General features: G+C 56.4%; 178 protein-coding genes, 3 tRNA genes and 6 pseudogenes. 114 read left to right on the forward strand and 73 right to left on the reverse strand.

The genetic code is table 11. From position 1 onward, the window contains the following. Positions 1 to 129: 129 nt before the first annotated feature. Positions 130 to 200 (reverse strand) — tRNA-Cys (locus KR51_RS11800). 400 nt (positions 201 to 600) lie between these two features. On the opposite strand from KR51_RS11800, the gene cpdA reads away from it, so the two are divergent. The 4 genes from cpdA (at position 601) to KR51_RS11820 (ending at position 5,256) form a co-directional block, all read left to right on the forward strand. Further along, on the forward strand, positions 601 to 1,398 hold the full coding sequence (cpdA, locus tag KR51_RS11805; RefSeq protein ID WP_022608035.1) for a 3',5'-cyclic-AMP phosphodiesterase: 798 nt from the start codon (positions 601 to 603) through the stop codon (positions 1,396 to 1,398). Between the two features lie 240 nt (positions 1,399 to 1,638). Beyond that, on the forward strand, positions 1,639 to 2,718 hold the full coding sequence (gene acsF, locus KR51_RS11810; protein ID WP_022608037.1) for a magnesium-protoporphyrin IX monomethyl ester (oxidative) cyclase: 1,080 nt from the start codon (positions 1,639 to 1,641) through the stop codon (positions 2,716 to 2,718). 398 nt (positions 2,719 to 3,116) lie between these two features. Beyond that, the gene (locus tag KR51_RS11815; protein ID WP_022608039.1) at positions 3,117 to 4,142 is read left to right on the forward strand and encodes an NAD-dependent epimerase/dehydratase family protein; all 1,026 of its coding nucleotides are present in this window, start codon (positions 3,117 to 3,119) and stop codon (positions 4,140 to 4,142) included. A gap of 88 nt (positions 4,143 to 4,230) precedes the next feature. After that, positions 4,231 to 5,256, forward strand: coding sequence for a class I SAM-dependent methyltransferase (locus tag KR51_RS11820; RefSeq protein ID WP_022608041.1), 1,026 nt, complete (start codon positions 4,231 to 4,233; stop codon positions 5,254 to 5,256). 490 nt (positions 5,257 to 5,746) lie between these two features. Here the strand turns inward: KR51_RS11820 and KR51_RS11830 are convergent, their stop codons facing one another. Further along, positions 5,747 to 8,323, reverse strand: coding sequence for a sigma 54-interacting transcriptional regulator (locus KR51_RS11830; RefSeq protein WP_022608046.1), 2,577 nt, complete (start codon positions 8,321 to 8,323; stop codon positions 5,747 to 5,749). 320 nt (positions 8,324 to 8,643) lie between these two features. Here KR51_RS11830 and KR51_RS11835 point away from each other — a divergent pair, with 320 nt between their 5' ends. The 5 genes from KR51_RS11835 to KR51_RS11855 all read left to right on the forward strand — a co-directional run bounded on the left by KR51_RS11835 (position 8,644) and on the right by KR51_RS11855 (position 13,248). Further along, entirely contained in the window at positions 8,644 to 9,627 is a 984-nt protein-coding gene (locus tag KR51_RS11835) for an alpha-ketoacid dehydrogenase subunit beta (protein WP_022608048.1), read from the forward strand. 121 nt (positions 9,628 to 9,748) lie between these two features. Continuing rightward, positions 9,749 to 11,167, forward strand: a complete 1,419-nt coding sequence (gene secD / locus KR51_RS11840) for a protein translocase subunit SecD (protein WP_022608050.1) — start codon at positions 9,749 to 9,751, stop codon at positions 11,165 to 11,167. Between the two features lie 64 nt (positions 11,168 to 11,231). Then, complete coding sequence (secF, locus tag KR51_RS11845; protein WP_022608053.1) at positions 11,232 to 12,182, forward strand: protein translocase subunit SecF; 951 nt, start codon at positions 11,232 to 11,234, stop codon at positions 12,180 to 12,182. A gap of 58 nt (positions 12,183 to 12,240) precedes the next feature. Then, on the forward strand, positions 12,241 to 12,672 hold the full coding sequence (locus tag KR51_RS11850; RefSeq protein ID WP_022608055.1) for a hypothetical protein: 432 nt from the start codon (positions 12,241 to 12,243) through the stop codon (positions 12,670 to 12,672). Positions 12,673 to 12,729: 57 nt separating this feature from the next. After that, entirely contained in the window at positions 12,730 to 13,248 is a 519-nt protein-coding gene (locus KR51_RS11855; protein WP_022608057.1) for a gamma carbonic anhydrase family protein, read from the forward strand. Between the two features lie 119 nt (positions 13,249 to 13,367). On the opposite strand, the gene KR51_RS11860 is transcribed toward KR51_RS11855, so the two are convergent. From KR51_RS11860 to pruA, 5 genes are all read right to left on the reverse strand, one after another. Further along, a complete protein-coding gene (locus tag KR51_RS11860; protein ID WP_022608059.1) occupies positions 13,368 to 14,078 on the reverse strand; it encodes a response regulator in 711 nt (236 codons plus the stop codon). A gap of 609 nt (positions 14,079 to 14,687) precedes the next feature. After that, positions 14,688 to 15,716, reverse strand: coding sequence for a permease (locus tag KR51_RS11865; protein ID WP_022608061.1), 1,029 nt, complete (start codon positions 15,714 to 15,716; stop codon positions 14,688 to 14,690). A 301-nt stretch (positions 15,717 to 16,017) separates the two neighbouring features. Then, on the reverse strand, positions 16,018 to 16,614 hold the full coding sequence (coaE, locus tag KR51_RS11870; protein ID WP_022608063.1) for a dephospho-CoA kinase: 597 nt from the start codon (positions 16,612 to 16,614) through the stop codon (positions 16,018 to 16,020). Positions 16,615 to 16,619: 5 nt separating this feature from the next. Next, the gene (locus tag KR51_RS11875) at positions 16,620 to 16,889 is read right to left on the reverse strand and encodes a hypothetical protein (protein ID WP_156915101.1); all 270 of its coding nucleotides are present in this window, start codon (positions 16,887 to 16,889) and stop codon (positions 16,620 to 16,622) included. Positions 16,890 to 17,029: 140 nt separating this feature from the next. Then, positions 17,030 to 20,020, reverse strand: coding sequence for an L-glutamate gamma-semialdehyde dehydrogenase (gene pruA / locus KR51_RS11880; protein ID WP_022608065.1), 2,991 nt, complete (start codon positions 20,018 to 20,020; stop codon positions 17,030 to 17,032). A gap of 451 nt (positions 20,021 to 20,471) precedes the next feature. Between pruA and KR51_RS11885 the strand changes: the two genes are divergently transcribed. The 13 genes from KR51_RS11885 (at position 20,472) to KR51_RS11930 (ending at position 34,865) form a co-directional block, all read left to right on the forward strand. Then, positions 20,472 to 21,578, forward strand: a complete 1,107-nt coding sequence (locus KR51_RS11885) for a glycosyl transferase (protein ID WP_022608067.1) — start codon at positions 20,472 to 20,474, stop codon at positions 21,576 to 21,578. A 203-nt stretch (positions 21,579 to 21,781) separates the two neighbouring features. Then, on the forward strand, positions 21,782 to 22,198 hold the full coding sequence (locus KR51_RS11890) for a secondary thiamine-phosphate synthase enzyme YjbQ (protein WP_022608069.1): 417 nt from the start codon (positions 21,782 to 21,784) through the stop codon (positions 22,196 to 22,198). A gap of 161 nt (positions 22,199 to 22,359) precedes the next feature. Next, entirely contained in the window at positions 22,360 to 23,766 is a 1,407-nt protein-coding gene (gene leuC / locus KR51_RS11895; RefSeq protein WP_022608071.1) for a 3-isopropylmalate dehydratase large subunit, read from the forward strand. Positions 23,767 to 23,856: 90 nt separating this feature from the next. Next, positions 23,857 to 24,480 (forward strand): 3-isopropylmalate dehydratase small subunit, encoded by a 624-nt coding sequence (leuD, locus tag KR51_RS11900; RefSeq protein ID WP_022608076.1) that lies wholly within the window; start codon positions 23,857 to 23,859, stop codon positions 24,478 to 24,480. A gap of 238 nt (positions 24,481 to 24,718) precedes the next feature. Continuing rightward, positions 24,719 to 24,922, forward strand: coding sequence for a hypothetical protein (locus KR51_RS11905; protein ID WP_022608078.1), 204 nt, complete (start codon positions 24,719 to 24,721; stop codon positions 24,920 to 24,922). 49 nt (positions 24,923 to 24,971) lie between these two features. Then, positions 24,972 to 25,130 (forward strand): hypothetical protein, encoded by a 159-nt coding sequence (locus KR51_RS20740; protein WP_232214605.1) that lies wholly within the window; start codon positions 24,972 to 24,974, stop codon positions 25,128 to 25,130. Beyond that, positions 25,066 to 26,415, forward strand: coding sequence for a hypothetical protein (locus KR51_RS11910; protein WP_022608079.1), 1,350 nt, complete (start codon positions 25,066 to 25,068; stop codon positions 26,413 to 26,415). Before KR51_RS20740 ends, KR51_RS11910 begins: the two co-directional genes overlap by 65 nt. Before the next feature lie 62 nt (positions 26,416 to 26,477). Continuing rightward, positions 26,478 to 27,302 carry a prepilin peptidase gene (locus tag KR51_RS11915; protein WP_022608080.1) on the forward strand — a complete coding sequence of 275 codons (825 nt, stop codon included), beginning with the start codon at positions 26,478 to 26,480 and terminating at the stop codon, positions 27,300 to 27,302. 112 nt (positions 27,303 to 27,414) lie between these two features. Then, on the forward strand, positions 27,415 to 27,807 hold the full coding sequence (locus tag KR51_RS11920) for a hypothetical protein (protein ID WP_198016778.1): 393 nt from the start codon (positions 27,415 to 27,417) through the stop codon (positions 27,805 to 27,807). Positions 27,808 to 30,359: 2,552 nt separating this feature from the next. Continuing rightward, a complete protein-coding gene (locus KR51_RS11925; protein WP_022608083.1) occupies positions 30,360 to 32,219 on the forward strand; it encodes an albusnodin/ikarugamycin family macrolactam cyclase in 1,860 nt (619 codons plus the stop codon). 25 nt (positions 32,220 to 32,244) lie between these two features. Beyond that, a complete protein-coding gene (locus KR51_RS18385; protein WP_022608084.1) occupies positions 32,245 to 32,508 on the forward strand; it encodes a PqqD family protein in 264 nt (87 codons plus the stop codon). Between the two features lie 87 nt (positions 32,509 to 32,595). After that, positions 32,596 to 33,003 (forward strand): lasso peptide biosynthesis B2 protein, encoded by a 408-nt coding sequence (locus KR51_RS21325; RefSeq protein ID WP_408638120.1) that lies wholly within the window; start codon positions 32,596 to 32,598, stop codon positions 33,001 to 33,003. 44 nt (positions 33,004 to 33,047) lie between these two features. Further along, a complete protein-coding gene (locus tag KR51_RS11930) occupies positions 33,048 to 34,865 on the forward strand; it encodes an ABC transporter ATP-binding protein (RefSeq protein ID WP_022608086.1) in 1,818 nt (605 codons plus the stop codon). Positions 34,866 to 35,173: 308 nt separating this feature from the next. Here the strand turns inward: KR51_RS11930 and cobT are convergent, their stop codons facing one another. The 3 genes from cobT to KR51_RS11945 are packed head-to-tail and all read right to left on the reverse strand — an operon-like array spanning position 35,174 to position 37,411. Further along, entirely contained in the window at positions 35,174 to 36,310 is a 1,137-nt protein-coding gene (cobT, locus tag KR51_RS11935) for a nicotinate mononucleotide-dependent phosphoribosyltransferase CobT (RefSeq protein WP_022608087.1), read from the reverse strand. Further along, positions 36,307 to 36,834 (reverse strand): hypothetical protein, encoded by a 528-nt coding sequence (locus KR51_RS11940; protein WP_022608088.1) that lies wholly within the window; start codon positions 36,832 to 36,834, stop codon positions 36,307 to 36,309. The genes cobT and KR51_RS11940 overlap by 4 nt, the downstream gene beginning before the upstream one ends. 37 nt (positions 36,835 to 36,871) lie before the next feature. Further along, positions 36,872 to 37,411 (reverse strand): nitrate reductase associated protein, encoded by a 540-nt coding sequence (locus KR51_RS11945; protein WP_022608089.1) that lies wholly within the window; start codon positions 37,409 to 37,411, stop codon positions 36,872 to 36,874. A gap of 216 nt (positions 37,412 to 37,627) precedes the next feature. Between KR51_RS11945 and hemC the strand changes: the two genes are divergently transcribed. Beyond that, positions 37,628 to 38,590 carry a hydroxymethylbilane synthase gene (gene hemC / locus KR51_RS11950; protein WP_022608090.1) on the forward strand — a complete coding sequence of 321 codons (963 nt, stop codon included), beginning with the start codon at positions 37,628 to 37,630 and terminating at the stop codon, positions 38,588 to 38,590. Positions 38,591 to 38,790: 200 nt separating this feature from the next. After that, a pseudogene (locus KR51_RS18395) lies at positions 38,791 to 39,492 on the forward strand (IS1 family transposase). Positions 39,493 to 39,828: 336 nt separating this feature from the next. On the opposite strand, the gene KR51_RS18400 reads toward KR51_RS18395, so the two are convergent. Continuing rightward, the gene (locus KR51_RS18400) at positions 39,829 to 40,278 is read right to left on the reverse strand and encodes an ATP-binding protein (protein WP_022608092.1); all 450 of its coding nucleotides are present in this window, start codon (positions 40,276 to 40,278) and stop codon (positions 39,829 to 39,831) included. Between the two features lie 276 nt (positions 40,279 to 40,554). Beyond that, positions 40,555 to 41,961, reverse strand: coding sequence for a 23S rRNA (uracil(1939)-C(5))-methyltransferase RlmD (gene rlmD / locus KR51_RS11960; RefSeq protein ID WP_022608093.1), 1,407 nt, complete (start codon positions 41,959 to 41,961; stop codon positions 40,555 to 40,557). Between the two features lie 81 nt (positions 41,962 to 42,042). Between rlmD and apcD the strand changes: the two genes are divergently transcribed. The 3 genes from apcD (at position 42,043) to KR51_RS11975 (ending at position 44,014) form a co-directional block, all read left to right on the forward strand. Then, entirely contained in the window at positions 42,043 to 42,528 is a 486-nt protein-coding gene (apcD, locus tag KR51_RS11965) for an allophycocyanin subunit alpha-B (RefSeq protein ID WP_022608095.1), read from the forward strand. A 302-nt stretch (positions 42,529 to 42,830) separates the two neighbouring features. Beyond that, positions 42,831 to 43,301, forward strand: a complete 471-nt coding sequence (locus tag KR51_RS11970) for a hypothetical protein (RefSeq protein WP_022608099.1) — start codon at positions 42,831 to 42,833, stop codon at positions 43,299 to 43,301. Between the two features lie 29 nt (positions 43,302 to 43,330). Next, entirely contained in the window at positions 43,331 to 44,014 is a 684-nt protein-coding gene (locus KR51_RS11975; protein WP_040656134.1) for a M15 family metallopeptidase, read from the forward strand. Between the two features lie 374 nt (positions 44,015 to 44,388). On the opposite strand, the gene KR51_RS11980 is transcribed toward KR51_RS11975, so the two are convergent. Further along, positions 44,389 to 45,576, reverse strand: coding sequence for a trypsin-like peptidase domain-containing protein (locus tag KR51_RS11980; protein ID WP_022608102.1), 1,188 nt, complete (start codon positions 45,574 to 45,576; stop codon positions 44,389 to 44,391). Between the two features lie 153 nt (positions 45,577 to 45,729). Here KR51_RS11980 and KR51_RS11985 point away from each other — a divergent pair, with 153 nt between their 5' ends. From KR51_RS11985 to KR51_RS11995, 3 genes are all read left to right on the forward strand, one after another. Further along, on the forward strand, positions 45,730 to 45,912 hold the full coding sequence (locus tag KR51_RS11985) for a hypothetical protein (protein WP_040656104.1): 183 nt from the start codon (positions 45,730 to 45,732) through the stop codon (positions 45,910 to 45,912). A gap of 42 nt (positions 45,913 to 45,954) precedes the next feature. Next, positions 45,955 to 47,463, forward strand: a complete 1,509-nt coding sequence (gene ggpS / locus KR51_RS11990) for a glucosylglycerol-phosphate synthase (protein WP_022608103.1) — start codon at positions 45,955 to 45,957, stop codon at positions 47,461 to 47,463. A gap of 408 nt (positions 47,464 to 47,871) precedes the next feature. After that, positions 47,872 to 49,581: a glycerol-3-phosphate dehydrogenase/oxidase gene (locus KR51_RS11995; RefSeq protein ID WP_022608107.1), complete on the forward strand. Its 1,710-nt coding sequence runs from the start codon at positions 47,872 to 47,874 to the stop codon at positions 49,579 to 49,581. 190 nt (positions 49,582 to 49,771) lie between these two features. On the opposite strand, the gene KR51_RS12000 is transcribed toward KR51_RS11995, so the two are convergent. The 4 genes from KR51_RS12000 to pgl all read right to left on the reverse strand — a co-directional run bounded on the left by KR51_RS12000 (position 49,772) and on the right by pgl (position 52,753). After that, positions 49,772 to 50,035 carry an FHA domain-containing protein gene (locus tag KR51_RS12000; RefSeq protein ID WP_084202460.1) on the reverse strand — a complete coding sequence of 88 codons (264 nt, stop codon included), beginning with the start codon at positions 50,033 to 50,035 and terminating at the stop codon, positions 49,772 to 49,774. A 20-nt stretch (positions 50,036 to 50,055) separates the two neighbouring features. Beyond that, on the reverse strand, positions 50,056 to 51,327 hold the full coding sequence (locus KR51_RS12005; RefSeq protein ID WP_022608109.1) for an IS256 family transposase: 1,272 nt from the start codon (positions 51,325 to 51,327) through the stop codon (positions 50,056 to 50,058). An 18-nt stretch (positions 51,328 to 51,345) separates the two neighbouring features. Then, the gene (locus tag KR51_RS12010; RefSeq protein WP_022608111.1) at positions 51,346 to 51,639 is read right to left on the reverse strand and encodes a hypothetical protein; all 294 of its coding nucleotides are present in this window, start codon (positions 51,637 to 51,639) and stop codon (positions 51,346 to 51,348) included. Between the two features lie 388 nt (positions 51,640 to 52,027). Then, entirely contained in the window at positions 52,028 to 52,753 is a 726-nt protein-coding gene (pgl, locus tag KR51_RS12015; RefSeq protein WP_022608113.1) for a 6-phosphogluconolactonase, read from the reverse strand. Between the two features lie 458 nt (positions 52,754 to 53,211). Between pgl and KR51_RS12020 the strand changes: the two genes are divergently transcribed. From KR51_RS12020 to KR51_RS12050, 8 genes are all read left to right on the forward strand, one after another. Beyond that, a complete protein-coding gene (locus KR51_RS12020; RefSeq protein WP_040656139.1) occupies positions 53,212 to 53,973 on the forward strand; it encodes a DUF502 domain-containing protein in 762 nt (253 codons plus the stop codon). Positions 53,974 to 54,054: 81 nt separating this feature from the next. Further along, positions 54,055 to 54,741 (forward strand): transcription antitermination factor NusB, encoded by a 687-nt coding sequence (gene nusB / locus KR51_RS12025; protein WP_022608116.1) that lies wholly within the window; start codon positions 54,055 to 54,057, stop codon positions 54,739 to 54,741. Between the two features lie 479 nt (positions 54,742 to 55,220). Next, positions 55,221 to 56,558, forward strand: coding sequence for a signal recognition particle-docking protein FtsY (gene ftsY, locus KR51_RS12030; protein ID WP_408638122.1), 1,338 nt, complete (start codon positions 55,221 to 55,223; stop codon positions 56,556 to 56,558). Beyond that, positions 56,551 to 56,841, forward strand: a complete 291-nt coding sequence (locus tag KR51_RS19775) for a hypothetical protein (RefSeq protein WP_022608120.1) — start codon at positions 56,551 to 56,553, stop codon at positions 56,839 to 56,841. The genes ftsY and KR51_RS19775 overlap by 8 nt, the downstream gene beginning before the upstream one ends. A 147-nt stretch (positions 56,842 to 56,988) precedes the next feature. Continuing rightward, positions 56,989 to 58,455, forward strand: coding sequence for a PP2C family protein-serine/threonine phosphatase (locus KR51_RS12035; protein ID WP_022608122.1), 1,467 nt, complete (start codon positions 56,989 to 56,991; stop codon positions 58,453 to 58,455). 213 nt (positions 58,456 to 58,668) lie between these two features. Then, positions 58,669 to 58,908 carry a hypothetical protein gene (locus KR51_RS12040; RefSeq protein ID WP_022608124.1) on the forward strand — a complete coding sequence of 80 codons (240 nt, stop codon included), beginning with the start codon at positions 58,669 to 58,671 and terminating at the stop codon, positions 58,906 to 58,908. A gap of 147 nt (positions 58,909 to 59,055) precedes the next feature. Beyond that, on the forward strand, positions 59,056 to 60,462 hold the full coding sequence (argH, locus tag KR51_RS12045) for an argininosuccinate lyase (RefSeq protein ID WP_022608126.1): 1,407 nt from the start codon (positions 59,056 to 59,058) through the stop codon (positions 60,460 to 60,462). Between the two features lie 128 nt (positions 60,463 to 60,590). Further along, on the forward strand, positions 60,591 to 61,046 hold the full coding sequence (locus KR51_RS12050; RefSeq protein WP_022608128.1) for an NUDIX domain-containing protein: 456 nt from the start codon (positions 60,591 to 60,593) through the stop codon (positions 61,044 to 61,046). Positions 61,047 to 61,103: 57 nt separating this feature from the next. Here KR51_RS12050 and pstS read toward each other — a convergent pair whose 3' ends face one another. Further along, positions 61,104 to 62,219, reverse strand: a complete 1,116-nt coding sequence (gene pstS, locus KR51_RS12055) for a phosphate ABC transporter substrate-binding protein PstS (RefSeq protein ID WP_022608130.1) — start codon at positions 62,217 to 62,219, stop codon at positions 61,104 to 61,106. 723 nt (positions 62,220 to 62,942) lie between these two features. Between pstS and KR51_RS12060 the strand changes: the two genes are divergently transcribed. Continuing rightward, positions 62,943 to 64,070 carry a cob(I)yrinic acid a,c-diamide adenosyltransferase gene (locus KR51_RS12060; protein ID WP_022608132.1) on the forward strand — a complete coding sequence of 376 codons (1,128 nt, stop codon included), beginning with the start codon at positions 62,943 to 62,945 and terminating at the stop codon, positions 64,068 to 64,070. A 214-nt stretch (positions 64,071 to 64,284) separates the two neighbouring features. After that, positions 64,285 to 65,202 (forward strand): GNAT family N-acetyltransferase, encoded by a 918-nt coding sequence (locus tag KR51_RS12065; RefSeq protein WP_040656114.1) that lies wholly within the window; start codon positions 64,285 to 64,287, stop codon positions 65,200 to 65,202. Here the strand turns inward: KR51_RS12065 and KR51_RS12070 are convergent. After that, positions 65,187 to 65,921, reverse strand: coding sequence for a TIGR04283 family arsenosugar biosynthesis glycosyltransferase (locus KR51_RS12070; protein WP_022608136.1), 735 nt, complete (start codon positions 65,919 to 65,921; stop codon positions 65,187 to 65,189). The two genes, KR51_RS12065 and KR51_RS12070, sit on opposite strands and share 16 nt — an antisense overlap. 70 nt (positions 65,922 to 65,991) lie before the next feature. Between KR51_RS12070 and KR51_RS19780 the strand changes: the two genes are divergently transcribed. The 6 genes from KR51_RS19780 to KR51_RS12095 all read left to right on the forward strand — a co-directional run bounded on the left by KR51_RS19780 (position 65,992) and on the right by KR51_RS12095 (position 69,249). Further along, positions 65,992 to 66,153: a hypothetical protein gene (locus tag KR51_RS19780; RefSeq protein ID WP_022608138.1), complete on the forward strand. Its 162-nt coding sequence runs from the start codon at positions 65,992 to 65,994 to the stop codon at positions 66,151 to 66,153. 131 nt (positions 66,154 to 66,284) lie between these two features. After that, complete coding sequence (locus KR51_RS12075) at positions 66,285 to 66,455, forward strand: DUF3285 domain-containing protein (RefSeq protein WP_071783311.1); 171 nt, start codon at positions 66,285 to 66,287, stop codon at positions 66,453 to 66,455. An 11-nt stretch (positions 66,456 to 66,466) separates the two neighbouring features. Next, entirely contained in the window at positions 66,467 to 67,057 is a 591-nt protein-coding gene (ybeY, locus tag KR51_RS12080; RefSeq protein ID WP_022608142.1) for an rRNA maturation RNase YbeY, read from the forward strand. Between the two features lie 25 nt (positions 67,058 to 67,082). Then, positions 67,083 to 67,601, forward strand: a complete 519-nt coding sequence (locus KR51_RS12085; RefSeq protein ID WP_198016771.1) for a diacylglycerol kinase family protein — start codon at positions 67,083 to 67,085, stop codon at positions 67,599 to 67,601. 58 nt (positions 67,602 to 67,659) lie between these two features. Beyond that, positions 67,660 to 68,283 (forward strand): anthranilate synthase component II, encoded by a 624-nt coding sequence (locus tag KR51_RS12090; RefSeq protein ID WP_022608146.1) that lies wholly within the window; start codon positions 67,660 to 67,662, stop codon positions 68,281 to 68,283. Positions 68,284 to 68,373: 90 nt separating this feature from the next. Then, positions 68,374 to 69,249 carry an MBL fold metallo-hydrolase gene (locus tag KR51_RS12095; protein ID WP_084202464.1) on the forward strand — a complete coding sequence of 292 codons (876 nt, stop codon included), beginning with the start codon at positions 68,374 to 68,376 and terminating at the stop codon, positions 69,247 to 69,249. 209 nt (positions 69,250 to 69,458) lie between these two features. Here the strand turns inward: KR51_RS12095 and trxB are convergent, their stop codons facing one another. Continuing rightward, positions 69,459 to 70,853 (reverse strand): thioredoxin-disulfide reductase, encoded by a 1,395-nt coding sequence (gene trxB, locus KR51_RS12100; protein ID WP_022608150.1) that lies wholly within the window; start codon positions 70,851 to 70,853, stop codon positions 69,459 to 69,461. Between the two features lie 132 nt (positions 70,854 to 70,985). Next, complete coding sequence (locus KR51_RS12105) at positions 70,986 to 71,252, reverse strand: hypothetical protein (RefSeq protein WP_022608152.1); 267 nt, start codon at positions 71,250 to 71,252, stop codon at positions 70,986 to 70,988. 453 nt (positions 71,253 to 71,705) lie between these two features. Between KR51_RS12105 and KR51_RS12110 the strand changes: the two genes are divergently transcribed. From KR51_RS12110 to KR51_RS12125, 4 genes are all read left to right on the forward strand, one after another. After that, complete coding sequence (locus KR51_RS12110; protein WP_022608154.1) at positions 71,706 to 71,936, forward strand: photosystem II protein, Psb35-related; 231 nt, start codon at positions 71,706 to 71,708, stop codon at positions 71,934 to 71,936. A gap of 89 nt (positions 71,937 to 72,025) precedes the next feature. Next, complete coding sequence (locus KR51_RS12115; RefSeq protein ID WP_022608156.1) at positions 72,026 to 72,256, forward strand: photosystem II protein, Psb35-related; 231 nt, start codon at positions 72,026 to 72,028, stop codon at positions 72,254 to 72,256. A 635-nt stretch (positions 72,257 to 72,891) separates the two neighbouring features. Then, positions 72,892 to 73,152, forward strand: coding sequence for a hypothetical protein (locus KR51_RS12120; RefSeq protein WP_022608158.1), 261 nt, complete (start codon positions 72,892 to 72,894; stop codon positions 73,150 to 73,152). A gap of 38 nt (positions 73,153 to 73,190) precedes the next feature. Continuing rightward, complete coding sequence (locus KR51_RS12125; RefSeq protein ID WP_022608161.1) at positions 73,191 to 74,258, forward strand: transporter substrate-binding domain-containing protein; 1,068 nt, start codon at positions 73,191 to 73,193, stop codon at positions 74,256 to 74,258. Positions 74,259 to 74,330: 72 nt separating this feature from the next. On the opposite strand, the gene rsmD is transcribed toward KR51_RS12125, so the two are convergent. The 3 genes and pseudogenes from rsmD to KR51_RS21420 all read right to left on the reverse strand — a co-directional run. After that, on the reverse strand, positions 74,331 to 74,882 hold the full coding sequence (gene rsmD, locus KR51_RS12130) for a 16S rRNA (guanine(966)-N(2))-methyltransferase RsmD (protein WP_022608162.1): 552 nt from the start codon (positions 74,880 to 74,882) through the stop codon (positions 74,331 to 74,333). Positions 74,883 to 75,529: 647 nt separating this feature from the next. Next, positions 75,530 to 75,898 (reverse strand): annotated as a pseudogene (locus KR51_RS21415) (pentapeptide repeat-containing protein); the annotation flags it as partial. A gap of 858 nt (positions 75,899 to 76,756) precedes the next feature. Continuing rightward, positions 76,757 to 76,969: pseudogene (locus tag KR51_RS21420) on the reverse strand (J domain-containing protein); the annotation flags it as partial. A gap of 512 nt (positions 76,970 to 77,481) precedes the next feature. Between KR51_RS21420 and KR51_RS12145 the strand changes: the two are divergent. The 3 genes from KR51_RS12145 (at position 77,482) to KR51_RS12155 (ending at position 81,674) form a co-directional block, all read left to right on the forward strand. Further along, the gene (locus KR51_RS12145) at positions 77,482 to 78,261 is read left to right on the forward strand and encodes a cysteine hydrolase family protein (protein WP_022608166.1); all 780 of its coding nucleotides are present in this window, start codon (positions 77,482 to 77,484) and stop codon (positions 78,259 to 78,261) included. Positions 78,262 to 78,351: 90 nt separating this feature from the next. Further along, entirely contained in the window at positions 78,352 to 78,843 is a 492-nt protein-coding gene (locus KR51_RS12150) for a cupin domain-containing protein (protein ID WP_022608167.1), read from the forward strand. Positions 78,844 to 78,974: 131 nt separating this feature from the next. Beyond that, entirely contained in the window at positions 78,975 to 81,674 is a 2,700-nt protein-coding gene (locus tag KR51_RS12155) for a DNA polymerase III subunit alpha (protein ID WP_022608168.1), read from the forward strand. A 694-nt stretch (positions 81,675 to 82,368) separates the two neighbouring features. Here KR51_RS12155 and KR51_RS12165 read toward each other — a convergent pair. From KR51_RS12165 to KR51_RS12175, 3 genes are all read right to left on the reverse strand, one after another. Next, positions 82,369 to 83,589 (reverse strand): type II secretion system F family protein, encoded by a 1,221-nt coding sequence (locus KR51_RS12165; RefSeq protein WP_022608169.1) that lies wholly within the window; start codon positions 83,587 to 83,589, stop codon positions 82,369 to 82,371. Between the two features lie 92 nt (positions 83,590 to 83,681). After that, the gene (locus KR51_RS12170) at positions 83,682 to 84,797 is read right to left on the reverse strand and encodes a type IV pilus twitching motility protein PilT (protein ID WP_456300045.1); all 1,116 of its coding nucleotides are present in this window, start codon (positions 84,795 to 84,797) and stop codon (positions 83,682 to 83,684) included. A 96-nt stretch (positions 84,798 to 84,893) separates the two neighbouring features. Next, positions 84,894 to 87,017 carry a GspE/PulE family protein gene (locus tag KR51_RS12175; RefSeq protein WP_022608171.1) on the reverse strand — a complete coding sequence of 708 codons (2,124 nt, stop codon included), beginning with the start codon at positions 87,015 to 87,017 and terminating at the stop codon, positions 84,894 to 84,896. A 469-nt stretch (positions 87,018 to 87,486) separates the two neighbouring features. On the opposite strand from KR51_RS12175, the gene grpE reads away from it, so the two are divergent. The 6 genes from grpE to KR51_RS12205 all read left to right on the forward strand — a co-directional run bounded on the left by grpE (position 87,487) and on the right by KR51_RS12205 (position 94,216). After that, positions 87,487 to 88,281 (forward strand): nucleotide exchange factor GrpE, encoded by a 795-nt coding sequence (gene grpE, locus KR51_RS12180; RefSeq protein ID WP_051358189.1) that lies wholly within the window; start codon positions 87,487 to 87,489, stop codon positions 88,279 to 88,281. Positions 88,282 to 88,405: 124 nt separating this feature from the next. After that, a complete protein-coding gene (gene dnaK, locus KR51_RS12185) occupies positions 88,406 to 90,499 on the forward strand; it encodes a molecular chaperone DnaK (RefSeq protein WP_022608173.1) in 2,094 nt (697 codons plus the stop codon). A 106-nt stretch (positions 90,500 to 90,605) separates the two neighbouring features. Next, entirely contained in the window at positions 90,606 to 91,754 is a 1,149-nt protein-coding gene (dnaJ, locus tag KR51_RS12190; protein ID WP_022608174.1) for a molecular chaperone DnaJ, read from the forward strand. Positions 91,755 to 91,793: 39 nt separating this feature from the next. Next, positions 91,794 to 92,057 carry a sulfurtransferase TusA family protein gene (locus KR51_RS12195; protein ID WP_022608175.1) on the forward strand — a complete coding sequence of 88 codons (264 nt, stop codon included), beginning with the start codon at positions 91,794 to 91,796 and terminating at the stop codon, positions 92,055 to 92,057. Then, a complete protein-coding gene (gene rsgA, locus KR51_RS12200) occupies positions 92,054 to 93,169 on the forward strand; it encodes a small ribosomal subunit biogenesis GTPase RsgA (protein WP_022608176.1) in 1,116 nt (371 codons plus the stop codon). Before KR51_RS12195 ends, rsgA begins: the two co-directional genes overlap by 4 nt. Before the next feature lie 207 nt (positions 93,170 to 93,376). Next, the gene (locus tag KR51_RS12205; protein WP_040656160.1) at positions 93,377 to 94,216 is read left to right on the forward strand and encodes an ABC transporter permease; all 840 of its coding nucleotides are present in this window, start codon (positions 93,377 to 93,379) and stop codon (positions 94,214 to 94,216) included. Between the two features lie 279 nt (positions 94,217 to 94,495). Here KR51_RS12205 and KR51_RS12210 read toward each other — a convergent pair whose 3' ends face one another. After that, positions 94,496 to 94,762, reverse strand: coding sequence for a glutaredoxin family protein (locus KR51_RS12210; protein WP_022608178.1), 267 nt, complete (start codon positions 94,760 to 94,762; stop codon positions 94,496 to 94,498). 89 nt (positions 94,763 to 94,851) lie between these two features. Next, complete coding sequence (locus KR51_RS12215) at positions 94,852 to 96,378, reverse strand: serine/threonine-protein kinase (protein ID WP_022608179.1); 1,527 nt, start codon at positions 96,376 to 96,378, stop codon at positions 94,852 to 94,854. Between the two features lie 248 nt (positions 96,379 to 96,626). Here KR51_RS12215 and KR51_RS12220 point away from each other — a divergent pair, with 248 nt between their 5' ends. Continuing rightward, complete coding sequence (locus KR51_RS12220) at positions 96,627 to 97,139, forward strand: hypothetical protein (RefSeq protein WP_040656163.1); 513 nt, start codon at positions 96,627 to 96,629, stop codon at positions 97,137 to 97,139. A 479-nt stretch (positions 97,140 to 97,618) separates the two neighbouring features. Here KR51_RS12220 and KR51_RS17615 read toward each other — a convergent pair whose 3' ends face one another. Continuing rightward, a complete protein-coding gene (locus tag KR51_RS17615; protein WP_022608181.1) occupies positions 97,619 to 100,378 on the reverse strand; it encodes a hypothetical protein in 2,760 nt (919 codons plus the stop codon). A gap of 514 nt (positions 100,379 to 100,892) precedes the next feature. Here KR51_RS17615 and KR51_RS12230 point away from each other — a divergent pair. Further along, entirely contained in the window at positions 100,893 to 104,909 is a 4,017-nt protein-coding gene (locus tag KR51_RS12230; protein WP_022608182.1) for a magnesium chelatase subunit H, read from the forward strand. A 414-nt stretch (positions 104,910 to 105,323) separates the two neighbouring features. Here KR51_RS12230 and KR51_RS12235 read toward each other — a convergent pair whose 3' ends face one another. Next, the gene (locus tag KR51_RS12235) at positions 105,324 to 105,728 is read right to left on the reverse strand and encodes a PadR family transcriptional regulator (protein WP_022608184.1); all 405 of its coding nucleotides are present in this window, start codon (positions 105,726 to 105,728) and stop codon (positions 105,324 to 105,326) included. Between the two features lie 352 nt (positions 105,729 to 106,080). Between KR51_RS12235 and KR51_RS12240 the strand changes: the two genes are divergently transcribed. Together KR51_RS12240 and serS are read left to right on the forward strand one after the other, a co-directional pair. Then, positions 106,081 to 106,656: a DUF3611 family protein gene (locus KR51_RS12240; protein WP_022608186.1), complete on the forward strand. Its 576-nt coding sequence runs from the start codon at positions 106,081 to 106,083 to the stop codon at positions 106,654 to 106,656. 96 nt (positions 106,657 to 106,752) lie between these two features. Continuing rightward, on the forward strand, positions 106,753 to 108,036 hold the full coding sequence (serS, locus tag KR51_RS12245) for a serine--tRNA ligase (protein ID WP_022608188.1): 1,284 nt from the start codon (positions 106,753 to 106,755) through the stop codon (positions 108,034 to 108,036). Positions 108,037 to 108,088: 52 nt separating this feature from the next. On the opposite strand, the gene KR51_RS12250 is transcribed toward serS, so the two are convergent. Next, a complete protein-coding gene (locus KR51_RS12250; RefSeq protein WP_022608190.1) occupies positions 108,089 to 109,219 on the reverse strand; it encodes a quinone-dependent dihydroorotate dehydrogenase in 1,131 nt (376 codons plus the stop codon). Between the two features lie 258 nt (positions 109,220 to 109,477). On the opposite strand from KR51_RS12250, the gene KR51_RS17620 reads away from it, so the two are divergent. Together KR51_RS17620 and KR51_RS12260 are read left to right on the forward strand one after the other, a co-directional pair. Next, on the forward strand, positions 109,478 to 110,908 hold the full coding sequence (locus tag KR51_RS17620) for a polysaccharide deacetylase family protein (protein ID WP_022608192.1): 1,431 nt from the start codon (positions 109,478 to 109,480) through the stop codon (positions 110,906 to 110,908). A gap of 243 nt (positions 110,909 to 111,151) precedes the next feature. Then, positions 111,152 to 111,646, forward strand: a complete 495-nt coding sequence (locus tag KR51_RS12260) for a Fur family transcriptional regulator (RefSeq protein WP_022608194.1) — start codon at positions 111,152 to 111,154, stop codon at positions 111,644 to 111,646. A gap of 102 nt (positions 111,647 to 111,748) precedes the next feature. Here the strand turns inward: KR51_RS12260 and KR51_RS12265 are convergent, their stop codons facing one another. After that, positions 111,749 to 112,798 (reverse strand): fatty acid desaturase family protein, encoded by a 1,050-nt coding sequence (locus KR51_RS12265; RefSeq protein WP_051358190.1) that lies wholly within the window; start codon positions 112,796 to 112,798, stop codon positions 111,749 to 111,751. 178 nt (positions 112,799 to 112,976) lie between these two features. Here KR51_RS12265 and KR51_RS12270 point away from each other — a divergent pair, with 178 nt between their 5' ends. Continuing rightward, the gene (locus KR51_RS12270) at positions 112,977 to 113,762 is read left to right on the forward strand and encodes a YdcF family protein (protein ID WP_022608198.1); all 786 of its coding nucleotides are present in this window, start codon (positions 112,977 to 112,979) and stop codon (positions 113,760 to 113,762) included. A 353-nt stretch (positions 113,763 to 114,115) separates the two neighbouring features. Here KR51_RS12270 and KR51_RS12275 read toward each other — a convergent pair whose 3' ends face one another. Continuing rightward, entirely contained in the window at positions 114,116 to 114,928 is an 813-nt protein-coding gene (locus tag KR51_RS12275) for a peptidoglycan-binding protein (RefSeq protein ID WP_022608200.1), read from the reverse strand. 468 nt (positions 114,929 to 115,396) lie between these two features. Next, positions 115,397 to 116,446 (reverse strand): aromatic ring-hydroxylating oxygenase subunit alpha, encoded by a 1,050-nt coding sequence (locus KR51_RS12280; RefSeq protein ID WP_022608202.1) that lies wholly within the window; start codon positions 116,444 to 116,446, stop codon positions 115,397 to 115,399. Between the two features lie 547 nt (positions 116,447 to 116,993). Between KR51_RS12280 and KR51_RS12285 the strand changes: the two genes are divergently transcribed. Further along, positions 116,994 to 117,512, forward strand: a complete 519-nt coding sequence (locus tag KR51_RS12285) for a hypothetical protein (protein ID WP_156915103.1) — start codon at positions 116,994 to 116,996, stop codon at positions 117,510 to 117,512. A 9-nt stretch (positions 117,513 to 117,521) separates the two neighbouring features. Here the strand turns inward: KR51_RS12285 and KR51_RS12290 are convergent, their stop codons facing one another. From KR51_RS12290 to KR51_RS12300, 3 genes are all read right to left on the reverse strand, one after another. Next, complete coding sequence (locus tag KR51_RS12290) at positions 117,522 to 118,022, reverse strand: ferredoxin (protein WP_022608204.1); 501 nt, start codon at positions 118,020 to 118,022, stop codon at positions 117,522 to 117,524. Further along, entirely contained in the window at positions 118,023 to 118,409 is a 387-nt protein-coding gene (locus tag KR51_RS12295; protein WP_022608206.1) for a DUF1257 domain-containing protein, read from the reverse strand. An 89-nt stretch (positions 118,410 to 118,498) separates the two neighbouring features. After that, a complete protein-coding gene (locus KR51_RS12300; protein WP_022608208.1) occupies positions 118,499 to 118,711 on the reverse strand; it encodes a DUF2997 domain-containing protein in 213 nt (70 codons plus the stop codon). Between the two features lie 245 nt (positions 118,712 to 118,956). On the opposite strand from KR51_RS12300, the gene bioU reads away from it, so the two are divergent. After that, positions 118,957 to 119,958, forward strand: a complete 1,002-nt coding sequence (gene bioU / locus KR51_RS12305) for a (S)-8-amino-7-oxononanoate synthase BioU (RefSeq protein WP_022608210.1) — start codon at positions 118,957 to 118,959, stop codon at positions 119,956 to 119,958. A gap of 64 nt (positions 119,959 to 120,022) precedes the next feature. Here the strand turns inward: bioU and KR51_RS12310 are convergent, their stop codons facing one another. The 4 genes from KR51_RS12310 to pgeF all read right to left on the reverse strand — a co-directional run bounded on the left by KR51_RS12310 (position 120,023) and on the right by pgeF (position 123,493). After that, complete coding sequence (locus KR51_RS12310; protein ID WP_051358200.1) at positions 120,023 to 120,589, reverse strand: L,D-transpeptidase; 567 nt, start codon at positions 120,587 to 120,589, stop codon at positions 120,023 to 120,025. A gap of 255 nt (positions 120,590 to 120,844) precedes the next feature. Continuing rightward, the gene (locus KR51_RS12315; RefSeq protein WP_022608214.1) at positions 120,845 to 121,339 is read right to left on the reverse strand and encodes a hypothetical protein; all 495 of its coding nucleotides are present in this window, start codon (positions 121,337 to 121,339) and stop codon (positions 120,845 to 120,847) included. 617 nt (positions 121,340 to 121,956) lie between these two features. Continuing rightward, entirely contained in the window at positions 121,957 to 122,553 is a 597-nt protein-coding gene (gene lepB / locus KR51_RS12320; RefSeq protein WP_022608216.1) for a signal peptidase I, read from the reverse strand. Between the two features lie 100 nt (positions 122,554 to 122,653). Next, positions 122,654 to 123,493, reverse strand: coding sequence for a peptidoglycan editing factor PgeF (gene pgeF, locus KR51_RS12325; protein ID WP_022608217.1), 840 nt, complete (start codon positions 123,491 to 123,493; stop codon positions 122,654 to 122,656). Between the two features lie 118 nt (positions 123,494 to 123,611). On the opposite strand from pgeF, the gene KR51_RS12330 reads away from it, so the two are divergent. The 3 genes from KR51_RS12330 to KR51_RS12340 all read left to right on the forward strand — a co-directional run bounded on the left by KR51_RS12330 (position 123,612) and on the right by KR51_RS12340 (position 127,590). Next, the gene (locus KR51_RS12330; RefSeq protein ID WP_198016772.1) at positions 123,612 to 124,418 is read left to right on the forward strand and encodes a biotin--[acetyl-CoA-carboxylase] ligase; all 807 of its coding nucleotides are present in this window, start codon (positions 123,612 to 123,614) and stop codon (positions 124,416 to 124,418) included. 134 nt (positions 124,419 to 124,552) lie between these two features. Continuing rightward, positions 124,553 to 126,505 carry a M23 family metallopeptidase gene (locus KR51_RS17625; protein WP_051358191.1) on the forward strand — a complete coding sequence of 651 codons (1,953 nt, stop codon included), beginning with the start codon at positions 124,553 to 124,555 and terminating at the stop codon, positions 126,503 to 126,505. A gap of 206 nt (positions 126,506 to 126,711) precedes the next feature. Beyond that, positions 126,712 to 127,590: a DUF429 domain-containing protein gene (locus KR51_RS12340; RefSeq protein WP_232214607.1), complete on the forward strand. Its 879-nt coding sequence runs from the start codon at positions 126,712 to 126,714 to the stop codon at positions 127,588 to 127,590. Between the two features lie 21 nt (positions 127,591 to 127,611). Here KR51_RS12340 and KR51_RS12345 read toward each other — a convergent pair whose 3' ends face one another. Both KR51_RS12345 and KR51_RS12350 read right to left on the reverse strand, forming a co-directional pair. Continuing rightward, positions 127,612 to 129,000 carry an amidohydrolase family protein gene (locus tag KR51_RS12345; protein ID WP_022608225.1) on the reverse strand — a complete coding sequence of 463 codons (1,389 nt, stop codon included), beginning with the start codon at positions 128,998 to 129,000 and terminating at the stop codon, positions 127,612 to 127,614. Between the two features lie 294 nt (positions 129,001 to 129,294). Continuing rightward, a complete protein-coding gene (locus KR51_RS12350; protein WP_022608227.1) occupies positions 129,295 to 129,615 on the reverse strand; it encodes an Mpo1-like protein in 321 nt (106 codons plus the stop codon). 606 nt (positions 129,616 to 130,221) lie between these two features. On the opposite strand from KR51_RS12350, the gene bchI reads away from it, so the two are divergent. The 5 genes and pseudogenes from bchI (at position 130,222) to KR51_RS12375 (ending at position 136,304) form a co-directional block, all read left to right on the forward strand. Beyond that, complete coding sequence (bchI, locus tag KR51_RS12355) at positions 130,222 to 131,313, forward strand: magnesium chelatase ATPase subunit I (protein WP_022608228.1); 1,092 nt, start codon at positions 130,222 to 130,224, stop codon at positions 131,311 to 131,313. A 37-nt stretch (positions 131,314 to 131,350) separates the two neighbouring features. After that, a complete protein-coding gene (locus KR51_RS12360) occupies positions 131,351 to 132,178 on the forward strand; it encodes an ABC transporter ATP-binding protein (RefSeq protein ID WP_022608230.1) in 828 nt (275 codons plus the stop codon). A gap of 102 nt (positions 132,179 to 132,280) precedes the next feature. Continuing rightward, positions 132,281 to 133,537: an MlaD family protein gene (locus KR51_RS12365; RefSeq protein ID WP_022608232.1), complete on the forward strand. Its 1,257-nt coding sequence runs from the start codon at positions 132,281 to 132,283 to the stop codon at positions 133,535 to 133,537. 102 nt (positions 133,538 to 133,639) lie between these two features. Continuing rightward, positions 133,640 to 135,163: a YcjF family protein gene (locus KR51_RS12370; RefSeq protein ID WP_022608235.1), complete on the forward strand. Its 1,524-nt coding sequence runs from the start codon at positions 133,640 to 133,642 to the stop codon at positions 135,161 to 135,163. A gap of 323 nt (positions 135,164 to 135,486) precedes the next feature. Further along, positions 135,487 to 136,304 (forward strand): annotated as a pseudogene (locus KR51_RS12375) (DUF3598 family protein). Positions 136,305 to 136,754: 450 nt separating this feature from the next. Here the strand turns inward: KR51_RS12375 and KR51_RS12380 are convergent. Beyond that, positions 136,755 to 137,948: a Coenzyme F420 hydrogenase/dehydrogenase, beta subunit C-terminal domain gene (locus KR51_RS12380; RefSeq protein WP_022608239.1), complete on the reverse strand. Its 1,194-nt coding sequence runs from the start codon at positions 137,946 to 137,948 to the stop codon at positions 136,755 to 136,757. A 148-nt stretch (positions 137,949 to 138,096) separates the two neighbouring features. Here KR51_RS12380 and KR51_RS12385 point away from each other — a divergent pair, with 148 nt between their 5' ends. The 5 genes from KR51_RS12385 (at position 138,097) to KR51_RS12405 (ending at position 145,467) form a co-directional block, all read left to right on the forward strand. Continuing rightward, positions 138,097 to 139,638 (forward strand): bifunctional ADP-dependent NAD(P)H-hydrate dehydratase/NAD(P)H-hydrate epimerase, encoded by a 1,542-nt coding sequence (locus KR51_RS12385; protein ID WP_022608240.1) that lies wholly within the window; start codon positions 138,097 to 138,099, stop codon positions 139,636 to 139,638. Between the two features lie 192 nt (positions 139,639 to 139,830). Beyond that, positions 139,831 to 140,517 carry an ATP-dependent Clp protease proteolytic subunit gene (locus KR51_RS12390; protein ID WP_022608242.1) on the forward strand — a complete coding sequence of 229 codons (687 nt, stop codon included), beginning with the start codon at positions 139,831 to 139,833 and terminating at the stop codon, positions 140,515 to 140,517. Positions 140,518 to 140,621: 104 nt separating this feature from the next. Next, on the forward strand, positions 140,622 to 141,227 hold the full coding sequence (locus KR51_RS12395) for an ATP-dependent Clp protease proteolytic subunit (RefSeq protein ID WP_022608244.1): 606 nt from the start codon (positions 140,622 to 140,624) through the stop codon (positions 141,225 to 141,227). Between the two features lie 234 nt (positions 141,228 to 141,461). Continuing rightward, positions 141,462 to 142,130, forward strand: coding sequence for a J domain-containing protein (locus KR51_RS12400; RefSeq protein WP_198016774.1), 669 nt, complete (start codon positions 141,462 to 141,464; stop codon positions 142,128 to 142,130). Between the two features lie 640 nt (positions 142,131 to 142,770). Next, the gene (locus KR51_RS12405; protein WP_022608247.1) at positions 142,771 to 145,467 is read left to right on the forward strand and encodes a CBS domain-containing protein; all 2,697 of its coding nucleotides are present in this window, start codon (positions 142,771 to 142,773) and stop codon (positions 145,465 to 145,467) included. Between the two features lie 67 nt (positions 145,468 to 145,534). Here the strand turns inward: KR51_RS12405 and KR51_RS12410 are convergent, their stop codons facing one another. The 5 genes from KR51_RS12410 to KR51_RS12430 form a co-directional block, all read right to left on the reverse strand. Beyond that, positions 145,535 to 145,864 carry a hypothetical protein gene (locus tag KR51_RS12410; RefSeq protein WP_022608249.1) on the reverse strand — a complete coding sequence of 110 codons (330 nt, stop codon included), beginning with the start codon at positions 145,862 to 145,864 and terminating at the stop codon, positions 145,535 to 145,537. A gap of 642 nt (positions 145,865 to 146,506) precedes the next feature. After that, entirely contained in the window at positions 146,507 to 147,007 is a 501-nt protein-coding gene (locus tag KR51_RS12415) for a sterol desaturase family protein (protein WP_022608251.1), read from the reverse strand. Positions 147,008 to 147,340: 333 nt separating this feature from the next. Beyond that, positions 147,341 to 149,353 carry an ABC1 kinase family protein gene (locus KR51_RS12420; protein WP_022608253.1) on the reverse strand — a complete coding sequence of 671 codons (2,013 nt, stop codon included), beginning with the start codon at positions 149,351 to 149,353 and terminating at the stop codon, positions 147,341 to 147,343. A gap of 126 nt (positions 149,354 to 149,479) precedes the next feature. After that, positions 149,480 to 150,247: a PspA/IM30 family protein gene (locus KR51_RS12425; RefSeq protein WP_022608255.1), complete on the reverse strand. Its 768-nt coding sequence runs from the start codon at positions 150,245 to 150,247 to the stop codon at positions 149,480 to 149,482. 345 nt (positions 150,248 to 150,592) lie between these two features. Next, positions 150,593 to 151,681 (reverse strand): SPOR domain-containing protein, encoded by a 1,089-nt coding sequence (locus tag KR51_RS12430; protein ID WP_022608256.1) that lies wholly within the window; start codon positions 151,679 to 151,681, stop codon positions 150,593 to 150,595. Between the two features lie 656 nt (positions 151,682 to 152,337). Here KR51_RS12430 and KR51_RS19785 point away from each other — a divergent pair. The 3 genes from KR51_RS19785 (at position 152,338) to hemE (ending at position 155,433) form a co-directional block, all read left to right on the forward strand. After that, positions 152,338 to 152,667 carry a hypothetical protein gene (locus KR51_RS19785; RefSeq protein WP_022608258.1) on the forward strand — a complete coding sequence of 110 codons (330 nt, stop codon included), beginning with the start codon at positions 152,338 to 152,340 and terminating at the stop codon, positions 152,665 to 152,667. 500 nt (positions 152,668 to 153,167) lie between these two features. Continuing rightward, positions 153,168 to 154,034 (forward strand): S66 peptidase family protein, encoded by an 867-nt coding sequence (locus KR51_RS12440; protein ID WP_022608260.1) that lies wholly within the window; start codon positions 153,168 to 153,170, stop codon positions 154,032 to 154,034. Positions 154,035 to 154,371: 337 nt separating this feature from the next. Then, entirely contained in the window at positions 154,372 to 155,433 is a 1,062-nt protein-coding gene (hemE, locus tag KR51_RS12450) for a uroporphyrinogen decarboxylase (protein WP_022608261.1), read from the forward strand. A gap of 131 nt (positions 155,434 to 155,564) precedes the next feature. Here the strand turns inward: hemE and KR51_RS12455 are convergent, their stop codons facing one another. Next, positions 155,565 to 156,113, reverse strand: coding sequence for a CBS domain-containing protein (locus tag KR51_RS12455; protein ID WP_022608263.1), 549 nt, complete (start codon positions 156,111 to 156,113; stop codon positions 155,565 to 155,567). A 100-nt stretch (positions 156,114 to 156,213) separates the two neighbouring features. On the opposite strand from KR51_RS12455, the gene KR51_RS19790 reads away from it, so the two are divergent. Both KR51_RS19790 and KR51_RS12460 read left to right on the forward strand, forming a co-directional pair. Further along, the gene (locus KR51_RS19790; protein WP_198016775.1) at positions 156,214 to 156,411 is read left to right on the forward strand and encodes a hypothetical protein; all 198 of its coding nucleotides are present in this window, start codon (positions 156,214 to 156,216) and stop codon (positions 156,409 to 156,411) included. Between the two features lie 118 nt (positions 156,412 to 156,529). Then, positions 156,530 to 157,033, forward strand: coding sequence for a hypothetical protein (locus KR51_RS12460; RefSeq protein ID WP_022608265.1), 504 nt, complete (start codon positions 156,530 to 156,532; stop codon positions 157,031 to 157,033). A 219-nt stretch (positions 157,034 to 157,252) separates the two neighbouring features. On the opposite strand, the gene purB is transcribed toward KR51_RS12460, so the two are convergent. After that, a complete protein-coding gene (gene purB, locus KR51_RS12465) occupies positions 157,253 to 158,548 on the reverse strand; it encodes an adenylosuccinate lyase (protein ID WP_022608267.1) in 1,296 nt (431 codons plus the stop codon). A gap of 170 nt (positions 158,549 to 158,718) precedes the next feature. Between purB and KR51_RS19795 the strand changes: the two genes are divergently transcribed. Continuing rightward, entirely contained in the window at positions 158,719 to 158,874 is a 156-nt protein-coding gene (locus KR51_RS19795) for a hypothetical protein (RefSeq protein ID WP_022608269.1), read from the forward strand. A 10-nt stretch (positions 158,875 to 158,884) separates the two neighbouring features. Here KR51_RS19795 and KR51_RS21005 read toward each other — a convergent pair whose 3' ends face one another. The 3 genes from KR51_RS21005 to KR51_RS12475 form a co-directional block, all read right to left on the reverse strand. Then, positions 158,885 to 159,013, reverse strand: a complete 129-nt coding sequence (locus KR51_RS21005; protein WP_022608270.1) for a hypothetical protein — start codon at positions 159,011 to 159,013, stop codon at positions 158,885 to 158,887. 591 nt (positions 159,014 to 159,604) lie between these two features. Continuing rightward, a complete protein-coding gene (locus KR51_RS12470; protein WP_022608271.1) occupies positions 159,605 to 160,033 on the reverse strand; it encodes an NUDIX hydrolase in 429 nt (142 codons plus the stop codon). A 94-nt stretch (positions 160,034 to 160,127) separates the two neighbouring features. Then, positions 160,128 to 160,592, reverse strand: coding sequence for a DUF3531 family protein (locus KR51_RS12475; protein ID WP_022608272.1), 465 nt, complete (start codon positions 160,590 to 160,592; stop codon positions 160,128 to 160,130). Between the two features lie 273 nt (positions 160,593 to 160,865). Here KR51_RS12475 and typA point away from each other — a divergent pair, with 273 nt between their 5' ends. The 3 genes from typA (at position 160,866) to KR51_RS12490 (ending at position 164,528) form a co-directional block, all read left to right on the forward strand. Beyond that, a complete protein-coding gene (gene typA, locus KR51_RS12480; protein WP_022608273.1) occupies positions 160,866 to 162,656 on the forward strand; it encodes a translational GTPase TypA in 1,791 nt (596 codons plus the stop codon). Between the two features lie 183 nt (positions 162,657 to 162,839). Beyond that, entirely contained in the window at positions 162,840 to 163,235 is a 396-nt protein-coding gene (locus KR51_RS12485) for a DUF2358 domain-containing protein (protein ID WP_022608274.1), read from the forward strand. Positions 163,236 to 163,346: 111 nt separating this feature from the next. After that, on the forward strand, positions 163,347 to 164,528 hold the full coding sequence (locus KR51_RS12490) for a TRC40/GET3/ArsA family transport-energizing ATPase (RefSeq protein WP_022608275.1): 1,182 nt from the start codon (positions 163,347 to 163,349) through the stop codon (positions 164,526 to 164,528). Positions 164,529 to 164,639: 111 nt separating this feature from the next. On the opposite strand, the gene KR51_RS12495 is transcribed toward KR51_RS12490, so the two are convergent. Continuing rightward, entirely contained in the window at positions 164,640 to 165,581 is a 942-nt protein-coding gene (locus KR51_RS12495) for a PstS family phosphate ABC transporter substrate-binding protein (protein WP_022608276.1), read from the reverse strand. Between the two features lie 634 nt (positions 165,582 to 166,215). Here KR51_RS12495 and KR51_RS12500 point away from each other — a divergent pair. Together KR51_RS12500 and KR51_RS12505 are read left to right on the forward strand one after the other, a co-directional pair. Further along, positions 166,216 to 166,950: pseudogene (locus KR51_RS12500) on the forward strand (pseudouridine synthase); the annotation flags it as partial. A 55-nt stretch (positions 166,951 to 167,005) separates the two neighbouring features. Continuing rightward, positions 167,006 to 167,770, forward strand: coding sequence for a helix-turn-helix domain-containing protein (locus KR51_RS12505; RefSeq protein WP_022608277.1), 765 nt, complete (start codon positions 167,006 to 167,008; stop codon positions 167,768 to 167,770). Between the two features lie 235 nt (positions 167,771 to 168,005). On the opposite strand, the gene rpe is transcribed toward KR51_RS12505, so the two are convergent. After that, the gene (rpe, locus tag KR51_RS12510) at positions 168,006 to 168,701 is read right to left on the reverse strand and encodes a ribulose-phosphate 3-epimerase (protein ID WP_022608278.1); all 696 of its coding nucleotides are present in this window, start codon (positions 168,699 to 168,701) and stop codon (positions 168,006 to 168,008) included. Between the two features lie 211 nt (positions 168,702 to 168,912). Between rpe and KR51_RS12515 the strand changes: the two genes are divergently transcribed. Continuing rightward, complete coding sequence (locus KR51_RS12515; RefSeq protein WP_022608279.1) at positions 168,913 to 170,529, forward strand: S8 family serine peptidase; 1,617 nt, start codon at positions 168,913 to 168,915, stop codon at positions 170,527 to 170,529. A 78-nt stretch (positions 170,530 to 170,607) separates the two neighbouring features. Continuing rightward, positions 170,608 to 171,213 (forward strand): transposase, encoded by a 606-nt coding sequence (locus tag KR51_RS17630; RefSeq protein WP_022608280.1) that lies wholly within the window; start codon positions 170,608 to 170,610, stop codon positions 171,211 to 171,213. 114 nt (positions 171,214 to 171,327) lie between these two features. On the opposite strand, the gene sppA is transcribed toward KR51_RS17630, so the two are convergent. Continuing rightward, positions 171,328 to 173,121 (reverse strand): signal peptide peptidase SppA, encoded by a 1,794-nt coding sequence (gene sppA / locus KR51_RS12525; protein WP_022608281.1) that lies wholly within the window; start codon positions 173,119 to 173,121, stop codon positions 171,328 to 171,330. A gap of 743 nt (positions 173,122 to 173,864) precedes the next feature. Here sppA and aqpZ point away from each other — a divergent pair. Both aqpZ and KR51_RS12540 read left to right on the forward strand, forming a co-directional pair. Then, on the forward strand, positions 173,865 to 174,656 hold the full coding sequence (gene aqpZ, locus KR51_RS12535; RefSeq protein ID WP_022608282.1) for an aquaporin Z: 792 nt from the start codon (positions 173,865 to 173,867) through the stop codon (positions 174,654 to 174,656). Between the two features lie 156 nt (positions 174,657 to 174,812). Next, entirely contained in the window at positions 174,813 to 175,391 is a 579-nt protein-coding gene (locus KR51_RS12540; protein WP_022608283.1) for an esterase/lipase family protein, read from the forward strand. A gap of 11 nt (positions 175,392 to 175,402) precedes the next feature. Here the strand turns inward: KR51_RS12540 and KR51_RS12545 are convergent, their stop codons facing one another. Then, positions 175,403 to 175,831, reverse strand: coding sequence for a VOC family protein (locus KR51_RS12545; RefSeq protein WP_022608284.1), 429 nt, complete (start codon positions 175,829 to 175,831; stop codon positions 175,403 to 175,405). A 301-nt stretch (positions 175,832 to 176,132) separates the two neighbouring features. Here KR51_RS12545 and KR51_RS12550 point away from each other — a divergent pair, with 301 nt between their 5' ends. Next, the gene (locus KR51_RS12550; protein ID WP_022608285.1) at positions 176,133 to 177,947 is read left to right on the forward strand and encodes a sodium:solute symporter family protein; all 1,815 of its coding nucleotides are present in this window, start codon (positions 176,133 to 176,135) and stop codon (positions 177,945 to 177,947) included. Between the two features lies 1 nt (position 177,948). Continuing rightward, entirely contained in the window at positions 177,949 to 178,098 is a 150-nt protein-coding gene (locus KR51_RS20755; protein WP_232214608.1) for a hypothetical protein, read from the forward strand. Between the two features lie 488 nt (positions 178,099 to 178,586). Here KR51_RS20755 and argS read toward each other — a convergent pair whose 3' ends face one another. Continuing rightward, complete coding sequence (gene argS, locus KR51_RS12555; protein ID WP_022608286.1) at positions 178,587 to 180,344, reverse strand: arginine--tRNA ligase; 1,758 nt, start codon at positions 180,342 to 180,344, stop codon at positions 178,587 to 178,589. A gap of 458 nt (positions 180,345 to 180,802) precedes the next feature. On the opposite strand from argS, the gene KR51_RS12560 reads away from it, so the two are divergent. Beyond that, entirely contained in the window at positions 180,803 to 182,041 is a 1,239-nt protein-coding gene (locus tag KR51_RS12560; RefSeq protein ID WP_022608287.1) for a glycosyltransferase family 4 protein, read from the forward strand. A 168-nt stretch (positions 182,042 to 182,209) separates the two neighbouring features. Here KR51_RS12560 and wecB read toward each other — a convergent pair whose 3' ends face one another. Together wecB and KR51_RS12570 are read right to left on the reverse strand one after the other, a co-directional pair. Beyond that, positions 182,210 to 183,367, reverse strand: coding sequence for a non-hydrolyzing UDP-N-acetylglucosamine 2-epimerase (gene wecB, locus KR51_RS12565; RefSeq protein WP_022608288.1), 1,158 nt, complete (start codon positions 183,365 to 183,367; stop codon positions 182,210 to 182,212). 371 nt (positions 183,368 to 183,738) lie between these two features. Continuing rightward, the gene (locus KR51_RS12570; RefSeq protein ID WP_022608289.1) at positions 183,739 to 184,122 is read right to left on the reverse strand and encodes a hypothetical protein; all 384 of its coding nucleotides are present in this window, start codon (positions 184,120 to 184,122) and stop codon (positions 183,739 to 183,741) included. A 707-nt stretch (positions 184,123 to 184,829) separates the two neighbouring features. On the opposite strand from KR51_RS12570, the gene KR51_RS12575 reads away from it, so the two are divergent. The 3 genes from KR51_RS12575 to KR51_RS12585 all read left to right on the forward strand — a co-directional run bounded on the left by KR51_RS12575 (position 184,830) and on the right by KR51_RS12585 (position 188,096). Further along, on the forward strand, positions 184,830 to 186,257 hold the full coding sequence (locus tag KR51_RS12575; protein WP_084202467.1) for a type IV pilus twitching motility protein PilT: 1,428 nt from the start codon (positions 184,830 to 184,832) through the stop codon (positions 186,255 to 186,257). Continuing rightward, a complete protein-coding gene (locus tag KR51_RS12580) occupies positions 186,206 to 187,030 on the forward strand; it encodes a circadian clock KaiB family protein (protein WP_408638119.1) in 825 nt (274 codons plus the stop codon). Before KR51_RS12575 ends, KR51_RS12580 begins: the two co-directional genes overlap by 52 nt. A 190-nt stretch (positions 187,031 to 187,220) precedes the next feature. After that, the gene (locus KR51_RS12585) at positions 187,221 to 188,096 is read left to right on the forward strand and encodes an SDR family oxidoreductase (protein WP_022608292.1); all 876 of its coding nucleotides are present in this window, start codon (positions 187,221 to 187,223) and stop codon (positions 188,094 to 188,096) included. A 176-nt stretch (positions 188,097 to 188,272) separates the two neighbouring features. Here KR51_RS12585 and ahr read toward each other — a convergent pair whose 3' ends face one another. Beyond that, positions 188,273 to 189,283, reverse strand: coding sequence for an NADPH-dependent aldehyde reductase Ahr (ahr, locus tag KR51_RS12590; RefSeq protein ID WP_022608293.1), 1,011 nt, complete (start codon positions 189,281 to 189,283; stop codon positions 188,273 to 188,275). Positions 189,284 to 189,501: 218 nt separating this feature from the next. Between ahr and KR51_RS21100 the strand changes: the two genes are divergently transcribed. Both KR51_RS21100 and KR51_RS12595 read left to right on the forward strand, forming a co-directional pair. Then, a complete protein-coding gene (locus KR51_RS21100) occupies positions 189,502 to 189,780 on the forward strand; it encodes a winged helix-turn-helix transcriptional regulator (RefSeq protein WP_071783307.1) in 279 nt (92 codons plus the stop codon). Positions 189,781 to 190,087: 307 nt separating this feature from the next. Next, complete coding sequence (locus KR51_RS12595) at positions 190,088 to 191,032, forward strand: lysylphosphatidylglycerol synthase transmembrane domain-containing protein (RefSeq protein WP_022608294.1); 945 nt, start codon at positions 190,088 to 190,090, stop codon at positions 191,030 to 191,032. A 59-nt stretch (positions 191,033 to 191,091) separates the two neighbouring features. Here KR51_RS12595 and KR51_RS21425 read toward each other — a convergent pair. Then, a pseudogene (locus tag KR51_RS21425) lies at positions 191,092 to 191,178 on the reverse strand (transposase-like zinc-binding domain-containing protein); the annotation flags it as partial. Positions 191,179 to 191,674: 496 nt separating this feature from the next. Between KR51_RS21425 and glcD the strand changes: the two are divergent. From glcD to KR51_RS12620, 5 genes are all read left to right on the forward strand, one after another. After that, the gene (gene glcD, locus KR51_RS12600; RefSeq protein WP_022608296.1) at positions 191,675 to 193,174 is read left to right on the forward strand and encodes a glycolate oxidase subunit GlcD; all 1,500 of its coding nucleotides are present in this window, start codon (positions 191,675 to 191,677) and stop codon (positions 193,172 to 193,174) included. Positions 193,175 to 193,281: 107 nt separating this feature from the next. After that, positions 193,282 to 193,368: transfer RNA gene (locus tag KR51_RS12605), tRNA-Ser, on the forward strand. 147 nt (positions 193,369 to 193,515) lie between these two features. Beyond that, positions 193,516 to 194,439: an ornithine carbamoyltransferase gene (argF, locus tag KR51_RS12610; RefSeq protein ID WP_022608297.1), complete on the forward strand. Its 924-nt coding sequence runs from the start codon at positions 193,516 to 193,518 to the stop codon at positions 194,437 to 194,439. Between the two features lie 317 nt (positions 194,440 to 194,756). Continuing rightward, complete coding sequence (locus KR51_RS20290; RefSeq protein ID WP_022608299.1) at positions 194,757 to 194,897, forward strand: hypothetical protein; 141 nt, start codon at positions 194,757 to 194,759, stop codon at positions 194,895 to 194,897. A 264-nt stretch (positions 194,898 to 195,161) separates the two neighbouring features. Further along, positions 195,162 to 196,193: a hemolysin family protein gene (locus KR51_RS12620; protein ID WP_084202468.1), complete on the forward strand. Its 1,032-nt coding sequence runs from the start codon at positions 195,162 to 195,164 to the stop codon at positions 196,191 to 196,193. A 60-nt stretch (positions 196,194 to 196,253) separates the two neighbouring features. Here the strand turns inward: KR51_RS12620 and recQ are convergent, their stop codons facing one another. The 4 genes from recQ to metG all read right to left on the reverse strand — a co-directional run bounded on the left by recQ (position 196,254) and on the right by metG (position 201,423). After that, on the reverse strand, positions 196,254 to 198,671 hold the full coding sequence (recQ, locus tag KR51_RS12625) for a DNA helicase RecQ (protein ID WP_022608302.1): 2,418 nt from the start codon (positions 198,669 to 198,671) through the stop codon (positions 196,254 to 196,256). 39 nt (positions 198,672 to 198,710) lie between these two features. Continuing rightward, positions 198,711 to 198,878, reverse strand: a complete 168-nt coding sequence (locus KR51_RS20760) for a hypothetical protein (RefSeq protein ID WP_156915105.1) — start codon at positions 198,876 to 198,878, stop codon at positions 198,711 to 198,713. A gap of 174 nt (positions 198,879 to 199,052) precedes the next feature. Then, complete coding sequence (locus KR51_RS12635) at positions 199,053 to 199,667, reverse strand: LabA-like NYN domain-containing protein (protein ID WP_022608304.1); 615 nt, start codon at positions 199,665 to 199,667, stop codon at positions 199,053 to 199,055. 160 nt (positions 199,668 to 199,827) lie between these two features. After that, entirely contained in the window at positions 199,828 to 201,423 is a 1,596-nt protein-coding gene (gene metG, locus KR51_RS12640; RefSeq protein WP_022608306.1) for a methionine--tRNA ligase, read from the reverse strand. A 366-nt stretch (positions 201,424 to 201,789) separates the two neighbouring features. Between metG and KR51_RS12645 the strand changes: the two genes are divergently transcribed. From KR51_RS12645 to crtR, 3 genes are all read left to right on the forward strand, one after another. Continuing rightward, complete coding sequence (locus KR51_RS12645; protein WP_022608307.1) at positions 201,790 to 202,524, forward strand: lysophospholipid acyltransferase family protein; 735 nt, start codon at positions 201,790 to 201,792, stop codon at positions 202,522 to 202,524. A 171-nt stretch (positions 202,525 to 202,695) separates the two neighbouring features. After that, positions 202,696 to 203,526: an alpha/beta fold hydrolase gene (locus KR51_RS12650; protein ID WP_022608309.1), complete on the forward strand. Its 831-nt coding sequence runs from the start codon at positions 202,696 to 202,698 to the stop codon at positions 203,524 to 203,526. 153 nt (positions 203,527 to 203,679) lie between these two features. Then, positions 203,680 to 204,639, forward strand: a complete 960-nt coding sequence (crtR, locus tag KR51_RS12655) for a beta-carotene hydroxylase (RefSeq protein WP_022608311.1) — start codon at positions 203,680 to 203,682, stop codon at positions 204,637 to 204,639. Positions 204,640 to 204,973: 334 nt separating this feature from the next. Here crtR and KR51_RS12660 read toward each other — a convergent pair whose 3' ends face one another. The 5 genes from KR51_RS12660 to moaC form a co-directional block, all read right to left on the reverse strand. After that, positions 204,974 to 205,348: a DUF1823 family protein gene (locus tag KR51_RS12660; RefSeq protein ID WP_022608313.1), complete on the reverse strand. Its 375-nt coding sequence runs from the start codon at positions 205,346 to 205,348 to the stop codon at positions 204,974 to 204,976. A 100-nt stretch (positions 205,349 to 205,448) separates the two neighbouring features. Beyond that, positions 205,449 to 206,348 carry a ParA family protein gene (locus KR51_RS12665; protein ID WP_022608315.1) on the reverse strand — a complete coding sequence of 300 codons (900 nt, stop codon included), beginning with the start codon at positions 206,346 to 206,348 and terminating at the stop codon, positions 205,449 to 205,451. Between the two features lie 180 nt (positions 206,349 to 206,528). Further along, positions 206,529 to 207,572 (reverse strand): GTPase ObgE, encoded by a 1,044-nt coding sequence (obgE, locus tag KR51_RS12670; protein ID WP_022608317.1) that lies wholly within the window; start codon positions 207,570 to 207,572, stop codon positions 206,529 to 206,531. 100 nt (positions 207,573 to 207,672) lie between these two features. After that, the gene (locus tag KR51_RS12675) at positions 207,673 to 208,389 is read right to left on the reverse strand and encodes a Mo-dependent nitrogenase C-terminal domain-containing protein (protein WP_022608319.1); all 717 of its coding nucleotides are present in this window, start codon (positions 208,387 to 208,389) and stop codon (positions 207,673 to 207,675) included. A gap of 667 nt (positions 208,390 to 209,056) precedes the next feature. Then, entirely contained in the window at positions 209,057 to 209,566 is a 510-nt protein-coding gene (gene moaC, locus KR51_RS12680; RefSeq protein WP_022608320.1) for a cyclic pyranopterin monophosphate synthase MoaC, read from the reverse strand. A 53-nt stretch (positions 209,567 to 209,619) separates the two neighbouring features. On the opposite strand from moaC, the gene KR51_RS12685 reads away from it, so the two are divergent. Both KR51_RS12685 and KR51_RS12690 read left to right on the forward strand, forming a co-directional pair. Next, a tRNA-Arg gene (locus KR51_RS12685) sits at positions 209,620 to 209,693 on the forward strand. A gap of 839 nt (positions 209,694 to 210,532) precedes the next feature. Beyond that, positions 210,533 to 210,877 carry a hypothetical protein gene (locus tag KR51_RS12690; RefSeq protein WP_156915106.1) on the forward strand — a complete coding sequence of 115 codons (345 nt, stop codon included), beginning with the start codon at positions 210,533 to 210,535 and terminating at the stop codon, positions 210,875 to 210,877. Positions 210,878 to 211,174 lie beyond the last annotated feature (297 nt).

Below are 211,174 nucleotides of genomic sequence, written 5' to 3' on the forward strand. Positions count from 1 at the left end.
TTCCATAAGCTCTCTGCCTCCTAAATTCGTTTTGTGGACTTTTTCAGCAAACCCTAGGTACGAGCGAGATCGCCCAAAAAGGTCTCAGGGCAAGGGGTTCACTACCGAACCTCTTGCCCTGCTTGTTAAAGGCGGCACCCAGATTCGAACTGGGGATAAAGGATTTGCAGTCCTCTGCCTTACCACTTGGCCATGCCGCCATTGCGTGCATAATCATAGCAAATCTTCACCCGTCCGCTACCCTCGCAAGCGATCGCCAACGGGCGTGACCGAGATTACGGCTGCTATTGCCCGCGCGCAAAGGCAACCATGAGGTTGTGAAGTTAAGTTGGGGGTGTTGCCGAACGCATTGCAATACGGCACACTTCAAGACCCAGAGGCGGCTCCGACGAAAGTATGAAGAAATACTAAAACGAGTTCTGTTTTCGAATTCCTCAGGCTTCAGAAATAGAGCGGCAGGAATGCCGAGCGCATTATCAGCTCAAACTAAACATCAGCATATTTTTCGTTCTTACTGACAAATCCCGTTTCCAAATTGCTCTCGCAAGCCACCTCATCCGTTCATCGTGCGCTCGCCATTGCTTCGCACTCGCTACCACAATGCCTGCTGCCACTATCAACGTCGCACAAGTTACGGACACACATCTCTTAGCAAAAGCTGACGGCGAGCTTCTCGGTCAACCGACCGATGCATCTCTTGAGGTTGTAATTAAGCGGCTGCATGCGTTGAGACCGCGATTGGACCTACTGCTGCTCACCGGCGATCTATCTCAAGACGGCTCGATTGCGTCCTACCAGCGTCTCCAGGACGCAATCGAGCCACTCGGCTTGCCAACCTTCTGGGTGCCGGGAAATCACGACCAGCATCTCGTCATGCAGCAAGTGTTACGCCGCCCGCCCTTCTCTACCGAGAAATCATTTCAGGTCGGTGGCTGGCAGTTCGTACTGCTCAATTCGGCAGTGCCCGGTTGCGTCCACGGGTATTTTTCTGATGAAACCTTGGTTTGGCTGGACTGCCAGCTGGCTGGTGCGCGAGCACGCCCGACAATGCTTGCATTTCACCATCCACCCTTTGCCGTCCATTCGCGCTGGATCGATCAAAGCGGGTTGCACAACCCCGACGCCTTTTTTGCCGTCCTCGACCGCCATCCGCAGGTGCGCTTGTCAGTCTTCGGGCATATCCATCAAGATTACTGTCGCTGGCGGCGCGACGTGTGTTACGCGGCCAGTCCTTCAACTTCGGTTCAGTTTAAGCCACGTAGCGATCGCTTCTCGCTCGACGATATCTCACCGGGATTCCGCATGTTGACCCTGCACGCCGACGGTTCCTTTGCCACCCATGTCGAGCGCGTAACCTTCAACCTACAACAGCTCGACTTAGCAGCACACGGATATTAGCACGCCGCAACTAGTGCAAATATTGCGGCAATTGGGATCTGCTCAATCACCGCAATATTTGTAACGGAGCATTGCAGAAATCGCCACTGCAGTCTGTGGCTGTTGCAAGTCTTAACAGGAATTGGGGTTTGTGCCTCCGGTGCGGATAGACTGAGGCCATCCTGGGGGCATTCATTTTGCTCTCGATGGTGGTGCCAACCAGCACCGCAACTCGTTCGCCTGGAGACAAGGCAGACAACAATGGTCGACACGCTTAAAAAACAAGCCGAATTTACGGAAATGCGTCCGGGAGTGAAAGCACCGGCTGCCGAGACGCTCTTAACCCCGCGCTTCTATACGACAGACTTCGACGAGATGGCGCGGATGGACTTGTCACCGAATGAGGACGAGTTGCGAGCGATCTTGGCGGAGTTTCGGGCCGACTACAACAAGACGCACTTCGTTCGCGACGAGGAGTTTGCACAATCCTGGGACCACATTGACGGCGACACACGCCGCTTGTTCGTAGAGTTCCTGGAGCGCTCCTGCACCGCAGAGTTTTCCGGTTTCTTGCTCTACAAAGAACTCGGACGGCGTTTGAAGAACACAAAACCCCTGCTGGCCGAGTGTTTCACGCTGATGTCTCGCGATGAAGCTCGCCATGCCGGCTTTTTGAACAAGGCGATGTCCGACTTCAATCTGTCGTTGGACCTTGGTTTCCTCACCAAGAGCCGTAAGTACACGTTCTTCAAGCCAAAGTACATCTTCTACGCCACCTACCTGTCGGAGAAAATCGGCTACTGGCGCTACATCACGATCTATCGCCATCTAGAGGCGCATCCGGAGTGCCGCATCTATCCGATCTTCCGCTTCTTCAAGAGCTGGTGCCAGGACGAAAACCGCCATGGCGACTTCTTCGATGCGGTGATGCGAGCGCAACCGCACGTGCTGACGGGTTGGCAATCCCGGCTGTGGTGCCGCTTCTTCCTGCTGTCGGTGTTTGCGACGATGTATTGCAATGACGTTCAGCGAGCGGATTTTTACGCAGCGCTGGGATTGGACGCCCGCGAGTACGACAAGCACGTCATTCAAAAAACCAACGAGACGGCCGGGCGCGTGTTCCCGATCGTGCTAAACGTAGATTCGCCGGAGTTCTACGAGCGCCTGGAAACCTGCACCCAAACCAACGCGAAACTGGACGCGATCGTGTCGTCGTCGGTTCCAGGTTGGTTGAAATCACTTCAGAAGCTACCGCTCTATGCTTCCAACGGCTGGCAGCTAGCGAAGCTGTTCTTAATGAAGCCAATTAACGTTTCAGCGCAGCATGGTGCCGTCCGCTAGTTTGTCAGGCTAACGTCTGTAGGGCATTCGAAAGTTCACTCCAAACGATCCTCTTGCACAGCAGGGGGATCTTTTTTCTGCCTCAGCTCATCGACGATGCCAGTTGGGGAGCTGGCGCGGACATTTCAACCCAGAACTTTCCTTGGATCTAATACCAACTCTAGGAAGTGCTGCGACAAATGGCAGCTCGGGAACTTTTACTCCCGGGGCTCGATTACACAATCTGTCGTAGGCATTCTGCAAATTGGTATAAACCACCATCCTAGAAATTTTCCTGATGCTTTCTTAAGCTTGAGAACCCTGCTTTTGAGGTCGGGTGCCAACTCATATCGGTGTCGGGCCGATGGCATGGCAAAATTAGGAGCACGATCGCGCGCGGAGTCAAGACACACAAGAGCATGACAGTTCTCGTAACCGGTGGCTTAGGCTTCATAGGCGGACATCTCGTGGATTTGCTTTTGGAGCGCGGCACGTCCGTCCGGATTCTCGACCTCGCCAAACCGGACGTACCGAAACCCGGGGTCGAATACTGGCAGGGGTCGATCGTTGATGCCGAGCTCGTGCGCTCGGCCGTATGCGGCGTCGATACAGTTTTTCACCTCGCTGCCAATGCCGGTTTGTGGTCCCCGTGCAAGCAAGACTTCCTCACCATCAACCAAATGGGGACGCGCAATATTATGGACGCGGCGATCGCCTATGGTGTTGGGCGCGTCGTTCATACCTCTACCGAAGCCATCCTCAAGAGCAACCGCCAAGGTCAACGCCCGTCGCGCGGCGAAGGTACGGCAACTACAGATGAATCAATACGTTTGCGGTTTGAAGACATGCTCGGTCCATACTGCCAGGGCAAGTTCCTAGCCGAGCAAGAAGCGTTTGCAGCAGCAGAGAAAGGCTTGCCCGTCGTTGTCGTTAACCCGACCGTGCCCCTCGGCCCGGGCGATCGCCGCATCACTCCACCCACTCGCATGGTGCTGGGATTTCTGAACGGTAAGTATCCGGCGTTTCTCGAAACCACGATCAACGCGATCGACGCCCGCGACGTAGCGCTTGGACACATTCTGGCTGCTGAGAAAGGTACGCCGGGCGAGCGGTACTTACTCGGAAGCGAAAACCTCCGCATGAGCGAGCTGCTGGCCGTGCTGCACGATCTAACGGCATTGTCCATGCCCCAACGGCGCGTGCCCTACTGGTTGGCATTGGCAGTCAGTTACGTTCAGGAATTCATTGCCGATACGCTGACCAAGCGTCCACCCGCTGCCCCCCTAACCGGCGTTCGTCTGGCTGGGACGCACCTGCATTTCGACAATCGCAAAGCCCGCGTGGAGCTGGGGATGATTTGTCGTCCGGTTCGCCTAGCCCTCGCCGACGCGATCGCCGACTACCTTCAACGCGGCTTACTCGAACGCCAGCCGATACAGCAGTAACAACCACTGCCACCATTAACGGGACCGGGGAGGCACTTTTTCACTGCGCTCATCCGTTCCCCAACCGCACCCGCAGGTACTCGTCGCGATGCCCGTTCCAACTACCGATCGATCGCTATCCCAAGCTCTACAGCAGATTGCCGCTGTCTTCGATATCGATGCGCTCCTACAACAGCACCACGATCGCCAATCGAGATCGGCGCAATCGCAGACGATCGATCCGATTTCCGAGCCGATCGCCTCAGGAGCAGCTCTGAAGCAGGAAATTGTGCGGTACTACCAACAAAGCGAAATCGGCTACCGGAAATATCATTCCCAACAGGGCAGCATTCACATGGCGATCGACGATGGTACTCGCTACGAACCGTCAGGGTACTACACGCAACCGAAACAAGTTGCAGAACACGTGCGAGCTTTACAGGCGCGATCGGTGCTGGAAGTTGGTTGTGGGAAAGGTTTCAACAGTCGATTTCTAGCACAAACGTTTCCCGACGTGCAATTTCTGGGACTCGATCTCACGCCGCTGCACGTGCGGCTTGCCAGTCGAGCTGCCCGCTTGTACGAAAATTTGCAGTTTCGCTTGGGCGATTTCAACCAAACGGGACTGGCGGCTAATGGTACCGATCTCGTTTTTGGGGTCGATTGTTTGTGCCACGCAGCAAGTGTATCGGCAGTTTTGACAGAACTCTACCGCGTCCTGCGACCGGGCGGGCGCTTGACGATCTTCGATGGTTTTCGCCGACCGGGATTCGACCGACAAACCTCCGATTTGCAAACAGCATCACAGCTTGTAGAAATCGGGATGGCCGTACCGATGGGTTTCCGGACAGTAGAAGCATGGCTTGAGGCTGCCCGATCCCTGGGCTTTACAGCCGTCGAAACACGCGATCGCACCGCTGGCATTTTGCCAACGCTCGATCGCCTACAAGCGCTGGCTCTGCGATTTTTCAAGCATCCTTGGCGCGCACGGCTGCTGAAATTTTGGATGCCCCCTTACCTCATTCGTAATTCCGTGGCAGGTCTGCTTATGCCGTATACTTGCACACTCGATTCCGGCACCCACAGTTACTACCAGCTAGTTTTAGAGAAGTCCGCTGCACCGAGCGATCGTTGATGCCGATCTTTGGTATCTTTGCTTGATGTCTCTATACTGGGTGGTCGAGGCAAACTGGTCACTTTCGGATGCGTTAATATTGTCGCTCGAACGGTCGACCTACAAAGTGTTTGTCTTGTCGGATAAACTTGGCTCGCGTTCTCCCATTGGATCGGCCTTAGATTCCGCAAGAGCCCATCGGATGCACAAAGGCAGTTCGATCGCGAAGGCATTTAGCAATTCTGGCAAGGATGCTGCACCTTTCTATTGCAAACATGTGGTCGTAGCTGATGCCATAGCGATCCCAGTCAGGAATAAGATATTTGTAGCACTGTTTTACTGGCGGATTGTAATGCCAATCGCTTTCATTACAAACCCGATCTTTTGAATCGAGAGCAGCCATTTGGAATTCGTGACATGCCTCTACTACCAAAAAGGAGCTTGGGACAAATGCGAATGCGGAAAATGAGATTACTGTATAAGTAAACCATCGCACAGCGATCGCGATCCTTCACGAACCTACGACGATCTTCCAGAATGAAACGCCCAGCAAGAGTGTTACGAGGTGCTGCGGCCACAACAGGCTTAGCGGCTGACGGGCAATGGTTTGCGTCAAGGCGATCGCCAATACGACACCGGTAATTAGTGTCATTCCTTGTAGAAAGGCAATGACAGCAGGGTCAGCGGCAACGGCAAATTGACTGCCGCCGCCCAGTCCAACTGTTGCGAAGGCAACTGGCACCAACTGACCGCCTTCGATCAGCCCCAATCGCAAGTAATGGGCTAAGTTTGCTGCAAGCACGAGCGGTAAGTAACCGTATGCCAGTTCCACAAAAGCCCGCGGTTTGGGATGGACTTTCTGAGGAGAGAGTTGCTGCGAGAGCCAAAGATTACCTCGCACGATCGCTTGCGCGATAAATGGAGCAAGTGCGGGCAACCCGAGTGCCGCTATAGAAGCAACTACATGTACCCAAAAGCGATCCAGCTGCCAGCTGACATCCAACATTGCCTGCAATTCCGACAAGCGATGTAAAAATACCACATCTAGCAACAACAACATTAGGGCAACTTCGTACGCACGGGGTTGGTGTGTTGTCCATAGTTCCATGCCGGGCGGACGCAAATTGACCTCCACCGATCGGTGCGGGCAGGCTTTTAAACAGGTCATGCAAAGCACACAATCGCGGTTGTCTTGGAGTTGTGCCGGATGCGAGTACAGCGGGCAGCCGTTCGTTTCTTGACCTTCACCTTTGCGCGGACCCCCTTTGTAGCATTGGTAGGTCGTGCATTCTGCCGAACAGGTCCCTTGCTGAGCGCGCAGCTCGGTTATTGCCAGTTTGGCGAACATCCCATTCATTCCACCGATCGGACAAAGATAACGACACCAGAAGCGCCGCTCGAATAACAGCGAGAAGATGGTTGCTCCAGCAGTGATCAGCAATAGCAAACATGCCGAAAGGTAAGCCGTGTCTTCGAGGTTCCACAGCTCTTCCCATAGCAGAATCAGAGCGAACAGACCGAACAAAAACCATCCCCCCCAGCGTTCGGCTGATTGACGCGGCCAGCGCTTGAGTTGGCGCGGGAACATCTGCAGCGATAGCTTTTGAGCGAGTTCGCCGTAGATTGCAAAGGGGCAAATCGCGCACCACAACCTGCCGACGAAGGGAAAGCCAATTAGCACCACCGGCCACCACCACGCCCAAAACAAATTCAGCCCGACATTTTCGGACCGCGTTTGCGGCCCTAGAAATAGGATAGCGACGGTCAGGGCGAAGGCCGGCGCGACGACCCAATAATTGAAGCGCTCGGGATACCAAATACTTTTCAGGAAGCGGCGGAAACTGGGATAGGTATCGAGTAGGTTCAACCGCAGCTGTTTTTTCTTACTCTGGGAGGGCCAGACAATTTCTTCGGTTAATTCTTCCCGACTATCTAGCTGGACGATCGCGCGGCGGATTAGGTTTTCCAACTCCGTCAAGTTATCGGGAAAATCGTAGGCTTGCAAGCGGCGGATGGCTTCGGGGGCAACGCGAGGTTTGGGTCGTCCTTTCCCGCGCCAGATCAGGTTGATGTAATAGTTGACTTGGTCGCTGAGGTCGGACTTGCGAACGCGCAGCGGCGGGACTTTGATCGAACGGTTCACCAACTTATCGAGCTGAGGAACGGCCCGCTCGGCAATGAGAATCGTGCGTGCCTGCGCTGGTTGCGGATCTCCAGGGAAATCGCCCGGTCGGGCAATGGGAGTGTAGGTTCCGGTTGCAAGCCAGCGAGCGATCGCTGGCATCAGGTCTTCATCTAAGTCCTGGATATTATTGAGCACGAGCGTGCCCGTTCCCAACGCGGCAATGATTCCAGGCTTGCCACCTACCCGCCCGAAGAGCTCCGCGCCACTCGTTTGGAGGGTTCCGCAGTCGAGTTTGACAATCGGCTCGCGGCGGCGGCTCGACCCAAAGTGAATCAATGCGGCGATGTTGTCTTTGCCGAGACCCGGTTCGCCGATAATACGCGTGGAGTCGCAACTCTCTGCAGTGTGATTGACTTGTTGGCGCAGGCGGACGGCATAGCGACTTTTGCCAATGATGCCCCGGCGCGCCTTCGTCACGAGATAGGGACGCAAGATGTAAGCGCGCTCTTGTTGGTCGCTCAGTTGCGAAGATAGCTGAGCGACTTCCTCGGCCAGCTGCTGCGTAAACACCTGTGAGATCGCGGCAAACTTGGCGTTCAGGGCCCGGAACTGCTCGGCGGATAGCAACCAAAGCTGACAATCGCTTAAGGTCGAAACGGTTTCGCGGGATGGCTGATCGAGCAGCAATGCCTGGAAGTTCAGGAGCGCGCCAGGCAATAGATTCAAGCTCGGCGAAAGATGCCTAGTTCGCGCGGGGCGCAGGCGATCGGGCGCATGAGTTTCGAGCCGTCCGGATTGCAACACGAATAGCCCGATTGGGAGCTCGCCAGCGGTGACAAGCGTCCGTCCGGCCGGCACCTTACGGGACTGGAGTAAGGGGGCGATCGCGGTCAGGACCTCCTGGGGTAAGATGCTCAGCGCCGTTCGCTCTTGCAACCAGGTGACGCAATCGGAGGAAATCATGGGTGAGGCGCGATCGCTGCGCGGAGTCCTGTGCCCTTATGGTAGTGCAGGGATCTCTGGGGTCCTTGCAAAGATAGCAATTTCGAGACCGGGTGCGAGTTTGCCCCGGGCACACGATTGTGCCGCTGCTTAAAGGGAACCCAAGCATTTCTTGCTTTGGCTTTCAGGGGGAAGTGCCGAGCGTCTGCCAGTACAAATGCATTCGTTGGTAGGCTCAGATAACTCGCATCGCTGACATGCTGCACGTCCGCCAAACTAAAGGGTCCGAGCGGCGATGATAAAATCGCAAATGCCGTATTAGTAGTGTCGAGAGAGCCGGAATGGCGGAGACGATTTTTTTTAACGCCCTGCGCGAGGCAACTGATGAAGAAATGGCGCGCGACGAGACCGTTTTCGTCCTAGGCGAAGACGTCGGTCACTATGGCGGCTCGTACAAGGTCACGAAAGATCTTTACAAAAAATACGGCGAGCTACGCCTGCTCGACACGCCGATCGCCGAGAACAGTTTCATGGGAGTCGCCATTGGTGCTGCGATGACCGGCTTGCGGCCGGTTGTTGAGGGCATGAACATGGGATTCTTGCTACTCGCATTCAACCAAATCGCCAACAATGCCGGCATGTTGCGCTACACCTCCGGCGGCAACTTCAAAATCCCCATCGTGATCCGCGGTCCCGGTGGGGTCGGCCGCCAACTTGGTGCCGAGCATTCCCAGCGCCTGGAAGCCTATTTCCAAGCCGTGCCGGGCTTAAAAATCGTTGCCTGTTCGACGGCCTACAACGCGAAAGGCTTGCTCAAAGCTGCCATTCGCGACGATAATCCCGTGTTGTTTTTCGAGCACGTCTTGCTCTATAACCTCAAAGAAAACCTGCCCGACGGCGAATACTGGCTGCCGCTTGATAAAGCCGAAGTTGTGCGCCCGGGACGCGATGTGACGATCCTGACCTACTCGCGGATGCGCCATCACGCGCTGCAGGCACTCAAAGAAATGGATGCTGCGGGCATCGACCCCGAGATTATCGACTTGATTTCCCTCAAGCCGCTAGACATGGAAACGATCGCGCGTTCGGTGCGCAAAACCCACCGCGTCATCATCGTCGAAGAGTGCATGAAAACCGGCGGCATCGGAGCCGAGCTGGCCGCCCGTATCAACGAGCAGCTCTTTGACGAGCTGGACGCGCCGGTCGTCCGCCTTTCCTCCCAAGACATCCCAACGCCCTACAACGGCATGCTCGAACGCCTGACGATCGTGCAGCCATCGCAAATTGCCGAAGCCGCCCAAAAAATGATGGCGCTCCAAGTCTAGACGGATGTCCCGGTCCGGCGCGCGCCCGACTGTCGGGAGTCGCATCCCAGCTACAATTGCCCGTCCTATTAGACCGCTGGCTTCACCGCTCCGAGCACCAGATCGCCTAGAGTAACCTCCTATGCAACGACAGCGCTTGACCTTCGGCTTGATGCTCGTCCTCGCGATCGCCGCGATTGTCGTGCTTGTCAACCTGCCGCTTTCACTCGGTTTGGACTTACGCGGCGGCGCACAACTCACCGTGCAGGTGCAACCGACCGACGAGATTCCGAACATTAATAGCGACCAGCTCGACGCGGTGAAAAGCGTCCTGGAGAATCGAGTGAACGGATTGGGCGTTGCCGAACCCGTGGTGCAGACAGTCGGCGAGGACAAGATCGTCGTGCAGCTGCCGGGCGTTAGCGACCCCGAACAAGCCGAGCGCGTCCTCGGCGGGACCGCTCAACTCGAGTTCCGCGAACAGCTACGCGATACTGAGGACGCCTTTGCGCAACTGTTCAGCCAGCAGCGCCTCCTGCTCTTCGAGATCGACCAGCTGCGTGCGGCTGACAACCCCGATCCCGAAGCGATCGCCGAAGGAGCCGACGCACTTGAGGACGCCAATCGCGCCTTACTGCCTCTGTTTGGCGAAGCGCTGTTAAGCGGACGCGAGCTGCGCGACGCCCGAGCCGAGCCGCTCCAAACCGGAAATGGGTGGCAGGTGACACTGCGTTTCAACCCCCAAGGGGCAGACGCCTTCGCCGAGCTGACTCGCAACGTGGCCGGTACCGGACGCACGCTCGGCATTTTCCTCGATGACGTCCTCGTCAGCGCGCCCTCGGTTGGGGCTCAGTATGCCGATCGCGGCATCACCGGCGGCAGCGCAGTTATCAGCGGCAACTTCTCCGCCCAAGACGCTCAAGATTTGGCCATTCAGTTGCGTGGCGGTTCGCTACCGCTGCCGGTGGCGATTGTCGAGAATCGCACCGTCGGTTCAACCCTCGGCCGCGACAGCATCCAGCGCAGCATCTACGCCGCCCTAGCCGGGCTGCTATTGGTGTTGGTGTTCATGGTCGTTTACTACCGCCTGCCGGGCGCGATCGCCAACGTTGCACTAACGATCTACGCGGTGCTGACCCTGGCAGCTTACGCGCTCGTCGGCGTGACGCTGACGCTGCCGGGGATTGCCGGATTTATCCTCAGCATCGGCATGGCCGTGGACGCGAATGTCTTGATCTTCGAACGCACGCGCGAGGAACTGCGCGCCGGGAAAACCCTATACCGCGGCGTCGAGTCCGGTTTTTACCGGGCTTTTTCTAGCATCCTTGACAGTAACGTCACCACGCTGATTGCCTGTGGGGCGCTGTTCTGGCTCGGATCGGGACTGGTGCGCGGTTTCGCGCTCACGCTGGGGATCGGTGTTGCGATCAGCATGTTTACCGCATTGACCTGCAGCCGCACGCTAATGCTCATTGCCGTCCTCGGCTTCCCCAGTGTCCGCCGCAAGCCCGAGCTATTCTGCCCGAAACTGTCGCTCGCGGCTAAAACTGCCCAGATGTGACCTCGTTCTGGACCCTAGAACCCTCACAGAATCTACTTCACCGGTGCAATGTGCCCGATCGCCCATGAAACTTAGCGTTATCAAGCAGCAGCGCCTCTGGTGGACGGTCTCTGCCGTCGCCGTTCTCACCTGCGCGATCGCGATCGGTTTGTGTCTCGTGCGTTTTAACGCCCCGCTACGACCGGGTCTTGATTTCATTGGCGGTACGCGCTTGCAACTCGCCCGCGACTGCTCCATATCTGCAAACTGCGACGAAGCGATCGATGTTGCTGCCGTTCGGCAATTGCTCGACGCGCAAGGGCTTGGCAACAGCAGCATCCAGGCCGTTGGCAAGCGCCAGCAGGAGTTAATCGTTCGCACCCGTACCCTCGATGTGGACGCGCGCGAGCGCCTTCAAGGCGAGCTGACCGAGGCGATCGGACGCTTCGATCCCGCCCTCACTCAGATCGATACGGTCGGACCGACGATCGGGCGGGAACTTTTCGTGTCCGGGGTTCTGGCTCTAATGGTGTCGTTTTTCGGCATCGTGGTGTATCTCAGCACCCGCTTTCAGCTCGACTACGCGATCTTCGCCATCCTGGCACTGCTGCACGATGTGGCGATCGTAACCGGCGTTTTCGCGGTGCTGGGGCTGGTAGCCGGGACAGAAGTTAACAGCCTGTTTCTGGTGGCGCTGCTGACGGTTGTTGGTTTTTCAGTCAACGATACGGTGGTGATCTACGATCGCATTCGCGAGGTGGCCAATCAGCGCGAAGACGACACGCCATTCGGCGCGATCGTCGACGATGCGGTGAATCAGACGCTAACCCGTTCTATCAACACGACGCTAACAACGCTGCTACCCCTGCTGGCGATCTTCTTTTTCGGCGGCGAAACGCTCCAGGATTTTGCCCTAGCCCTGACGATCGGGTTTGCGTCTGGCGCGTATTCGAGCATTTTTCTGGCAAGCACTCTGCTAGCCTTATGGAGAGAGCGTCAGCCAGCGACTGCGATCGCGACCTCGGACGAAACTTGACCTCACTCGCAAGATGTCCGGAGTCTATTCGGGGCAATTGGGCGAATGCCGAGCAATAATGACTGACTTTTTGGTTCGGGAGCGCACTAGCGAACGTTCGCCGGCTGCAGCGTGCCACATTTCGTTCGATGACCACGTCGAGCGCTTGCATCGCTTTACGGTGACCTGCCGCTGGGTGGTGGTCGGGACATGCTGGCTGGTTCTTACGCCCCTAGCATTGTGGGCCATGCGCGGTGAATTCGACCTCTGGCATTCGCATTTCACCTTTGCAGCCGTACGCTACGCCCTACGATACAACTTGCCGTCGACTTTAACGCTTTCTTTCTGTTTGGGCTTCACTACAGCCACGCTGATGTGGCAAAGCCGCAACATTCTTTTCGGCTGGCCGCTGCGCTACCGTCGCGGTTTGGAAAAGCAGGTACGCTACATCCTTGCCTGCGGACCCCAGCACCCCCTTTGGCGTTGGACAGTCGGCAAGCTGCTGCAGTAATTTGCGAAGCAACCGGTCGATAGACGCAAAATTAGGACGCAAGATTGACGAGTAGCCATGGTAGTTTGGCCCGAGCCCGATGTTTCCCTAGCCGCATTTGTCGCACCGACTGCGACCGTGATGGGTGACATAGCGATCGCTGCTGGAGCGAGCATTTGGTATGGGGCGGTGTTGCGCGGCGACGTGGAACGGATCGAGATCGGAGCACAAGCGAACGTTCAGGACGGAGCGATATTGCACGGAGACCCGGGTCAACCAACCGTTCTGGAAGCGTTTGTGACGGTCGGACATCGTGCAGTAGTCCATGGCGCGCACGTTGAGTACGGGTGCTTGATCGGCATCGGTGCGGTCCTACTCAATGGCGTGCGCGTCGGGGCCGGCAGCATCATCGGTGCGGGATGTGTAGTTGCCAAAGACGTCCCCCCGAGATCGCTCGTCATGGGCGTCCCTGGCAAGGTCCGCCGCGACATCTCGGACAACGAGGCTGCGGATCTAATCGAGCACGCCCGACGCTACGAACGGCTCGCGCTCGTCCATGCCGGCAAAGGGACCGATCTTGGTTTTCACAAAGCGTAAGCATCCAGTGCAGGGGTAAGACATGCGGATGCCAGACACCAGTGCTCGCGGCGATCGAGCTCCCGCTGGTGCTGATCGAGCTGAGATTGCCAGGAGGGCAGTCTACGAGTTAGCAGGATCTAAGCCACGAGCCCTGCTCGCAGTGCCCGAACGGCTGCTTGCGTGCGATCGTCGGCGCAGAGCTTATTCAGGATGTTGCGAACGTGGGTTTTCACCGTGCCGACGGTAATGTAAAGGCGTTCGGCAATTAGAGCGTTGCTTGCTCCCTCAACAATTAGCTGTAGCACTTCTAACTCTCGCTCGGTCAGGGGATAGGCTTCGACCATCTGCTCGTATTCGGGGTCGGCAGCTTCAATTTCAACCGTCCGCTTCGGCGATGTTTCGGCACCGCGGGTCCTGGCTAAGACAACGCGCGCGATCGCCGGGTCGATCCAGGAACTCCCATCGCGAGTCACTTTGAGTGCTTCGAGCAGCAGGTCGAAACTAATATCTTTCATGCAGTAGGAGTCGGCACCGGCTGCGAAGGCAGCTAGCACGGCCTCTTCGCTGTCCTGCAAGGTGAGAATCAGCACCTTGACATCTCGTAACGTACTATCCTCCTCCCTTTGCTCGCTCTTGAGGGCGCGCGTGAGCTCGATACCGTCCATATCCGGCAGACCGATATCGATAATTGCCACATCCGGGCACTGCTGTCGGATCAATTCCAGTCCTTGAGCTGCATTTGCCGCCTCGCCTTTGTAGACAATCTCCTCGCGCTGAGCGAGGGCGGTGCGAATCCCAACACGGGTCAGATCGTGGTCCTCAATAAGGACGACATTGATTTTACTCATCTCGAAAACAAGCCTCCGTTCGATAAAAACCTTACGCCCCCACTCGTGTTGGCGCAACGCCCGCAAGTGGGTGATTGGGGACTTCAAGCACTTCAGGAGCTGCGAACGGATTGCTACCGCGAATCATAGGGAACCGCGATCGCCTACCGATCGCTGGCGCGATTGCAAATGAAAATAGCCTTCACGGCTGCAATCGACAAGATCGCCCATAGATGGTAATTCCCATTACGAATGCTACACCGATCGTTTTTTCCAAAGCCGGGAATCCCTAGCCGCGCAACGATCCGTAGCAAGCGGCTGCAAAGGTGTAAACATATGTTGCGAACACTGGCTAACTTTGTTAAGATTCTTATCAAGGTCAAGAACCTAGTTTCCGTACTTATTTAAGGGACTTGCGGTCTCAGTGCGGTTTAGGTTTTCTCCTCCCAACGCAGCAAGCCGATCGAGCCAGCCTTTCGAGGCTGGCTTTTTTTTGCCGGTTCGCGAGAACCCAGCCCGACGACCTTTCGGCATGAGGGGCTGACGCGATCGCGCGGATAATCTCCACCCCGGAAACGTGATGGGGCACGACGGTCCCCGACAACTGGAGCGAGCTCGAGTACATACCGTTCAAGCCAAGAACGTGTAGGCAAGCGTCAGGAGAAACGTCAATTGGGCGGCGATTGCAAAAATATACGCGACGACGCGCGGTCGAAACACTGACAGCAACAGCCCAGCTGCTTTGATATCCACGATCGGACCGAAAACCAGGAAGGCCAGCAAGGAACCGGTCGTGAACGTGGCGGCAAACGAAAGCGCAAAGAACGCATCCACTGTCGAGCAGATCGACACCAACGCCGCCAGTAGCATCATGGCCACAATCGACAAAACTGGACCCTCACCGAGACCGACAACGAGTTCGCGCGGGGCCAGCACCTGGATAGCTGCCGCGATCGCGCTGCCTAAGATCAGCATCGCACCCAGCTCGCGCAGCTCCACGACGACATTGTTAGCGAAGAGCTCCAGGCGACGCTTTACCGCGTTGCGCCCGTCCGTTGCCGTTGCGGTCAACGGTAGGGTTTCTAGGCGTGTGGACCGTCCCGACTGACCGAGGACGTAAGTTCCTGATTGCAACCCGACCGTTGCGGCTGCGCTCCCCGACGGAATGTTCGCGCGTTCGCGTCCGTAGGTTTCCATTAACGCCATGCGGCGGACGAGTTTCGGTTGCAGGAGTCCGCGAGCATCCCGCTGCACGCCGAACAAACAGGCAATCGTAACGGCAATAATGAGCGAGAGCACTACTCGCAGGACAACAATTTCCGGCTGGTCGCGGAACGCCACCCATGTCGACCAAATTGCGATGGGATTGACCGTGGGTGCTGCCAGCAAAAACGCGATCGCCACAGATGCTGGCGCGCGCTGCATGAGCAACCGGCGGGCAACGGGAATGTTACCGCACTCGCAAACCGGGAATAGCAAGCCCGTGAGGCTCCCCACCATCGCTCCCAACAGCGGGTGACGCGGCAGCCGTGCGAGCAACTGCCGCTCGTCGATCCACAGCAGCATCAGGCTAGAGAGAATCACGCCTGCGAGCAAAAATGGCATCGCCTCGACGACGAGACTCATGAAGAGCGTAAACCCCTCGTGCAATCGCTCCATTCTGCCTCAGTAAATCCGTTCAGTATCCATTGGGAGTGCGTCGAACTCGCTGGTCGGAGACGTGCCCTCGAACCGACAAGTCTCCAAGCGCAACTCCGATCTTGCGATGTCGATCCGGTCAGGACTCCGTGTTTGCTTGCGGCCCTGGGGAAGCCGGATCGGAGGTTCATCGTCCTGCGGCCTCCGTCTATTGTTCCACAGGCGGTCCGACCGGCACTCACTTGCACTACATCGACTTGAAGAAGGAACTACTCGCTTGCAACCGTTGGCAGTTGAATGAAGTACGGTGCCAACTTGTTCTTCAGGTATGGAGCAGTGCGGCATCGATCTGCGCGTAGAGAGAGTCTCGTGCCGAAGAATTATCCAGAACTACATCAGCAGCAGCGATCTTTGCAGAGAGAGGCATCTGGGTGTCAATGCGCGCGCGGGCAAGGTCGGACTCCAGCTCATCGCGGGCTTGCAGGCGCGCGAGCTGTTGCGCTTCGCTACAGCTCACCACCCAAATTTCTGTTGCGAGGTCGGTCATGTCTGCTTCGAACAGCAACGGTACGACAATCGCTGCCGTCGGGATGGTCAGTTGGTCTAGCGCTTGGCGCAGGCGATCGCGCACGTATGGATGGATTTGTGCTTCGAGCCACTGGCGCTCGGCGCGATCGCTGAAAATGATGTCGCCGAGGGCCCGGCGGTGCAAGCTCCCGTCCCTCAGGACGATCTGTCTGCCGTAGCGATCGCGAATGCGCTGCAGGATCTCCGTCTGCGGCGCCACAGCTTCGCGGGCGAATAGGTCGGCATCGAAAACCGGCAGCCCGTGGCGTTCGGCAAGGTAGTCGGCAACAGTACTTTTGCCGGTGGCAATGCCACCAGTAACCGCGATCGCGCGAAGGGGCTCAGAGCACATGCACCTCAATCCTCCGGGAAGCGCTCGACCGGGAGCTCCAGCGCTAGGACTGCCGGAGACACTAGGCGATCGAGCTTCCGCAACTCGGACGCTTTGTTGTATGCCCCAGCGTCCAACCCCAGCCCCACAACTACTTGCAGATCGACGATCCAAAACTCCGGGATTCCGAGATCGCGAGATCGCTCTCGCTCGGCAAGGTAGTCGCGATCGTGCCGCATCTCGGCAGGACTCACGACTTCAACGTCAACTATTGGTGGAACCATCGACACTGGCAAGGTGTTGCGCTTAAACAACTGTTGGAAGTGCTCCGCAAGTTAACCATCATGTCGCGACAGCAGTTCTGGGTTCGCTTTTTACTTCCAGTTCCCGTTCGTGGAGGCAGGCGCGAGATCGTCTCCACGATTCGGTTTGCCGTTCAATCCGCGCCTTCAATCGGAGCGAAGCCTTGGCGCTGGATGTTTTCTGTCACGACCCGCGGTTCGAGAAACTGCAAGAGGTAATCCGGTCCGCCGGCTTTGGAACCCATGCCGGACATTTTGAAACCCCCGAAAGGCTGACGCGACACGATCGCACCGGTGATACCGCGGTTGATGTAGCAGTTACCCACCTCGAGCTCCTCAGCTGCGCGTTTGAGATGGTCGGGCGTGCGTGAGTAGATGCCACCCGCGAGCGCATAGTCCGTCCCGTTGGCGATCGCTAGCGCGTCGTCGAAGTCGGCGGCGCGCAGCACGGCCAGCACCGGCCCGAAGATTTCCTCCTGGGCGATCGTGGCATCGGGCGCAACGTCGGTGAAAATCGTCGGTCCGACGTAGTAGCCACCGGCGGGAGCGGTCATTTCCAGTGCGAGGGTGGCTGCTTGCTTGCCCTTAGCAATATAGTCGCGAATGCGATCGCGCGCGGCCGCATCGATAACGGGACCGACCGCGGTTCCAGGTAAGTCGGCGCGTCCGACGGCCAGCGATCGCGTCGCTTCTACCAACCGCTCGCAGAAGGTGTCGTACACCGGAGCCATGACGATCGCGCGCGAACAGGCCGAGCACTTCTGACCGCTGTAGCCGAAGGCCGAAGTTACAACACCGGCAACGGCTTGGTCGAGATCGGCACCTTCATCGACGATCAGGGCATTCTTGCCGCCCATCTCGGCAATCACGCGCTTGAGATGGCGTTGTCCGGGCTGCACGCGGGCGGCTTTGGCGTAAATCTCGCAGCCCACTTCCCGCGAGCCGGTAAAGGCAATCAGGTGAACGTCCGGATGTTGCACCAAGCGATCGCCAGCAGTGGCACCGCGACCGGGCACGAACTGGAAGACGCCCGGCGGCACGCCGGCTTCGACCAATATCTCGGCGATCTTGGCAGCGATGACGGCAGTCGGTGCGGCTGGCTTGAGTAACGTACAGTTCCCGGCTACCAGCGCCGCAACGGTCATGCCCGTGGCAATCGCGATCGGGAAGTTCCAGGGCGAGATGACCGCGGCAACGCCGCACGGCTGGTAGTGCAAGCGGTTGGTTTCCCCGGCGATGTCGAACTGGTGCCCGGCGTTGAGGCGCTCCATTTCATCAGCGTAGTAACGGCAGAAGTCGATCGCCTCGGACACTTCAGCGTCCGCTTGGGGCAGGATTTTCCCAGCTTCCAAACACACCCAAGCAGTCAGTTCGGCACGGCGGACTTCCATCAGGTCGCCGGCCTTGCGGATAATCGCGGCGCGCTCGCGGGCGGGCGTTCGCCGCCACTGTGGGAAGGCAGCTTTGGCTGCTGCAACAGCGCGATCGGCTTGCGCAACGGAAATTTGTCCGACGATGCCGATGACCGCACTGGTGTCGGACGGGTCGAGCGAGTTTTTGGTCGTCTCGGTGGTGACGTATTCGCCAGCAATCAGTGGCTGATAGGTCTTGCCCAACTGCGCGCGGACCTTCTCCAGCGCTCGAACTGAGCGATCGCGCAGTTCGCTACGGGAGTAATCGGTGTCGATCGCGTTCGCAAAGGTGCCGGGATTGGGCTTGGGTTGTTGCTCGACGGGCTTGGGCTGCGGCGGGGCGAGCAGTTCCTCCACGGGACGGTCTTCGAGACTTTGACGCAGAAACGAACTATTGGCCGTGTTTTCCAACAAACGGCGGATCAAATACGCCATGCCCGGCAGTAGCTTGCCGTAAGGTGCGTAAACCCGGACGCGGTGGCCGCGCTTGACTAAGGCTTTGGCAAGTGCGTCGCCCATGCCATAAAGCACCTGCAGCTCGAAACGGCGGCGCGGAATCTGCAACTCCTCGGCGATCGCGATCGCGCGGGCTTGGGAGCGCACGTTGTGACTGCCGATTGCGGCGTAAAGATGCTCGTGATTTTCCAGCAGCAGCTGTGTCAGGTGTTCGTAGTTGCGATCGGTTTCAGCTTTGTCGTTGAAAACCGGTTGGGGCCAATGATGTTGCGTTGCCTTGATGGTTTCTTGGTCCCAGTAAGCGCCTTTGACAAGGCGCACCGTGACGGGGGCGCCGCGCTCTTGCGCCCAGGCAATCAGCCCTTGTAAATCTACTTCCGAGTCGCGCAGGTAGCCTTGCAGCGTGACGCCGATGTCAGTACGGGTGCGGAATTCGTCTTCCAGCAAGAGTTCCTTTAGGATCGCGAGCGTCAGGTCTTTGTAGGCGTACTGCTCCATATCGAAGTGGATCGCGGCACCCAACTCGGCTGCGCGGCGCAGCAACGTACGAGTACGATCGCAAACTTTCGCTTTACTTCCCACCGGATCGAGCGGGTCGAACTGCGAGTAGAACGCCGTCAGCTTCACCGAGACTTGGACTTTGGGCAGCGCTTCGTTATCTGCGCAATCGATTTCGGGAACAGCCGACCACGCTCGCGAAGCCGCGGTGAGCTGTTCCAGCAAGTCGAGATAGCGTTGCAAATAGGCTTGCGCCTCGCTTTCGGCGATCACGGCTTCGCCGAGCAAGTCGATGGTGAACGCCATCTTGTCTGTGCGGAGGCGCTCGACGGTTTTAATGACCTGCTTGACGTTCTCGCCAGCAATGTATTTGGACGCAAGCGTTTCAACAGCCTTCTTAAAGGTAGCTGCAGCGGTTTGACCGGGCAGCGAATCGGGCTCAGTGAAGTTGAAGAAAAGGTTTTTAAGCGCGCCGGGCAACTCGACATCCTCGCGACCGAGGTATTGTTGCAGGTGCCGGGCAACCTCGCGGTTACTCTGGAGGGCGGGCAGGCAGTCAATCAGGTGGAACAACTGCACGCGCAGGCCAGGGTTGCCCATCGTCCAAGCAAGGAGCTTGTCGTCGAGGCGAACTCGGTCGCGAACGCGATCGAAGAAGGACCGGTTCTCGAACCTATGGGCCAATAGCTGGCGGGCGATCGCTTGAGTTCGATCCTCGTAATTCTTGCAACCCGTTGCCTGCGACAGTTCCAATACCACGGTGGTGTCTTCCTTCCCAATTGGTAACTTTGCGGCTCTAAATCTAATGTAAAGAATCCCTGCGGGCGATCGCGTCGGCTCGGTTGTCTCCGAAGGGAAGCTTCCCTGGCACGGGCATTAGTGCGACGACAGATTAGGATTGCCCATTGATAATTACTGGCAAGCAGCGCCGCAATCGAGCGACCGATCGATCGGCCAATCAACGCCGCCTGTATTCCGAACAATCCAGACAAAAGCCAGAAAAATTTCTGCTTGAGTAAGGTCGAGGAGGTGAGGCGATCGATCGAATTTCCCCTCCAAACATCTCCACAAACGTTCTCCAACCTTGCAGAATAGTGCCGCGCCGCCCGAGCGCAGTTGGGCGGGGTCAATACGCGCCCGCCGACATCGCGAACGTAACCGCCGTATCTTTCCCTGCTAGCATCGGCTCGACGCGCTCCTCTACCGCCCCATGTCCCGTCCTGTCGTATATTTTGCCGTCACCGGTCACGGTTTCGGTCACGCCGTACGCGCGGCCTCCGTTGCTGCCGCCCTCCAACATCTCAACCCAGACGTACTCCCCGTCCTCGTCACTCCAGCTCCGCATTGGTTGCTTGCCTCTTACTTGGGCGATGATTTTCTGCATCGCCCGCGAACCTTCGATGTTGGTGTGGTCCAATCCGACAGCTTACAGATGGATTTACCAGCTACGGCGGCAAGCTGGCAGGCAATCCGCGATCGCGCCGCGCAAATTATCAAGAGCGAAGCCGATTTCATCCGCACCAATCGCGCGCGCCTCGTCGTTGCTGACATCCCACCCCTAGCCGGGGAGATCGCCCGCGCGGCCGGCGTTCCTTGCTGGGCTATCGGCAACTTCGGCTGGGACTTCATCTATCGCGACTGGGGCGAGGACTTCACCGAACTCGTCGACTGGATTGCCGAACAGTACGCCCGGTGCGAGTTATTGTGGCGCTTGCCCCTCCACGAAGCGATGGGGGCTTTCCCCACCATCCGCGACGTCGGTTTGACGGGGGGCATTCCGCGCCTCAGTGTCGACGAGGCACGGGCATTCGGGCTGAGCACAGAGCGAGACCGTACCGCGCTACTAACCTTCGGCGGGTTGGGTCTGGCGCAGACTCCTTATCACAATCTCGAGCGCTTCCCCGATTGGAAGTTCATCACCTTCGACGCTAATGCCCCGGAGCTGCCAAACCTCATCCGGGTTCGCGATCGCCGCTATCGGCCGGTAGACTTTATGCCCTTTTGCGAACGCGTCGTTTCCAAACCGGGGTTCAGTACCTTCTCCGAAGCGATGCGCCTCAGTATCCCGATTGTTTCGCTGACACGCGAGGGGTTTGCCGAGTCGCCCGTCTTGCTGGCCGGCTTGCAGGACTACTCCGCCCACCAAATCGTTGAGGCCGACGAGTTCTTCCACGGCAACTGGAGCTTCCTGCACCGATCGCCGACGCCCGCCCGCCAGCCTGGAGCCATCTCCACCGATGGCTCCGAAACGATCGCTCGAGCCATCTGCGAGTACCTGAGCACCACGCGAGCGTCACCCAGCATCCACCCGCGATGAAGCGCACGGGTCGCAATGCCGGGAAATTGCCAGCCGAGCCGAAACTATAATGCCAGTGGATCGCGGCAGGATCGCATCGATAAACAGCATGCGGTTTGGGAATTCCGAACCTGACGATCGCTGCCAGCATAAGGCTCACAGCATCGCCATACAGGAAACGTAGCCGAGCGATCGCCCCATCTCCGCACAGCTCAGCGCAACCGATGCCCCACCATCAGGCAGTTTTACACGTTCGCACCAGCGGGAAATGCCTGCACAAGCTCACAGCCGACATCGCGCGCGTCGTTGCCGACTCGGCGATCCTCACGGGGCTGTGTACGGTGTTCGTCCGCCATACGTCCGCAAGTCTGTTAATCCAGGAAAATGCCGATCAGGACGTCCTGGTCGACCTGTCGAATTTCTTTGCCAAGCTCGTCCCGGAGGACGATCGCTACATCCACAACAGCGAAGGACCGGATGACATGCCCGCCCACATCCGCTCGTCCCTGACACGAACCTCAGAGCAGATTCCGATCGCCAATGGGCGGTTGCTGCTAGGAACCTGGCAAGGGGTTTATCTGTGGGAACACCGCCAGCGCAGTCATACCCGTGAAGTGGTGGTTCACGTCAGCGGCACCTAGTTCGCGTTCGGGGAGTAAACTGCTGCCAAGACAGCGCCGAATGGATTGCTGTGGACTGAGGCGATCGCGTGCCGAGCCCTGAAGGTGTGGCGCGATCGCTCGAGCTAATATGGAATGCTGTAGCCGCGACAACAACACCGCCGCGAGTCGGCAACCGTCCCATGAACGCGCCGCAAACGTTATTCGACAAGATTTGGCAAAACCACGTCGTCCACCAGCGCGACGACGGCACTTGCATTCTCTACATCGACCGCCAGCTCGTTCATGAAGTGACCAGCCCGCAAGCCTTCGAGGGATTGCGTCTTGCCGGTCGCCAGCCGCGCCAGCCTCACGCCGCCCTCGCCGTTGCCGACCACAACGTGCCAACGAGCGATCGCGCAGCGGGAATTGCCGACCCAGAAAGTCGCTTGCAGATCGAGACTCTAGAGCGCAACGCCGTCGAATTCGGCATTCAGTTTTTCTCCATGAGCGATCGCCGTCAGGGCATCGTTCATATCATCGGCCCCGAGCAGGGGTTGACGCAGCCGGGGATGACGATCGTCTGCGGCGACAGTCACACCTCCACCCACGGCGCTTTTGGCGCGCTGGCTTTCGGCATCGGCACCTCAGAAGTCGAGCACGTCTTGGCGACGCAGACCTTGCAGGCGCGCAAGCCCAAGAACATGCGCATCACCGTCAACGGCACGCGCGGCATTGGCGTGACGGCTAAGGACTTGATTCTGGCAATCATCGGTCGCATCGGGACGGCGGGCGGCACCGGTCACGTCATCGAATACGCGGGCGATGCGGTGCAATCGCTTAGCGTGGAAGGTCGCATGACCGTCTGCAACATGTCGATCGAAGCCGGCGCGCGGGCGGGATTGATCGCTCCCGACGAGACGACGTTTGCCTACCTGCGCGGTCGTCCGTTTGCGCCGGGCGCAGACTATTGGGAGCAAGCAGTGGCATTTTGGCAGTCGCTCCCCTCCGACCCCGGCGCGACGTACGACAAAGAAATCGCGATCCACGCTAGCACGATCGCCCCACAAGTCACGTGGGGAACCAGCCCGCAAGACGTACTGCCGATTACCGGCACCGTTCCCGACCCAAGCAATTTCGACGCACCCGCCCGCCAGCAATCCGTCCGCCGCGCGCTCGATTACATGGGCTTGCAGCCGGGAACGCCGCTGGCAGCAGTGAATATCGATGCGGTGTTTATCGGCTCTTGCACCAATGGGCGAATCGAAGACTTGCGCGAAGTCGCCAAGGTGGCGGAAGGACGCCAAGTGGCAAGCGGGTTGCGGGCCGCGATCGTGCCGGGGTCGGGCTTGGTGAAGTACCAAGCCGAGCAGGAAGGGTTGGACGTTATCTTCAAACAAGCGGGCTTTGACTGGCGCGAACCGGGTTGCTCGATGTGTTTGGCAATGAACGCCGATCGCCTCGCTCCCCAAGAGCGCTGTGCGTCGACTTCAAATCGCAATTTTGAAGGACGCCAAGGACGCGGCGGGCGCACGCACCTAGTCAGCCCAGCAATGGCCGCAGCAGCGGCGGTAACCGGCAAGCTGACAGACGTGCGCGAGTTGCTCTAGCGGGAGCGCAAATGCTCTGAATCCGGATCTTACCGGCGATCGCCTAACGCCCCCCGATCGAACTTCTCAGAACGTTACAGACTCTCGAAGATGGACAAATTCACCACCCTGACTGGGGTTGCGGCGCCGTTGCCGATGCTGAATGTGGATACGGACATGATTATCCCCAAGCAGCATCTCAAGACCATCAAACGGACGGGCTTGGGCGCAGTGCTGTTCGAAGAGCTGCGCTTCACCCTCGACGGCACGGAAATTCCCGATTTCGTGCTCAACCGCTCGCCCTACCGCGACGCCCATATCCTCGTTACGGGTGACAACTTCGGGTGTGGTTCGTCCCGCGAGCACGCCCCGTGGGCGCTGTTGGATTTCGGCATCCGCTGTATCGTCGCCCCGAGCTTTGCCGATATTTTCTTCAATAACTGCTTTAAAAATGGCATCCTGCCAATCGCGCTGCCAGCCGCACAGGTCGAGGTGCTGACAGCCGACGCGCAGAATCCCGATACGGCGACGCTGACGGTAGACTTGCCCGCCCAAACCATGCGCCGCGCCAATGGCGAGACGCTGGCGTTTGAGGTGGATGCATTTCGCAAAAACTGCTTGTTGAACGGTCTGGACGATATCAGCCTGACGTTACAGCACGAAGCAGCGATCGCTGCCTTCGAGCAACGCCAGCGCCAGCAAAAACCCTGGTTGTGGACAAGTGCGATCGCCTAACTGCAATTCGTTACTCGGCGATCGCGCAGCCTCTCTTCGGCGCGCGCCATCAAACGGCCCTAAGCTGCTGCCGAACTCAACACCGACGGCTGCCAGTTTGCGTTCGATGCATGACATCGATGGGAGACATTACCGATCGCTGGGCACTTTATCGTACATTTGTAGCGCAAGCGTCATGAGGGCGAGAGGTTCCGCGCTATGGTTGAAGTTGGATTCTGACAGACTGGAGTTTCTGACGATGCCTTCGACCAGCTTCACCGAGTCGCAGCCAACAGCGCGGGAACGTGTGGTGTGGGAGAGCCTCAAACAGGCAATCTCCTCCAGTTCTGGCTTTACGTGTTGGCAAGCCGAGCAGGGCTTGAGTGCTCCGGCAACGTGTGCCGACCTCGACGAACGAGTCCGTGCCTATCTCCGCGAGACCCTGGCAACTCTGGCCTATTAGCAATAACCGGTCTTCTAGGTTTAAGCCCTCTGTTCAGACCTGCTGAGTAGTGCAGGCTAGCTGGCGCAACAGCGTCGCCAAACCCGACGGAGCGAACGAGCGCGATCGCGCCACAGACGTTTCGGAAGCATTCATTCACTTAAATGGCTCCCAATCCAGCGGTCGTGAAGGCGATCGCGCAATTGAATTACCGCGCTACGGTTGGTGATCTTGCCTCCGAGGCCGGCTTAGAGCTGAACGAGGCACGGCAGGGCTTGCTCGCTGTCGCAGCCGACGCAGGCGGGCACCTCCAAGTTGCTGAATCCGGCGACATTGCCTACGAGTTTCCCCAAAACTTCCGCACCCTCCTGCGCAACAAATATTGGCGCTTGCGCCTGCAGGATTCCTGGCAGCGAGTTTGGGGCATATTGTTTTATCTGGTCCGCATTTCCTTCGGGATCCTCCTGATTGCCACAATCGTTTTGATGGTTGTGGCGATCGCCGTCATTGCGATCGCCGCTTCTTCCCAGCGATCGCGCGATGGCAACCGCTCGAGTTCAAATGAAAGCAGTGGTGTCGGCATCCCGATATTCTTCATGCCGCGCTTCATTTGGTTCGGTCCCGATCCGTTCTGGTTTTTCTATTACGACTACGGTGCAGCGCGCCGCCGCCGGGATTTAAGCGCCGCTCAAGCAGAGAGCTCCCCTTCTGCCGATTACACCAGCGACTTAAACTTCCTTGAAGCAATCTTTTCGTTCCTGTTCGGCGACGGCAATCCCAACCCCGATCGCGAGGAGCGACGCTGGCAAGCGATCGGTAGCGCGATCCGCCAGCAAGGCGGCGCGATCGCAGCCGAGCATGTCGCGCCTTACGTCGATGAGGTCGATGAGGATGAGGACTTTCTGCTACCGGTACTGGTGCGTTTCGACGGCCGGCCGGAAGTCTCCGAGCGCGGCGACCTCGTTTACTACTTTCCCGAACTGCAGGTGACGGCGGCGACGCGATCGCAGAGCGGTCCGAGCAACAGCGGCGGTTATTTTGAAGAGCACCGATGGCGCTTCAGCCAAGCAAGTATGGCACAGCTGAGTTGGGCCGGGGGCTTGGGTGGCTTGTATTTGGTGCTGGCCTTCGTCTTAGGTGACTTAATCCAAAGCAATCCCGAACTTGCTGCCGGTATCCGGTTCATTGCTTTTGTGGATTCTCTATTACCGCTGATTCTGATTTACGGGATTGCTTATCTCGCGGTGCCAGCCGTGCGTTACCTCTGGATTCAGTGGCGCAACCAGAAAATTCGGTTAGGTAACCTCAAGCGCGCCGATCGCGCGCTCCAGCTGGCCGAACCGTCACCGGAGTTGCAGGCCAAGCTGGACTTCGCCCGGCAATTTGCCGCCCGGACAGTTGTCGATCGCAACAATTTGGCGTACACGAGCGAGCGGGACTTGCTCGAGCAAGAAAATGAGCATTCCGACGCGATTGACGCCGAATGGCAGCGACGACTGGATGCAGACAGCTAGATTCTGCGTGGAGCGGTCGGATACGCTATCTGAGTGTCTCTAGTGCAGTGAGGTGATGCAGCATGGACACGATCGCAGAGATCGCGTTAATTACAGTGGCGATTATTTTCGGCGCATCGGTCGGTAGCTTTCTAAACGTAGTGGCGTATCGTATACCGGCAGGCTTATCGCTGCTGTATCCTCCCTCGCATTGTCCGGCGTGCAAACACCGCCTGGGGCCCACTGAAAACGTACCGGTGATCGGTTGGTTGCGCCTGCAGGGTCGCTGCCGGCGGTGTCGCACGCGCATATCGCCGCGCTATCCGCTGGTAGAAGCAGCTGGGGCAGCGTTATTTCTGCTTGCTTTTGCGCGGTTCGGTTGGTCGCTGGAGATGGCTAGCTGCGCGATTTTTCTAAGCTGGTTGTTGGCGCTATCTCTCATAGACATCGACACGATGACGTTGCCGAATGCGCTCACGCAGTTTGGCGTTGTCGTCGGGTTGGGGTTCCAAGTCGCGCGGGGTTGGCTGCAAGACGACGGCACGAGCGGTGCCGCGATCGCCCTAACCGGCGGCATCCTCGGCGCGGTTGTGAGTATCTGGGCATTCGAGATCCTGGAGCGTGTAGGCACGGCCGCTCTAGGGCAGGAAGCAATGGGGGGCGGCGATGCGAAGTTGGCAGCCGGGATCGGTGCGTGGCTGGGCTGGAAAATGGCGTTGCTGTCGGGCTTCCTCGCAAGCGCTTTCGGATCGGTCATTGGCGTTAGTGCTATTGCACTCGGGTTGCTGGGGCGACGCGAGCCAATGCCTTTCGGTCCCTTTTTGGCGCTCGGTGCCGCCGTCAGCGTGCTGTGGGGCGAAGAGATTATTGCAACGTACTGGAGCTGGTTCTCCCAAGCACCTAAGTAGAATACAATGCTTTCGTTACAAACGTTGTCGTGTGGCAAACGAGCTTCAAGTTTGATGTCCAATTGTTAAATGAATCCGCACTCCGGACGATTTTTTTGGTTGTCCAAATATCATGTCTGAGGACAGGCAGATTGGGATATCAATGGAAGAGTTCCGCGTAGAATTCAGCACGCTTCAGCAAAAGGTTGATGGATTGTACTTGGCGATCGAACAGCTAGGTGTCAAGTTCGACCGCCACATGTCCAGTCGCGATCGCCAAGCCCGAGAAGATGCCGACAACATCGACCCTGCCGTCCTCGCTGCCATCGAGTCGCATCCCCGCGGTTTGGATTCAGTGGTGGAACACAAAGACGTGCTGCCTGACAGCAACAGCGGTCCTTCGGTCAATGCACATTCCGTTTCTTCAGACATCCAGATTCGCCGCCTCAACACCCAACTGACGGCAGCTTACAACCGCATTGCGGCCCTAGAAGAGCAAATGCTCGCACGTCACATTCACTTCTAGTAACAATTACTGCTCATCGATCGCGTCTTGTTAGTTCCGAAACGTACCTGAGAATGTCGCTGAGCCACGACAGCAGCGCATTCTCTGCTCTCAAAGAAGTTCAACTTATACTTTCTGCGGCCTCTCCACCGTCAGTTCGAGATTACGCGAGATAGCTTTTCCTTACTGAAAACTCCTCGCGATGGGTAGCCATCTACTTCTATAGAGAGAATTCAGAGCCATTGGTTGAGGTAGGTACATCGATGTGCTTACAAATGCGGCACATCGTCCGTCTCCTATCTTGTCCCTGAGATTTTCAGCCGCTGGTCAATTTGCTTCACCGTTAAGCCCCGAACCGAAGGCTTACACCTCCCATTTTGCAGAAACTCAAAGTTAGGTAAGTGCAAACGGAGCTTGCTCAGGTAGCGTCGGTACACTGCATCTGATAATGGCGACTGTACTTGAATAATTCTGGGGTTGCTAGCACCTTCACTGCCAGAGCAGTTGCAGGGCCTGCTGCAGTCTCTAAGGCGTGCTCCAACTTTTACCAGATTCTCAATCAGGTGACACCGGACCAAGACCTCCAGTTGCTCCAGGGCCTGTGGCATTTAGGCAAACAGACTCCAAATCTCGTCGGGACAAACTCCCAGGCAGGTCACGGGCTTCGCCACCGATTGCTTGCTCAGCTAGGTGACCAAGTCACCGTTGTCCTCAAATCATGCACCAATCATGCACCTTAGAGCTGTCCCGGGTGCAGATATGCAATCACATATTTTTTTCAGCGTAGTGGTTGTTCGGGCAGCACCAACAAACGCACAGTCCCCACCCCAGGCTAGCTTGTGTCATTGTCGTGGTCGACTGGGGTGCTGGAAACAATTGACTATGAACAGCGGTGTTGAGTGTTGTCATAGACCGGGATTCATGTCAGTAGTGCTATGTAAACCTAAGCGTGCTGGGAGGCAACCTTGGCACTAACGCGCAGACAGTTGAGATCGAGCATCGGGCTCAGTTGACTGGAGGGATTGAGTTGCAAGTGCTGGGCTGTGGCTCGCTGGTGAGGGTTAAGGTCTCGAGGATGCTTTTCACTTTTTTGGGGTAGCCCGCTTTTTTTGGTAGCTGCCGCGAAAAAACCTACTGGTGTAGGACCGTCTGCTGGTCTTCGGCGCGCACAGTCCGCTCGATCCCTTCGAGGGTCTGGATATGGACCACGAGGGTGTTCTGAGAAAGGATGACAGCGGTTGTGACGCGACATATACTTGCAGTTGGGCGGGATCTGCAAGAGAAATGAGTTACGCCGAGCTTGAGGGCACATCAAACCCAATATTCCTCTCCATTAGTGACAGGAATCACTTGCGTCGAACTTGATTGCATGGTATCAATTAGATGGTTGTGAGAACTCAATAGGTTTATGTAAACTAGGCCAGCTGTTGAAAATATTCTTTCGTCCTGCATGGATACTTTCATAGCGAGTAGATAGCATAAATTCAGAGATCTCATACTGTAAAAGTTTACTAAGCAATTAAGGAGAGATAATGCAGACTTCAATTGATTCGAAGAAACAGTATCAGGAGCCGCGCATCGTTTGCGTAGGTGATGCAGTCAAAATGACTCTTAGTTTTGGTCAGTCTCTCATTAGAGACGCTAGATGGCGTTTTCCAATTGACCCCTCCGCATAGCCTCTTCATAGGCTAATTTTAGCTGCTAGCATCCCCTCAAGACTTCAGCGGGGGGATGTTAGTAGTTAATATTCATTCATTGCTGTGCTTGTAGATTCAGTAATGTGATTCTCAAAATGTTTTAGCTTTCATACACAGCCAAAACCAATTCTACTTTTGAGCGGATGCATCGACGGATATGTTCTTGAAACTCCATAGGAAGATCTTTTTTTGATTTTCAAGCACTTCGACCTCCCTGTGCATTTTGCATTTCTAGCCTTAGTGTTCCTGGGGCATTAAAGTATTGCTAATCGCGACCGCTTCTGAGATGAAACAATAGTTTCATGCAAAATTGCTCCTTCTCAATTGCGCCTACACTACGTTGCTATTTTCAAATTTACCCGTAATTTTCGCTAAATTTGCGAGAGCAATAGCCTAAATAAGTAAACGTAGATTGTTTTGGAATTATCTCATCTGGCACGATGGCATCTGCAGCTGCAATCTGGTTCATTCAAAAGTATTAGGAATCACCGATAAGGACCTCCATGTAAATCCTGCGACAATATAGCTTACGGTTCTCGTGTTGAGAAATTATTCCACGGCAACAAGTTTTAGGTTTATTAACTAGTTAGAACTTGCTAGTAATCGGCAGGAATTCTCGAGAATCTGCAAGATTGCGGCATGAGAGTTGAAATTAAGAAACTGCAATTAACTAACTTAAATAAATTGATAGTCAGTATTGAAGATAAGGTTTTTCCACTTTGAAGGGATTAAGTTGCAAGAAAACTGAAGAACTTCTAGTCTATAGACTTACATATGAAATCAGTTGTACAAGATTCAAAAAATTGAAAATCCAAAAATAACATTCTCTAGTGCACCTAGTATTTAGAATAAGCTTTAAAAATCTTGAGGGGAGATATGAAACGTTGGTTCTGTGGCTCAGTAAAAGGAAATGAAGAAAATAACAATTTAGAATTACTTGAACCTCTTAAAGGCAAAAGTATTTGGACGGGTTTAAGTTCGTTTTGGCTTTGCGGAAGCTGGCAAGAGCAACAATATATTAGTCTTACGGAAGGGTCTGTAAAAGTAGTATTTGTTGGAACCTGTCTATCATCCCGTGAGAACCTTGTCAGGAAGTTAAAAGCTGCTAAACAGTTGAGAAATTATAGCTTATTAATGCAGTTACCGGGTAACTATAATTTGATCGTTCAATCAGGTGAAGATACTTACATTTTCGTTGATGCTATGGGAGTCCGGCTAATATTCTATGCCTCTTGGAATTCTTCGATTATCTATTCCTCTATTTCGCTTTCATTGCAAAAACTAATCAAGGCGGAAGTCGATCTTCAATGGTTAGCCACTTCTCTAGCTGGAATATCTACTTTGAGCTTGTCTAAAATTCGCTCTCCGTTTAAGAATATTAAATTAATTCCTCCAGGTAATTATTTACACATAACTCCCACAAATTCGAAACTAAAAAAATATTGGGTTACCATTTCCGGCTACAAACCATTTGCAGAATCTGCAAATGCACTTCAAGAATGCTTATTGAAGTCAGTAGAGGGAAGAGCAAGTCTCTATGGCAATGCAAGTAGCGATTTAAGCGGTGGGTTTGACTCAACAACCATAGCTATGATTGCTGCTAAGATGCTAAACAAAAAAGGCAAAAAATTCTATACAGTTACTGAGAAGACACATAGTGCCATTCGATCATCAGATATAAGATATGCTGAAGACGCAGCTAATCTTTATCCTAATATAGAAGCATTGATGCTTTGCAAGGAAAATATTCCACTTGAATATGGCTCATTGAATTTAATTCCATTTACAGATTTCCCAAATCCTGCTCTTGCATATTGTATGGGCGGGCTAGATTATGTAATGAAGGCAATCAGGTCAATCAATTCTCAAGTACATATGAGTGGGGAGGGAGGCGATGCAGTGCTAATGAGTGTGGGATATAGTTATCTCATCGATCTTATGAGAAAAGCTAGCTTTTCCCGATTCTTCCTACATCTTGCTGGTTGGTGTCGGGTTCACAGCCTATCATTACTAGGGTTATTATCTCTTGTTGTGAAACGAAGCATTCTTTCTTATCCTAATTGGTTGCAGAAAGTGAAAAGGCTTGAGTTCAGTGACCTGAAATTGAATCAAAGGTCAAAGAGTTTTCGCATGGCATGGGATATACTTCCTACAATTGCGAGTTGGCATTCAGATCAGTTGGGAGAGCAAGTTATTGCTGAGCTCCAAGATTTGACAGAAATTGCAGTCCCTTTTTCAGGATCTATGGGAGAGCATTTAACAATTTCATTGATCCAGCTAAATGCTATTTCAGCTCGTACTATTCAACAGGTAGCCGATTTGTATGATGTAAATTTGGAATATCCTTATTTCGATCGATTAGTAGTTGAGGCGTGTCTATCAGCCAGACCATACGAGCGAACAAGTCCTATTTCATACAAACCCCTTCTGGTCGAAGCTTTCAAAGATATACTTCCTCCCAGTATATATGTAAGAAATACTAAAGGGGAGTATGTCGCCGATGAATTTATTGGATTCAAGGCTAATCTTAATGGTATTAATTCATCCCTCGAAAATTCACAGCTTGTCAGGTTGGGATTAGTGGATGCAAGCAAATTACGAGCAGCGATGCAAAATTTTGTCATGGGTCTAGGCGATGAACTAGCACTTTTTAGTCCAACGCTAGCGACGGAGGCCTGGCTTAGGTGCTTAAATGAATCTCGGCACGAATTCTGGAATTTCAGGAATTCACGGTAATTTGTAATCTAAAGGGATTAAAACAATGAATGATACTCGTATTCCGTCATATGTTTCTACAACATATTTTCAAGATAGTGCTATTATCTTAGATAGTAGGAAGAATACATATTATACTTTAAATGATAGTGCTGCAACATTTTGGAAACTGCTAATAGAATTAAATTCTATAGTGGAAGCTATTGAACAAGTCAAGAATTTATACGATCTTCCAAGTGACACTTTAGTCCAAGACATGAAACTTTTTGCCACAACTTTAGAAGATCTAGGTTTGATTAAAAGAGTTTAATCGATTTCTGAAAATGACAAATTTTTTTTTGGTTTCACTACCTCATTGCAAAAATTCTAATAGGAATATCGGAATATGGATACTGATATGTCGGTAGAATTGATAAATTTATCTCTGAAACCTAGAGAATACTTAAAGGGACTTACAACTATTGTTATTGCTTACTTGGCGGTAAACCTCCTAAGTCTAGAAAGAATTGGTGCACTTCTCAGGAAATTCAAGCGATCATCTTGTCAAGAACTAAACACATGTGAAGCGGAAATTATTTGGGCTGCTATACACAAGTCGAGCTTATATTTTCCAGGGAGAGTTGCTTGCCTAGAACTCTCATTGGCTTTTACCATATATGCTTTGATTTCGAAACGCTCCTCAATTTGGTGTGTTGGTGTAGCAGTCGATCCGATACGTGCCCACGCGTGGGTAGAAGTTGAGCAAAAACCTTTTCATGAAAAGAACGATCTTTATCTGTATTTTAAAAAAATACTAGTCGTTTAAACTTTTGGACATTGAAGCTTAGAATTTAGATTCAAGTGCTAATAATGAAGTTAAAATTTTTCTTTATCAAAACTTATAATTATGTAAGAGATGTTAGTAGGTCTTTGACACTTCTGTGGAATGCAGCATTTTGTGAAAGCCTTTTTCTTGCTGTCCTTAGTATTTTGCAAGGAATATTTCCGGCAATTAGTATATCAATTAGTAAGCTTGTCGTTGATGAAGTGGTTCTTAATCTAACGACTGATGTTCAGCCAAAACTTTCAATAATCATAATTCTGGTCACGAGTTGGATCGGGGTTCTAATGCTTTCACTCCTTCTTAATCCTTGGACAAAGGCTCTTCAAGGTAATTTAAATGATAAACTAACGGCGCATCTAAGCTTACTCTTAATGGAGAAAGTTAACAGTTTTCCAGATCTAAGTTGTTTTGAAGATTCAAGATTCTATGATGAGCTCCAGATACTTCAGAAACAGTTAAATTATCAGCCATTTAACCTATTAAATTCTATTGTTGTAGGGGGACGTTCTTGTATTACATTATTAACAATGTTAATTCTGCTTTTACCTCTTGGGTATTGGATCCCAATAATATTAACAATTGCTATTTTCCCTCAAATATTGGTATCCATGCAGTATGAGACACAAATATGGTCTGCTTTTTTTGACAAGGGCTATCAATCTCGCCGCATGTCTTACATTACATCAGTTCTTTTTTCTGATACATTTGCAAAGGAGATAAGGCTTTTCAACCTAGGGAATTTTTTTGTAAGTCAATATTTAACAGCATTTCAAGTTTTACACAGATCGATACGCCGCCTACGTATTCGGCAGGCACTTTGGGTATCTGGGCTAGCCCTATTAAGTACAATTGGCAATGGTGCTGCATTTTACTGGATCGTAAGGAAAGCTTTTAGAGGTCAGATTAGCCCAGGTAGCATTCTTCTTTTTCTAGAAGCATTGACAAATCTGCGATGGAGTCTTGAAGAATTTTTTGGAATGTGGCTAAACTTGCATGAAACGATGCTTTATATGCAACAGCTATTTTCTTTTCTGGATAGTGAACCTAATATGAGACTTTCTTTCCCTGGGGAATTGGTAAAAAAACCATTACGCTCAGGAATAGATTTTAGAAATGTAAGTTTTTTTTACCCAGATAACCGTTTAGCTTTACTCAATATTACTTTCACGATTTTACCAGGTGAAACTATTGCGATTGTTGGGGAAAACGGTGCGGGAAAGACAACTCTAATAAAGTTGCTATTAAGGATGTACGATCCCGTACGGGGAGAAATATTAGTTGATGACATCAATATTAAAGAGCTAAATCTTGACGATTGGAGAAGGCAGGTTTCTGGTGTTTTTCAAGACTTTGGTCGTTATTATCTTACTTTAAGTGAAAATATTGCCCTTGGAGATCCGAGAGTCGCTGAGAATCACGAGGAACTAAGAATTGCGATTCGAAAAATAGGAATCCATCCTTTGGTTGAGCGACTTCCTGAAAAGGAGCACACTCCTTTGGGTAAGCAGTTTGGCGGCACTGAGCTTTCCGGTGGAGAATGGCAAAAGCTGGCTATAGCCAGAGCCATTGTCCGTAGAAATGCCCAGATACTTATCCTTGATGAACCTACTGCTGCGCTCGATCCTCGAAGTGAATATGAAACTTACCAGCATTTCACTGAGTTAGCTCGTGGAAAAACCACTATCCTAGTGACTCATCGTCTTGCTTCTGTAAAATTGGCGGATCGTATTCTGGTTATGAAAAAAGGACACCTGGTTGAGGTCGGAACTCACGAGGAGTTGATAGATAGAGATGGTGAATATGCTAGTTTATGGAATATGCAAGCTAATCAATATAAAGCATGACCTTTGCTCATTATTTACCACTATGTAGCTCGCCTAAGCAAACGAAATTGGTACTCTCACAATTCCTTTTATGCCTTTCTCGACATTAATTTTACGACGTGGGAGATATTGAGACCCATTTTGGGATTGGCTTTGAAGGATCGCAATTAGTTGCTTTTTCTCAATAGCTGCCATTTTGCGCAATTTGGGACGTATTATCACCTAAAAGCCTGCTGCTACTTAACTATTTTTAACTTGAGATTCGATCCCCTATTTGCAAGTGATATAACAGTTGGGTGCATCGAAGTCGTGTCTAACGGAGGTTTGCGCTAGAGCGGGTGCGTTATCGCTTGGGGGCGATCTTGATAGCGTGTGTGTTGATAGGCATCGACGGTCGCCTCAATTCCAGCCAGCAACTGTGCGTTACTCCAGTCAGCGCTGAGATGAGCAGCGATCGCGCAACCCCCTGCACCGACACCTTCTTTGACAAAACCGCGCTCGTATGAACGTAGCGCTGTGTGCCGCGCGGCAGCCAAACTCAAATCGGTTGCTAGCAGCGGCACAGTCCCGATCGCGCGCGCCAACCCGGCAGTATCGCCTGTAGGGTCTTCTGCCACCCAGCGCGTAGTGCCAACGGCAATGCGCTGAGAGTTTGCCCGATCGAGCGCCTGCAGCAGCGCGAAGACGGCCAGCATTTGCGTACCACCAGCTAGCAGAACGCCACAGCGGTGACTTGCAGCGGATGCCATGCCAGCTACGGCAATTTGCATCGGGTCGCCTACAGCCGAAGCAATCGCTAGCGGGTCGGAGCGGTTAGTGGAGCAATCGTCAAGCAGACCGGCACGCGCGAGCCCGGTGTGGACGAGCTCCCACTTCTGCGCGTGGTTGCACTGTGGGTGACTGCTATTGACTTTGCCAAAGGCATCGATACCGAGTCCGGCAAGTACGGCAAGGGCTGTGGTGGTGCCGCCGACGACGCATTCGCTCAAGATGATGTAGCTGTCGGCAGCAGCACGAGCCAGCCGCTCGCCCCAATTCCAGCCGCGGGCGAATAGGGTTTGCGCGATCGCCGGGGGCAAGGCATCTCCTGTCGAGACACAGCGGGCCGGGCAGCCGCCGAGTGGAATCGCGCGGACGGTGGGTTGTTGAGGCAACCCGGCAGAAAATAAATAAACCGGCCAATTCAGACCGGCAGTGACGGTGCGCGCGATAAACACGGGCGAAACGCCGACGCTTAGCGGCGGCAGCGGATATTTGGGATGGAGTCGCGGACCGTCGATAAGAAATTCTGCGTCGGCGATTGCGGTGGTGCGGCGATCGTCGGGTGTCGCTCCGGCTGCAGAGATACCTGGCACAAGGGCCGTTTCGGTAAAGCCGAGTACGCAGACAAAGACGGGACGCGTATTGCGATAGCGTTCCAGCCAGCGATAACCGGCCCGCAGTTGAGCGTGGATCGTAATGCTCACGCCCGATCTCCAGACTGGGAACAAGACGCGATCGCCTCCAAATAAGGCACCAGCTCTCGACCGGCTGCGAGCAAGGCGGCGTAGCTGCGCTCTAGGATCGCGCGATCGCCCGATCCTCCGAGAATACAGCTGATATCGAGATAAAAATCGGCAATAGGACCCCTGACGTTCTCGGACAGGTTGCCTCGGTCGCAGATGACTCGATAAAGTCCACTAGCCAATTGCCAGTCGGCAGGATGGATGTCGCCGTCAGGCTTCAACGCCGGCTGCGCGATCGCCAACTTAGCCAACAGCAGGCGCAGCGATTGCTCCGGATTTGCCGCTCCAGGAACGGCGCGTAACGTGTGGCAGACATCTAGGGGATGCTTGTGCGTGCAGACAGCAAGTTCGAGCGCCCAGTCCGGCGGGCGATCGCTGGCGGCAATGAGACGCTCAGCCCAGTGCTCGACCTCAGCACGCGTGCAGAGCCCGAGTAACAAGCCTATGTCCAAAAAGTCCGCGTAGTGTTTCGGGGTAAGGTCCATCAGTCGAGCGTGCGGGGCGATCGCAGCGGCCTCGACCCTAGCAAATTCCGTCGGATTCGGTTGGGCTGAGGCGATCCCCGGTCGCGTTGTCGGTTGCCAGGTCGCCTGCCGCCAAGCCGAATTCCTGCAGTGCCAGATAGAAGTTCTTGTTCTCGTGACTGGGGCGGCTGAGTTTGATCAAGGCAAAGCGTTGCAGCGGCGTTAGACCCACCCACTGCTCAGGTGCAACATCGGCATTAAAGTCGCGGGCTTTTTTTCGCACGAGCGGTGGCACCACATCGGCTTGCAGCCATGGTGGATGGGGGTCGATGTCTACTTCCTTCGCCGGGGTTCCCGTGTAAGTTGCAACGGCATTCTGGAGGCGATCGCGATAGGCTGCAGTGTCCTCCGGCGTCGTACAGGGCAGCTCGACGAAAGTTTGCCGTTCGCGTGCGTCGAATTGATTCCAGTGTTGAAGCTTTAGCTTGACGCCGCAGGTATCGAGCTTATAGCGAACCTGCATGGGAATACAGCGAAGGGACCCGACAAAATCGGACTCGAAGTGGAAAAACGTTGCATCGTTATTGGCCGGCGGCATTGCAGCTCTTTATAACTCCTGAGTGAAATTCCCAAACCCGTCGAAGCTTGTTTATAGCGCGTTTGCGTGCAGTTGATTGTTCGCAATGAGACTGCCATGAAGCCCGCGCCACACCCGCCCGCCGGGCAATCCTTTAGAAATGGGACGCGCGGCGGGACTGGCGATCGCGATAGGCTAGATATCTGCTGCGTCTTCACACCGTAAAGAGTCCGCGATATGACTGCCGTTTCCACTTCCGCGCGTCCCGTCCGCATCGGCACCCGCAAAAGCAACCTGGCAATGGTGCAAACCGAATGGGTGCAAGCGTGCCTGCAAGAACACTTTCCCAATCGCACCTTCGCAATCGAAGCGATGAGCACCCAGGGCGACAAAATCCTTGATGTTGCCCTTTCCAAAATTGGCGACAAGGGACTGTTCACTAAAGAGCTCGAACTCGGGCTGCTGGATCGGCAGGTAGATTTGGCGGTGCACTCCCTCAAGGATCTGCCCACGCACCTACCGGAGGGATTGACCCTCGGCTGCATTACCGAGCGCGTGGAGCCCGCCGATGCGCTGGTGTTCCATCCCAAGTTCGCCGATCGCCAACTAGCCGCTTTGCCTGAAGGAACGGTAGTGGGCACGTCGTCGCTGCGCCGCCTCGCCCAACTACGTCACCACTATCCGCATCTGGTCTTCAAAGACATTCGCGGTAACCTCAACACGCGCCTCGCCAAACTGGATGCGGGTGAGTACGACGCACTGGTCCTGGCAGCAGCCGGACTGCAGCGACTGGGCATGCCCGATCGCATCCACCAACTGCTGCCGTCAGAGATTTCGCTGCACGCAGTCGGTCAGGGGGCGCTCGGTATCGAGTGCCGGGAGGGCGACACGGAGATTCTGGAGCTCCTGAAAGCACTTGAAGATGAACACACCCGCGATCGCTGCTTGGCCGAGCGGGCATTGCTGCGCGAACTCGAAGGCGGTTGCCAAGTGCCGATCGGCGTTAACTCTAGTATTGAAGACGAGACACTGACCTTGGTAGGGATGGTGGCCAGCCTCGACGGACAGCAGCTGATCCGCGATACGTTAAGCGGCAGCGTTGCTGATGCCGACACGATCGGGCGTACCTTGGCTCAGAAACTGCGCGAGCAAGGAGCGCAAGCAATCCTCGACGCGATCGTGGCTGAAGCGCGCAGCTGAGCGGAGTCGTTGAGGCGATCGTTCGCAAGAAAGCTTTCCGGTAACGCAGTCGCAGGCGGTCTTTATCTGTGATGACGCACTGCAAATTTGCGACTTGCCGTACTCAAAACCGTCAGGCGAAGCCTAGACGCGTCATTTGACGCTTGCTTTGTGTTGCTTTATGCCCTGATTTAGACGGTCCGGCATTGCATGATGGCAGGATGAGATGCCCCAAATGCCAATCCCAACAATTTCGCAAGAACGGCCACCGATGTGGCAAGCAAAGCTACCAGTGCCAGGACTGCGGCTGTCAATGTGTCGAGTTCTATTCTCAACGTGGTTACCCAGCAGAGGTTCGGGAAGTCTGCTTGCGGCGACACGTCGAGGGACAGGGGTTTCGGAGCATCGAACCTGGCACTGGGGTCAACCACAACACCGTTCATCAATTGAGACCGTTTGAGTGTACAGGAGCTCCCCCAGCTCCCCACTGAAGAGACTCAGGCTCTTAAGATTGGGGAGGTCGACGAACTACAAACCTTCGTCGGCTCCAAGAAAAAATGATGGATATGGACGGTGGTTGACCATAAACATCCTGGCACGCTGGCCTTCAGGGTTGGCGACCTTAGCAGCTAGACCTTTGAGAAGCTCTGGGAGCGCATGCAAGGGTGAGATTATTTCTGATGGGTTAGCGATGGCTACCCGGTGTATCCAAAATTCATGGATGCATAGAGCACTTGGCGAGTAAAACGTATATGACCCGAATGGAAGGAGAGAATACAAGACTGAGGCACTCCCTAGCCAGACTGAAGCGCAAGACTCGTTGCTATTCTAAATCCGAAGAGATGCTGACGCTATCGGATAGGCTTCTGGTGCATAATTTGCGTTACCGGACAGTGCCAATTCCAAGGTCAATCATCTCTTGAGTGTGCAACGCCACCGACTCGACCTTGCTAGATCCGGTCATGATTTCCAAGGCGTTTGTTCGAGCTCTAAAGGGGGTTTGGGGATCCAAGCCTAGGGCAGCTTTGATGACGACCGAGGGTCATACGCCTGTGATGGGAGCGTGAAGAACCGATGCTTGGTTGGAAAAACTGCGCCAGGTCGTAAAGAACAGGTGCGTTTACTAGCCGTATGCGAAGCAGTGATTTATTTGAAGATGTTGCCGATGATACTGACTCGACTCGTGACCTAATACTTTCTTCTACAAACCTCTCTCGTTTGGCAAACTCTCTCTATCAGAAAAGCATGCCAACTCCTCGTTATGAGCTCCAGAACGGAAACCATCTCGGCTTTGTGATATAGCGGCTCAGTACAAGCTGGGTACCTTCGCAGTTCCAGTGCACTCGGTCAAAGACCTTATGCAAAATGCATGTTCCGCGACCTCTATCTAAAAACTCTGATGGCAAAAGATCTTCAGGATATTCGCAGGTACGCTGCGGATCGAAACCAGACCCGTTGTCAGAAATCACCCACGTGTATTGGCGCTCTTCGTATGAATAGTGCACAACAATTGTTTTCGTCGGATCGAGATTGTTGCCGTGTTTGGCCGCATTAACCAGTGCCTCCTGAAGCCCTAAACGAACCTCAGGACGATCCTCTTCAGGCACCTTTGCAAGTAACAAATCTAAAATCGGGCAAAGGTAAAGCGTAGATGCGAAACTCAAAGTACCCCAGTTGCAACGTGTCGGACGCAACGATACAGCAATCACGCACTTTCTCCTCTCAGAATGTCATTATGGAGAGCCCACAGGAACAACCAATCAGGTGTCAAATCTGTCGGCAGTCATCGCGTTGCCATCAGGTTTAGTGCTCACATAACTCTTAATATAATGGAGGGCTCAAAAACTCAATAATCAGCTCTGTATCTGGTTGGTAAGGTATTCAGTTTTGCTCGACCTACCCTTTAAAAACAATCGCCGTTGAAGTTAGTCGAGCCCACTATGGAAAAACTAGTCTTTAAGTTCGATTATATCAGAATCCAAGATCTAGGCTAGAGAAGATCCCTCCCGTCTGAGGAAGGCAACGGCCTCCACATGAGTTGTCTGGGGGAAGAAGTCTGCTGGCTGAACGTACCGCAAGTGATATCGACTGGTCGCACAGAGGGCATTTAAATCGCGGGCTAGAGTGGCTGGTTTGCAGCTTACGTAGGCAATCTGTGATGGATTTAGCTCCAGCAGCGCGTCGAGGACGGCGCGATCGCACCCTTTGCGCGGTGGGTCGAGTAGGATTGCATCCGGGCACGTACTCGCACTGCTTGCAAGCAGCTTGGGCAGCCAGTCGCGAACGTTTCCGACATAAAAGGTAACGTTCGCGATCGCGTTGCGGGCAGCGTTGTGCTCGGCTTGGGTCACAGCAGCTGCCTGACTTTCGATACCGATCGCCTGCCGGACGTGACGGGCTAATGGCAGTGTGAAAGTCCCAATACCGCAGTAGGCATCGATCAGGAGTTCGTTCCCGGTTAACTCGAGACGCTCGCTTACGACGTCGCACAGATGTTCGGCAACTTCGGTATTTACTTGGAAAAACGTGTCTGCTGTCAGCTGTAAGTCCAGACCGGCAAAGGTTTCAAAGATCGCGTCGCGACCGACAATGCAGCGGGTGCTCGAGCCAAAAATGTTATTACCCGGTTCTGGATTGTGGTTGAGGCAAACGCCGACAAGCTGTGGGTAACGCTCCAACCACCGTGCCCCTTGTGCTTCGATGTCGGGCAGGTCGGTCGTCGCGCTAACTAGGGTCAGTAATAGCTCGCCCGTGCGCCGTCCGACGCGCAGACTCAAGTGACGCAGGCGGCCGGTGCGGCGCGTTTGGTTATAAATCGACCAGCCGCGAGCTTCAATGTCGCGTTTGACGTCGGCGAGTAGGGAATCGAGGTGCGGATCTTGAACCGGACAGCGATTGAGATTGACGAGCGTATGGGTACCCCGCCGGTAATAACCAGCTTGGACCGACCCGGTTTGCGAACGCCCCAGTGGATACGTGACTTTGTTGCGATAGCCGAGCGGGTCGCCCGTCAGAATAGGTCCGATCTCGGGAGCCTGGAAACCGCCGATGCGCTCCAAGGCTTGCCGGATGCGATCGACTTTGGCTTGACGCTGGAAGTCGTCAGAGACGTGTTGCCACTGACAGCCGCCGCACTTGTCGGCAACAATGCAGCGCGGGCGGATGCGGTGCGGTGATGCCTCGAGCAGTTCGCGCAGTTTGGCATCGGCATACTGAGGCTTGACACGTACCAAGCGAACGCAGGCGCGATCGCCGGGAACCGTGTCCGGAACGAAGACGACACGATCGCCCCAACGCCCGACACCATCGCCGCGGTCGCAGAGATCGGTGATATCGATTTCGACAATGCTGCCCTGCTGCCAAGGGATGGAGGAAACTGGGGAATGCGTCACGGGCGAGGGTCCTCCCTTTCGTCTGGGGTACCAGACTCGTTAAACTACATAGTGGCTATTCGATAACAATTCCCCGTGATTATGAGCGTAGTTAGCCAAGTCATCCTCAAAGCAGACGACGAACTCCGCTACCCCAGTAGCGGCGAACTCCAGGGTATCCAGTCGTTTCTCGCCTCGGGCGAGCAGCGCATTCGCATTGCCGAAACCCTTGCCGAAAACGAAGACAAAATCGTGGGTCAGGCCAGCAAGCAGTTGTGGCGCCTGCACCCAGAATATATCGCGGCTGGCGGCAACGCTGCCGGTCAGCGCGAGCGGTCCCTCTGCTTGCGCGATTACGGTTGGTACTTGCGCTTGATCACCTATGGCGTCCTCGCGGGCGATAAAGATCCCATCGAGCGGATCGGTTTGATCGGCGTGCGCGAGATGTACAACGCACTAAACGTGCCGGTGAGCGGCATGGCCGACTCCATCCGCTGTTTGAAGGAAGCTTCCCTCGGGTTGCTCTCCAACGAAGATGCGCTGGAAGCGGCTCCTTACTTCGACTTCATTATCCAGGCTATGTCTTAGGACTCCATGGCCCAAGATGACCTGAGGCGATTCCCGAGGATACTTTCTCAAACCGTGTCCTGGCAGTCGCTCTTACGGATGCTTGGGGGCGTCTGCCGAGATGGTTCGAGTATCCGTGCGGGCGAACGCCGCCAGCTTCCGCCGACTGCTGGTGGTCCTTGCAGGCTGCTCCCCCTCCCATATCGAGAGGGGGAGTTGTTTAAGGACTTATATCGAAAGAGTCGGTCCGATCGCCGCGCGAGCGTTCCTCGGTGCGATGAAATGTAGCGAGAAGCGAATGCAAGTAGGGCGGGAAAACAACGATGTTGAAGCTGCCATTAATATCGCTGATCTTGCTATACGCAACCTATGCGGTGTTTGGGTGGCGCGTATCGGATGCGGCAGATGCGTGGCAGTTAGTCGCGGGTGTTCTGGTGTTGGGGATCGATCTGATTCTGACGGCACCACTGCGTTTCATTCGCTTTGCATTTGGCAGCTGGGTATCGTCGGACCGCAATGCATTTGTGGCCGTGATCGGCGTGGCGTTTGCAGCAGTGTTCGCTCTGACTTGGTTGCAGCATTTTATCCGTTTGTTCGTGCTGTTGTCGGCTGGGGCACTGGCAAGGCTCGAGCTACAGCGCTGTAAATTCAACCGTTGGCAGTCCGCAAGCGTGCTGGCAATTGCCAGCTTGAGCGGCTATGCCAGTGGGTTAGCAGGCAATCAGTTGTGGCAAGTAGAACGAGTGCAAGCATTACGGGCAGCAATTGTGCGTATCCTGCAAGCAATCGCGTGAGTGGTGGGGGCGAGCTCGGCAGAACGGAGCTGCCGGAGTCCATCGCGATTCGGGAGTGCGGCGAGTCGCTCGTGCCGATTCCGGCTGATAGGTTTGCGCTAACGCAACCACATGCTTACGGAAGTCTGGGCGCACCCTATGGCAATCGGTCGCCATACTGCATTCGGACCGGCGTGCTGAAGCGCTTGATTGCAGCCCAATCATACCTACAGCAGGACGCGCCGGGTTGGACACTGCAAATTTTCGATGCTTATCGACCGATCGCCGTGCAGCGGTTCATGGTAGACCACGCGTTTGCGGAACTAGCACGGGCACAAGGTAGAGATCCCGATGCCCTGCGGGCGGACCCGGAGAGCGCTGCCGCGATCGCTATCTGGCAGCAAGTGTTTGAGTTTTGGGCGCCGCCTAGCTCGAACCCGGCGACGCCACCTCCCCACAGTACGGGAGCGGCGCTGGACGTCACGTTACTAGATGCAACGGGCGCGCCAGCCGCCATGGGGTCGCCGATTGACGAATGTTCGCCGCGTTCGTATCCGGACCACTTTCGCGATTGCCCGGAGTTGCCCTATCACGCCCACCGGCAATTACTGGCAGGGGCAATGCGAGCAGCCGGGTTCGTGCGGCACCCGCGAGAATGGTGGCACTTTTCTTGGGGCGATCGCCTGTGGGCGCAATTATCCGGCACAGCGATCGCGCATTACGGATCGATTTGAGACGCACCTGCGGCGTCTTATGATGCAGCGAGGGACAGCTCCAGGGCTGGTGGACTGTTGCGAACCGCCTAGTCTATCTGCAGCCGAGCCCGAACAACCAATAGAGTTTTTGTACTGCTCGCCATAAGCAACATTCCAGCTGCCGCGCTTTGAATTTACTGTGGTTGAGCCACAGTATGAATTTGCCAGTCTAATGACGACGGCTATGGGAGCAGTCGGGGTTGGAGTTCCCATTGCTTGTAGCGAGAGCGTCACGGTGCGACCGCGTGCCAAGTGCGGCGGATCTCGGCTAGGGCGAACGGAATGAGGTTGGGGGCGCGAACAGCAGCTGTAGAGGGCTGGAGGTGCAACCACAGCCCAGGTGTTGGCAACCGTCAGCGCGCTGGTGCGGGCAGCGATCCCAGCTCGACTGTTATCTCCATGTCGCGATTGCCGCGGGCGATCTCCAGCACCAAAAGATCGCCCGGTCGCTGTTGTGCTACCAGGTCTTGGACGTCTTCGGCAGTCTCGACTGTGGTGCCGTTGGCATTCTGGATCGCATCTCCGGGTTGCAAGCCCGCTCGCGCCGCAGGGGAACCCGGTTGTACCTCGACGATCAGCACACCGCGTTCGGGCGCGATGAAAAAACCGCGCTGGACGATAGTTTGTCTGATCTCGGGTGTTAGCGTCACCATGATCACCCCAACATAGGCGCGATCGACCTTGCCGGTTGCAACCAGCTCTCCGGCAACGCGCTTTGCCGTGTCAATTGGGACGGCAAAGCCCAATCCCTGGGCCTGACCGATGATTGCTGTGTTCACGCCGATAACCTGCCCGCGCGCGTTGAGCAGCGGCCCTCCAGAGTTTCCAGGGTTAATGGCTGCATCCGTCTGGATGAACTCCACGCGCTTGTCGGCTACGCCGATCTCAGCACTCGAGCGCTGGGTCGCACTGATCACGCCGACGGTGACAGTTTCTTCGAGACCGAGCGGATTTCCGATCGCGATCGCCCACTGACCGGGTCTCACCCGACTGGAGTCGCCCAGTTCCAGAACTGGTAGATCGACCGCATCAATTTGCACGACGGCAATGTCCGTAAGCGGATCCTGACCTAACACTTCGCCTTCGAAAGCAAGACCGTCATTGAGCGTTACCGTCACCCGATCTGCACCTTCCACCACGTGGGCATTCGTGATGATTCGACCAGTGTCGGCAATGATGAAACCCGAGCCGATCCCCTGCTGTTCGGGCGAGCTAAATCCGCCCCCAAAAAAGTCTCGCAGCGTCGATGAGGAGTTTGTAAAGCGCGTCGTATCGATCCGTACGACAGCCGGCGATGCCACTTCCACCACTTCCGTGATGAAATTCCTGTCCTCAGGTGTCGGCGTCAACGATCGCTCGCGCTCCAGCTCGCTCGCCGTTTGATTCTCTGTATTTGCTTGCGACTGCTCTGGCAAGGGCTCCAATGCGATCGGGGGCGCAATGTCGGGCAAGTTACAAGCACTCGCGCCGATTGCAAGGGCAACAGATACGATGGCATAGCAACCGGAGCGCGAGCGGAGAAAACGAATAGCGTTTTTCACAAGCCAAAAGCAAACGAGACATGAGTCTCCATTCTGCCCCAGTGCGGAGCAATCGGGACTTATTTCCTAGTAAATATATGCGGAACTATAAATGATTGATCGTAGCAAGTTTTCAGGCAAATGAGAAGATGGCGGTTAAGATTCTTTTAGCCCATGTTTACAAAGTGCAACGACGGGCTAGGGTGGGGGATACTTGCCCTGCAACTAAACGGGTTTAATGCTGTCTTTCTCGGTGGCGATCGCGACAGCAAGGCAGAGCTAAAACAGAGTCGTTCCCATACACCAATCGCCAGCAGCCGAGACTCGTTTCAGTTCGCGATCGCGCGCCGGAACTAGTGTCGACTGCGATTCGACACCGACACTTTTGGAGGTCCCGACGTGAAGTCTTCTCTCGTCATTCTCTACCACCGCGAGCCCTACGACGAGGTCGTCGAGAATGGCGTCGTTCGCTATCGTGCCAAGAAAAGCCCCAACGGTATCTTGCCGACTCTCAAGAGCTTTTTTCACAACGTCAGCCAGGGTACCTGGGTTGCATGGAAGCAGGTCAAAGCGAAAGATGCTGCAAAGTTTCAAGAACGCGTTGAAGTTGAAGGTGAGGGGAACTACAGCGTTCGTCGCATCCCGTTAACGGCGGACCAAGTCAAGCATTTCTATCACATCACATCTAAGGAAGCGTTCTGGCCGATCCTTCATTCATTTCCCTATCACTTCACTTACGAAACCTCGGATTGGGAGAATTTTGAGAATATCAACCGGCTCTTCGCAGAAGCCGCGTGCGCTGAAGCAGCTGACGACGCCCTGATTTGGGTGCACGATTATAACCTCTGGCGTGCTCCTTTTTTCATTCGCGAACTCAAGCCCGACGCGCGTATTGCGTTCTTCCATCACACGCCATTTCCTTCGGTGGACATTTTTAACATCTTGCCCTGGCGCGAGAAGATTATCGATAGCTTGCTGTGCTGCGATATCGTCGGTTTTCACATCCCGCGCTATTCCGAGAACTTTGTTAACGTCGCGCGCAGCCTGCGCGAGGTGGAAGTAGCCGCGATCGAGCCCGTACCATCGAATCTGACCTCCGTGGGTACCGCCCTCGCCGAGCCAGAAGCCGTTACAAAATTGCGCTACAACGGTCGCGAGATCAAAGTGGACGCCTTCCCCGTTGGCACCAATCCCAAACAGATTCAGAGCGTTCTGAACAAACCCGAAACCGAGAAACGCTACGAAGAGATTCTGGAGCTACTTGGCGGGCGCAAAACCATCATTTCTGCCGGACGCGTGGACTACGTTAAGGGCACGCGCGAAATGCTGGAAGCCTACGGTCGCTTGCTGGAGCGCCGCCCGGAGCTGCACGGTAAGCTCAACCTGTTGGTGACATCGGTATCGCCGGCTACCGGGATGCGCGTATATAAAACCGCGCAGACACTTATCGAGCAACTTGTGGGCAAGATAAACGGCCGCTTCGCCAAGCTCGATTGGATTCCAATCATGTTGTTCACGCAGCCCGTGCCCTTCGCCGACTTAATGTGCTATTACAAAGCTGCAGATATCTGCTGGACGACCCCCCTGCGCGATGGATTAAATCTCGTGGCTAAGGAATACGTCATCGCGCGCGGCGGTCGAGGTGGCGTGTTAATCCTCTCCGAGTTCGTGGGAGCAGCAGTGGAACTCCCAGAGGCCGTTCTGACCAACCCGTATTCGATCGATCGCATGAACGACGCGATCGATCTCGCGCTGGACATGCCCGAGGACGAGCAGCAGCAGCGCATGCAGAAAATGTACTCAACGGTTACGCACTACGACGTCAATTACTGGGCAGGTCGTTTGCTCGAGCAATTCGAACTGCAACTCCCCGGTCTCAATTCCGATAAGGAGTTGGCAGCGGTCTAGATACCGAGCCTACCGCTCGCGACAGCGTGTTTCTCAGAAGTCGACGCAATTGGGTTTCGGCTTCGCACCCTCCAACCAGGGTCAGACCGGTTCCGCGATTGCTTGCGGAGCCGTTTTTTGGTGAGTCGGGTTCTAGGGAGGGAATCTAATACTACCTCTAGGGAGCGCTGCGACAGATGGCAGATTGAGAACCATTCATCCTCGGGGTTGTTTGCCTCATCTGTCGTAAGAATTGTGCATTTTGGTATTACGGTCGTTACCTCGCGACTCATACCTTGCAGGAGCGGATCGCAGCCGAGACGTAAACTACCGTTCAGACAGCTGATTCAAGCCGGACTCCGCTTGCGTGCGAAGTACTGGAAGATATTTATAAACTGCAGCATCGACAATAAACTGCGACATCGGCCCATGCGTTCTTTTCAAAAAATTCGAAATACTGCCTATGACGCTATTGTCATCGGCGGTGGTGTTAACGGAGCGGCAACAGCTCGCGACGCTGCCCTGCGCGGACTCAAAACAATTGTTGTCGAGAAAGCAGACTTTGCTGGGGGTACGTCAAGTTGGTCGACGCGCCTCGTTCACGGCGGACTGCGCTATCTGGAATACTTCGAATTTTCCTTGGTGCGGGAGTCGCTGCACGAGCGCGAGCTGCTGCTGCGCTGCGCGCCGCACTTAGTCAAACCGCTGATGCTTACCGTCCCGATTTACGGGGATCGCTCCCGCCCGTACTGGAAAATCTGGGCGGGCATGATCCTTTACGACTTCTTTAGTTTTGATAAGAGCATGCTGCCGCACCGAATGCTCCCGAAGCAGAAATTCCGCCAGCACTTGCGCTCTCTCGATCCAGATGGACTGAAGGGCGGCGCACAATATTACGACGCTCAAGTAGTTTATGCCGAACGTCTCTGCCTGGAGAATATCATTGCCGCTCGGGAAGCCGGAGCGACCGTACTCAACTATGTGGAAGTGATAGCTCTCGAGCGCAACGGCGATCGCATCACGCGCTTGCACTGCCGCGATGTTTTTACGGGAGAAGTAGTTGTTATCACCGGCAGCCAGGATGCAGTTGTCATCAATACGGCAGGGCCGTGGGTGGACGAAATCTGTCGACGCGGGGTGCAAGCAGGCGGTGAATGCGTGGAACTCGCGCGGGAGCAGTTGATCGGCGGTACTAAGGGCAGCCACATCATTGTCGATGCCTTTCCCGGAGCGCCCGATATGGCTCTTTATGTGGAAGCAAAGTCGGACAAGCGGCCATTTTTTATCGTGCCGTGGTTGGGTTCGTATCTGATCGGTACAACCGACATTCGCTTCAACGGCAATCTCGAGCAGATCAAAGCCGGGGACGAGGAGATCGATTATCTCTTGCGCGAGACAAACCTCACGATCCCGAGCGCTCGCCTCACTCGTGACGACGTTAAGTTCACCTACTCAGGCGTGCGACCGCTGCCCAATACCGAGGGCAAGCCTGGCGGCATCACGCGCCGCCACCTACTGCACGACCACGGCAAGGAAGGCACAGTTAACTTGATATCGCTAGTTGGAGGCAAGCTGACTACATTCCGGCATGTTGGCGAGCAGCTGACCGATGCCATTTTCTTGAAAATGGGTCGCCCGATCCCCCCGTGCCCGACCCTGCACCAACCCTTCCCAGGAGCAATCTTGCCAAACGATCCGCGCATCGCCGACGCGATCGTGCAGTATGGCGATCGCCTGAAGCGGACGACGGTCGATCGCTTGTTCGACCTCTACGGCGCTCGGGCCCTGCAGGTGTTGGCACTAGTCGACGACGCACCGGAGTTGGGCGAGTGCATCGTTCCCGAAATGCCGGACATCAAAGCACAAGTGGTTTACGCCGTCCGCGCAGAATTTGCGCAGACGGCAGCCGATATTGCCCGACGCCGGACGCCGATCGCCATGGAGCAGAATTACGGCTTGGACGCACTGCCGGTTTTGCTGGATGTGCTGCAGCGTCACTGCGGTTGGAGTCAGAAACGCTGCGATCGCTCTCGCACTGAGTACATCAATTATGTGGTGGAGAACTGCATTCCCGACTACGTCCTAGCCCAACTGCAAACAGCTGAGAAATTGGAAATCGCCGGGCGATCGCGCCCATAGCCTTTGCTGTGCAGCCAGCACCATTCTGAAGCCAGCAACCGAACGCAAGTCAGAAAAGAGGCGTTCTTGGCGTGGCTTGCGTTCGCTTTCACGAAAACAATTTAATACACGAGCCGACTTCCCGGAGGTCATTGCGTTCCAAAACGCACGACCCTGTCACCTCGATCGCAACGAGCAGCTCCGGTAGGACTCATGCGATTTTGAAGATGAACGTCACCTTCTCTTCCTTGCCGAACGCGATCGAATCACCCGACTCCATCACGCGGCGGATGCCCGACTGGGGTGGACTGTGTTTGACATAAGTACCGTTGGAGCAACTTACATCTTCGATGAAGTGCTTCGAGTCCTGCAGGATGATGCTTGCAGGGACGCGCGAGGCGATCTCTGCATCGGGCAAGCCCGCCAGATCGATATCCGGCGGAACACGATCGTTCGGCTTACGAGATATTGTCAAATCTGGTGTATGGCTAGAAGCTAGGCGGCAGCCTGCATCTGGGTCACATCGGTGTTGTCATCGACTCGACATCCATCTTTGAATGGAACTCCTTCAATCACGTCAGCTAGGTGTTTAAAGCCTCGAATCCTGAGCCAACTCTTCTGAGCGCTCTCGACCAGTTTGAACACCAGTGCCAGGATAGTTTCCTTAGAAACACAGCCTCGGGTCTTGTCGGTTCTGAGGCGCACGGTGGCAAAGGTCGACTCAATGGGATTAGTGGTGCGAATGTGCGCCCAATGCTCAGCGGGGAAGTCGAAGAAGGTCAGCAAAACATCGCGGTCTTTGGCTAAACACTGGGTCGCCTCGGGATACTTGGCTTCATAGGTCGCAATGAAGCGATTAAACGCTTGATCGGCCTCGGTTTTGCTGTTTGCCCGGTAAATCTCCCAGACCGCGCGTTTGGCCTCGCTCTGCTGCCGTTTGGGGAGTTTGTTGAGCACGTTAGCAGTCTTATGCACCCAACAGCGCTGTTTCTTCGTGGTGGGAAACACCTGAGGTAGGGCTTTCCAGAAGCCTAAAGCCCCATCGCCAATGGCCAGGTGAGGTGCTTGGGTTAGCCCCTGGTCTTTGAGCCGCAGCAACAGTGATTTCCAACTCAACTCCGATTCCCGATACCCCGCCTCCAAAGCCAGGAGTTCTTTGTGCCCTTGACCCGTGACCCCGATGATGACCAACATGCACTGCCGCTCGCCGGCACGGATGTTGAAGTAGATGCCATCGGCCCAGATATACACATAGTGCTGTTGCCGTAGCGACCGCTGCTGCCACCTCTGGTGCTCAGCGCTCCACTTGGCTTTCAGACGGCCAATGGTCGCCGCAGAGAGCCCGGTTGTGTCTGAGCCCAACAGCGACGACAGCGCCTCACAAAAGTCCCCGCTAGACACCCCTTTAAGGTACAACCACGGGAGTAAGTCCTCTATGCGGCGGGCGCGTTTCAGGTACGGCGGCAGCAGGGCAGAGGTGAACTTTATCCCGCTGCCACTGCGGTCTCGCACCTTCGGCACTTGAATCTCCACCTCCCCGACTCCAGTCGTAATCGTGCGTTCGGGCAGGTGGCCGTTGCGCACCACCACCTGCCGTCCTTGCTCATCCCGGCGGTCTCGATACTGAGCTAGAAAGTCCTCCAATTCCGCTTCGACCGCTTGGGCGATGATTTGTCGGGCTCCTCGTCGAATCAGATCGCTTAAGGCGTCGCTGAAGCTCTCAGTTGTCTCTGGCGTAGGCAATGAAATAAGATTGTCGTCATTCATGGTGTATTCCTCTGCTGGTTACTTTGTTTCATCCAGCAGGATACGCCCTTTCTTCTTTTCCCTCCATACACCAGAAATAAGCATATCTCTCGGCTTACCGATGAGAATGATGGGTTGTGCGAGCAGTACGATCGAGTCTCCCGTCTGCAAATGCACCAGATAAGCATCCACCTCGGGAGTCTGAAGCTGGGTTTCCAAAGAATTCTGCGGACATTGGGGAAGCTCGCCCGGCGGCAATGGCTTCGTTGCCTTTAGAACGAATATTCCCGGCTCGGCAGCACCGTCGAAAATCTTTTCAGAAGGCACGTTCATGAAAACTGAAGTTCAGCTCGGCAGCGGCCTCAGGAGTTGCAAGCGCAGGTATCGGAAAGACCGAACGCGACCAAGCGGCAACTGCTGCAAAGGGAGAGACTTCCCCGGTCGGGGTGGCTTCCGGTCCACTGGATCTGGCAGCACGCGATCGACCGTTTGCGCGATCCAAGGCTAGTTTGACTCAAATTGTAAAGTCATCCGAGCAGAATTCTACCCCTCGGATGAACCTCGGAGCATTGCAAGCTTACCAACCGCGTCTATCAATCGAACAGTGCAATTTACCAACAGATTCTGGTTTCGCGGACCCTCTAAACCATCACGCCCGCTCCCCAATGAACCGATCTAACTGCTAGAGCATCGCGACCACAGAGATATCGAACGCTGCCACTCAAGCCACGAGGTCAGCTCCTGCATCGGCATCGAGCAGCCACCATAACTCGCCTGCCGGTTGCACGAGTCGCGAAGGATACGCCGCATTGTCACCCTCGGATGCGAGGACTTGCTTCAAAGCAGGACGTTTGTTAGCCCCGGAGATGAGGAACAGAACCCGCCGCGCGCAGTTGAGCACGGGAACGGAGAACGTCAACCGCAAACTGTCGCCTTTGTTGCCCACGGTGACACTGCGATCGCAGACCTGCAGGGAGTTGGTATGGGGAAATAGAGATGCTGTGTGACCGTCATCGCCCATCCCGAGCAGAATCAAGTCAAATTCAGGAAACTCGCCGTCTGCAAGCTGAAAAAAAGACCGTATTACGCCATCCGCATGCTCGGCATCGACAGCAGCATCGCCATCTGCTGTCGGCATGGGATGAAGGTTCTCGGCCGGGATAGGAACTTTGTCCAACCAGGCTTCGCGAGCCATGCGCTGGTTGCTTTCAGGGTGGTCGGGGCTGACGTAACGCTCGTCTCCCCAAAAGACGTGTAGGCGATCCCACGGTAGTGACTCCGCGGCGAGTTGCTCGTACAGCGGCCTGGGTGTGCTTCCACCCGACAAGGCAATGGTGCAGCGGTCGCGCTCGGCAATTGCAGACCGGATGGTCTCGACGCAAAACGCCCGTGCGCGCGCCACGAGGGCGACCTTATCGGGTAGAACCTCAAGTTTGCGATTCTGCATTACCAACATTTCCTCCACGCACTATCCCAACAAAACCTCCCCGTTCCCCTTGGATAGTTAGCAGAGTGTCAAACAACCAGCAATCTGCCAATATCTATGTCGATAGGGTCGGGCTTATGCAGCAGCTCAGTGCAACGAAACGCATGCCCGACAGAAGGTTCCCGGCGATCTCAATGTTAGAATAGCCATTCAATACAGGGCTACGCGCTGGTGACATTCCGCGTGCGTTTTCATTCTGCAGCTGCGGATTGGCTATTGAACTTGCAACACTTCTTTACAAAGCGTAATACTTTAAGAAGTAAGGGTAAAGAAGGCGGCGTGCGGGCTGCGATCGACTGTCATCTGATATTGACAAGGACGCAAGCAGGAGGGGGTGCCGAGGAAGCGCGCGGCGCCGCAAGCAGATGCAATGCAGGGCAAAACCTGTAGCAGCAAAGGAGAGTAAGTCGCGAGTGAGCATTCAGCAGCGCTTCGTACAGAGCCTCAAGAACGACTTGATTGCCGGTTTGCTAGTAGTGATTCCCCTGGCAACCACGATTTGGCTGACCTACACGGTGGCAACATGGGTGATTCGGTTTCTGACGAAGATTCCCAACCAACTCAATCCGTTTGAAAGCCTGCATCCGTTCCTGACTAATTCGCTCAACTTGCTAGTGGGACTGGCGGTGCCGCTGTCGTGTATTTTGCTCATCGGCTTAATGGCACGTAATATAGCCGGGCGCTGGTTGCTCGATTTGGGCGAGCGATTGCTTCAGGGCATTCCGCTGGCAGGGTCAGTTTACAAAACGCTCAAGCAGATTCTAGAAACTCTGCTCAAGGACTCGAAAAGCAAGTTCCGTCGCGTAGTGATGGTTGAATATCCGCGACCGGGACTGTGGACGATTGCCTTTGTGACAGGAACGGTCGATGCGGAGTTTCAAACTCACGTCGAGCAACAATTGCTGAGCTTATTTATCCCGACGACGCCCAATCCGACGACCGGGTGGTACGCCATGGTCCCTGAGAACGAAGTCATCAACCTATCGCTATCGATTGAGGAAGCGTTCAAAGTCCTAATTTCTGCGGGCATCGTGACGCCATCGCCGAACGTAGTCTTACCCCCTCAGCGCAACGTGAAAGCAGCTCGCTCCAGCAATGCTCGACGCGAACCGCCCCTGGCAGAGCTGGCAATCGATAATACGCGTGCAGTTTTGCTTGAGGAAGATGTCGTTTCCGAGTAACCGCTCTAGGTTGCCATGCCCAGTTTGGAATAATTCTGCGCTTGTGCGCATTGCCTAAGAGTTTGTCACCGAGCTGCCACCATGCCCCGTTTACAGCCACGTAGCATCGCTCGCGAGCTTGCCCTGCTCGCCCAAAGTCAACTGCGGCTAAAGTCAGACAAGCTCGACCGACAGTCGCTGGAGCAACTAGTCTCCACCTCCATTCGCGCTCTCATCGGCGAGGTCCAGGAATCCCTAGAAGTGGCTGCTGCAGAAGTGCAGCGCGCGCAGGATCGCCTGCTGACTAGCGCCACGCGCACGACCACTGTCGAGGGAGCTAAAGCGATGACTGCAGAGGCGATCGCGCTGACGCAAGCTGCCATCAATCGGCTCGGATCGGCATTGGAATTGCCACAGTTCGTGCAGATGGCCGAGCGCGACGAGGTCCGCCAATATGCCTTGACACTGTTGAGTGCGATTGGCAATTACCGCGAAGCAATCGACGAGCGAATTTCGGCAGCACTCGTGGACTGGCAGCTGCATCGTCTGGCGCGGATCGATCGCGATTTGCTGAGGCTCGCAGTTGCTGAAATGGTGTACCTGGGCGTGCCAGTCCGGGTGGCCATAGACGAAGCCGTGGAGCTCGGTAAGCGTTACTCCGATGAGAACGGCTATCGGTTCGTGAACGGAGTACTGCGGCGCGCTAGCGATCGCCTCAAAACCGAGCAGAAAGCCGATGTCGCACCGCACGCCCCTACAGACAGCGCTGACGAAAGCAAGGTTGGTTAGCAGTCATGGTCTTTAATTGGTTCCGCCGCCGTAAGGCAGATAGCGATGCAGACGCCCAGAAGGGTCCCGATGCCCCAGAAACAAAGGCACCGGAAACAGAAGCGACTGTCGAGCAGCCTTCTGCTCCCGCCACAAAAGACGATTATCTGACCTGGGCCAAAGCGGCTTATCAGAATATCCAGCGCAGCAAGCAGGCAGAAGAGACTACACCGGCACCATTTGCAGATACGCCAGCAGAGTCAGAAGATACCGGTGCAGCAACTGCCTCCACCCCTTCTGACGAAACGGCCGACGCGACCCCCACAGAACCTGTTGCCAATCCACCTGTTGCTAACCCACCTGTTGCTACGCCGACTGCCGATGGCACTGCAGCAGCAGATGCAATTGGACAAGACGAGTCAGGGGATGTTAAAGGCGCAGCTGCCGCATCACCCAGTACTACCTCCGCAGTCGAGCTGGATGCGAGCACTCTCGACACCATCGCACCCGTTACCGAGCCGGACGCCGGCATTCCCAATACCGCAGGTGGTGCCGACGAGCCAGCATCTGCGCTCGAGCCGGACGCCAAGGTGGCAGAGACTCCAGGCACTGATGCTCTACATGCAGAGACTCGAGGCACTGATGCTCTAGATACTGATGTCGCTGCCGAGTCGGTTGCGGCTGCTTCAGAGCCGGCTGCCAACGTGCCGGCATGGATGCAGAAATCCGGTAATTTGGAGCGCTTGCGCGCGACAGCAATTGAGGAACCGGAGTCGGAGATTGCACCAGAGCCCGAGCCAATTACCGCCGCAGAAACCGAAACATCCGTTACCCTCGACGAAGATTTTATCTGGTCTGCACAGGTTCTTGCTGCGCAGGGCCGTCGTCCCGAAGACGTTACCGAAGAGGAAATCGACTGGCTCAAGCGCCTGCGTCAGGGATTGGGTAAAACCCGGCGTGGCTTGGTCAACCAACTCAAGTCCATCGTTGGACAGGGACCGCTCAATCAGGATGCCGTCGATGAAATCGAAGCCTTGCTGCTGCAAGCCGACGTTGGCATCGATGCCACCGATTATGCGATCGCTGCCCTGCAAGAGCGCATGCGTCAAGAGACTCTGCCGCCCGAACAGGCAATCGCCTATCTCAAGCAAATCCTGCGCGACCTGCTCGACCGCCCTACCGCCCGCGACACCAGCCCGACCTTCATACCGGAAAAAGACTGTCTAAATATCTGGCTGATCGCAGGTGTCAACGGCGCGGGCAAGACCACGACTGTCGGCAAGCTCGCCCACCTCGGGCAAAAATCCGGCTACCGCTGCCTGATTGCTGCGGCCGATACGTTCCGCGCCGCCGCTGTCGAGCAAGTCAAAGTCTGGGGCGAACGGTCTGACACGCTCGTGATTGCTAACCCCGGCAAGAACGCCGACCCAGCTGCAGTGGTCTACGATGCGATCTCCGCCGCAGCTGCACGCAAAAGCGAACTGCTGCTGGTCGACACGGCTGGTCGCCTGCAGAACAAAAAAAACCTGATGGACGAGCTAGCGAAGATCCGTCGGATCGTCGACAAAAAAGCCCCGGATGCTGTTGTTGAATCTCTGCTGGTCCTGGACTCGAGCCTCGGTCAGAACGGACTGCAACAAGCTAAAGTATTTTCCGACGCCGCCAATCTCAGCGGCGTGGTCCTTACCAAACTCGACGGCAGCGCCAAAGGGGGTGTCGCCCTCGCGATCGCACAGCAGCTGGATTTACCTATTCGCTTCGTGGGCGTCGGTGAAGGCATTGAAGATCTGCGTCCGTTCTCCAGTTACGAGTTCGTCGAGGCGCTGATCGATGGCTGAGCTAGGTGGGCGATCGTGCTACCCGACGCCCATCGGACTGCAAACGCTCAACAACCCGGTCGCGGCCGGGAACGCCATGCCCACTCGACCGGTCTGTCTCGGCAGACTCGCAGCAACCATCCCAACCCAGAGATGCGGTTGGTGCCTGCGGAGAGGCGCTCGTCGCGATCGCGAAACCGTGCAGATCCCTACAGCGTTCATTGGCAGATTTGTCGTTAAGCGCTATCATTGTCCGACCTCTCCGGTGCTATCCAAGGGAGCATTGGGGGGACTGCCGCACTGAAGCAACCGGATGCAAGCGATATGCCCGTCGCCTCTTGAAATCGCGGCGACAAACTGATATTCGCCGTCCCGAGCGGCTCGGGGCGGCCTTGCCGAGCCTCCAGCAATAAGTCAGCCGCGATCGCGTGTCGAACTGAGTTGTCTCTCGATGACTGCCTTGCCTCTGCCCAGTCAGCCGCCGCCCGAGGGGTCCGATCGGTCGGATGCTGCCAATCCGACGCCCGTCTCTGCGCTTAAAGAACTCGTGGCAAACTTGCACCGCGAGCAGCACAAAATTCAGAATTTACTGAGTTCGCTCGGATTTGCCCTCCGCAGCTTCAATAACCTCAATCAGTTCCTCGAAATCGTGCCGCTGATGGCCGCGCGAGTTGCCGATGCCGATGGTGGCGCTTTGGTGCTGTTCAAACCCGACGGTCGCGTCCAGCTAGAACACCTGCACTGCCAAGACGGACACACCTGCCAGGATGTCCGCAAAGCGCTCCTCCAAGCGATTCGCGAGCCGGCATTTTCCGCACCTGCGCCGTCGCCCGGCAAGGATCTTAGTACCGGTCCGCTTGACTTCGGTCGTACCAACCCACTCGATACCTGCCTTGCCACCCATCTCGGACCCGACGTACGAGTGTGGGGAACGTCCATGCAGATACGGGGGCGAGAACGCGGGCGACTGTTCGTTTTCAGCCGCAATCGTGCTTATGAATGGACGCTGACGCGCCAGAAACTGGTACAGCTCGTTGCCGATCAGGCGGCCGTCGCGATCGCCAACAATGACCTCACCGCCGAACTGCGGCAAAAAGAACGCCTCGACCGCGAGCTGGCGATCGCCTCGGACATTCAGTTTCACCTACTACCGCGACAGTATCCCAACATCGCTGGCGTGGACATTGCTGCTGACTGCCGCACGGCCAACCGAGTCGGGGGCGACTATTACGACTTCATTCCGGCCGATTACGATCGGCGACCCCACGGCGACGATACCCAACCTAGCCTCGTACCCTGGAGCATCGTGATCGGCGACGTCATGGGCAAAGGCGTTCCCGCCGGGCTGATCATGACCCTGACGCGCGGGATGCTGCGCGCCGAAGTGCTCAACCGCCACTCGCCAGCGCGGGTTCTCGAACACCTCAACCGGGTGATGTTCGACGACCTCGACAGCTCCCATCGCTTTGTAACGCTGTTTTACTCGGAATACGATCCGTTGACGCGCCGGCTGTCCTTTAGCAATGCGGCCCACAATCCGCCACTGTGGTGGCAAGCTGCGACGGGTACAATCCAGCATCTAGACACGCTGGGGATGCTGATCGGCCTCGATACTGACTCCGATTTCGACGACGCACAGGTGCAGCTCGCACCCGGCGACACGGTACTTTACTACACCGACGGCTTTACCGATGCCGTCAACTCGAATGGCGATCGCTTTGAGGAAAGTAACCTCAAGTCAGCTTTTGGGAATGCCTGCTGCACGCGAGCGGGCGCACAAGCTATTCTCGATACTGTCTTCGCAGCCGTTCGCAACTTCGTCGGTCCCAACAACGACACCGACGACGACATGACACTGGTGGTCATGCAGGTGCGAGCGGAGGACGCGCCAGCGGGCAGCAATCGGGAGAACTTTTAGCACGGCGTGGGGACGATATGCGTCGGACAGCAAGGGAAGCTAGCAATTCCGCACTTCCGAGCCGGCGATCGCGCTGCGAAGGCACGTGAGAATTAGAGTTCAGGTGACGCGATGGCAGCAAATTGAACGCTCGGGGTTCCGTTCGGCGCGAGCAGCGAGTACTCTCAAGGTTAATCAGTTTAGTGCGAGTCAGTTCGGGGAGGACGTACCACCATGAATCTCGACGCGATCGGTTTGGCGGGGTTTGACGTATCGCTATTTGCAAATTCTTGGGATGCCGCGAACGCTTGGCAGCAGGCAGTCCAAAGTAGCTGGCTGCTGGCAATCGACGACCCGGACGTGCTGGGGCAAATGCGCAATGCCTGGAATAACTTCATCGAGTCCGGTCAGGTCTGGGCACTGATAATCGGGCTTTTTCTGGGCTACATCTTCCGCTCGTTCACCGCCTATTAGCAGCCCACCGCTCTCTTGCGATCGATACGGGGCATGTCCTTTCAGGTGAGAATGCTTGGTGCCGCGATTGCAAGCACCTAAATTCCCCTACGGTCGATCCGGCATTTACGTTGACTCACCGCAGATCCGTCCAATCGCACACCTACCGTGACTCAATCGCAAAAAACCTGGAGCGATCGCTTCGAGTCGTCACTGCACCCAGCGATCGCGCGCTTTAATGCCAGCATTGGTTTCGATATCGAGCTGCTGCCCTACGACCTGACCGGCTCCATCGCCCACGCGCAGATGCTCGGTCGCACCGGCATCATCTCTGCCGAGGACGCCAATCGGATTACCAACGGTCTCGAACAAATCCGTGCAGAGGCCGAACGGGGCGAGTTTACACCCGGCATCGATGCTGAGGACGTGCATTTTGCTGTCGAACGGCGGCTGACCCAGCTCATCGGTGACACCGGTAAAAAACTGCATACCGCCCGATCGCGCAACGACCAAGTGGGCACGGACGTGCGACTGTACCTGCGCGATCGGATTCACCACCTGCGCGATCGCGTGCGAGACTTCCAGCGCGCACTGGTCGATCTGGCAGCGGCACACGTGGAGACGCTGATTCCCGGTTATACGCACCTGCAACGGGCGCAGCCGGTCAGTTTGGCCCATCACCTGCTGGCCTACTTCCAGATGGCGCAGCGCGATTGGGAGCGCCTAGGTGAGGTTGCCGCGCGCACGAATATTTCGCCGTTGGGGTGCGGGGCCCTGGCTGGGACAACCTTTGCGATCGACCGCGACGATACAGCTCGACAGCTCGGGTTTGACGGCATTTACGCTAACAGCCTCGATGGCGTCAGCGATCGCGACTTCGCGATTGAATTCATGAGCGCGGCGAGCTTGATTATGATGCACCTGAGCCGCTTGAGCGAGGAAGTGATTTTGTGGTCGTCCCAGGAGTTCGGCTTCGTGACGCTCGCGGATAGCTGTGCCACGGGCTCCAGCATCATGCCCCAGAAGAAAAATCCCGACGTACCGGAGCTGGTCCGCGGCAAAACTGGGCGCGTGTTCGGGCATCTGCAGGGATTATTGGTGCTAATGAAAGGGTTACCGCTGGCGTACAACAAAGATCTTCAAGAAGATAAGGAAGCGCTGTTCGACGCGGTGAAGACAACAGACGCGTGCCTGGAAGCCATGACGATCATGATGTGCGAGGGCATCGAGTTCCGCCAAGCCCGCCTGGACGCAGCCGTAACCGAAGATTTCTCCAACGCTACAGACGTTGCCGACTACCTAGCTGCACGCGGTGTGCCGTTCCGGGAAGCTTACAATCTGGTCGGTCGCGTCGTGCGCACGTGTTTGGCTGCAAACAAACTGCTGAAGGATTTAACCCTCGACGAATGGCAAGAGCTGCATCCAGCCTTCGCTGACGATATCTACGCGGCGATCGCGCCGCAGCAAGTAGTAGCCGCGCGCAACAGCGCGGGGGGCACCGGTTTCGAGCAGGTACGTCAGGCGATCTTGGCAGCACGAGCATTGCTAGACGACGCAGCCAGCCCTAGCAGCTGACAGGCTGGTCGGTACAACTTCCAGAATGAAAGTCCCGTTTCACCGTCCTTTCAGACTTGAAGTATCAAAAAAGCAGCTCCTCAACTGCTATAGCTGGCCCCCTTTCTGCAGGATTCCTGGAGCAACTCATGCAACGATCGTGGCACTTTCTATCGACGGTGGCGGGAATCGTCTTCCGCCATCCGATTGCAGGCGCGACGATCGTCCCGGTGCTTCCAGACGAGCGGATCGTACTGGTGCGGCGGCGCGACACGAATCGGTGGGGACTGCCCGGCGGCATCGTCGACTGGGGTGAGGACCTGCCTACGACGGTGCAACGGGAACTGACCGAGGAAACCGGCCTGGAATTGGTTGCCATTCGACGTTTGGTCGGCGTGTATTCGGCTCGCGATCGCGATCCGCGCGTGCATTCCATCAGTATCTTGGTCGCTGCCGACGCCAGCGGCACGCTACAGGTCCGCGACAGAGACGAAATTACGGAGGTCGCTGCCTTCGAACGCGCGGCTTTACCGCTCGGGACGCTCAGCCACGACCACGATCGCCAGTTGCGCGATTATCTGTCCGGTGCAACTGTTGTTGCCTGAGGGTGAAGGCGATCGCGCAATTGTCCCCAATCTTTTGAGGCGAACGTGAAGCTCGTATCAGCTGGCTGGCGGTCCGATTTGCTCGATCGCGTCCGCAACGCGCCGAGTCACATCTGTCGACAGGGGTACGTAGCCTAATTCGGCGCTCATGGCTTGACCGTCGGCGAGCGCCCACTGCAGCACTTCACGCAAGGTAGCTGCTTTGATTGGATCGTCGTAAGTACGGTACGCCAACACCCAGCTGTACGTCGCGATCGGATAGGCGTCGGGACCGTCTGGGTCAGTAACAAAAGCACGCAGGTCGTCGGGGAGTTCCACGCTGTCTAGAGCGATCGCGGTAGTTTCCAAGGTCGGCTCGACGTAATTGCCCGAGCGGTTTTCGAGCGCAGCTGTCGAGAGTCCGAGCAGGTGCGCGTAGCTGTATTCCACGTAGCCGATGGTGCCTGACGCCTGTTGCACTTGCGCGCTTACCCCCGAGTTGGATTTAACGCCGATGCCGGCCGGCCATTGCACGCTCAGCCCCGAACCGACTTGCGATCGCCAGGCATCAGAAATAGCGCTCAGGTGTGCGGTGAATGCGGCCGTCGTCCCGCTGCCGTCCGAACGGTGGACGAGGGCGATGGGTGTGTCGGGCAGTGCCAAGTCGGGGTTGAGTTCGGCGATTGGCGGAGCGTTCCAGCGATCGATTTGCCCGGAGAAGATACCGGGCAATACCGACCTCGACAGCTTCAAGCCACTGCCAATGTCCGGCAAGTTATACACCACAGCAATGCTGCCCGCGGTCATCGGCAGGAGGACGACACCATCGCTCACACTGGCAATTTGCTCGTCGGTCATGGCAATATCGCTTGCTCCGAAATCAACCGTGCCCGACACCATCTGCTGGATGCCGACGCCGCTGCCGACGGGTTGGTAGTTGACCTGAATATTCGGGTGTTGGCGATTGTATTCGGCAAACCAGCGCTGGTACAGCGGTGCGGGAAACGTCGCGCCCGCCCCGTTGAGAAACACCGATTCGGCAACCGGCTCGGGCGAGGCCACGCTGGCTGACGGCGACGACTCACTGGAACCAGGCGGAGCTGTCGGTGGAGCAAAGGGCTGGCAGGCAATGAATAGCCCCGCGATCGCCACCAGCATCCAGAAACGCGAACGTCGAAAAAAATCTCGGTTCATCACTGCACCTCATAACTGCGCCGCTTGCTCGTTTCGATTCCCAAGTTATCGACGGTCGGGTGGCAGGTGTCAAGCAATGGCGATCGCCCGAAGCTGTCTGACTTTTCCTATTATCTTTCTTGCGAGTTAAATTGGTAGGTCTTCGCGACGCTCGCAAGCCTTATCATCCCGTTGTGCGATCTCAAAGCCTCAGCTTGCTTCGAATCGCTACAAACCTGGAAACCATTGCTGTGCGTTTGTCGAAGACTTTTCGGCAAAATTCAGGAAGCTGGACGTCAAAAGCATACTTCGAACCTCAGCTCGAATTTTGCTAAGAGCACCGCTCGACCGGGACTGGTTAAGAACAGCGTGCTGGCCCCAATTTGAACAATGCTGACGAGAGATGATGCAAACCATCCTGAGAAGCAGTTGATGCCAATTTGCAGCCGGTGCAGCGCTTCCTAGAGTTGATTTAAGTTTAGGCACACGAGATCGGTGAAATCCTAACTCGGTCGTGGCAGGGAAATCTGTATGCGGTTGCCCTGCTTAAAGCCGTCGGGTATTTCCGCAAGACTGCAAGCAATCAGTACACTGGATCGAGACACCGAGTCCGAGATCGACCCTCGAGATTGAGATCCGCACTGCCTTGGAGGACCGGAGATTCGGTGCCGACGCGGATGCTCGCCCCGACGAATAGCGGTCGGGCAGTCGCCCCCAATCGGATCGTTCTAGGCAAGAACAGCGATGACAGGCAGAACCGGTATCGGTATTCGCACGGCTCAGGTGCGCTCCGAACGCGCGGTCGGGCAGCTTCACGTTTACGATGGGGCCGGCAAAGGCAAATCACAGGCCGCCTTGGGCGTGGTGTTGCGAGCGATCGGTTTGGGCATTAACTCTGCCGAACCTACCCGCGTATTGCTGCTGCGTTTCCTCAAGGGCCCCGGACGGACCTATGACGAGGATGCAGCGATCGCTGCTCTGCAACGCGGCTTCCCGCACTTGATCGATCAGGTGCGGACGGGTCGCGCAGAATTTTTCGGCAAGGATGAAATCACTCGTTTTGACGAAATCGAAGCGCAGCGCGGGTGGGATATTGCCAAAGGCGCGATCGCCTCGGGTCTGTACTCGATTGTGGTGCTAGACGAACTCAATCCGGTGCTAGACCTAGGGCTGCTTCCAGTAGAGGAGGTTCTGCGCTCCCTTCGTCAGAAACCGGAGAGTCTGGAAGTCATTGCCACCGGACGCGGAGCTCCGCAAGCGCTCCTCGACCTCGCAGACTTGCATTCGGAGATGAAACCCCATGCCACCAAGGATTGTGCCGTTGAAGGGATTGAAATCTACACTGGCGCGGGCAAAGGCAAGTCCACGAGCGCTCTCGGCAAAGCCTTACAGGCAATCGGGCGCGGCATCAGCAGTGACTGGTCTCACCGCGCGCTGGTCTTGCAATGGCTTAAGGGTGGCACCGGTTACACCGAAGACGCAGCGATCGCAGCACTCAAGCAAAGCTATCCCGAGTTGATCGACCACCAGCGCTGCGGTCGTGACGCGATCGTCTGGCGGGGCAAACAAGAAGAAATCGACTTCGTGGAAGCCGAGCGCGGGTGGGAAATTGCCAAAGCGGCGATCGCCTCGGGTGCCTACAAAACCATCATCCTCGACGAACTCAACCCGACGGTGGACCTCGAACTGCTGCCATCCGACGAGATCGCGCAAACGCTGCTGCGCAAGCCGCCAGCGACCGAAGTCATTATCACCGGACGCTGTACCACTCGCCCGTCCTACTTCGACATCGCCAGCGTGTATTCCGAAATGGTCTGTCACAAGCATTACGCCGAGCGGGGCGTCGATCTCAAACGCGGTGTCGATTTCTAGCAATCGCTCCCAGATTCACTAGCGCTCGGGTCCCAAACTGCTGAAACCGCACCCGAGTCAAGATAACTCTGCGAGTAATTCCGAACGATCCTGCCCTCTCTCCCAGTGACAGAACGTTACCAGAGGGGGATAACCCTCAGCTTGGAGCGCTTACGAACGCCGAAATGGGGCAGAATCGGACAGTACTCAAACTTCGCGCTCGCGACACCCGCTAATGGGGACTTACGACCGGGCTAGCGATCGCCCCGCTGCTGAAATCAACGACTTACGTGCAGTCGAACGGCTCTTGCAGAGCATGCTGCCTGCACCGGGCGACCGGGCCGAGCTGATTGCTGAAGGCAACCGCCTTCATGTTTTCCTATTTGCGGACGACCCAACTGCCAACCCGAGTGCTAGCATTGCCCTCTTGCGAGAACAGCTAGCCCGGCGCTGCGAGCCCGAATCCAGCCGCGATCCTGCAGCGGATAGCAGCCGAACGTTCGAGTTCTTGCGCGTTTACGGCTACCGCCGCCGCGATACCACGCTGGCTTGGTTTCGGCAGATTCGACTACTCGATTTCCCGGACCCCTGCCAACTGGCAAACGTACGCCCCGCCTGCCCGGAAGATGGCGATGCGATTGTCGAAATTCAGCTAGCCGCCATCGCGGCCAGCACCGCCGACCATTATTGCCCGCAGCAGATAGAGGCACTCTGCGAAGATAAATCCCACCGCCGCGATTACGGCGAGTACCTGTTCGTCGCCGAGCGGGATGGCACCGCGCTCGGCTTCGGCGCGCTGAACGGCCCGCGGAATACCATCCATGCCATTTACGTGCGTCCGGAATATTTCCGACAGGGGATCGGCTCGCAGTTGCTCGAACGCCTCGAAACCGAAGCTCTTCGGCGCGATCGCCCGGCACTGTACGTATGCTCTTCTCGCTATGCCGAACCGTTCTACCGCACGTGCGGCTTCCATAAAGTCGGAGATTTTGCTGCATCCGTGCGCCAAACCTCTATCCCCTGCATTGGCATGATTGCCGAGCTACTTCCCAAGCGCCAACCTCGCGAGCTCCTTGCCAAGCGACGCTGGCAGTTCGTGCGGCATGTGGGGTTGATTTTAGTGGCCATCCTGCTCGTTCACGTGCTGCTGTAACGATCGCGCGCCAACCGAAGCTGCCGGGCGCGGATGCCGCAATACCAGCGTGCGAGTCGCGCGGGCGGGACGCCAAGGGCGCGTCCGGCGAGAATGGCTTGATTCAGCAACGTGGTGCGGACGATGCCAAACTCTTGCCAGCGCCGCCCGGAGGTCAGAACGCGCTGCGGCACGATCGCCACGCGCCCCTGCCTGCGCAACTGTCGGACTAGTTCGAGATCTTCCAATATTGGCAGCGGTGGAAATCCACCGAGAGCGCGGAAGTCGGCCGCCCGCAGAAATAGCGCCTGATCGCCGTAGGGAAGTTGCAGCCAGTGCGATCGCTGCCACACGCCCCATTCAATGCAGCGCAAGCCGATTCCTGGCGCGTCGATGCCGAGCTCGAATGCCCCTGCGATCGCGTCGGACGGCACGAGCGCCGTGCGGACGCACGCTGCGTAGTCCTCTGGGAGGCACGTGTCGGCATGGAGGAATAGCAAAATTTCGCCGGCTGCCACCGCTGCTCCCGCGTTCATCTGCTGGGCGCGACCGGCCCGCCCATGAACGACCACCCGGACCCCCTGGGCGCGCGCGATCGCCACCGTCGCATCGGTGCTACCGCCATCGGCAACGATGACTTCGATGCCCGCATTGGGAACGATTGCGCTGGCGAGCGTCTTTTCCAATCCGTCAGCTTCATTAAGGGCAGGGATGATAACTGAGAGCGTCGCGCTTGCCATTAGCCTACCTGCTTAACGTTCTGAATAAAGGTAAAGGCAAATCTTTGGGAAAGGATGAAAGATTGCCGAAATGTCACAAGCCGATCGAAAAACGCGGGATCTCAAGCTGCCAATCGAGAAGTATCTCGTCACCGCCTATAAACAAAACTCGCAGGTAGCAGATATTGTCGGCAAGCCGCCAGACGCCCGGCTCAAAAGCAACTGCTTAGGTTGCGGATCGATTGCAGAATGAACAGCTGCTGCGGTCGCAAGCAGACAATCGACGGCGGGCTTCTATATCTCAACCAACTGCCTGCGTAAAATGGACACGCAAAGAACTAACTGCGATTTCCCGTGACCATCGAACCTCAAACCCCCACTGCAATGCCTGCAGGTGACAAGCCAGCACCACCAACCGCCGAACCGCCGCCGAGTTATGTCAAGCTTGCCATGCGCAACATGGTACGCAAGCGCGGCAAGTCCGTCTATCACTTCGTTCTCAGTACCATCGGACTGCTCGCCCTGTTCGTCGGGCTGTCCTATCTAACGCGCTGAGGCAGCACTGCATGGACGCCTCTCCGCCAATGGCCGAACCGCCGACTCTTTCGGTTGAAGTTTGCGTTCAAGTGACCGACGCGATCGCGGCGCTCGCAGATATCCCACGCGATTCCGAGCATTGGACGCAATGGATCGCTACCTGGCTGGCTGTCGCCCCCAAGATCCCCCCGAGCGGCACCGGCTACGAGCTCGCACTGCGCCTGTGCGACGATGCCGAGATCCAATACCTAAATGCCAATTACCGCGATCGCGATCGCCCTACAGATGTCCTTGCCTTTGCCTCGCTGGAAACCGACATGCCGGACCCGACAGCCTTGGAACTCCCCGAGGCAAGTGCGGAACCGCTGTATCTGGGTGACATCATCATTTCTGTAGAGACCGCGCGCCGCCAAGCTGCCGAACGCCATCATGCCCTGTCGCTCGAGCTTGTCTGGCTGGCAACCCACGGACTGTTACACCTACTCGGCTGGGACCATCCCAGCGCTGATGCCCTCGCCGCTATGCTGGCGTGCCAGGAAATTATGTTAAGAAACTCTAATCATTGGCAAAAAGAGCGCGCGTTGACCCTTGGGCATAGCGAGTTGGCGGACTATACTTAACATGCACTTAACCCAGCCAGGAACTATGAGCAACTTCAGCTCGACCGCTCCCCGGAAGGGCAAGCTAGCGGCTGCCGAGGATTTTTCGCGCTACGTGCCGTCGGCATCTGTCGAAACCGAAGCCCCGCGTGGCGCCCGCGCTGAGCGCTCGGAACGCCGCCTTGCTTGGAAAGTTGCTCCCAATCTACTCGTCAGTTTTAGATATGCCTGGGCAGGCGTACACTACGCCTTTGTCACGCAGCGTAATTTCCGCATCCACTGCACGGTCGGCGTCCTAGCTCTTGCTCTGGGCGCTTTTTTGCAGGTCGGCACAGTAGAGTTGGCAGTTGTGGGGCTGACGGCCGCGCTGGTTATGGTGCTAGAGCTACTAAATACGGCCATTGAATCGGTCGTCGACCTGACCGTGCGACAGACCTATCACGAGCTGGCCAAGACTGCTAAAGATTGCGCAGCAGGTGCAGTCCTGATCGCGGCGATCGCCTCAGTAGTGGTTGCCGGGCTGATTTTGCTACCGCCGCTAGCGACCCTGGTGCTTGGCAGTTAATGCTTGCGCGGTCGAGCTAGGATCGTCAGGCGATCGGGTTGCCTGCGAGGATCGAGCTTTGATTATTGTTATCGACAACTACGACAGTTTTACCTACAACTTAGTGCAATACCTCGGCGAACTTGGTACGGAGTTGCCCGTGGCCGATGACGTGCAGGTCTACCGCAACGACTGCCTCGGCCTCGACGACCTGAACCAGCAGCAACCCGATGGACTCATTATCTCGCCGGGACCGGGGCGTCCGGAGGATGCCGGAATCTCGATGGAGCTGATTCGCACCTGCGCGCCAACGCTACCGCTCCTCGGCGTCTGTTTGGGACACCAATGTATCGGTCAAGTATTCGGTGGTAAGGTCATCTCGGCTCCGACGCTCGTTCATGGCAAAACCTCGCCGATTTACCACGATGAGACTGGCGTCTTCGCCGGGCTCGAGAATCCCTTTACGGCCACGCGCTATCACAGCCTGGTTGTCGAGCGCGAGTCATTGCCTGCGGTCCTGGAGGTTACGGCTTGGCTCGAGGACGGTACGATTATGGGGCTAAGCCACCGCCAGTTTCCCCACTTACAGGGCGTGCAGTTCCACCCGGAAAGTATCCTGACTGCAGGCGGCAAACAATTGTTACGCAACTTCCTTGGTGCGATCGTGCCATCAGTCACTCCCTTGCGCTCGCCTGCCTTTTAAGGATTTTGCTACTTAGGAGACTGCAGCCCGAGCAGTCCGCCGTCTGAGAGAATGGACACGCAAACGCGAGGAGTCGGTAAGAAGCGCGAGATGAGACGACGAAAACTATTACGCTTAGCTGGAACGACAGCGATCGCGGCGGCGGCATCGACGTGGGTGTCCGGACGTGGTCCGGTCCGGGCACAGAGCGGCAGCGTGACCGTACGGTGGTTGGGGCACACTTGCTTTTTGTTTGTCGGCGGCGGATTGAGAATTCTGGTCAATCCATTTCGGCAGATCGGCTGCACGGCTGGCTACGCAGTTCCAGCTGTCGATGCAGATTTAGTGCTGATCAGCAGCCAATTACTCGATGAAGGCGATGTCGGACAAGTGCCGGGTAACCCCCAAGTGCTGTTCGAGCCGGGTGCCTACACATTTCGCGGCTTGGAACTCCAAGGCATCGGCATTGCCCACGATCGCGAGGGCGGTCGGCGCTTCGGCACGAATGTAGCGTGGATGTGGGAGCAGGGCGGACTCAAGCTCCTGCACCTCGGCGGCGCTGCTGCCCCCATCGAGATCGAACAGAAAATCTTGATCGGCCGCCCGGATGTCGTCTTCCTACCCGTTGGTAATGGCATCAAAGCCTACACGCCCTCCGAAGCCATAGCAGCATTGGAAACCCTGCGACCTCGCTTAGCAGTACCGACGCACTATCGTACGCAGGCAGCTGACGAAGCAAATTGCGATCTCCTTGCGTTGGACGAGTTTCTCGAACTCGTGGATGAAGTCAGTATCCGCCGCGCCGGCAGTAACGAGTTAACCTTATCGCCGGCCAGCTTGCCGGCTGATGGCACGGTCATTCAGATAATGGGCAATCCACCGTTCGTTCCGATTGCGAACCCGACCCCAACCGAGGCAGACCTTCCTGAAAAATCAGATTCTGCGGGCGAACAAGCTACCCGCCCACAACGTCTGAGGCTGATGTGAACTCCTAACTCCTACCTCTTTCGATCGCGCCAGCTCGGACATGGAGTGCCCGAGCTGGCGTATTTCTGGCGCAGCGTGTATTTACCCTTGTGCTGGCAACACCACCAAACCAAGTCTGAAGCTCACAACCAATGCCAGTTAATCGAACTCCCACTAAAGATCGCGCAATTGGCTAGGCAGGTTTTGATGCGGGCAAAGACGAAGCTAGGTTATGCGGTAACGCCGGTAGACAAGTGTTGCTTGATTTTGGCCCGGAACTCACTCTTCTGCTTTACACCGCGGACTTGGTCCAGGATTTCTTTGTCGCGGAAAAACTGCACCGTTGGCGTCCCGGTAACCATTGCATTCTCAGCAATGTCCGGATCGGCCGTGATGTCAATGGTGACAAAGTGAATTTGTCCGTCGAACTCGTCGACGACCTTATCCAAAATTGGCGTCAGCGTCTTGCAGGGACCGCAGCTGGGCGACACGTACTTCACGATCGTCAGTCGCTCGCTCTCGTGGAATAACTTGCGCAGCGCGTAGCCCCCGTAATGCCGAGTCTGGGTGGCATCAAACGTTACTTCTGCCGCCTCTGCTGTTGCCTCCGGAGGGACATCGCTTTCACGAGCGTCCGGGTTGGTTGCATCCTGGTTTTGGTGAAACTCTCGCACCAAACCGTTGGCTGAGAGATAGCGCTCTGCCAGAAGAGCTGCTTGACAGCCCGTTCCGGCAGCGGTGATGGCTTGGCGGTATTCGCGATCTTGAACGTCACCCGCAGCATAAACCCCTTCGACACTGGTCGCTACCGAGTCGGGTTGGGTGACAATATAGCCCACGGCGTCAAGATCGAGCTGGTCGTGGAACAATTCGGTGTTTGGCGTGTGACCGATCGCGTAGAACAGTCCTTTCGCCTCGATATTACTTTCCTCGCCCGTTTGCTTGTTACGAACGCGGATCCCGTTCATGTAACCGCCGGCTTCTCCGTAGATGTCAATAGCTTCGGTATTCCAGTGAACGGTCACCTTAGGGTTGGTTAAAACGCGGTCTTGCATTGCCTTGCTTGCCCGTAAAGCATTGCGGCGCACTAACAGGTGGACGTGCGAGCCGTACTTTGTAAGGAACACGGCCTCCTCGACCGCCGAGTCACCGCCGCCAATAACGGCCAGTTCGACCCCTTGAAAAATCGGGGTTGCGCCATCGCAGATCGCACAGGCAGAGATGCCGCGGTTCCAAAACTCGCGCTCGCTGGGCAGCCCGAGGCGCTTGGCGGTCGCACCCGTAGCGATAACGATACTGTGGGCTCTGACTTCGCGCTCCTCAGACCGCACTACGAATGGACGCTGGCTGAGGTCGATGGACGTGACGTCTTCGGTGTGGCACTCCGTCCCCCATCGGATGGCTTGTGCCTTCATTCGCTGCATCAGCTCCGGTCCCGTCAATCCTTCAGGAAACCCGGGGAAGTTCTCGACTTCGGTGGTAGTCATCAGCTGTCCGCCCGGCAATCCGCCTGCCTGCAATCCCTCAAACATCAGCGGCTTTAAGTTTGCTCGCGCGGCATAGATCGCAGCAGTGTACCCGGCTGGACCGGAACCGATGATGACTAGATTTTCTACATTCGACATGGTGCTGTCCTATCCAAACTCATAACGACTACGCTTTAATCATTATACTCACAGTTTTATCCCGAATGTAAAGGGGATGTTAAGGGCTTACCGCTCGTTTCTTGGCCGGGGAGTCGCCCCGGTTTGAGATTTTTATTCGCTCGACGAGGACGCGTCGAGGCGCTTGACAATCTGGCTCGCAATGCCGCTGGCGATCGCGCCGAGCATGAGAATCCCGATCGCGGGGGTGAATATTGGCTCCCAAAGTCGGTACCACAGGTCGAGCCCGAGGGGGATGTCAAGCGCGCGACCGACTAAGGCGATCGCCAGCCAGAAAAAGCTCACTAGGACCAAAAACAGATCCACCATCAGCAGGCGATCGAGCCACTGTCTTAATTGCCCTCGAAGTTGCTCGTTCACAGTTTTTCTTTGCTCCTCGTTTATAGCTATTGACCCCAGCGGGGGCGCGGAAGTCTCCGCAAGGGGGTACTCGTCCCAGCTTGCAGCCGCGAGCATCTCCTGAATTTACTGTTCGATTCCATGGAAATCCCAGCCCAGCTCTCAGTGATGTGACGGACGCGCAAGAAAAACGAAGCAGAGCCTAAACCGGCTAAGCGGTTAGCTGGCTACCAATTCTTTGCCCAATCGAAATATACAGACTCATCTCGGCGATATTACCTCACCGGTCAGGGGCTGCGCGAAACTCGCTCGACCAGCTCCTTGCGCAGAAGTGCCGGCGGTAGAGATGGCATTCGACCGCAAGTTATATAGCATATCTACCTTTAGGCATTGCCATAACTTTACAGTTCGTTACATAATCGTTATAGAAGTTAATAAGACTCGTTTCAATGCCAATCAGGGAGGATACCTAAGATGCTGACTATCTTGATTTCACTATTTGTCATCGGATTTGTTGCGGTGGCGCTACTGGGTTCGCAAGCTTATTTCCGCGGCGAGCAGAGTAAGCCGATCCACGAGCGGAACTGGCGCTCTGATTCCTTCGAGCAGCTGTCTGAATCTTTGACAGGCGTAGGAATTAATTTCAACGACCGCGTCCCGGGATTCACGCTGGACACTTTCGCCAGCAACAATTTGCCTGGATAGGCAGTCCCGTCCGAACTGTAAAACCCCGAATCGATACCTCGCAGTCGTTACCAAGTTTCGTTCAACATCGTACAGAGAGGTTGTCTCAAATGCTATCTGTCTTGATTGCCCTATTTGTTATCGGTTTCGTTGCGGCGGCGCTGCTGGGTTCGCAAGCTTATTTCCGCGGCGAGCAGAGTAAGCCGATCCACGAGCGGAACTGGCGCTCTAACTCCTTCGAGAAACTGTCTGAATCGCTTACGGGCAGCCAAATTAACTTCAACGAGCGCGTTCCGGCATTTACGCTAGACACCTACGCCAGCAACAATTTGCCGCGATAGGCAGTCGCATCCGAACTGCAAAAATTTGACTCGATTCCTCGCTAAGAGCCGAACATTGATATGTACGGCTCTTTTGCTATCGATATATGCTCGGGTCGCGCAGATTCCCCCTCTGCAAATCGGCTCCAGTTACCTACAGCGACCATCCGCGTTCCGACAACGCTCGTCTAGCTCGTGCTGCATCGAACTCACGGTCTGATTTCTAACGTGCTACGGTGCGAGAGAATGAATTTGCTCGTTGATTTCAAACGGACGCGATCTTGCCGCGAACCTTTCTCCTGACATCATTTCGAAGCTGGTTGCCATACCAACATTCGACTGCATCCTATGACTTGCTCGCGTTTTTTCGTGCGCAGCCGCTTTTAGGCAAGCGTGTCTTTCTATGCCAACTGCCAGTAGGCACCGAGCGCGCTAGCAAACAAGCGATCGCCTGCATCCAGCAAGAATGCCCCGATGTCGTGCTTTGCTGTGGAATGGTGGAGTCGCGGGCATGCCTCGGACTCGAAACATTCGCTAGCGGAGTTAACTCTACGCTCTCGGTCGCGGCAAACCTAGCGCGATTGATGGTGGGACTACCATGATTACGCATTTGCGAAGATGCCGGTCGGTTTGTCTGTGAGGGGTTGTACTTCCAGATGTTGCAATTTCTGCGGGATGCTAACCAACCCCTGCCTTGCGTCTTTGCTCACTTACCCTTACTTCCCGATCGCAACCGCAACGAGATCGTTGCCGACTTTGCCACAATTGCTGCGCGACTCGTCGGCGTCCCGGCGTTGCCATTTTCGTTACCTAATGAGCCGCTGTCAGCGGCAAGCTCGTTTGGCGGATCGCACTGTGGCAGGGGGACGAATGCGATCGCGCCTGGAATGTCCGAGGAAGCCGTAGCACGTGAATAGGAGCATGTAATTTGAGGAGCGCGGGAACCAACCATCGAATGGGCTTCGCTGTCGCGATCGCGGGTTTGAGTTGGGCAATTGGAGCAGTGGGGGTGCGGGCGGAAACTCTCCGCGTCGGAGTCAATAACTTTCCGCCACTAGTCTTCCTTCGCGAAGAGGAAGCGGACGGCCCCGCTCCGATCGGCTTCAGCATCGATTTGTGGCACCAAGTGGCTCTCGAACTAGATGTTGATACTGAATTCGTTGCTTATCCGAACATCCACACGATGCTTGCCGATGTGGAGGTTGGGGAACTCGATGCCGCGATCGCGGGCATCACGATCACCGCCGAACGCGAGCAAGCAATCGACTTCTCCCACAGTTTCTACGAATCCGGCTTGCAAATTCTCGTGCTCGACCGTGCCACACATCCGGTTGAGGCGTTCTTCGGATACATCTTCTCTTGGACGACGCTACAGGCACTGGGGTTGGTTTTCGGTGTGGCGCTTGGAGCCGCCCACGTGCTTTGGCTTTGCGAGCGACGGACCGACCCGGATATGTTCCCATCGGGGTATTTACGCGGCATTTGGGAAGCGTTTTGGTGGTCGCTCGTAACGGCAACAACCGTGGGCTACGGTGACAAATATCCTCGCAGTGTTATCGGGCGCTTAGTGGCGATCGCGTGGATGTTCTCGGGGATTATGGTGTTTGCATACTTCACAGCAGCCGTCACTGCCAATCGCCTACAAAACCAAATTGACGGACCGGAAGACCTATACGGTCAGCGCGTTGCTGCAGTCCGGGGTACGACCTCGGCTGAATTCCTTGCCGGTCGCCCGGTCAAGATTGTTAATGCCAGCGATCCAGAGCAAGCTTACAACTTACTGCGTACAGAGGACGTTCGGGCTGTTGTTAACGATTCGCCAACGCTTCTGTACTTTGCATCCCAGAATCCGGAGTTTGCAGTTGTCGGCGATGTCTTCGAGCGCCAGCAATACGGCGTTGCCCTGCCAGAAGGTAGTTCGTACACCGAGTCGGTGAATCGGGTACTGTTGCGCCTTAGAGAAAGTGGCAAACTCCAGGCAATCGAGCGCCGGTGGTCATTGGGCAACGATCCCTCTAATTAGCAGAGTCTTTCTGGCGTGAGGGGCGACTGTTAATCAACAGACGGTGCGACCCGGTTGCCCTTGCCCCCGGCACTAAACCTCTACACAAGTATCGTCGCGACAGTAGAACGCGATCGCCGTGTTGCCGTAAGTTTTCTGTCGGCAGAGCTCTAATCCTTTCACTGCGATGGGAGTCCAGCGTTTGGGGTCGTACTCGGCTGCGAGTTCGCCCTCTGGGTCCAGCACACCAATGTCCGTGGCAGTCTTCAACACCTTGGCGTAAAGATCGCTGTTGTAAGGTGGGTCAAAATATATACAGTCAAACTGCTCGCCGCATAGAGTCGGAAGCACCAGGCGGATATCTCCACGCAGGAGCCGGAAGCGACTGTCATCAGCGACTTGCTGCCAGTTACGCCGCACGATGCGACACGCTCGTCCTGACTGCTCGATGCCGACTGCCAATGCTGCACCGCGACATAGTGCCTCTGCACCCATCGAGCCGCTGCCTGCACACAAATCTAGCCAGCGACAGTCGGAAATGCGAGCCTGCCAAATATCGAACACGGACGAACGCACGCGGCTGGCTGTCGGGCGCGTTGCCAATCCGGGTAGGGTTTCAATGCGACGGTTGCCGTAAATACGCATGGCGAGACAAGTGAGCCGTCAAGCAGTATGGCGTTATTTTTACGCTAGCCCGACTGCTTAAGGATCTACAAGTAGTGGTGGGCCGTAGCTAAGTCAGGGCATGGCTTACAGGCTATTTTGGCTAACCCGGTTTTAGCTAACTCGATCGATTTGGAAATGTATTATCCCTGCCTCGGTTTCTCCTGACAATTTTTCCTTGCACCTTCTCCTTTGTCTCAGAAGCCGTTTGAAAAGCCGAGTTGCGCGAAATCGGGCACATGCATTGCGCAGAGGGACTAGGACTTTGGCGAGGTCCTATGGGTTTCCTCAAGGGACTCTGATACCCGGCTGAACCCTTTTAAACAGCCAATTATTGCCTGCCTCATTAACGAAACCAAGTAGCCAAGAGAACTAGGTCTTAGAAATGCTTGAGGTTGCACAAAACGAGTCTGCCCATGCTGCGTTTCTATACATACCATCGGGTATTGTTCCATCGCCAGCTGCAAGAATAAGCATATTTATAAAGATTTTGGGCAGCTGACCAGACACAATTAATCGCCCCTGACGCAGTCACTATTCAGTTGTCTGCCATTCAGTTGCCTGCCATATGGTTGTCTGCCATTCGGTTGCAGGCGACTCGAAGGAAGGCGATCCTAAAGGGAGCATGTCTACTTGCCGCACACCTTCCCGTTGGGCAAGATCGCCCCAGTCAATTGCGCGCCGACGAGCTTGACCAATACCCGCTCGCGCGTTCCCACGTTGGCCCCCGTGAAGTCAGCTCCTCGTAAGTCTGCACCGCTAAAATCAGCTCCGATCAAATTTGCGCCGCGTAAGTTAGCGTTGCGCAGATTCGCTTGCAACAGGTTGGCACGGAATAGATTGGCTCCTTCTAAGTTCGCCCCTTGCAAATCAGCGGTGTGCAAAAAAGCATCGCTGAGGTTAGCATCGCGCAGGTCGGCATCTCTAAAATCGCCACAAGATAGGTCTTGCTCGGTGAGATTGCGACCGCGCAGATCGGCACCGTTGCAGCTGGGATAGGGATGTAAGGGCCGCGATACGCAAGCCCGCGATCGCTGCCACGAAGCGGAATCGATTGAAGGCTCGTTAGAGCGTCCGTTTTGTTGAACGCCGTTCTGCCGAAAATCTTTCTGCTGAGGCGCTTTGGGAGGTTGAGAAGGCGATTTAGGAGGTTGATAATACGATGTCGGCTGATCCCACTCATTCCAATCCTGAGAGCTCGCGCGACCGGTTGGAGGGGGCGGTTGGTCATAGTAAGACCGAGCTGAAGTGCGCTTGCTGGGATTTTCAGCGGCGCGTCCATTGCAATACGGCGACTGCTGTTGGTAGTAAGACCGATCTGAGTTACGTTCTCCCGAGTTTTCTGCGTTACGACCGTTACGATATGGCGGTTGCTGCTGGGAGGAGGACTGAGTTGCAGACCGATCGCCCTGGTTCTCGGCAGGGCGGCCGTTCCGTTGCGAAGGTTGCTGCTGATTGTAATAAGACTGAGACGACGCGGGACCGCTAGCGTGTTCCGCAGCACGAGTGTTGCGATACGGTGGTTGCTGTTGCTGGGAGTAAGACTGAGATGCAGCGCGTTCGCTAGCGTTTTCCGCACTACGACCGGCTTGATACGGCGGCGGCTGGTAGTAGGACTGAGCTGTCGTGCGATCGCCCGAGTTTTCAGCAGTGCGACCGTTACGATGTGGCGGTTGCTGTTGGGAGTAGGACTGGGCGGAGGTGCGCTCGTTAGCGTTTTCTGGGGTGCGGCCGTTGCGATGCGATGATTGTTGGTAATAGGACTGCGATGGCGTGCGATCGCTCTGGTATTGCTGCGCGCGGTTGGTCGAGCGGCGGACGCGTGGGCGATCGCCGTGAAGTTTGCGCAGGCAGTCGCGGGCGTGGTTGATTGCTTTTAGTTGCTCTTCTGCATCGCGGCGCTGCCGCTCGTCATGGGGAAATCGGTCGGGGTGTAACTCCAGTACCAAAGCCCGATAGGCGCGGTCGATCTCGGTCAGCGACGCACCGCGCCGCAATCCCAACAGCTTGTAATAGCCTTCAGTCATAGCCGCGATCGCGTGTAGAAAGCTACATGATAGGACAGCCATCGACCCTAGCTACCTGTCCGGTTGAAACTCGCAATCGAACTTGACAAGAATCTGTACGAATGTTCGTTCTGCGCGCGCCGGGCGCTGGCATGTAAGTGAGTGCAGAAACCATACTTCGGAAGTGTCAGAAGTCCCAAGTCCGAAACAGTTCAAGCCCCTACTCTTCCCTAGGGTTTAACAGAAATCCTGTCGATCCTTGTACCCGCTCGCCTTAAATGCCAAGGATGGGACGATCGCCTTCTCCGAACAACGACTTTCGCACCTCCAGATAGCAGCTCAATAGTTGAGAGTTCTCGATCGGTAGCTAGGACGGCTCCCCCTTTTTTCTATTCCCGTGCCTTGGTATTCATCCCCGCATCGCCATTCCTGGCGTCCTAAGCAAATGGGTGAAAAGGGATCGCTCTTGAGGCAGACGCGATCGCTAAGAAAAGCTTCAGAACAATCGCGATCGCGCCAACGGCCGTCTAGGCTGGACGCAGATTCACTGCAGAATTGCCAGCTACTTTGCCGCGATGACGTCGTTACGCACGCTTGGAACGCCCCCCAATGCTTGGACGGTCGACGTGTCGAGCGCCGACCTCACGCGTCCGCCGCTAACGCCCCACACCATCGAGCTGGTGGCGGACACGAAGCGCCTGCGCTTGGATTTAGCGAAAACGGCACTACTCGCGATTGATATGCAGAACGATTTCTGCCACCCCGACGGCTGGCTGGCACATATCGGGGTTGACATTGCCCCTGCTCGCAAACCGATCGCACCGCTGCAAAAACTCCTGCCGCACCTGCGAGCGCAGGACGTCCCGATTATTTGGCTCAACTGGGGAAACCGCCCGGACTTGCTTAATATCGGAGCCGCAACCCGACACGTCTACAACCCCACCGGCGAGGGAATTGGTCTCGGCGATCCACTGCCCAAACGCCGCGCCCCCGTGTTAACCGCCGGCAGTTGGGCCGCTGCGATCGTCGACGAACTGCAACCACCGCCAACCGATATTCGCGTCGACAAATATCGCATGAGCGGTTTCTGGGACACGCCTCTCAACAGCATTCTGCGCAACCTCGGCCGGACGACATTGCTCTTTGCCGGCGTTAACGCCGACCAATGCGTGCTCGTCACGTTGCAAGATGCCAACTTCCTCGGCTACGACTGCATTTTCTTGGCCGATTGCAGTGCCACGACTTCACCGGAGTTCTGCTGGCAGGCAACGCAATACAACATCAACCAATGCTTTGGCTTCGTCAGCGATTCGCAGCGGTTATCCGAGGCGATCGCAACTGCTAAGCTTGCCTAAATTCTGCATAAATTCCGAATAAACTCTACACAAATCTAGAGCCTCAATTAAAACCTAAATTGCTATCAAGACGAGAGTAAAGCATACGCCATGAACCACACGAAAATTGCTTCTGCTCGTGCCCCCGCTAGCTACGAACGCTGCACCCTTGCCGTACATCGCACCAGCCGCGACTACCAAGCATTTCGCATCAGTCCGGACGACAGCAATCGGCTGGCGATCGTTTTCGAACCGGCAAATGCCCATGCTTCAGTGACCGTTTGCGTTGAAATCTTCGATCCCGGCGGTCGAACGCCACCCAACCGCCACTTCCAAGCGATCGAGATGTTTTTCGTCCTGAAAGGCGAAGGTATCGCCATGTGCGACGGAAAAGCCGTGCCCTTGGGAGCTGGACACAGTATCCTCGTCCCGCCTACCGGTCTGCATCAACTGATCAACACCGGTCCGGGACGCCTATACGCACTGTGTATTATGGTCCCTAACGAAGACTTTGCCGAGCTGATTCGCAGTGGGATTCCGGCCGAACTCGACGAGGAAGACTTACGAGTTCTTGGGCGCTGCGACGTGCCGATCGCTTGCTAAATGCTTCCGATGCGCCTGTCTGCAACCTCGAGATCGCTGTTATCCGAATGAGTCCCGCAGCGCTCGATCTCGCCGGTTGCTGGATCGTCTCGCCCCAGATCGTTTCATACAATAAGCCAACTCCGAACGCAATGTCCTTTGTCGGCCTGCATATCCACAGCGACTACAGCCTGCTTGATGGCGCGTCGCAACTTCCTGCCTTGATCGATCGCGCAGTCGAACTCGGAATGCCTGCCATTGCTTTAACCGACCACGGCGTGATGTATGGGGCGATCGAGCTCATGAAGCTGTGCAACAGCAAAGGCATCAAGCCAATTGTCGGCAACGAGATGTACGTCATCAATGCCGATAGCATCGAGCAGAAAGGCCGCTTCCGACGCTATCACCAGGTCGTCCTTGCCAAGAATCTGAAGGGTTATAAGAACTTGGTCAAGCTGACGACTAAGTCTCACCTTAAAGGAATGCAGGGCAAAGGCATTTTCTCGCGTCCCTGCGTCAACAAGCCGTTGCTCGAGGAATATCGCGAAGGTTTGATCGTCACAAGCGGTTGTCTCGGCGGCGAAGTGCCACAACGTCTGCTGGCGGGCGATACAGTCGGCGCGCGGGAAGTGGCAAGTTGGTACAAACAGCGCTTCGGCGACGATTACTACCTCGAAATTCAAGATCACGGCTCGTCCGAGGATCGGATCGTCAATGTTGGGATTGCCGCGATCGCTCGCGAGTTGGAGATCGAGATCGTCGCAACCAACGACTCCCACTTCATCTCCTGCAACGACGTCGAAGCTCACGACGCACTGATTTGCATTCAAACCGGCAAGCTCGTCACCGACGACAAACGCTTGCGATATAGCGGTACGGAATACCTCAAATCTGCTGACGAAATGCGGCAATTGTTCCGCGACCATTTACCCGACGAGATCGTTAACGAGGCGATCGCCAACACCCTAAAAGTTGCCGAAAAGGTCCAACGATACAACCTTTTCGGCGAGCCGCGCATTCCCGACTTTCCCGTACCCAGCAGTCATACCCCCGATAGCTACCTCGAAGAATTGTCTTGGCAGGGATTGTTGGCACGCATGAACTGCCGCACGGCAAGCGAAATCGACACTAGCTACAAAGATCGGTTGGAGCGCGAGCTCAAAATCATTCAACAAATGGGGTTCTCGACGTACTTTCTGGTCGTCTGGGATTACATCAAATATGCACGCGATCGTGCAATTCCTGTCGGACCGGGGCGCGGTTCGGCAGCAGGGTCTCTAGTGGCTTACGTTTTACAGATTACGAACATCGACCCCGTCCACCACGGTCTGTTGTTCGAGCGCTTCCTCAATCCCGAACGCAAGTCGATGCCCGATATCGACACCGACTTTTGCATCGACCGCCGCGATGAAGTGATCGACTACGTCAGCAAACGATACGGTGCCGAACGCGTCGCGCAGATCATTACCTTCAACCGCCTGACTTCAAAGGCCGTGCTCAAAGATGTCGCGCGCGTACTCGATGTTCCATACGCCGAGTCGGATCGCATGGCCAAGATGATTCCGGTGTCGCGCGGGAAACCCGCGCCGCTCAAAACGATGATTTCTCCGCAAACTCCGGAGCCGGAATTCAAACAACGTTATGAAGAGAAACCGCACGTTCGGCGCTGGGTAGATATGGCCATTCGCATTGAAGGAACGAACAAAACCTTCGGCGTCCATGCAGCGGGTGTAGTGATTTCTGCCGAACCGTTAGACGAGATCGTACCGCTGCAGCTCAACAACGACGGTACGGCGATCACGCAATATTACATGGAAGATCTCGAAGCCCTCGGTCTCCTAAAAATGGACTTTCTGGGCTTGCGAAACCTAACAACCATTCAGCGCTCGGCGGATCTAATCGAACAAAACCAAGGTATCAAGCTCGATCTAGACGAGCTGCCATTGAGCGAACGTAAAGCTCGCGAGATCTTAGCGAAGGGCGAACTCAAGAAGCACAAACTTCCGGCCGACATCGGAAAAACCTACAGCGCAATTTCCGGCGGTCAACTTGACGGCGTGTTTCAACTAGAATCTTCTGGCATGCTCAAGGTCGTGCAAGATCTTAAGCCCTCATGTCTGGAAGATCTATCCTCGATCTTGGCACTCTACCGCCCGGGGCCGTTGGACGCCGGACTAATTCCCAAGTTCATCGATCGCAAGCACGGTCGCGAGCAAGTTCGCTACGAACACGAACTCCTCGAACCGATTCTGCAAGAAACCTATGCCGTGATGATCTATCAAGAACAAATCATGCGGATTGCCCAAGATCTTGCAGGATATTCGCTCGGGCAGGCAGATTTGCTGCGAAGAGCGATGGGAAAAAAGAAAATCAAGGAGATGGAAAAGCACCGCGAAAGTTTTGTCGCGGGATCGATGCAGAATGGCGTTAGCGAAGCGATCGCGCGACGCCTGTTCGAACAAATGGTCTTGTTTGCGGAATATTGCCTCAGCTACGACACCGAGGTCCTAACAGTTGAATACGGACCGCTGGCGATCGGTACGATCGTTTCGGAGCGCCTTGCTTGCACGGTGTATACCGTCGATCGCAGCGGATTCTTGTATGCCCAAGCGATCTCTCAATGGCACGAGCGCGGCCGGCAAGACGTTTTCGAGTACGCGCTGGATAACGGGATGACAATTCGCGCGACCAAAGACCACAAACTCATGACTGCAGACGGTCAGATGGTGGCTATCGACGACATCTTCACGCAGGGATTAACCCTCAAGGCGATCGACACCGCCGCATTCGATCGAGCAGTCGCTGCAGCAGCAACTAGTATGGCAGGACCTACTTTGACGGAGCCTTTGTAAACGAGCAGGCGGCAAGGCTACCCCCGTGTCAGGTCCAAGCAAGCTCCAAGGGCAATTGCCTGGGGAAACTACTCTCTCCACTGTGAATCGATCAACCGACTTCCTTTTCCGTCGGCTGCAAAGGTGTTTACGATCGCTTCGCCATCGGATTGGGGCGCGGCAGATCGCAAGACGGCGGGCAATTCCGCACCGTAGAGCCCGCGCTTGATATGCTCTGGTGTTTCAGGAAACAACAAAACAATGGGTATCCCTGCTCGGCGGTTTCGCGAAAGCTGTGCCGATATGAAATCGGCATCACCCACTCCCAATGGCGATCGAACCGCACCCTCAGCTGCCTTTACCGCGTCAGGAGCGAAAAGAATCCCTCTCCCGTTCGGTGGAGAAGAACTCCATCATCAACGTCAAGTTTCACTTGCCACTCCGGGTAGCAGATCAAAATCGCAACATCACACGGCAGCTGCACAGCTGCTCTTTGCTCCCCCGACAGTCCGACAGCCTTAGCCTCTATTCGGACCCGCGCCAGCGGTAGGGGCAATGAGATCGGGCTCTGGACGATCAACGCAAGCTGGGGAGCGATTCAAGGTAGGGGCGATCTCGCTGCAGCAGCTCGAGCTGCTGCAGCGAGATCGCTTTACTCCGGTAGGAACGCATCGTGGTGAGACGTTTTGACAGGAATAACTGGCGTCGCATGCCACTACCCGATGGCATCAAAGACCTTGAACATCGGCATGTACATCGAGACCAAGATGACACCAACCAGGCATGCTACAACCACAATCATGACGGGTTCCAGAATGCTGGTCAGCGCTTTAACGGCCTGCTCGACTTCTTGCTCGTAGAATTCCGCCACCTTCATTAGCATGGCGTCCACTTCACCCGTTTCCTCGCCAATGCTGATCATGGCAGTGGCGAGGGGTGGGAAAACGCGCTCGCGGATCAGCGCCGTACTGATCATGCCGCCTTTCTCGACTTCTCTCGATGTTGCCTCGATTGAGTTGGCAACCACTTGGTTGCCTGAGGTATCTTTAACAATCTCCAAACTCGTCAGGATCGGTACGCCCGATCGCGTTAGAGTTCCGAAGACGCGGCAGAAACGGGCCACAGCAGACTTCTGATTGAGATCGCCCAAAACCGGAATCTTAAGGAGCAGCATGTCGATCTGCAGGCGGCCGGCCGGCGTCTTGTAATACTGCCGGATCAAAAGCACGATCGCGATTGCTACACCCACTACCAATGCAGCTCTCCAACTGCGCAAGACATCGCTAACTTGCAGCATCAGGCGAGTGATGAGCGGTAGCTCTACGCCGAGGTCTTCGAAGATCTCTCCGAAAATCGGAATCAAAAAGATTGCCATCCCAAAGAACACTGCTACCGCGAAGAGCATGACCGCCACTGGGTAAGCCATCGCAGCTTTGATTTGCCCTTGTAGGCGAGCCAAATCTTCCAGCAACTTGGCTAAGCGATCGAGCACTTCGTCGAGCACGCCACCCGTTTCACCAGCTTCGATCATGCTGACATAGAGGCGATCGAAACACTGCGGCTGTTTCCCCATCGCTTCGGAAAGATTGATCCCTTGCTGCACGTCTCGATCGATCGCCGCAATGGACTTGCGCAATTTCGGATTGCGCGTCTGTTCGCCCAACACCGCCAAACCCCGCGTAATGCCAACTCCAGCATCAACGAGCGCCGAGAACTGACGCGAGAATATTGCTTTATCCTTAACACCAACCCCAGACAGGCGCTCTTCAATGGCGGACAGGTCCAGGTTCATGTTGATACTCGCTCGCTTCGCCTGTCCGACGCGCGCGTACTTGCTCAGCAGCATGCGCTGCGCTTGAGCGGGAGAAGGAGCCACAACTTTCTCTTTCAGCCGCTTCCCGGATGCATCTAGAACGTCGACAACAAACGTCGGCATGATTCACCTCGCTTTACCTGCTGGGTTGAAGAACGGACGGTACGCAGCTTACTGCAGGGCTGGTTCGAACCGCTCGTAGTCGAAATCTAAAATTAACGTCTGGCCGCAACGCGCTTGCCCGTGGTTGCGCCAGCAGAAACCAAGCGCTGCAACTCGTCCGGTCGCGAGCTCTTGGACACTGCCTCCTCAAACGAGATTGTATTGCTATTGACCAAGTTTGAGAGCGCTTGCTCCATCGTTTGCATGCCTAAACGCATTCCGGTCTGAATCGCCGAGTAAATCTGCGGGGTCTTTCCTTCGCGGACGAGGTTGGCAATTGCGGGCGTGACGATCATGAGCTCTTGTGCCAGCGCGCGTCCGAACTCACTGGGCTTCGGATCGGCCTTTTTAGCCAACGTTTGGCAGAAAACAGCGATCAACGAGTTGGAGAGCTGCGCGCGAATCTGTGCCTGCTGCCCAGCCGGAAACACGTCCACCATGCGGTCCACGGTACTAGCCGCCGAACTGGTGTGCAAAGTTCCAAGTACGAGGTGACCGGTTTCTGCTGCCGAAACTGCCAATGCGATGGTCTCGAGGTCGCGTAGCTCGCCCACGAGGATGATGTCAGGATCTTCACGCAATGCTGCCCTCAAGGCATCGGCAAAGGACTTTGTATCTTCACCTTTTTGACGCTGGTGGAAGAGACTCTTTTGATTCTCGAAGACATACTCGATTGGGTCTTCAACCGTGAGGATGTGCTCCGACCGAGTGCGGTTGATCGAGTCAAGAATAGCTGCCAGTGTCGTCGTCTTACCGGAACCGGTCGGTCCGGTAACCAAAATCAACCCACGCGGTCGCGACGCCATGTCTCGAATGACATTCGGCAGGCCGAGTTTCTCAAATGTAGGAATTTTCGAAGTCAGCGCGCGCAGACAAGCTGCATACGCACCGCGTTCCTTATAAACGTTGACGCGGAAGCGTGCCAATCCCTTTACCCCGTAGGAACAATCGAGCTCCCAATGCTGCTCGAGGTGCTTGCGCTGGGTGTTGTTGAGCATGCTAAAGATCAACCGCTGCGTCTCTTGAGGCGAAAGCTCGCGTTCGTCGATCGGTCCGAGCTTGCCACTGACGCGGAAGTAAATTGGTGCATCCGCCTGGATGTGCATGTCCGAGCCACCGAGCTCGACAAGTTTCTCCATCAGGTCTTCGATCATCAACTCCATGGGGATGTCCTCCGTGCGGGCGATCGCATTGGGTTACTGTTGGCTGCGAAGTCGTCATACAGAAGTATTCGGGCTCAAGTATTCGGGCTCAGGCTGAACGCATTAATCTTGGAAGCGCGGTGTCAGGCAGTAAGGACAATCAAGCCAATCCGGCTGCAGTTCTGCTTTGCAGGTTTTGCATGTTAACGAACTCTTGCGCTTGGCTTTGAGTTCCGCTTCCAGTCCCGAGTCGGTAAATGTTACGCGCTCGACTTCTTCGAACGTAGTGTACCCGTCCCGCACGAGATTGAGACTATATGCCAGCAGCGTGTTCATCCCTTCCTCGACCGCCGCTTCCTTAATACGTTCGGTGGGCGCGCCCTCTGTGATGAGTGCCTGCAAGCGCTCGGTATTCCGCATGACTTCGTAGACACCAACGCGACCCTTGTACCCCGAACCGTTGCATTTCTCGCAGAGTATGCCGCTTTTACGTGCTTCTTCAGCATCGTCTGCAGTCAATTTGTTGGCTCGGTAGAAGGTAATATCCCCCTCGTTAGCTGCTGACAGACCGAAACGCGCCAGCTCTGACTTGTCTGGGTGGTAAGGTATGCGGCATTCCGAGCAAACGCGACGCATCAAGCGCTGTGCGAGGATACCGATGAGCGAACCCGAGATCATGAAGGGTTCTACGCCCATTTCATCCAAGCGAGCGATCGCGCCAGCCGCGTCGTTCGTGTGCAACGTCGTCAAAACCAAGTGACCTGTCAGCGCAGCTTCAATAGCAGTCTGCGCCGTCTCTCGGTCGCGAGTCTCACCCACTAAGATGATGTCCGGATCCTGCCGCAAGAAAGAGCGCAAGATCGAGGCGAAATCCATTCCTTTTTGCCGGAGTACCTGCACCTGCGTGATGCCCGGTAGCGAGTATTCAATTGGGTCTTCTGCCGTATTAATATTAATTCCCGGATCGTTCCGTTCGGCCAAAATCGAATACAGCGTCGTAGATTTACCCGAACCCGTGGGTCCCGTCACGAGAATCAGTCCGAACGGCCGCCGTGCCATCTCGCGCACGAGCTCGAGCGAGTCATCATCGGTAATGAGTTTGTCCAAACCGAGCTGCGTGGCACTATTGTCCAGAATCCGCAGAACGATTTTCTCGCCGAAGCGCGACGGAATTGTGCTGACGCGAAAGTCGACGTTGCGGCGCTTGAATTTGCGGCGAATTCGTCCGTCTTGGGGCACCCGTCGTTCGGCGATGTCCAGGTCGGCCATAATCTTAAATCGCGCCGCCACAGCAGGAGCAATCTTCGGCGGCAGGGGATCGAAAGATTGCTGCAACACCCCATCTTTGCGGAAGCGGATGCGCAAGTATTTCTCTTGCGGTTCGATATGGATGTCCGACGAACCTTCCTGGATTGCCTTGATCAAAATCATGTTCACGAGGTTGATGACCGGTGCGCCTTTTGCCTCGGTAAGGGCAGAAGTTAGGTCGTCATCCAACTCATCTCCAGCTTCTTCAGGGCCGAGGTCGAAGTCGCCCAGTCCGGAGAGATCGACGAAGTCCACTTCGACGTCGTCTTGGTCGCCCTCGTCGTCGTCACGTTGGATCTGCTGGTTTTGCAACTCCTGAACGAGGCGAGCAAGCGGATCGTCCTGCAGGTCGTGCTTTAGTTTCTGCTGCTGCTTTTGCTGCTTTTGCTTCTTTTGCTGCGCGTCGAGATAGGGCTGAATATTGTATTGGAAGTCTTCTAAAGCCATCACCAAGCGCTGCATCTTGATGCCCTTAGGACGCAACATCAGGTTGAGATCGTCTTGAGCTGCCAAGTTGTCAGGCTCAACCATGGCGACGACCAGCGTTGGGGGGTCTTCGTATCGAGCTAAGGGCAACACCTTGTGACGACGACAGATATCGATCGGAACGAGATCGTTGACCAGTGCACCGACCTTGTCGTGATCGACTTGGTCGATCTCGGGGTCGAGGGACTCGACGCCGAAAAGAATCTTCAGTTCGAAGAGATGGTGGCGTTTGTATTGCCGCAGCAGCTCGGGCGGCAATTCGCGACCCATCATCTCTGCTAACACCTGCGTCAGCGGCTCGCCAGTCTCCTGAACCCTCGTTCGGGCTTCTTGAAGCTGCCGAACATCGTTGACGAATTCAGCCTGAATTAACTTATTCTCAAATGGGGAGTAGTCTTTCCTTGACGCGACCAGCGCGCGCGACCGCTTCTTTGCGGAAAATGAGCTATTCATGGCTGGAAGACTTACCTTGCTTGTAGAACCATTACGAGCTGCTATTCACGGATAAAGCGAAGCTTCACATCGGCATACCCGAGCGGCCAGCTGCAACATATTACATATTTTTAGTTCGCTTTTTCAGATTGCCAGCGCGGTAACACTGCCCCACCGATTTCCCCTCACATAGGAGTTACGCGTTATCATCGCGACACTCGACACACCTGGTTTGCACGGAGCTTTAGACAAAACTTATTTGCTACAGATTATGGCACTCTGTCAACAAAGGTAGCAAGTGACGAAAGACACAGTTGCCTCCGGGAAAGTCGGGGTATGGTTACGGTTAGTGCAACAGTCGACTTGCCCACGGGCAGCGGATCGTCGGCAGCAAGAGCGGTATGATCGAATCTAGCAATCTGTTGTAGTTGCTGTCTTATTTCACTGATAGCCATCGAAACCCGACTGCATGCACCGGCTAGAAACGCTTATGACTGACGAGTTGAACACGCCTACCCATTTACCCAGCGACTTTCCTGCCGATGAGGCGCACGAGCCCGACTCCGATAACGTCGTTGTCGAAGCGCTTGAAGAACTTCCGGAGGAATTGGATGAGGAGCAGGTTCTTGCCGAAGCACTTTCGGCTGGCTCCTCGGCAATAGAAGATGAATTCGAGAAAGAGGCGCGAGGACGAAACGAGCCGAATGTAGCGGTTGCAGACGCAGACGCTGGCATCGGATCGCTCGCAGAACTCGAGCAACTGCGCGCGCAAGTCGAACAGGAATCTCAACAGCGCAATGCACTGCACGCGCAGGCACTTCGCATCGCAGCCGATTTTGAGAACTTCCGCAAGCGGACTCAAAAAGAGCGCGAAGAGCTCGATAGACAGGTCAAAATCAATATTATCAACGAGTTGCTGCCAGTAATCGATAATTTCGAGCGCGCGCGTGCCCAAATCAAGCCCCAAACAGATGGGGAGATGTCCATTCATAAGAGCTACCAGAGCGTTTACAAACAGCTTGTCGATGGTCTCAAGCGTATGGGCGTATCGCCGATGCGTTCCGAAGGTCAAGAATTCGATCCGACCTATCACGAAGCTGTAATGCGCGAGCCAACAGACGAATACGCTGAAGGAGTCGTAATCGAGCAGCTTGTACGCGGATATTTGCTCGGAGAGCGCGTTTTGCGGCATGCTCTCGTCAAAGTTGCTGTGGCTCCGGAGCCCGTGATAGGCTCAGAAACGGAGCCCGTGGATGAAGCCAGCCCTTCAGAAGAAGGGTCTTAGGGCTTGCTTGCCACGAGCGGCACGCCTTATGAAAATAAAAAGGCATTAGAGCATTTCGCTCCTCAGCACTGCCGCTCGAAAAAAGATTGCTCGCAACTGCGTATTTGTTATTTCGTCCCAGATTATGAGCAAGGTCATCGGTATCGACTTAGGGACTACAAATAGCTGCGTTGCTGTTTTGGAGGGAGGCCAGCCCTCCGTCATCCAAAGCAGTGAAGGCGGGCGAACAACCCCCAGCATTGTCGGTTTTGGCAGGGGCGGCGAACGGTTGGTCGGACAGTTAGCAAAACGACAAACTGTCACGAACGCTGCTAACACGATCTACAGCATCAAACGCTTCATCGGTCGCCGCTGGGACGATACTGTGGACGAGCGATCGCGCGTGCCCTACGGCTGCGTGAAGGGGCGCGACGGGACGGTCGATGTCGATATCCGTGGGCGGACGCTGACTCCGCAGGAGATATCGGCAATGATCTTGCAGAAATTGAGGGCAGATGCCGAGCAGTTCCTCGGCGAGCCGGTCGCGCAAGCAGTTATTACCGTTCCGGCTTACTTTACCGATGCCCAGCGACAAGCTACCAAAGATGCTGGGACGATCGCCGGGTTAGAGGTGCTGCGGATCGTCAACGAACCCACGGCCGCAGCACTGGCCTACGGTTTGGACAAGCAAGACCGCGATCAGACGGTGCTAGTCTTCGACCTCGGCGGCGGGACCTTCGACGTATCTATTTTGCAGCTCGGTGACGGTGTATTTGAGGTTAAAGCCACTGCCGGGAACAATCATCTAGGCGGTGACGATTTCGACGACGCGATCGTACGCTGGATGCTAGAGGATTTCAAGCAGCAGGAGGGGGTCGATCTCAGCGACGACAAAATGGCCTTACAACGCCTGCGCGAGGCAGCTGAGCGCGCCAAGATCGAACTATCGACGCGAATCACTACTTCGATTAACTTGCCCTTCATTACAGCATTTATTAAATCTGCTGGCGACGGCGGCCCCAAGCATCTCAAAATGGACCTGACGCGGTCCAAGTTTGAAGAGCTAACGTCCGAATTGATTGCCGCTACGATCGCGCCAGTCAATCAGGCACTAAATGATTGCGACCTGCACCCCGAGCAGGTAGATCGGATTATTTTGGTTGGCGGTTCGACGCGCATTCCGGCCGTGAGCGGGGCAATTCGGAAGTTTTTTGGCAATAAAGAACCCGACCGCTCGGTAAACCCCGATGAGGCCGTGGCTCTTGGTGCGGCAATTCAGGCCGGTGTATTGGGTAATGAGGTAGAGAATTTGTTGCTGCTGGACGTGACCCCACTGTCGATGGGGATCGAGACCCTCGGCGAGGTGTTCACCAAAATCATCGAGCGCAATACTACAATCCCTACGAGCAAGTCACAGGTTTTTTCAACCGCAACGGACGGGCAAACCACCGTGGAGATCCACGCCTTGCAAGGCGATCGCCCGCTTGCGAAGGACAACAAAAGTTTGGGGAAGTTTTTGCTGGCAGGAATTCCTGCCGCACCGCGCGGGGTACCTCAGATCGAAGTGAGCTTCGAGATCGATGTCAATGGCATTCTTCAGGTTTCCGCTCAAGATCGCGGAACGGGTCGGGAGCAGAGCATCCGCATTTCCGGGACGGGCGGGTTAAATCAAGCTGAAATCGATCGCATGCGCGAAGAAGCAGAAACCTTTGCGGAGGAAGATCGCCGCCGGATGGTCCTTATCGACCTTCGCAGTCAGGCCGACAGTCTTTTCTACAGCCATGACTCGACGCTGAGGGAAAACAGCGAGATGATCCGACCGCATTTGCGCGAGCGGGCCGACGAGCAGCGAGCCGAGTTGCAGGAAATGGTGGCCCTCGACATTCCGCAACAAAGCGTGGCCCAGTTCTCGGCCGCGCTTGAGGCGTATCGCCAGGCGGTGTTAGCCTTGGGCGTCGATCTATACAGTCAGGCTGGTGCGGATATAGATCGCGAATTCGAGACGATGGACAATCGCCCGACAGAAAAGCCGCGGACGGCCAGCAGCAAAGTCTCAACGGGCGTTAAGTCCAGAGATGCCGACCGCTCCAGCCAAGAACTCGACGAAGTCTTCGGCACGCTCGACGACACGGTTGATGAGGGACTGCTCGCGGACACCTTCAGCACTCAACCCTCCCAACAGCCACTCGGTACTCTCGACGAGGGGAAGCTAACGACCGACTACGAGGCTATCGAATAGATACCGTCCTGTCCCTGTCATTAGCTTCGCTGCGGCACAATGAGAACGGCTGCAGTACTTTCCATCCCGTCCACTTCATCTCGAGCACAGACGACCCCTACTTTATATGGCTGCTGACTATTACGAAATGCTCGGCGTCGCGCGCGACGCCAGTAAAGACGAGATCAAGCGGGCGTTTCGCGAGTTAGCGCGGCGCTATCATCCCGATGTAAACAAGGATTCTGGCGCGGAGGAGCGCTTCAAGGAAATCAATCGTGCCTATGAAGTCCTGTCCGAGCCAGAGATGCGAGCGCGCTACGATCGCTTCGGCGAAGCCGGAGTGTCCGGGGCAGCTGGTGCGAGCGGCTTCCAGGATATGGGCGACGTGGGCGGGTTTGCCGACTTGTTCGAGACCATTTTCAGTGGCTTCGGCGGGATGGGAACCGCGGCGGGTGGAGGCAGCTCGACGCGACGGCGGTCGAGTCAAGTCCGCGGCGACGACTTGCGTCTAGACTTGCGCTTGGAATTCCGCGAAGCGGTCTTTGGCGGCGAGAAGGAAATTCGCATTCCGCACATGGAAAACTGCGAGACCTGCAAGGGATCCGGCGCCAAACCGGGGACCAGCGCCTCTACTTGTTCGACCTGTAACGGGACCGGCCAAGTGCGGCGCGCGACCCGAACGCCCTTCGGGAGCTTTGCTCAGGTAGCGACGTGCCCGAACTGCAACGGAGAAGGGCGCGTCATTGAGGAAAAATGCGAGACTTGCAATGGGGTCGGTCGCCGTCAGGTGCGCAAGAAATTGAAAGTGACCATTCCGGCGGGTGTCGATAATGGCACCCGCTTGCGCGTCGCTGGTGAAGGCGATGCCGGGCTGCGCGGCGGTCCGTCCGGCGACCTGTATGTGTTTCTCAACATTGCCGAGGACGCCGAGTTCGAGCGCGACGGCACCGATATCCATTCCGAACTGCGCGTTAGCTACCTACAAGCAATTCTGGGCTGCCACAACGAGGTCAAAACAGTCGATGGACCGGAGGAGCTGGCGATTCCTCCGGGAACGCAGCCGGGAACGGTATTGCGATTGGAAGGCAAGGGTGTTCCCAAACTTGGCAACAGCGTCAGTCGCGGCGACCATCTAATCACCGTGCAGGTCGAAATACCAACGCGGCTCGAGCGCGAAGAGCGCGAAGCTCTGGAAAAACTCGCTTACCAGAAAGGCGAAAATGTTGGTAAGGGACGCGAAGGCGGGTTATTCGGCGGTATTTTTCGCGGTCACTAGCCATCAACGATCGTGCGATCGCCCTACAGTCCCGGCGCTATGAACAACTCCTCTGCAGCATCATTGCCGACCCCCGACGACCGGCTCGACTTGCGCGGCACGCCCTGCCCGCTCAATTTCGTGCGGACGAAACTGCGCCTGCAAAAGCTGCCGCCAGGTCAGCTGCTAGAAGTGTGGCTCGACCCGGGCGACCCCATCGAGCAAGTTCCCGACAGCCTGCATGCTGCGGGTTATCCGGTTGCAGCTATTGTTAACTGCGGCAACTACTTCGCGTTGCAAGTACGACAGTCGACAGCAGTATGAGTGCGCCACCAGAACTGACCCTGGGTGCAACGGTAGCGGAGTGGCGCGGCACAGTGGTCGCAACGCAGGCTAACTTCTATCGCGTGCGCTTAGACGGCAGTGCGGCAGTATCGCTGCCGGTCAGAGCAGAGTCGGAGCGACCGCGCGAGTTATTGTGTACTCGCCGCGCGCGATTGAAAAAGCTCGGGCAGCGGGTTATAGCCGGAGATCGCGTGACCGTGGAGGAACCCGATTGGACGGACGGTCGCGGCGCGATCGCGTCCGTCTTGCCGCGCCGCACGGAACTGAGTCGCCCGCCCGTTGCCAATGCCGACGTATTGTTATTGATGTTTGCGCTAGCAGCTCCACCACCAGATGCGTGGCAGCTCAGTCGGTTTCTGACCTGCGGTGAGACGACAGGACTGGAGCTCTGTTTGTGCTTAAATAAGTGCGACTTGGTTGCCGCGGCAGAGCAACAAGCTTGGCGCGAGCGGCTGCGCGCCTGGGGCTACGATCCACTCTTCGTCAGCATCAGAGCTGGTGACGGGTTGGAAGCAGTCCGCGCTCGTCTAGCCGGGAAGATCGGCATCCTAGCCGGTCCTTCGGGCGTGGGTAAATCGAGCGCGATCGCCCGTCTGGTGCCATCAGCACAGCTGCGCATCGGATCGGTGTCCGGCAAACTAGAGCGCGGTCGCCACACAACGCGCCACGTCGAACTGTTCGAACTGCCGGGTGGCGGACTGCTCGCCGATACGCCCGGATTCAATCAACCAGTTCTCGACTGTCCGCCGCAGAGGGTGGTGCAGTTGTTTCCCGAAGCGCGCGCGTTCCTGCGCCAGGGAAACTGCCAGTTCGGCAACTGCCTGCACCGGGACGAGCCGCACTGTGTCGTCCGCGGGGAGTGGGAACGCTACGAGCACTATTTGCGCTTCCTCGACGAGGCGGTCGAACGGGCAGCCGCGCGGCGAGACACACCCGATACCGAGATAAACCTCAAGCTCAAAACTGGCTCGGCCGGTCAACGGGAGTACGAACCAAAGCTCGAAAGCAAAAAGTACCGCCGCACCTCGCGTCGCCAGCGACATCAGAGCCTACAGGATCTTATAGCCGAAGCCGAAGTCGAGGAGTTATAGCCGAGCCGGAAGCGATCGCATCAACCAGTGCCGCGATCGATCGTGGTGGGGAGTATGCACCCCGCCGAGGAACTTTGCAGGCGATCGGGCTCTCCCAAAACTCGTTCTGCTGCAAACCGCAGCGTGCTGTTCGACCTATCGTCCGACAATTGTGCCGACGTGACCACAACTACAAATCACGCTTACAAACGCTCGCTAACCGGTCTCATGCGGTGGTCCGAGCTATCGAAACTTTCCCGCTGGTTTCTGGCAACTGGGCTGGGAATCGTCGCTGCTTTTGCCGCCATTGCCGTGCTAGTGCCGCTATTGGCTGGGTGGGGCTGGATTCAAGATCCGACCGAAGCTCTTAGCAATCCAATTAATGCTGCCCCAAGCACTGCCCATTGGTTCGGGACAACGCGCCAAGGCTACGACGTATTTGCACGAACGCTGTTCGGGGCGCGGGCAGCGCTGCGCGTAGTAGCAGCAGCAACAATTCTGAGTGCGTTCGCGGGCGTACCGCTCGGGTTGCTGGCGGGTTATCTCGGCGGGCGACTCGACAAGTTCTTGCTGTTCTTGATGGACACGATCTATACGCTACCGGGGTTGTTGCTATCAATTACTCTGGCGTTCGTCGTCGGGCGCGGCGTGCTTAATGCGGCGATCGCCGTCAGCATATCGTACGTACCGCAGTATTTCCGGGTGGTGCGCAACCATACCGTCAGCGTTAAGACCGAGTTGTTTGTAGAAGCAGCGCGCGCTCTTGGTGCCAGTCCGTCGCGAGTCCTGTCACGCTATCTATTCGGCAACGTGGTGCAAAGCGTGCCGGTACTGTTCGCGCTGAATGCCGCCGACGCGATCCTGATTCTCAGCAGCCTCGGGTTTCTCGGTTTGGGGTTGCCTGAAGACGTTCCCGAATGGGGCTACGCGCTTAAGGAAGCCCTGGATGCGCTGCCGACAGGGGTGTGGTGGGCGGCATTCTTTCCCGGTTTGGCGATCGCGTTGCTAGCAGTCGGGATGGCACTCCTCGGCGAAGGCTTGGGCGAGTTATTTCACGAGCGCCATTAAGCAATTACAACGAGTCGGGTAAGACGAGCCGATAGAATGCGTCTAGAATTCGGGTCACTGAGACAGCGCTGCAAGTGCAATGGCCAATCTATCCTTTTAGCGCTTGAGGAGACGGTTCGGACTTTTCGAGCCCGAACGAACGGGCGTCGAGACTTACCCAGTGGAAATCGTCTGAACTCTCTCTTCCTTTCTAAACCATCACAAAATTACCACTCGCCGCCTGCGCGATCGCCAAACCCAAGCCAGACAATACATCAGCAGGAAACCTCCAAACTGGCATTAACTTGAATACTGCCTCAGGAGGCGGGAAATGTGCGAGTCGCTCGCTCGTGGCGACGGACGCGGCAGGGGGTGCTCGATGCCCTCGCGATCGCAGCAGAGCACGGGGATTTCGTATTGGTAAACCTCAAACCATTCCGCGCGGGTCGTGATGTCGCGCATCTCGAGTTCGAAGTCCAGATCTCCGACACCAGCCAAGCGTTCGAGCTTTTCCTGCAGCCCTTCACATAGGTGGCAGCCGGGTTTGGAGTACAAAATCAATTTCATGGCTGCTGTTTTCTTTGCCGCCCTTGCTTTGGAATCAGACCAGATGCGATTGCACGCCCTCCCGATCTTAGATCGTTGAATGACCGCCGTCAGGCTCGTTTGCTGTCCCTAGGTGCCGGCGATGCTCCCAAGCCGCAAGCATCGAGGCGACGAAATAGTCGACGTAAGCCCCATACAGCCGAGCCGTACCACCAGCGAATGGCTGGCAAATGACCGAGCGGCGCGCCTGCATCGTAAGTTAAGTGCTGGTGGGGGAGCCACGCGCCAGACCGGAACCACCCCAATCGATCGCCGAATTTGTAGTACGTCGGCTCGTACAAGTCCTGCCAAATCCGCAGCTGTACGCTGAAGCCAAAGCGATCGCCGGAATGCTCCGCCCACAGCTCGTCGATCGCGCGCAGTTCCACACAGGGGAAGAGGTCGATCTCTTCCCCTTCTAGCCAAGTTCGCCGCACGGCTTTCCCCGCCTCTAACAGCAGTCGGTGCGTTTCCTCGTTAGCCCGATGCCAGTTGCCAGCCTCCAGGGCCGCGCTCAACGGCGTGCAATCGATGGCCAGCAATGCCGGCTCGGATTCGATCGCGTCGAAGCGTAAGTCAAAGCCTAAAGCATCCACGGTATCGAAGACAAACGTCGAATCTGACGACTCGACCGGTTCCTCAGGCACGGCATTGGGGGCGGCTGGCTGGGCCGCTGGAGCAACGGTCGCGGGCTCCGGTGTCGGTTCCGGTTGCGCGAACTGCGGGGCATAGGGATAGAGCTGCCGCAAGTCATCGAGCACGGCACGTGCGTTGGGATAGCGCTTGCTAATCGCTTCTGCCAGCATCCTGTTGAGGACGAACTCCAGCTGTCGCGAGATCGGACGATTTAGATAGCCTTGCCAAACCCAAGTAGCAGCATCGTGACTGTAAAGGTCGAAGGGCGGCACACCCGTTAGCAGATAAATGCAGGTAACGCCAAGACCGTAGACGTCGCTAGCCAAGGTGGCCCGACCGCGCATCTGTTCCGGCGCGACATACTCTGCCGATCCGATGGACGTGCCTGCTTGCATCAAGGACCCTTCAGTCAAGATTTTTGCCGCTCCGAAATCAACGAGGGCAATCCGCCCGTCCCGATCGCGGATCAAGTTTTCGGGTTTGATATCGCGGTGAATGACTTGCCGGTCGTGGATGTAACTCAAGACCGGCAACACCTGACCGAGCAAGTCAAGTAAATCTGACTCACGCGCGCGCACGATGCGGACGAGCCAGTTTGCTAAATTCTCGCCCTCGACCCAAGCCTGCACCAAGTATTGATACTCACCTTCGGCAAATGTATCGTAAAGTTCGGGGATTTGAGGGTGAGCGCCCAAGCCTGCCAAAAACCGAATCTCTTTAGCAAAAAGTGCCGTTGCTAACTCCCGCCGTTCTCCCAATAGCGATTGCGGAAAACACTGTTTGACGACGCAAGCCCGTTCTGGTTTGACGCCAATATCGACCGCCAAAAACGTCCGCCCGAATCCACCTTCGCCCAACACCCGAACAATGCGATAGCGTCCGGCAAGCAGCCGCTCGAGGAAATCCGCCGCGCGAACGTGTCGTGAATCAAATAAGGGTTTTAGCCCCTCGGCATCGGTCATTACATGCCTGCACTCTCTACCGGGAAACCGCCTTTCGCACCAAAAAGCAACAGAAATTTACAGAGATTCACACGAATTCGTAATAGTTTGCTAGTTGGACCAGTGCGGTTACCTGACTGGAAAAACGAACGCCAGCCTCCGCGCAAATTATGAAACTTAAGTAAGGATTTGCTATGTTCGCGCCTGCGGGACTGCTGCGCTAGTTAAGCTAAAGATACGCATCAATACAGCATTCATCTCTATACATGATGACGGCAGCAATTCAACGCAACCAAAACATTGGAAGCTGGCAAGCACTACTCCTTTTGATTCTTGGACTCTGGCTTGGCGGTAGTTTGATGCTCGATTTGTTGGTAGTCCCTTGCCTCGCGACAGAAGGCATGATGGAAGCAACGGGTTTTGCCAGCGTAGGGTACGCTCTGTTCGGGACGTTCAATCATGTCGAGCTGGTCGCAGCCGCAGCAGTTTTGACCGTTATCTGGGCACTGCACCGGCAATCTGCACCGCAAACCAGCTCGCTAGCAATTGCGTCAGTCCTTTTGGGCTGCGTGCTGCTTAGCACCTACATTCTGACGCCGCAGATGAGCGCTACAGCTATGTCCCTCGACTGGTTTGCAACCGATCCCTCCATGCCTGCGGCAATGGTGCCCTTGCATTGGGGATACTGGTCGGCAGAAATCGTGAAGCTTCTCGGCGGTGCCTTTTTACTGGGTCGCTACTGCCAGGCGATCGCCAGTCCGGTCCGGACGGCAACGTCTTAACCGCTTACTCCTGAGGTCAATCCATACCGGCCCGTTACGCTCCTTCTGTGCAAGGAGCGTTTTTTTATTCCCAGTTTTACCCCGATTGTTTCACCAACACCCTATACCAACACTAGGAAGTACTGTGACAGTTGAAAGCCTGAATTCCTCCCTCCTCAAGCCTGGATTGTTCGCGAAGATTTTGACGAAGCCTCAAACCCTTGCTCTGACTAGGCTCCAATCTACGTGTATAGGAACGCACTGTCAATGAGCGAAAAAGTCTGCAAGCGCTGCAGGGCAATAAATTTAGCGTCTCCTCATCAGAGTTCATGAATAACTCAGGCTAGGGATTTTTCGCTCAATCTGTTGTAAGCATTGGGCATATTGGTCTTTCCAGTCAGCTCCGATCCATGATGGAAGGGACTGATATGACATCCTGAAAAGTCTGATTGCTAGAGGAAAAGCAGAATTCGACTGCAGGAACTTGCGTCTGAAATCGCTCAGAAGCGGAATGGAATGGTCAGACCGACCCCGACGGCCAGGTCCTTATCACGCACGCGTAGGTTGTGAAAAGTGGAGCCGCCGACGCGGTTGGTGAGATAAAACTCCAGCAGCCATGGTGCAGTGGCATCGGCTGGCGAGTTGCCGAAGAAGGTGGAAATATCCCAACGCAGGCCCAACGAGTATGGAACTTGGTTGCCGAGCCGATTGCCATCAAACCCGTTGCCCAGATCGGTAAAGTTTGCTCCCACTTCAGCGATCAAGTCGAGATTGCGCGCAACTGGGTAGGAGCCGCCTAAGTTGAAACCGGCAATATCCGCCCCACCCTGCTGCACGAAAGCAACAATGGGCGTGAACCAGACTGCAGCGTCGTTGGCAAACTGATAGTGCAGCGGCAGCGAAAGTGTCGCGATGTATAGCTGCCCTTCATCGAAATCGTCTTGATTGATGAGGAACCCTGGAATGCTTTTGCTGAGTCCGCGGTCGTCAAATTCGTCGCGGTTGTTGTTGAAGAAGTTGACGAACGGCTCGTTGGTAATACCGAGGGTCAGCGCGAGGCTAGCAGTGAGTGGGTCGCCAGCCTGTTGGTCGAGAACGCGCAATTTGCCGCTGATGCCTTGTTCGGATTCGTCAACCTCCCCGGAAATAAGGTCGAGATAAATCCCGACTTCGAGGTCGCGAACGGGTGTGTAGCGCAGTGCTGTCAGGAAGCCTTGACTGCCGCCTCCCAAATTAATTGCAAACTGACCGCTCGGCAAGACGCTGCCGTCGAAGAAGGCAAAACCGCCATTGCGTGGATCCGTGGGATCTTCAGGAGTGCTATCGAAACTATCGGAGTAACGTCGATTTCCAGCGAAGAAGCTGGGCAGAAAGGTTAGGTTCGCCCCAACCGCAGCATATTCTTTATCTGCTGTTAGCGATAGCGGGCCGGTTGTGCCGAGGGTATTGGTTGCATATAGGTCGAGTGCAACGTTCGGATTAACCAAATAGCGCAATCCAGCATTAAAAGCAATTGTCTTTGAGGGGTCGCCCGAATCGCGATCGATCGCGTTATTGCCGGTTACCGGCACGAATGCATCGGCAAACAACAGAATACTGCGATTGACGCGGAACGACGTGGCACCAACAACACCGAAAGTGGTTCCGAACTCTTCATCCGAATCCGGTGGTTGGTGCAGGTGCATGGCATTTTCGCTCGGGAAAAACGCCACCGTCGGCGAGACGGTCAGCCGCCAACGATCGCGATCTCCCAGGCGTGCTGTTAGAGGAAACTGCAGCGATGGCACGACCGACTCGTCCGTGCGCTCCTCAACCGTGAAGCCGCGACTATTGGTGAATCGGATGGGGCGACTGCCAAAGGACACGGCTAGCACGCCACCGAGCGCGAGCGACTCATCGCTGTTATCCCAAATCCGGTACTGTGTTTCGACAGTAAGTTCCTGGAATTCCGAAAAGAAAAAGTTGCTTTCGTCGGGATCGCGGATCGCGCGAAACTCGCCCTGATCGCCGGGAGATGCGGTATCGAGTCGCTGAAACTCCAGATTGAGCTCGAAATCATCGATGACGCCCCAGGTGAAGCCAAAGTTGGGATAGGCTGGCGTTCCGCTAACGACATCGTCAGGTATGACAAAGAGGCGGTTGCGAACGTTGAAGGAGAAGTCGCCGCGAGCGTACTGCTCGGCAGTTGGCTGACCGGGAGCTTGATAGAGCGGGCTAGCTGCCGCGGGATCGACTCCCTCGCGGGACTCGGCCGCGAGGGAGTCGATCGCTGCTGCTTCTGCAGCCGCTGCTTCAGCCGCGCTCTCGCGTTCGGCGGCCTCCGCTTCTTGCCGCGCCGCCGGAGTCAGGGCAATGGGCTCGCGGACGCGATCGGCACGGACGAGGCCGATCGCGGAGTTACGCATCACCACATCCCAATCGGGCGAATCGGGCGCGACGCTGAGGTCGAACTGAACGGCGCTTCCCCCGGCGGCTGTCGCAGTTAACGTTCGATAGGAAACGCGTCCGACGCCGAGAGCGGTGAGGTCGATCGACTCAGCCGGTGGGAACCCGGGTGCCAGCTTTACCCCGCGTAATTCCAAGCGCACGCGGGTGCGGTCGGGCGATCGCCACGCGCGTGCTTCCGCCACTTCCCCCTCGACGACGAGCGTCATGCCGTTCTCTTCCACGCGCCAATCACGCAAGAGTGCTGATTGCAACGCTGTTGGGGGAGGGACGAAGGGAACCTGCCCGGTTTCTTCGGCGGCGATCGCCTCGCGGATCGGTTCGGTTGCCGGTTGAGACTGCTGTTGACGAGGGATGGATCCGCGCCTGCCATCTTTGCGGATGAGTGCGATCCCGCGCTCGGTTGTTATTACGTTCCAATCGGGCGAATCGGGCGCGACGCCGAAGTCGATCTGTACGGCACTGCCAGCAACAACCAGGGTTCGGTAGGAAACGCGGCTGACGCCGAGAGCTCTCAAGTCGATCCTCTCGGCAGGGGTGAAACCCGCAGCTAATTCCGTACCGCGAAGCTCTAGTCGCATGCGGGTGCGGTCGGGCGATCGCCACGAACGCGCTTCCATCACCTGGCCATCAACGACAAAAAAAACGCCGTCTTCATCGACCTGCATGGCACGCAAAACGGCTAGCTGGGTTGCGACCTCAGCAGTAACGGGGCCTTCGCTTTCATTAGCCCGAGCAAGTTCTGGTGCACTCGCTAGTGGTAGCCCGGCTGCCAGCACTAGCAAAATTGCTCGCGCCATCGACATTCCGTCCATTGCTATCTCGCTCACACCAAAAGTCCTAGTACAACAGCATATCAGAGACGCAAGCAGGCTTAGTCACCCCGAACGATGCCCAAAAAGATCTAGGCGAAAGGTCATGTGGAGAATTTGCAAAGAAAAATTAACATTTAGTGAGTAAATGATTATGTTGCTTCGTAATAAATGTAAAAAAATGTCTCGCTCAATTTGTCAATTTGTTTCGCTTGATGGCAGTTTCGTCAAGGGTTAGCGCCTTGTTTGATACAAAACACAAGTGTGCCATGCGGGCATGCGAACGCGTCCAGTGGATTCATCCCGATCGATAGCCAAGTTTGCAAAATGCAAGCCTTTGAGCTTTTCGAGACACTGCGATCGCAAGTTGCATGTCGTTTAGTGTTTGCTCGCCCTGACCGAACTGGGACCGTCCGCTGTCGCCTTGCTTTTACGGAGCGTGCCGCGGGGATCGAGCCGCTGGCCTCGCTGTGTTCGCCAGTCTCTTCCCGTCCCGAGCTAAGGAGTTAAACGTTAAATGTTCACTCGCGTCAAGTCCACCATCCGCCACATTGCCCCCAGCGATCTGCAGGGACGCAGCCTCGTCAAGGTGGTCTATGTCGTGCTCGAACCGCAATACCAAAGCGCGCTCTCGGCTGCCGTTTGCTCTATAAATGCCTCGCATCCTCATCTCGCATTCGACATTCGCGGTTATTTAATCGAGGAGCTGCGCGATCCAGGAAACTATGACGATTTCCAGAGCGCGGTCGCCGAGGCTAACCTGTTCATCGCCTCATTAATTTTCATCGAAGACCTCGCCGAAAAGGTTGTAGCTACCGTGCAACCGCACCGCGATCGCCTGGACGCAGCGGTGGTGTTCCCCTCGATGCCGCAAGTGATGCGCCTCAACAAACTCGGGAGCTTTTCGATGGCACAGCTCGGGCAGAGCAAGAGTGCGCTCGCCCAATTTATGCGCAAACGCAAGGAAAAGAATGGCAGCTCGTTTGAAGAGGGCATGCTCAAGCTCTTGCAAACGCTGCCGAAGGTGCTGAAGTACTTGCCGATCGACAAGGCCCAGGACGCCCGCAACTTCATGCTCTCTTTTCAATATTGGCTGGGCGGTTCTCCGGATAACCTGGGGAACTTCCTACTGATGTTGGCAGACAAGTACGTCCTGCCGAGCGATCGCAGCAATCGCGCTGCCAAGGGTGCAGCTGGCACAACCGTCGATTACGCCGATCCGGTCGTCTACCCGGATATGGGCATCTGGCATCCGCTCGCGCCGACGATGTTTGAAGACATCAAGGTTTACCTGGATTGGTACCAGAAGCGTTCGGACATCCGCGATGAGTTGAAAGATCCGCTGGCACCCTGCATCGGCTTGGTCCTGCAGCGCACGCACCTGATCACCGGCGACGACGCACACTATGTGGCTATGGTCTCTGAATTCGAGTCCATGGGCGCGCGGGTGCTGCCAGTGTTTGCTGGCGGACTGGATTTCTCCAAGCCGGTCGATACATACTTCTATGACACGGCGGCTAAGGGTGTCGAACCGATCGCGATTGTCGATGCGGTCGTCTCGCTTACGGGCTTTGCTTTGGTCGGCGGTCCCGCCCGTCAAGATCATCCCAAGGCGGTTGCCGCGCTCCAGCGCCTGAACCGACCCTACATGGTGGCGCTGCCGCTCGTGTTTCAAACTACTGAGGAATGGGAAGATAGCGAACTGGGCTTGCACCCGGTGCAGGTGGCGCTCCAGATTGCTATTCCCGAATTGGATGGCGCGATCGAGCCGATCGTGCTCTCCGGTCGCGACGGCGCTACCGGCAAAGCGATCGCGCTGCAGGACCGCGTCGAAGCCGTGGCCGGACGGGCGCTGAAGTGGGCGCAACTGCGTCGCAAGCCCAAGTGCCAGAAGAAGGTCGCCATTACTGTTTTCAGCTTTCCGCCCGACAAAGGTAACGTCGGCACGGCCGCATACCTGGACGTGTTCGGCAGTATTTACGAGGTGCTGAAAGGACTGCGCGACAACGGCTACGACGTCTGTGACTTGCCCGAGTCACCCGCCGCGCTGATGCAAGCCGTAATTCACGACGCGCAGGCGCAGTATGCCAGCCCGGAGCTGAACGTTGCCTATCGGATGTCCGTCCCCGAATACGAACGTCTGACACCTTATGCCGAGCGCCTGCAAGAGAACTGGGGACCCCCGCCAGGGGAACTCAATACCGACGGCGAGCATTTACTGGTCTACGGTCAGCATTTCGGCAACGTCTTCATCGGGGTTCAACCCACCTTTGGCTATGAGGGCGATCCGATGCGCCTGCTGTTCTCCCGATCGGCCTCGCCGCACCATGGCTTCGCAGCCTACTACACTTACTTGGAGCAAATCTGGCAAGCAGACGCCGTCTTGCACTTCGGAACCCACGGGTCGCTGGAGTTCATGCCCGGCAAACAGATGGGTATGTCCGGCGAGTGCTACCCGGATAACCTGATCGGTTCGACACCTAACATCTACTACTACGCCGCCAACAATCCCAGTGAAGCCACGATCGCCAAGCGCCGCAGCTATGCCGAAACGATCTCGTATCTGACGCCGCCTGCGGAAAATGCCGGACTTTACAAGGGTTTGCAGGAACTGAACGAACTGGTCGGCTCGTACCAAACCTTGAAAGACTCCGGACGGGGGGTGCAAATTGTCGACGCGATCGCCGATAAGTGCCGCTTGGTGAACCTCGATCGCGACATCGAGCTGCCCGCGGGAGATGCTAAAGATCTCAGTCGCGAAGACCGCGACGCGCTCGTCGGCAAGGTCTACAAGCAGCTGATGGAAATTTCCTCGCGGCTGCTGCCTTGCGGCCTGCACGTCATCGGCCGGCCGCCGTCGGCGGAAGAGGCGATCGCCACGCTGGTCAACATTGCCAGTCTAGATCGCGAGGAAGAAGGCATCATTGCCTTGCCGCGAGCGATCGCAGACAGCTTAGATCGCGACATCGAAGAGATCTACCGCAACAACAACCTCGGGGTCCTCGCCGACGTGCAGCTTCTGCGCGAGATTGGCGATGCAGCCCAAGCCGCAATCGGCGCGATGGTTAGCGCTCAAGCCGACGACGACGGTCGCGTGTCCCGCGTAGCCAAACTCAACTTCTTCGGCCGGGGCAAGACAGAACCTTGGCTGACCGCCCTCCAGGCGTGCGGTTTCGATCGCGTCGAGCGTGAGGCGATCGCGCCGCTGTTCGAGTACCTGGAGTTTTGCCTCGAGCAAATCGTTGCCGACAACGAACTCGGCGGATTGCTGTGTGCGCTGGAAGGCGAATATGTATTGCCCGGACCCGGCGGCGACCCGATTCGCAACCCGAACGTATTGCCCACCGGCAAGAACATCCACGCCCTCGATCCGCAGTCGATTCCGACTGCGGCCGCGGTGAAGTCCGCGAAGATCGTGGTCGATCGCCTGCTGGACCGGCACCGCGATGCCAACGACGGCGCGTATCCGGAGACAATCGCTTCAGTGCTCTGGGGAACGGACAACATCAAGACCTACGGCGAGTCCCTGGCACAGGTTCTCTGGTTTGTCGGTGTCAAGCCCGTGCCGGACGCACTCGGTCGCGTCAACAAAGTGGAGCTGATTTCTCTCGAAGAGCTGGGTCGCCCGCGCGTGGACGTAGTCGTCAACTGCTCCGGCGTCTTCCGCGACCTTTTCGTGAACCAGATGGCGTTGCTCGATCGGGCTGTGAAGATGGCTGCAGAAGCCGACGAACCCCCAGAGCTGAACTACGTGCGCAAGCACGCCCAGCAGCAGGCTGAGGAAATGGGCGTCAATATCCGCGAAGCAGCAACGCGCGTGTTCTCCAACGCCTCCGGTTCCTACGCCTCGAATGTCAACTTAGCCGTGGAAAACAGTTCTTGGGAAAACGAGTCCGAGCTGCAGGAAATGTACCTCAAGCGCAAGTCCTTTGCCTTTTCTGCCGACAACCCCGGCATGATGGAGCAGAACCGCGGGCTGTTCGAGTCAGCTCTGAAAACTGCCGACGCGACATTCCAAAACTTGGATTCCTCTGAAATTAGCCTCAGCGACGTATCGCACTATTTTGACTCCGACCCTACCAAAGTCGTGCAGGGCTTGCGCGGCGACAGTGCCAAACCGGCTGCTTACATCGCCGATACGACGACAGCAAATGCTCAAGTGCGATCTCTTTCAGAAACCGTGCGCCTGGATGCCCGCACCAAATTGCTCAATCCCAAGTGGTATGAAGGGATGCTGAACCACGGCTATGAGGGGGTGCGCGAGCTATCGAAGCGCTTGGTGAACACGATGGGTTGGTCCGCTACGGCCGACGCGGTCGATAATTGGGTGTACGAGGACGCCAACGACACCTTCGTTGCCGACGATGCTATGCGCGATCGCCTGATGAACCTCAACCCGCACTCGTTCCGTCGGATAGTGACGACGCTACTGGAAGCCAACGGACGCGGTTACTGGGATACTAGCGATGACAACCTCGATCGCCTGCGGGAGCTATACCAGCAGATTGAAGATCGCATCGAAGGTGTCGAGTAGATGAGGGAACTCTCTGTCGAGATTGAGGCGTGTTGAGACCGAAGTCGACGAGATCGATATAACGTTGCACGAGAGGCGCGAGCAATCGCGCCTCTCGGATTTAATGCGGGATCCTGTCGGAGCATCGAATCATCTCGCTCGCAATATTGGTCGCGCCAAAGCAAGGGTCATTTTCCTGGGCGATCGTGTCATAGTCACACGCTAGTCTCGTCTGCAATCGGGATCGCCTCGGTGCTAGGAAAGTGCAAAAAAATGTCTGTGTTTCGACCGATTTAGGGCTTCAACGATCTAACGTGCTTGAACATACCTATCTGTTCTCAACAAGTCCCGATTGAGCCCGCTTATTGTGAAAACCTAGACGAGCTTGCGAGTATGCGATTGCATTACTTGCTTACACAAAAAACCTGACACCCCTTAATTCGTCTCTCTTCCAAGGCCGATGGCATATTTCTTTGGTTCACAACCGGTGTGTTCCGAGATGTAAGACTGCCAAAGGCATGCGAGTTCTTCGGCACGCTGGCGGGCACCCGGGCAGATCTGATACATTCGCCGCGGACGTCCGCGCCCGACAAGCTTCTTCCAGTACCCGGAGATCGTGCCAGATTCTTCAAGAAACTTCAGTGCTCCGTAGAGTACCGTGTCGGAGAGGCGATATCCCGGTGTTGTTCGCTCCAGAAGCTCGATCAGTTCGGTACCGTAAGACTCACCACGCAGCAGAACATCTAACACGTAACATACGGCCAACTCTCTGTTTAGATATGTAGGTGGTGGGCAGTGAAAGAAACGGTAAATGTCCTCGAAGTCCATTGTCTGGTTCATGAAACTTTCTAGTTAACAGCGAGTCGCACGAGTAACAAACGATTGTTCAGATGAGTTTGGTTTCTTTTTTACCATAGCCGCGTTTACCAGAAGATAGCAGACGTAGCGGCCTACAGCAAATCGACGCTTCCATCAATTGCCCGTGGTTTCAAGAAATACTCGTAACAAGCTTAATTGTGGTATTATTATATGGATTTTGTCTGTTGATGAAATCCAGAAGCGATCGCGATGTTCGTCACTGCATGTTATGGATCGAGCACACCACCCTTTGGGAGCACCCCCTCACGATCCACGCAGCGAATAAGCTCAGTGACTAGAATAGGGGGGTCGATTTTTGCTTCGCGCTCGCGCCATGTTTGAACCGAGAGTGCAGAATGCTCTACCGCCGGCCGTTCAGAAGGCGTCGTCGTCATTGAGATGGGCGGGACGGATCGGACTGTGGGTGCAAGCGGTGCTGGGCGTGGTGTCAGCTTCGACCTTGGTGATTTTGGCAGCGTTTTCGCCCGAGTTTTCGGATGCCGAGGGCGGTAATCCCGGGGCAGCTGCAGCCATCTTCTTTGCGCTGGGCGGTGTTGCCGCACTAGCGATCGCGACTTACATGAGTTTTCGGTATACGCGCCTCTCGGGAATGCTGTTGTTTGCCGAGCCGGGAGATCGTCCGAGTCGCGGGCGAGTAATCGGGCTGCTGCAGTTTGGAGCGATCGTGAATTTGGTCGGCCTGTTGCTCACTGTTTTGGGCGCACAGGCGATCGTCGGCATAGTGCTCATCAAATCACTGACGCAGCCCCAGCTTGTCATCGGTGCCGATCCAAAGCAGTTCGTAAACTCGGCTGACTTGCTAATCATTCAGTCAAATGTCAATACAATTGCCGCGCATTCGGTCGGACTGGCAACCGAGCTATGGTCGATCGCCCGGATGACTCGGTAGTTCGGCAGCGGATCGCACTGAAGGCACGCAACGGATTATCCTTACAGACGGAACAGACGTAGTAGACGGAATTCGCTCTGGGAGGACCGCCGATTCGTGCTCGACCTGAAATCGATCCGAGACAATCCAGATCGCGCGCGGGAGTACTTGAACCGCCGCGGGCCGGGGTACGACTTGCAGCCGCTGCTCGATCTCACCGCAGAGGTACAGCAATTGGAAACTGCTCGTTCTCAGCTGCAGGCCCGCAGTAACGAGATTGGGAAAGCCGTCGGGCAAAAGATTCAGAGTGGCAGCGATCCAAAAGGGGCGGAGATCGCGGCTATGAAAGATGAGGGTAATTTCCTCAAGGCACAAATCGGCGGCATGGATCCGCAAGTCAAGGCGCTGGAGGAGCAGCTGCGCGATCGCTTATTGCAGCTGCCGAACTTACCAGATAAGTCTACCCCGGTCGGCAAAGACGAAACCGAGAATGTGGAGGTACGGCGCTGGGGCAACGAGTATTTACCCGATCCATCGGCAGCATCGTTGCCCCATTGGGAGATCGGCCGAAAACTGGGGATTTTGGATACCGAGCGCGCGGTGAAAGTGGCCCAAAGCCGCTTTGTCAGTCTGGTCGGGGCTGGAGCAGCTCTCGAACGAGCCTTGATCAACTTTATGCTCGATCGCCAGATTGCAGCCGGATATGTGGAGGTGATCCCACCGGTGCTGATCAACAGTGCCGCGCTGACGGGAACGGGACAGTTGCCGAAATTCGCGGAGGAAAGCTTTCAATGTCGCGATGACGATCTGTGGCTTGCACCGACAGCGGAGGTCCCAGTTACGAACTTGTACCGCGAGGAGATCCTCAATGCAGCGCAGTTGCCGATCCGTCACTGTGCCTATACGCCCTGCTTCCGACGAGAAGCTGGCAGCTATGGTAAAGACACGAAGGGGCTGATCCGCTTACACCAGTTCAATAAGGTGGAGTTGGTTAAACTCGTGCATCCGGAAACATCTGCGACGGAGCACGAGACCTTGGTGCACGATGCGGAAGCGATTCTGCAGGCTCTGAAGTTACCGTATCGGGTCTTAGAGCTGTGCTCGGGCGACTTGGGCTTTTCGGCAGCAAAGTGCTTCGACCTGGAAGTGTGGTTGCCGTCGTCGGGATCGTATCGGGAGATTTCGAGCTGCTCTAACTTTAAGGATTTTCAGGCGCGGCGCGCGCGCATTCGCTTCAAGGAGCCCGGTAAGAAGGGGACCCAGTTCGTCCATACGCTCAATGGATCGGGACTGGCGATCGGACGGACGATGGCTGCAGTGTTGGAGAATTACCAGCGCGCGGATGGAACGGTCGCAGTGCCGGAGGTGCTGCAACCGTATCTGGGACGGGAGACGCTCTAACGATCGCGCTCCGAGACGCGCTGACCGGCAACGGGAGATCGTCGTCCCGAAGCTAGGTCGATTGTGTGCCCACAGCGGCGGCAATTGTATCGAAGTCGCTTGTCTCCAGCCGTTCCGACAGCCCGCCGAGCACCCGGCGTGCCTGCCAGGGACCTTCGTAAATCCAGCCGGTATAAACCTGCAGCAAACTTGCACCTGCAAGGATCTTTTCCCACGCATCCTCAGCAGTGAAGATACCGCCAACGCCAACGATCGGCAGCGTGCCCTTGGTTTGTTGGTAGATGAAGCGGACAACCTCCGTTGCTCGATTTCGTAACGGCTGACCGCTAATGCCGCCGGCTTCGTCGTCGACGGATTTGCCCGTGGCGGTCAGAACCCTGGTCTGCAGGTTATCGCGGCGGACGGTCGTATTTGTTGCAACGATTCCGGCTAACCGGTAAGTCCTTGCCAACTCCAGCACTTCGGCGATCGCGTCATCGCTCAGATCGGGAGCTATTTTTACCAGCAGGGGTTTAGCGACTTGGTTTTCCTGCTGAACGGCATCGAGCACGCGCGCGAGTTGGGTGGCATCTTGCAACGTTCGCAACCCCGGCGTATTTGGCGAACTGACGTTGATGACGAAGTAGTCGCCTAGCGATCGCAGCTGCCGGAAACTGGCGGCGTAGTCCCCTGCTGCGGCCGCCAGCGGCGTAATCTTCGACTTGCCGAGGTTGATGCCTAAGGGAATTGACGGGGAGTCGGGGCGAAACTGCTTTAGGCGCTCGGCGAGTGCGGCGCAACCGCGATTATTAAAGCCCATGCGGTTGAGGGCCGCGCGATCGCTGGGGAGACGAAACAAGCGGGGTTTTGGATTGCCGGGTTGCGGGTGCTGGGTCACAGTACCGAGTTCGGCGAACCCGAAGCCAAAGGCGTGCCAGATCCCGGGCGCAATGCCATTTTTGTCGAACCCTGCCGCTAGCCCAAATGGATTGGGGAACTGCAATCCCCACAGGGTTTGGGTAAGGCGCTCGTCGCGGTAGCCGAAGGTCCGTTCTAATTGCTCGATTGACCAGCGACCGATGACGCGATCGTGGTGGCGTTGCAGACGATCGAGCACCTCGAAGCTGCAGTTGTGCAGCCACTCGGGGTCAACCTTGATGCCCGAAAACAAAATCGGCCGTAGCAAAGACGTATAGAGATCCACTGGCAACGATCCACTAAAAGTTCACCGCACTCGGGTTACCATCCGGAGTGTCCCCGACCCGAACGACGGCTCGGCAGAGGGCGTCAGTTCGCTTCCAGTATGCGGCGATCGCACCGGGAAGATCTCTACACCCCATCCGGAAACCAAAATCTCCCTTAAGCTTCTCTGCGCGAGGCGTTGGCTCGCCTATGCTCCACGCAGGTGGCTGCGGGCAGATGGACTGTAAACCGATATCGATCCGGCAAGGAAGGTAGCGTGATGCGATCGGCTAGGCAACAGGGTATACGCACGCGCATTCCCCCGTGGAGCAAGCGCATCCTCGCGCTTGGAGCTGTCTGCATAGCGATCGTCGCAATCCTAGTAACTCAACCGCACTGGGCGGTGCGCCCGCTCGCTCCGTTCATTTGCCCGAGCGCGATCTACGCCTTCGAGACCGATACCCCCGCGATCGCCCTGACCATTGACGACACGCCTAACGCCGATCCAGCAATCACTACAGCGATTTTGGACTTGCTCGCTGCCGAGCACGTCCGCGCGACGTTTTTCGTAATTGCCGATAACATCACCCCTGCCAACCGCCCGCTCCTCAAGCGCATGGCGACCGAGCATGAGATCGGCAACCACCTTGCTACCGACAACCGCAGCATCGCCCTTGGATCGGCGGCATTTGCTGCCGAAGTCGAACGGTTCGAAGTTGGTCTAGCCAATTTAAGCCACCCTCGCTGGCTGCGCCCGGGCGGCGGCTTCTGCGATCGGGTCATGGCTGAAATTGCCCGCGATCGCGGCTACGAGCTCGCCCTTGCCTCCGTTTGGCCTTACGACACCTTCGGTTTACTGTCCCAACGCCGCTGGTTTCCGGCGTTCGCAACCTGGCAACTGGGGTGGGGCGATCGCTCGGGCGCGATTCTCGTCCTTCATGACGGAGGCAAGCGCGGCGCTCAAACGCTAGCAGTGCTGAAGCAGGTACTCGCACAATTTGAGGATAATTACCGCTTCGTCACGCTTTCCGACCTCGCTGCGGCAAGTAACAGCAAGGTTGAAGTCGCCACCGAACCCCTTCCCAACTGGTTGGAATTTTACTACCGCCGTCTTCTACTAGGGGTCATTACCCCTCCACCGAGCTCGGCGTGGCGCGGGCTGGTCCTTTTCGTTTGGTTGCCCGCCGCGGGCGTCTGGCTGTGGCTCGGGTTTCGCTCGGGATGGCTGACTGTCGAACTTGCCATTCCTAGAGGCCGCGGGCTTTCCAGCATTGGGTTTTTTCTCTGGACGCCGATCCGCGTTTTCTTCGTACCGTCCTTTGCTGAGGAATGCCTGATGCGCGGGCTGTTGCTTCCCAGTGCTGCCGAACTCGCTAACGGCGCGATCGCCGCACCGACTGCCGCGCAACTGTTCGCCCAATGCCTTGGCAGCCTGGCAATTTATGTCTTTTCCCATCCGCTAGTTGGAGCTCTCATCGATCGATTGAGTCGCAACCCGGATTCAAATTACGGCGCGACGTTCCGGCAGCCCGTCTTCCTCGTATCCGTGGCGGTGCTCGGGAGCGCAAGCACGGTTACTTTTCTCGAAACCCATTCGCTCTGGCCGCCAGTGCTGATTCACGCACTCGTCGTTTCTATCTGGCTGCTTTTTCTCGGCGGCGATCGACAACTTAATGGCAAGCCTCGGTTCAAGCAAGTGCGATCGATTTAGTCGCCGCATCAGACTGTGCATTAGACTGCGCGCGGAAACCGTCTACACAAGACATAATTCAGCAACCGGTTGCATCTCTTCCAAATCGATCTTTTTACCGATTGACTGCCGTTACCTTGAAAGCTAGGGCAGTGGTTGGAAAACAATTGATTAGGCTAAAGTGGTAATGACTATGACTATCAACCATCCTTAACCCAGGTTGCGAACCGGTGGCAAACGCCAGCGACATTTCAACATCCCGATATGGATAACGCCCGCCCATCCTCCCAAAGTAAAACCGTTCCGGAGCTCGGCCGCCAGCCGATTCGCACTTTTGAAGCCGCGATCGACCGCTGTCGGGAGTTGGGAATGCGTCTGAGCCGCCAGCGGCGGTCGATCTTGGAGCTATTGTGGCAAACTGAGGAGCACTTATCGGCCCGCAGTATTTACGATCGCCTCAACCAGCAGGGTCAAGATATCGGACACACGTCGGTTTACCAAAATCTCGAAGCACTGTCTAGTCACGGCATTATCGAATGCGTCGAGCGTTGTGACGGTCGCCTCTACGGACACGTCAGCGATGCTCACAGCCACGTCAACTGCACGACCACCGGTCAGATTTATGACGTCAACGTCGAGTTACCCGCCGAGCTAATCCGCCAAGTCGAAGCACAAACCGGCGTAAAAATTTCCGAGTATCGCGTCGACTTCTACGGCAGTACCGTACAAGCAATTGCACCTGACGGCTCCACCCGATAGCGCTTGCCTCCGCACCTGCCTCAGTCCGGTTGAGCGAGCAATTGGCATTTGTTTACCCAAAGCTAGGAGAACCCGTTGCCCGCAGTGCTTTGAAGAGTTCTCCTATTTGTTTTCGCGATCGCGCAGTCGGAGTTCGACCTCGGCAACGCGCACGAGACGCTGGCTTTCTGCATCCCACAATCCGAGATGGGCGCAGCTTGCGAAGCTCTCTCGCAGGGAAATGTGACGGACGTTGCGCAGCTCGGCATGCGCAGCAAAGCATTTCGCGATCCGATAATTGGGCACGCGGCTGCAGGCGTGATGAATGTGGTGGATGTTGTTGTAGAGCGCGCACCACTCTAACACCTGCGGGAGCGCATAGTACGAGCAGCTTTCCAGGCACGCCGTTGCATAATCCCAACGTTCCGATGGCTGCAGAGACGTGTCTTCATATACGTGCTGGATATAAAAGATCCAGACGCCCGCCGCTGACGTGAAAACAACAATTGGCAACTGCACGAGTAGGAAACTTTGAACGCCCACGATCGCTATCATCATCGCCCACAGCAACGCAATCGCGAGGTTAGTGTTGCGGACGTTTCGGCGCTCTTTCAACCAATCGCGCGGGATGTGGTAGGTCAGACGTTGGAGCACGAGAAACTTTATTGTGGAGCCGAGCCCGAACATGATAAAGGGGTTTTGGTATAGCCGATAGCGCCATCGCGCGCCCGTGGTCATGCGCTCGTATTCGGCAACTGTTTTAATCGTGATGTACCCCATCTCTCGATAGTCGAGGTTGCTGACATGGGCGTGGTGGTAGGCGTGAGATCGCTTCCAGTAGTGATAGGGCGTGATCGTCAGGACGCTACAAACCAAACCCAGCGTTTCGTTCGCGATCTTCGAGCGAAAAAATGAGTTGTGTCCGCAGTCGTGCTGGATGCCGAAAACGCGTAACAAACAACCCGATGCAGCAATCGTATAGAGCAGAGTTAGCCCGTATGCCAGTGGGAACGTCAAGCGCAAGCTGGCGATGGCGAGCAGCCAAAATACTGCAAATGGTAATAGGGTGTTGGCAACTTGCAGCCAAGCGGCCCGATCGTCTGGCTGTCCGTAGGTAGCAAGGAGCGCGCCAATCTCGCGTTGAACTTCAGGAATAGCGGTGGTGCCAGTCATCGTCTCGGGGATGGGGGGGGGGGGCAGCAGCAGTCGAGCTGGGTGGAGATCGCACGACCTTAACATTACTTAACATACCACCCAGAAATCTCCTCTAGGGCAGCCGCTGCAAGCAATCGCTGCAAGGGTATGATGAGGTCGCCCTTGGTGTTATCTCAAGAAGTACGCGATCGCTGCGATGTTTTTGTTTCTATCAAAGCTGTTGCCGCTATTCGTGTATCCGGTGGGTCTGGCCTGCGTGCTCTTGGGAACCACCCTGCTGCTTGCGTGGTTCAAGTCGCGTTGGCTGCCGGTACCGGTTGCGCTGGCACTGGTGGTGTTATTGCTGGGCGGCAATACATGGGTTAGCACGGCGTTGGTGCGTTCCCTGGAATGGCAATACGAGCCGCTGCTCGAACCCCCCATTGTCGACGCGATCGTGGTGCTGGGCGGCGCGCTCAAGGGGAGTCCCGTGCCAGGGACTAGTTACGATCTGACCGATCGCAGCGATCGCATCTTGTACGGCGCGCAGCTTTATCGAGCGGGCAGAGCTCCAACGATCGTCGTCTCTGGCGGCAGGATTGCATGGCGTGGCAATTCGATTCCGGAGTCGCACGATATTGTGGCTTTATTGAGTGCGTTGGGCGTGCCCACGAGTGCTGTCATCGAGGAGCCCGAATCCCTTAATACCCACGACAATGCTGTTTATACGGGTCGTATACTCGAAGCTCGTAACATCGAGCGCGTGCTGCTGGTGACCTCTGCCGCACATATGCCGCGCGCCGTCGGCACATTTCGCAAGCAGGGCATCGATGTCATTCCCGCGCCGACGGACTTCAACGTCGATCGATCGCCGTTGCCACCGGCAAGTCTTCGCGAAGCATTGCTGGCAACGCTACCCGATGCAACATACCTGGCTGCAACCACAGGGGCGATGAAAGAATACTTAGGGGCAATTATCTACCGGTTGCTCGGTTGGTTGTAGCGGTGGCGATCGCGTTAGTTCGGGAACGCAAACAGGGCGGTCTTTTCTATGGAAGAGCTTATAGAGAGCAGGACTTACGCAAAGCCATCACGAATGATGGATTGTCGTTTGAGTTGCTCGTTTCGGTGGTCGGGTAGCAAACCTTACTTCAGCTGATACACCGTTTGCCCAGTTCAATCAACAATCTCCTTCAACCGCACCCATCCAGCAGGGCGCAAGCAATACTGAATATGTTTTCTTATGTTTCTGTTCTTTGCTAGCGTCAATCGCGGCTAAAACACCGACTCAAGATTTCGCCAATCGCTCCTTGCTCGCTCCATCGGCATACATTAGCTAATCCCAATTACCAAAATTCACCCCCCATCGCTTGTAACTGCGGTCGGTGTGTCGTAATAGAGCGTAGTACTGGAATCATGCAGCGCTGACTGGGTGCGGCAGCCGGCAACACCATCGGCAACCAAGCCGCGGTCGCTTTGAAACGCCTCGACTGCCTCCTGTGTCCCCAAACCGTAGATACCGTCGGGTCGATCTTTGAGGTAACCCAAGGTTTGCAGTCGGTTTTGCAAGGTTGCTACAGACTCCCCACGACTGCCGCGTCGGAGCAACTTGTTGCAAATAAAGCGCGCGGTTTCGGCGCGATCGCCTTCGTCGAGTACTACTACTGCCGGAGTTTCTGGAACGTCTGCTATGGAAGGCAAGGTTTGCTTTATGCGCTTGACACCCAAGAAACCAGCAGAAAAACACGCAATGGCAACCCCGACGTAGCCCAGACTCCAAGGCCAAGTTCTTTCAGTTGCGGGAGCGCTCATGCCAGCTCCACGCTTGGAGACGCGCTTCGATTCGTTACGCGGGTAATACTGACCGCTCGGCGTACGCCCCAAGGTTTTGGGATCGTTCACCAAGATATGCCCCCTCTGTCGGAAACGCTCAAACCAATACCACTCGCGCAGAGCCAGTTGGCGATCGCTAGATTTGGGTAGCAACTCCAGCACGGAAACCTTGGCGCGACCGATGTCGATAATGATGCTCGATCGGCACGCGGAGTTGTTGAGATGTTGGCGAAGGCGCTGGCGGATATTATCGCTCAACCCGATATAGCTCACCCGCCCGCGATAAATCCGGTAAATGCCACGTGCGGCGGGAAGCGCTTCAAGATCGATCGCCATGGGTGTTTGAGAAGGTGCTGTGACTTCAAGGACTCCAACTGCATGTTGCCGGATAGAGCCCGAGCTGGGTTCAGCTGACATTAACGACAATTCAGTACCGGCACGAGGGCCCTGCCTGCAAAACTCGTCTACCGAAGCGGACGCTTCACTCAGATCGAGATCGAGAAACGCCAGCGGAGTCTTGTTTCCAGATTACGTCAAACCCGTCTTTACACACCAAATCTAGAGCGGGACTCATCCAGCGCCAGCCTCGAGACCGATCGGTGCAGGTTTATTGTGGGGACGGCACAAGCGAGCTCCCCCCGATAGAAAATGGGTCGCTTCAGATTGGGTCGGGGGGAAGACCATGCAGTTAGCAACACAAGGCGATTGACAACATAAGTTCCGCCGGTCCGATCCACAACAGTGAGGGTTTCAAAGCAAAACACCCCCTCATCAACTGTTTTCCCACTTTGTGCCCCTTGTCAGTCAACTCCGCCACTTGAGCACTTGCGTTTTCACTGGGTTTACGAAGGGACGCTGTTCGGCGATCGCGCGATTGTGTTCGGCTTTAATCTGGAAGTACCAACGGGCTTGGGTATCGGCATCTTTAACTAACAGTAAAGCCGGATCGAACTTGAGCCTGGTTTGCTGATCGATCAACATCTGACGATCTTGTTGGAGGAACGCACGCGTCAGCGGCAACAAGATTGGTTTGAGCAGACCGAACCAAGGAATTGTGGTGTAAAACAGGGTCGTTACTTCTGTTTCCTCCTCCGAGATCGGGGTAATCGTTGTTAGGTTGCAAATATGGTTTTGCTGCGTAATGACTTGCTCGACACGAATCCCCGGAAGCTGGAAATCGATCTCTACTTCTGGTTCTCGACCGGCGATTTGGTAGACGAGATTGTTGCGTTGCAAGCGATGGCGGCGCATCGTAAAACCGCGAGGTCTAGGATCGAACGTCTTTACTTCATCAGCCAAGGTCGGGTCCGCACGCCACCACCATGATCGGTGTACGAACGGAACGTGTGCGGGGTCCATGAGACCGACAACAGCATGATCCACCGCACAGGGAAACCGCATGACGGCTAAAGCTTGAAATGAGCGATCGCCAAAGTGTGGGACTTGAGGCGCTGGCATCTCTGGGATTGCCTCGCCCTTAGCGGAAGATGGCATGTAAATCCAGATATTGCCCTGAGTTTCTCTAACCGGATACGCGCGAACTCGGAAGCGCTGCAAGTCAGTGTCCTGGTCCTCAAGGAGTGCTGGAATTGCCGTGCATCGTCCTTGCGGATCGAAGCGCCAGCCGTGATAGCAACATTCGATTTCCAGACCGGTGAAGCGACCTTTACTGAGAGGAACGGCGCGATGAGGACAGATATCGCGGAGGGCAAAAGCCTTGCCCGCGCGATCGCGTCCGAAGAGAATAGGTTCGTTGAGGAGGGTTTTAGCTAGAGTTTTGCCCGATCTTAATTGGTGGCTCGGTAGAGCGTAGTACCACAGGTCTCGCAGGAATGGTTGGTTCTTTTTCTCCATGTACGCTGACGCTCTCTGAAGAGGAAATAATAGTTCAACCGTCTTTCGACGAACAAATAGCTGCGTTCGTGGTCTGCCCCACCCGTGACTAGGAGATGTAGTGTATAAACGAGCTCTTTAAAAAATTCAGTCGTTGCGATCTCTTCCCTGACGCGATCCTCCCTGACTTGGATGTGGGGCATTTTCAACTGGTGTTCGATCTGCCCTCTAACAATTTCCCTTAATAAAAATACGCTTTCCCTTATTAAAATACGCTTTGCAGGTGGTTGAGATTGTTGAGCTGGGGCACGGATTTGCGCGTGCAGTGCATGTTCCTGTGCTGGAAGATGGATTTTCGCACCCTTCAGGTTGGATTATAAAGGTGCCCTGCCCTATAAACCCAAAACCATCGATCTGGTTCGAGACGTGCGGCGACTGCCCTTAGCGACGCTTTTAGGCATACCAGCCCGAAGCGCGCCCCGAAACCTTCTTCAGCTTCGTTAGCTTGCAAAACAACAATTTTCTGATAAACGGGACGTTCCTACCCTATTTATTAAAGCGAATACCCTTGCACGCTCATTATTTTGAGGTGCAGGATTATGAGGTGCAAGCGATCGCCAACGGCATCCAGGGAGCGGTGATTCCCCGCCAGGGGGACGAGTTTGGCTACGTCGCCGTGCTGTGGGGCGGAACGATGACGGCTGGCGATCGCAAGCGGCTCGAGCAATGGCAGCCAGACAATCCGACGGATACCGGCGTCTTCTCAATACCCATTCGATTGAGCCCCGTGCCGTCATCAGATCGCTTTACGCGCGGTGTCTACTGCGAAAGCCTTCATCCAGCTTTGGAGCAGCCGCCGCTCTCGAGCCCCCTGCGATCGCTCCCCATATCGGCCCGAGATTTACCCTGTCCGGGTGGCTACGTGTTTTCACTAGGATCGTTCGTTAATTGCGATCGGCAGGCTAGCTGTCAAACTGCCTTGTGTAGAGAAAACACCATTGAATTGAGCGGAAGTGCAATATTTTTCCGTGCTGAGTTCGCACCAAACCAAACCGGCAGAGAATGCCTGCAGATTAGAAAAAATTGAGATCGTGGATTAGGTTGCCTCCATACGGCGGCGTCGTTTGCGTTGCTGTTTGCGGCCCCACTCCTGTTGCCTGTGTGCCAGGGTACCGGAATTGGCTGGAAAACCGACCGTACGTAAGACCTGGTGCTCGCGCTCGGCTTCCAGATAGCCCAGTTCGGTGTAATCCACCCAGTGGATGCAGTCAACCGGGCAGGTATCGATCGCCTCTTGCACCAATGCATCCGGGTCGCCGTCCTGCCGAATGGCTCGGGCCCGCCCGTAGTCGGGCTGAATGTAAAACGTATTTGGAGCTGTATGGGCGCAGTGCCGACAGCCAATACACGTGAGCTCGTCTACATAGACGCCCTTCTGACGGTGCTCGCCGCCAAGCTCCGGCTCAAACCCCGAACGCTCGTGCAGATCGCGGAAAATGCCGCCTAGTTCGGGCTCTAATCCCGTGCGTTCCTCCGTCGAGTTGGTTTGCAATGCAAATACTAAGTCGGTGGGTGTCTCCGAGGCACCATCAGCCATTTAAGCACCCCAACGCTGGACGACTAGGCGGACCGAACCGTCTTCGCATTGCTGCTGCTCGGCAACTTGGAATCCCTGCTTGCTAGTCTCGTTCAGCACCGTCTGCAGGGCGTAGCGCTGCGTTACGCGGTTGAGGAAACCGTTAATCGACCAGGGCTGCTGCCAATACTGCAGGTCAGCAACCAGCTCGTACTCCTGTCCATTCCAGCGAAAACCAATGTCAAACTGGTTTGCCTGCGCGATGGCGAGATCCGCTACCTGGGTTTGTCCCTGGTAACCGCGCACTTGTTGCGGACCGGCTTTCCATTCAATGCCAAGATCGGTTAGCGCCGTTTGCAATGCCGACAGGTTGCGAATCTGAGTTTTGATTTGGCTGAAGTGAGACATGACGTGCCCTGACTACCTTGGTGAAAACTAAATGCGCGTAAACTTTACGCAAACCCAGTACAACAAACGATACTAAAACGCGAGCAAGTTCACCACGTCCGCGCCTGGGCGCTAACGCTGGGGCTTGCCGGCTGTTCGGCCCGGGTATAATAATCGCTTGTTTGCTCCTGAGCGACGACGCGACCGAGCTGAGCTTCAATCGCAGCGGTCACTTCAGAACAGGACGCGCCTACGATACCTGTCACTTTTTCCCGCACTCGGCCGTCGGGATAAATCGTAAATTCCAGCGTTTCTATCGCCATTTTTACTCCCGCGACGCCCACGACCGCGCGATCGCCGCAATATTCGTTTGTGAAGAATCGAGACTCTGCTCGATTTTTGATTAAGTTTCGCGTAACTTCACGCTGCCCGTCAAGCACGGACCGGCTAGAAACGCGGAGCGCTTAACAAACTGAGACAATAGAGATTCGTTGCCGGTTGGGTGTGGCGCATAGAACCGGCAACGGAAGCTGCAGCGATACCGGATAATGAAACCTGCTTGTTTGCAATGGTGGATGTTCTGAACATGGACGCGATCGCGATAGGGATTCTCGGATTTGGCGGTTTGGGGCAGGCAGCCGCGCGGCTGTTGAATCAAAAGCAGGAGCTGCGATGGGTTGCTGCTGCCGATCGAGCGGGATATGCATACGATCCCAAGGGACTCGATACCGACGTTTGTATTGCGGCGACGCGCGAGCGCGGTTCTCTAGGTTCGGTGCCGGAGGTCGGCGCAAGTGCAGCCGATAGTATTGCCGCCTTGCGCGATCGCGCCCGCGTTGACGGATATTTCTTGGCCCTGCCGAATCTCCCCAATACCTTTATGGCTGACGTGGCGCGGGGCTTTATCGCTTCAGGCTGGCGCGGCGTCATGGTGGATGCCCTCAAGCGCACGAGTGCGGTCGAGCAGTTGCTGGAGTTGCGCGCCGACCTGGAGGCCGCAGGCATCACTTACTTAACTGGATGCGGCGCGACGCCCGGTTTGCTTACGGCTGCTGCGGCGATCGCGGCCCAGAGTTACGCTGAAATCCACAACGTGTGCATTACTTTCGGCGTCGGCATTGCCAACTGGGATGCCTACCGCGCCACGATCCGCGAAGACATCGCCCACATGCCCGGCTATAACGTCGAGCGCGCTCGCACCATGAGCGATGCCGAGGTCGAAGCACTCCTCGATGCCACCGATGGCGTCATCAAACTCGAAAATATGGAACATGCTGACGACATTATGCTCGAGCTGGCTGGCGTGTGCCCGCGCGATCGCGTGACGGTCGGCGGCATTGTCGATACGCGCAATCCGCAGAAGCCGCTTAGCACAAACGTGCAAGTGACCGGACGCACGTTCGAGGGCAAGATTTCGACGCACACCTTCACACTCGGCGACGAAACTAGCATGGCAGCCAACGTCTGCGGACCGGCATTTGGCTACCTTAAAGCAGCCGTCGCCCTGCACCGACGCGGCTGGTATGGACTGCACACCGCTGCCGATATTATGCCGCGATTCGCCCGCTAGAACCCTGCAAACACTGCGGCCAAGCACCCGCAACGACTGCACGATCTAAGCTGGTGTCGATCGCCTACGGCTTGACAATGACTGGCGTTCCCACCTCTACTTGCTCGAATAACGCCGCCACGTCGGCATTGCGCATGCGAACGCAACCGTGGGAGACAGGTTGTCCGATCAAGCTTTCATTCGGCGTGCCGTGGAAGCCAATGGAGTCGGTTCCGTCCGTCCAAAATCCGATCCAGCGCCGCCCGAGCGGATTGCCATCGCCTGGTGGGACGACTTCGCCCGTCCAGGGGTGCTCCCATGCTGGATCGACGAGCATCTGGCGCACCTCAAATTCGCCGGTCGGTGTTTCCCAGCCGTCCTTGCCGATTGCGATTGGATAACTCGCCTCCAATTCTTCGTGGCGGTAAAGATACACCCGACGATCGCTCAGGCGAATCACTAGGTGCACTGCCGGCGTGACCGCCGGGAGATATGCATCCGGTTCGCGCAAACCCGGCAGCGATAGGTCCTGCAACCAGTCGGCTGCTGTTGCTACCTCAATGTCCGCGATCGGTCCCGGTGTTGCAGCAAAGGCAGGCAATGACATTCCCAGGAAGGCGATCGCGCCGGTCAACCCGCATCTGCACAGCATGGCATCGATTTTCATAGCCTTATCCATACAACCTTATCTCAATTGACATAGACATTCCGTCAGGCATTTAGGGTCGCGAGCGCCAGCATTTTTCCCAATAACAATACAAAAATCCCTCAACAAATTGCCTTAACAAATTGCCACGCGAACTGACATCGAAGCGAGAACAAAAAACACTTAAAAGGGGCAACGCCTGCTGCGCTGCCCCTCTGGCTCACAGCACAGGGCAGCGAGCGATCGCGACGAAATTAACAATTACCAGAGCGCGCGCACGGGTTCGGGAGCAGCAGCCGGTGCCGGTTCGACGACCGTAGGGGTAGGCTCAAACGTCTCAACAGTTGGGCTCGTCGACCAGAGCTCGGCGTAGAGAGCTTCGCGGCTGGCGAGGTACAAGGCATTTGCCTCTTCATATGTAATCGCCACCACGTCCGTGCCGGTTTCGTCGCTGTAAACTGCTTCAAAAGAGCAGTAGTAGCGCTCGCCTGGAATCACAGCGCTGGGGCTTTCGGTATAGAAAAGTTCGTAAGTCTCGTTGTGGCTGCGCGCAACCACCACCATGTAACCCGGCAGTATCGACGCCTTCTCGACCTTTACGATCGTGCAACGACCGCCGTCAAAATTAGCACCGTCGAAACGTGCTGCGAGCAACATCGAGTTGCTCATAACCGGCTCGCCCACAGCGGGGGCACCCGCTAGGCTCAGGCTAACAGCTAGCGCAGAGCCGGCAATAGCGGCAATAGATTTCAGCATGTTCTGCAATCCTCCTAGGAGTTGAGTTTCCGATCGTCGATTTAAACTCGGTCCACTTAAACATCGGTCAACAACCTGCCACCTTCAAGTCCTCAGAATGTCGTGTAAAATCGTCGATCGCCACCGAACATGCGGAAATCATGACGTTTTTGCTCGATTCTGAATTGGATTCATCAGAATACTAGCATTATTATTTGACTGAGGGAACCCACGATCCCTATTTCATCGTCTGTAACTCTTCAAAAAACCTTCAAAAAATGAGCTCGGATTCGGGTCGGGCAGTTCGACCGCGATGATGAGGGGCAGGGGAGTGAGATCCCCCTTTTCCGATCGCTTCCGCTCGCAACGCCGACATGAGTATCCACTCAAGCGCAATTCGGAGAAAGGGTATCACCGGAGGCGGTTCTGGTTGCGTGTCGTCGCAACCGTTCGCAACTCTCGGGCTCATTCACTAGAAAAGCTCATTCACTAAGAAATCCTTAAAGTTTCTTGAGGATATTGCTGGTGGCAGACGAACAGCCTTTCCAAAGGTTGAGACTGCTCGCTCCTCGGTCTCGGGGGTTCCTAACTTGTCAGCATCCACACCTGCCTGCTTGCCATCCGAGCAGGCAATTTGCCTAGGAGCCCAGCCGCACGCGAATCGGACCGATTCGACTTGGCGGCCAGAAACGGAATACCGCCCGTCCGAGCGCATGGTCTGCTGGTAAGAATCCCCAAATATGGGAGTCGCGGCTATTATTGCGGTTATCGCCCATGACAAACAAGCTTTCCGGGGGCACGACAACCGGTCCGAGCGGATAAGCAGGAGGCTCGGCAATGTAGGCAGATTCGTCTAGCGGGCGACCGTCCAAGAAAACCCTGCCGTTGCGGACGCGCAGGCGATCGCCCTCGATGGCAACTACGCGCTTGATAAAAGCTTGGTCGCTTTCATACCCCTGTTGCTGTAAGAGTGGCGGGGGGGTAAACACGACGATCTCTCCCCGGCGCGGCGGTCGGAAGCGGTAAGAAACTTTCTCGATCACCAGGCGATCGCCAACTTCCAAGGTTGGCAACATCGATTCGGATGGAATGAAGCGCGGCTCGGCAATAAAGGTGCGGATTAACAACGCCAGCACTAAAGCGATCGCGAGCGTCTGAATGTTTTCGCGGAGTGCCCCGCGCGGGGATTTTGGAGCGGGTGGCGGGCCTTCAGATGGGCGATCCTTGGCAGTCATGCGAGTGCGAAACCGGAGAGAAACGCGGAAAGTCGTGCAGGTCGGTGCGCGCAAGCGTCGGCAGGCTTTGAGGTGGATTCCAGTTTAGTTGGATGCCAGCTTAAGCAGATGCCGGCGAGCGGCTGACAATGCCCGACCATTGTACGGCTTTCTTGCGAGTACGCCGATAGGAGAAAAAGCGCTCCGGTTCCTGGTAAGTACAGTGGGGTGCAATGGCAATCCGCTCGGGCGGCAGCCCGAGTTGTAGTAGCTGCAAGGCATTAATGCGCCGTACGTCGAGGCGGGCTTTGTTGGGCTGCGAGTCCGGTAAGACGGGCGGGTCTGGGAGCGCGCGCAGCACGGTTAGCAGGGCAGCCGTCGCACTAGATAACTCTGGAAAGAGACTCGCGCCAACTTCGGCGGCAACGGATGTATCGACCTGATAAACTGCCCCCGCGATTGCCGGACCCATGGCCACCCGCAGGTCATCGAGACGGCTGCCTGCAGCAAGGAAGCGCGCGATCGCGCACGGAAGGATGCGTCGAGCCGTTCCGCGCCATCCAGCGTGCACGGCAGCCGCGCGCCCGGAATTAATATCCGTCACGAGTGCCGGCGTACAATCGGCACTTGCCGTCCACATCGATTGCTGTGGGCGATCGCTCAGCGTGCCATCGGCAGCAGGTAATGCATCAGCGCCAGTTGACTCGTTCGGACGTACCCCAATTTCTGTAGGAGTCAGAATGCTATTGCCGTGAACCTGACGCGTGTGATACGCCGGAACCCCCGGATGTAGCAGGGCTGCGAGAGAGGCAGGCGAGCGACCTTCGGCGTGATGGGTGAAGAACCCGTGATCGAATCCGTCCAGCAAACTGCAGGTCAGGTATGGCACATCTGCAACCTCGCGCCAGTACCAGCGGATATCGAGAGCGGCGGGGGTGGAAATGGCAGTGGGAAGGACCACGGGAACTCCTGAAGTTGCCTGGAGGACTGCGGTTGCTGACATGGTAGTCTACAGCGGTGGCAAGCGGTAGGAGCGCGTGCGGGATATCAGCGTCGGGGATGCAGATCGATTGGAGCCCTTGAGAGCGACTTCTGGAACGTCGCTCGAGGGTTTTGCCGGGGCATCAGTCGAGGTGCTGTTCGGTGGCGACGAGCGCCTTCGATTGTATCGATACGGAACAGTCGCTTCGACCAATCGAACGCTATGGGCTTTGCTGGATGCAGGAGAGTCACTCCCGGCGGCTGTTGTCGCCACCGCTCAAACTGCTGGACGCGGACAGCGCGGGCGGACCTGGCACTCGCACCCCGGCGGGCTGTATCTATCGGTTGCGATTGCCCCGCAATTGCCCCTCCGCGAGCGCTTCATGCTGACTGCAAGCAGTGCTTGGGGGATCGCGTCGGCATTGCGCGATCTCGGCATACCCGCCACGATCAAGTGGCCGAACGACCTGGTGCTCGACGGGCGCAAACTCGGCGGCATTCTTTGCGAAACGCGCGTTCGCACCGACACGATCGCCGTGGCAGTTATCGGCGTCGGTGTTAACTGGTGCAACCCAACGCCGGCCACGGGGATCGATCTCAGCTCGTACCTTGCCGGTTGCGGCAGTCGGGCGGTTGCCTCCCTCGACGATCTAACTCATCTGACCGGCGCGGGCGTGCTAGCAGGTTGGGCCCGCTACAGTGAGGTCGGACTAGAAATCGCACTTGCCGACTATACGCAACTGTGCAGCAGCCTCGGTCGCTCGACCGTCGTGGACGGTCGCATCGGCAAGGTCGTCGGCGTAATGCCAACGGGAGAACTCCGCATCCAATATGGTGATGGGACGAGTCATTGCCTAAAGGAAGTACGGCGATCGCCCGGTACAATCGGTCTCGGTTACGATTAACACAGCTAGCCGGGTTATAATCCTCCGCGCTCATGCGTCTGGTGGTCGGCAGCAGAATACCGGCCGGACGGTCGCTCGGGTTCGTTCGTATGTCAATCGCCATCCCTACAAGAGCTTTTGCAGACAAGGCAGTTATGACTTCGCAACCTTTGCATTGGTCCGCGTCGGTCCCGGCCCGCCGTTGGTTCTTGCGCAGCTTCATTTGGCTCGGCGGGGCCGGTCTCGGTCTCCTCAGCGACAGTGTCGGGATCGCTCAATCTGCTCTAGCACCAGCCTCGAGTGCAACCGAGGCGTTCCAGACTGCCGTTGTAGTTTCGACGCCAGCCCCCGAGTCATTGCTGCCCGATATCAGACCGGCGATCGCCACGGTCGGAACCTCCGCAAGCGACTTGCACGGAACGTCTGGCTGGGCGATCGCGCAGTCATTGCCCGTGACGAATAGCGACGAAGTATCGCTGCCGGACCTGCCGCCATTGGTTCCAGCTGAGCAAAAGGGCGCTGTTGCAGTCGAGCGAGATGCAACGCAGGAGGACTCGAACAGCGCGATTGCCTCGCCGCCCCTACCCGCCGACGCCCCCGAGGTGACCGCAACGGTCGAAGTAACCGTACAGATTCCCAATGCCGTCAGTTTGCCACCATTGGAGCCGATTGCACCGCCGCGCCATTCCTTACCCGCACAATACGAAACGCTTAGGCAGCCACCCGCAACAACCGTAGCCGATGCCCCGGCTGCCGAGGACGGCAAAAACCGCCTTGTCGATCCGGTTCCCTACAGCATCGGCACTACAACTGCCTCTGCACCGACCGTGCGCTTGCGCAATCGCACCACCGGTTGTGAAACCGTCGTCCAGGGAGAAGAGGTAACCCTCAGCTGCGACCCAACCCGCGCGGGCGCATCGGGATTCTCCCCGGAATTGCCACCGCCCCCGGCGTTGCCATCGATCGCCGACCTCGGGCCGGCTGCATCGGGCACTGCAATTGCTAACGTACCCTTACCGGAAGCAATTGCCTTGCCGTCGGACTTGCCGCCGCCGCCCCATGTTGCTGCCGAACTCGAAGCACTGCAATTGCCCGGCAACGGGGATACGGAACTACTGTTTCCTCTGCTGACAGCGGGGTCGCTGAGCTCTAGTTATGGCTGGCGCATTCACCCGATTTTCCATGTGCGCCACTTCCATACCGGTGCGGACTTGGCTGCGCCCTTCGGTACGCCCGTGGTTGCGGCCTACTCCGGTCGCGTAGAGACAGCTGCCGTCAACTCTGGATACGGTTTGCTGGTAACGTTGCGTCATGCCGACAATGCTCAGGAGTCGCGTTACGGGCACCTCAGCTCGGCTTACGTGCGACCAGGCGAATGGGTCGAGCAAGGGCAAGTAATCGGCCGCGTGGGCAGCTCTGGGAATTCTACCGGACCGCACCTGCATTTTGAGTGGCGCATTCGCAAAGACGGACGTTGGGTGGCGGTCGATCCGGGCGCACAGTTGCTGGCTGCCGCTCGGGGGATCTTCATCGATCCGTTGGCGCTGCCCGAGCCGCGATTGCTGGTTGCAAGCGACCTCGTGACAGGTGCTAGCCAAACCATCAAACTCGATAGTGCTCGCACCTCTTGGCTGCAAGTTCCCGATATCAATTCCCTGCGGTTGCAGCTCGAGGCATCGGTTAACCGTCTCTACCACCGTGCTGCCCTGCGCCCGCGCTTGGTCAGCCCGGACCTATCTTTACCCAACGCGATCGCAGCTGCCTTGCCCTGGAACATAGCGCGGCCAGTTTTCCCGCCTCCCGAGGACGTGTCGGCATTCTGGCGCGCGGTAGCAGCCATTACCGATTTGTTCGAGCGCATTCCAGCGATCGCCCTAGAGCCGCAGCGGGTTGAAACCGAGACCTCGCTGCCCAACGCGATTGCTTCGCCGCTTCCAGAACCGCCGAGCGGGCGCTGGGTTGCTGCCGATGACGTCGATCTCAATGCCGATGCCTTGAGGGATGACGCCCTCGACCTAAACTTCCAGTTGCAGCCCCACGAGCGCGCGCGCGCGACTGCCTGGCAACTGGAACCGGAGCGCCTACTCGACCGACCCGTTCTCGACTGAAGCGATCGCCGCCTTCCGATACTTTTTTCCCTTGAGGCTCTTTGGGTACCTGCTTCAGGCACAGCTTTGTCGGTGTGGCTGAAGCAGAGAACTGACGACTTGTATGCGGTTAAGCACCGCGGCTTCTCCCAGTCGACATTTGGGGGATTATTTCGGGACGCGTGGCAAGAGGATGTCTGGCGACGCGAAGCAGAAAATTGTGAAAGGTGTCCTATCTTCGCGCAGAGCCTGGATACAACAAAGTATTTGGCGGTAAAGTCTTAGCGGGTCAAGAGCTCGATAGCAACGAGGGCGATCGCTTGCGATTTTTGGGCGTCGATTTAGGGTGGAGTACCGGCCCGACGGGGTTGTGCTGCCTGGGCTGGGAGAACGATCGCCTGCAGCTACTCGCTCTCGAGCGCTTGAGCGCCCTGGATGACATCCTCGACTGGTGCGATCGCTACACCACCCCCGACTTGCCGGCAGGCATCGCCGTCGACGCGCCGACAATTATTCCTAACGCTACAGGCATGCGCGTGCCCGATCGCCTCGCGCACAAGTTCTTCAGCCGCTATCATGCCGGTTGCTACCCGGCGAATCTCGGCCGGTCGTTTGCCGCGCGCACGATCGCCTTCGGTACGAGTTTGGAAGCCCAAGGCTTCGTCCATGCCGACGCGATCGCGCCGCGCCGCCCACAACGCTTCCAAATTGAAGTGTTTCCCCACGCGGCGACCGTGCAATTATTTCGGCTCGATCGCATTTGCAAATATAAGAGGGGCCGCCTCAGCGATCGCAAGCGCGAACTCGCGCGCCTGCGCGGATACATCGCCGACGTGCTGCCAGTCCTCGAGCTACCATTGGACTTCGCCAGCTCGCCAGTCGCGTTGCCGGATGACTTCGCCGACCTGACTGGAGCTGCTCTGAAAGCCAGTGAAGATCGCCTGGATGCAGTCATCTGCGCTTACGTTGCCGCCCACTGGTGGTGGTGGGGAAGGGCTCGGACCCAGGTGCTCGGCGACATCAAGAGCGGTTATATAGTGGTGCCCCTGGCCAGCGATCGCGCTACTGACGAGCCCAGACAAGCTGATGCGGCGGCCGTTCCTTAGTCGCACGATCGCTGCAGGATACTATCGCGTGCCGACTAAGACCGATTGCGGAAGCGACTTCCGCAAGCGATCGCCATAGAGTGAGAGAGCATTCCCACCGAGCAATCGCGCCAGATGGTCGCGATCGTAATCGGCACAAGTTGCTGCATCTTTCACTGAATCGGTCAGCACGCCATCCCAATGACCGTAGTCGCCGGAGAAACACGGAATGCGCTTGCCCGTCTCGCCCATGGCATAAGCCATGTACGACGGACCCGGATCGTCGGATTCAAACGAGGCAAAAACTTGTCCGCGTTCGAAGTAATCCATCGGATCGCGATGGCGCAAGTCGGAGTGCTCGAAGAGACTGGCGTCGTCAATTTTGGTCGGGTCGTGCTGCGCGCTCCACATCAAATCGAAGAGGTTGCGCGCTTTCGAGATGATGTTAATTTGGTCCTTCCCGCCTTTTTCCTGAATCATCAGCTTCGTGAATTCCATCAGCGACGGACGATACGGATGCTGAGGATCGAAGTCGCGAATGCGCTTTTCCCAATGTTCGTGGAATGCATGGGCGAGGTCGGGAATCCAGCCGCAGCCCCCTTCTAGGAAGCCAACACGCAGCGTCGGAAACTGCTCGAAGGCACCATCAAACACCATGCGCGCGAGCGCGTGTTGCTGTTGGTTGCGCTGCACGAAAACATGCGTGAGCACAAAAGTTTCCGTATGGTCGGAAATACCGCCCATCATGTACGAACCCGGTCCGCCGTGGATGGCGAGCGCGATGTCGAGATCGACAGCAGCCTGCAGGATCGGACGGAAGTCTGGATGCGAAATCGCTTTACAGGTGCGAATTTCTGGGAAGGCGTCGGGCGCGCTCGGATGAGGCACGGGCAGGTTAGGCGCAACGGCAACGCTAATGGTCCCCAACTCTTCAACACAGCGGTGCATTTCTTTGACGGCTTCGTCTACATCCTGAAGCGGAAGAACTCCGACCGGCTTGAGGCGATCGCCGTACGGGCGGCAGTCGTCAGTGATGTAGTCGTTATAGGCACGACATAGGGCGATCCCTAAATCCTTATCGAGGATGCTAGAGAAAATCAGATTCAGCGTTCCGTAAATGACATGAACGTCAATCCCTTCGCGATCCATGTGCTCGATGCGAATCCTATTGAACATCGCGCCTAGCGTGGTTTCCGGGTGCAAATTGCGAAAGCCACCTTTGCCCAATCCTTGCGGTTGTGGGAACATTCGCATGTAATCGTAAGCGCCAGTTGCGGGGTTCCAATCGCGAATCTGGGCGCGCTGGTCGCCGAGGCTATCGACAACGAGCCCGACGCGATCGCGATACTCGGGCGCAATATAGTCGCGCAGAATCAGCGGATTTTCGAGCTTGTGGGCATCAGCGTCAATAACAAGAAGATCTTGATACATGGGAGCTCCTCAAAAGCAGAAAAGAGTAATGAGTCAACAATGCAAGAACAAGCGCAGGAAAACCCATTTGATCTGAGTTCAGTAGATACTCGATGCTCGACAGCGCGACCATTGGGTGCAACGAGCCTGGAACGCGTTCGTCGACAACGCAAGCGAGCTTATAGCCGTTACGGGATTCGCCAAACCTTCTGGTTTTAACTCAAATAAAACCGGTTTAGGTACTCTGAAATGCCATGCCATCAAAGTCCGCTGGCATGGCAATCCATGCATCGGACTCCAAGCACCTAATTCCTATCAGGATTGCTTGACAGGTCGCGTTCGAGCTTGCCAAAGTTGGCGCAAACCGAATAAATTCTCGAAGGACCAAGACATTGAAACGAGGATAACAATCCCCGGATACCTCCTAAAGGCCGGTTCGTTTTTCTCGAAGAGCGCATGCCCGCCAAGAGCAAGCACCTGAGTGAGAACACCACACAATAACGCGACTCTCCAGTCATAGAAGAGGAAAACAATTCCGGCAATAACAAGCAGGTTGACGATGTGGTGGAGCAGAATATTAATAGGATGCTGATGGCAGGCGACAAAATGAGCCTTTGCTGCTTGAAAGTAGCTCAATATCTTTCTCCTTAAAAGAACATGCAAGACTCATGCTTGCTGGTTAGCTCAAGGGTAGCACCAACATTAGCTGCAGGCGCGCGCCTTTCGTAAACTTTTCTTGCGAGCACGATCGCAAACATCAAAGGTCCGATAAAGTTCGCAAAGTCATGGAATCGCGGCCTTAAGGAAGGGTCAGAAGCTCGTTTCGCTCTATTATCGTTAGCGGGCTGTCAATGCGAGCGAGCGATCGCATTTTTTCGAGCGTTAGTCTATTGAGCGCTACTGCACTCGATTGAATCGATTAACCAAATACTTCAGATACAAATCTCCTCTTAAAATAGTCTCATAAACCTTCAGCAAAACTGCTTTTGAGTAGCTCAGAGACAAGCACCGGTTAACCGGATTGATTGCACGCGCCTTGTGAAGCCCTGTTGCTTGCTCGGCTGAGTTTCTCTTTTTGTAAATTCAGGACTGAATCGGGATGCATCCTGCACGGGGTTCGAAGCGGGATATGCCCCCGTTGGACTTTCAACGGACAGGGTGTGGAGCGGCTTGCTGTGAGTGTATTGAAGCGACTGTGGCACAATGATGTGATGTTTGCCCAGCTCCTCGAGACCGCTACCTATGACCGCTGCTTCCGTCTCAGCCCCGACCAATCTCCGCCGCCGCATCGTCTTCCCCTTCACGGCGATCGTCGGTCAGGAAGATATGAAGTTAGCCCTACTGCTCAACGCGATCGACCCAAAGATCGGCGGCGTTATGATTCTCGGCGATCGGGGTACGGGCAAATCCACCACCATCCGCGCGCTGGCCGACCTGCTGCCCGAGATCGAGATCGTTGCTGGAGATCCTTACAATAGCAGCGCTGACGATCCGGACCTCATGAGCGATGAGATCCGAGAGCAACTCGCACAATTGCCTGCCGGCGCAACCCTCGCGACTGCCAAGATAAAGGTGCCTATGGTGGACCTGCCGTTGGGGGCTACCGAGGATCGCGTCTGCGGCACCATCGACATTGAAAAAGCCCTTGCTGAGGGCGTCAAAGCTCTCGAGCCTGGGCTGCTCGCTCGCGCCAACCGCGGCATCCTCTATGTCGATGAAGTGAACCTCCTCGACGATCACCTCGTAGACGTTTTGCTCGATTCCGCCGCCAGTGGTTGGAATGTCGTCGAGCGCGAAGGAATTTCCGTCCGCCACCCGGCACGCTTCGTGCTGATCGGCTCCGGCAATCCGGAAGAAGGCGAACTGCGCCCCCAGCTGCTCGATCGCTTCGGCATGAGCGTGGAAGTTCGTACCGAGCGCGATCCCGAACTGCGGGTTCAGATCGTCGAACAGCGCTCCGAGTTCGACGCCGATCCTCAAGGCTTTGAGACCCGCTATCAAGAGCCCCAAGCGTTGCTGAGCGATCGCCTTGCTCTCGCCCAGCAACGCCTTCCCGACGTCAGTATCGAGTACGACATGCGGGTGCAAATTTCTCGCGTTTGTGCCGAGCTCGACGTTGACGGACTGCGCGGTGACATCGTCACCAACCGGGCTGCTAAAGCGATCGCGGCTTACGAGCAACGCGACGCGGTGACGGTTGATGATGTCCGGCGCGTCATGCCTTTATGTTTGCGCCATCGCCTGCGCAAGGATCCGTTAGAGACGATTGACTCTGGCTATAAAGTAGAGAAGGCTGTTGCCGAGGTGTTCGGATTGCAACTGCCTGCAGACTAATCGCCCGCAAAATAGTGAGTCGTCAGCACGCGATCGCATGACCACGACTACCTGCAATGGTGCACTTACCAAAGCGACGCCCGTCATCGAGTTGCGTGGAGTATCTAAATTCTTTGACAACAAGCCGATTCTCGACGAAGCCGACTTAGAAATTTACCCCGGCGACGCACTGGCTATTATCGGTCCCTCTGGAACGGGAAAGTCAACAATTTTGCGCGCGATCGCGGGCTTGATGCCGATCGACAGCGGCGAGATTTACGTCAACGGGAAGCTCCGCAAAGGCTTAATTGAAGAAAGCACCGACCCGCTTGCGATTAGCATGGTGTTCCAGCAAGCTGCCTTATTTGACTCGCTCACGGTAGCGGAAAACGTCGGTTTTGCCCTGTACCAGCACTCTCAGTTACCGCCCCAACGCATTCAAGAAATTGTCGATTACGCTTTGGAACTAGTCGGATTGCCAGGAGCTGGTCCGCTGATGCCTTCAGAGCTCTCAGGTGGGATGCGCAAGCGCGTTAGCTTCGCCCGCGCCGTTATGCACGATCCCGACAATCGCAATTCCGCCCCGTCGGTGGTGCTCTACGACGAGCCGACGGCCGGACTCGACCCCATTGCCTCAACCGTGATTGAAGATCTGGTTCGCTATCTTCAACGCGACGTATCCGCCTGCAGTACTTATGTTATGGTCAGTCACCAGGAGAGTACGATCCGTCGGACAGGCGATCGCATCTTGTTCCTTTATCAGGGCAAGTTTCAATGGTCGGGGTCCGTTAGCGAGCTGGACACAACGGACAATCCACTCGTGCGACAGTTCCTCAGTGCAAGCGTTCAAGGACCGATCAAAGTAGCTCCGGCCCGAAGAGTGTAAATGCAGGCAGATACGTTGCTCTAGTGCAGCATTCGAGCGATCTTGAGTCCGGTTGAGTGCGTTTAAACTACCGAATCCTAGATCCTATTGCGGGGAACCATCATGCGAGCGCGTACGCTGCGGGAAGGAGCTGTCGGACTCACCATGCTGATCGGACTGATCGCGATCGGCGGGTTGGTGGTGTGGGTCCGCGGAACGCGATTCGGCGTGCTGAGATACAACTTCACCGTCGAGTTCGATAACGCCAACCAACTCGTGGTTGGTGCACCGGTATACTATCGCGGCGTATCTGTTGGCAGGATCGACAGTATCGAGCCTCAGTCCGGCACCGTGGACGTTGAGGTGATCGTGACATCGAAAAGCCTGAGAATTCCGAGCGACGTGCTGATCCAGGCAAATCAGTCCGGGTTGATCGGGGAAACATCGGTCAATATCATTCCGCAAGCCGGGCTGTCAGAGGCACTGTCGGCGGATGCGACCGATCCCCTGGCTAAGGACTGCGATTCTACTCTCGTCGTGTGCGATGGCGATCGCGTGCAAGGTGAAGTTGGCGTGAGCATCGTGACACTGATCCTTACGGCAGAGGAAGCGTTGCGGGAGGTAGCAGTCGATACGCGAACGGTCGCAACCCAGATTTCCGAGCTCAGCAGCGAGCTGATCGAGCTGTCGGAAAAGGTGCAGGGCGAACTCGAACGGGCCGTCGATGCGGTTGAGGGAACGACTGGAGAGATGACAGAGCTCGTTCAGCAAGTCGGGGAGTTAGTCGAGAATACAAACGGTCTCGTAGCCGACAACCGCGATGATATCTCGCGCGCACTAGCCAACCTTGCCGACACCAGCGAGCAAGTTAACGCCGCAGTAGCCAGCGTAGCGCCCACCATCGAGCGCTTCGGTAATGAGTTATCAGAGTCAGACGTGGCGCAAATCGCGGAAGATTTGGAAATACTCGTCTCCAATGCGCGCGAGGCATCGGAGAACATCCGCGACGTGTCGCGGACGCTCAACGACCCCGAAAATGTCGTGCTCCTGCAGCAAACGCTGGATTCTGCGCGGGCGACGTTTGCCAACGCACAGAAGATTACAGCGGATTTAGACGAGCTGACCGGCAGCCCGGAGTTCCGCGATAACCTGCGCCGTTTAGTGGAAGGCTTGAGCGACTTGGTGTCTTCTGCCGGAGACTTGGAGCAGCACGTGGAAACGGCGCGCTTTCTGGGCGAAGCAGAAGCAATTGCCCGCGAGCTGGAACGACTGCAGCTCGAGCTGGTGGCTCGCGACCCGGCCGTCGAGTCCGCCGCCGATCGCGATTCAGATTCCACCATCGACCCCGCAATCGATCGATCCGAGCGATCCGAGCAATAGCTCCACCAGCAGTTACGGAGTATTGTTGCGGAGTGCAGCAGCACGATCGCTCGATGGCGCGCGGAGGCGTAGCATGGAGGATGCAGTAGAGCGACGCCGGGCGTGCTGGAGGTAACGGCAACCGCGACGCGCTCTCGACAGTCAAGTCAACTGCTCGGACACGGCACGCTGCGGGAGAACGTCAAGGCAATGCAGGAAAGCAACAAGCCCATGTGGCGCAAGCCCATTTTGATCGGCGGGCTCGGGTTATCGGCAGCGCTGTGGGCGTGGTCGAGCCTGCAAGACGCGCTTTGGCAAACCGGCGAATTTGGAGTGCTGAGCCTCGCAGCAGTGGGAACGGGGGCGTGGTGGTTGCAGCAGCAGTCGCGTCGCGTACCCACGCCAGCAGCAACGCCGGTCGATCGCGCGGCCCTCGAGCGCGAACTGGCCAGGGTGCGGGCGGCGATCGCCCAGTTGCAAGCCGAAGTTCCCCACGCCGATACTGCAGTGTGGGAAGGGCAGCTCGCGCAACTGCCGCAAACCCTGGAGCGACAGAAGCTACGCGTCGCAATTGCGGGCGGGGCGGGCACGGGGCGGGCACACCTCGCACAGGTGCTAGCTAACGAACCCATCAAGGCTGCGATCGACATTGCCGAGACCGCAACACCGCTGGTTGGTACCGACGATGACGCGGCAACGCGCGCGACTGTGCTGGCCGCGGATCTGGTGGTTTTCCTTATCCATGGCGATCTGACAGCATCTGAATGGGACTGCATGACGTTCCTGCGGGGCGAACGCCAGCGGGTCTTGCTTGCGCTCGATCGCCAAGATCGTTTTCTTCCAGAAGAGCGCGCTGCTATCTGGCAGCAGGTGCGCGATCGCGTCTGTCCGACCCTCGACGCTGCGGATCTGGTGGCGATTGCGTCCGCACCAGCACCGGTTAAGGTTCGCCGTCACGCCGATGACGGCACGGTGGGCGAGTGGCTGGAGCAGACCGCTCCCGATCTGATTGCCTTGCGCAATCGCCTGCAGCAGCTCGTCGCTACCGAGCAATCGCAGCTCGTCCTGGCGGCTGCGTGGCGGCAGGCACGGGCGATCGGTGCCGATATCAAGGCACAGCTTAATCGAGCGCGGCGCGAGCGCGCACTGCCCGTCATTCAGAACTATCAGTGGCTGAGTGCCGCTGCTGCCTTTGCCACGCCAGTGGCATCCTTAGATTTATTAGCAACGGCTGCAATCAACGCTCAGCTCGTTGCGGATCTGGGGGCGATGTATTGCCAGGATTTTTCGTGGCAGCAAGCTCAAACGGCTGCCGGAGCCCTTGGACGGCTGATGGCGCAACTCGGACTCGTGGAGCTGACGACCCAAGCAGTAGCCGGGCTGCTCAAGGGCAACGCATTGACCTATGCGGCAGGCGGTCTAGTGCAGGGCGTTAGCGCGGCTTACCTGACCCGACTGGCTGGGTTGAGTCTGATCGCTTACTTTGAGGAGCAAGAGTTACCGGCGGGTGGAGAACTGCAAGGCGATCGCCTTCAAAAACACCTCCAGGCGATCGGCGAGCAAACGCGCCGTGCAGCAATCTTCCAGGACTTCGTGCGCGGTGTTGCCCAGCAACTGCAGGCGAGAGCGGCAGCTCCAGCATCCTAGACCGCACCGACAAGCGCTGGCATCCGACCGATTAGGGCAAATGCGTACAGATTTCTTTGCTACGACCGAATTGGGGAATCAGCGATCTGGAGTGTTTGAACTTAGCTCTCAGTTCTCGTACCAACTCTAGGAAGCGCTGCGACAGATGGCAGATCCCGAACCAGTATTCCTTCGGATTGTTTGCCTCATCTTTCGTAGGTATTGTGCAAATTGGTATCAACCAGTCCAGATCGAGCCTCGCTTATTGCGAAAACCGAGCTGAGGTTCCGAGTCTATGTTTGCCCTAATCCGACCGATACCCAACTAGCATTTACCCCCCTCCCATGCAGTGGCAAAACCTTCTTCAACACCTCGGCGACTGGGAGGGTAGCTTCACCCGCCTCACACCACGGGGCGAACCGGTAGATGATACGCCGACCCTAGTCAGCCTGACCGGGCTGGACGACAACCGACGCATTCGCCAGACGATCGCGCGCTTCCCTGAGGGGGACGCGCCGGCACCGCAGGTGATTGAATACGGCTCGCTCAACCGCAACACGCTGGTATTTGAAGATGGGACGTTTTCGGTTGGCTCCAGCCAGTTTGGTCCCTTTAGCGAGTTCGGAGCGGAGATCGGATTTGTGGAGAGCGATCGCCGCTTGCGCCTGGTGTCGCTCTTCAATCGCGATAGCCACCTCAGTAGCATCACGCTGATTCGCGAACGGCGGCAGGACACGACGGCACCCGATCGCCCGCAAACGACTGTCGAGCAACTCGTGGGGACGTGGCAGGGGACAATAACAACGCTGTATCCGGACCTACGACCACGCGCGACGGCCGAGTCGCTGGTCACCGTGCGGCAGGTGGGCGATCGCCTGGAGTCCGTGCTGAAATCTGGGAGGTGGGAGTTGACGACGTCGGCGCGGATCGACGGCACGCGCCTGCTGTTCGATCGCGACGAGCCAACCGCTCAGGTGTTATTGCTGCCCGATGGGGCATCCTGCACGACCCCACTCGAGATCCGCAATCGTCAGGTTTTTTTTTGGAGGTTGGGTGGTTGTTCGCACCCGCCCGGCGGCGGCGCGCGATTCGCCGCTACGACGATCGCGGGACGTGGGTAGAGTTTGCGCTTATTGAAGAACGTAAGATTGCTCGAACGTAAGGCCGCTCGAACGCTACCGGGAAGGCTTCGAGGGGAGTGCGATATAGCTCTGCCTCAACTGAGTCCGAGCCGTTGCTCGGATCGCCGACGGTTCAGTGGTGGAATTTGACGGCAAGACCCTGCACGGATCTAGCCTGAATTATTCATGAACTCTTATGCGGAGATCCTATACCTTTTGCCGTAAAAGGCTTGCAGACTTTTTCGCTCAATGACAGTGCGTTTCTATACAAATAGATTGGAGCCTAGTCAGTGAAAGGGTTTGAAACTTCGTCAAAATCTTCGTGAATAATCCAGGCTAGCAACGACGAGCGCAGACCTATTCCAGAGCGAGATAACCCAGCGGCACTTCAGCAAGCTAAGGTACTTCTCTAGCTCCTACCCTCAGTGCCTCGTCCTGATGCGAGTACGAAATGAAAACCTCAATGTGCATCCCCAGCATCCGCCCCGTGTTCAATCCGGCAAATTGTACTGCTCCACGATGCGCTGGGCGTACTCCGGTACGTGATCTGCCAGCTTCTCCGGGTGGTTGCGTTTCACGTATAAATAATTGCGCGTGAAATGCGAGTCAATCGAAAAGCGCGCGTACTCCAACCCCTTCGGACCAATACGCTCGATAAATACACCCATCAACCGCGCCGCCCACATCGGCAACGTCACGCCCTTGTCATAAGCCGGAATGCTCTGCTGCACCGCCGCTCGGCGATCGCCCTGCGACCCGACCGGCTGCATCACCAACCGATCGGCAACCACCTCCAACATCTCCTTACCCGTGTCATTGCGCACCACGATCCACTGATACCCAAACGGCGCGCCCATATACCCGACCACCAAATCCGCCAGCGAATTCACGTAATCGAAACAACTCATACACGACGGCGCGAACACGTCCTTCAACTTGTTTGTCTTCAGTCCGAAGAACGGCACCATCTCCACCGACCCGTCCTCGTGCTTGAAGTGCACCCGAAAGTCTTGCATGAACTCGTAATGCACCACCGTCTCCGGCGATTGACTCGTCGTCTCCAAAAACTTCTGCAAACCCGCCCGCGTTACGTTATCCACGCACGGCGTCCCCAACACGTAAAGCTTCTCCAGCCCGAGCTTATCCTGCACCGCCCGCAGTGCCTGAATCTGGCACCCAACCCCAATCGCCAGCAACCGCTGCATCCCCGAGCGCTCCACCAGCTCCAACACCGACAAATTCGGCGACAGCGTCGGCTTATTCACCCGCGCCGCCAACACCTCCTCAGGCGTCTTGGCGATCGTCGGCTGCGGCTGAAAGCGATCGCCCGGCGCGCTTTGCACGCACACGACTCCTTCCACCAACCCGCGCTCCAACATCTCGCAGGCGATCGCGCTGACAATCCCCGTCCACTGCGCCCCCGCGATCGGCTCGCGCTTGCGCGCCGCGATCATCTCCTGATGCACCCCAAAATAAACGTCATCCGGCGCATCCAAGTCCCGACTGCGCCCGTGCGCGACCTCTTCCAGCTCCGCCACCTGTTGATTGAGGAACGCACAGGCATCCTTCACGTAATGCACGAAATAGGTATCGCACAACCCGCACTCGCTGCAGAGTTCCTTCGCAGGACGAGGGCTCCCGGGGCGGAGTGCGCGGGCCTTGTGGTGAGTCGGCGCAGCTGTCATGGGCGTTTGTAAACCGAAGTTAATATCGATTTCTCACGGTAAAGCAAGCCCCAGTCCCTCCGCTAGCGTGGGTAAACAAATGTGACGCGATCGCCGTCATCCTAAATTCCACCCGGCGCGATCGTCCCACCGCCATCCCAGCCCACCCATGCCTCCCAATCTCACCGACGCGATCGTCACCGCCGCCGAAATGCGCCAAATCGAACAGCGCCTGTTCGATGCCGGTCTGCCCGTCGCCGCCCTGATGGAAAAAGTCGCCGGTCGCATCGCCGCCCGCATCCAAACCCTCTATCCGCGCTCGCGCTATCCTCGCATCGGTATCCTCATCGGTCCCGGTCACAACGGCGGCGACGCCCTCGTTATCGCCCGCGAACTCCACCACAGTGGCTACCGAGTCGCCCTCTGGCAGGCAACCGACAAACTCAAAGACCTGCCCACCGCCCACCTCCGCTACGCCGATCGTCTCGGCATCCCCATCCACCGCACCATCACCCCGCTCCAAGCCAGCGATCTGATCGTTGACGGACTCTTCGGCTTCGGTCTGGAGCGCGCGATCGCGGGCAACCTTGCCGACAGCATCGCCCAAATCAACGCCTGGCAAATTCCCATTGCTAGCATCGACCTGCCCTCCGGCATCCACACCGACACCGGCGCGACAATGGGCATCGCCGTCCGCGCCACCCACACCCTCTGCCTCGGCTTGTGGAAACGCACCTGTTTCCAAGACCGTGCCCTCGCTGCACTCGGTACGACCGAACTCATCGACTTCGACATCCCACCCGCCGACATCCACGCTATCCTCGGCAACCCGCCCCCTGTCCGCATCCTCACCAACACGATCGCCCGCCAGCACTTGCCTATCCCTCGCGAGCCCACGACACACAAATACCGGCAAGGCTACCTTCTCGCAATCGGCGGCTCCCAGCGCTATCCCGGCAGTATCCACCTTACTGCTCTCGGCGCGCGCGCCAGCGGCGTCGGCATGCTGGCGATCGCGACCCCCGAGGCAGTCGTTCCCGGATTGATCGCCCGTCTCCCCGAAGCCCTTGCCCTGTCCTGCCCTCCCACCAACACCGGCGCGATCGCTGCCCTCCCCAACCACGCCGACCTCACCCGCACCACAGCGATCGCCTGCGGTCCCGGCATCACCCTCGACGCCGGACCCCTCCTCGATGTGGTGCTCGACCTCCCTCAACCCCTCGTCCTCGACGCCGACGCCCTCACTCTCCTCGCCCAACGCGACGCAGTTGCGACCCTACAGCAGCGCCGCGCTCCCACTGTCCTCACACCCCACGCGGGTGAGTTCCAGCGCCTTTTCCCGAAACTCCCAGACCCCAACGGCGATCGCCTTGCGGCCGTCCGAGCCGCCGCCGAAGTCTCCAACGCGATCGTCCTTCTCAAAGGAGCGCGCACTGCGATCGCGCATCCCAACGGCAACACCTGGGTCGTTCCTATTAGTACCCCCGCGCTCGCTCGTGGCGGCAGCGGCGACGTCCTCGCCGGACTGCTCGGCGGCCTCGTCGCCCAGCTACCCGGTAGCAATCTCCACACCCTATCCGCCACTGCCGCAACCTGGCATGCCCGAGCGGGGGTTATTGCGGCACGAGAGCACACCGAACTCGGTGTCGATGCCTTCACCCTGACCCAATATCTCACTCGGGCTGCTATGCAGATTACACGCGATCCCTAGGACCGTAACCCGCAGTTCGGTGCTTGCCGGACCCAAAGTTTTCCCTAGGTTAAGATCGGGACACGGACGGCTCGCGATCGAAAACGGAACCATGATGCATGGCATTTACACCCAATCAAGCTATGCGTGGCGAGCGGGATTCGGTCGCTAGCTATACGCGGTCCCCGACCTTACGACAGCACTGAAACCGCTATGAATTCGCCCATTCAGGCAGTCCAAGCTCCTTATTACGGCGACGCCATGCGTACGCCGCCGCCGCCAGATTTGCCCTCGCTGCTGCTCAAAGAACGCATCATCTATCTCGGGCTGCCACTGGTCTCCCCGGATGAATATAAAGAGCAAATGGGCATAGACGTGACCGAATTGATTGTCGCGCAGCTGCTTTACTTGCAATTTGAAGACCGCGAAAAGCCCATTTTTATGTACATCAATTCCACCGGGACCTCTTGGTACGGTGGCGAGGCGATCGGCTTTGAGACAGAAGCCTTTGCCATCTGCGACACCATCAACTACATCCAACCGCCCGTGCACACCATTTGTATTGGGCAAGCCATGGGAACTGCCGCGATGATTCTTTCTTCCGGCACCAAAGGTTATCGTGCTAGCCTTCCTCATGCGACGATCATCTTGCACCAGCCGCGTCAGGGCGCACAAGGTCAAGCAACCGATATCCAAATCCGCGCGAAAGAAGTCCTGGCAAATAAGCAGATGACCCTGGAGATCCTCGCCCGCAATACCGGTCAGTTATCCGAACGCCTTGCAAAGGATTCCGATCGCATGCTGTACATGACCCCGCAAGAAGCACTGGAGTACGGCTTGATCGATCGCGTACTGACCAGCTCCAAGGAACTTCCCAGTAAGGTCGCCGTTCCGAATTGATGACGCGGACGCAATTGACTGTTGAGGCAAATCACACGCGCTGGGGTGCCTAAATCCAGCGTCGACCATCATTCTTCGTTCTGCCTGAAAGGACCATTACAACCATGCCTATTGGTGTTCCCCGCGTTCCCTACCGCTTGCCCGGCCAGCCCTATTCGGACTGGGTCAATATTTACGATCGCCTTTACCGCGAACGAATTATTTTCATCGGGCGCGGCATTAACGACAGCCTGGCCAATCAGGTGGTTGCCGTCATGCTCTACCTTGATTCGGAAGACCCCGGCAAGCCAATCTACCTGTACATCAACTCCCCGGGCGGTTCTGTCACGGCGGGCATGGCCATCTACGACACCATGCAACACATCAAGTCAGAAGTCGTCACGATCTGTGTCGGTACGGCAGCCTCAATGGGAGCGTTCTTACTCGCAGCTGGCACACCTGGCAAACGCCTGGCTCTTCCGCACTCGCGGATCATGATCCACCAACCAATGGGTGGGGTACAGGGCAGCAGACAAGCTTCGGACATCGAAATCGAGGCCCGCGAAATTCTTCGCATTCGTCAACAGCTCAACGAGCTGCTAGGCCATCACACTGGAAAGCCCGTGGAGAAAATTGCCAAGGACACCGATCGCGACTACTTCATGTCTGCTGAAGAAGCACGGGAGTACGGATTGATCGATCGCGTGATCGAAGATCGCATGGCGGCTTAAAAGAACGCAACCGCACCGTCTGTAACGCACCGATCGTTGCAGACGGCAGTCTTTCTTTAAGCACTGGAATGACACGACGTAATTGACATGAACTTCACTCCAGACACCAGTGACGGTCTGCCCAAAAGCTTCAACGGCGAGTAAAGTCCATAGGGTATTTTCATTTCCTATACTGACAGCAAGATACGAGCTAATCAAAAAAAACTCTGCATATTGCGTGTCCTGGGAGAAGCGATGTCGAAGCGGAAGCTACGGATGAGTGTTGAGGAGTGCTATCGCGTGCTAGAGCTGAGTGTCGGTGCCGACTCAGAACAAGTAAAAGCCTCCTACCGACGTCTGGCCCGCCAGTATCATCCCGATATCAACCCCAGACAAGATGCCCTTGCGCATTTCATCACTCTGACCGATGCCTACAAATTTTTGATGAAATGTGTCGGCTCGCGACCGCCTGCCACTAAGTACGACCGCACCGCACCGCGCGCTGGTGCAACTAGTCAGGGACGCGTCCGCGTTGAACGCGAAGCCCCAACCGAACCAGCCTCGACAGCTACATCACCAGCCGCACCACATCAGGGCAACTCCACAACATCACAGCCACTCTCCGACCTCGATCGCCATCTCAAACGGCAGTCCTATCAGCAACTTCATGTCTTGCTAAAAGAGCAACGGTTCATCCGGGCTATCACCTTAGTTGAAAGCCTAGCCCGTCGCCTACCTGAAGACCGGGAAGTTCGCCAGTGGCAAGCGATCGCCTACCACTTGCACGGTCGAGATTTGGCCGCCTCGCACCAGACCGATAAGGCCCGCATTTATCTAAAAAAAGCGTTGCAATCCGACCCGCACAACCGGTTGCTTTGGACCGAAGTCGAACAAGATTTTCGCTTCTTGGAAGAGCAGATTTGAGGTATCGGAGTCGCCTGCTGACTGGACTGCCTACCGGCAGAACGTCCCGAGCAGATCCGCAGTAATACTTAGACGCTACCCGCGCTCGTCTTCCTCTCTTTAGCTAACTTCCTTTTTCTCATCCTCAAAGAGTACAGCATGTCCGGCTTTTGTCGAACGTAGCTTGTACGTTAGCAGTTGGACAATATCAGAGAGACGAAGTCGAGCATACAGGGATCGACCGGATGTCGTTTATACGCTCCACAGGTCTTGGATTTGAGGAACTCAGACCCTGATGTCAAGACTGCGAGCTATTTCGAGAGCAGCGGAAGAACGGGAGCTGACGGAGAATGGTTCGGGTAGTTTGATGAGTATCTCAAACAAGCTGGAAGCAGGCGCAAGGCGGCAACGCTAGGTCTTTTTATATCTGCAAGTGAACCTCGGGCAGGGAAAACTAACTGACTTTATGAAAAATATTTATTCTAAAAAAGGAAGTTAATAAAATGAGAATAGCTGCTAGTAGAACCATAACTTCCCCCGATCGGAAACGGTGTGGTTGGAAAGGCTGCATGCCAGTCATGAAACCGACCATTGCTACCCTCGCCGAATCGGCGTGTGACAGGTGCTTCGTATGCTGGAGGCAAATGTACGAGGAATTGTCGTGGATCTCGTTCTCTGCCATCAAACAGCTGATTTCGACACCTTGGGAGCTGCTGTCGGACTGACACGACTCAAGCCCGGCGCGCGCCTCATTCTCACCGGCGGGACTCATCCAGGTGTGAAGGAATTCTTAGCCTTCTATCGCGACAAACTGGCTGTCAGCGAACGACGCAGCATCCATCCCGACCGCATCCGCACCCTCGCTGCCGTTGATGCCCAGACCCGCGATCGCTTCGGTCCCGTTGCCGAGTGGTTCGACCTGCCAAACCTCAGCGCCGTGGAAGTCTACGACCACCACCTCGACGTCACTAGCGATCTGCCTGCCACGCTCCGTGTCGTCGAACCCGTCGGCGCCACCGCCACCCTGATCGCCGAACGCCTGCGCGCCCAGAACATCCTACCAACGCCAGTCGAAGCAACGGCTATGGCCTTGGGCATCCACGCAGATACTGGCTCCCTGACCTTCGAGCAAACCACTCTCCGCGACGCCCGTTCCCTTACCTGGTTGCTGGAGCAAGGGGCTAGCATCAGCGCGATCGCCGCGTTCCTGCAGCCCGCCCTCTCGCCACCTTTGCAACAGTTGCTTGCCACGGCACTCAAAACTCTACAAACCGACGCAGTTGCCGGACGCCAGCTGGCTTGGGTATTGCTAGCAGGTGACGCCTTCATTCCCGGGCTCTCCCGCGTTGCCGAACAGCTTTTCGATCTCACCGAAAGTGACGCTTTGCTGCTGGGCTATCGCTACCGGCGCGGCGATCGCAACAAGCTGATCCTGATCGGGCGATCGCGCCGCGACGCTGCCGACATGGGCGCGCTCCTGACCGGCTTCGGTGGCGGCGGTCATCCCCAGGCGGCCTCGGCCACGCTCTCCGACATCGCTCCGCAGACTACCTTCGACGACGCGCTCTCCCAGTTGCACGCGCTCGTCCCACACCCGCCCACTGCTCGCGAGCTGATGTCTGCTCCCGTCCGCACGATCCGTCCGGAAACCCCCATTGCTGATGCCCAGAGAATTCTGCTGCGCTACGGTCACTCGGGTCTATCCGTCGTCGATGCTAGCGATCGCCTCGTCGGTATCATCTCCCGCCGCGACCTCGACCTCGCGCTGCACCACGGCTTCGAACACGCACCCGTTAAAGGCTACATGAGCCGCAACCTCAAGACGATCGCCCCAGACGTGCCGCTGCCGGAAATCGAATCCTTGATGGTTACCTACGACATCGGACGGCTGCCAGTCCTGAACAGAGGCGAACTTGTCGGCATCGTCACTCGTACGGACGTCCTGCGCCAACGCCAGCACGACCGCGCCGTCGGTAGTCCAGCTCGACAGTCTCCAACCAACGCCTGCCTGCTGCCGAACCTCTGCGATCGCCTGGCACCGAAACTGTGGGACATGCTGCAAGGGGCTGCAACCGCTGCCAGCGATCGCGGCTGGCACCTGTATCTTGTCGGCGGAGCCGTCCGCGACGTCTTGCTTGCCGAGGACGGTCGACCGCTGCAGCTCGAAGATATCGATCTCGTCGTCGACGGTTTTCACAACGCGGCTACCGTCGGTGCGGGAGTCGAACTCGCCAACGTCATTCGCGACGGGTTCCCTGGCGCGCGTCTTGACGTCCACGGCACCTTTCAAACTGCAGCGCTGCTCTGGTCTGCTCGTAGCGATCTCGGGCCGCTCTGCGTTGACATCGCCACTGCCCGCACGGAGTTTTACCCCTATCCGGCTGCCAATCCCGAAGTCGAAGCCAGCTCCATCCGCCAAGACCTCTACCGCAGGGATTTCACCATCAATGCTCTTGCCCTGCGTCTGAGCGCGCCCAGAGCTGGTGAATTGCTCGACTTCTTCGGCGGCTATTTGGACCTGCGCGCGGGACTGATCCGCGTCCTCCACGCCAATAGCTTTATCGAAGACCCCACGCGGATCTATCGAGCCGTGCGCTTTGCCGTCCGTTTGCACTTCGAGCTCGAGTCCCAAACGGTTGATTACATTCACTATGCGATCGCCAGCGGTGCCTACGAACGCTCTCGTAGCGAGCGCGAGCGCGCCCCCGCCCTGCAAACTCGCCTCAAAGCCGAACTTAAATACATCTTGCAAGCTCCGTACTGGCGGCCGGCCGCGCACCTACTCGCCGACCTCGATGCCTGGCGGTGTCTGCATCCCGACCTGGTACTCACCGCTGAGTTGTGGTGGCAAGTCCGGTATCTCGATCGCTGCCTTCACCGCCTCGATCGCGACAACCAGCTCGACCGTTGGCGGTTGCGCCTCGAAGCAATTGTCGCCGCCCTACCCCATCGCGATCGCCTTGACGTGGCTGCCGCCCTCCAACTCCCTGCCGACAGCCAGGAGCGCTTGAGCACCTTGAACGCTGCTGAACCCGCGATCGCAACTGTATTGTCCAAAGACAGTCCGCCGAGCACGATCGTTGTTGCCTTGCGGAGGTATCAGCAGCCGCTCCTGCTCCTGGTGCTTGCTCGCGCCCCTAAACTGCTCCGCCGCCGTCTCTGGCAGTACCTCGCCCATTGGAGCCATATCCGCCCGCTGCTAGACGGCAACGACCTTCGCGCTCGTGGCTACAAACCCGGACCGCAGTATCGTGAAATCCTGGATGCATTGCTTGCTGCCTATCTCGATGGTAAGCTTGCCAACCGCGCGGCTGCCGAACATTGGCTAGAGCAGCACTATCCGCTCAATGCCCGATAGATCGGCAAGTGGCTGTTTGCGGCATTTATGCGCTGTCCGTTTGCCACGGCGGTGAGGACAAGGCAGATCAGCGGTGAACCCGCACCAGAACCCGCGTTCCAAAGTGAAGACCGGTTTCAGTCCAGAGCGGTGGTTCGTCCGATAGCATTTCAAATGCCGTCCGCGAACATACCACCATGCGCCCGTCTTCTACCAAAGCCAGTGGAATTGGCGCTCTCAACACAAAACAGCGGGCCAGTTGTGCGGCGAGAGCTGTCGGCGGGCTGTCGGCGGGCAGCACAGCTGTAATCGGGCTGTCTGGGGTCACAATGCGAATGCCATCTGCATCGCGATCTATCTGGCAATCGCGGCAAAACGCAATGTATTCCTCGGGAATTGTGGTCGGTTGCTTCTTCATATCGACAGGATATCGGCAAAGACCGGCGCGATCGCATCCAGCTATTGGCTTTTCGGATCGTTTGCGGACGCCAAACGCCCGGTTGCTCACCACTTCAACACATCAGCCCTGTTCGTGCGGCCCCATCGCACCAATCGCAGATTCCTCCAACTTCTTCAGGATCCGCACTTGCACTTGCACGAGTATTTGTGAGCCGAACACATGCGTTCTTCAGTGTGCGAGTTTGAGAGATCCCTAATGGGAAAGCCTTTTCGGAATCGTAATGCGATCGCTTTTCCTCAATAGTTTCTAGTTCTTGCGAAATGCGGACCGTAATCTCAACCAAAGAGTTTGCTGCGACTAAACAACGACTACCTTGATAGTTCGATCCCCTAGTGCTCTGTCAAGTCCATGATTCAGGGTTGGCGATTTCTGGGAACTCCTTTGAACAAGGCTAGAGAGGATGAAAACCCTAAAAATTCTTCTTGATGCAGCACTAGTAGCAAGAGATGCAGCTGTAGGTTCCATCAACCTCGCGTCTTCAAGAGCTCGTCAATTTTTTCCGATTGCAGCGGACTGACAATGAAATAGGGAATATTCTACTGACTAGCACTCAGTACAGCATTTCTTGTGATGCGGTTGCGGTTGCGCGCGCGTTTCGTCCTACCACCACTTAAGAGCCAAGTAACTGCGCTCGGACTGAGAACGCTCGGCTTCAGTCAACCAATCTACGGGCTTGTAGGTGCCAAAAATGCGGTCCCACCAATCGACCGCGAGCCCGAAGTTATGGTGCCACATGCCGTACTTGTGGTGAACGTAGTGAACTGGCATTGGCATCCAGAAACACTTAACGGGGTTCTCGTGCTGAAGCTGATGGGCGTAGGCAGAGAAAGCGGCATAGGCGAGCGCTCCGAGCAGCCAGCCACTTCCTGAGGGAATTGAGACCAGGAACATGACCGGCAAGGCAACCAAACTACCGACGACATAATCGCGGAATTCCCAAAGCACGCCCTGACCTTCATTGCGTCGGTGATGGTCGCGGTGACGCTGACCGACTCGCGCGCTGGCATGCATCAGGCGATGCAACCAGTATTCGACCAGACTGGCAAAAACGAATGCCAGTGCGAATGAAACCGAGAAAACGCTAACCGACGCGATCGACACGAGTCTTGTCCTCCTCAAGCGGGTCTTCCCTGCCACCTTTAAAAATTGTACGATCGCAAATTCTTACCGACGAACTGCACGTGCAATGGCGACGAGCGTATAGCCAGGCAAAGTCGCCTAGGATGGAAGTCACGAAGCAGGATCGTTGCAGGCTTGCAATGTCCAAACCAACTCCTCAACTACTGCGACTACCCATTCTCACAGGCACAACACTTGTCATAAGTCCTGGTACCTCGCTCGCCCACGATTTATTTCTCTGGCAATGAAATATAAGGAGTAATTACTCGTCTGCAGATGTACCGTCGACACTGCTCGATCGCTCGCTAGGAAGAACTAAATTGAACGAGCGGGAGGCAGCAGTGCAGCGTTGTCGTGAACTCGTTTCGGTGCTTCGGAGACAATCGGGCTGCTATCATTACTGTTCGCAATCGCAACATCGCGAACCAGCAGGTAGCGAATCAAGCGTGCGACTGCTCGTTGAGCGAGTCCGCTTGCAATTTGTTGTCCCAAACGCTGAGTCTCGGGCTTAGCCAATACCTGCGGAACTAAGGGTAACAATGAAAGCGGGTTGAAGCCCGGTGTCTCGCGTAGAATATCGACAATGCGCTGAAAGTGCTCGATGTTCTGTGCATCTCGCGTAACCGCTGGCGGGCCATCGTTAACTGCCATTCCCACCCGCTCGCGGAACGCCATCGTGAGGTTGTGGAAACTTTGTTGTCCCAGGGCATCAACTGCATCAATTACCTCAGATGCCACGCGCTCGCGGATAAATGCCCCGCGCTCGGAAAACAAAAATTCAAATGCTTGGTCGAGCACTTTCTCAAAATCGTAATCTTGAGAAATGCGTGCGTTCCGCAGTAGATTCTCGAGGCGGTTCCAACGGAAGCTATCGTCTCGGAATAGCAAATCGCGCAGCGACGCACGTAATTGCGGCGACGGATCGGTCAGCAAGCGCTTGGCGATATAGGGATACGCTTTGCTCAATACCTTGAAATCTGGATCGATACCGATTGCAATCCCTTCAAGCGTCACGAGCGAACGAATGATCAGCGCATAATACGCCGGTACGCGAAACGGAAACTCGTACATCACCTCGGACATTTGGTCGGTGATGCTCTTGAAATTCAGCTCTGCAACACTGGCTCCAAGTGCGTCATTGAATACGCGCGCCAGGGCAGGGACAATCGGCTCGAGGTTGGTATCCGGCGCGAGAAACTCCAACTGCACGTAGTCGTTTGCAAGCGACTCAAAATCGCGATTGACCAAATGCACGACGGCTTCGATGAGCCCATACCGCTGATAGGATTCGATCTCGCTCATCATGCCGAAGTCCAGATAGGCCAAGCGTCCGTCCCGCATTGCTAACAAGTTGCCGGGATGGGGATCGGCATGAAAAAAACCATATTCCAGAAGTTGACGCAGCGAGCACTCTACACCGACTTCAAGCAGGCATTTGGCATCATTACCTTCCGCCTGGATCTGCTTGGGCTTCGTAAGCTTCGTTCCGTCGATCCACTCCATGGTCAGGACACGCCGCCCGGTGTACTGCCAGTAAATTTTGGGAACGTAAATTTCTTCGATATAACCGTACAGCTCGGCAAACCGCTCGGCATTCTGCCCCTCATGGATGTAGTTCATCTCCTCGAAGATGCGAGCGGCGAACTCATCGAGAATGGCTACGAGATCGCTACGAAGTCGTTTGACACGCTGCTGCAGCCAAATTGCTAAACCCCTTAGGATGTATACATCGAGGGTAATACGGCGGGCAAGGTCCGGACGCTGTACCTTGACGGCAACGACTTCGCCAGTAGCCAGTTTCCCCTTGTAAACTTGCCCGAGCGAAGCAGCAGCGACGGGCTCGGGCGATAGTTCGTCATAAACTGTCTCGGGGCGCGCTCCCAGCTCCTCCTCAATGAACCCGAAGGCAATTTCATTCGCAAACGGCGGTAGCTGGTCTTGAAGTTGAGCTAGTTCTTCAAGGTAAAGCGTCGAGATCAAATCGGGACGGGTGGAGAGAGCTTGCCCGATCTTGATGTAAGTCGGCCCGAGATTGGTGAGTAACTCCCGGAGTTGAACTGCCCGGCGGTGCTCGTTACGAGCGATGCTACCCGTTACCCGATCCCATAGCAGGATCAGTCCAAAAGAAAGGGCTGGAGCAATCAAATCAAACAGACGTCTGAGGATTGCTAAATAGCGTCCGCGGTAAGCGCTCGCGATCGCGGCAGGGTTGTAGCGCCAGTCTTCGCCAGAACCAGCGGCAGGTCGCTCGGCTGCAAGGACGACTGATTCGGAAGGGCGAGCCGCAGGTGCGGCTACCGGAGGAGATGCAGTCTTGGATCGAACCATCGAACTTGCAACCTGGGCGCTACGTAACGCATTGTAACAACGAGCGGCTCGCCCTGAATGCTTCTTGCGATGCAGATCGCTCGTCCCAATGGGCTGGGAACCGGCACCCGAAATCCCGCCAGCAGCTTAGGTGCGATCGAGTTCAGAACGTATGGCGTCGAGTTCTCGGTCGATATGCGTTGTGTGGGTTGCTGATGTTGGAGGCAGCTCGCCTTGGACCTCGCTGCTACCGAGCTCGGCCTTAAGAGCCGAGAGTTCGCCATCAACGTCGCCATTGCGATCGCCGGCTTCAAGGGCTCGGAAGCGCTCGTCGAGGCTGTCGCCGACCAAGCTTGCCGCCGATGCCTCGGATTGCGCTTCGAGTTCGTGCACGCGATCTTCCATGCGCTCGAAAGCATTGAGGGAACCGCCTGTTGTCAAGCCGCCGAGCATGTCATTGAGCTGCTGCGAAGCTTTTGCCGATCGCGCACGGGCAACAAACAGGTCTTTCTTCGCGCGCGCCTCGGAAATTTTGCTCTCGAGCGATCGCAAGTCGCGCTTGAGTCTGTCGATGATTGCAGACTGCTGCTGGATTTGATCTCGGTAGGAAGCTGCGCTGTCCTGGTAGGATTTGCGACGCACTAGAGCTTCGCGCGCGAGTTCTTCGTTGCCTTTACTCAAGGCAAGCTTCGCGCGCCCTTGCCACTCGTCGGCGTTCTGGCTTGCCTGAGCGGCGTGACGCTCGATGCGTTTCTGCGATGCGATCGCCTGCGCAACCGCTTGACGCATTCCAATCAAATCTTGCTGCATGTCATCGACAGCTTGCTCGAGGATTTTCTCGGGATCCTCGGCTGCTGACACCCAGCTAGTGACTCGCGATCGTGCCGCGCGCCAAGCCCGGTCTAGTAAGCCCATGTCCTACATCTCCCGCATACGACATACTGCCAACTCATAAGCCCAGCAGCTCGCCGACCGAGCTGAGTGCGTCACTCGCGCGAGTTCTTCTCGCCAACTGCGACTCCAAAACACCTGCGTACAAAGTCTTTGCTCCTCATCGTACCGCGTGCCTCTTGCGGACTTCCCCAAAATCTCCGTTCGGAGGGCGAGAATGTCCGGGCACCATACAAACTGAGAAGCGAATATTGACACCACCGCCTTACACCCTGATACCAACTTGCCACTCCTAAGCCAATCAGGGCTTGCCGCCGGCGGCGGCAGAGCTGTTGCTATGTAGCAGGGGGGTTGAGCTGGCGGTGAGATTTACGGGCGATATACCTCGGCAGCGATCCCTTGCCGTGCGAGTTGTGCGACGTGGGCTACCGCTTCGTCTTGACGGCGGAAAGCACCAACCTGAATGCGAACACCAACTGGAAAGTTTACTAAATAGGCGTCGGGCACGACAGCACGCGTGGATTGGAAAGCGCTATTGCCGCTGTAAGGCACCACTACAAAAAACCAATTGCTGTTAGCAGCTGGCGCAGGAGCGGCAGCGACAGGAACTGTTGCAGTTGCTTGTGGAGGAACTGCGGCTTCAGCAGGAGTCGGTGGGGGAGCAGACTCGCCGTCCTCTTTGAGGTTGCTGAGCCTGTCGAGTTGGAGATCGACAAACTCCCCAGAGGCAAGATCTGGCTGGGTGATAGGCGTCGAGCCGCTTGAAGAGCCACTCGCTGCCGTCAGTGGCGGCGGTTCTGGCGCAGATGAGTCTGAGCTGTTGCGCCACCGCTGCCAGACATCCGTATCGATCGAGATCGCACCGATGAGCGTACCCGTGGCCAATATCAGTGCGATCCCGACGACGCCCAGTGGCGTGAAGGATGACCGTTTTTCAATAGCGATCGCTTCCCCTTCGAGCTCGAATTCTTCAAAATTTTCTGCTGTCGGGCTGTCTGCAAGGTTGCGCAACAGCTGCTCGGTCGATTCCATATAGTCGTCGGGGATCGACTCAACCGACTGATTTAATTTATTGAAATCATCTGCTTGTGGGTGGCGAACCAAGCTTGATGCTGATTGAGCGGCGCGGCGGCGGGAGACAAACTCCGGAACGGTTGCATCTTCAGCCGCCATGGCAGCGTCGCGACCTGGCACGTCGGCGCGATTGCGATCGGAAAGAGGATCGATGGCGAACTCGGCCACTGCAGCAGGGTCGGACTGCCCCACGGGTCCTGCTGCATCTGCATGCAGGTGAGCTGCACGATCTTGCCAGAGCTTGGAACGAGGGTTTTGCCTGCGATCCCGGCGGTAGCGAAGCAGCTCGTCCTCCAACCCGATATCTAAACAACCCAAAGCAACGCAAAGAACTGGATCCAGCGACGGAGCGGGCGGCTTTCGAATGGGAGATGAGTGGTTCATATTGGCGCTCCTCCAGAAACTAGTCGTTGCGAGCGTTTGTCTAAATCGTTTGTCCGCGTCGAACCGAGAGCACGTCCTGTTGGAATTCTCAGACCGGCAGGGGTCTGGGAACTCGAGCGTCGGTCGGCACTGCCAGTCGGACTGGTCGCACTGAAAAACTCTGCCCCCCATTACACCTGCTCTGGACTCCAGTTGACTGCTGGAAGTTGCAAACTGTGACAAACTCCATCCGATACTTCCTCAGGCGCGAGCACCCCAAGCTTAGGTTCTCTGCCCGATACTTCGGGGTTGCTGCAAAAATTGCTCTGAAGGCAACAGGACTCACCTGTGCAATTGTTTCGAGCTCGCGTTTTTACATGCCCCTACCCGATCGAACAAGTCTCTGTAGTACCTTTTGCCTCGATCCCCAGCCAATGCAAGATGGGGATCGGAGGTTTTCTATCAATTCTCTAGATTTTCTTGAAGCATCCCAGAGGGTAATTGTTGCTATTTGCAAAGCAATAACGAAGAAAATCTAAACTGCCGAACTCGGCTGGGGATCGCATGGCGCGGGAAGGACGGGGCATTTTGGCGGCAAAAGTCGGCGCGGGATCGCGCTGACAATCATAAATACGGACAAAATCCCCCATGTTGCCGAATTTAGGACACCATTGCCGATGAAAGCAGCTAGATGCTCGCCCTCAATCTGCCGTTACTGCCGAAGCTATACGCCCGTCGGCCGGCGTGGCGGCAATTGTCAGAAGTTGGGCGTTCCCGTGCGGGCAACTTGGCAGGCTTGCTCACTGGCTGATTCGCCCTTTGCATCCCCCTGGCAGCGGTGGGAAGCAACGCTTGCTTTGTTGGACGATGCAGTCGCGACGGCGGGCGCGGACGGGTGGCGCGGGGTGCCAACTGCCATTGCTACCGAAAGCACTACCGAGGACGCTAACTCCAGTGCCGTCAAGCAACGGCAGTCTGTAGGTGCAGGCGTTCGCAATCGTCTATGAGCTCATCCTCCACGCTTGGCGTGCGCTGAGCCACGTTTGCCAACAACTGCCAATTGAAAGAGGAATGGCGCGAGTCGGTTCGAGAGCGCCGGTGTTGCTCGCTCGGGACGGGTTGGTGGTAGTTGTATTTTTACCAACACGGCTCTGGTTTTAACAACTCAGTCATCTACTGCGATCGGCAAGCTTAAACCCAGCGAACACTGAAAGAGACGAGCCCGCTAGCCCTCTCGCATCCAGTTCGATGCCAGCAGATGTTGGATTCTAGTAGGCCCGAAACGCTGGGAGTCAGTTAGTACTCCCAACCTGCAATATCGTTAGGGCGAACTTGGAAAGCTCCTTAGAGGGGGCGATCGCTCGGAGTTGTGGCAAAATTCGTTTTGTTCTGGCAATTCGCTTCAAACGACCGGCCAATTGAGTCCTCTCATAGCCGGATAGAACGTTATGGCAACACGTGAGCAGCGTGACGGGTCTGCTCCGGGAAGAAGATCTGGTAAGAGAACGTGTATTTGGTTCCCGGGGATTTACTCTACGCTGTTGCGCCGTGCGGCGCCCTGAAAGACCAGGCAGCACTCGATCGCGGCTTGGAGGTTTGGCGATCGCGCGGCTACCGCGTTGCGCTCGGTAGCAACTGGAACGCCTGCGAAGGATATTTGGCTGGATCGGATGAACTGCGGCGGCAGGTACTGACAACAGCATGGCAGGATCCTGAATGCAAAGGGATTCTATGTACGCGCGGCGGGTATGGCAGCATGCGTTTGCTGGAAGCCTGGCACTGGCCGGACGGTTTAGAAAGGTGGGTGGTTGGCTTCTCGGACTTGACGGGGTTGCTATGGAGTTTGCATCGTTCCGGACGCAACGGCGGCGTTCATGCCCCCGTTCTAACTACGCTGGCCGCCGAGCCGCCCGCACTGCAACAGCGATTGTTCGACGTGGTAGAAGGTCGCGCGATCGAACCGCTATACGGTGAGGGTTGGGGGAACGGGCGCGCTCGCGGTTGGCTGCTGCCAGCGAACTTGACTGTAGCGACGCACCTGCTGGGCACGCCCGTGCAGCCGGATTTGACCGGATCGATCTTGGCACTAGAGGACGTGAGCGAAGTCCCCTATCGCGTCGATCGCCTCCTCACTCACTGGCGTTTGAGCGGCGCGCTGGCTGGTGTATGCGGGATCGCCCTCGGGCGCTTCAGTCGCTGTACGGCTCCGCGTCCGAGCTGGCGGGTGGAAGAGGTGTTACGCGATCGCCTCGGCGACCTGGGCATTCCGGTCGTAAGCGGGCTGCCCTTCGGGCACGACGGTCCGAACGCCGCGCTACCGGTGGGGTCGTACGTGACAATTGATGGCAATGCCGGGAGCTTGAGCTGGGAGTAGCCAGGGCTCGGGTGCGAGTTGAGGACGCGATCGATGGCGGTGCTAAGCTAACAAATGCGATAGCGACGTTTTCACGGCCCTTGCAGCAGCCAGTTGCACCAGACCTACGGGTCGGGTTCGATCCGACGCTGGGTTGGCAAACCCCTAATTCGAATCGAGGGCGGGGGGGATTCGGAATTGAAAAGGACCTTCCGTAAGCTCCGCCCGGACGAGCGGTTGCTGGCGCGCGCGACGCGCGATCGCGTTGAAATGCTTGTTTTAGCTGCGTTCGACTGAGCCCGTTCGGGCATGCCGACAGCTTGGAGTTCTTGAACTTTTGCAACCGTTGGGAGAAACGATGACTGAATCGGAGCAAGTTCCGTACCTGTTGCGTGCGGCAAAGGGTGAAGTGCTGCCGCGTCCGCCCGTGTGGATGATGCGTCAGGCCGGTCGTTACATGCAGGCCTACCGCGACCTACGCGAGAAATATCCGAGCTTCCGCGAACGCTCCGAGAATGCTGACGTAGCAATCGAGATTTCCCTGCAGCCCTGGCATGCCTTTCAACCCGATGGCGTGATCATGTTCTCCGATATTCTGACACCGCTGCCGGGATTGGGCATCGACTTTGACATCGTCGAAAGTAAAGGACCGATTATCGACCCGCCGATCCGCACGCAAGCACAAGTCGAACGCATGCACCCGCTCGACCCGGATGCCGCGCTGCCCTTCATCCGCCCAATTCTCCAAACTCTACGCCAGGAAGTCGGCAATCGCGCTGCAGTACTCGGGTTTGTCGGTTCGCCATGGACCTTAGCAGCCTACGCGATTGAAGGCCGCACCTCCAAGAACTACGCCCACATCAAGGGCATGGCATTTTCCCAACCCGACTTGCTACACCAATTTCTCGGCAAACTCGCCGATGGTATTGCCGACTATGCATGCCATCAAATAGACTGCGGCGCGCAGGTCGTGCAACTCTTTGACTCGTGGGCCGGACAGCTCAGCCCGCAAGACTACGAGACCTTCGCGTTGCCCTACCAACAGCAGGTGGTCCGACGCGTTAAATCCACCTATCCAGACGTGCCGCTGATTCTTTACATTAGTGGCAGTGCGGGCGTCCTCGAGCGCATGGGTCGTTCGGGCGTCGATATCGTCAGTGTTGATTGGACGGTTGATATGGCCGAAGCCCGCCAGCGACTCGGTGCCGAGATGATGGTCCAAGGAAACATCGATCCCGGCGTACTCTTTGGCTCGAAGGACTTCATCCGCGATCGCATCTACGACACGGTTCGCAAGGCCGGCGAGCGGGGACATATTCTCAATCTCGGTCACGGCGTCCTGCCGGGGACGCCCGAGGAGAACGTTGCTTTCTTCTTCGAGACGGCCAAGCAAGTCAATCGCTTGGCTGCCAGCGTCTAGTCTGCGCTCCAGAAGGCGCACCGCGAGCGCACCTTCTGGAGCGCATCGCAATTGTCCTCGCGCGATTACCTCCCTACCAGTGGGGAATCGCGCAAGGGTGCATATATTGGTGTCCGTTTCTCGACAACCGCTCAGTCGCTGACGCGAGCGCGTTGGTGAGCAGCTTCTGCTTGGAGTTCCTCGACAACATCCCAGGCCGCTGCACATTCCGGCGACGTGTCGCCGGAAGCGGCGCAAATAGCCCGCGCGCGATCGCGCGCGGCTTCGATTTCGTCTTCGATGTAAATACGCTGGGGATTGTCAACGAAGTGGCTGCGGCTGAGCAAGTCGTTTATTGAGATGATGCCGAGGAGCTGCGTGCCGCGGACGACCGGTGCGTGGCGGATGTTTGCATTGGCAAACAAACGCGCAACGTACTCGACACCGAGGTCGGGATTGACCTCAATGCAGGGTTTGCTCATGATCTCGAACACACGTACGCACTCAGGGTTAGCCCCATAGGCAGCTACTTTAAAGACAATATCGGTGTCGGTAACGATACCGAATGCGTCCTCATCGTCGCGCTTTTCGACAACGAGGGCGTGGATGGAGTGCTGCCGCATGAGCTCCACGGCTGCGGCGACGGTGGCCGCCCCGCGCACGGTTACAACATGCGTTGTCAGGATGTCCTTGGCTTTCATCTGAATCGCGTCAGTCAAGTCTCTGAGTTCGGCAGACATTACGGCGGTCAGAGCGCTGCAGCTCGTCCGGAATGACCCCATTAACGGCTCTAGGCGCTTCTTGCAGACTGCTTTTGGCCATATCCAACGTGCCTACAACGAAGTATTTTGGATGAGCTGGGTCGTACCCCGAGCGTATTCCCGCCGCGAGCAGCGATCGCCAAGCGCGCAGCGGTTTACGCGAGCATTGGGGCAATCCAAGGGTGGCTCCGCGCCGTTTCTCCTGAACTCTAAAACTCTGCGGCGCTATTACCTGTAGGTTTAACAGTTTGTAATGTTCTGCCCGCAGAAGCTTTTGGGTTGAAATCCATTGCGCGGGGCGCGATTGCGATTCGATATGCTAGTCGAGACATGCGTCCTCCCCGAAACGAGACCCGATGCAGGATCCGTTCTTTTGGCTAGGGCTGTCGCTGCTGCTGGTGGCGGTCAGTCTGACGGCTGTCTTAGCAGCCGCACTCCCGGCCGTGCTGGAACTAGCGCGAGCGGCGCGCAGTGCCGAGAAGTTGTTCGACGTTTTGCAACGGGAGTTGCCCCCGACGCTGGCGGTTTTTCAAGAAACTGGCAAAGAGCTCGGCGAGCTCGGCGACGAGGTCAATGCGGGCGTGAAGGGCGCGTCCGAGCTCGTGCAACAAGTCGGTAACAGTGCGGCAGCTGCACGGCAGCAAGCGACAACGATTGCAATTGGCACGCGGGGCGTTGCAGCAGGTATTCGGGCAGCGTGGCGAGCTTGGCAGCAGCCAGTTGGCACTGCTGGCGCGACCGGCGGTCCTCGGAACGGCACTAACTCACTGTTGGAAAATGAAAATAGTACTGCGTCAGCTGCCGATCGCGAACGCTCGGGCATCGAGGTAATCGCGAAGCCCGAGCGCAAACATTTGTAACCGCCAATCTCGACAGCACCAGAAAGGCTTGAGGAGGTACCTACTTCAACGAATCCATTGCACTGGCGACCGATCGCCACTGGCGACCGATCGCCGATAGCCGGCAACCTAAACGCCCATTGAGGTAGTCCTGATGGCTGATGCTCATGCTGGGTTAGGAGCTTGGCTAAATCAGGGGTCTGCACCTGTTCAAACCTCACAGTGCAGGACTAACCCAATTCAGATGCTCAACCGTTGGTAAACAGTTTCGAGATGCTTAAGTTGCTGGGTAGGGTCGAAACAGACAGCGATTGCTTCGGGCGACAGGCGCTCGGCAACGCGCGGGTCGGCTTCGATCAGGGTGCGGAAGTTACCGTCAGTCTGGTTCCAGGCCGCATGGGCGCTGGACTGCACGATGGCGTAGGCATCCTCGCGACTGAGTCCCGCTTCAACAAGAGCGAGCAGCACGCGCTGGCTGAAAATCGCGCCGCCATAGAGGTTCATGTTCCGCAACATGTTGTCCGGATAAACCTGCAAGTGCTGTACCAGTTCGGTCAGTTCCACGAGCATAAAGTGAGTCAGGATGCAGGCGTCGGGTAAGATCACGCGCTCCACCGAACTGTGCGAGATATCGCGTTCGTGCCACAGCGCGACGTTTTCCAAAGCTGCGATCGCATGACCGCGCAGAATGCGCGCGCCACCGGTCAGTCGCTCGGAGCGAATCGGGTTGCGCTTGTGCGGCATTGCCGAGGATCCTTTCTGTCCTTTGGCAAAAAATTCTTCTACTTCCAGCACGTCCGTGCGCTGCAGGTTGCGGATCTCGACGGCGAAGCGTTCGATCGATGCGCCGAGCAGTGCGAGTTGCTGGACGAACTCGGCATGGCGATCGCGCGACACCACCTGAGTTGATGCCGTATCGGGCTGGAGGCCCAGCTGCTGGCAGGCGATCGCTTCCACGCGGGGGTCAATATTGGCGTAGGTCCCCACAGCCCCAGAAATCTTGCCGACGGCAATCTCGCGGCGCAGGCGAACCAAGCGGTCTCGGTGGCGCAGCATTTCAGCCAGCCAGCCAGCAAGCTTAAACCCGAAGGTCATGGGTTCGGCATGGATCCCATGGGAGCGCCCGACACAAATCGTGTTGCGGTGTTGCTGGGCGCGGTAACGAATGGCTTGAATGAGGCGTTCGGTTTGCTCGAGCAGGACGTCATTACTGGCAACGAGCTGCAATGCAAGGGCCGTATCGAGTACGTCAGAGCTGGTCAAACCGAGGTGAATGTAGCGACCGACATCGCCGACGTGCTCGTTGACGTTAGTCAGAAACGCAATAACATCGTGCCGGACTTCTGCTTCAATTGCAGCGATGCGCTCCGGTTCAAAAGCAGCTTTTGCCTCGATCTCGGGTAAGGCTTCGGTCGGAATCGCGCCCAGTTCGGCTTGAGCTTTGCAGACGGCAATCTCGACCTGCAGCCACGTTTTGTACTTATAGCCGTCCGTCCACAAGTCGCCCATTGCGGGCAGCGTATACCGTTCGATCACGCGCCGGTTGCTCCCGATACAACCGCAACATTGTAGCGCCTGCACGGGCGATCGCGCCGAACCGGGAACTAGGATCGCATCCGCACGGGCGCCGAGATCGCTCCCCTCAATGTGGTGTGAGGGTTAGAACTGGATTACGGTTGCGACTCCAGTTAGGGAGGTCGAGAACGATGGTCGAGCGTCTGCTGCTAGCGATCGCGCAGGGAATATTTCTGAAGCGATCGCCCCCACAACAACCAACGCCGCAAGTCGAACCGGAATCACTTGCAGCGATCGCGTCCCCGGTGTTGCCGGAACCGACGCGGGTTGAGTTCCCCCCGCTTTGAGCCGCGTGCGCTAATGAGTTTGAGTTAAACCCTCTGCCAAGACAACCAAGATCTTGCCCGTGCGAGTTTGTAGTGCACGTTCGTCTTCGAGCCGTTTGCGGAAACGCTGTCGCAAGCGCTTTGCTTTTACGTGGGGCATGCTCGCTTTTTCCTGGCGTCATTAGCCCGTGCTCGTAGTGGTTCACATGAAGTCGTGGAGGCTCTAACCTGACTTACTGCCACGAGTGCCTCAAACCATGCAAGCTCCTGTTTAGATATCAGGGGTTTCAGGAGATGTGTCAGTCAGCCAGGGCTCAAGCCTTTCAATCTATGCAGAATAGCCAGGCGCGAAGTGCAAATGGCACCAATATGTTTCCCGACTTCCTAAAAAAGATATGCTCTTTTCGATCGGTCTCGAGACCCGCTGTCGAAAGTTATTGCTGTGAACTTCAACATTATTGGTTTGTCCAGTTTTCATTCTCAACCAGAGGATTTCGCTGACTGGGGATCGCTTTTTTGCAGGCTAGCCAAAAGTCAGTATACGTCCCAGCTCATCAAACTCAATCGTCTGTTGTCCTACCCACCTGTAAATGATTTTCGTCTTTGACACGATTGCAGTCGGGACGCAAGCTTGTTGCAATGAGTTATGAGGCTTTCGAGCAACCCCAAAACCATTCATTAGGAAAATACTCGAACAAACGTGACGGAGAAGATCGGGCGATCGCTTTCCCCGCATCAATGCCAGCAGCGTTCAGAGGTAATCCAGGAAGGCTGGAGGGACGACTGTTAGCTTGCCCGCAAGACATTCTTCGATATCAACCCACAACGCCAGCTTCGATCGCTTGCCTTCTAAAAACGGGATCTGCTCCCGCTCGTAGAAATCGAGATCGATAAACCGGCAACGATAAAGCTGGGCGATCTCGTGTCCGGTTTTGCCGTTGTACGTGAAAATGCTTTCCAAGCAGCCGAGGTAATGTATGTCTTCGAGCTCGGCACCGATCTCTTCACGGAACTCCCGCTGGAGGGCATCGCGGCTGTGTTCGCCGAAGTCCACGCCGCCGCCCATCGCCCGATAGAACGTTCGCTGTTCGACCGGATCGAACCCTTGTGATAGAAACAGACGATCGCGATCGCGGATCAATCCCAGCGCTAAGACGCGGATGCGTTTGGAGTCGTGCAAGGTAGGTGCGAGTGAGCTCGACAGAAAAGCAAGTTAAGACAGTGCGGCTATCGGTGCGGTCAAAAAACAATTGGGCGAGCGACTTTTAGCGTGTCTAATTCTGGATGTTCTCGTTGTCGTCGTAGAAACGCGCCTCGGCCTTACTCTCAACCGGCCAGTCTTCATTAACGCCACCGACGATCGCCTGCTCGATTTGCAAATAGTCTCTGCCGAGTTGCATTAACGCGTTAATCAATACATCCAAGGCAACCGGGTCGCTCGTGCCCAGATCGAACCAACAGCGTCCCCAGGTTCCGCGGTACTCGAACTCGCTCGAGTTATGCATCGGAGCCATCAATGCCTGCTCGCTTTGGTCCGTATCATAGTCCATGTAACTTAGATCGACACCTGCTTCCATAACCTGAAAGTTTTCTGCATTGAACCCACCGAGCTTGCCGACATAAAACCACGAGTCGAATAACTCCTCGACATATTGCCGTTCCACAATTGACGGCACTGTTGCAAACTCCAGCCAAATCCACAAGTCAAACGGATTGACTTCGCGAAAAGTAACCTTCATGCCACCTCGATATTGAATCCCTTGTCCGTTCCCGACGGGCGCATGACGCGCTCTGCCCCTGCATTCTCATCATCAATCGATGCAGAAAGACGTCTCTATCGACGCGATCGCACCTCTCAGGCTAACAGACTCCTCCTGTATCCCTGCTTCCCCAGGCAACACGGGACGGGAGATACCCAACCACCCAAGAACTGCGCATACCAGATCGAGAGCGCGCCCGATCGGATAGAATTGTGAAGTCTTAATAAAGATTTGTGTCTCGAGGTCAACTTCATGACAGCTGCGATCCGCAACGTTGCCATCATCGCCCACGTCGACCACGGTAAAACCACCCTCGTGGATGCCTTGCTGAGACAGTCTGGGATTTTTCGCGAGGGGGAAGAAGTTCCTACCTGCGTTATGGACTCGAACGACCTCGAGCGCGAACGCGGCATCACGATTCTGTCTAAAAACACCGCCGTTCGTTATAAAGACACGCTCATTAATATCATTGACACGCCCGGTCACGCGGACTTTGGCGGCGAGGTCGAGCGCGTGCTCGGTATGGTCGACGGCTGCGTGCTCATTGTCGATGCTAACGAAGGGCCGATGCCGCAAACTCGCTTCGTATTGCGCAAAGCTCTTGAAAAAGGATTGCGTCCGATCGTCGTCGTGAACAAAATCGATCGCCCCCAAGCCGACCCCTACGGCGCGATCGACAAAGTGCTGGACTTATTTATCGAACTCGGTGCCGACGACGACCAGTGCGACTTCCCCTATCTGTTCGCCTCGGGATTACAGGGCTGCGCGATTGCCGACCTCGATGATGAGGGTAAGGACATGCAGCCCTTGTTCGAGTCGATCTTGCGCCACGTCCCACCGCCAGCGGGCGATGCCGATAAACCGCTGCAGCTGCAAGTGACAACCCTTGATTACTCCGAGTACCTCGGGCGTATCGTTATCGGTCGCGTTCACAACGGTGTCATCCACGCGGGCGAACAAGTGGCACTGGTCAAAGACACCGGCGACGTCGTCAAATCCAAGGTCACGAAACTGCTCGGGTTCGAAGGACTCCAGCGCATCGAAATCGAGGAAGCCGCAGCCGGAAACATTGTCGCCGTCGCGGGCTTTGCCGACGCCAACATCGGGGAAACGATCTCCGCTGCCGACGACCCGCAGCCGTTGCCGTTGATTGCCGTCGACGAGCCGACGCTGCAGATGACATTCTCAGTCAACGACGCACCTTTTGCCGGACAAGAAGGTCGCTTCGTGACCTCCCGGCAGCTGCGCGATCGCCTCTACCGCGAATTGGAAACCAACGTGGCATTGCGCGTGGAGGACGGCGACACGCCGGACAAATTCGCCGTTGCCGGCCGCGGCGAACTACACCTCGGCATTCTGATCGAAAACATGCGCCGCGAAGGCTATGAGTTCCAAGTTTCGCAGCCGCAAGTGATCTTCCGCGAAGTCAACGGTAAGCCTTACGAGCCCTTCGAGTACTTGGTGTTGGACGTACCTGAAGATGCTGTCGGCGGATGCATCGAGCGCTTGGGCGAGCGTAAGGGTGAAATGCAGAACATGCAGATGGCCGGTGGCGGGCGATCGCAACTGGATTTCACCATTCCGGCCCGCGGGCTAATCGGTTTCCGCAGCGAGTTCCTGCGCCTGACGCGCGGCGAAGGCATCATGAGCCACAGTTTCTTGGACTACCGCCCGATGGTCAGCGACATCGGTACGCGGCGCAACGGCGTGCTGATTGCCTTCGAGGAAGGTACGGCTACGTTCTACGCCCTCAAGAATGCCGAGGATCGCGGGTCGTTCTTCATCACGCCCGGCACGAAGGTGTACCGGGGCATGATCGTCGGCGAGAACAACCGCCCGCAGGATCTAGAGCTGAACGTTTGCAAGACCAAGCAACTCACGAACATGCGATCGGCTACTGGCGACGAACTCGTGCAGTTGCAAACACCCGTTGACATGAACCTGGAGCGAGCGCTGGAGTACATCCAAGCTGACGAACTCGTAGAAATCACCCCCGTGTCAGTGCGCCTGCGGAAGTTGTCGAAGAAGCTCGCCAAGCGCTAAACCGAACGGTAATACCGCCCGAACGCGGAGCGATCGCGCGTTTCTGTTGGGAATCGCTCTGGAGCAATCGCACACCGATGCTTGCAGCGAATTTTCCAGGTTGCATCCAACCCCCAACACTCTGCGATCGCTCTAGCGACCTGCGATCCCGTTTCGGCTCAGGACAGATTGCAACTACGACCTGTGATTCAATTAGGCGATCGCTCCAACCTGATCGACATCTTACGCGCCGATTACCAGCGCTTCCCGTCCGATCAAAGCTTTGAGATCTACGCCGAGGACGTGTATTTCCGCGATCCCCTCAGCGAGTTTCGCGGGCGCGATCGCTTTCGGCAGACCATCGGCTTCATCCAGCGCTGGTTTCGCGAGGTGCGCATGGACCTCCACGCCATCTACCAACACGGCGACACGATCTACACAGACTGGACCCTCAACTGGACAACGCCGCTTCCATGGCAACCGCGCATAGCTATCGCCGGCCGCAGCGAGTTGCAAGTTTGCGACGGTCTCGTTATCTCCCATATTGACTATTGGCATTGCTCGCGCCTCAACGTTTTGCGCCAGCATTTCAGCTCTTAGTCTAGGTCTCTTTCCGTCGGTGTATCTCGGCGGCAATTCCCACCGCCGGGCGGTGGGAATTGCAACAATGAGATGGCGTAAAGATTTTTAAGTTTTTTTACAGGCTGCCCCATGCGCGTAATCCTCATGACCGGTAAAGGTGGAGTTGGCAAAACCTCCGTCGCTGCAGCGACCGGACTGCGCTGCGCCGAACTCGGCTACAAGACCCTTGTCCTCAGCACCGACCCCGCCCACTCTCTTGCCGATAGCTTTGACCTCGAGCTCGGGCACGAACCGCGCTCGGTCCGCGAGAATCTGTGGGGTGCCGAACTTGATGCGCTGGTCGAACTCGAAGACAACTGGGGTGCAGTCAAGCGTTATATCACCGATGTCTTGCAAGCCCGGGGTCTAGATGGTGTTCAAGCAGAAGAGCTTGCCGTATTACCGGGAATGGACGAGATTTTTGGTTTGGTTCGCGTCAAACGCCACTACGACGAGGGCGAGTTTGACGTGCTGATCGTCGATTCGGCACCGACCGGAACCGCCTTGCGCTTGCTGAGTATTCCGGAGGTTGGGGGGTGGTATATACGGCGGTTCTACAAACCGTTTCAAGGCATGTCAGCCGCTTTACGTCCGATCGTCGAGCCAATCTTCCGACCGATTGCGGGGTTCTCACTCCCAACTACGGAGGTCATGAACGCGCCTTACGAGTTTTACCAACAGATCGAAGCCCTGGAAAAAGTCTTGACGGATAACATGCAAACCTCCGTCCGGCTAGTGACCAACCCCGAAAAAATGGTCATCAAAGAATCAGCACGCGCTCATGCCTACCTGAGCCTTTATAACGTCGCGACCGATCTGGTCATTGCCAACCGCATCATCCCCGACGAAGTGACCGATCCATTCTTCAAGCGGTGGAAAGAGCACCAGCACATCTACCGCCAGGAGATTCATTCCAACTTCCATCCGCTCCCGGTGAAGGAAGTGCCGCTCTACTCGGAAGAAATGTGCGGTCTTTCCGCTCTGGAGCGCTTGAAGGAAACGCTCTATGGCGATGAGGACCCATCGCAGGTGTATTACAAGGAAGATACGATCCGCGTAAAGCAAAACTCCGACGGCTACAATCTGGAGCTCTACTTACCAGGGATTGCAAAAGACAAAGTCCAGCTCAACAAAACCGGCGACGAACTGAACATCCGTATCGGCAATCACCGTCGCAACCTCGTGCTCCCTCAGTCCCTTGCCGCCATGCAACCAGCTGGGGCAAAGATGGAAGCGGATTACCTTAAAATTCGCTTCAGAGCAACTGCGTAGCCATATCGAAGATCCCGATCGCATTTTAAAAAAGGCGGCAGGTTGCTTTTAGAACCTACCGCCTATACGAGATATCAAACTCGGGCTAAAGCAACCCGATTGCGACAGGACTTATTGAAGCTGTGCAAGTTGCTGTGCATACTGGCTCGGGGACAGAGGTACGTAACCGACCTCGGACACCAGAGGTGAGCCTTCAGTCATCAAGTAGTCCACATAAGCTTGGACCTGCGGCTTCTCTGCGTAAGCATCCGTGCGGACGTAAACGAACAGCGGACGGGACAGTGGGGTGTAGGTGCCGTTTTCAACCGTTGCAGCAGAGGGCGAAACCGGACCGTTGCCGCTGTCGATCTTGACAGCCTTGAGACGACCTTGGTTCTCGACGTAATAGGCGTAACCGAAGTAGCCGAGAGCGTTCCGATCGCCCTCAACACCCAACACGAGGACGTTGTCATCTTCGCTAGCGGTGTAATCGCCGCGGCTGGCCCCTTCTTCGCCCACAATCACGTCGGTGAAATAATCGAACGTACCGGAATCAGCACCGGGACCGAACAGCGTGAGAGGTGCGTCGGGCCAGGAGGAACGTACTTGGCTCCAGTTGTCGATCGTGCCCTGCGCATCCGGCTCCCAGATCTTCTTCAGATCGTCGGTGGTCATGGTTTCTGCCCAGCTGTTGTTCGGATTGATCACGACCGTCAGGGCGTCGTAAGCAACTTCCAACTCGACGAACTCAATGCCTGCTGCTTTGCAGGTTTCGATCTCGGACTCTTTAATCGGACGCGATGCGTTCGAGATGTCGGTCTCGCCGCGGCAGAACTTCTTGAAGCCGCCGCCGCTGCCAGACACACCTACGGTCACGCGCATTCCGGGATTCGCTGCTTGGAATTCTTCTGCTACGGCTTCGGCGATGGGGAAAACCGTGCTGGAGCCGTCAATTTGTACCAGACCTGACTGGGAACGGACTGCAGGAACAACAATGCCCACACTTGCCGCCGCCAGTGCCAAAGCACCTGCCTGAGTAACGCGGTTGAATTTGGATTTCTGCACGTTTGCCACGATTCGCTCTCCTAACACTTGAACCTACACGGTTAGTCGTAGATAACACTATCCGGCAAATGTTAAGAGGAGTTTAAGTTGCGTCCCACTTGCGAGGGAGGCAGAACAATACAATCCCTGCCGTCAAACTGCTGTCGGCAGGATAGGACGAATTCATAGAGGCTAGCAACGAACGGGATCGCCTTAAGATCGCGCCTTCAGGTACCGCGACACTTGGCTGCTGCTGGCTTTCTTGACCGCACAAACAATCCCGAAGTTCCACCCCAGTCAATATATTTTGCTAAGCACGCAGAAGCCTGGTGTCGATCGAGATAGTCTGTGTAGATCGTCTTCTACGTTACCGAATGCCTTGCAGTCTCTTGAGCTTGTACGACCGATCGGCTTAGTAGCGTTTAAAACCCGATCTGCACGACACTCGAGACCGGTGCGATTTCTCAACGATGCCGTCCTCGATGCAAAACCAGAGGGCGATCGCGCAGTATGTCGAGTTCCTTACAAAACTTCTGCGGAAGGATCGAGGAACGACTTGCTTCAGGTCATTTATCGATAACATTTTGGCAGCGAGCGACCTGCCTTAAGATCGAACTAGGAATGCAAGACAGGCAATCGCCGTTCGGCACCTTACAAGCAATCCGTGACGCAAGAACGCATCCAGAAGCTACTTTCTCAATGGGGCATAGCCTCCCGGCGACAGGCAGAAACCATGATCCGCAACGGTCGCGTGACGATTGACGGTCGCCGCGCTCAATTAGGTGACAAAGCCGACCCTGCCCGCGATCGCTTGACAGTAGATGGGGAACTCCTAACTCCCGACACCCGCCCTGCACTCCGTTACCTGTTGCTCAACAAGCCGGTTGGCGTCGTGTCTACCTGTCGCGATCCCTACGGGCGGCAATCCGTCCTAAATTTACTCCCGACCGATCTCCGTAATGGTTGGGGCCTGCATCCAGTCGGACGACTCGATGCAGATTCCAGCGGCGCAATACTCCTGACGAATGATGGCGAGCTGACGCTGCGACTGACCCATCCGCGATATCACCTACCGAAAACGTATCGGGTTTGGGTCTGCGGCAAACCGTCCGATTCTGTGTTAAAAAAATGGCGGCAGGGAGTTCTTCTCGATGGTCGGCTGACGCTGCCTGCACGCGTGGCGGTAGTTCGCTCGTGCGAGCGTCAGACCTTACTAGAGATTGTCTTGACCGAGGGGCGCAACCGCCAGATCCGTCGGGTGGCCGAGCAATTGAGACATGAGGTTCGCACGCTGGAGCGCATTGCGATTGGTACAATCGCCCTCAATGCTCCAGGACAAACGCCCTTGTCGCGCGGGTGCTATCGCCCGCTCAGCGATCGTGAATTACGTTGGCTGCGCTGCTGCGTCGATCTAAATGCCGCACGAACGCCGCATCCACCAGGGGATCCAGCTTATGAGAAACAGCAAGACAGACCTGCGTCAGGAGCAAGCGATCGCGCTCTGCGAAATCGGCGCGCGCGTGCGTCAGGAACGGGAAGCAAAAGGTCTCACAATCAATGAAATCGCCGCTCAAACTCGCATTCAATCTCGTTTGCTAGATGCGATCGAGTCCGGCGATCGCAATCATTTGCCGGAGCCCGTTTACGTGCGCGCTTTGATCAAGCAGTTTGGTGATGCTGTCGGTCTGAACGGTGCAGAGCTGTCGCGGCATTTTCCCACCGATACGTTTGGGAGTCAGGCCGTGCGCTCTTCGTGGCGACAGCTTCCAGCCGCGCAACTGCGGCCGCTGCATCTCTATGCTCTTTACATCGCCTTAGTTATTGCGAGCGTTAGCGGTTTGCGTTATTTCATACAGAGAACTGCACAACCGACGCGTCTGCCGCTGCCCGTTCCTGGTGATGTCATCGCGCGTACTCCCGAAGACCCCTCGACTGCATCGGTATCCAAGCCGCAGGTCGAAGTAGCTAACGCCCCCGGTCACTCAGTCACCGTTGCCATTGCAATCAAACAAGATGCTTGGTTGAGAATTGTTGCCGATGGCGAGACAACCTATGAAGGCATCATGACAACTGGTGAGGAGCGCACGTGGACGGCTGAGGAGCAGCTGACAGTGAGGACAGGCAATGCTGGCGGAGTGGTGGTTGCTTTTAACAAGAACGATCCAGAACCCCTAGGTAACCCGGGTCAGGTTCAAGAGGTAACGTACCAGGTCAATTGATGAGGGCAAAGAGGGTACGCTCGAGCGGCAATCGAGCCGGATGCAACCGTGTGCTCACTTGCGGGCTCGCCATGCTGCACGACTCCTCCGAGTCAATTTAGCCCCCATGACTTGCAAAGCACATGCTGCTGCCAGTGAACCCTCGAACGCTCGCGCTGTGCCAACACGACGAAACGCTTGGTTGGCGACCCGCTCGAAACGAACTCGAATCGGGTCGCGGGCGTCAACCTCAGACTTATACCGCCGCAAGCTCTGGCTGAGGACGCTTGCTGCAGCGGATGTCCGCGATTGCCGCTGAGTAATCGTCTGCTTTGAAGACAGCCGAGCCAGCCACGACCGCGTTAGCCCCAGCTTCGAGCACCTGCCAGGTATTATTCGGTTTCAGTCCCCCATCGACTTCGATCCACGGGTCGAGACCGCGCTCCTCACACATAGCGCGCAGTTTCTGGATTTTGGGCAGGATTTCCGGAATGAACTTCTGACCGCCAAAGCCGGGGTTGACGCTCATGAGCAATACGAGGTCGCAGAGTTCGAGAACGTACTCGATCATCTCTAACGGTGTGGACGGGTTGAGCACGACGCCGGCTTGCTTGCCAAGGTCGCGGATCGAACCCAACGTGCGATGCAGGTGCGGGGACGCGTTGTGCTCGGCGTGAACGGAGATGATGTCAGCACCCGCGGCAGCAAAATCTTCTACGTATTTCTCCGGCTCTACAATCATCAAGTGTACGTCCAGTGGCTTGCGGGTCAGGGGACGAATTGCTTGGACGATCAGCGGCCCGATGGTTATATTCGGGACGAAACGACCGTCCATCACGTCCACGTGAATCCAATCGGCACCGGCGGCATCGACAGCTTTGATTTCTTCCCCCAAGCGGCTGAAATCTGCCGATAGGATAGAAGGGGCAATGACGACTTGCTTCTCTGTCATGGTTGATAATTTGGCTCGAAGCCTGGTTACTAAACTTATCCGGCCCGCATCAGGTAACGATATTAACAAAGTATTCACATTCTTCTACGTTTCGGTCCGGCCGGCAACTGCAGGCAAAATGCCAGCTCGAGCGCCCCGAAAGCAGCGATGGCGGCCCGCCCTTGCCACGGCAGTTGGAACGCTTGCAGCGCTCGCGATAGGCGAACTGGCCATGGGAGAGGCAGCAGTTGCTTTAGAGGATTCAGTCGGCGATCGCGGTATCGGCGCGCGGCAGCTACATGCTCAGCCTTACAACCTAACCGGGCGGAAGATCGCCATCGGACAAGTCGAAGTCGGCCGGCCGCAGGCAGTCGGTTTGGATAAAGGCACGTGGTACGGCACATTTCTCAACGTGGTAGGCGCGTTCTATCGAGATCGCCCGGCGGTTGCGAACGAGCACCTCGATGCCCACGCGCAGTTGGTAGCAATGGTGATGGTCAGCCAGGACAAGCGTCTGCGGGGCGTGGCTCCGGGCGCGCATCTGTTCTCGGCAGCCCTCGGGTCACTGCAAGGAGCGGGGCAACCGGAAGAATGCCTGACTACGCAGCACGTTGCCGAGCAAAATGGTAATGACGTCCGGGCAATCAATTTCAGCTTCGGCGATGCGCTGGCGCGGGACCCGCGCGAGAACGCGCGGCTGGATGGTAACGCGTTGCTGACCCAATGTGTAGATTGGTCGGCACGCGTCCACGATACGCTGTATTCAATCGCGGGCAACCAAGGCCGCGGCGGCATTCAGATTCCCACCGATAACTACAACGGCATCAGCATCGCTTATACGGCACGGCGCAATGGCGAATTCGCCAAAGTGGATTTCGCCAATCTCAGCGCCCGACCTGAAGGCATCGGACGGCGGTTGATCCGGCGCGAAATCAATTTCGGTCCGCGCCGTTCGATTTCGCTGGTCGCGCCGGGCAGCCAAATCGAGCTGCTCGACCTAGACGGCGACGTCACCCGCGCGAGCGGGACGAGCTTCGCCGCGCCGCACTTAACCGCCACCGTGGCTCTGCTTCAGGAATACGGCGATCGCGTGTTACACCAGTTGCGCGGGACTTACCCGGACCCGCAACTGCCACCTTGGAGCGATGCTTCGCGCCAGCACGAGGTGATGAAAGCCGTGTTGCTCAACTCCGCCGAGAAGGTCCGCGATCCAGGAGATGGCAACTTGTTGGGCATGGAGCGCACGGTGATGACCAAAACCGGCGACACCTGGCTCGACTCCGATGCCGCCAGCGACCCGGAAATCCCGCTGGACCTCCAACTTGGGACCGGCCAACTCGATGCCTTCCGCGCCTACCAACAATTTGCAGCCGGTCAGTGGTCACCAGATGCACTCGTGCCGCCGCGTGGCTGGGATTATCGCGAGATCGAGGTCAGAACCGCGCGGTTCTATAAACTCGCGCAGCCACTACCGGCCGGAAGCTTTGCTGCCATCACGATTGCCTGGGACCGCTTGGTGGAGCTGCAAGATCGCGATGGCGACGACCGCTACGACATAGGCGAGACGTTCCGAGATCGCGGCTTGAACGACCTCAACGTTTATCTGGAGTCGATTGCCGGGACTGGCGATCGCGCCATTGCCTGTGCTTCTGCCAGTCCGACCGATAGCGTCGAGCACATCTTCTGTCCGGTTCCACAATCTGGTCGCTATGCCATCCGTGTCGAATTCGCGCGCCAGGTCAACGAGCCTACCCAGGTCTTCGCGATCGCCTGGTGGACGGCACCGGTTGGGTTCGAAACACCCGAGCCAGCGGGACGATTTGACCCTTCCGAGCTTCTGGAGCACTAGCGGCGCAAGATCCAAGTTGGGTGCTAGGGATCTATTGCGAGGCATTGTCCACTCTGGTCGAACAACGCTACGCATAAGATGGCTCTCGCCAAAAATCTTCTAGGTTTTCCCAATAGAAGCAGGTCTTATGATTTTCTGAAGGAGTTTGCAGCGGCTTATCCGCGGGACCTGCACGTGATGCAGGTCGATGGAGCGAGAGCGCACCGAGCGGGAGAGCTGCAAGTGCCGGAGAACGTAATATTGATGTTTCAGCCGGCTTACAGTCCCCAGGAGAATCCAATGGAGCTGTGCTGGGAATGGCTAAAGAGCGGACTGAAGTGGCTGAACTGCAGCCACTTGGAGGAACTACGAGAGAAGCTCAGGAAGCCCTGCAGCTGGCGGGACGGGACCTCATCGCCTCAGTACCGTGTGGCGTTGGCTCATCGACCAGCTATCCGCGTCAGGACTTTGAGGAATTGGTATCAGTACATTGTTCACTCTCGCTTACACCAGCTTGCCAATCTGCTCGTCCCTTCCGCCGAATACCTCGGCTACGCAGAAACGGAGCAAGGATTTGCCCTGCACGTATTAACTGACGAAGGCGATCGTCAGTGCTTAGTCGTGGATCTTCAAGGAAATCCGATCTGTCGCGGGCCGGTCCACCAAACCAGTCCGTTTCGACTGTTCTCGGGAGTAATGTACTGAATTGCTGATGGGCTGCTAGAACTGCATGGCATGATTGCCGATAGCCGAGCCCGGAAATATTTGTCTGGGTGCATGCATGTGTTATGCGCGCGAACGAGTCCGAGTCAAAATTAATTAATCGACGCTCAAGTCAAACGGCAGGCGAGCATAGATTCCTCGTGGGTCGTTAAGCTGCTGAAATTCCGTTACGAGTCCCTGCAGGTGTTCCCACTCCGATCCTAGAGGACCTGCCGAAGTGCTGAGCTTGAGGGGAGTCGTGTGGGCGGCCAGGCGCTGTAGTAAACGTTCCTCGAAGGTTGTGCGGCGCGGATACTCTACGACGTCCCAGTTATCTTCCAGATCGGCTTGTTCTGCCGCGTAGGCGATCGCTGCATCGAGTCCGCCGATGCTATCGACGAGTCCGATGTTGCGAGCTTCGCTTCCAGACCAAATGCGTCCTTCGGCAACTTCGGCAACGCGATCGCGCGGCATCGAGCGGGCTTCAGCCACAACGGTCAAAAACTCGTCATAGATGCGATCGGCAAGCATTTGGAGGACTGCTAGCTCTCGCTCGGTTTTCGGGCGGGAAATCGTCGCACTTTCAGCCAGCTCCCCCGTACTCACACTGCCCCAGGTGATTCCATTGTCGTTGGCTAGCTCTTGCACGTTGGGCGAGAGCCCGAAGACGCCGATCGAGCCGGTAATCGTATTCGGTTCGGCAAAAATGTGCGCACCCCCCGTTGCAATCCAATACCCGCCGGAAGCAGCGACGTTCCCCATCGAAACGATAACGGGCACGTTTTCGCGGGCGAGGGCGACTTCGCGACGAATGATCTCAGATGCCGTCGCGCTACCGCCAGGGCTATTGACACGTAAAACAATCGCGCGGATGTCATCGTCGTAGCGCAATTTGCGAAACACCTTAGCAAAGCGTTCGCCGCCAACTGAATCGAGGGTTCCATTCCCGCTAACGATACTGCCTTCGGCGTAGACAACCGCAATCTTTTGCGAGGAGCCAATCGCGATTTCGGTGCTGCTGGAATCGGCGTAGGTCCCAATGGGTATGAGGGGCAGTTCGCCATCCGGACTGTCGGTTAGATCGCGGAGTTCGGCTTCCAGGCGATCGGGGTAATCAACTTCATCGACCAAGCCGGCCCCTAAAGCCGTTTCTGGCAGCAAAATTGCCTGCGTATCGGTGAGAGCTTGAAGGACGCTTGGTTCGAGTTTGCGACTGGTTCCGACCGTTGTCAAAAACTCGCCCCAGAGATCGTCTAAAAGTGCGACAAGCTGCGCGCGGTTTTCCGGACTCAAGTCTTGGCGGATAAATGGTTCGACGGCAGATTTGAATTTACCTACACGGACGACTTGAATGCCCACACCGAGCTTTTCCAGCAAGCCCGCAAAAAAAACTGGCTCAGAACTCAATCCATCCATGGTGAGCGAGCCGAGTGGGTGCAAAACGATGCGATCGGCAAGCGAGCTGAGGTAGTACTCGCGCTCGCTCCAATCGATGTCGTAGGCGAAAACTTGCTTGCCCCCCGCGCGAAATGCTTCCAGCGCTGCGCGCACTTCGCTCAGGGTTGCATAACCGGTAGTGCTGCTGCCCTGACTGCCGTCGAGCAAGATGGCTACGATGCGGTCGTCCTCAGATGCTCGCTCGATAGCACCGACGACCTGCCGGAGCGCCAGCGCTCGCTGCCGATCGCTGTCTAGGGCACCGCCCAAGCTCAAAACCGGCCTCGTGTCGCTGATGGGTAGGTTCAGATCGAGGAGGAGCACGGACTTAGCGGCAACGCGCGGACCACTATCGCGAGAGGCAACGGCCATCGCAAGAACGAGTAAACCGCCAAAACTCAGTCCCAAGAAGAGCGCAAAGCCGATGACCGTGCCGAGGGCACTGGCGAAGGTTTGTCTGAGGAATTGACGCATTATGAACCCAGAATAGTAGGGAGGATGAGTTGAGTGACGACTGGCAGCTCTGTGTGCGGTCAAGCGCTGCTCTGCACGCCACTTAGCGTAGTTTAAACGCACGGTTTGTCCGCCAGGCAGGGCTGGTGGCGAGATTCCAAAACAGCAGCGGCCGCAAATAACTCGGTATTGCTCGGGAAGTTCCGCACAATCGCCGCCAATGTTTGGCGAACGCGAGCCGCACTTAGTGCTGGTTTGACACCACAGTTCTGCGAGCGACTCGTGTCGGTGGAGCAACTGCCCGCTAGCAATGGCTCGAACAGAAACTCGGTTATTAAAACACTCTTAAGGACTTCCCACTCGTTGCATGCAGCCGCCAAACTTGAGATTGTGCTGACAAGTTGTACGGCAAGCCCAAAGGACTGTTGTCAATAAATTGTCGAAAGTTTCAGGCTACCTTCGGTTTGCACGAACTGCAGGAGTCTTTTGATGATTGCTGAAGGTCGGTTTTAGCCAAATCCTTTGCAGTTGTCAGGAATGTACTCTTGGCGGCGATGAAACAGCACTAAACCCCTACCTTATCGATGCGGTCGCATTGGCGGCTGCAGGTTGCTCTATCGCTTCCGAATCGTGCTTCCGGGCAAATTGATGTCAGCAACAAACGACTTCCTAACATCGATTTGCATGCGTTTAGAGCGATCCCGAACTTCGAGTTCATGTCCGGATCGCAGTAACAAATAAAGTTTGATAGGAGAGGGTTAGTGATGACATTGAAGACGCGTTGTCTTGCCGAGCTGATCGGCACGCTTTGGTTGGTGTTAGGCGGGTGCGGTAGTGCTGTGCTTGCGGCCTCGTTCCCGTCCGGTGACGCTACCAATCCAGTAGGAATTGGCTTTCTCGGCGTTGCCCTTGCTTTCGGCTTAACGGTGATGACGATGGCTTACGCGATCGGTCACATCTCGGGGTGCCACCTCAATCCGGCGGTTTCCTTCGGATTATGGGCGTGCAAGCGATTCCCCGGCAGCGAGTTGCTTCCCTACATATTCGCGCAGGTTATCGGGGCGAGCATTGGAGCGCTAATCGTGCTCGTCATTGCCAGTGGCAGCGTCAGCGGTATCGACCTCAGCAGTGCTAACGCGCTTGCTTCGAACGGCTTTGGTGAAGCTGGCTCGCCGGGCGGCTATTCGCTACTGGCTGGAGCGGTGAGTGAGATTGTCTTGACCTTCTTCTTCTTGGTTGCGATTTTGGGCGCTACCGATCGCCGCGCTCCTGTAGCATTGGCTCCGGCAGCGATTGGGATGATGCTGACGTTGATTCACCTCATCAGCATCCCAGTCACAAACACGTCGGTGAATCCGGCGCGCAGCTTTGGTCCGGCACTCATGGTGGCATTCTCCGGGAATTTAGTACCGCTGTCGCAACTGTGGTTGTTCTGGGTTGCACCCATTGCCGGTGCGATCGTAGCTGGGTTCCTATATCTGCAGATGTTCGAAGCATCGAGCTCCGATACTCCGATCGAAGATACTCCCGTCGAAGATACTCTGGTCGAGGAGTAACCCCTAGCCCGTGCCAGCTGGATTGGGATCCGCTGGTCGTTATCGATTCCACCGGGCGACGGCTTGGCATTCTTGCGCGTCTAGCGGTCGCCCGAGCTGGAGAACTGGAACTTTAGGCTCCAGCCGACCGGGATTTTTATCTAAGCCCGAGTATCTATGTCCGAGAGCCCACCCGTCTTACTCGTGCACGGAATTAATGACACGGCCGGCGTTTTCTGGCGTATGGCGGCATACTTACGCGATCGCGGCTGCTCTACTCATGCTCTCGACCTAACGCCCAATAACGGTGCAGCAAGGTTGGAAGTATTAGCCCAACAGGTTGCCGATCGCGCCACTCGCTTGCCAGCGGGTCCGTTCGACCTCGTTGGCTTTAGTATGGGCGGATTGATCGGTCGTTATTACTTACAGCGCTTGGGCGGCAGCCGACGCGTGCGGCGCTTTATCAGTATTTCCGCCCCTAATCGCGGCACGTGGTTAGCTTACTTAACGCACTTGCCCGGTTGCCAGCAGATGCGTCCCCAGAGCCAGTTCCTGAAAGACCTCAATGGCGATCTTGCCTGGCTGAAGCAGGTGGAAACGACGGTATTTTGGACGCCATTCGACTTGATGATTCTGCCAGCCTGGAGTTCGGTCCTGCCGGGAGTCACCAGCACGCGATTGCCGGTTGCACTCCACCCGTGTATGCTGACCGACCGTCGCTGCTGTGCAGCTGTCGCCGCAGCGCTGACGTCATAGCGAGGAACCCGTTAGCGATCGCCGATCGCCACTAGCTCCCGGCAGCCGAAGATCGCCTCGTCGTGGCGGTAGACCTTAAACTCCAGCAGATTGTGGAATGGGTCTGCCAGGAAAAACGTGCGGTGTTCGGTTACCTCGCCGGGGAAGCGGTGCTTGGGGACTTGGTGGCACCCGAGCTGTTTTTCAGTGGCCCGCTGCCATATTGCTTCCCAGGCTGATTCGTCGGGCAGCACCATCCCGAAATGACGCGGGTAAACGCCCTTCTGCGGCGCGCTCGGCTCGTGCGTCACGTGGGCGACGAGTTGATGACCGTAGAAATTGAAGATGGCTGCACGATCGCTCTCGCGACCGACTGCACAGCCAAGACCCTCATTGTAGAACGCTTTAGCGGTGGGGATGTCGCCAACAGGAATTGCCAGGTGGAAGATCGGTGCATTCACAGGACCGTGCTCCGAACGCTGTGGTTATTCGCTAGGATATCGGACCCCCAGCGATCGCTATTGGGCTGGCAAGCTAGCTGGTCGACCTCGTTCCGGGTCTGGTCTGGTGCGACTTACTTGCACCTACCCTTGCGGATTCCCCAACGCGCGAGCCATATCGTCAGGATGTTCCGCATCCCCCAGCCCGATTGTCGGTCTTGCTGCTGGTGGAACCGAGGTCCGCTTCTACTCGACGGAAGAGTGAAGACCGACCATTAACCGACCGATCTTCGACCGATAACTGACGCGAGCGACACGCAATATGCAAGGGATTGATTGGGCGATCGTGCTGCTGTACCTGGTCCTGGCAATGGCGATCGGATTGTTGTTAGCGCGGCGCGGCTCCGGAAGCCTGGTGGATTTCTTCGTTTCGGGACGCAATTTGCCCTGGTGGCTGGCCGGCACCAGCATGGCCGCCACCACCTTTTCAATCGACACGCCGCTCTATATTGCTGGCGTGGTTGGAACGCGCGGTATCGTCGGCAACTGGGAATGGTGGAATTTTGGCATCGCACACGTGGTGCTAATTTACGTATTCTCCCGCCTGTGGCGGCGAGCGGAAATCGTCACCGACGCCGAACTGACCGAGATCCGCTATGGCGGGCGAATGGCGGCAGTATTGCGTGCGACCAAAGCCTTCTTGTTTGCCGTACCGATCAACTGCATCGCGATTGGTTACGCCATGCTGGCGATGGTCAAAGTCATCGATGCGCTAGAGCTATGGCAAAGCGTCGGAATTGATGGCGATGACTTGAAGCTCCTGAGCGCGATCGGCGTCAGCGTTTTGGTGCTGGCATATTCAGGCTTTTCGGGCTTATGGGGGGTCGTAGCAACGGATTTGTTCCAGTTCGTGCTAGCGCTGTTCGGCGCGATTGTCGTGGCGATCGTGTCCGTTAACTCCGTCGGCGGGATGCACGAGCTGATTCCTGCCTTACAAGCAATTGGCGATCGCGACCTGCTGAGCTTCGTACCGCTAACCCGCGGTGATGGCGGTTTCCTCGGATGGACCTGGAGCGACGCCGCCGGTATTCCAGCAACCACCTTCGCAGCCTATCTGTTCGTGCAGTGGTGGTCGTTCCGGCGTAGCGATGGCGGCGGCGAATTCGTGCAGCGCCTGGCTGCTGCCAAAGACGAAGCGGCTGCCGAACGGGCGAGCTGGTGTTTCAACATCCTGCACTACATCGTCCGCACCTGGCCGTGGGTCGTCGTGGCGTTGGTGGCCGTCGTCGTGTACCCGAACCTAGAAGACCGCGAGTTGGGCTATCCGAAACTGATGTTGGATTTCCTGCCGCCGGGGTTGCTAGGCGTCGTCGTGGCATCGCTGGTGGCCGCGTTTATGAGCACGGTGTCCACCTCGATCAACTGGGGTGCGTCGTATCTCACCAATGACCTGTATCGACGCTTTTTGCGACCGGCAGCATCGCAGAACGAGCTAGTAAATGTTGGGCGCGCGGCATCGGTGTTGGTAACGGCCCTCGGCGCGATCGCCGCCTTCTTCGCCAGCGATGTCGCTACCGTGTTCCGACTTGTAATTGCGATCGGCACGGGTCCAGGGCTCGTCTTGATCCTGCGCTGGTTCTGGTGGCGTATCAATGCTGCTGCCGAGCTAGCAGCGATGGTTGCCGGTTTCGCGATCGGGTTGGCGACGAGCGTCAATCCAGACCTAATCGATATCTTCCCGAGTTTTGGTGCGCGCCTGCTGTTTATTTCCGGGGCAACCGCCGTCATTTGGATTGCGGTCATGCTTCTGACACCCCCGGAATCCGATGACACGCTCGATGCTTTCTACGCTCGCGTGCGCCCGAGCGCCCTCGGTTGGCAGCGGCAACGCGATCGCACCGGTCTGGAGCCACTTCAAGATCTGCGACAAGAAGCCCTGCGCGTCCTCGCAGCAATTTTGTTGCTGTTCGGATCCATGCTCGCGATTGGCGGGTTCTTGCTGCTGCAACCGCTCACGGGCTGGGTATCGTTATTAGCGGCAGCGATTGGTGGCGTTTGGTTGCGCCAACTCGGCAAGCGCCAGCTCCGCCCGATGCCGCGTCCAGGTCTCGACGACGAGGATATTTACGAGCACTAGCTTGTCTACCCGCACGATCGTCTCCGTGCTTGCTTCACGCTCCCGCCCGGCGGAGCATGTCGCGACATATCAAGGCGACATGACGACATCAGGACGTTTGGTAAATGAGGGCGATCGCTCGCCCAACTTAACTCCCCCAAGTTGGGACTGAAGGGTTCAGCGATCTGGTTAAAGCGATCTGGTTAATAAGAAGGTTATTGCCCGGTTTGGTATTAGACAAAAACCAATGCAATAAGGCACCTCTAAAAATTCGCTCAAGACCGAAGTCCGGCACTGCAGCACGGGCAATTTAGTCGACGTTAAATCACAATCCAGCAATTTTCCGAGGTGCACAATCTATGGTCGTTTTATACCAACCTTAGAAAGAGCTGTGAGAGATGGCAGATCGGGAATCCTTACTCCTCTGGATTGCTTGCCTCAACTGTCGTGGGCATTGTTCATATTGGTTTAAGTTCAAGCACTCTCGATCGTTGCAACCTAAATTCGGTCGTGGTAAAGAAATCTCTATGCGTTTGAACACATATTGACAGACGCACTTTCATTGACTGAGGCATTTTCACAGAGGCACTCAGGCAACTGGCGCTAGTCAGGAGTTCTGCATAACTCACATTGCTTTGTGCCCATCTCGCACAAGTGACCCTACATCCGCTCCAAGACCGAAATCCCCAACAGGGATAACCCGAGCTTCAGCGTACGTGCAGTGAGATCGGCAAGGGCAAGGCGAGACGTACGTGCCGGTTCGGCAGCTTGCAGAATTGGGCAGCGGTCGTAGAATTGGTTGAACTTCTGACTCAGCTCGAAGAGATACTGGCACAGGCGATTTGGCAGCAGCTCTTCCTCCACAGCCGCGATTGCGGTATCGAGCTGCAGCAAGTGCTTGGCTAAGATAAGCTCCGTTGCTTCCGTCAAGGCGATCGCGGCGCTGTCTGCGAGTTGGGTAAAGTCGATGCCACCTTTGCGACTGATACCTTGGACGCGCACATAGGCATAGAGCAAGTACGGTGCCGTGTTGCCCTGAAGCGCCAGCATTTTGTCGTAGCTGAAGATGTAATCGCTGGTGCGATTTTGGCTGAGATCGGCGTACTTGACGGCGCCGATCCCGACCGCGCGCGCGACCGCGTTGCGGAACCCCTCGCTTTCGTCGCGCTCCTCTGCCTGCAAACGCCGGTCGAGATCCTGACGCGCGCGAGCGATCGCCTCGTCGAGCAAATCCTGCAAGCGCACGGTATCTCCGGAACGAGTTTTCAGCTTCTTACCGTCCGGACCGCATACCAACCCGAACGGGACGTGGACGACGCCCACCGTTGCCGGCAGCCATCCGGCTCGACGCGCCACCTGGAATACCTGTGCGAAGTGGTTGGCTTGACCGGCATCAGTCACGTAGATGATGCGATCTGCCCCGTCCCGCTGGATGCGGAAGCACAGTGCTGCTAGGTCGGTTGTGGCGTAATTGTAGCCACCATCAGACTTCTTCACGATCAGCGGCAGGGGATCGCCCTCTTTGTTCGTAAAGCCCTCGAGGAAAACAACCTGAGCGCCGCGGTCTGTTTTCAACAACCCCAACCGATCGAGATCCCGCACCACATCCGGCAGCATGGGGTTGTAGAACGATTCTCCGCGCTCGTTCAAGCTCACATCCAGTAAGTCGTAAACGAGCTGAAACGCAATGCGCGATTGCTCGCACAGCAGCTGCCAAGCGCGCAAGCTATCTTCCGCACCAGATTGCAGGGTGACGACTTCGGTGCGCGCCGTCTCGCGGAAGGTGTCGTCCTCGTCGAAGCGCTTTTTTGCTTGCCGGTAAAGCGTTACTAGATCGCCCAGCGCCAGCGCATTCGCCGTCCGCAACGCCTCGGGATAGGCTTCGCGCAGATAGGCGATCAACATACCAAACTGCGTGCCCCAGTCGCCGACGTGATTGAGCCGCAGTACGTCGTGACCGCGCCACTCCAGCACGCGGGCAAGGCAGTCGCCGATGATGGTCGACCGCAGGTGACCGACGTGCATTTCCTTTGCAATGTTGGGACTAGAAAAGTCGACAACGATCCGTTGTAGTCGTTTGACCGGCTCGATCCCGAGGCGCGGATCGCCCTGACATGCCTGCAGTTGCTCGGATAGAAACTCAGGCCGCAGGGTCAGGTTGATGAACCCCGGTCCGGCGATCGCGGGTGGCGTACAGAGATCGTCGACCTCAAGGCGATCGACAATTTGCTGGGCGATGTCGCGCGGCTTCTGTTTGAGAGGCTTGGCCAGCGACATGGCTACATTTGCCTGATAATCGCCGAATTGAGGATTGTTCGTCGGCGCAACGAGCGGGTCGGTGTCGGCAAATTCGTCACCGAAAGCTGCCGCGAGAGCCAGGGCGACGCGATCGCGCAACTGAGCGAGCAAAGAAGTCATAGGCGAATGCTGGTCGGGAATCGGGGCGGACCCAAAGATCACCCAGCAATTGTAGCGACAAGCCGTCGGCACCCCGACGCCAGTTCAGCGAGATCGCTGCGGTTGCAAGGTCGGTCTCGTTCCATCGGTCTACCAGCCCAAAGCCGGGAGCGGAAACTATTACCTGGACAGCAGCATCTTCAAGCATCAACGAACTTCAGCAAACTGCAAACAGTTTCTGCTTGAAGATCTTGAAGCCATTGCACTAGGTCGGGTTGCAATTGCAATTGCAGTCGCACGCGCGATCGCCGCAACAATCAGCAAATCAATTCCTATCGACTAGGAAGATCTCATCATTCCAATGCGTGGATGTTAATGTTTCGAAACGCTCGCCTGAGATGCATGCCAATAACGGGCAAGAAATCGGGATAATATCGGCTGCAAGGGATTGCACAATCCCAACCAAAATTTAAGAAAATATGAAAATTTTAGCGATTTCGTCTCCATTGCCTTACCCGCCCCATCATGGCGGTGGAATAAGCGCGCGTGCGTTCAATCTAATTCGCTATTTAAGCGAACGTCACGAGATAACACTCGTGACGCGTCGCTCGCCGGATGTCACTGACGATCGCTTGCAAGCTCTACGCGAGTGGGTCTGCGACTTAATTGTCTTCCCACAAACGACCACTGCCATTCCCAGCAGGAGTGTTATCGAACGCGCCAAACGCTTGGGGAGCTATCTCAAAAGCGGCACGCCACCCCAAGTACGATGGCACTACTCACCTCAAATGCAAGCATGGATCGACAACGCCGTGGGGTCAGAGACCTTTGACGTGCTGACATGCGAACATACTGCCGACGAGGTTTATGTGCGTCTGGACTGGCAGCAGCGTTTGCGGACGATACTCAACGTCCGCGGGTCTTTGTATGGGACGTGTCGGCAATATCTCGAGGCGATCGCGCAGGAGCGTAAAACCCTTCGCGATCGCCTCGATCTTCCGCTGCTGCGACGCTACGAGCAGCGATATTGCGAGAAGTTCTCTGCCGTTGTTGCGACAACACCAGAAGATCGCCAGCAGCTCAAGGCACTCAATCAGAACGCAAGGATTGCCGTTGTTCCTGACGGTATCGACCTACATCGATTTCCTGCGCCCGAGCTCGAACGCGAGCGAGCCCGTCTGGTCTTTCATGGTGCCTTCGAACGCATTACAGTTATCGAGGCCGCTCGCAGTTTGTGTACGAGTATATTCCCCGAGATTCGTCGCCGCTATCCCCATGCAGTCCTGGAGTTGATCGGCGATCGCGTCGGCGATTTCGTCGGCGACTGGGCACGCCAACCGGGTATTATCCTCACAGCTACCTCGGACGCACGCAGCGCCCTCCAACGCGCAACAGTTAGCGTACAGCCGCTGCCGTTTGGGTTTGGAATCGAGCAGTCAGTGCTAGAAGCAATGGCGGCCGGTATCCCGGTTGTTGGCAGCGATCGTGCCCTAGAAGGACTGCCGGTAGACGGTCCGGGCGTGCCCCTAGCAGCGATGCGTGCCGAACGTCACGAAGAGTTCGTTTACGCCATCGGTCGCTTATTGCAAGATGTTAATCTGCAGGCCAGATTAACCGCAAATGCCCGCTTGTTAATTACCAAAGAGTTCACCTGGCAGCAAATTGGCGCGCGCTACGAACAGGTGGTTGCCGCAACGGCACGTTCGCTTTACCACTAGACATTAGCGAACCGAGCACAGTATCTTTACACGCAACATACACGCAACATAAAGGCACACAACGCCAAGGATAGAAACTCGACAGTGGGAGACGACAGGGGGCTCATCCACGCGATCGGGATACACGCGCTTGCCGGAGTCACCAAACCTCATTGTTCGGAGTACGCCTCAAGTGAGTTTCTCCGCCAGTGAATACTCCGGAATGGTTGCAGCGCTGACGCCAAGATAGCGCTCGATTAGGGCGACGATGCGTTCCGCCGCCCGACCATCGCCAAATGGGTTGACCGCTGTCGCCATTGCCCGATAGGTCTCGGCATTGGCCAGTAGTTCGCTCGCTGCTGCAACCACGCTTGCCGTATCGGTGCCCACGAGCCGTGCCGTACCGGCTGCAATTGCCTCAGGGCGCTCGGTTGTCTCGCGGAGTACCAGCACGGGTTTACCCAAACTCGGTGCTTCTTCTTGCAACCCACCCGAATCCGTGATCAGCAGCGAACAGCGCTGAATTGCGCCGACGAGCTGTGCGTAATCTAACGGCTCGGTAAGGAACGCGCGTGGATGGCGCTCCAGTGTCGCGCGGATCGGCTCCCGCACAATGGGGTTGCGATGCATCGGCAGCAACAACGCCGTATCGGGAAACTTGTTGAGAATCGTTTGGAAGCCGGACAGAATCGCTTGCAGCGGTTCGCCCCAATTTTCTCGGCGGTGAACGGTTGCCAGCAAGACGCGATAGTGCTCCCAGTCCAGCCCATCAATGTGGCAACTTGGCTGCCGCATTGCGGTTGCTAACAAGGCATCGATTACCGTATTGCCCGTGAGGTGAACCGCCCCCGTCACGGCCGCCCGCTGCAAGTTTTCCACTGCAGCTGGAGTGGGTGCAAAGTGTAGCTGTGCGATCTGCGCGATCAACCGGCGGTTGGCTTCCTCAGGATAGGGGTTGAGCAAGTCATTCGAGCGCAAACCAGCTTCCACGTGTCCGACCGGAATGTTCTGGTAAAACGCCGCAAGTGCTGCAGCAAATGCCGTCGTCGTGTCACCTTGTACCACCACCAAGCGCGGCGGTTTAGATGTTTGCCACAAGCGCTCCAGCCCCTGCAGGCTGCGGCAGGTGATTCCCGTGAGCGTCTGACGATCGCGCATGATTTCTAAGTCGCAATCAGCTTGCAACTCAAATAAATCCATCACCTGCGCGACCATTTCCTTATGCTGGCCGGTCAAAACCACTTGGGTATCTAGTACGGAGCTGCGGCGGCAACGCGCGATCGCAGGTGCGAGTTTGATTGCTTCCGGGCGCGTACCGAGGACGATACAGATGGGAGCGGGAATCATAGCGCGGTTTCGCTCGAGGAGGCTTTATTCTGGGTAAAGCAAATAGTTGCTGACGCCTCCAATAGTAGTCGAGGTCGCAGCTTTAAAGGCTGCAGCATTTTGCCGGTCCGCGATCGCATCGCTTGTTTATCAGAAAGAGTTGTTTTCATCTCGTAGAAGTCTTGGCGATCGCATGCGATGTTATTAAACGTTTCGCGTGTCTCGACAACATTCCTTCTCAACGCCACTTGCGAACGCTCGACAGCAAACGCCTATATAGTCGACTGCCTCCACGCACGCAAAAAAAGTCCGGCGAAAGCCGGACTCTCTCTCTACCTTATCCCGAGTCTGAGCGGGTGCCCCGAGAAACTCGACGAACCCGCGCAGCCTTGTTAGCCCGCAACGCGGTCGATGCTGCAGGTTAGCGGGCAGGCGGCAAACTTAACCACCTCCAACTGACCGTCTTTTCCATGCAGCCAGTGCAACCAGCGCACATCGTGCGGGTGAATCCCTTTCAACGTTAGTACGGCAGCTCCAGCAAAAACAGCGAAAATACTACCTCCGATCAATCCACCTCCGACAACCAAAACTGCACTCGTCGGCAAAACAGATTGCAATGCTACTGCCAGGAGCATCCCGGCGGTCGAGGCAATTGCGACGAGGGGGAAACCAACTACGAGCAAGCAAATTGCGAGCGTAAAGCTCCACACCAAAAAGCTCTTTATCTGCATCAGTCCAGCCGTCCCTAATAGACTCCGCTCCTGAGCTAACTGCATTGCCTTAACCTCCTAATAAAATCGGTCGCGCGACCCGACCCCGCCAGTTTATTAACGCTTGTACGTTGCTATAAGGTGCAACGCTAGTAGCCATGAGTATAGAAAATCCTTAGGCAATACATGAGGAAAAGGCAATGAAAGTTTACAGTGTAACCGGTTTGTTTACATTTAATTTGGGCTTTTGCCCATAGATGGGCGCGCGTCAATAGTTGGCGATCCTCCTCGATGGCAAGATGCTTGGGCTTCTACCTGGTTGCACTCAAGGGCCCGTTTGCGTCTTCACGCGCAAGGAAGCCACGGCGTGTGCTCAACAAAACTTCAAAACTTAAAATGCCATTCTCATAAAATTTCAGGTTACGGGTGCGAGCTCGGAATTTTTTACTGAGAGGAGCGATTGAAGCTAGTGCTAAAGGTCTCATTCTTGCCAAAAAAAAGCTGCTATAAAGTTCGCAACATTCGATTGACCCCCCCGGTTTGTCAAATCGGTCGCTCGGTTATTGCACATTAATGTTGGGCGCGATTGCATAGGCGTATCAGCCGTAACGTTCCACACAACAAGATGGCGATCGCGCTCATAGTTCGTGGGGGCGTGGGATCCGCTCTATATCTGCGGGCTAATATTGTTGGAGAGTTTGTGTCGGCCGACCGCTGGGAAGCCGACCGCCTTTGCGTTCGAACAACCAGTCGCATTCCAGCAAGCAGAAACCATGGCCGACCAGCAGCAGCGCCGTCCGTCTACGCCTCCCCTCCCTCCGCGCGTCGCGTCGCGCATTCCGCCGGTTCCAGCGACGCAAATTCCCCCAACACCCAGGTCGACAACTGACAGGAATACCCCACTGCCGCCAGTGCCGGGTTCGAGCGGCGTCAAAAGCGAACTGACTCAGCAAATCGCACCGCTCGACCCAAGGTCTGCGCAAACCCGGGTCGCAAACCTGCCGGTTTCTCCCGGTGCACCGCGACCGACAGTTCCACCCCAGCTATCCACACCATCGAGCGTCGCACCGCCCCCACTCGCGGCGGCTACTCCCGCCACAAGTGGTTCCAAGGGCGCGTCGTTCTACCCGTTGCCACTCGGTCAACCGCGTTTGGCAGACATCATATATATGGCCTACGAGAACGGGTTCTCCGATATCCACATCAGCGTGACGGAAGCGCCTCGCTTGCGCAACCGCGGAGAGATGGACTACAGCGACTACCCCGAGACCGATCGAGCTACTTTTATGAGCTGGATACACGAGATCCTCAGTGAGGCGGATGTTGAGCGTTTCCAGAAGACCCTCGAGTACGACGGTGCAGCCGACTATGACTTTGCACGCGTGCGGATCAATATCTTTATGACCATGCGGGGTCCGGCTATGGTACTGCGGTTGATCCCGCTCAAAATTCTGACTATCGACCAACTGCGCTTGCCGCAAGTTTTTCGGGATATTTGCCACGCTCACAAGGGATTGATCTTGATTACCGGTCCCACGGGATCTGGAAAATCGACCTCGATGGCTGCGATGGTGGACTACATCAACAGCGAGATGCCCAAACACATCATTACCATCGAAGACCCGATCGAATTCGTGCATCGCAGCCGCAAGGCTTTGATCCGACAGCGGGAAGTTGGCTTGCACACCCACGAGTTCGATCGCGCGCTTAAATCAGCACTGCGTGAAGACCCGGACGTGATTCTCATCGGCGAGATGCGCGATCGCGAAACGGTGAACACGGCGCTGAAAGCCGCTCAGACCGGTCACGTGGTGATGGGTACGCTACACACCAACAGCGCGATCAAGACCATCGAACGTATCCTCGGTCTATATAGTGCCGAGGAACAACCAGCCATGCGTGTCGCGCTTGCCGAGTCGATTATTGCGGTTATCGCTCAGGGTCTGTGCCGCACCACCGATGGCAAACGAGCCGCGTTCCACGACATCCTTGTCAACACGGACACGATCAAGGACTACATCCGCGACGGTAAATACGATGAGATCTTGCCGCTTATTAAGGACGGCGAGTACGACGGCATGATCACGATGAATCAGTCGTTGTTCAATCTTTACCAAGAAGGGCGCATTACAGAGGAGGCGGCGCTCGAATGGTCGCCGACCCCGAACGAGATGGCGCAGATGTTGCGCGGTCGCGTCTGATGGCAAGCGCATTGCATCCAGTGAGCGTTCCGGCAGCACGCACATCTAAGGACATTGCGCTGTTCACGCCAGCAGGTGACCTGGTGTACTGCTGCGATATTGAAGCGAGCGCGCGCTGGCATGCCGATCTGTGCGTTCAGTTGCAGGAACTGCTAGGCCTGCCAGAGCCGCCGCACTTTCTCGTTCCCAGCCACACGGCGACAATCGTGCGCTGGCTCGATCCGGAAACTCAGCAAGTGGTTAGTGCGGCCGAGCTGTATCCTCCAGGCTGGCAGCATCGTTCGTTGTTGTCAGCGGCGTTCGGCTTGGCTAATAATGACTGGCGCGTGCTGCCTTGGCAGGAGGAGTGTTGCGACCCACTATTGTTGCAGGCACACCGAGGTCGCTTTCCGCAGTTGTGGGATTGCCACGAAGCGATCGTGCAATGCACGCTCTCGGAAGCCTTGTTACCGACGGCAGCGGTATCTGTGTCCGAGAACCAACTAACAGGTGCGATCGCGTCGCCTACGGGGTATGTCCTGCGTCTGTTTGTCTCCGGGCGCAGCCCACTGGCCGAATCGATTTTGGCAACCTTGCACCAGTTGCTCGACCGCCGCTTGCAGCAGCCTTACACGCTGAAGGTCGTCGATATCAGCAAGCATCCCGAGCAAGCCGAACTGAATCAGGTATCGGCGACGCCCACGCTCGTGCGGGTTTGGCCGAAGCCACTTCGGCGGATTGTCGGCGGTTGGGATAATCTACAACGCTTGCTCGACCTCGTCAGCGCAACGTAGGCCCAATGCCCTGCTAGCTTTGTTTGCAAGCAGCACTATGGGGGCGTCGAGAATTTGCGGGAAATTGCCAAGATTACTGCTGACAGCATCTGAATTACACTCTTAGGTGATATCCGGACCGGTTTCGGAATGATGGCTGCGCGGCGATCGCGAACGTGGCAGCAGGAAACAACAGGAGAACGGCAGCAGGATGCATCTGGTAACCGGAGCAACGGGGCAAGTCGGGCGGCGAATCGTGCGGTTGATACGCGATCGCGAGGAACCCGTGCGAGCATTCGTGCGGTTGAGCGCGCGGTATGGCGAACTCGACCAACGCGGCGCGGAGATTTTTGTCGGGGAACTCGAGGACACCCGCGATATTCAACGGGCATGCCGAGGCGTGCGCGTTATCCTCAGCACTCACGGCTCTACAGGCAATCCCCAGCGCCTCGATTACCGCGCCAACATTGAATTAATCGATGCAGCAAAAGATAATGGTGTCGAACATTTCGTGTTTATTTCCGTGCTCGGGGCCGACCGCGGTTATGAAGACGCGCCTATTTTCAAGGCCAAGCGCGAGGTCGAAAAATACCTGGCTGCGAGCGGGCTTAACTATACAATCTTGCGGCCCTCGGGTTTAGCGTCCGAACTGATTGCATCGGCAGAACGATGCCGCGATTCGGGCATTTACGTCCTCGTGGGTGACCCAGGAAACCGTACCTCGATTGTCAGTACTGACGACCTGGCTGATATTGCCGTTGCATCCATGACCGCTGAGGGAGCGAAGAACCGCACGTTTTCAGTCGGAGGTCCGGACGTACTCAAACGCGAAGATATCCCGAGCGTTTACGGACGTATTCTCGATCGCGAACCGGTCGTTATTAACGTACCGCTTCCGGTCGTCGATTTCGTGCGAGCGGGGGTCGGCTTTTTCGACACCGACCTACAGTGCAACCTCGGTACGTTTAGAACGCTCCTCGCTAACGAGTTTTACTGCACTCCTGAGGAAATCGAACTCTTGGAATCGACCTTTGGACTCAAACTCGAATCCCTTGAGGGTTTCCTGCGCCGTTACTTGGGTTTCTAACCTGCCTGATTTGTGAGCAAGTTAGTTGTAACGCCAGCAATTCGCTTACTCAGGGGTTTCTCCCAAGGAAGTCTGATGTAGATTTTCCACTTGCTACCAGGGAAGGGCTGCTCTATTCAGATAAAACCTGTCTGTTGAGATGAGGTTTGGACCGGACAGGGTGCGAGGGCGAAGGCTCATTCGCGATCGAGCACGATGCGATAGCGAGCTTTACCGGCACGCAGGTGGTCGAGTGCTTCGTTAACTTTGCTCATTGGGAAATGCTCGGTTTTCGGTTTAATCTCGTGGCGGGCAGCAAACTCCAGCATTTTCAAAATCGTCGCCGGGCTGCCGACGGGGGAAGAGGAAACAGACAGCTGGGCAAACAACATCGGTGTCACATTAAGGTCGAGTGGCTGAGGAACGACCCCGAGAACGTGCAGGCGACCGCGCGGCTTAAGCGTGTTGAGATAGGCATTCCAATCCAACTTCACGTTCACCGTCGACAGTAAGAGGTCGAAGCTCCCCGCTGCCGCTTCTATCGCTGCCGGATCGCGGGAGTTAAGCGTATCGTGTGCTCCTAGCTCCAGCGCTTCTTGCTGCTTCGAACCGCTTGAGGTAAAAGCCGTTACCCGACAGCCCCACGCCCGCAAGAATTGCAGAGCCAAGTGACCCAAGCCACCGATGCCGATAACGCCAACGCTCGACGTCGGGGCGAGGTCGAACTGTACTAACGGGTTAAATACCGTAATCCCACCGCAAAACAAGGGACCAGCTGTGGGCGCGTCGAGGTGACTGGGAAGTTTGAACGTGCTGACTGCCTGTGCGCGGACGATGTCAGCAAAGGCACCGTGTCGACCGACAATCGTACTCTCAGCAGTTCCGCACATGTTGTGATGACCGCTCAGGCACTGGACGCAGGTCATGCAGTACCCCGCGTGCCAGCCCAACCCCACCCTATCTCCGATCTGAAGGTTCGTGACGAGATCGCCGAGGGCTGCAACCGTCCCAATCGCTTCGTGGCCGGGCACGAACGGATACTGGGTCATCCCCCACGCGTTTTCCAGCATGCTCAGATCGCTGTGGCAAATGCCGCAACTTTCCACGGCAATGTCGACATCGTAAGGACCGATCGACCCCAACTCGTACTCGAACGGTTCGAGCAAGCCGTTTTCTTCTGTAGCTGCGTAAGCACGAACAGTTGTCATAAGTCCGTTTCTGTGTATGTTGTTCTGTGCAATATCCACGCATTGCCCGCTCTTGCAGCTACTGCCTGGTGCCAGCAGTCGCTCGCCAAGAACAGCTAACTGTTGCCCAAGATACGCAGCGATGTTGCTATAGTCAACTAGTTTACTTTTCGTAATCAGTTGAAGACAATGGGGGGTATCGCGATAAAAACTCATAACGATAGGCACGAAGGCGCAACTTGACCTGTCCCAATCTAAGTCTGATAGAGCAGGGAAGGCGTATTCTGTCCGGCAAGTGGAAGGGATCGATTTTATGGCACCTCAAAGACGGTCCGGTTCGATTCAACGTTCTGGCACGAAAGCTGGGGTGCGCGAGCAAGAAAGTAGTAGCTCATCCCCTCAAAAAAATGGAGGATATTGGGTTAGTCCAACGCAATGTAGGTGGCACGAAAGCCCGTTGCCGCGACTTACGAGATAACCGGCTTCGGTCGAACTGCGTTTGGATTATCGAACAGTAAAAAACTGGACAATCGAACAAGAGATTTAATGTTTTGGGCAGGAAAATTAAAGGTCGGATCGTATGTCTTCAGACCCGCAAACATCCGGTGCGATCGCCACATATTCCTTTGTGCTCTGGCGATCGTCTCAGTTTATTGGATCATGAATCGTTAAACCTGAAGTGTATTTCTATGAAGTGTGCATTGATGATTGTAAAGACTGCATGGAAACTTATTCACTAAATGTTGATATGAGACCAATGATGATGTGCTTGCGCACAATGATGCGCGATCGCCTTACGGACTATACAAAAGCGGAGAAGCGAGCGTGAAGCGACTGATTTCCCTGGCCATTAGCCTCATCATTCTCTGCATCATTTACTTCAAGATCGATACCCGCGAACTGCTAGAGGTGTTCCGAACCTGCAATCCTACTTGGATGGCGATTAGTTTGGCAATGGTCGTGCCGCTGACGACGTTCACGGCATGGCGATTGCAGCAACTAGTTCCGCACGGCGTTCGCCTTGGTTTTGGCGAGTCCAACCGATTGATCCTGGCAGCAAGCGTCCTCAACATGGTGCTGCCTTCGAAGATGGGAGACTTGGCAAAAGCATACTTTATGAAGCAGCGCGGGCATTTAGATGGGTCGCTAGCATTTTCCCTCGTCGTTTTTGAAAAAACCTGCGATCTGCTGTCATTGTTGCTGTGGTGTGCGTTTGGGCTTACCGTTTATCCTGACAAGAACTGGCTGTTTTGGTTGCTCGCAGCGAGTGTTGCCGGTGGCTTGATTGTAGGACTTTTGCTCCTCGGGTCGCGATCGCTCGCCCAGATCTTCTTTCGTGCGCTCAAGCGCTTCGCGCCAAAGTCCATGCGTGAAAAACTCGACAGCTTGCAGATAGCCTGGAACGAAATGCATGCCTACTTTTGGCAAGACAAACGGCAGCTTACTAAGATTGCAGCCACCTCGGTCTTCATTTGGTTCCTCCATCTGATGCAGATCTGGATGTTTACGCTCGCGCTGAATGCCGCCGTTCCATTCTTAGCCAACTTAGCGCTCGCACCGCTGGCAATTCTTGCCGGTTTGTTGCCCCTCACGTTCGCTGGTGTTGGTACGCGCGATGCAGCGATTATTGCCTTTTACCATCCTTATCTCACAGCTCCGGTCGCCGCCGCGTTGGGGTTGCTGTGTACCTCGCGATATCTCATGCCCGCGATCGCCGGCCTGCCGTTTCTCAACCAATACTTGGCGTTGGTTGCTACTCGCAGAAAATAACTTCTGAGGTCCTTCCGCACCACGGGAGGGTAGCCCCGTGAGGAGGAGAACTCGATGAATTTGAAGTTGCAGTCTTTGCACAGGTAATTTTGCTTGCCGAGTCGATCTCCGTGCTTGCGAGTAGTTTGAAGTGGGAGTCCTAGCACTTCATGGCTCTAGGCAACACGGAAGCTATTTTCTCACTCCGCCTGACCGTCTAGGTCACTTACGGGCTGCTACCCGCTTTGAACAGACATGAAGCCAATTAGTCCGGCTGCATGGCTAAACTGCACGACGAAGGGGTAATTGGCAGCGCTCGTCCCGAAATATGCGACAACATGCGACCCAAGTGAGGATGAGGGCATGATGATGGGCGGTACCGGACGGGGCTGGGGCGTGGAAAAAAACAGATACTGAAGGTTCAGGCGACATCAATTTTTGGGCGCTATCTATCCCTAGGTCACTTGCTACGATCCCTGCCCCGCAGCGGAAAAGATCAGTAGGACAGACGGTGACCGTACGTTAAAGCAACGAGACCGCCCGTATGGTCCAACGCTTAGCTACTACCGACTCGCAGCAACCACCAGTGGTTTCTGTCCACAATTTGACCACATTATAAAATCAAGTTACGAACGCCCGACGTCTGCTGCACCCTCTGCCGTCATGCTGAAACGCCTGCTCCATTCCGCCCCGCGCGATCGCTGGGAGGCCATCGGCGATCGCTTCGCGCACGTCGTCGGTAAAGACGGCGTCATTCGCCGCAAAGAAGAATTGCTGACCTACGAGTGCGACGGACTCGCCAGCTATCGCCAGCGCCCGGCGCTCGTCGTACTGCCTCGGTCTACCGAAGAAGTTGCCGCGATCGTGCGGCTTTGCCAGGAACTCGAGTTGCCCTGGGTCGCGCGCGGTGCCGGAACCGGTCTTTCCGGCGGCGCGCTGCCCGTTGAGGACGGCGTGCTGCTCGTCACGGCGCGCATGAAGCAAATTCTCGCAACCGACCTCGACAATCAGCGTGCGGTCGTTCAGCCCGGTGTCATTAACAATTGGGTCACGCAGGCAGTGAGTGGTGCGGGCTTTTACTACGCTCCCGATCCTTCCAGTCAAATCGTTTGCACGATTGGCGGGAACGTGGCGGAAAACTCCGGCGGCGTTCACTGCCTCAAGTACGGGGTCACCACCAACCACGTCCTCGGTCTTAAAGTCGTGACCGCCACGGGCGAGATCCTCGACCTCGGGGGCAGCGTTCCGGATATGCCTGGCTACGATCTGACGGGCTTGTTTGTGGGCTCCGAAGGCACCCTTGGTGTTGCCACGGAAATTACGCTGAGGATTCTCAAGACTCCTGAGTCGATCTGCGTGCTGCTTGCCGACTTCACCAGCATTGAGGCTGCAGGCGCGGCCGTGGCGGCAATTGTCGGTGCTGGCATCGTTCCCGCTGGCATGGAAATGATGGATAACCTCAGCATCAATGCCGTGGAGGACGTTGTTGGTTCCGGTTGCTACCCCCGCGATGCAGGCGCGTTACTCCTGGTCGAACTCGACGGGTTAGAACTCGAGGTCGCCGCGAATGTCGAACGCGTTGCCGGACTCTGTCGAGACAACGGCGCGCGCGGGATCCAGACGGCCTACGATGCCGAAATGCGCCAAAAACTATGGAAAGGTCGCAAAGCTGCCTTTGCCGCAGCCGGTCACCTCAGTCCGGACTACTTCGTTCAAGACGGAGTCATTCCGCGTACGCAACTGGTCTCGGTCCTGCGAGAGATTGAAGCCCTGAGCGATCGCTACGGCTACCGCATTGCCAATGTCTTCCACGCTGGCGATGGAAACTTGCACCCGCTGATCCTCTACGACAACAGCGTCGAGGGCGCGCTCGAAACCGTCGAAGAGCTTGGTGGCGAAATTCTCAAGCTCTGCGTGCGCGCGGGCGGCAGTATTTCTGGCGAACACGGTATCGGTGCGGACAAAAACTGCTTCATGCCCGACATGTTTAGCCCGATCGACATCGCCACGATGCTTGCCGTACGTCAGGCCTTCGACCCCAAAGGTCTAGCCAATCCCGGCAAGCTCTTTCCCACTCCGCGCACTTGCGGCGAAGCGGCGATTGCCAGGAAAAACAAGCTCTCTGAGGCATCGGTGGCGGCTGTGGAGGTCGATCTGTTCTGAGATTGCGAATTGCGATCGATGGAGTTCTCTGCCCCGATCGCACCGTTACCCGCTGCCGAATATTGGCTCAGATGGCACTCTCGAGCTATGATGATGAATCGCGGCTTGGAGAGATGGCCGAGTGGTTGAAGGCGCAGCACTGGAAATGCTGTATAGGGGTAACTCTATCGAGGGTTCGAATCCCTCTCTCTCCGTTCTACTTAAACCTGACGGGCAGCTGGCATCAGGGCGGTCTGCTGGTCTGGAGCGACCCTTGCGTTCGCGCGCTCGAGCTCTATAATTGACCTTTCTCGCGGTCGGCAGCGATCGCGGGGGCGAAAGATTAAGCTTGAGCAGACGCTATGAATAACCTGCACGGGGGCGACTTGTTGAGCCTCGCCGACCTCAACGCCGACGAGCTGCACGACTTGCTGACGCTGGCAGCTAAGCTCAAATACGGCGACCTACGACCGCGCTGCGACGGCAAGGTACTCGGCTTGTTGTTCTACAAAGCGTCCACGCGCACGCGCGTGTCCTTCAGCGTGGCGATGTGCCAGCTCGGGGGGCAGGTGATCGACCTCAACCCCAGCACTACCCAGGTCGGACGTGGGGAGCCGATTTCCGACACTGCCCGCGTGCTCGAACGCTATCTCGATATCCTGGCGATCCGCACTTTTGCCCAGCAGGACATCGCCACCTTCGCCGACTATGCCGATATTCCCATCATTAACGCACTGACCGACGTCTATCATCCCTGCCAGATTCTGGCGGACTTGTTGACCGTCCGCGAGTGCTTCGGAAAGTTGAACGGGCTGACCTTAACCTTCCTCGGCGATGGCAACAATGTCGCGCACTCGCTCCTCCTCGGTTGTGCCCTTACTGGCGTCAACATCCGCGTCGCCACGCCACCGGAGTTCAAACCCGATGACGCGATCGTTGCTCGTGCCCGACAGCTAGCAACCGACTCGACGATTGCGATCGTCGACGACGCCAAAGCTGCCGTTGAAGGCGCGCACGTCCTTTACACCGACGTGTGGGCGAGCATGGGTCAGGAAGACTCCGCTGTCGATCGCCTGCCCGTTTTCCAGCCCTATCAACTGAACAGCGGACTCGTGCAGCTGGCCGCACCCGAGGCGATCGTCCTGCACTGCTTGCCCGCCCACCGCGAAGAAGAAATTACCACCGAGGTCATTGAGGGCAAACAGTCGCGCGTCTGGGACCAAGCCGAAAACCGGATGCACGCGCAAAAGGCCCTGATCGCTAGCTTGCTCGGACTCGTGGTTTGAGCGATGGGCGAGAGCAGCCGACAAACAACCGAATCCCGCGCTTTGCGGCCCGAGCGACGCCCCTTTTCTGCCAGACCGTCTTAGGGCAAACGCTTACAGATTTCTTTGCCACGACCTAATTAGGGTTTCAGCGATCTGGGGTGATTAAACTTAGCTCTCTGTTCTCAACAAGTCCAGATCGAGCCGCGCTTATTGCGAAAATCGAGCTGAGTTCCCGAGGATGCGTTTGCCTTACAGACCGCCCCGATCGGACAGACGTGACGGCACGGACTTGCTAAGATTAGTAGGCGATCGCGTTCTGCAAGGGACTAATCCACATGTCCGATCTCAATCGCGGCATCATGAAGTTCGACGGTGCCGACAAGCCGGCTGTCGTCCTTGTTTCGGCAATCGTTATTCTCGGTGGCATCGGCGTGCTGATATGGTGGGCGCTAAGCGTTGCCTACTCTCTCAGTTAGTCTTTAATCTGAAGTTTTCTGTAAGCGCTCGCGCGTTTGCTGCGACCTTCGAGCTTATCGGCAGTCGCGAGTCGTTGATTGAATTTGCGACCGGAGTTTAAGGGTTGTACTCCGCTTGGTTGGCATATCGGGCCGAGCCAATGTCGTCCCCACCGAGACCGTACATTTGTGGACGTTGACGTTTTGCCTTGCTATTGGCTCGCTGCTATCGAACCGCGCCCGTTGCTTGGGGCTGCTTGGTTAGACCTGCTGGTCGTCGCGGCGATGATGCTGCTGTCGGCGTTCTTTGCCGGTTCGGAGACGGCGATAACAGCATTCGATAATCTTAAGCTGCGTGGGATTATTCGCGAGCGTGGCGACCCGCAAGGGGTTTTCCGGCTGGTGTTGGAGAATCGGGCGCGCTTTATTACTACCTTGCTGCTCGGTAACAACCTCGTCAACATTTTCTCAGCGGCGCTGACAAGCAACCTGTTTGCCATTTGGTTTGGTAATGCTGGTGTAGCGATCGCCACGGGGGTCGTCACGGTGCTGGTACTAATCGTTGGCGAAGTCACCCCAAAGTCGCTGGCGATCGACAACCCGTTGCCAGTGTTCGTGTATGCCGTACGGCCAATTTACTGGTTCTCGCGGCTGCTGTCGTTTTTTGGAGTGATTTATATCTTCGAAAAGCTGACACAGGGGATCTTGCAATTCGTGCAGCGGTTGACCAAGGTAGAACCGCAGCAGGGGGAGTCGCTAGCGGATTTGCATTTGATGATCGAGTTGCTGGGCGGGCGCGGAAAGCTCGATTTCTACAAGCATCAGTTATTGAATAAAGCGCTGATGCTCGATCGCCTGTCGGCCCGAGATGTTGTTAAGCCGCGGCTTGAGATGCGCACTCTGCCCCACCTAGCGACCTTGCAGGAGTTCGTAGATTTGTGTTTGGAAACAGGCTATTCGCGCATCCCCATCCAAGCAGAATCAAAAGACAGCATTGTCGGGATCGTGCATCTCAAGCAGGCGTTGCAGTCGCTGCGCGGGATGGCGCCGGAGGACCGAACCCGCACGCCGGTCACTGACATTATGGACCCACCACAGTTTTATCCGGAAACGAAGCGCGTGGCATCGATGCTCAAGGAAATGCTGCAGCAGCGATTGCACATGGCAATCGTGGTTGACGAGTACGGCGGCACGGTTGGTCTCGTCACGCTCGAAGACATTCTGGAAGAACTCGTTGGCGAGATATACGATGAAAGTGACTCGCCACCTGCGCGCGCGCGCGCGCAGCGTTTTGCCGCTCGGCAATTGCCCGGTTAGGTCTGCGCTCGGACTCTGCTCGCTTGAATACTGCAGCCAAGCGCGACAGGGCTCGGGCAATCAGCCCTTTTCAGCAACGGTGGTCTCACCTGCCCGCGCGGATACAGCGGCAACAGACGGTGCGGAGGGGACGGAACGAGCGCGCAGCTGCCAGACAGAGCGCCCTAATTGGATTTCTTCATAGCTGAAGTCGTCACCTAGGCGATCGCGAATCCGTCGCAGGGAATCGGGACCGACAGCAGCAATGGCATCGGCAACGACCTGTTGTCGCTCTATTGGCACGAGGCGATCGACCTCGACCGCATAGCCCTGCTCGATGAGATCGCTGAGATGGTTGACGATCGTGCGGGCGGTCAGTCCGCGTTTGGCCGCGATCGCCGCAACATCCGCCCCCCCTTGGTGGAGGTGCAACGTTGCCAGAACGCTTTCCGATAGCGGGGGCGGTGCGACGACGAGTTGTTTGGATACTGGTCGGGCTTTTGGCGTAATTCGAGCTGCAAGCGCGCGATCGACTGCTACGCTGGCAGTCGGCGTATCCGACGCGGGAACGGACGCATTCGGGACCGGTGTAGGTTGGGGTGCGTGATCCGGCAGGGATGCTGACACCGATCTCGGCTCCGATTCGGTTCCGCCAGCGGGGGTGAAGTCTGCTGTAGCTCTAGCGGCAGTGGCAGGTTCGCTGCAGAAAGCGCGGATCTCCTGCATGAAGCGATCGCCGTACCGATCGAGTTTGCTCGAGCCGACGCCAGAGATGCGGGCAAAGCCTGCGCGGTCGCACGGCCGCTCTCGGGCCATCTGGCGCAGACTGGCATTGGCAAATACTACGTAAGGTGCCACGCCTTGGGCATCGGCAATTTCCTTGCGCAGGGCGCGCAACCGTTGGAAAAGTTCCTCCGCGCTGATGGAGAGTTCGTCGGTTTCCACCGCACGGTCGACGGATAGCGATCGCGGCACGGCAACGCTGACATCGCGCTGGTTGCGCAAGATCTCCCAACTGGAAGCGTTCAGTTTCAGGACGCGGTAGCCATCAGTGGTTTCGTCGAGCCAGCCGCGATGGAGCAGCGATCGTCCCAACTGCCGCCAATCGTTTGCGTTGCGGTCTTTGCCGATGCCGTAGGTTGATAGTTTGTGATGGTGGTTTTGCAAGATCTTCTTCTGCCGAGACCCGCGCAAGACGTCGATGATGTAGTTCATGCCGTAGCGCTCGCGGCAGCGGGCGACGCACGACAGAAACTTTTGCGCTTCGACCGTGCGGTCTTGCATCGGTTGGGGATTGAGGCAGTTGTCGCAGTTGCTGCATTTGCCAGGGAAGCGCTCGCCGAAGTAACCGAGCTGGATCGTACGGCGGCATTCGGTACCCTCGGCATAGTCGAGTACCTGACGTAACTGTTGGCGAGCGACGCGTTGCTCGTCGGGATCGGTTTTCTGATCGATCAGGTAGTTGACTGTGTGAATATCTTGTGTTCCAAAAAATAGGGTGCAGTTTGCAGCTTCACCGTCGCGCCCTGCGCGTCCGGATTCCTGGTAATAACTTTCGAGGCTGCGCGGCAAGTCGTAATGGACCACGAAGCGGACGTCGGGTTTGTTAATGCCCATGCCGAAGGCGATCGTGGCTACCATCACCTTCACGTCGTCGCGAATGAAGCGCGTTTGATTGTAGGCGCGCATTTCATCGCTCAGCCCGGCATGGTAGGGCAACGCCGCAATACCGTCGTTCTGCAGGCGCAGGGCAATTTCATCGACGCGCTTGCGACTGAGGCAATAGATGATGCCCGAACCGCCTTGGGTTTGGGCCAGTTGCAGGAGCTGTTCGTAGCTACGGCGGTCTTTGGGACGGACTTCGTAATACAAATTGGCGCGGTTGAAACTCGCAACCCGCATTTGCGGCTGCCGCAACGCCAATTGGGCGATAATGTCGCAGCGCACGCGCTCCGTTGCCGTAGCGGTTAGGGCCGCGATCGGTACGTCGGGAAATAGCTCGCGCAGACGCTTGAGCTGTCGATACTCGGGACGGAAGTCGTGACCCCATTCAGAGACGCAGTGTGCCTCATCGATCGCGAAGCCGGCCAGCCCCCGTGCAGCCTGTACGCGCCCGAGGAAGCTCAAGAAGCGATCGCCCAGCAACCGTTCCGGCGCGACGTAGAGCAGCTTGATTTTGCCGTCGAGAAGAGCAGCTTCGCGATCGCGCGTTTCGCCCATGCCGAGGCTGCTATTGAGAAACGCGGCCGGGATGCCGTTGTCGCGCAGGGCTTCGACTTGGTCTTGCATGAGCGCGATCAGCGGCGAGACCACAATCGTGACGCCCGGCTTGAGCAACGCGGGCAGTTGGAAACAGAGGGATTTGCCACCGCCCGTGGGCATGACAACGAGCTGGTCGCGATCGTCGAGTGCGGCTTCGACAATCTCGCGCTGGCCCGGGCGAAAGGAATCGTAGCCGAAATAGTGCTTGAGCGCGTCCTCGAGGGGATACCAACGCATCGCGGTACTTGCAGCTGCTGCCTGTCAACAGAATTGATTCTAGCGAAGGCGATCGCGCGTTTGTCCGAAAGGAGCGAGGTTTGGATAGAGGTTCGGATGTGAACGCCGTCGCTGCCGGCGAGATCGCTCCAGATGGTCCCGAGCCGAATGGCACACGGGTAGCCCGAACTGCTGCTTGGCAAGCTCGCCAACCTGCTTGCGATCCATTTCGCTCCATCGGCGATCGCCTGTTGCACAGAAATTTGTTGCTCGGACTTTTGCACCGGACTGCAACAGCTCGGTGAACGGCTTGAAACACAATGGCTAACAGACCGCTAGCGAGCGATCGCGGCCGACGATCGAATTAGGGAGTCGCGAGCTGTTGGGCGATCGCCTTCGGGCCTAGGAAGAACGTTTGTCTTCGTCGAGCACCAACGAGGGAAACTCGCGAAAACTGCTGCTATGGCGGTGATGGCGCGGCGCTTTCTGAATCTCTTCCTTGATTTGGTCGAGGTCGATGTAGCGATCGGAGACGTTGATCAAACTGTCGCTGGTCATCGAGCGCAAGCTGACCACCTCTACTCTTGCGCCACGATAGCTGATGGCATCTACGGCGTAGGCTAGGTCGCCATCACCGCTAACCAACACTGCCGTATCGTAAGAGCCGGTCAGTGCCATCATATCAACAGCAATCTCAACGTCAAGATTTGCTTTCTTCGAGCCATCTGGAAGTTGAACGAGGTCTTTGGCAATCACGCGATAGCCGTTCCGCCTCATCCAAAGCAAAAATCCTTGTTGTTTTTCATTGGTTGTATCCACCCCCGTGTAGAAAAACGAGCGCAGTAGCCTCGACCCGGCGGTTAATCGGAACAGGAGTTTGGTGTAGTCGATTTCGATGCCGAGTTGCAAGGCAGCATAGAACAAGTTGGAGCCATCAATAAAAATGGCTACGCGTCCCCGGTTATCTAAAGTTTGTTCCGGTGTGAACAAGGGGTCGCGGTCTAAGCGATCGATCATGGTTTTATTGTTCTTGTTTTGTTAAAAAGCAAAAAAAATGAAGCAAGGCTAACTTGAAGCGATCGTAAACGGAGCGAAGAAATAGGGGACGGCAGACATTGTGGGGATTATGCAAGAAAGTACCCGCTCGATTCTAAAATGCACCATTCTTAAAGTGCTCTTAAAGTGCGCCATCGGTCGGGAGCTCCAAACGAGCGAAAAGCGGCTTTGCCTCTCCTAGAAGTTGGTCTGGTGCCAGGGTTCCCCAGCGCGCGTGTTCGACGTACAGCCCCGGCTGCGCGATCGCGGTCTTGTCGTTGAAATCGAGCACAATTCCCAGCTGGCGGTAGATTTCGGTACTCAGATTGGGAATGACCGGCGACAACAAATACGCACTCAATCTTACCGATTCCAACACGGCATACAACACTTGTTCGACGGCGGCTTGTTCGCCGCGCTTATAAAGGCTCCACGGCGCGCGATCGTCAAGATATTTGTTACTGGCACGCACGAGGGCGAGAACTTCTTGACAAGCGCGGTTAAACATCAGTGCGCGATAAGCATCTTCGACGCGCTCTGCCAAGCTACTGCCGAGCTGCTTGAGCGCGTCGGCAGAAGAAATATCGACCGCGGCGATCGGTGGTGTTTTGCCGCCGCAGTACTTTCCAGCCATCTTCAACGTGCGATTGAGTAAGTTGCCCAGGTCGTTTGCCAGCTCGGCGTTGAGCAGGTTCACAAAGCGCGTTTCATTGAAGTCGCCATCTTGTCCGAGTTCGACCTCGCGGAGAAAGTAATAGCGCACAGCATCGGCTCCATACTTATCGACCATTGCTAGGGGATCGAGCGTGTTGCCGAGACTTTTGCCCATCTTCAGCCCGTCCTTGGTCAGAAATCCGTGCCCGAACACCCGCTGCGGTAGGTCCAGTCCTGCTGCCATTAGCATGGCCGGCCAGTAAACGGCGTGAAAACGCAGGATGTCTTTGCCGATAAGGTGTAAATCTACCGGCCACCATCGCGCGAGGGCGTTTTCCAAGGTTGGTTCGTCTGCAGGATCGAGCAGTGCCGTGACGTACCCGAGCAGCGCGTCGAACCAGACATAGATCGTATGCTCGGGGTCGGTCGGCACTGGAATGCCCCAATCGAGGTTGACCCGGGAGATCGAGAAGTCATTGAGCCCGCGCTCGACGAAGCTCAAGACCTCATTGCGCCGTGCCGGCGGCTGGATAAAGTCCGGGCGATCGCGGTATAGGGCTTCAAGCTGGGACTGATATTTGGACAAGCGAAAGAAATAGTTTTGCTCGTCGCGCCACTCTACAGACTTGTTGGTATGTATCGAGCAATATTTACCGTCTAGTAGCTCGCGTTCTTCCTTGAATTCCTCGCAAGCAACGCAGTACCAGCCTTGCTTGCGCGCGAGGTAAATGTCGCCGTTATCCCAAACGCTCTGAAAGAACTCGCGCACGATCGCGGCATGGCGCGGCGCGGTAGTGCGACTGAAGCGATCGTACTGAATATCAAGGCGCTTCCAGAGGCTCGCGAAACTGGCCGCCACGCGATCGCATTGTTGCTGGGGCACGAGGCCGCGCTCTTGTGCCGTGCGCTGGATCTTTTGACCGTGCTCGTCGGTTCCCGTAATCAGCAACACTGGACGACCCTGCAACCGAGCAAATCGTGCCACGGTATCGGCAATGAGGGTCGTATAAGCGCTACCGATGTGCGGCGCGGCGTTCACATAGTAGAGCGGCGTGGTAATGGAAAATCGGGAAAGCTGCGGCATTAAAAGTCGTTCGAGATCGGTCGAGAGAGTTGGCTGCAAACGGATGCCGTTCCTGACGCTCTGGCCAAAAACGCGCGGCCGAGGTTCTTGCCGCCCCGGAGCAATCAGGGGGGCAAACTAGCGCCATCCGTTGCAATATCGTGACCTATTTCCTTGACAAGCAGGAGGAATAGGTATCTATTACTACATTCTAATGCGCGAGTTTATCGCAGGCAGAGTTGCCATTGGGGGAGCCGCAACGAATACTCTGAAGGTCGCTCACGGAGCAGGTTACCGAGTCCAGAAGCACTTGGGTCGGCTTTGCTAAGATCGAAAAAGTTTTTTAAGAAAAGTTAACCTAATAGTAAGAATTCTGGTTCTCGGTTCATGCAACTTGGCAGGCACCTCGGTAGCCCATTACAGGTCGCGCGCGGTCTCGTCGCATTGATGGGAACGCGGCTGTCAGTCTACTACGAGAACCGAATTCCTCAGGAGTCTGCCGTCGTTGTCGTCAGCAACCACCGCAGCTTCATGGATCCAGCACTGCTAATGGTTGGTTTGCAAAAATCACTGCGGACGGCGTGCCATCACTACATGAACGAAGTACCGGTGATGCGCGAGTTCGTGCGGGTGCTGGGCTGTTTTCCGCTAGCTGCTCCCGGGGATCGCCGCAGCGACTTTCTGCGTCGAGCATCGGGGTTGCTGCATTCTCGACAGTGGGTTGCTGTGTTCCCCGAGGGCGCGCGCTCGATGGTGGCAACGCCCCCTCCGACGCAGATGCGTCCGTTCCAGCGCGGTTTTGCTCACTTACTCTTGCGCGCTCCCGTCCCGAATCTGGCCGTACTCCCCGTGGCGATCGCCGCTCGCGAGGAAACCGTGCGACCGATCGTGCCCTTGCGGGCGCTGCGAGTCTTTGACAACACCGAACCGCTTTTCGATCGCCCGGAGTGGCATCCGATCGCAACCTACCAGCGCGCGAACCTGTTGGTGGGACGGCCGGTGTGGATCGCGCCGCACCATTACCGCCGCTACCACGGTCGCAGCGCGCACCGCGTCGTCAGCGATCTATCCGACTACTGCCGCGAAGAAATCGGGAAATTGCTGGTGCTGGGCTGCCGTTAATTAGCAAGGCTGCCGTCTGTTGCCGGCTGCCGATTCGGCCGCACATCTCTTAGCTGACGCTGCTGCTGCGCCGAAGAATACAAAAAATGTCTGCCAGAACTCGCGCCGACTGTTTTTCCGAATTTTCAGGTCTTTTTATCCACAAGAGCCCGTCGATCGATCTCGATAGCTATGCCCACATTCACCCTAAACCGACCCCCGTATTTCCTCACACCGGCGCAGGGGCGACCGAATTCTCCGCTGTTCGTCTTTTTGCCCGGCATGGACGGAACGGGTTCCCTGCTCCGCACTCAGACGAACAGTCTGGAGCGCTGTTTTGACATCCGTTGCTTGGCACTTGCTCGGGACGACCAAAGCAATTGGGACGACATGAGCGACGCTGTCCTCGAGCTGATCGATGCCGAGCGCGACGGCGATCGCCCGGTGTATCTGTGCGGAGAGTCATTTGGTGGGTGTTTGGCGCTGAAAGTGGCAACGCGCGCGCCCGAGCTGTTCGCACGGTTGGTCTTGGTCAACCCGGCGTCGTCATTTCGCCAGCGACCGTTTTTGAGTTGGGGGGCTGCCGGGACGCGCTGGATGTCAGCGTCGATATTCAAAGCTTCGGCGGTGCTGGTCTTACCGTTTCTAGTCGCGCTCGAGCGCGTGGCATCGGACGATCGCTTGGCGTTGGTGGAGGCGATGCGCTCGGTGCCGGCCGAGACGGTCCGCTGGCGCTTGTCGCTGCTGGAGAGATTCGACCTGTCCGAGTCAGCATTGGCGCGCTTGAAATTGCCCGTACTTTTGCTGGCGGGTGGTAGCGATCGCCTGTTACCGTCGGTTGAGGAAGCCGGCCGACTGGCGAATGTACTCCCTGACGCGCGGGTGGTTGTCTTGCCGGATAGCGGTCATGCATGCTTGCTAGAAACCGAGGTGCGGCTGAGCGACATCATGCACGCGCACGATTTTCTGAAGCTGCAGACGATGCAACAGCCGGGCGTGGCGGATTGGCAAGTGGCGAGTTGAGCGCGGGATCGATTGTCAGTTCTCGATCTGAACGGCGATCTAATGCAACACTATTTAACGAACGGGTCAGCGCGAATCGTTCGAACGCAGCAGTAGCAGCGAAACTCGAGCTAGTCGAGTTAACGATCGCGCGGGAATGGTTGAGGAGAGTTCATGCAGGTAGCGTCCGTGCAAGCAACGGTGAAGGAGCGATCGCCCTCGATGGTGCCCCGCGAGTTCGTCCTCGCGCCGGGCGGTTGGAATCCAACAGTGTGGCTGTTTTTAACCTCAGTCGCAATCTTTGCGGCCTCAGTGGGCGGTTACTGGTTGTGGGACTGGCCGAAGTGGTGGTGTTTCTGGATCGACACACTTGCACTCCACCTGGCCGGGACGGTCATCCACGATGCTTGCCATCGCGCGGCACACCGCAATCCAATTTTGAATGCCGCGCTCGGGCACGGCAGTGCCCTGGTGTTGGGGTTCGTCTATCCTGTGTTTACGCGGGTGCACTTGCAGCATCATGCCCACGTGAACGACCCGGAAAACGATCCCGATCATTACGTATCGCGGGGCGGTCCGCTATTGTTCATTCCCGCTCGGTTCTTCTACCACGAGATCTTTTTCTTCAAGCGCCGACTCTGGCGGAATTACGAGCTGTTAGAATGGGCGCTCTGTCGCGGGTTTATTGCAGCGCTCGTGATACTTTCGTTGCACTACAACTTTTTTTCTTATCTGTTGAACTACTGGCTTTCGCCAGCGCTCGTAGTGGGATGGACGTTGGGCTTATTTTTTGACTATTTGCCGCACCGTCCGTTCGCGGAGCGCGATCGCTGGAAGAACGCGCGCGTCTACCCGAGCCGCATTCTGAACCTGCTGATTCTGGGGCAGAACTACCACCTCGTTCACCATCTCTGGCCAGCGATTCCCTGGTACAAATACGAACCTGCTTACCATGCCACGCGCCATATTCTCGACGAAAAAGGTTCGCCGCAATGCGCGGGTCTGTTGCAATCGAGCAAGGACTTCTGGGGCTTTGTCTACGACGTTTTTATCGGCATATATTGGCACAAGGCGACGCAGAGCAAACCGGTTGACGAACCTGCTGGCGATCCCGAGCAGACTACTGCCGAGTAATGTTATCCATCTTTAGTTACTTTAGGGGGGCATAAAATTGCGCTCTTTTCTCCCTCTATTTTCATAAAGATGTTGGACCCTAATCGAACGAACGAAGATATGTCGTTCGAGCTATTCTCTGCTCGTAGTAGTTAATAGGTCTATACTAAATCAAAGAATTTTTCCGACAGATAGGTCGTCGAGATTTCCTTGATAATGTTGCAGTCAACCGCTTGGCGTGGTTTGTAGCGCGCACGTTCCTCTGGTGATGCACGCGGGGCATATGAGTTTGCTCGGGGTGGCAGCTGTCAAAGCACACCCTGATGCAGGCGCAGCGCTCGAGTGGTGTTTGGAGTCAATCCAGCAGACCGCGATCTTGCATGACGCCGAGCAACCAATTTGCAACAGTGGCGCGGCGGGTTTCTCGCGGCCCGAATTCACCGATCTTATAGCCCTTAAAGCCGAGCTTTTCCTTGAGCAACTGTTTGTTCGGCTTGGGGATCGATCGCGTTAGTCGTACAGTCGCCGGACGGCTCTCGATAAAGTTAGGTGGTTTGGGAAACGCTTCGCTCCACTCTGGATCGACGTTCGCTGCGTCCCACATTCGGGTCGTGTTGTCGTAGCGATAGCCCAAGGACTCCCAGACCAGTTGGTTGACCGTGGCGTCGTCGAGGTTTTGGTTGATAATCGCCCAGATTGTATCGGTTGTAAGCGGCGGTAATTCGGACATAGCAACGATGGCGTGCGGAGGTGGAATGAATCGATAGACTTTTGGAGACCGATCTTTTGCTTGGAAGGCTAACAGATCCAGATGCACCTTGCACTGGAGGTCAGCGATCGCTAGCTAGCTTTGCCAGGCATTCCTCTGCAAGTTTAATGAATGCGCGCGACCCAGCAGAACTCGGCGTTGCCACCACAGCAGGCGTGAACATGTCCACTGCTTTCGCGATATTAACGTCCATCGGAATGCGATTGTCGAAAACCTGATGCGGTTCGAAGTCGCTTTCGATGCGATTCATAACCTGCTTGTAGTAGCGGCCGAGAATGCCGCTGCCAGACAGGATAAACACGATACCGAGCAAGCTCAACTTCCGGATACCCTCGTGTTCGTCGCCGCGTTCTTTCTTGAGGCGGGCTATACGCCGCTCCAACAGCTGGATACCCACCAATGACAGCGGTTCCGGTCGAGCCGGCAGCAAATAATAATCGCTGGCAACGATAGCGCTGCGCGTAAGCAAGTTGTAGCCCGGAGAGCAGTCCATGATAATAAAGTCATAATCGTTGCGAACGGAGTCCAGAATCGTGTGGACGAGCTCGATCTCGAAGCACGCCCAGGTGCGATCGAAATCGACGCCATCGGACGCGATCGCCTCTTCGTGCAACATCTTCGAAACAAGATACTCATCGTATAACTCGATGTCTCCCGGCAGTAGCTCCAGCCCGCTGATGCCACAAACTTGCGAACAAACTAAGTCGGGGGTTGAAAACTTGCGGCGGACGTTCGGGCGCACCACTTTGTCGATCAAATAAGCGAGTGTTTGTCGCGATCGCCGGACTTTTGCAAAGTCTTGAGGCGGCATCAAACTTAGCGTGGCACTGATCTGCGAGTCGAGATCGACCACGAGCACGCGCTTGCGATGATGCTGTGCCAAACAGGTCGCCAGATTAACTGTCAGCGTGGTTTTCCCAACCCCACCTTTCATGTTGACGGTACTGATAATGACTGCCATACCCGCGTGTGTCTCCGTTCTCAAAGCTGGGACAAAAAGCCCGCATCAACTAAAATCAGTTCAAATGAACCAGCCAGTGTGGCGATCGATTCGCAGTCGGGCGGTCGCATGCCTAGTACTCCCGAATGCCTCTAGAGGTTAGCACCGACGATCGCGCGCGCCATTCATCGCCGTGCTATCTCACGACCGCCTCAATGACCGTCGGTTGCCAGCTGCGCTAGTTGCTTCAATTGCCCGCTCGTCCAGCACTTGCCAAACGACCTGCAGCAATTCGTCCAGCCCAGCGTGCGTTGCAGCCGACACCGCCAGCGACACTTTGCCGGTCAGCACCTGCAGCTCTGCGAGCGCGCGATCGCGAGCTGTATCTTCAACGGCATCGAGTTTGTTGAGCGCCAAAATCTGCGGGCGTTCGTTTAACCCGTGTCCGTAGGCATTCAGCTCCTGCTGGATAGTTTGGTAATCGGCGATCGGATCGGCGGCTGACACGTCTACGAGGTGGATCAAAATGCGCGTTCGCTCCACATGTCGGAGAAACTCGTTCCCCAATCCGACACCTTGGTGGGCGCCAGCGATCAACCCCGGAATGTCGGCGAAGACCGTGCCGTCGCCCGTAGGTTTGCGAACGATGCCCAGGTTGGGCACCAGGGTGGTAAACGGATAGTTGGCAATTTTCGGACGCGCCGACGATAGCGCGGCAATTAACGTCGACTTCCCCGCATTGGGCAAACCGATAATGCCGACTTCCGCGAGTAACTTCAGCTCCAAGCGCAAGTGACGGGTTTCGCCCGGTTGCCCCGGTAGTGCGTGCTCCGGAGCTCGATTGCGGTTACTGAGAAAATGTTTGTTGCCGAGTCCGCCCTTACCGCCCGCGGCCACGCACAGGCACTGGTCGGGCTCGGTAAGGTCGCCAAGTACTTCGTCAGTGTCGGCATCGTAGGCAATCGTACCGCAAGGTACGGCAATGATGCGATCGCGCCCGTTAGCGCCGGTGCGGTTGGATGGACCGCCGCGATGTCCGTTTTCAGCGGTAAAGCGGTGGGCGTACTTGTAATCCAGCAGCGTTTGTAGGTCTGTTTGCGCGCGGAGAACAACCGAGCCCCCGCGCCCGCCATTACCGCCCGCCGGACCGCCGGCGGGAACGTATTTCTCGCGGCGAAAGGCGACGATTCCATCACCGCCTTTGCCTGCTTCGACCTCAATTTCGGCCAGGTCGATAAATTGCATAGGGTGCAGTTAGATTCGGAGAAGTTCGCGGACATTTCAAGGGTGCGATCGCCGTCGGTAGCGGTCGACCGAGGGCGCGGGCGCTGGCAGTGGTTGGCCGCTAGAGATACGGCGTCACATCTTCCTGACAGTCGTCAGCTAAGTACGACAGCGCCCGAAATCTTAACCCTACGAGTTGGTCGTAAAGCGGATTGAGCTTGCATAGCGGTGGGATATGCACGACCTTGCGGCCGAACAGCTTCACGTCGCGCTCGAACGGACATTGAGAGGGGATCATCTTAGCCAAAAATCTAGCCACGCGAGGATCGTGGACCTCCATGCCATCGAGCCAATCCTTGACTGGGTTCAGGATGTCCGAGTGCGGGTGAGGTGACACCCCCGGTCCGAACCCGTCGCCGGCGCCCGGTTGCACGGCAACACCGATCGGCTCGCCCGTTTCTGCCTCGCAGAGAGTATGCTCCAAAGACTTCAGTGCACGCATGTCTAAGTCCAGCGCGCGTCCGAATTGTCCGAGAATATTGGCTTCGGCTTGGGAATAAATACCATCGGCGATCGCCACCATAACCGCCGTCCGCATAAAGTTCTCGGCAAGATTTCGATCTCCGGCAAACACGGTCGCCAACTCTTCCGGCGAGATCGGGTTGAGGTCGCCGAGGTCGGCCGTCGGCGCGAGCTGCGACTGGGTAAGCTCCGCGATCGCGGCCTTTTCCGACTCGGCAAAGTCGCCGTCGGACCAGGCAATCGTCAGCAGGCCGCGCAGCCAAGTTGCAATTTGCTTGTTGCTGTAGATGGGTTTCGTAGTCGAAGTTGTCGTCATCGCAACGCGCCCTCACTGCGGCATTCTGAGCGGATAGACTCCGGGGAGAAGCCCGCCAGATTGCCGAGCCTCTCAAGAGTTTCCGAGAGTTTTGCAAAACAGTTGGATAGCCTGGGGTTTGAGCCAGCAATCATGCGAGCTGTCAACCGTACCTGCATCCGACAGAGCGTAGTGGTATTAATTAGCGGGGAAGACACCGCCAATACACATCGCAATCTTTACCCTGCAAAATCCCACCCAACATCTTAACAACTGACTGTTGGACAACTTGCTGCTGGACAGCTCAACATTGTATTGCTAAGCACAGCTTGCCGCTAACTCGGCTGCAGAACCCGATTGTTTTGGTCCGCCACTTCGTGCATCAACTCTCCACTAACTTCGGCCGCAAAGGATGCTCCTCTATCGATCGGACGTTGGAAACACGCGACTCGCTTTAGACATGTGAGTTCGGGCTGGGAGACTCTTCTGAACCATTTCAACATAGGATTAAGGGTTTGGAACTTGCTAAGGCTGGGGATCGCTAGGTAGCTGAAGGGGGCATGAGAGTGCTGGCTTATCCCAACTCACGTTTGAAAGTAATGCCAGCCCGGCATCCAGCGCCAAAGATTAAGGCTGCACTCCCGGTGGTTCGTCCGCATTTGCAGTCAGAATGCAATGCTGTGACCTGCTAGCTGCTTGCGTTGCGATCGCTCGATTTGTAGTCGCCGGATTTCCCGCCGGACTTTTCCAGCAATCGGATGCGGCCGATTTGCACGGATTTTTCCAGCGCCTTGACCATGTCGTATAACGTCAGAGCTGCGATTGAGACGGCTGTCAGCGCCTCCATCTCCACACCAGTTTCAGCCGTAGTCGTCACCGTTGCGCGAATTTGGTAGCCCGGAAGCCCTGGATCGGCATCGAGCCGAACGTCAATCATTTGAAGCGGTAGCAGATGACATAGCGGAATCAAATTGGCCGTCTGCTTGGCTGCCATGATGCCAGCCAAGCGTGCCGTCCCCAGCACATCGCCCTTCGGTGCATCTCCTGCGGCGATCGCCGCGAGGGTCTCCGGGCGCATCTGCACTTCCCCAGCTGCAATTGCCGTCCGTCGAGTTGCTGCCTTCGCGGAAACGTCTACCATTCGGGCAGCACCCTCACGATCGAGGTGGGTAAGCAATTGTTGGTCGGATTGTCTCATTACAAAAACCTGTGTTAATATTATGAACCGTTGCATCGATAGAACGGCGATAGGGGCTTGTAGCTCAGTGGACTAGAGCACGTGGCTACGGACCACGGTGTCGGAGGTTCGAATCCTTCCAGGCCCGCTTTCCAGAAACACAGAATAAGTAAACTGGGACATCACTCGACTGCTAAAATTCCCAAATTTTTTTCGTGGTCAAATTCTGAATTTTCGAGTAGGACGTCATGGCATGAGGAATATCCACGCCTCATGCTTTAAGACAGATCGCTCAAGTTCGTTGCCGATCGAACAAATGGGGGCTTGCACAAGGGACAAGGGTGTTTTAGCTCGAGAGCCTAAGCGAGTGGGGTGTGGATGGGAATTGCTGCTTAGCTCCATCCTATCGATAAGAACACAAACCCCTAAACACCTTCTGCACCGAGCAGTCAAGCGGTTCAGTTGCGTGAGGCGGGTATATTTATAGCCGGATTTTAGGATGTTTTTTGAAATCGCACGGCGACTTACTGCTTTTGCCAAATTGGCGGTTGCGCGAGGAGAAGGACCCCGACACGGCAAAGAGCTGCCCGACTTGTTGCACTGGCCGTTGGCACGTATAAGATTTTGCCTGCGGGTGTTTGCAAAATGCGGGACTGTTGGACGATCGTTACTGTTGCCGTTTTAGTTTTTTATTTGGGCGCACACTATGTTTTTTTGTGAAGAATCGACACCTAAGAGTGCGTGCGATCGCGGGACTGTTCTGACCCAAAGATCTTCAGCAAATATTCCGCCAAGGGTATCTTCAGATTTTTGCGAGCTCGCTCTATATTTCCATGGTAGCGAATGACACATCACAGCTCGTCCCGTTCCAGGTCACTTCAGTTTGTTGGTTAAGCTCGAATAATGTGATTGTGGTTCTGCTGCAATGGGGTTATGAAGGCAAGAAGACTACCGTCGGTCAGGATGCGCTCTCGTAGCAAGCAGGATGTGGTAGTTCCCTATCCGCTAATTTTGCTTGTTGGAGTGGTAGCCTTGATGTTCGCGGGTGGAGCGCCAATTACCTTCGGAGGGCTACCACCATCGATTGTCTTTGGGGCACTTCAAGACGGTCAGGTCCGTAAAGCGCTGTTCAGTGCCGACAGCGCAAGCTTGCAACAGCGCCTCAAGGAAATGGAGGTCGATAAGCAAGTAGATGATTATTACAGCGACCGCATTAATGACTCGCGCGATCGCGAGCTATACACCGATCAGATTTTTTACAACTACACCGGCTACCACAACGAAGAGCTTGAGGAGACGAACAGCGGCAACCTTATTTGGAATGACAAGTAGCTTGCAAGCCTCTGCTTGCAAGCTACGACATTTAGAGAACACCCTCTCTTGCCGCATTAATCACTGCCCTAGCTTCCGTCACGAAGCACTAACGTCATAATCGCTTCAGATGTAAGTGCGGATCTGGCGTGCGCTTCTAAGCAAACCTAATGACTCTCGACACCCCCCCCCGTTGTCCTACCTCGTTGCCCTAAGTTGCCGCTCCCTCACCCTACCGACTAGCAAAGGATCGCTCGCGCGATCGCCACAACCCCGCCGATACTGCCCGCGTTTAGGTTTTAGACGGGAAGCCCCGCG

Origin of the sequence: Rubidibacter lacunae KORDI 51-2 (assembly GCF_000473895.1) — a bacterium.
Lineage (GTDB): Bacteria > Cyanobacteriota > Cyanobacteriia > Cyanobacteriales > Rubidibacteraceae > Rubidibacter > Rubidibacter lacunae.

Coding starts and splice junctions, on each gene's coding strand:
- KR51_RS12155 (WP_022608168.1), top strand. CDS start 78,975: ATGTCCTTTGTCGGCCTGCATATCCACAGCGACTACAGCCTGCTTGAT.
- coaE (WP_022608063.1), bottom strand. CDS start 16,614: ATGTGCTCTGAGCCCCTTCGCGCGATCGCGGTTACTGGTGGCATTGCC.
- KR51_RS12145 (WP_022608166.1), top strand. CDS start 77,482: ATGACGTCGTTACGCACGCTTGGAACGCCCCCCAATGCTTGGACGGTC.
- KR51_RS12360 (WP_022608230.1), top strand. CDS start 131,351: ATGACCACGACTACCTGCAATGGTGCACTTACCAAAGCGACGCCCGTC.
- KR51_RS12300 (WP_022608208.1), bottom strand. CDS start 118,711: ATGGCGATAGAAACGCTGGAATTTACGATTTATCCCGACGGCCGAGTG.
- KR51_RS12240 (WP_022608186.1), top strand. CDS start 106,081: ATGTTTGAACCGAGAGTGCAGAATGCTCTACCGCCGGCCGTTCAGAAG.
- KR51_RS12660 (WP_022608313.1), bottom strand. CDS start 205,348: ATGTCCGAATTACCGCCGCTTACAACCGATACAATCTGGGCGATTATC.
- KR51_RS12040 (WP_022608124.1), top strand. CDS start 58,669: ATGAATCTCGACGCGATCGGTTTGGCGGGGTTTGACGTATCGCTATTT.
- KR51_RS12430 (WP_022608256.1), bottom strand. CDS start 151,681: ATGAACCACTCATCTCCCATTCGAAAGCCGCCCGCTCCGTCGCTGGAT.
- bchI (WP_022608228.1), top strand. CDS start 130,222: ATGACCGCTGCTTCCGTCTCAGCCCCGACCAATCTCCGCCGCCGCATC.
- metG (WP_022608306.1), bottom strand. CDS start 201,423: ATGCCGCAGCTTTCCCGATTTTCCATTACCACGCCGCTCTACTATGTG.
- KR51_RS19785 (WP_022608258.1), top strand. CDS start 152,338: ATGAAAGCAGCTAGATGCTCGCCCTCAATCTGCCGTTACTGCCGAAGC.
- KR51_RS12260 (WP_022608194.1), top strand. CDS start 111,152: ATGGATAACGCCCGCCCATCCTCCCAAAGTAAAACCGTTCCGGAGCTC.
- bioU (WP_022608210.1), top strand. CDS start 118,957: ATGGTGGATGTTCTGAACATGGACGCGATCGCGATAGGGATTCTCGGA.
- KR51_RS12010 (WP_022608111.1), bottom strand. CDS start 51,639: ATGAACGTGCCTTCTGAAAAGATTTTCGACGGTGCTGCCGAGCCGGGA.
- KR51_RS12175 (WP_022608171.1), bottom strand. CDS start 87,017: ATGAATAGCTCATTTTCCGCAAAGAAGCGGTCGCGCGCGCTGGTCGCG.
- KR51_RS12460 (WP_022608265.1), top strand. CDS start 156,530: ATGCAGGATCCGTTCTTTTGGCTAGGGCTGTCGCTGCTGCTGGTGGCG.
- KR51_RS12620 (WP_084202468.1), top strand. CDS start 195,162: ATGATGCTGCTGTCGGCGTTCTTTGCCGGTTCGGAGACGGCGATAACA.
- KR51_RS12410 (WP_022608249.1), bottom strand. CDS start 145,864: ATGAAGAAGCAACCGACCACAATTCCCGAGGAATACATTGCGTTTTGC.
- KR51_RS12215 (WP_022608179.1), bottom strand. CDS start 96,378: ATGACCGATGCCGAGGGGCTAAAACCCTTATTTGATTCACGACACGTT.
- KR51_RS12295 (WP_022608206.1), bottom strand. CDS start 118,409: ATGTCTCACTTCAGCCAAATCAAAACTCAGATTCGCAACCTGTCGGCA.
- KR51_RS11815 (WP_022608039.1), top strand. CDS start 3,117: ATGACAGTTCTCGTAACCGGTGGCTTAGGCTTCATAGGCGGACATCTC.
- rsgA (WP_022608176.1), top strand. CDS start 92,054: ATGAGTGCGCCACCAGAACTGACCCTGGGTGCAACGGTAGCGGAGTGG.
- ybeY (WP_022608142.1), top strand. CDS start 66,467: ATGGACGCCTCTCCGCCAATGGCCGAACCGCCGACTCTTTCGGTTGAA.
- KR51_RS12220 (WP_040656163.1), top strand. CDS start 96,627: ATGACGGCAGCAATTCAACGCAACCAAAACATTGGAAGCTGGCAAGCA.
- KR51_RS19780 (WP_022608138.1), top strand. CDS start 65,992: ATGTCACAAGCCGATCGAAAAACGCGGGATCTCAAGCTGCCAATCGAG.
- KR51_RS12060 (WP_022608132.1), top strand. CDS start 62,943: ATGACAGGCAGAACCGGTATCGGTATTCGCACGGCTCAGGTGCGCTCC.
- KR51_RS11930 (WP_022608086.1), top strand. CDS start 33,048: ATGAAGTTAAAATTTTTCTTTATCAAAACTTATAATTATGTAAGAGAT.
- KR51_RS12290 (WP_022608204.1), bottom strand. CDS start 118,022: ATGGCTGATGGTGCCTCGGAGACACCCACCGACTTAGTATTTGCATTG.
- KR51_RS12455 (WP_022608263.1), bottom strand. CDS start 156,113: ATGAAAGCCAAGGACATCCTGACAACGCATGTTGTAACCGTGCGCGGG.
- rpe (WP_022608278.1), bottom strand. CDS start 168,701: ATGACAGAGAAGCAAGTCGTCATTGCCCCTTCTATCCTATCGGCAGAT.
- KR51_RS12645 (WP_022608307.1), top strand. CDS start 201,790: ATGCAACTTGGCAGGCACCTCGGTAGCCCATTACAGGTCGCGCGCGGT.
- KR51_RS11850 (WP_022608055.1), top strand. CDS start 12,241: ATGACTGACTTTTTGGTTCGGGAGCGCACTAGCGAACGTTCGCCGGCT.
- KR51_RS12395 (WP_022608244.1), top strand. CDS start 140,622: ATGCCTATTGGTGTTCCCCGCGTTCCCTACCGCTTGCCCGGCCAGCCC.
- glcD (WP_022608296.1), top strand. CDS start 191,675: ATGCTGAAACGCCTGCTCCATTCCGCCCCGCGCGATCGCTGGGAGGCC.
- KR51_RS12380 (WP_022608239.1), bottom strand. CDS start 137,948: ATGACAGCTGCGCCGACTCACCACAAGGCCCGCGCACTCCGCCCCGGG.
- KR51_RS12575 (WP_084202467.1), top strand. CDS start 184,830: ATGGCCGACCAGCAGCAGCGCCGTCCGTCTACGCCTCCCCTCCCTCCG.
- KR51_RS17625 (WP_051358191.1), top strand. CDS start 124,553: ATGACTTCGCAACCTTTGCATTGGTCCGCGTCGGTCCCGGCCCGCCGT.
- KR51_RS21325 (WP_408638120.1), top strand. CDS start 32,596: ATGTCGGTAGAATTGATAAATTTATCTCTGAAACCTAGAGAATACTTA.
- KR51_RS12195 (WP_022608175.1), top strand. CDS start 91,794: ATGAACAACTCCTCTGCAGCATCATTGCCGACCCCCGACGACCGGCTC.
- dnaK (WP_022608173.1), top strand. CDS start 88,406: ATGAGCAAGGTCATCGGTATCGACTTAGGGACTACAAATAGCTGCGTT.
- KR51_RS12075 (WP_071783311.1), top strand. CDS start 66,285: ATGCCTGCAGGTGACAAGCCAGCACCACCAACCGCCGAACCGCCGCCG.
- KR51_RS11995 (WP_022608107.1), top strand. CDS start 47,872: ATGCGTTCTTTTCAAAAAATTCGAAATACTGCCTATGACGCTATTGTC.
- lepB (WP_022608216.1), bottom strand. CDS start 122,553: ATGACTGCCAAGGATCGCCCATCTGAAGGCCCGCCACCCGCTCCAAAA.
- KR51_RS20760 (WP_156915105.1), bottom strand. CDS start 198,878: ATGGATCGCAAGCAGGTTGGCGAGCTTGCCAAGCAGCAGTTCGGGCTA.
- KR51_RS12385 (WP_022608240.1), top strand. CDS start 138,097: ATGCCTCCCAATCTCACCGACGCGATCGTCACCGCCGCCGAAATGCGC.
- KR51_RS11885 (WP_022608067.1), top strand. CDS start 20,472: ATGTCCCGTCCTGTCGTATATTTTGCCGTCACCGGTCACGGTTTCGGT.
- KR51_RS12120 (WP_022608158.1), top strand. CDS start 72,892: ATGTTGCAATTTCTGCGGGATGCTAACCAACCCCTGCCTTGCGTCTTT.
- KR51_RS19775 (WP_022608120.1), top strand. CDS start 56,551: ATGGCTGAGCTAGGTGGGCGATCGTGCTACCCGACGCCCATCGGACTG.
- KR51_RS11940 (WP_022608088.1), bottom strand. CDS start 36,834: ATGGACCTTACCCCGAAACACTACGCGGACTTTTTGGACATAGGCTTG.
- crtR (WP_022608311.1), top strand. CDS start 203,680: ATGCAGGTAGCGTCCGTGCAAGCAACGGTGAAGGAGCGATCGCCCTCG.
- argF (WP_022608297.1), top strand. CDS start 193,516: ATGAATAACCTGCACGGGGGCGACTTGTTGAGCCTCGCCGACCTCAAC.
- acsF (WP_022608037.1), top strand. CDS start 1,639: ATGGTCGACACGCTTAAAAAACAAGCCGAATTTACGGAAATGCGTCCG.
- KR51_RS12425 (WP_022608255.1), bottom strand. CDS start 150,247: ATGGGCTTACTAGACCGGGCTTGGCGCGCGGCACGATCGCGAGTCACT.
- KR51_RS11890 (WP_022608069.1), top strand. CDS start 21,782: ATGCCCCACCATCAGGCAGTTTTACACGTTCGCACCAGCGGGAAATGC.
- KR51_RS12475 (WP_022608272.1), bottom strand. CDS start 160,592: ATGAAGGTTACTTTTCGCGAAGTCAATCCGTTTGACTTGTGGATTTGG.
- KR51_RS12505 (WP_022608277.1), top strand. CDS start 167,006: ATGAGAAACAGCAAGACAGACCTGCGTCAGGAGCAAGCGATCGCGCTC.
- typA (WP_022608273.1), top strand. CDS start 160,866: ATGACAGCTGCGATCCGCAACGTTGCCATCATCGCCCACGTCGACCAC.
- recQ (WP_022608302.1), bottom strand. CDS start 198,671: ATGCGTTGGTATCCCCTCGAGGACGCGCTCAAGCACTATTTCGGCTAC.
- secF (WP_022608053.1), top strand. CDS start 11,232: ATGAAACTTAGCGTTATCAAGCAGCAGCGCCTCTGGTGGACGGTCTCT.
- secD (WP_022608050.1), top strand. CDS start 9,749: ATGCAACGACAGCGCTTGACCTTCGGCTTGATGCTCGTCCTCGCGATC.
- KR51_RS11945 (WP_022608089.1), bottom strand. CDS start 37,411: ATGCCGCCGGCCAATAACGATGCAACGTTTTTCCACTTCGAGTCCGAT.
- ahr (WP_022608293.1), bottom strand. CDS start 189,283: ATGACAACTGTTCGTGCTTACGCAGCTACAGAAGAAAACGGCTTGCTC.
- KR51_RS12585 (WP_022608292.1), top strand. CDS start 187,221: ATGCATCTGGTAACCGGAGCAACGGGGCAAGTCGGGCGGCGAATCGTG.
- KR51_RS12110 (WP_022608154.1), top strand. CDS start 71,706: ATGCTGACTATCTTGATTTCACTATTTGTCATCGGATTTGTTGCGGTG.
- KR51_RS19795 (WP_022608269.1), top strand. CDS start 158,719: ATGGTCGAGCGTCTGCTGCTAGCGATCGCGCAGGGAATATTTCTGAAG.
- pstS (WP_022608130.1), bottom strand. CDS start 62,219: ATGAACCGAGATTTTTTTCGACGTTCGCGTTTCTGGATGCTGGTGGCG.
- KR51_RS12540 (WP_022608283.1), top strand. CDS start 174,813: ATGTCCGAGAGCCCACCCGTCTTACTCGTGCACGGAATTAATGACACG.
- KR51_RS12570 (WP_022608289.1), bottom strand. CDS start 184,122: ATGCAGTTAGCTCAGGAGCGGAGTCTATTAGGGACGGCTGGACTGATG.
- leuD (WP_022608076.1), top strand. CDS start 23,857: ATGGACAAATTCACCACCCTGACTGGGGTTGCGGCGCCGTTGCCGATG.
- KR51_RS12125 (WP_022608161.1), top strand. CDS start 73,191: ATGGGCTTCGCTGTCGCGATCGCGGGTTTGAGTTGGGCAATTGGAGCA.
- KR51_RS21005 (WP_022608270.1), bottom strand. CDS start 159,013: ATGCCCCACGTAAAAGCAAAGCGCTTGCGACAGCGTTTCCGCAAACGG.
- KR51_RS12315 (WP_022608214.1), bottom strand. CDS start 121,339: ATGCTGAAATCTATTGCCGCTATTGCCGGCTCTGCGCTAGCTGTTAGC.
- KR51_RS12035 (WP_022608122.1), top strand. CDS start 56,989: ATGACTGCCTTGCCTCTGCCCAGTCAGCCGCCGCCCGAGGGGTCCGAT.
- rsmD (WP_022608162.1), bottom strand. CDS start 74,882: ATGCGTATTTACGGCAACCGTCGCATTGAAACCCTACCCGGATTGGCA.
- KR51_RS12115 (WP_022608156.1), top strand. CDS start 72,026: ATGCTATCTGTCTTGATTGCCCTATTTGTTATCGGTTTCGTTGCGGCG.
- KR51_RS12420 (WP_022608253.1), bottom strand. CDS start 149,353: ATGGTTCGATCCAAGACTGCATCTCCTCCGGTAGCCGCACCTGCGGCT.
- moaC (WP_022608320.1), bottom strand. CDS start 209,566: ATGAGACAATCCGACCAACAATTGCTTACCCACCTCGATCGTGAGGGT.
- KR51_RS12270 (WP_022608198.1), top strand. CDS start 112,977: ATGTTTTTGTTTCTATCAAAGCTGTTGCCGCTATTCGTGTATCCGGTG.
- KR51_RS12580 (WP_408638119.1), top strand. CDS start 186,206: ATGGTCGCCGACCCCGAACGAGATGGCGCAGATGTTGCGCGGTCGCGT.
- KR51_RS12515 (WP_022608279.1), top strand. CDS start 168,913: ATGGGAGAGGCAGCAGTTGCTTTAGAGGATTCAGTCGGCGATCGCGGT.
- KR51_RS11860 (WP_022608059.1), bottom strand. CDS start 14,078: ATGAGTAAAATCAATGTCGTCCTTATTGAGGACCACGATCTGACCCGT.
- KR51_RS11830 (WP_022608046.1), bottom strand. CDS start 8,323: ATGATTTCCTCCGATTGCGTCACCTGGTTGCAAGAGCGAACGGCGCTG.
- KR51_RS11865 (WP_022608061.1), bottom strand. CDS start 15,716: ATGGAGCGATTGCACGAGGGGTTTACGCTCTTCATGAGTCTCGTCGTC.
- nusB (WP_022608116.1), top strand. CDS start 54,055: ATGCCCCGTTTACAGCCACGTAGCATCGCTCGCGAGCTTGCCCTGCTC.
- KR51_RS12345 (WP_022608225.1), bottom strand. CDS start 129,000: ATGTATCAAGATCTTCTTGTTATTGACGCTGATGCCCACAAGCTCGAA.
- pgl (WP_022608113.1), bottom strand. CDS start 52,753: ATGCAGAATCGCAAACTTGAGGTTCTACCCGATAAGGTCGCCCTCGTG.
- KR51_RS18385 (WP_022608084.1), top strand. CDS start 32,245: ATGAATGATACTCGTATTCCGTCATATGTTTCTACAACATATTTTCAA.
- KR51_RS17630 (WP_022608280.1), top strand. CDS start 170,608: ATGGCTCTCGCCAAAAATCTTCTAGGTTTTCCCAATAGAAGCAGGTCT.
- cpdA (WP_022608035.1), top strand. CDS start 601: ATGCCTGCTGCCACTATCAACGTCGCACAAGTTACGGACACACATCTC.
- KR51_RS11910 (WP_022608079.1), top strand. CDS start 25,066: ATGGCTCCCAATCCAGCGGTCGTGAAGGCGATCGCGCAATTGAATTAC.
- KR51_RS11820 (WP_022608041.1), top strand. CDS start 4,231: ATGCCCGTTCCAACTACCGATCGATCGCTATCCCAAGCTCTACAGCAG.
- KR51_RS12165 (WP_022608169.1), bottom strand. CDS start 83,589: ATGCCGACGTTTGTTGTCGACGTTCTAGATGCATCCGGGAAGCGGCTG.
- apcD (WP_022608095.1), top strand. CDS start 42,043: ATGAGCGTAGTTAGCCAAGTCATCCTCAAAGCAGACGACGAACTCCGC.
- KR51_RS12230 (WP_022608182.1), top strand. CDS start 100,893: ATGTTCACTCGCGTCAAGTCCACCATCCGCCACATTGCCCCCAGCGAT.
- KR51_RS12310 (WP_051358200.1), bottom strand. CDS start 120,589: ATGCTGTGCAGATGCGGGTTGACCGGCGCGATCGCCTTCCTGGGAATG.
- KR51_RS12275 (WP_022608200.1), bottom strand. CDS start 114,928: ATGGCGATCGATCTTGAAGCGCTTCCCGCCGCACGTGGCATTTACCGG.
- hemC (WP_022608090.1), top strand. CDS start 37,628: ATGACTGCCGTTTCCACTTCCGCGCGTCCCGTCCGCATCGGCACCCGC.
- sppA (WP_022608281.1), bottom strand. CDS start 173,121: ATGCGTCAATTCCTCAGACAAACCTTCGCCAGTGCCCTCGGCACGGTC.
- KR51_RS11985 (WP_040656104.1), top strand. CDS start 45,730: ATGTTTACAAAGTGCAACGACGGGCTAGGGTGGGGGATACTTGCCCTG.
- dnaJ (WP_022608174.1), top strand. CDS start 90,606: ATGGCTGCTGACTATTACGAAATGCTCGGCGTCGCGCGCGACGCCAGT.
- KR51_RS12070 (WP_022608136.1), bottom strand. CDS start 65,921: ATGGCAAGCGCGACGCTCTCAGTTATCATCCCTGCCCTTAATGAAGCT.
- KR51_RS17615 (WP_022608181.1), bottom strand. CDS start 100,378: ATGGACGGAATGTCGATGGCGCGAGCAATTTTGCTAGTGCTGGCAGCC.
- KR51_RS12675 (WP_022608319.1), bottom strand. CDS start 208,389: ATGACGACAACTTCGACTACGAAACCCATCTACAGCAACAAGCAAATT.
- KR51_RS12280 (WP_022608202.1), bottom strand. CDS start 116,446: ATGGAGAAAAAGAACCAACCATTCCTGCGAGACCTGTGGTACTACGCT.
- KR51_RS12490 (WP_022608275.1), top strand. CDS start 163,347: ATGCGCGTAATCCTCATGACCGGTAAAGGTGGAGTTGGCAAAACCTCC.
- KR51_RS17620 (WP_022608192.1), top strand. CDS start 109,478: ATGCGATCGGCTAGGCAACAGGGTATACGCACGCGCATTCCCCCGTGG.
- KR51_RS11970 (WP_022608099.1), top strand. CDS start 42,831: ATGTTGAAGCTGCCATTAATATCGCTGATCTTGCTATACGCAACCTAT.
- KR51_RS12635 (WP_022608304.1), bottom strand. CDS start 199,667: ATGATCGATCGCTTAGACCGCGACCCCTTGTTCACACCGGAACAAACT.
- grpE (WP_051358189.1), top strand. CDS start 87,487: ATGACTGACGAGTTGAACACGCCTACCCATTTACCCAGCGACTTTCCT.
- KR51_RS12550 (WP_022608285.1), top strand. CDS start 176,133: ATGCAAGGGATTGATTGGGCGATCGTGCTGCTGTACCTGGTCCTGGCA.
- aqpZ (WP_022608282.1), top strand. CDS start 173,865: ATGACATTGAAGACGCGTTGTCTTGCCGAGCTGATCGGCACGCTTTGG.
- KR51_RS11855 (WP_022608057.1), top strand. CDS start 12,730: ATGGTAGTTTGGCCCGAGCCCGATGTTTCCCTAGCCGCATTTGTCGCA.
- leuC (WP_022608071.1), top strand. CDS start 22,360: ATGAACGCGCCGCAAACGTTATTCGACAAGATTTGGCAAAACCACGTC.
- KR51_RS11915 (WP_022608080.1), top strand. CDS start 26,478: ATGGACACGATCGCAGAGATCGCGTTAATTACAGTGGCGATTATTTTC.
- KR51_RS20290 (WP_022608299.1), top strand. CDS start 194,757: ATGTCCGATCTCAATCGCGGCATCATGAAGTTCGACGGTGCCGACAAG.
- KR51_RS12365 (WP_022608232.1), top strand. CDS start 132,281: ATGCGAGCGCGTACGCTGCGGGAAGGAGCTGTCGGACTCACCATGCTG.
- argS (WP_022608286.1), bottom strand. CDS start 180,344: ATGACTTCTTTGCTCGCTCAGTTGCGCGATCGCGTCGCCCTGGCTCTC.
- KR51_RS12205 (WP_040656160.1), top strand. CDS start 93,377: ATGCGGTGGTCCGAGCTATCGAAACTTTCCCGCTGGTTTCTGGCAACT.
- obgE (WP_022608317.1), bottom strand. CDS start 207,572: ATGCAATTTATCGACCTGGCCGAAATTGAGGTCGAAGCAGGCAAAGGC.
- KR51_RS12050 (WP_022608128.1), top strand. CDS start 60,591: ATGCAACGATCGTGGCACTTTCTATCGACGGTGGCGGGAATCGTCTTC.
- KR51_RS12150 (WP_022608167.1), top strand. CDS start 78,352: ATGAACCACACGAAAATTGCTTCTGCTCGTGCCCCCGCTAGCTACGAA.
- KR51_RS12065 (WP_040656114.1), top strand. CDS start 64,285: ATGGGGACTTACGACCGGGCTAGCGATCGCCCCGCTGCTGAAATCAAC.
- KR51_RS12650 (WP_022608309.1), top strand. CDS start 202,696: ATGCCCACATTCACCCTAAACCGACCCCCGTATTTCCTCACACCGGCG.
- KR51_RS11920 (WP_198016778.1), top strand. CDS start 27,415: ATGTCTGAGGACAGGCAGATTGGGATATCAATGGAAGAGTTCCGCGTA.
- KR51_RS12085 (WP_198016771.1), top strand. CDS start 67,083: ATGAGCAACTTCAGCTCGACCGCTCCCCGGAAGGGCAAGCTAGCGGCT.
- KR51_RS12665 (WP_022608315.1), bottom strand. CDS start 206,348: ATGGCAGTCATTATCAGTACCGTCAACATGAAAGGTGGGGTTGGGAAA.
- KR51_RS12095 (WP_084202464.1), top strand. CDS start 68,374: ATGAGACGACGAAAACTATTACGCTTAGCTGGAACGACAGCGATCGCG.
- KR51_RS12210 (WP_022608178.1), bottom strand. CDS start 94,762: ATGAAATTGATTTTGTACTCCAAACCCGGCTGCCACCTATGTGAAGGG.
- KR51_RS12560 (WP_022608287.1), top strand. CDS start 180,803: ATGAAAATTTTAGCGATTTCGTCTCCATTGCCTTACCCGCCCCATCAT.
- wecB (WP_022608288.1), bottom strand. CDS start 183,367: ATGATTCCCGCTCCCATCTGTATCGTCCTCGGTACGCGCCCGGAAGCA.
- KR51_RS12005 (WP_022608109.1), bottom strand. CDS start 51,327: ATGAATGACGACAATCTTATTTCATTGCCTACGCCAGAGACAACTGAG.
- KR51_RS11905 (WP_022608078.1), top strand. CDS start 24,719: ATGCCTTCGACCAGCTTCACCGAGTCGCAGCCAACAGCGCGGGAACGT.
- KR51_RS12265 (WP_051358190.1), bottom strand. CDS start 112,798: ATGACTGGCACCACCGCTATTCCTGAAGTTCAACGCGAGATTGGCGCG.
- KR51_RS11835 (WP_022608048.1), top strand. CDS start 8,644: ATGGCGGAGACGATTTTTTTTAACGCCCTGCGCGAGGCAACTGATGAA.
- KR51_RS11925 (WP_022608083.1), top strand. CDS start 30,360: ATGAAACGTTGGTTCTGTGGCTCAGTAAAAGGAAATGAAGAAAATAAC.
- KR51_RS12390 (WP_022608242.1), top strand. CDS start 139,831: ATGAATTCGCCCATTCAGGCAGTCCAAGCTCCTTATTACGGCGACGCC.
- KR51_RS12400 (WP_198016774.1), top strand. CDS start 141,462: ATGTCGAAGCGGAAGCTACGGATGAGTGTTGAGGAGTGCTATCGCGTG.
- KR51_RS12235 (WP_022608184.1), bottom strand. CDS start 105,728: ATGAACCAGACAATGGACTTCGAGGACATTTACCGTTTCTTTCACTGC.
- hemE (WP_022608261.1), top strand. CDS start 154,372: ATGACTGAATCGGAGCAAGTTCCGTACCTGTTGCGTGCGGCAAAGGGT.
- trxB (WP_022608150.1), bottom strand. CDS start 70,853: ATGTCGAATGTAGAAAATCTAGTCATCATCGGTTCCGGTCCAGCCGGG.